At 51.2% G+C, this 191,929-nt stretch carries 185 protein-coding genes and 3 pseudogenes; 68 read left to right on the top strand and 120 right to left on the bottom strand.

The features are described 5' to 3' along the window. Positions 1–1,048 (bottom strand): ATPase, T2SS/T4P/T4SS family (locus M0R33_RS04855; RefSeq protein WP_292565887.1); only part of this gene is annotated, 1,048 nt, incomplete at its 3' end. 341 nt (positions 1,049–1,389) lie between these two features. Here M0R33_RS04855 and M0R33_RS04850 point away from each other — a divergent pair. From M0R33_RS04850 to M0R33_RS04800, 11 genes are all read left to right on the top strand, one after another. After that, on the top strand, positions 1,390–1,977 hold the full coding sequence (locus M0R33_RS04850; RefSeq protein ID WP_292565885.1) for a TetR/AcrR family transcriptional regulator: 588 nt from the start codon (positions 1,390–1,392) through the stop codon (positions 1,975–1,977). A 111-nt stretch (positions 1,978–2,088) separates the two neighbouring features. Beyond that, a complete protein-coding gene (locus M0R33_RS04845; RefSeq protein WP_292565883.1) occupies positions 2,089–2,484 on the top strand; it encodes a rhodanese-like domain-containing protein in 396 nt (131 codons plus the stop codon). Positions 2,485–2,608: 124 nt separating this feature from the next. Further along, positions 2,609–2,893: a DUF4242 domain-containing protein gene (locus tag M0R33_RS04840; protein WP_292565882.1), complete on the top strand. Its 285-nt coding sequence runs from the start codon at positions 2,609–2,611 to the stop codon at positions 2,891–2,893. 5 nt (positions 2,894–2,898) lie between these two features. Next, positions 2,899–3,078, top strand: a complete 180-nt coding sequence (locus M0R33_RS04835) for a (4Fe-4S)-binding protein (RefSeq protein ID WP_292565879.1) — start codon at positions 2,899–2,901, stop codon at positions 3,076–3,078. 95 nt (positions 3,079–3,173) lie between these two features. Then, a complete protein-coding gene (locus M0R33_RS04830; RefSeq protein ID WP_292565877.1) occupies positions 3,174–4,373 on the top strand; it encodes an FAD/NAD(P)-binding oxidoreductase in 1,200 nt (399 codons plus the stop codon). Further along, a complete protein-coding gene (locus tag M0R33_RS04825) occupies positions 4,370–4,804 on the top strand; it encodes a DUF1641 domain-containing protein (RefSeq protein WP_292565874.1) in 435 nt (144 codons plus the stop codon). The genes M0R33_RS04830 and M0R33_RS04825 overlap by 4 nt, the downstream gene beginning before the upstream one ends. Positions 4,805–5,471: 667 nt before the next feature. Next, complete coding sequence (locus M0R33_RS04820) at positions 5,472–6,146, top strand: PspA/IM30 family protein (protein ID WP_292565871.1); 675 nt, start codon at positions 5,472–5,474, stop codon at positions 6,144–6,146. After that, the gene (locus tag M0R33_RS04815; protein ID WP_292565868.1) at positions 6,147–6,773 is read left to right on the top strand and encodes a YqiJ family protein; all 627 of its coding nucleotides are present in this window, start codon (positions 6,147–6,149) and stop codon (positions 6,771–6,773) included. It begins immediately after the preceding gene. A 20-nt stretch (positions 6,774–6,793) separates the two neighbouring features. Beyond that, positions 6,794–8,494 carry a flotillin family protein gene (locus M0R33_RS04810; protein WP_292565866.1) on the top strand — a complete coding sequence of 567 codons (1,701 nt, stop codon included), beginning with the start codon at positions 6,794–6,796 and terminating at the stop codon, positions 8,492–8,494. Positions 8,495–8,715: 221 nt separating this feature from the next. After that, entirely contained in the window at positions 8,716–9,396 is a 681-nt protein-coding gene (locus tag M0R33_RS04805; protein WP_292565864.1) for a TIGR00266 family protein, read from the top strand. 17 nt (positions 9,397–9,413) lie between these two features. Further along, a complete protein-coding gene (locus M0R33_RS04800) occupies positions 9,414–10,517 on the top strand; it encodes a M48 family metallopeptidase (RefSeq protein WP_292565862.1) in 1,104 nt (367 codons plus the stop codon). Positions 10,518–10,530: 13 nt separating this feature from the next. Here the strand turns inward: M0R33_RS04800 and M0R33_RS04795 are convergent, their stop codons facing one another. The 31 genes from M0R33_RS04795 to M0R33_RS04645 all read right to left on the bottom strand — a co-directional run bounded on the left by M0R33_RS04795 (position 10,531) and on the right by M0R33_RS04645 (position 47,551). Further along, entirely contained in the window at positions 10,531–11,544 is a 1,014-nt protein-coding gene (locus tag M0R33_RS04795; protein WP_292565859.1) for a serine hydrolase, read from the bottom strand. A gap of 26 nt (positions 11,545–11,570) precedes the next feature. Further along, positions 11,571–11,942 (bottom strand): papain fold toxin domain-containing protein, encoded by a 372-nt coding sequence (locus tag M0R33_RS04790; RefSeq protein ID WP_292565857.1) that lies wholly within the window; start codon positions 11,940–11,942, stop codon positions 11,571–11,573. Positions 11,943–12,109: 167 nt separating this feature from the next. Continuing rightward, positions 12,110–12,634, bottom strand: a complete 525-nt coding sequence (locus M0R33_RS04785; RefSeq protein WP_292565854.1) for a transposase — start codon at positions 12,632–12,634, stop codon at positions 12,110–12,112. A gap of 210 nt (positions 12,635–12,844) precedes the next feature. Beyond that, positions 12,845–13,066 (bottom strand): hypothetical protein, encoded by a 222-nt coding sequence (locus M0R33_RS04780; protein WP_292565852.1) that lies wholly within the window; start codon positions 13,064–13,066, stop codon positions 12,845–12,847. Between the two features lie 33 nt (positions 13,067–13,099). After that, positions 13,100–13,561 carry a hypothetical protein gene (locus M0R33_RS04775; RefSeq protein WP_292565849.1) on the bottom strand — a complete coding sequence of 154 codons (462 nt, stop codon included), beginning with the start codon at positions 13,559–13,561 and terminating at the stop codon, positions 13,100–13,102. Positions 13,562–13,893: 332 nt separating this feature from the next. Beyond that, positions 13,894–14,868: a tetratricopeptide repeat protein gene (locus tag M0R33_RS04770; RefSeq protein WP_292565847.1), complete on the bottom strand. Its 975-nt coding sequence runs from the start codon at positions 14,866–14,868 to the stop codon at positions 13,894–13,896. Then, a complete protein-coding gene (locus tag M0R33_RS04765; protein WP_292565844.1) occupies positions 14,868–18,377 on the bottom strand; it encodes a DUF4157 domain-containing protein in 3,510 nt (1,169 codons plus the stop codon). Before M0R33_RS04765 ends, M0R33_RS04770 begins: the two co-directional genes overlap by 1 nt. Continuing rightward, on the bottom strand, positions 18,377–20,329 hold the full coding sequence (locus M0R33_RS04760; RefSeq protein WP_292565841.1) for an ATP-binding protein: 1,953 nt from the start codon (positions 20,327–20,329) through the stop codon (positions 18,377–18,379). Before M0R33_RS04760 ends, M0R33_RS04765 begins: the two co-directional genes overlap by 1 nt. 10 nt (positions 20,330–20,339) lie before the next feature. After that, positions 20,340–21,905 carry a hypothetical protein gene (locus M0R33_RS04755; RefSeq protein WP_292565839.1) on the bottom strand — a complete coding sequence of 522 codons (1,566 nt, stop codon included), beginning with the start codon at positions 21,903–21,905 and terminating at the stop codon, positions 20,340–20,342. Then, positions 21,902–23,764 carry a hypothetical protein gene (locus M0R33_RS04750; protein ID WP_292565837.1) on the bottom strand — a complete coding sequence of 621 codons (1,863 nt, stop codon included), beginning with the start codon at positions 23,762–23,764 and terminating at the stop codon, positions 21,902–21,904. Before M0R33_RS04750 ends, M0R33_RS04755 begins: the two co-directional genes overlap by 4 nt. 21 nt (positions 23,765–23,785) lie before the next feature. Next, positions 23,786–25,492, bottom strand: a complete 1,707-nt coding sequence (locus M0R33_RS04745) for a hypothetical protein (protein WP_292565834.1) — start codon at positions 25,490–25,492, stop codon at positions 23,786–23,788. Between the two features lie 2 nt (positions 25,493–25,494). After that, positions 25,495–27,336, bottom strand: a complete 1,842-nt coding sequence (locus M0R33_RS04740; protein ID WP_292565833.1) for a hypothetical protein — start codon at positions 27,334–27,336, stop codon at positions 25,495–25,497. Between the two features lie 15 nt (positions 27,337–27,351). Next, the gene (locus M0R33_RS04735) at positions 27,352–28,293 is read right to left on the bottom strand and encodes a hypothetical protein (protein ID WP_292565830.1); all 942 of its coding nucleotides are present in this window, start codon (positions 28,291–28,293) and stop codon (positions 27,352–27,354) included. A gap of 1 nt (position 28,294) precedes the next feature. Beyond that, positions 28,295–30,694 (bottom strand): phage tail protein, encoded by a 2,400-nt coding sequence (locus M0R33_RS04730; RefSeq protein ID WP_292565828.1) that lies wholly within the window; start codon positions 30,692–30,694, stop codon positions 28,295–28,297. 4 nt (positions 30,695–30,698) lie between these two features. After that, the gene (locus M0R33_RS04725) at positions 30,699–32,873 is read right to left on the bottom strand and encodes a putative baseplate assembly protein (protein ID WP_292565826.1); all 2,175 of its coding nucleotides are present in this window, start codon (positions 32,871–32,873) and stop codon (positions 30,699–30,701) included. Positions 32,874–32,911: 38 nt separating this feature from the next. Continuing rightward, positions 32,912–33,307 carry a GPW/gp25 family protein gene (locus M0R33_RS04720; RefSeq protein ID WP_292565824.1) on the bottom strand — a complete coding sequence of 132 codons (396 nt, stop codon included), beginning with the start codon at positions 33,305–33,307 and terminating at the stop codon, positions 32,912–32,914. Beyond that, on the bottom strand, positions 33,304–35,163 hold the full coding sequence (locus tag M0R33_RS04715) for a hypothetical protein (protein ID WP_292565821.1): 1,860 nt from the start codon (positions 35,161–35,163) through the stop codon (positions 33,304–33,306). The genes M0R33_RS04720 and M0R33_RS04715 overlap by 4 nt, the downstream gene beginning before the upstream one ends. Then, a complete protein-coding gene (locus M0R33_RS04710; RefSeq protein ID WP_292565818.1) occupies positions 35,157–35,804 on the bottom strand; it encodes a phage baseplate assembly protein V in 648 nt (215 codons plus the stop codon). The genes M0R33_RS04715 and M0R33_RS04710 overlap by 7 nt, the downstream gene beginning before the upstream one ends. A 1-nt stretch (position 35,805) precedes the next feature. After that, a complete protein-coding gene (locus M0R33_RS04705) occupies positions 35,806–36,849 on the bottom strand; it encodes a phage late control D family protein (protein WP_292565815.1) in 1,044 nt (347 codons plus the stop codon). A 1-nt stretch (position 36,850) separates the two neighbouring features. Beyond that, complete coding sequence (locus M0R33_RS04700; protein ID WP_292565812.1) at positions 36,851–37,012, bottom strand: hypothetical protein; 162 nt, start codon at positions 37,010–37,012, stop codon at positions 36,851–36,853. A 23-nt stretch (positions 37,013–37,035) separates the two neighbouring features. Then, positions 37,036–37,821, bottom strand: a complete 786-nt coding sequence (locus M0R33_RS04695; RefSeq protein ID WP_292565809.1) for a hypothetical protein — start codon at positions 37,819–37,821, stop codon at positions 37,036–37,038. Beyond that, complete coding sequence (locus M0R33_RS04690; RefSeq protein ID WP_292565806.1) at positions 37,814–38,299, bottom strand: phage tail protein; 486 nt, start codon at positions 38,297–38,299, stop codon at positions 37,814–37,816. The genes M0R33_RS04695 and M0R33_RS04690 overlap by 8 nt, the downstream gene beginning before the upstream one ends. Continuing rightward, entirely contained in the window at positions 38,292–39,845 is a 1,554-nt protein-coding gene (locus M0R33_RS04685) for a hypothetical protein (RefSeq protein ID WP_292565804.1), read from the bottom strand. Before M0R33_RS04685 ends, M0R33_RS04690 begins: the two co-directional genes overlap by 8 nt. 3 nt (positions 39,846–39,848) lie before the next feature. Next, positions 39,849–40,304, bottom strand: a complete 456-nt coding sequence (locus M0R33_RS04680) for a phage tail protein (RefSeq protein WP_292565801.1) — start codon at positions 40,302–40,304, stop codon at positions 39,849–39,851. Positions 40,305–40,316: 12 nt separating this feature from the next. Then, entirely contained in the window at positions 40,317–42,494 is a 2,178-nt protein-coding gene (locus tag M0R33_RS04675; protein WP_292565798.1) for a phage tail sheath subtilisin-like domain-containing protein, read from the bottom strand. A gap of 40 nt (positions 42,495–42,534) precedes the next feature. Continuing rightward, the gene (locus M0R33_RS04670; RefSeq protein ID WP_292565795.1) at positions 42,535–43,356 is read right to left on the bottom strand and encodes a hypothetical protein; all 822 of its coding nucleotides are present in this window, start codon (positions 43,354–43,356) and stop codon (positions 42,535–42,537) included. Then, positions 43,353–43,946: a DUF4255 domain-containing protein gene (locus M0R33_RS04665; protein ID WP_292565792.1), complete on the bottom strand. Its 594-nt coding sequence runs from the start codon at positions 43,944–43,946 to the stop codon at positions 43,353–43,355. Before M0R33_RS04665 ends, M0R33_RS04670 begins: the two co-directional genes overlap by 4 nt. A gap of 404 nt (positions 43,947–44,350) precedes the next feature. Continuing rightward, entirely contained in the window at positions 44,351–44,800 is a 450-nt protein-coding gene (locus M0R33_RS04660) for a hypothetical protein (protein ID WP_292565789.1), read from the bottom strand. A gap of 189 nt (positions 44,801–44,989) precedes the next feature. Continuing rightward, positions 44,990–45,238, bottom strand: a complete 249-nt coding sequence (locus tag M0R33_RS04655; RefSeq protein ID WP_292565786.1) for a DUF6868 family protein — start codon at positions 45,236–45,238, stop codon at positions 44,990–44,992. A 568-nt stretch (positions 45,239–45,806) separates the two neighbouring features. Beyond that, a complete protein-coding gene (locus tag M0R33_RS04650) occupies positions 45,807–46,859 on the bottom strand; it encodes a cytochrome c peroxidase (protein ID WP_292565783.1) in 1,053 nt (350 codons plus the stop codon). Between the two features lie 86 nt (positions 46,860–46,945). Beyond that, positions 46,946–47,551 (bottom strand): DUF1264 domain-containing protein, encoded by a 606-nt coding sequence (locus M0R33_RS04645; protein ID WP_292565780.1) that lies wholly within the window; start codon positions 47,549–47,551, stop codon positions 46,946–46,948. A gap of 281 nt (positions 47,552–47,832) precedes the next feature. Here M0R33_RS04645 and M0R33_RS04640 point away from each other — a divergent pair, with 281 nt between their 5' ends. After that, a complete protein-coding gene (locus M0R33_RS04640) occupies positions 47,833–49,188 on the top strand; it encodes a sigma 54-interacting transcriptional regulator (protein WP_292565777.1) in 1,356 nt (451 codons plus the stop codon). On the opposite strand, the gene M0R33_RS04635 is transcribed toward M0R33_RS04640, so the two are convergent. Both M0R33_RS04635 and M0R33_RS04630 read right to left on the bottom strand, forming a co-directional pair. Next, positions 49,185–50,048 (bottom strand): PHP domain-containing protein, encoded by an 864-nt coding sequence (locus M0R33_RS04635; protein ID WP_292565774.1) that lies wholly within the window; start codon positions 50,046–50,048, stop codon positions 49,185–49,187. The genes M0R33_RS04640 and M0R33_RS04635 overlap by 4 nt on opposite strands. Beyond that, positions 50,048–51,844 carry an ABC transporter ATP-binding protein gene (locus M0R33_RS04630; RefSeq protein ID WP_292565771.1) on the bottom strand — a complete coding sequence of 599 codons (1,797 nt, stop codon included), beginning with the start codon at positions 51,842–51,844 and terminating at the stop codon, positions 50,048–50,050. Before M0R33_RS04630 ends, M0R33_RS04635 begins: the two co-directional genes overlap by 1 nt. A gap of 92 nt (positions 51,845–51,936) precedes the next feature. Here M0R33_RS04630 and M0R33_RS04625 point away from each other — a divergent pair, with 92 nt between their 5' ends. The 7 genes from M0R33_RS04625 (at position 51,937) to M0R33_RS04595 (ending at position 59,712) form a co-directional block, all read left to right on the top strand. Next, positions 51,937–53,853 (top strand): transglycosylase SLT domain-containing protein, encoded by a 1,917-nt coding sequence (locus tag M0R33_RS04625; protein ID WP_292565769.1) that lies wholly within the window; start codon positions 51,937–51,939, stop codon positions 53,851–53,853. Between the two features lie 76 nt (positions 53,854–53,929). Then, entirely contained in the window at positions 53,930–54,445 is a 516-nt protein-coding gene (fabA, locus tag M0R33_RS04620; RefSeq protein ID WP_292565767.1) for a 3-hydroxyacyl-[acyl-carrier-protein] dehydratase FabA, read from the top strand. A 9-nt stretch (positions 54,446–54,454) separates the two neighbouring features. Further along, positions 54,455–55,675: a beta-ketoacyl-ACP synthase I gene (gene fabB, locus M0R33_RS04615; RefSeq protein ID WP_292565764.1), complete on the top strand. Its 1,221-nt coding sequence runs from the start codon at positions 54,455–54,457 to the stop codon at positions 55,673–55,675. 49 nt (positions 55,676–55,724) lie between these two features. Further along, positions 55,725–56,627, top strand: coding sequence for a tRNA 2-thiocytidine(32) synthetase TtcA (gene ttcA / locus M0R33_RS04610; protein WP_292565761.1), 903 nt, complete (start codon positions 55,725–55,727; stop codon positions 56,625–56,627). Between the two features lie 16 nt (positions 56,628–56,643). Beyond that, on the top strand, positions 56,644–57,690 hold the full coding sequence (gene galE / locus M0R33_RS04605; protein ID WP_292565759.1) for a UDP-glucose 4-epimerase GalE: 1,047 nt from the start codon (positions 56,644–56,646) through the stop codon (positions 57,688–57,690). A gap of 204 nt (positions 57,691–57,894) precedes the next feature. Continuing rightward, complete coding sequence (locus M0R33_RS04600; protein ID WP_292565757.1) at positions 57,895–58,608, top strand: Crp/Fnr family transcriptional regulator; 714 nt, start codon at positions 57,895–57,897, stop codon at positions 58,606–58,608. Positions 58,609–58,863: 255 nt separating this feature from the next. Further along, entirely contained in the window at positions 58,864–59,712 is an 849-nt protein-coding gene (locus M0R33_RS04595) for a hypothetical protein (RefSeq protein ID WP_292565755.1), read from the top strand. Between the two features lie 250 nt (positions 59,713–59,962). Here M0R33_RS04595 and M0R33_RS04590 read toward each other — a convergent pair whose 3' ends face one another. Together M0R33_RS04590 and M0R33_RS04585 are read right to left on the bottom strand one after the other, a co-directional pair. Beyond that, positions 59,963–60,163, bottom strand: a complete 201-nt coding sequence (locus M0R33_RS04590; RefSeq protein WP_292565752.1) for a hypothetical protein — start codon at positions 60,161–60,163, stop codon at positions 59,963–59,965. 109 nt (positions 60,164–60,272) lie between these two features. Beyond that, positions 60,273–62,807, bottom strand: coding sequence for a CHAT domain-containing protein (locus M0R33_RS04585; RefSeq protein ID WP_292565749.1), 2,535 nt, complete (start codon positions 62,805–62,807; stop codon positions 60,273–60,275). A 221-nt stretch (positions 62,808–63,028) separates the two neighbouring features. Here M0R33_RS04585 and M0R33_RS04580 point away from each other — a divergent pair, with 221 nt between their 5' ends. From M0R33_RS04580 to M0R33_RS04570, 3 genes and pseudogenes are all read left to right on the top strand, one after another. After that, positions 63,029–63,292, top strand: coding sequence for an RNA-binding protein (locus tag M0R33_RS04580; protein WP_292565746.1), 264 nt, complete (start codon positions 63,029–63,031; stop codon positions 63,290–63,292). Continuing rightward, positions 63,285–63,518, top strand: coding sequence for a VF530 family protein (locus M0R33_RS04575; RefSeq protein ID WP_292565744.1), 234 nt, complete (start codon positions 63,285–63,287; stop codon positions 63,516–63,518). Before M0R33_RS04580 ends, M0R33_RS04575 begins: the two co-directional genes overlap by 8 nt. 447 nt (positions 63,519–63,965) lie before the next feature. Next, positions 63,966–64,187, top strand: a pseudogene (locus M0R33_RS04570) (IS5/IS1182 family transposase); the annotation flags it as partial. A 785-nt stretch (positions 64,188–64,972) separates the two neighbouring features. On the opposite strand, the gene M0R33_RS04565 reads toward M0R33_RS04570, so the two are convergent. Next, positions 64,973–65,374 carry a hypothetical protein gene (locus M0R33_RS04565; RefSeq protein ID WP_292565741.1) on the bottom strand — a complete coding sequence of 134 codons (402 nt, stop codon included), beginning with the start codon at positions 65,372–65,374 and terminating at the stop codon, positions 64,973–64,975. Between the two features lie 187 nt (positions 65,375–65,561). On the opposite strand from M0R33_RS04565, the pseudogene M0R33_RS04560 reads away from it, so the two are divergent. Further along, a pseudogene (locus tag M0R33_RS04560) lies at positions 65,562–66,469 on the top strand (site-specific integrase). Next, positions 66,466–67,578, top strand: a complete 1,113-nt coding sequence (locus tag M0R33_RS04550) for a transposase (RefSeq protein ID WP_292565729.1) — start codon at positions 66,466–66,468, stop codon at positions 67,576–67,578. The pseudogene M0R33_RS04560 and the gene M0R33_RS04550 overlap by 4 nt, the downstream one beginning before the upstream one ends. A gap of 315 nt (positions 67,579–67,893) precedes the next feature. Here the strand turns inward: M0R33_RS04550 and M0R33_RS04545 are convergent, their stop codons facing one another. Then, a complete protein-coding gene (locus M0R33_RS04545; protein ID WP_292565726.1) occupies positions 67,894–68,367 on the bottom strand; it encodes a hypothetical protein in 474 nt (157 codons plus the stop codon). A gap of 338 nt (positions 68,368–68,705) precedes the next feature. Between M0R33_RS04545 and M0R33_RS04540 the strand changes: the two genes are divergently transcribed. Genes M0R33_RS04540 through M0R33_RS04530 form a run of 3 tightly spaced genes read left to right on the top strand, consistent with a single transcriptional unit; the run spans position 68,706 to position 69,534 of the window. After that, positions 68,706–69,056: a phage integrase N-terminal SAM-like domain-containing protein gene (locus M0R33_RS04540; RefSeq protein WP_292565723.1), complete on the top strand. Its 351-nt coding sequence runs from the start codon at positions 68,706–68,708 to the stop codon at positions 69,054–69,056. Continuing rightward, complete coding sequence (locus M0R33_RS04535) at positions 69,019–69,297, top strand: hypothetical protein (RefSeq protein WP_292565891.1); 279 nt, start codon at positions 69,019–69,021, stop codon at positions 69,295–69,297. The genes M0R33_RS04540 and M0R33_RS04535 overlap by 38 nt, the downstream gene beginning before the upstream one ends. A gap of 3 nt (positions 69,298–69,300) precedes the next feature. Then, positions 69,301–69,534: a tyrosine-type recombinase/integrase gene (locus M0R33_RS04530; RefSeq protein ID WP_366043074.1), complete on the top strand. Its 234-nt coding sequence runs from the start codon at positions 69,301–69,303 to the stop codon at positions 69,532–69,534. A gap of 183 nt (positions 69,535–69,717) precedes the next feature. Here M0R33_RS04530 and M0R33_RS04525 read toward each other — a convergent pair whose 3' ends face one another. Together M0R33_RS04525 and M0R33_RS04520 are read right to left on the bottom strand one after the other, a co-directional pair. Further along, positions 69,718–70,251 carry a DUF1097 domain-containing protein gene (locus M0R33_RS04525; RefSeq protein ID WP_292565720.1) on the bottom strand — a complete coding sequence of 178 codons (534 nt, stop codon included), beginning with the start codon at positions 70,249–70,251 and terminating at the stop codon, positions 69,718–69,720. 202 nt (positions 70,252–70,453) lie between these two features. Further along, positions 70,454–70,981, bottom strand: coding sequence for an SRPBCC family protein (locus tag M0R33_RS04520; RefSeq protein ID WP_292565718.1), 528 nt, complete (start codon positions 70,979–70,981; stop codon positions 70,454–70,456). A 208-nt stretch (positions 70,982–71,189) separates the two neighbouring features. On the opposite strand from M0R33_RS04520, the gene M0R33_RS04515 reads away from it, so the two are divergent. Next, positions 71,190–72,476, top strand: a complete 1,287-nt coding sequence (locus M0R33_RS04515; RefSeq protein WP_292565715.1) for an esterase — start codon at positions 71,190–71,192, stop codon at positions 72,474–72,476. A gap of 70 nt (positions 72,477–72,546) precedes the next feature. On the opposite strand, the gene M0R33_RS04510 is transcribed toward M0R33_RS04515, so the two are convergent. The 4 genes from M0R33_RS04510 to M0R33_RS04495 all read right to left on the bottom strand — a co-directional run bounded on the left by M0R33_RS04510 (position 72,547) and on the right by M0R33_RS04495 (position 76,671). Further along, a complete protein-coding gene (locus M0R33_RS04510; RefSeq protein WP_292565712.1) occupies positions 72,547–73,089 on the bottom strand; it encodes a hypothetical protein in 543 nt (180 codons plus the stop codon). A gap of 582 nt (positions 73,090–73,671) precedes the next feature. Next, complete coding sequence (locus M0R33_RS04505) at positions 73,672–73,983, bottom strand: hypothetical protein (protein ID WP_292565709.1); 312 nt, start codon at positions 73,981–73,983, stop codon at positions 73,672–73,674. A gap of 271 nt (positions 73,984–74,254) precedes the next feature. After that, positions 74,255–75,130: a ribose-phosphate diphosphokinase gene (locus tag M0R33_RS04500; RefSeq protein ID WP_292565706.1), complete on the bottom strand. Its 876-nt coding sequence runs from the start codon at positions 75,128–75,130 to the stop codon at positions 74,255–74,257. Between the two features lie 2 nt (positions 75,131–75,132). Next, positions 75,133–76,671, bottom strand: a complete 1,539-nt coding sequence (locus tag M0R33_RS04495) for a thymidine phosphorylase family protein (protein ID WP_292565704.1) — start codon at positions 76,669–76,671, stop codon at positions 75,133–75,135. 204 nt (positions 76,672–76,875) lie between these two features. Between M0R33_RS04495 and M0R33_RS04490 the strand changes: the two genes are divergently transcribed. After that, on the top strand, positions 76,876–77,043 hold the full coding sequence (locus M0R33_RS04490; RefSeq protein ID WP_292565701.1) for a hypothetical protein: 168 nt from the start codon (positions 76,876–76,878) through the stop codon (positions 77,041–77,043). On the opposite strand, the gene M0R33_RS04485 is transcribed toward M0R33_RS04490, so the two are convergent. After that, positions 77,018–78,523 (bottom strand): esterase-like activity of phytase family protein, encoded by a 1,506-nt coding sequence (locus M0R33_RS04485; RefSeq protein ID WP_292565698.1) that lies wholly within the window; start codon positions 78,521–78,523, stop codon positions 77,018–77,020. The genes M0R33_RS04490 and M0R33_RS04485 overlap by 26 nt on opposite strands. 242 nt (positions 78,524–78,765) lie before the next feature. On the opposite strand from M0R33_RS04485, the gene M0R33_RS04480 reads away from it, so the two are divergent. After that, a complete protein-coding gene (locus M0R33_RS04480; protein ID WP_292565696.1) occupies positions 78,766–79,626 on the top strand; it encodes a sugar phosphate isomerase/epimerase in 861 nt (286 codons plus the stop codon). A gap of 13 nt (positions 79,627–79,639) precedes the next feature. Here M0R33_RS04480 and M0R33_RS04475 read toward each other — a convergent pair whose 3' ends face one another. Further along, on the bottom strand, positions 79,640–82,798 hold the full coding sequence (locus M0R33_RS04475) for an HD domain-containing phosphohydrolase (RefSeq protein ID WP_292565693.1): 3,159 nt from the start codon (positions 82,796–82,798) through the stop codon (positions 79,640–79,642). A gap of 400 nt (positions 82,799–83,198) precedes the next feature. On the opposite strand from M0R33_RS04475, the gene M0R33_RS04470 reads away from it, so the two are divergent. Next, complete coding sequence (locus M0R33_RS04470; RefSeq protein ID WP_292565690.1) at positions 83,199–84,272, top strand: class I SAM-dependent methyltransferase; 1,074 nt, start codon at positions 83,199–83,201, stop codon at positions 84,270–84,272. 315 nt (positions 84,273–84,587) lie between these two features. Here M0R33_RS04470 and M0R33_RS04465 read toward each other — a convergent pair whose 3' ends face one another. Next, the gene (locus tag M0R33_RS04465) at positions 84,588–85,181 is read right to left on the bottom strand and encodes an alpha-ketoglutarate-dependent dioxygenase AlkB (RefSeq protein WP_292565688.1); all 594 of its coding nucleotides are present in this window, start codon (positions 85,179–85,181) and stop codon (positions 84,588–84,590) included. A gap of 10 nt (positions 85,182–85,191) precedes the next feature. Further along, positions 85,192–86,943, bottom strand: a complete 1,752-nt coding sequence (locus M0R33_RS04460) for a putative transporter (RefSeq protein ID WP_292565685.1) — start codon at positions 86,941–86,943, stop codon at positions 85,192–85,194. Between the two features lie 47 nt (positions 86,944–86,990). Between M0R33_RS04460 and M0R33_RS04455 the strand changes: the two genes are divergently transcribed. Beyond that, positions 86,991–87,551, top strand: coding sequence for a c-type cytochrome (locus M0R33_RS04455; RefSeq protein WP_292565682.1), 561 nt, complete (start codon positions 86,991–86,993; stop codon positions 87,549–87,551). A gap of 177 nt (positions 87,552–87,728) precedes the next feature. Here the strand turns inward: M0R33_RS04455 and M0R33_RS04450 are convergent, their stop codons facing one another. From M0R33_RS04450 to M0R33_RS04415, 8 genes are all read right to left on the bottom strand, one after another. After that, positions 87,729–88,541, bottom strand: a complete 813-nt coding sequence (locus M0R33_RS04450) for a PhnD/SsuA/transferrin family substrate-binding protein (protein ID WP_292565679.1) — start codon at positions 88,539–88,541, stop codon at positions 87,729–87,731. Positions 88,542–88,751: 210 nt separating this feature from the next. Continuing rightward, a complete protein-coding gene (locus M0R33_RS04445; RefSeq protein WP_292565676.1) occupies positions 88,752–90,170 on the bottom strand; it encodes a TolC family protein in 1,419 nt (472 codons plus the stop codon). A gap of 4 nt (positions 90,171–90,174) precedes the next feature. Next, positions 90,175–91,968, bottom strand: coding sequence for an HD domain-containing phosphohydrolase (locus tag M0R33_RS04440; protein ID WP_292565673.1), 1,794 nt, complete (start codon positions 91,966–91,968; stop codon positions 90,175–90,177). Between the two features lie 26 nt (positions 91,969–91,994). Then, a complete protein-coding gene (locus tag M0R33_RS04435; protein ID WP_292565670.1) occupies positions 91,995–92,882 on the bottom strand; it encodes a sensor domain-containing diguanylate cyclase in 888 nt (295 codons plus the stop codon). Between the two features lie 410 nt (positions 92,883–93,292). Then, positions 93,293–94,306 carry a dihydroorotate dehydrogenase-like protein gene (locus M0R33_RS04430; protein WP_292565667.1) on the bottom strand — a complete coding sequence of 338 codons (1,014 nt, stop codon included), beginning with the start codon at positions 94,304–94,306 and terminating at the stop codon, positions 93,293–93,295. After that, entirely contained in the window at positions 94,299–97,937 is a 3,639-nt protein-coding gene (gene nifJ, locus M0R33_RS04425; RefSeq protein ID WP_292565664.1) for a pyruvate:ferredoxin (flavodoxin) oxidoreductase, read from the bottom strand. Before nifJ ends, M0R33_RS04430 begins: the two co-directional genes overlap by 8 nt. Positions 97,938–99,060: 1,123 nt before the next feature. After that, positions 99,061–99,282: a hypothetical protein gene (locus M0R33_RS04420; RefSeq protein ID WP_292565661.1), complete on the bottom strand. Its 222-nt coding sequence runs from the start codon at positions 99,280–99,282 to the stop codon at positions 99,061–99,063. Between the two features lie 287 nt (positions 99,283–99,569). Beyond that, positions 99,570–100,100, bottom strand: a complete 531-nt coding sequence (locus M0R33_RS04415) for a hypothetical protein (RefSeq protein WP_292565658.1) — start codon at positions 100,098–100,100, stop codon at positions 99,570–99,572. A gap of 311 nt (positions 100,101–100,411) precedes the next feature. On the opposite strand from M0R33_RS04415, the gene M0R33_RS04410 reads away from it, so the two are divergent. Further along, positions 100,412–100,684 carry a hypothetical protein gene (locus M0R33_RS04410; RefSeq protein WP_292565655.1) on the top strand — a complete coding sequence of 91 codons (273 nt, stop codon included), beginning with the start codon at positions 100,412–100,414 and terminating at the stop codon, positions 100,682–100,684. Positions 100,685–100,707: 23 nt separating this feature from the next. Here the strand turns inward: M0R33_RS04410 and M0R33_RS04405 are convergent, their stop codons facing one another. Then, positions 100,708–100,872 (bottom strand): hypothetical protein, encoded by a 165-nt coding sequence (locus M0R33_RS04405; protein ID WP_292565652.1) that lies wholly within the window; start codon positions 100,870–100,872, stop codon positions 100,708–100,710. Between the two features lie 172 nt (positions 100,873–101,044). Here M0R33_RS04405 and M0R33_RS04400 point away from each other — a divergent pair, with 172 nt between their 5' ends. Further along, a complete protein-coding gene (locus M0R33_RS04400; protein ID WP_292565649.1) occupies positions 101,045–101,224 on the top strand; it encodes a hypothetical protein in 180 nt (59 codons plus the stop codon). On the opposite strand, the gene M0R33_RS04395 is transcribed toward M0R33_RS04400, so the two are convergent. Beyond that, positions 101,221–101,895, bottom strand: coding sequence for a Crp/Fnr family transcriptional regulator (locus M0R33_RS04395; protein WP_292565646.1), 675 nt, complete (start codon positions 101,893–101,895; stop codon positions 101,221–101,223). The two genes, M0R33_RS04400 and M0R33_RS04395, sit on opposite strands and share 4 nt — an antisense overlap. A gap of 28 nt (positions 101,896–101,923) precedes the next feature. Continuing rightward, on the bottom strand, positions 101,924–102,319 hold the full coding sequence (locus M0R33_RS04390; RefSeq protein ID WP_292565644.1) for a CBS domain-containing protein: 396 nt from the start codon (positions 102,317–102,319) through the stop codon (positions 101,924–101,926). A 276-nt stretch (positions 102,320–102,595) separates the two neighbouring features. Here M0R33_RS04390 and M0R33_RS04385 point away from each other — a divergent pair, with 276 nt between their 5' ends. Next, a complete protein-coding gene (locus M0R33_RS04385) occupies positions 102,596–103,429 on the top strand; it encodes an HDOD domain-containing protein (RefSeq protein ID WP_292565641.1) in 834 nt (277 codons plus the stop codon). A 29-nt stretch (positions 103,430–103,458) separates the two neighbouring features. Here the strand turns inward: M0R33_RS04385 and M0R33_RS04380 are convergent, their stop codons facing one another. The 8 genes from M0R33_RS04380 to rpoE are packed head-to-tail and all read right to left on the bottom strand — an operon-like array spanning position 103,459 to position 110,927. Continuing rightward, positions 103,459–104,169 carry a hypothetical protein gene (locus M0R33_RS04380; RefSeq protein ID WP_292565638.1) on the bottom strand — a complete coding sequence of 237 codons (711 nt, stop codon included), beginning with the start codon at positions 104,167–104,169 and terminating at the stop codon, positions 103,459–103,461. After that, a complete protein-coding gene (locus M0R33_RS04375; RefSeq protein ID WP_292565636.1) occupies positions 104,162–105,229 on the bottom strand; it encodes a hypothetical protein in 1,068 nt (355 codons plus the stop codon). Before M0R33_RS04375 ends, M0R33_RS04380 begins: the two co-directional genes overlap by 8 nt. Next, on the bottom strand, positions 105,226–106,479 hold the full coding sequence (locus tag M0R33_RS04370; RefSeq protein WP_292565635.1) for a hypothetical protein: 1,254 nt from the start codon (positions 106,477–106,479) through the stop codon (positions 105,226–105,228). Before M0R33_RS04370 ends, M0R33_RS04375 begins: the two co-directional genes overlap by 4 nt. 31 nt (positions 106,480–106,510) lie before the next feature. Beyond that, complete coding sequence (gene cysK, locus M0R33_RS04365) at positions 106,511–107,416, bottom strand: cysteine synthase A (RefSeq protein WP_292565634.1); 906 nt, start codon at positions 107,414–107,416, stop codon at positions 106,511–106,513. 14 nt (positions 107,417–107,430) lie between these two features. Then, on the bottom strand, positions 107,431–108,828 hold the full coding sequence (locus M0R33_RS04360) for a DegQ family serine endoprotease (RefSeq protein WP_292565631.1): 1,398 nt from the start codon (positions 108,826–108,828) through the stop codon (positions 107,431–107,433). 44 nt (positions 108,829–108,872) lie between these two features. Beyond that, entirely contained in the window at positions 108,873–109,814 is a 942-nt protein-coding gene (locus tag M0R33_RS04355; protein WP_292565628.1) for a MucB/RseB C-terminal domain-containing protein, read from the bottom strand. Between the two features lie 8 nt (positions 109,815–109,822). Next, positions 109,823–110,326, bottom strand: a complete 504-nt coding sequence (locus M0R33_RS04350; RefSeq protein WP_292565626.1) for a sigma-E factor negative regulatory protein — start codon at positions 110,324–110,326, stop codon at positions 109,823–109,825. Between the two features lie 10 nt (positions 110,327–110,336). Next, a complete protein-coding gene (gene rpoE, locus M0R33_RS04345; RefSeq protein WP_013819409.1) occupies positions 110,337–110,927 on the bottom strand; it encodes an RNA polymerase sigma factor RpoE in 591 nt (196 codons plus the stop codon). Positions 110,928–111,064: 137 nt separating this feature from the next. Between rpoE and nadB the strand changes: the two genes are divergently transcribed. After that, the gene (gene nadB, locus M0R33_RS04340) at positions 111,065–112,699 is read left to right on the top strand and encodes an L-aspartate oxidase (protein WP_292565622.1); all 1,635 of its coding nucleotides are present in this window, start codon (positions 111,065–111,067) and stop codon (positions 112,697–112,699) included. Between the two features lie 349 nt (positions 112,700–113,048). Here the strand turns inward: nadB and gspD are convergent, their stop codons facing one another. The 13 genes from gspD to M0R33_RS04275 form a co-directional block, all read right to left on the bottom strand. Then, entirely contained in the window at positions 113,049–115,319 is a 2,271-nt protein-coding gene (gene gspD / locus M0R33_RS04335) for a type II secretion system secretin GspD (protein ID WP_292565619.1), read from the bottom strand. Beyond that, the gene (locus M0R33_RS04330; RefSeq protein WP_292565616.1) at positions 115,309–115,911 is read right to left on the bottom strand and encodes a hypothetical protein; all 603 of its coding nucleotides are present in this window, start codon (positions 115,909–115,911) and stop codon (positions 115,309–115,311) included. The genes gspD and M0R33_RS04330 overlap by 11 nt, the downstream gene beginning before the upstream one ends. Next, positions 115,908–116,486, bottom strand: a complete 579-nt coding sequence (gene gspM, locus M0R33_RS04325) for a type II secretion system protein GspM (RefSeq protein WP_292565613.1) — start codon at positions 116,484–116,486, stop codon at positions 115,908–115,910. The genes M0R33_RS04330 and gspM overlap by 4 nt, the downstream gene beginning before the upstream one ends. Next, the gene (locus M0R33_RS04320) at positions 116,479–117,687 is read right to left on the bottom strand and encodes a PilN domain-containing protein (protein ID WP_292565608.1); all 1,209 of its coding nucleotides are present in this window, start codon (positions 117,685–117,687) and stop codon (positions 116,479–116,481) included. The genes gspM and M0R33_RS04320 overlap by 8 nt, the downstream gene beginning before the upstream one ends. Further along, positions 117,659–118,651, bottom strand: a complete 993-nt coding sequence (locus M0R33_RS04315) for a type II secretion system protein GspK (protein ID WP_292565605.1) — start codon at positions 118,649–118,651, stop codon at positions 117,659–117,661. The genes M0R33_RS04320 and M0R33_RS04315 overlap by 29 nt, the downstream gene beginning before the upstream one ends. After that, positions 118,629–119,306: a prepilin-type N-terminal cleavage/methylation domain-containing protein gene (locus M0R33_RS04310; RefSeq protein WP_292565602.1), complete on the bottom strand. Its 678-nt coding sequence runs from the start codon at positions 119,304–119,306 to the stop codon at positions 118,629–118,631. The genes M0R33_RS04315 and M0R33_RS04310 overlap by 23 nt, the downstream gene beginning before the upstream one ends. Next, positions 119,303–119,731 carry a type II secretion system protein gene (locus M0R33_RS04305; protein WP_292565599.1) on the bottom strand — a complete coding sequence of 143 codons (429 nt, stop codon included), beginning with the start codon at positions 119,729–119,731 and terminating at the stop codon, positions 119,303–119,305. Before M0R33_RS04305 ends, M0R33_RS04310 begins: the two co-directional genes overlap by 4 nt. After that, on the bottom strand, positions 119,715–120,176 hold the full coding sequence (locus M0R33_RS04300) for a GspH/FimT family protein (RefSeq protein ID WP_292565596.1): 462 nt from the start codon (positions 120,174–120,176) through the stop codon (positions 119,715–119,717). Before M0R33_RS04300 ends, M0R33_RS04305 begins: the two co-directional genes overlap by 17 nt. Positions 120,177–120,182: 6 nt before the next feature. Further along, positions 120,183–120,608, bottom strand: a complete 426-nt coding sequence (gene gspG, locus M0R33_RS04295; RefSeq protein WP_292565593.1) for a type II secretion system major pseudopilin GspG — start codon at positions 120,606–120,608, stop codon at positions 120,183–120,185. Between the two features lie 13 nt (positions 120,609–120,621). Further along, positions 120,622–121,839, bottom strand: a complete 1,218-nt coding sequence (locus M0R33_RS04290) for a type II secretion system F family protein (protein ID WP_292565590.1) — start codon at positions 121,837–121,839, stop codon at positions 120,622–120,624. 97 nt (positions 121,840–121,936) lie between these two features. After that, on the bottom strand, positions 121,937–122,899 hold the full coding sequence (gene hflC, locus M0R33_RS04285) for a protease modulator HflC (protein ID WP_292565588.1): 963 nt from the start codon (positions 122,897–122,899) through the stop codon (positions 121,937–121,939). Continuing rightward, positions 122,896–123,873, bottom strand: a complete 978-nt coding sequence (hflK, locus tag M0R33_RS04280; protein ID WP_292565585.1) for an FtsH protease activity modulator HflK — start codon at positions 123,871–123,873, stop codon at positions 122,896–122,898. Before hflK (M0R33_RS04280) ends, hflC (M0R33_RS04285) begins: the two co-directional genes overlap by 4 nt. 162 nt (positions 123,874–124,035) lie before the next feature. Then, on the bottom strand, positions 124,036–124,512 hold the full coding sequence (locus M0R33_RS04275; RefSeq protein WP_292565581.1) for a peptidylprolyl isomerase: 477 nt from the start codon (positions 124,510–124,512) through the stop codon (positions 124,036–124,038). A gap of 53 nt (positions 124,513–124,565) precedes the next feature. Between M0R33_RS04275 and greB the strand changes: the two genes are divergently transcribed. The 9 genes from greB (at position 124,566) to M0R33_RS04230 (ending at position 133,389) form a co-directional block, all read left to right on the top strand. Further along, positions 124,566–125,057, top strand: coding sequence for a transcription elongation factor GreB (gene greB, locus M0R33_RS04270; RefSeq protein ID WP_292565579.1), 492 nt, complete (start codon positions 124,566–124,568; stop codon positions 125,055–125,057). 159 nt (positions 125,058–125,216) lie between these two features. Then, the gene (locus M0R33_RS04265; RefSeq protein WP_292565576.1) at positions 125,217–125,639 is read left to right on the top strand and encodes a gamma-glutamylcyclotransferase family protein; all 423 of its coding nucleotides are present in this window, start codon (positions 125,217–125,219) and stop codon (positions 125,637–125,639) included. Positions 125,640–125,696: 57 nt separating this feature from the next. After that, positions 125,697–128,291 carry an EAL domain-containing protein gene (locus M0R33_RS04260; RefSeq protein WP_292565574.1) on the top strand — a complete coding sequence of 865 codons (2,595 nt, stop codon included), beginning with the start codon at positions 125,697–125,699 and terminating at the stop codon, positions 128,289–128,291. An 11-nt stretch (positions 128,292–128,302) separates the two neighbouring features. Next, on the top strand, positions 128,303–128,743 hold the full coding sequence (locus tag M0R33_RS04255) for a hemerythrin family protein (protein ID WP_292565572.1): 441 nt from the start codon (positions 128,303–128,305) through the stop codon (positions 128,741–128,743). Next, the gene (gene dtd, locus M0R33_RS04250) at positions 128,740–129,177 is read left to right on the top strand and encodes a D-aminoacyl-tRNA deacylase (protein WP_292565570.1); all 438 of its coding nucleotides are present in this window, start codon (positions 128,740–128,742) and stop codon (positions 129,175–129,177) included. The genes M0R33_RS04255 and dtd overlap by 4 nt, the downstream gene beginning before the upstream one ends. Positions 129,178–129,494: 317 nt before the next feature. Then, positions 129,495–130,376 carry a ubiquinol oxidase subunit II gene (gene cyoA / locus M0R33_RS04245; protein ID WP_292565567.1) on the top strand — a complete coding sequence of 294 codons (882 nt, stop codon included), beginning with the start codon at positions 129,495–129,497 and terminating at the stop codon, positions 130,374–130,376. Between the two features lie 38 nt (positions 130,377–130,414). Next, positions 130,415–132,397, top strand: coding sequence for a cytochrome o ubiquinol oxidase subunit I (gene cyoB, locus M0R33_RS04240; RefSeq protein ID WP_292565564.1), 1,983 nt, complete (start codon positions 130,415–130,417; stop codon positions 132,395–132,397). Further along, positions 132,394–132,990 (top strand): cytochrome o ubiquinol oxidase subunit III, encoded by a 597-nt coding sequence (gene cyoC, locus M0R33_RS04235; RefSeq protein ID WP_292565560.1) that lies wholly within the window; start codon positions 132,394–132,396, stop codon positions 132,988–132,990. Before cyoB ends, cyoC begins: the two co-directional genes overlap by 4 nt. Continuing rightward, on the top strand, positions 132,991–133,389 hold the full coding sequence (locus M0R33_RS04230; protein ID WP_292565558.1) for a cytochrome C oxidase subunit IV family protein: 399 nt from the start codon (positions 132,991–132,993) through the stop codon (positions 133,387–133,389). A gap of 86 nt (positions 133,390–133,475) precedes the next feature. Here the strand turns inward: M0R33_RS04230 and M0R33_RS04225 are convergent, their stop codons facing one another. The 18 genes from M0R33_RS04225 to ettA all read right to left on the bottom strand — a co-directional run bounded on the left by M0R33_RS04225 (position 133,476) and on the right by ettA (position 156,252). Then, positions 133,476–133,694 carry a hypothetical protein gene (locus M0R33_RS04225; protein WP_292565555.1) on the bottom strand — a complete coding sequence of 73 codons (219 nt, stop codon included), beginning with the start codon at positions 133,692–133,694 and terminating at the stop codon, positions 133,476–133,478. A gap of 212 nt (positions 133,695–133,906) precedes the next feature. Further along, positions 133,907–137,929: a phosphoribosylformylglycinamidine synthase gene (purL, locus tag M0R33_RS04220; RefSeq protein WP_292565552.1), complete on the bottom strand. Its 4,023-nt coding sequence runs from the start codon at positions 137,927–137,929 to the stop codon at positions 133,907–133,909. Between the two features lie 85 nt (positions 137,930–138,014). Further along, complete coding sequence (gene bamC, locus M0R33_RS04215; protein WP_292565549.1) at positions 138,015–138,788, bottom strand: outer membrane protein assembly factor BamC; 774 nt, start codon at positions 138,786–138,788, stop codon at positions 138,015–138,017. A 1-nt stretch (position 138,789) separates the two neighbouring features. Further along, positions 138,790–139,665 carry a 4-hydroxy-tetrahydrodipicolinate synthase gene (dapA, locus tag M0R33_RS04210; RefSeq protein ID WP_292565546.1) on the bottom strand — a complete coding sequence of 292 codons (876 nt, stop codon included), beginning with the start codon at positions 139,663–139,665 and terminating at the stop codon, positions 138,790–138,792. Between the two features lie 71 nt (positions 139,666–139,736). Then, positions 139,737–140,192, bottom strand: coding sequence for a YaiI/YqxD family protein (locus tag M0R33_RS04205; protein WP_292565544.1), 456 nt, complete (start codon positions 140,190–140,192; stop codon positions 139,737–139,739). Then, positions 140,192–140,890: a phosphatase PAP2 family protein gene (locus M0R33_RS04200; RefSeq protein WP_292565541.1), complete on the bottom strand. Its 699-nt coding sequence runs from the start codon at positions 140,888–140,890 to the stop codon at positions 140,192–140,194. The genes M0R33_RS04205 and M0R33_RS04200 overlap by 1 nt, the downstream gene beginning before the upstream one ends. 8 nt (positions 140,891–140,898) lie before the next feature. Beyond that, positions 140,899–142,413, bottom strand: a complete 1,515-nt coding sequence (locus M0R33_RS04195) for a glycosyltransferase family 39 protein (RefSeq protein ID WP_292565539.1) — start codon at positions 142,411–142,413, stop codon at positions 140,899–140,901. Between the two features lie 8 nt (positions 142,414–142,421). Then, positions 142,422–144,167, bottom strand: coding sequence for a single-stranded-DNA-specific exonuclease RecJ (gene recJ / locus M0R33_RS04190; RefSeq protein ID WP_292565537.1), 1,746 nt, complete (start codon positions 144,165–144,167; stop codon positions 142,422–142,424). A gap of 53 nt (positions 144,168–144,220) precedes the next feature. Next, a complete protein-coding gene (thrC, locus tag M0R33_RS04185; protein WP_292565535.1) occupies positions 144,221–145,315 on the bottom strand; it encodes a threonine synthase in 1,095 nt (364 codons plus the stop codon). Positions 145,316–145,318: 3 nt separating this feature from the next. Further along, on the bottom strand, positions 145,319–146,629 hold the full coding sequence (locus M0R33_RS04180) for a homoserine dehydrogenase (RefSeq protein ID WP_292565532.1): 1,311 nt from the start codon (positions 146,627–146,629) through the stop codon (positions 145,319–145,321). Between the two features lie 36 nt (positions 146,630–146,665). Beyond that, a complete protein-coding gene (gene alaC / locus M0R33_RS04175; protein WP_292565528.1) occupies positions 146,666–147,850 on the bottom strand; it encodes an alanine transaminase in 1,185 nt (394 codons plus the stop codon). A gap of 144 nt (positions 147,851–147,994) precedes the next feature. Beyond that, positions 147,995–149,287 carry an adenylosuccinate synthase gene (locus tag M0R33_RS04170; RefSeq protein ID WP_292565525.1) on the bottom strand — a complete coding sequence of 431 codons (1,293 nt, stop codon included), beginning with the start codon at positions 149,285–149,287 and terminating at the stop codon, positions 147,995–147,997. 26 nt (positions 149,288–149,313) lie between these two features. Continuing rightward, positions 149,314–150,510 (bottom strand): ATP phosphoribosyltransferase regulatory subunit, encoded by a 1,197-nt coding sequence (locus M0R33_RS04165; RefSeq protein WP_292565522.1) that lies wholly within the window; start codon positions 150,508–150,510, stop codon positions 149,314–149,316. A 71-nt stretch (positions 150,511–150,581) separates the two neighbouring features. Continuing rightward, positions 150,582–151,436 (bottom strand): protease modulator HflC, encoded by an 855-nt coding sequence (gene hflC / locus M0R33_RS04160; protein ID WP_292565520.1) that lies wholly within the window; start codon positions 151,434–151,436, stop codon positions 150,582–150,584. A 1-nt stretch (position 151,437) separates the two neighbouring features. Next, complete coding sequence (gene hflK, locus M0R33_RS04155; protein ID WP_292565517.1) at positions 151,438–152,625, bottom strand: FtsH protease activity modulator HflK; 1,188 nt, start codon at positions 152,623–152,625, stop codon at positions 151,438–151,440. Between the two features lie 150 nt (positions 152,626–152,775). Next, positions 152,776–154,041 carry a ribosome rescue GTPase HflX gene (gene hflX / locus M0R33_RS04150; protein WP_292565513.1) on the bottom strand — a complete coding sequence of 422 codons (1,266 nt, stop codon included), beginning with the start codon at positions 154,039–154,041 and terminating at the stop codon, positions 152,776–152,778. 11 nt (positions 154,042–154,052) lie between these two features. After that, on the bottom strand, positions 154,053–154,295 hold the full coding sequence (hfq, locus tag M0R33_RS04145; RefSeq protein ID WP_013819459.1) for an RNA chaperone Hfq: 243 nt from the start codon (positions 154,293–154,295) through the stop codon (positions 154,053–154,055). Positions 154,296–154,587: 292 nt separating this feature from the next. After that, the gene (ettA, locus tag M0R33_RS04140; RefSeq protein ID WP_292565504.1) at positions 154,588–156,252 is read right to left on the bottom strand and encodes an energy-dependent translational throttle protein EttA; all 1,665 of its coding nucleotides are present in this window, start codon (positions 156,250–156,252) and stop codon (positions 154,588–154,590) included. 161 nt (positions 156,253–156,413) lie between these two features. Between ettA and M0R33_RS04135 the strand changes: the two are divergent. The 11 genes and pseudogenes from M0R33_RS04135 to M0R33_RS04085 all read left to right on the top strand — a co-directional run. Then, positions 156,414–156,542: pseudogene (locus M0R33_RS04135) on the top strand (IS3 family transposase); the annotation flags it as partial. A gap of 185 nt (positions 156,543–156,727) precedes the next feature. Continuing rightward, on the top strand, positions 156,728–157,186 hold the full coding sequence (locus tag M0R33_RS04130) for a DUF5658 family protein (RefSeq protein WP_292565501.1): 459 nt from the start codon (positions 156,728–156,730) through the stop codon (positions 157,184–157,186). Positions 157,187–157,258: 72 nt separating this feature from the next. Then, positions 157,259–157,987 carry a TatD family hydrolase gene (locus M0R33_RS04125; protein WP_292565498.1) on the top strand — a complete coding sequence of 243 codons (729 nt, stop codon included), beginning with the start codon at positions 157,259–157,261 and terminating at the stop codon, positions 157,985–157,987. Next, complete coding sequence (locus M0R33_RS04120; RefSeq protein WP_292565495.1) at positions 157,980–158,738, top strand: tRNA threonylcarbamoyladenosine dehydratase; 759 nt, start codon at positions 157,980–157,982, stop codon at positions 158,736–158,738. The genes M0R33_RS04125 and M0R33_RS04120 overlap by 8 nt, the downstream gene beginning before the upstream one ends. Continuing rightward, positions 158,731–159,141, top strand: a complete 411-nt coding sequence (locus M0R33_RS04115) for a hypothetical protein (RefSeq protein ID WP_292565492.1) — start codon at positions 158,731–158,733, stop codon at positions 159,139–159,141. The genes M0R33_RS04120 and M0R33_RS04115 overlap by 8 nt, the downstream gene beginning before the upstream one ends. 51 nt (positions 159,142–159,192) lie before the next feature. Beyond that, positions 159,193–160,116 carry a methyltransferase domain-containing protein gene (locus M0R33_RS04110; protein ID WP_292565489.1) on the top strand — a complete coding sequence of 308 codons (924 nt, stop codon included), beginning with the start codon at positions 159,193–159,195 and terminating at the stop codon, positions 160,114–160,116. 12 nt (positions 160,117–160,128) lie between these two features. After that, complete coding sequence (locus M0R33_RS04105; protein WP_292565486.1) at positions 160,129–160,941, top strand: TOBE domain-containing protein; 813 nt, start codon at positions 160,129–160,131, stop codon at positions 160,939–160,941. Between the two features lie 30 nt (positions 160,942–160,971). Next, complete coding sequence (locus M0R33_RS04100; RefSeq protein ID WP_292565483.1) at positions 160,972–161,484, top strand: YgjV family protein; 513 nt, start codon at positions 160,972–160,974, stop codon at positions 161,482–161,484. Positions 161,485–161,734: 250 nt separating this feature from the next. After that, positions 161,735–161,953 (top strand): cold shock domain-containing protein, encoded by a 219-nt coding sequence (locus M0R33_RS04095; protein ID WP_292565480.1) that lies wholly within the window; start codon positions 161,735–161,737, stop codon positions 161,951–161,953. 295 nt (positions 161,954–162,248) lie between these two features. Continuing rightward, positions 162,249–162,611 carry a SirB2 family protein gene (locus M0R33_RS04090; RefSeq protein WP_292565477.1) on the top strand — a complete coding sequence of 121 codons (363 nt, stop codon included), beginning with the start codon at positions 162,249–162,251 and terminating at the stop codon, positions 162,609–162,611. A gap of 384 nt (positions 162,612–162,995) precedes the next feature. Continuing rightward, positions 162,996–163,268, top strand: a complete 273-nt coding sequence (locus M0R33_RS04085; protein WP_292565474.1) for a DnaJ domain-containing protein — start codon at positions 162,996–162,998, stop codon at positions 163,266–163,268. A gap of 149 nt (positions 163,269–163,417) precedes the next feature. On the opposite strand, the gene M0R33_RS04080 is transcribed toward M0R33_RS04085, so the two are convergent. The 3 genes from M0R33_RS04080 to M0R33_RS04070 form a co-directional block, all read right to left on the bottom strand. Continuing rightward, positions 163,418–163,636, bottom strand: coding sequence for a Nif11-like leader peptide family natural product precursor (locus M0R33_RS04080; protein ID WP_292565471.1), 219 nt, complete (start codon positions 163,634–163,636; stop codon positions 163,418–163,420). 328 nt (positions 163,637–163,964) lie between these two features. Beyond that, positions 163,965–165,665 (bottom strand): ATP-binding protein, encoded by a 1,701-nt coding sequence (locus tag M0R33_RS04075; RefSeq protein ID WP_292565468.1) that lies wholly within the window; start codon positions 165,663–165,665, stop codon positions 163,965–163,967. A gap of 4 nt (positions 165,666–165,669) precedes the next feature. Then, positions 165,670–167,031 (bottom strand): (Fe-S)-binding protein, encoded by a 1,362-nt coding sequence (locus tag M0R33_RS04070; RefSeq protein ID WP_292565464.1) that lies wholly within the window; start codon positions 167,029–167,031, stop codon positions 165,670–165,672. Between the two features lie 235 nt (positions 167,032–167,266). On the opposite strand from M0R33_RS04070, the gene M0R33_RS04065 reads away from it, so the two are divergent. Then, positions 167,267–167,563, top strand: coding sequence for a DUF6156 family protein (locus M0R33_RS04065; RefSeq protein WP_292565461.1), 297 nt, complete (start codon positions 167,267–167,269; stop codon positions 167,561–167,563). A gap of 7 nt (positions 167,564–167,570) precedes the next feature. Beyond that, positions 167,571–168,050: a GNAT family N-acetyltransferase gene (locus M0R33_RS04060; protein WP_292565458.1), complete on the top strand. Its 480-nt coding sequence runs from the start codon at positions 167,571–167,573 to the stop codon at positions 168,048–168,050. Positions 168,051–168,117: 67 nt separating this feature from the next. On the opposite strand, the gene M0R33_RS04055 is transcribed toward M0R33_RS04060, so the two are convergent. From M0R33_RS04055 to M0R33_RS04010, 10 genes are all read right to left on the bottom strand, one after another. After that, positions 168,118–168,699, bottom strand: a complete 582-nt coding sequence (locus tag M0R33_RS04055) for a nitrogen fixation protein NifQ (protein WP_292565455.1) — start codon at positions 168,697–168,699, stop codon at positions 168,118–168,120. Between the two features lie 80 nt (positions 168,700–168,779). Further along, entirely contained in the window at positions 168,780–169,130 is a 351-nt protein-coding gene (locus M0R33_RS04050; protein WP_292565452.1) for a 2Fe-2S iron-sulfur cluster binding domain-containing protein, read from the bottom strand. Positions 169,131–169,148: 18 nt separating this feature from the next. After that, positions 169,149–169,436, bottom strand: coding sequence for a 2Fe-2S iron-sulfur cluster binding domain-containing protein (locus M0R33_RS04045; protein ID WP_013818297.1), 288 nt, complete (start codon positions 169,434–169,436; stop codon positions 169,149–169,151). Between the two features lie 286 nt (positions 169,437–169,722). Continuing rightward, entirely contained in the window at positions 169,723–171,003 is a 1,281-nt protein-coding gene (locus M0R33_RS04040) for an FprA family A-type flavoprotein (protein WP_292565448.1), read from the bottom strand. Beyond that, positions 171,000–171,431 (bottom strand): ArsC/Spx/MgsR family protein, encoded by a 432-nt coding sequence (locus M0R33_RS04035; RefSeq protein ID WP_292565445.1) that lies wholly within the window; start codon positions 171,429–171,431, stop codon positions 171,000–171,002. The genes M0R33_RS04040 and M0R33_RS04035 overlap by 4 nt, the downstream gene beginning before the upstream one ends. 5 nt (positions 171,432–171,436) lie before the next feature. Continuing rightward, positions 171,437–171,715, bottom strand: a complete 279-nt coding sequence (locus tag M0R33_RS04030) for a ferredoxin (protein WP_013818294.1) — start codon at positions 171,713–171,715, stop codon at positions 171,437–171,439. Between the two features lie 119 nt (positions 171,716–171,834). Beyond that, positions 171,835–173,328, bottom strand: coding sequence for a nitrogenase cofactor biosynthesis protein NifB (nifB, locus tag M0R33_RS04025; protein ID WP_292565434.1), 1,494 nt, complete (start codon positions 173,326–173,328; stop codon positions 171,835–171,837). A gap of 562 nt (positions 173,329–173,890) precedes the next feature. Next, entirely contained in the window at positions 173,891–174,469 is a 579-nt protein-coding gene (locus M0R33_RS04020; protein WP_292565430.1) for an antibiotic biosynthesis monooxygenase, read from the bottom strand. Positions 174,470–174,475: 6 nt separating this feature from the next. Next, positions 174,476–175,195, bottom strand: a complete 720-nt coding sequence (locus M0R33_RS04015; RefSeq protein WP_292565427.1) for a pirin family protein — start codon at positions 175,193–175,195, stop codon at positions 174,476–174,478. A 114-nt stretch (positions 175,196–175,309) separates the two neighbouring features. Continuing rightward, positions 175,310–176,416 (bottom strand): NADH:flavin oxidoreductase/NADH oxidase, encoded by a 1,107-nt coding sequence (locus tag M0R33_RS04010; protein WP_292565424.1) that lies wholly within the window; start codon positions 176,414–176,416, stop codon positions 175,310–175,312. 134 nt (positions 176,417–176,550) lie between these two features. Between M0R33_RS04010 and M0R33_RS04005 the strand changes: the two genes are divergently transcribed. Further along, positions 176,551–177,492, top strand: a complete 942-nt coding sequence (locus M0R33_RS04005; RefSeq protein ID WP_292565421.1) for a LysR family transcriptional regulator — start codon at positions 176,551–176,553, stop codon at positions 177,490–177,492. Between the two features lie 131 nt (positions 177,493–177,623). Here M0R33_RS04005 and M0R33_RS04000 read toward each other — a convergent pair whose 3' ends face one another. The 5 genes from M0R33_RS04000 to M0R33_RS03980 form a co-directional block, all read right to left on the bottom strand. Continuing rightward, on the bottom strand, positions 177,624–178,799 hold the full coding sequence (locus tag M0R33_RS04000; RefSeq protein WP_292565418.1) for a flagella assembly protein FlgT middle domain-containing protein: 1,176 nt from the start codon (positions 178,797–178,799) through the stop codon (positions 177,624–177,626). Next, on the bottom strand, positions 178,789–179,472 hold the full coding sequence (locus M0R33_RS03995) for a hypothetical protein (RefSeq protein ID WP_292565415.1): 684 nt from the start codon (positions 179,470–179,472) through the stop codon (positions 178,789–178,791). The genes M0R33_RS04000 and M0R33_RS03995 overlap by 11 nt, the downstream gene beginning before the upstream one ends. Positions 179,473–179,554: 82 nt before the next feature. After that, positions 179,555–179,896 carry a ribosome silencing factor gene (rsfS, locus tag M0R33_RS03990; RefSeq protein ID WP_292565413.1) on the bottom strand — a complete coding sequence of 114 codons (342 nt, stop codon included), beginning with the start codon at positions 179,894–179,896 and terminating at the stop codon, positions 179,555–179,557. Beyond that, positions 179,875–180,531, bottom strand: coding sequence for a nicotinate-nucleotide adenylyltransferase (nadD, locus tag M0R33_RS03985; protein ID WP_292565410.1), 657 nt, complete (start codon positions 180,529–180,531; stop codon positions 179,875–179,877). Before nadD ends, rsfS begins: the two co-directional genes overlap by 22 nt. Further along, entirely contained in the window at positions 180,531–181,787 is a 1,257-nt protein-coding gene (locus M0R33_RS03980; RefSeq protein ID WP_366043072.1) for a glutamate-5-semialdehyde dehydrogenase, read from the bottom strand. Before M0R33_RS03980 ends, nadD begins: the two co-directional genes overlap by 1 nt. A 359-nt stretch (positions 181,788–182,146) precedes the next feature. On the opposite strand from M0R33_RS03980, the gene M0R33_RS03975 reads away from it, so the two are divergent. After that, entirely contained in the window at positions 182,147–182,638 is a 492-nt protein-coding gene (locus M0R33_RS03975) for a hypothetical protein (protein WP_292565406.1), read from the top strand. Positions 182,639–182,987: 349 nt separating this feature from the next. Further along, positions 182,988–183,659, top strand: coding sequence for a methyltransferase domain-containing protein (locus M0R33_RS03970; protein ID WP_292565403.1), 672 nt, complete (start codon positions 182,988–182,990; stop codon positions 183,657–183,659). A 121-nt stretch (positions 183,660–183,780) separates the two neighbouring features. Here the strand turns inward: M0R33_RS03970 and M0R33_RS03965 are convergent, their stop codons facing one another. Then, positions 183,781–183,936, bottom strand: coding sequence for a hypothetical protein (locus M0R33_RS03965; RefSeq protein WP_292565401.1), 156 nt, complete (start codon positions 183,934–183,936; stop codon positions 183,781–183,783). A 37-nt stretch (positions 183,937–183,973) separates the two neighbouring features. On the opposite strand from M0R33_RS03965, the gene M0R33_RS03960 reads away from it, so the two are divergent. The 6 genes from M0R33_RS03960 to M0R33_RS03935 all read left to right on the top strand — a co-directional run bounded on the left by M0R33_RS03960 (position 183,974) and on the right by M0R33_RS03935 (position 189,461). Further along, positions 183,974–184,126: a hypothetical protein gene (locus M0R33_RS03960; protein ID WP_292565398.1), complete on the top strand. Its 153-nt coding sequence runs from the start codon at positions 183,974–183,976 to the stop codon at positions 184,124–184,126. A gap of 9 nt (positions 184,127–184,135) precedes the next feature. Further along, on the top strand, positions 184,136–184,660 hold the full coding sequence (locus tag M0R33_RS03955) for a cytochrome C oxidase subunit II (protein WP_292565395.1): 525 nt from the start codon (positions 184,136–184,138) through the stop codon (positions 184,658–184,660). After that, positions 184,653–186,272 (top strand): b(o/a)3-type cytochrome-c oxidase subunit 1, encoded by a 1,620-nt coding sequence (locus M0R33_RS03950; protein WP_292565393.1) that lies wholly within the window; start codon positions 184,653–184,655, stop codon positions 186,270–186,272. The genes M0R33_RS03955 and M0R33_RS03950 overlap by 8 nt, the downstream gene beginning before the upstream one ends. A 2-nt stretch (positions 186,273–186,274) precedes the next feature. Next, entirely contained in the window at positions 186,275–186,922 is a 648-nt protein-coding gene (locus M0R33_RS03945) for a c-type cytochrome (RefSeq protein ID WP_292565390.1), read from the top strand. Positions 186,923–187,004: 82 nt separating this feature from the next. Further along, the gene (locus tag M0R33_RS03940; protein ID WP_292565388.1) at positions 187,005–187,796 is read left to right on the top strand and encodes an elongation factor-1 alpha; all 792 of its coding nucleotides are present in this window, start codon (positions 187,005–187,007) and stop codon (positions 187,794–187,796) included. A 57-nt stretch (positions 187,797–187,853) separates the two neighbouring features. Then, positions 187,854–189,461 carry a methyl-accepting chemotaxis protein gene (locus M0R33_RS03935; protein ID WP_292565386.1) on the top strand — a complete coding sequence of 536 codons (1,608 nt, stop codon included), beginning with the start codon at positions 187,854–187,856 and terminating at the stop codon, positions 189,459–189,461. A 79-nt stretch (positions 189,462–189,540) separates the two neighbouring features. On the opposite strand, the gene M0R33_RS03930 is transcribed toward M0R33_RS03935, so the two are convergent. The 3 genes from M0R33_RS03930 to M0R33_RS03925 all read right to left on the bottom strand — a co-directional run bounded on the left by M0R33_RS03930 (position 189,541) and on the right by M0R33_RS03925 (position 190,754). After that, on the bottom strand, positions 189,541–189,942 hold the full coding sequence (locus M0R33_RS03930; protein ID WP_366043070.1) for an integrase core domain-containing protein: 402 nt from the start codon (positions 189,940–189,942) through the stop codon (positions 189,541–189,543). A 40-nt stretch (positions 189,943–189,982) separates the two neighbouring features. Then, complete coding sequence (locus M0R33_RS24375; protein WP_366043068.1) at positions 189,983–190,243, bottom strand: DDE-type integrase/transposase/recombinase; 261 nt, start codon at positions 190,241–190,243, stop codon at positions 189,983–189,985. Between the two features lie 160 nt (positions 190,244–190,403). Continuing rightward, positions 190,404–190,754 (bottom strand): hypothetical protein, encoded by a 351-nt coding sequence (locus M0R33_RS03925; protein ID WP_292565379.1) that lies wholly within the window; start codon positions 190,752–190,754, stop codon positions 190,404–190,406. 497 nt (positions 190,755–191,251) lie between these two features. On the opposite strand from M0R33_RS03925, the gene M0R33_RS03920 reads away from it, so the two are divergent. Next, the gene (locus M0R33_RS03920; protein ID WP_292565377.1) at positions 191,252–191,515 is read left to right on the top strand and encodes a DUF2024 family protein; all 264 of its coding nucleotides are present in this window, start codon (positions 191,252–191,254) and stop codon (positions 191,513–191,515) included. Positions 191,516–191,929: the final 414 nt, after the last annotated feature.

Genomic DNA, 191,929 nt, shown 5'->3' with positions numbered 1-191,929 from the left:
TAATTTTGCGTTCGGAGGTAATGAGCTGCTTTAACGCCGCATACAAACTGGTGGATTTACCGCTGCCGGTGGGACCGGTGATCAAAATAATACCGTGCGGCTGCGCCAAGATTTCCATGAAGTTTTCCGCCTGCTTGCCGACGAAACCCAGCGCGGCAAAATCCAGCACCGCATTTTCCTTGTCAAGCAACCGTATCACCACGCTTTCGCCGTACAGTGTCGGTATGGTGGATACCCGCAAATCCAGCTCTTTGCCTATCATTTGCAATTTGATGCGACCATCCTGCGGCAAACGCCGTTCGGCAATATTCAGTTTGGCCATGATTTTGATGCGCGATAACACCGCAGCGGTCGACGCCACCGGCGGCGAATCAATGTCCTGCAACACCCCATCGATACGCAGGCGTACTTTCAAGCTTTGCTCGAAAGGTTCGATATGTACGTCGGAAGCACGGCTTTCCACCGCTTTTTGCAGTATGAAATTCACCATCCGGATAATCGGCGCTTCGCTGGCCAAATCTTTTAAATGCTCCAGGTCTTCGCTGCCCTCTTCTTCCACACTCAAGCCGTCCATCAGCTTATCCATTTGCGACTTGCCGTCGCCATACTGAATTTCCAACGCCGCATCGATATCGGACAGTTGCCCGACATGCAGCCTGATTTGCTTGCCGGTCGCCAATCGCAAGGCATGCGGCAAGTAATCATCTTCCGGGTCCATCACCGCCACGTCGATTCCATCATCGTCAGCTTGCAAACCCACCACATGATGGTATTTCAAAAACCGTAACGACACATGATCTTGCAAAGGCGATTGCGGCGGATAGTTTTCCGGGCGCAGGCGCTCCAGACCATGGGTTTTAGCAAAGGTTTCGGCCACATCCGCATCGGAGCATAAACCCAATTTGACCAACATTTGCGGTAATGAATCGTCTTGGGCCGACTTTTGCATGCGGCGGGCTTTGGTCAAATCGTTATCCGAAAGTTTGCCGTTACGTTTTAAATGACTTAAAAATTCGGCGTATCTTTCGGGCATGTTTACGGTTTCCATACGGGTATCTCGCTAATAAATCCAAAACGTGCTTACTGGCTGCCAATGAATCCCACACCTATACGGCAAGGAAGTTAATTACTATAGGCGCCTGATTATAACGGCACTATGCGTGCAATAGCGTGAAATATGATTGCGCAAATTACGCCCGGTTTACCCTACCAGTAAAATTCAAGCTAATACCGTTAGCTCATCAAATTCGGACACCTCAAGCCCCTCTCATGCTGGAGTAATTTATATTCAATGGCATATGAATGAAGCCACGTATTCAAAAGCTCGAGCCTTAAAATGAAAAAATTTATTGACAAAATATACGACCGGTCGTATATTTTGTACCCACTATGAACAGCAAGCCTTCCAAACGTACAAAATTACTAGACCAAGGTGTTTATCTGTTGATGAACCAGGGCTATCATGCAACCGGAATCAACGAAATTGTAAATGCCGTACAGGTACCCAAGGGTTCATTTTATAGCTACTTCGATAGCAAAGAAGAGTTTGCCGCTGAAAGCATTAATCACTATATCGAACCCTTTATACTGCTATTAACGCGGCACCTACAACACTCACAAGTCGACCCGCTCACTGCTTTAAAAAACTACTATGCAGAGCTAATTGTTGCAGTGGAAAAGAATGGATACAAAGGGGGATGTTTACTGGGTAATTTGATGGGTGAAATCGGCGATACCAGTGAGCGGTGCAATCAGGCGCTAAAGTCTGCTGTTGAACGCTACAAAGCGCTGCAATATAAGGCTTTGCTGCAAGCACAAAAGGAAGGCAGGGTGCGTACCGATAGGAGCGCAGACATGATGGCTAACTTATTGGTCAATAACTGGCAAGGCGCGTTGTTACGGATGAAAATCGAACAATCCGTACAACCTTTGCAAGAGTTTTACGATACCTTATTGAATGATTATTTTGTTGCCTAGTTGCTTGTAGATTAGGAATAAAACAGGATGACTCAAGCGACGGTTGTCTGGGTCTTTTTTTTAGGCCCAAAAACAAGACGACCGGTCAACTATTAACCATGGGATTTTAATATGAGCGAAGAAAAAACCTTAATGGATTTTGTTAAACAGGCAAAATCGCAAATACACGAAATTGATGTATTAAACGTTAAACCTCTCTTGGATGAAGGCTATCAGGTACTGGATGTACGAGAACCTGCAGAATTTATGTCGGGTACTATTGAGGGTGCGCTAAATATTCCGCGAGGAATACTGGAAGCGGCGGCCGACCGTCAATATGCGGGTCGGCGTGAAGAATTGATGGATCGCGATAAAAAATGGCTACTACTCTGCGCCAGTTCCGGGCGCTCTGCCATGGCGGCGGCTGTGATGCAACAAATGGGCTTTAAAAATATCAGGAATATTAATGGCGGCATCACCGCCTGGAAAGCGGCCGAATTAGCCGTAAATATTCCGCCACAAACTTAAGCCTTAACCAATAAACAAGACCGTTTAACTAACAAACTTTTATGCGATAGGGTCATGACGACCTATATCGTTTTTTTAACAACCAACCAAAGACGACTGGTCGTATTACAGCAAAGGAGACAACATGCCTAAATATATTATTGAACGAGAAATCCCTAATGCAGGCCAATTAACCTCGACAGAGCTGCAACAAATATCACAAAAGTCCTGCTGTATTCTTAACGATATGGGGCCGCAAATTCAGTGGCTGGAAAGTTATGTGACGGACGACAAAATCTATTGCATTTATATCGCCCCCGATAAACAAAGCATTAAAACGCATGCGGAACGCGGTGAGTTTCCGGCAAATTCGATTGCCGAAGTAAAAACAGTGATTAATCCAACAACAGCTGAAAATAGCAGAGGTTAAGCACCATGAAAATACAATGGGATAAACAAACATGTACGCACTCCGGCAACTGTGTCAAATCACTACCCGAGGTATTTAAAGTGGTGGACGGACAATTTGTGATCGAACCAGACAATGCGACTGACGATGAAATCGTCAAGGTAGTCAATCAATGTCCTTCCGGGGCGCTCAAACGCGTCGACTGACTAAAAAACGGGTCTTCTTGCCCGGCGTTAGATATTCGTTATCGATACGTCTGACAAGTTGACCCTTCACTGAATAATCAATTGAAGGAGTCATTATGACTAGCTCGACAAAACGCATTATCGTGGTTGGCGGCGGGATAGGCGGCACCATGACCGCTAATAATTTAGTCGCTAAATTTTATCCGGAGATTCTAAAAGGCGAAATTGAGATCATGATGCTCTCAAATTCCCCTAACCATATTTACAAGCCGGCCAATATGTATGTGGCTTTTAACGCTTTTCATCCGCATGAACTGGTGCGTAAACAACGCTCGTTATTACGCCCGGAAATTATTTTTCATGTCGATGGTGTGGAAAGTTTCGAATTCGAGCAAAATCGCGTCCTTTGCCAAAGCGGCAAGCGCTACCATTATGAGTATCTGGTGATTTCCACCGGCTGTATTCCGGCACCGGAACGCATCGAAGGCTTGAAAGAGGCCGGCGATCATTTTTATCAGACTAAAGCAGCCCAACAACTCGCGCATAAATTACGCACCATCGAAGAGGGCCGTATATTTATCACGGTCAATTTCCCCAAGACCCCGAACGTACCGCATCAATGCGGCATTGCCCCCATCGAAACCACCTTAATGCTGGATGAATATTTACGTAAACGCGGCGTGCGGGATCGGGTAGAGATTATTTACAGCTATCCGACCGTTTCTCAATTATTGCGTAATTGTTTGTTTCTACAGAAACCCACCTGCGATGTGTTGCCGACTATTTTCGATAGTAAAAACATTAAATATCAACGCGGTTTTACGTTAGATAAGGTCGATCCCGAAACCAAAATAGCCTATTCGGAAGAAGGTAAGTCTCAAGAATTCGATATTTTAATGGCCACGCCGCCTATCCGCGCGGTAGATGCCGTGATTAATTCAGGCAAGTCGCAAGCCCAAAACAATGAAGGCTGGTTACCTACCGACTTTGAAACCTTGAAAATGTACGGTACCGATAATGTCTATGTGATGGGCGATACCGTTGATTTGCCGGTGAGTAAAGCCGGTGGCACCTGTCATAACCAATCGCCTGTCGTGGTGGAAAATATCGCCTCGGAAATTCGTCGTGGTTACACCTCGGCTATCTATGACGGCAAAGTACAGGCCATCGCTCAAATGGGATTAGAAGCCGGCATGCCACTCTGGTACGACTATAAGCATGATGTACAGGTCGCCCCACCTACCAAGCTCGGTGGCTTAATGCGTAAAACGTTTAATCGCGGCATTTATTGGGCTGTTGCACGTGGAATCGTTTGATTACAGAGGAATTACTTATGTCTGAAGAAAAGCAGTTAAATACAAATGTAGCAAAACTTGTGTCGGATACGGCGCTTAATGACCCGGCAACCCTTGACGGTATTAAGAATCTAATCGATAAAGCCACCCCCTTAGTACAAGCTGGACGCTTCAATAACATCATCGATTTATTATCGATCATATCGGACAATATCGAATTTCTTGATGAAGCGGCACTGGAAAAAACCACTAAAGTAGGCGAAGAAATTTTAGCCTTGGGCTGGACAGCCGGTAATGCCGTGCGTATGGCAAACGCGCAAACGGAAGCATTAGAAAAGCCACCCGGTTTATTTCAATTAATCAGCTCGCTAAACGACCCGGATGTGCGCCGTTCATTGCATTTTTTTATCGGCACCATGCGCATTATTGGCCGGCAGATGAAAAATGATTAATCAATAAATTTTGATGACTAATTTAATTAGTAACCGCTACTAACGCCGTTATTCAGACTAAAGACTCTCGCTTCGCATACTACTCTGGCGACCCAGTCTTTAGCCTGTTGACATTATTTTCCCGCTATTTTTTGTTAGTTTACGTCTATATGCTGATCTATCCCTGTTTCCAGCGAGTAACCCGCTCCGATTAGCCATCGCGTAATCGGAGCAGTATTGGCTTAGAAATACGCGATTACCCAAGCGAATCACACCTACATTTTGAAGGACAGCTTAATTGCCTGTACTTATCTGTTCGAATTAATCTAGTTTGGCTACAAGGGCCCGACAAATCTCGTTTAAAATCAAAATTATTCTAACCGCTAATTCGCGGGAAGCGCCTATCTGTCTACTTCTGTGATTTTAGGGTTCCGATTCCACTCTGCTATCCAAATTGCCGACCTGATATTTTCGGCTAAACTTGTTCCGGATTTTTACAAAACTGAAATAAATTTTGTGTATAAGCGAAATGAGTAGTCGGTTGGTTTTTCATGTTGCCTGCCCCGATGCACCGCCAACCGCTTCGAATCAGGCCGCCCCGGATAAATGCGAGCCGGACGGCTGCCTTAATGATATCGATTGACAATGCACCCCTCATCTCGACCAACCAAACACCCGGAGGCTTATCATGACGGAAACTCTTGCCGCGCGCGTCGCCCGAATCATCGTCGGCGGTGCGCATGCACTGATCGATAAAGCCGAAAATCTGAGCCCGGATGCGGTGATGGCGCAATCCGTCAGGGAAATTGAACAAGTAGTCGCCGAAGTCCGGCTGGATTTCGGCAAGGCCGAAGCGGCCAAGCATTTGACCGTGTCGCAAATGTCCAAGTTAAATGTCGAGCACGAACAGCTTACCGGACAAATCGAAGCAGCGGTGACGCAAGGCCGGGACGATTTGGCCACGGCAGCCATCGGCCGACAAACCGATATCGAGGATTATTTGCCTGTCCTGCAAAAATCGCTGGATGAGCAATCTGAACATGCATGTGAATTAGAAAACTACATTCTGGCCTTACAGGCAAAAAAGCGCGAGCTGACTCAGCTACTCGACGACTATTCGGCTGCGCCGGAAACCGCCAGACCTGCCGAAAATCCAGACCGGCTAAACCGGGTGGATGACGCGGAATCCGCTTTCGATCGGGTAATGGCACGGCAAACGGGTATAGGCGGACCTGGCCAGGGTATTAACCAGGATGCCGCCAAGTTAAAAGAGCTGGCGGAACTTCAACGCAAGCAACGCATCGCCGACCGATTGGCCGCCATCAAGGCCAACGCAACCGCCACCAAACAATCAGGACTTTAGATGGAACTGTTGCTGGCACCGCAATCGCTACCTTTCACGGCCGCATTGGTTTTGCTGTTGCTGATCGGCATCGTGGAAACCGTAGCGGTATTAAGTGGACTGACTCTTTCGAGCTGGCTGGATGTGCTATTTGCGGACAGTCTGCAGGGCGCCGCGGATTCCTGGCTGGGCTGGTTGCATGTCGGTCGGGTACCTGTTTTGGTGTTGCTGGTCAGCTGGCTGACGGCGTTCTCGATTATCGGCATGTCCTTCAATACCTTGGCATACAGTTTGTTTGGACTCTACCTCTATCCTTTGTTCTCGGTACCGACCGCACTGGTCTGCTCGATACCGCTGGTACGACTGATCGGGGCCGGCTTGATCAAAGTCCTACCTAAGGACGAAACCTCGGCCGTGCTATTGGAAACCCTGGTCGGCCGCACGGCAGTAGTGATCAACGGCACGGCCAGAGCCCATTATCCGGCGGAAGCCAAAACCAAAAACGAACAGGGCCAAACCTTTTATGTTCGGGTCGAACCCGAACAGGACTCCCAGACCTTTACCGCCGGGCAATCGGTATTGCTGATCAAACAAATATCCGGCACGCGGTTTTTGGCCATCGCCAATCCGCGCCCCGATTTACTCTAATCTCAACCAGGAGACTTTGAATGGACCAATTAATGGGGCTGGGCTATATCGTCGGTAGTGCATTGGTGGGATTAATCACCATCGGCCTGATTTTTGCCCGTTTGTATCGGCGCTCGTCAAAGGAGTTGGCCTTCGTCCGTACCGGTCTGGGCGGACAAAAAGTGGTGATGGACGGCGGCGCCGTGGTGCTGCCGATTTTCCACGAATGCGTCAACATCAACATGAACACCCTCAAGCTGGAGGTATCGCGTTCCGGCGCCGACAGTTTAATTACGCTGGATAGGCTGCGGGTGGATGCGGTGGCGGCGTTTTTCGTGCGAGTAATACCCAGTGTAGAAGGCGTGGCCAGCGCCGCGCAAACTCTGGGACAGCGCACCATGCACCCCGATTCGCTGAAGGAACTGGTGGAAGACAAATTTGTCGATGCCCTGCGGGCGGCCGCGGTGTCGATGGGCATGCATCAATTATTGGACAAGCGCGGCGACTTTATCCAGGCGGTACAAAATGCCGTGTCCGAAGATCTGTTAAAAAACGGCCTGGAACTGGAATCGGTGAGCTTGACCCGGCTGGACCAAACCCCGATCAAGTTCTTCGATTCGCAAAATGCCTTCGACGCCGAAGGCCTGACCAAGCTGACTCAGCAAACCCAGCAACGCGCCCGGGAGCGTAACGAAATCGAGCAAGATACCGCCGTGGCGATCGCGAAAAAAAACTACGAGGCCACCCAGCTCAAACTAAATATCGAAAAAGACCAGACCTTTGCCACCTTGCACCAACAACAGGAAGTGGCGACCCGCGACGTGCAACAAAAAGCCGAAATCGCCAGTATTACCGCCCAGCGGGAACGCGAAGCGCAGCAAGCCAAGATCGATGCCGAACGCTTGGTGCAGGAAGCCGAGGTGGAAAAAAGTCGCGCCATCCGCCAACGCCAGATCGAAGCCGACCGCGAAGTGCAAGTCGCTAAAATCGAACAGGAAAAACAAACCACACTGGTCGAGCAGGATAAACAAATTTCGATTGCGGAAAAATCCAAGGCCCAATCCGAAGCCGAAACCCTGGCTCACCAAGCCCGCGCGCTGGCGGCCGGTGCCGAAGAACAAATCAAAACCGCCCGCGACGTGGCGATTGCCGAGCGTGATAAGCAAATCGCCCTGGTGGCCGCAGACCAGGATGCCCAGGAACGGGCCATCGGGGTGCGGGTAGCCGCCGAAGCCGAAAAAGACGCCGCCGAAAACCAGGCCGAAGCAATCAAAATCAAGGCCGAAGCCCAACAACTGCAATATCAAGTAGAAGCCAACGGCATCGAAATGCGCAATGCCGCATTGAATACTCTGGCCGCCGAACAGATAGCCATGCAGATCAAGATGAAGCTGCTGGAGGTGTTGCCGAGTATCATCGAAGCCTCCGTCAAACCGATCGAGAAAATCGACAGCATCAAGATCGTGCAAGTGGACGGCCTGAATCGAGGTCCAGCCAGTAATGCCGGCGAGACCGGATCATCCGGCGGTGGTAGCCTGGCCGATCAAGCGGTTGCCGCCGCGTTGACTTACCGTGCTCAACAGCCGATTTTGGATGCGGTACTGAACGAAGTCGGCCTCAAAGGTGGCGATTTGAACCACCTGGTTCAAGCGGCTACCCAGGATTTTTCACCGGCTGAAAAACCAACCAAAGCAGACCCGGCAAACACTCAACAGGCCAATCCAGGCAAAAAATCAAGTTAGAATTGGATTTGACTAGACTTTCCGAATTGAAATCCCCATTTAACGCATCGTCGTCCCGACGGCGATTAGCGGAAACCAGAAGTCATGGATGCCAACAATCCATGCCGACATGATCTGCTTGGATAGCGGGAGGTTATTTATGACCAAATCCTTAGAGTACTTGCCAAGCACTCAATCGCAAAATTGGCTATGCTAATTACCATCGTTAACAGGAGTTATTTATGAAATTCGAGATCACGAACCCGGGTGCTTTTTCGACGTTGCTGGTACAGCTGGCAGCCAACGAAGCCGTCAAGGCCGAGTCAGGCGCCATGATCACCATGAGCGAAACCCTGGATGTCGATTCCAAAATGGAAAGAGGTCTGCTGGGCGGCTTATCCCGTAAACTGCTGACCGGCGAATCGTTATTTTTCCAAACCATCACAGCCGCCCGCGGCCCAGGCGAAGTTCTAATGGCTTCTGCTTACCCCGGAGAAATCGCCGTGCTGGACCTGGACGGCTCCGAGGAATATATCCTGCAAAAAGACGGCTTTCTGGCAGCCGAACAGTCCGTACAGGTCTCCACCAAGGCGCAAAACCTGACCAAGGGCTTGTTTTCCGGCGAAGGCTTTTTCGTGATGCGGATCAGCGGCAAAGGCAAATTGGCCATCAGCACCTACGGCGGCATCCAAAAACTGTCGCTGGCCCCTGGCGAAACCCGCATCATCGATAACAGCCACATGGTAGCCTGGAGCGCTAACGCCAACTATAAAATCGAAAAAGCCTCGAAAGGCTGGATTTCCAGCTTCACCAGCGGCGAAGGTCTGGTCTGTCGATTTACCGGGCCGGGCGATGTTTACATTCAAACCCGCAATTCGCCGGGCTTTGGTTCCTGGGTGCGCCAGTTCATCCCAACGCGCTAAAACACGCTTTACAAATAATGAGTTTAGTATCCGACTTCAACGGGCTGCATTATGCCGGGCGCGAAAAATTCAGCGTGCGATTTTCCATATCCGGGCATGGACTGATTGAATTCGAAACCGCCGAACAGGGTCGGTTGGCGGTTGCCCTGCAAAGCAGCAGATTGGAACTGATCGGCGACCCGAACACCACCCTGCAAATCAGTTGGTCGACCCCTATCGGCCGGTACGCGCTGTTATGTAAGGAGCCTGAAATTTTCGATAAACTGTTATCGCTGAATTTACCCCAACCGGCTCGGGAGCACGTAACCGCGTTACAAACCAAACAACGCCGAAACCTAACAGGCGAAAAGCACCGTGTTCCGGTTTATTTAGGGCTGATAGCGGCGTTTTTTGTCGGCGGTTACTTTACCCTGCATTATTCCGCCCCATTGATTGCCGATTTGATTCCCTACGAATGGGAGCAAAAAATCGGCGCTTTCGCCTTTGAAAACTATCAAATGGGCAAAAAAACCGTCACCGACAAAACCGCCACCGATGCGGTCAACGCCATCGTCAAACGTATAGACCAGTTCGACGGCGCGGATATCGAATACCGGGTGGCGGTGGTCGATGCGGATATGATCAACGCCTTTGCTTTTCCCGGCGGCTATGTGGTGGTCACCACCGGTTTGATCGAAAACGCCGACAATCCGGAACAAGTCGCCGGCGTATTGGCCCATGAATTGACGCATGTATTGCAGCGGCATAGCATGCGCAAACTGGTCCGCCAGGCCGGCATGGGCGTGTTGATCGGTATTGTGTTCGGCGACCTCTCCGCCCTGTCGCAGCTGATAGAACTCAGCTCGCAACTCGACAGTCTGTCATTCGACCGCAGTCAGGAACGTAGCGCCGACGACGGCGCGATCGAAATCATGACCGCGGCCGGATTGTCGCCGCAAAATCTGGCGGCGTTTTTTGAAAAAATCCAGAAAGCGGATGCGCTTACCGGCAATATTCCGGAACTGTTTCAAACCCATCCGCTGACCGACGAGCGCATCAAACGGGTGTCTTCCGCCGCCGAACCGGCACAGCCTTTCACATTCGATATGGATTGGCAACAAGTGAAGCATGGCGTACAGTAACGCCTCCCAGCAATTAATTTGACGCCAATACATAGTCGTCAAGCTTGACGGCAAGCTCGCGGATGATTTGCGGGCTGGAAGCACCAAGCACCACCACCGCGTAACGAATAAGACGCCCATCGACACTACCACGCTCTATAACGGCGCAGTCGTGATATTTTCCGCCGTAGATACCGACTTTTGCATAAGCAGAGTTGACGTTCCGGGGTGGTCTGGCACGCATCAGCCCTTCTACAAACCAAGTGCCAGCCAGCCCCATGATTCTTCGCATTTCCTTGCTTGCCGCTGGGCTTACAAGGCGGTTGTCTTCTAAAAGTGCTAAAAACTTGGCAACAGTTTTTGCCGTTGCCCCTTGGTGCGTCAGTTTTGTTCTCGGTTCCGGAATCCAATTCCGTCCGGCATAGTTGCCGCCCAACCATAAACCGCCAGCATTGAAGCTGTATAAGGCTTCCGCCTCAAGTGCGCCATTGATATATTGAAAGCCAATCAGGTCGATGCATATCGAAGCCGAATGATTGTTAGAGTGACCAATCATCAACTCCATGTGGTGCATAAATTCTTTCGTAAAAACGAGTGTCCAACCGCCCTTTGCTCCTGTGATATCGAATATTTTCGAGAGTTGTGGAAAGTCACGGCGACCCGAAGGGACCGCTGTTTCCACCGCGTCTTTCCAGTCCAACGCGACGGCGTTAAGCGCGTCCTTACCGATAGTAGCGCTTGTTTCATTGACTGCAACACCAAGATTTTCTTTTAATCTGAATGCGGCGAACATGGCTGCGATCTTGACCAGACTTGCGGCATTTCGAAACACTCTTTCATTCCAGCCCGCCGAAGTCGTGAAGCCCGCACCATCCGCTCGGCGACCTCGGTGCGTAAGATCGATTACCACAACCCCTAAATCCTTGTAGCGCTTATCCTTCCCCAGCTTGGTCATCATGTCGATTGTGAATGGATCTATTAACCAAAATACCTCGGGTGCATTGAGAGCAAATGGCGGATTGAAGCGGGTTGAAAAGATATCGAACATGGTAGCCTCGGATTTATACTAAAAAATCAGAACGGATCTTGTTCCGTGAGTTCAAACGAATGCACATCGCAATCAAAGGTATCTAACCACCCTCCTCGCGCTATCCCCTCTCGATGTACATTGTCAAACACAAATCCGTCAACATAGACGCCGAAATGCTGGCCGGTGTTCGCTATTGCTTCGTCACCTTGAGTCGGGAACGGCAGCTTGAATCGCGAATCTTTCATGACAATGTACCCACGGCCACCTTTCGTTTTGAGCCTGAGGATGCATCCCTTTTTTCCCGCTGCACTTAGTACTTGCCTTAGTTCAATTGCACACTCATAACATTTGTTAAGGCCAAACTTCCGGGTGACGCTGAATGCGAGCGCGCGAACGTTTGATATTGAATTTGCCATATTAATTCCGTCTTTGATTGCACAAAGAAAACACCCAGGCTACTTGCTACGAGCTTTCTTGACCCACTTGCGTAGCCTGGATGAAGCGAAGCGCAATCCGGGATTGATAGCCTTCAGGCCCCGGATTCCATTTTATTTCATCCGGGCTACGCTGGCTTCGGCCGATTTCATTCCGCCCCCTCGATATTCGAATCTCCAACACCTCCCCAGTCAAGCGGATACGCGCCGCGCCGAACAAATAGGTGAAAGTTTGAATAAGGCCAGTCGGCCACGTATTTGACCAAGCCATGTTTGACCGGATTCCAATGCAGATAATCGGCGTGGTGTTGATAGTCCCGATCGTCACGAATGGTGTGTTCCCAAAACCGCCGTTGCCATAAGCGGTATTCACCCCTTGAATCCCGTGTCAACGGCACACCCGAACGGCGTAATTCACGGGTGAAACAGGCTTTGAGCGCTCGCCAGCGCCCGGAATAATCGGTGTCACCGTCAGGCAAAGTCCAGATGGCATGCAAGTGGTCCGGCAAAATGACAATGGCATCCAGCTTGAAAGGCCGCTCCTTCAGCACGATTCGAAACGCGCACCGCAACAAATCCACATGTCGCACCAACGCATCCGAAGACCGGTCACGTAAAGTCACGGTAAAGAAATAGGTGCCGCCCGCAAGCCGATTCCGCCGATACAAAACCATATCATGCTCACCAAAAGTATTAAAAATTGCGCATCGTAGCCCGTATGCAGCGCAGCGGAATACGGGAATTCAGGTCGACCCTACCCTGGATTCCATTTCATCCGGGCTACGCTGGCTTTTACCTTTCAATTCATCCGCTTATCGCTTAAGTAAATGCCCCCGTTTGTGCTTTAGGGCCGGGATAGTGCAGAAATGTTCGGTTACCGACCATTACCGGCGTCTTACCAGTTGCGAATAGGGCGGCAAATTCGAACAAATCCGCGCTGCCTCGGTATAGGCCTCTTCGAGATCCTCCGCAGCAGTCTCGAAATCGACGAGGAGTATCTCGTCTCCGGGAACAAGCACCTCATCGGGAAGCGCTCGCAGCCTCTGAATTTCGGCATCAACCGCTTGAATCGCCATCACTAGCGTCTTTCCACTCACTTCCGGCATAGCATCGCTCCTAGTTTACTTTTTAATAATCTGTCACTTAACTCGGGAAAGTTCTACCTGTTTTACCACGGCATTCCGTGCAAAATTGTCGAGCGCCCCCTTAAAAGTCCCTACGGTCATCGGATTCTTTGGCTCGATTTGATAGTGTCGCCCTTTAAGATTACCGGCTCTGTTTGTCCTTACGCTTTTGCCTTTTTTAATGAATAGACTTTCCGGGTATTCTGTGCCGTTCGGAACCAAGAAATAGCGCCAATTGCTGTAGCCAAACCAACCTTCAACGTCGAACATCGACGTTCCGCCACCCTTTTGCACCTTATCCGATATTATTTCAACATCAGCAGGACTTGTTCTTTCGATGCCTGAGCTATCAGTATAAGTGGAGGTTTCGAATCGAGGGTAGAGTAATCCAGCTACCGGCAGATCATCGACGACAAATGGACCATCCATGCAGCCGTTGATTATTGCGCGGTAAAGGTTTTCAGTAGTCTTTGCCATTCAATTCACCCTAATGTCTAATGTTGGCGTGTTTCCCGCTGGGTGGCAATCAGACGGAACGCACCAGTTGAAAATCTTATACTCTAGACTCAGATGACAGTATCGAATCCACCTTGTCGCTGAGGAGTTTTAGACTCATGATCATAACTAACGGCCTAATTCGCGAGTTGACCGGCAGGTTATCCTGCATAATGAGTAAATCGGGCATATAGGTAAATTGCAACTCACTATAGCCGGTGGTAATCAATCGATATCAAAACAACCCGACGTAACCAACATCAGGCGTCTGTATTGTGTTGTTATAAAGTGTCAAACCCTATAAGCAAATCAACTCAATCCCGCACAAACTCCGAAATCTTCTGCCGGTAAGGCGAGTCGGATTGTTCCAGGGCGTTCCACACATCAAAAGCCTGCGGTTTTTCGCCGTTTTGATACAGGCTCAGGCCGTAATAAAACACCACCCTATCGTTGTGGCTGTCGTTGCGATACAAAAACTGCATGTGCTCCAGCGCAGCCTGGTTTTGATTTTGCGACAGCAGCAACACGGCTAAATCCAAACGCACGGTGGTTGCGTCGGGATAATAGTTCAGCAGGGTTTTAAAACAGTCCAAGGCCTGCGGGGTGTCGCCCAGACTCATGTAGACGTAACCCAAATGGCGCAAGGCGCTGTAATTGGCCGCATCCAGCGACAGGGCCTTTTGCAGGGTTTCCCGGGCGGAGCCGTAATCCTGACGCAGAAACAGGCTGACCCCCATCTGAGCCCAGGCATCGGCGTAACCGGGGTTGATCTCCAGCGCCTGCTGATACCAGTCTATGGCCTCCGAATGGCGGTTTTGCATTGCAATCGAACCGGCCAGCGAGGTGATGATACGGGCGTCGTATTGGGCATTGCGATAAGCTTGCCGCCAGGCGTTTTCCGCGCCGGCGATATCGCCCATGTTCAGCCGCAAGCGGCCCAGATTATCCCAGACCTGTGCATTGGCCGGGTCCAGATTGGCGGCCTTGAGCAATAAATCCAAGCCATCCTGTACCGAGCCGGTCATCGCCAGCACCTGGCCTAAATTGCCCAGGAAATTGGCATTTTTCGGCGCCAGCTCCACGGCATGTTGCAGGTGCTGCACGGACTCCTTCCAATGCCGTTGCTGCGCCAGCAAAAAGCCCAGGTTGTTATGACTGGTGGCGTTACCGGCGTCGATTTCCAGCGCCTGCCGATAGCAATCTGCGGCTTTGCTGAATTTACCCTGTAAATGTAATTGGGTGCCCAAGGCATTCAACTCGGTGATCTGTTGCTGGGTGGTGTCATCCATCAGGCTATCCTGTCTATCAAACCGCTCAAAATCGCATCGGTATCAATGTTGGGGGTTTCGAATTGTACATCGCTTAAGGATATATCAAATGGCTGACCTTCTCGATAGTGAATTGGAAAACGCACCCCGAAAGTAAGATCGGAGCCGTATTCGAACGAGGCGAAATTCCAGGTTTCTTCATATACCGTTTTCCACAGCACCTCTACTTCGACGAAACCAGCAATATCGAATGTAAATTTGGGTTGGGCGTGGATATACCCCTCGGCATTGATCGCCAAGCCGGTGGCTGGCGTCCAGTCGAAATCCACCGCCGCCTCGGCCGCGCCGGCGATGCCCAGCTTTCCACCTATTTCCAGCCCGCCGCTGGCACTGGCGCCGGGAATACCCAAACCGATACCCGCCCGCACGAACAGGCGAATGCCGGCGTCGGCCGGTATATTCAAGTGGGCGTTGCCAGTAATGTGAGTGCTTTGCTCGTCGCTGGGTTTGTAACTAATCCCCAGATTCAGCTGATCGAGTTGGCCTGGTCCGAAACCGGCCTCCACATCCACCCCGCCTTTGATGCGGGCGGTGATCCCCGGCACGATGGGAATTGAAGTGCCGATAGAAAACAGGTTTTTATCCACCGCTTTGCGCGGCAGCAGGTCTACCGCGTTGGGCAAGCCGATTTCGCCGACCACGGTGACTTCGCCGGTCGGATCAAAGGCGACACCGACCGTGCCTTTCAGCCAGGGCGCGATCTGCACCGTTACCGAGCCGCCGCCGAATACCACCAAATCGGGCGTCGGTTCGCCGGTCGGTAGACCGGCGGTATCCAAAGCACGGTTAGTGGCGCCCAATTTGACGCGTCCATCCAGCATGCCGCGTTTATAGACGGCTTCGCCCTCTATCATAATGGCGCCGTTGTCGTATTCAATTCGCAACTGGCTATCGAAACCGGGAATAGCCGGCACAGCGGTGCCGCTGGCCTTGAGCGAATATTCGTCGGCGCCAGCAGCTTGTTGCAGCTCGGCGCTGATATGGCCGCTTTTAATGCCGGGCACGTCGGCGGATAAGTCGAAGCTGCCGGCAATTTTGAAGCCTTCTTGCTCCGATTTCGATACCGACAGACTGCCTTTGTCGACCCCGGGAATATCCAATTCGGCTTCACCGCTGGCCGCCATTTCGTTCTTGCCGAATTTGGCGGCAATGGTGGCTTTTTTGATGCCGGGAATTTTATGCTCAGGAATCCCCAACACCCCCTCGCCGCTCAGGTCGCCATCAATATAGGCCAGTTTAACCTTGGCCGGATCGAACATTTTTGAGTCGAAATCGAACTGCCCCTCCAACGCGAATTGGGCCTCGGCGCCGGCCTTACCCGCCGAGGCGGAAGCCCGCACCATACCCTCGCCTATCCGGTCTATGCCGAAGTCAATCTGGCCGGCAATCATCAAATTACCTTTCGAGCCCACCGCCAGGGTCATGGTCGAGGCGCGTACCGCAAACGGTTTAGGGAAATCCAGCGTGTCGGCTGAAATCGATGCGCTCAACACCACTTGATCGCCAATCAAGTCCAATTGCAACGGTACTTTTTTCAGCAACGGTAAATCCGAATGCACCTGGCCCTTGGCGACCAAGCCAAGCTCAGGATCCAACTGCGCATTAAAAATTTCGATGGGGCTCAGGCCATAAAGCTCCAGGGTACTCAATACGCTGCTGGCTGCGCGGTTAACGCTGACTTGAGAGACATAGCCACCGAAATCGACCCAATCGGTCTCGGTGATTTCAAAGTTTTCCAGCGAGGCATGCTCGACCCCCTTCAACGCCGGCAGCGAACCTTTCTTATCCCGAAACGCCTGACCGGAAAAATAACCGCCCTTGCCTTTTTCATATTTGACATGGGTGACGGTAAAATTTTTACCGAACGGAATTTTGACGTCGACTTCGGTACCCTTGCTCATGTCGACATCGCGCTTGCCGCCGCCTTTTTCCGAGGTGTATATGGCGATCTTGTCGGGACTGCCGCGCAGGTTGAGCCTTTTGATGTCCCTGGCTTTTAATACCTTAAGTTTTTTCAGCGGTTCCAGTTTATTGACGTCATCCGCCTCCCAAAACACACTGCTGTCGCCCTTAACTTTCAGTTTGCCGTCGGTTTTCTCGAAAGTGATGCTGTAATGCGGACGCAGCTGGGTTTTGACGTCTTTTTTCTTGCCGGACCACAAACTGGGCGCGGCGGCATCGGCCAGTTTATCGATACGCCCGGTAATTTCGTTATTAATCATCGACCCGGAACTACGATTGATACTGTCCTGCAACAACCACAAATTGCCGATCACGTCGGCCTTTTCCTCGCCCACCAACTGCACTTCGGCCTTGTGATCGATGTCGTAAAACTGCCGATTGCCACTTTTATCCCAATAAGGTTTATTCAGGGATTTAACGATATTTTGCAAATCGCCGGTGACGAAATTATCCTTATCCTGCAATTGCAGATAATACAAATTAGCCCCGGTATCGTCATCTTTAATGCCGGGTGCCTTCTTGCTGGTCAGCCAGGCGCCGACGTCGGCCTCGGCGATGACGATATTGTCTTTCCAGATTTTTTGCTGTTTGGTGTCGCGCTCATAATCCACTTCCTTCTTAGGCAGTTTGATAGGTGGCGGCGTGTACTTTTCCTTGAACTTGGGCAGCGAAATGGTAGGAATCGAAATGGTTTTGGCGTCGTCGTCGAGCTTGCCCAGTTTTTTGTCTTCAAACACCTTACCGCCGCCCGAGGTTGCGGGTGCGGCCGGCGATTGGGCTTCGGCGCGCGCCACACCGTCGCATTGCTGCAGCACATGCGTTAATTCGTGCGCCAATAATTTACGCCCCTCGACGCTATCGGGCGCGTATTCGCCGGTGCCGAAGAAAATATCGTTACCCACCGTGAACGCTCGGGCGTTGATACCGGCCGCCAATCCCGCCGCTTCACCGCCGCTATGGATACGTACGGCGGAAAAGTCGGCCTGCAGCTGTTGCTGCATGTCGTTCTTCACCGACTCCGGCAGCGGCTCGCCCTTGCCGCGCAGACTGTTGATGCGCTCCTCGGTGGCCTGATCGATTTGCAGCGCATCGCCCTTGGCTTGCACATTCGGCTTATCCGGCTTTTTATTCAGTTTGTGGTCGGTTTCTTTTGCGAGGTTTTGCTCGGGTTTGCGGCTCAACGTCGATTGCGGTTTTTTATCCTCGGTTGCCGGTTTACGGGATAAGCTTTGCTGCGGGTCGCCCACATCCTGGCCGGGTTGCAAGGTCGCTCTATGCACACTGTTTTTTTCCGCGCCGCCTCCCGGTTTCGGGGCGCGACTAACCCGATCGGCAACTTGATCGGCCTGTTGCTCGTGGGCATCGCCAGGCTGACTGACCTTCATTTTGGCTTGCAGATAACCCGGCGTCTTCATATCCGCCGTTCGCGCCACCGGCTTTTCCGTAGCGGGTTTGGCGGCTTTATTCAGTGTTTTCGGTTTGCGTTTCAAACCTTGCGCGTTATCCATTATGCCCTCCTGAACCGATCCAACTGCGGCGGTAACTGCCGGCCCAGTTTTTGATATTCCCAGGCCAGAGCCTGCAAAACGGCGGCCCTGCCGAGTTTATCGTCACTAAATACCGCCGCATTCAGAACCGCGTTGCGGATATAACCACCCGGCAATTCGCAATGCTGCGCCAACAGTTGCACAAAATCGTCTCCCGGACCACGCGCGCCGAAATGACTGAGCCAAAGCCTTCGGCGCTGCTCGACATCCGGCAACGGAAACTCCAACACCGCGTCCAGCCGCCGCATAAAGGCTTTATCGATACGCGCCTGGCTATTGCTGGTCAAAATAATAATGCCGGGATGATGTTCGATGCGGGTTAACAGAAAATTAGTCAGCATATTGGCGAAACGCTCGCTCGCCTCGCCGCCGTCGCTACGTTTGCCGAACAAGGCATCGGCCTCGTCCAGCAACAGCACCACATCGTGATCGGCGGCCTGATCCAGCATCAGGCTGAGGTTTTTCTCGGTTTCGCCGATGTACTTGTTCATGACTGCGGCTAAGTCCACCCGATACAAGGGCGCCGAAAAGCTGGAGGCTAAATAACTTGCCGCCAGGGTTTTGCCGGTACCGCTTTCGCCGATAAACAAGGCCCGTACGCCCAGGTTTTCCGCTGGGTCGAACGTGGCGCCCAGGCCGCGGCTCATGGACTCCCGCCGTCGGCAGCGCAAACTGAGATGCTGCAATTGTTGATTCAACGCCTCCGGCAGGATCAGCATCTCGGCATCCACCCGCCGTTCCACCGGTTGGGCCAGTAACCGTAGCTGATCGGCGCTTTGCGAAAAACGCGCCTGCAGCAAATGTTTGTCTTGCAGTGTTTCCTGATTTTGTATGGCCCGCAGTTGCGCCTGCTCGGCAATGGCAACCACGGCCGGCGCGGATAATTGCGCGGATTCGGCAAGGCCGGCGCTGTCGAAGCCGGGTAATAAGGTCTGCCATAAGGCTTGCCGTTGCCGATGTTCTAATGCACCGACCGACAACTCCATGACATCGGCGGCATCCACGCCGCCGTCGCGGCCCAGGATTACGGCAACAGGCCCTTCCCGCAACACCTCGGGCAGCGCCAAATGTTCGCCCGGCCCCAGTTGCGGCTTGAGTATCGGCAGCCAGTGGCCGTATCGTGCCAATAAGCCCAGTTGCCGGTCGTGAAAAACAGCAGTATCAATGACAACGGCCCGCAATCCCAAACTTTGCGCCAATCTGCCGGCCAGCAGCAAACAGTTTTGCTGTTCGCCGCGCAACGCCACGGCGGCAATACGTTTTTGCCCCAATAACTGCGCCAATTGCTCGCTGCGATGCAGTATGTCGGACGGTAACAATGACGTTTTCGGAACGGCTAAAGGCCGGCAGCCGGTCCATTGCATGGCTTTACCATTCAGTAACTGCCAAAGTTGCGGCGCCATTTTCATGCGCCTGAGCGGCAGCGGCTCATCCCCTTCCAATTGCAAAAAGCCGTTTTTCAGCAAGGCATGCTGGTATAAATCCACCGCCGAGTAATTCTGCTGAAACAAGCTACGGCACATGGCGCTGATCAGGTGCAATTCCGGGCGCAATTGTTGCGGTTGCTGCAATAAACCGATCAACAAAGCAGCCTGATGATGGCTTTCCACCACCCCGCATAAACTCAGCACGAAAAAATCGGCCGCGTTTAAACCGAAATCGCGCACCACCTGACCTAAATTACCCGATAAGCGGGGAAGACAGGCATCCAAACTCTGGACCAATTCCAGCCAACTGCGATCGGGTTGTTGCAAGATGCGTTGCAATTGCCGGGTGGCGTTCAGTTCCTGAACCAGCTCAGGGCTCTGCGGCATCCGCATGTCGGCGAATATGGCCAAAGCCGTTAGCACCAGGTTTTCCGCCAATTCCTGTCCGGCATCTATCATCACCCTGGGCGGCATGGCCTGCGTCATGATGCAGCCCTCAGATAAGCGGCAATTCGCCGTAATGAAATTTAACCACTTTGCCCAGCCAGGGCAACCAGCCTGGGTCGATATCCAGGCCCGCTCGACGCACATCCGGATTCACGCTGTCCAGCGCATAAAATACATCGACATGACAGGCATCGATCTCTATCAGCCCCGGTATGGCGAAAATATCCCGATTGAACAAGGATACACCGTAACGCTGCCGGCCCCAGTGCAATAACGCGTGCATCCGCGGCATGGCCGGCAATTGCCGCAACTGCTCCGGCGTGGCGTAACCGCAAAAAAACGCGAATAAACGCTCCAATCCGGGCTCGGCTGCCCATTCCATGGCAACGGCCAATTGCCACAGCCAACCCCAGGCAGAGGGATAGTCGCGCGTTTGCGGCTCGGAGCATAAACACGCTTGCACCCCCGGCAAATTCAGGAAATTCAATAAATAAAATATTCCGCCCTGCTGGGTCAACAGGCGGCTGGGGTAACTACAGCCGCTGTCCGGAACCGGATCTAACTGGCATGCCGGCGGCGGAAATGGAGCCGTTCGCTCAGCGATCAGGTCGGACACGGGTTGCACTGGCGGCCCTAAAACCGGTTCGGCCATGCTGCCTGATTTTTTTTGCTCGGTTTGTTCCGTTGGCATGCCGGTTTCAGCACTGCGACTGCGGCTTGGCATATCTGCTGGCATAGCCGGCTTTAGGCTATCGCTATCGACGCCCGCATCAATAACCTTGGCTGGTTTGTTAGCGGCAGCCGAACGCATAATAGTGGTGTTTTGTTCGGCCCGAACCAGGTATTCATTGCGCCCGACGGTTTCGGGCTGACTGCTCCCTATCACCATCAATTGCTGTAATACCGCTCGATATACCGGCAGCATCTCGGCCGCTTGCCGTTTTAAGGGTTGCCATTCGCGTAGCGCGATCAGCGCGGCCAGTTGCATTACCTGTAGCGGCAAATCCGCCCCGGCCAGCACCGCGTGCCACGGCGCCAACCAGTGCGGTGGCACGCTTAATCCAGCCTGAAAAGCGCCGGACAAACTTTCGCATTGTTTCAGTTCATCCCATTGCGGGCACACCACTCGGCATAACTGCTCTATCAGCGTGTCCGTCAATTGCAGGCAAAACCAGCGCAACTGATCGTGCCTGGCCAACTGGGCAATCAGGGCCGGAATTAAATGTTGCTGTTGTTGCCAGCAACCGGACAAAGCGGTTTCCACCGGCAGTTGAAACAGAACGTCCCACTGCCGCCAATACCAGCAGCGCTTGTTCCGCAGCAAATCGCGGCTTAAACAAGCCAATAACTCGGCATAATCGGCAAAATACACGGCTTGCTGCCGGTCCGCGTTTTCCTGCCAACCCGACACGGCGGCATCGCGACAGGCTTGCGCCTGTTCGGCCAAACTATCCGCCAGTTGCCCGGCGGGTTTATGAGTATGCAACTGTCGGATAAACAGATATTCCCTATCCCGCAAGCACGGCCAAGCCGCCCGTTCCAGATCGGCGACCACTACTTGGCGCTGGCTGTCCCGGCCCTTGAAATGCAAGCGGTCGATATGAATCGCATTCACTTCACGACAGCCCTGCCCATGGCGACCTTGCCGCTGACGCTCAAGCCTTCCCGGATCGTGATCGGTTGATAAACCTGCATCAGCGTGGCCACCGTGCCGTTTTGGTCGTGATCGTCCACCCGCAGCATACCGACTACCTGCCGTTGCGCATCCAGTAGTTGCAAGGCCTGCCCCGGCATGGCGGCCCGGTTCAGATTCAAGCGCAGCAACTCGCCGGGCCGAAAGATGCCCGGCAGGGTTTTTAAATTGCCGTGCAAAATCCGCTCGGGATCGTCGGACGCCGCTATCAGCAGACAGGCACTCAGTAAATGGCTGATGGCGGTGTGGCTGTTATCGCCGGCATTATCGGCCAGTTGCCGATAAAACCAGTTCACCAGATCCACCAGGGTACGTACCCGGTTGAAATCGGCTTTTTCGATATCGGCCAGATTAGGCCAACGTTCGGGTTGCTCGATCGGCAGCCGTTGATCTTCAACCAATTGCGCCCAACGAAACCGTATCGACGGCTGCACGCCGGCCAATTCGCGCAAAAAACAGCTGCCGGCCTGGGTGAGCTGCTGTTGCAAGGTTTGAGCTTTGCCGGTCAATAAACCGCGCGCGCCGTTCAGGACATCTTCCAGCGATAACACCGCATGTGCGCTGCTGAACTGCTGCTGCAGCGATTCGGATTGCAATACGGTTTTACCGGCGAATACCGACAACACCTGGGTATTGACTTGCAGCAACGGCATCAGCCGTACACTGGTCTGGCTGGTGGCGGGCAGGCTGCGACTGACTTTACTGCTCAAGCGCTGCTGGCGAAGATCCAGCAATTGGGTTTGCCGCAAGCGGCTGGGCAGCAAATGGGCATCGTTTTGCAAATTGCGCCAGTCGGCCAGCGGAATATCCAACACCGTATCCATGAACGGCGCCAAATCGTCCGGCAACTCGGCATCGCTATCCGCGCAACCCGGCACCACGTCAGCGGCGGAATGGCCGCGTAAAGCCAAGGCCTCCGGCAACAAGCGGCCGGCGGCGGTTTCCCGGACTCTGACGTAATATAAGCCGGTATAGTTTTCCAGGATATTACGGCGGGTCTGAAAATGGGTTTCCACTTGCTGCCAGTCGTCCGTCACCAGCCGTTGCGCCAGCGCATAATCGCCTACATCTTCCAGTCGGCCGCGATTCAAGGCATCCAGTTGCTGACGAGCCTCGGTGATTTGCACCGCCAGTTGTTGTTTTTCATCGCGCAAATTCAACAATCGCTTCAAAACCGTGCGTTGCAGCAGCAGCAATTGGTTATGCAGATTGCCGACAGTTTGAGTTTCTTTCAACAACAACCGGCCGCTATGAAACAGCAGCGACGAGTCGTCCTTTAGGGCGCTGATATCGGCTTTGCGGGCGGTAAAAATATCCTGGAAACTTTTCAGCTGACCGTCCCGCATTTCCTGTTTGAACAGCTGCGCCACATCGGCATCGTCCTTATAGCGGTTCAAAAATGCCTTGGTTTTGGCCTGTAGACTGGCGTTGCTATCGGTTTCCTCCTGGCCCAGATCGTCCTGCAGGGTTTTCAGACTGAGATTGAACAAACCCAGCACCGTGTTCAGGCTGTCGATATGCGAAATCGACGCCTGCTGATCGGCCTCGGGAGCAGTAAAGGTTTCCTTGGTGGGCGGTTTATAGGTCAGATCGTATTTCAGCAAGTTACTGCTGAGCATCACCTCGGTATTCAAGGCCTGTTGGGTCTGAAATACGTTGCTCTGCACCTGCAGCGCATGATCGGCAGCCAGCGGCTGGTTTTGGATAGCGACCCTAGGCTGCACATCGACGCTGGCAACGTCTTTCACCAATTCCTGGTTGAACACGATTTTGTTGGCCATGGCGGTTTCCTCTATGCCTGATTATGCGGGTGGGGTTTTGCTGGAAAATTTGATGTCCGGTAACCAGCGTGCTACCGCCAAACCGCTGCCGTCGCCCGGCACGCCGCCTGCCAGACGGGCAAAGGACAGGCTGACATGGTCGATTTGTTGGCGTTGGCTGCGCTGCATGTCGGCATACAAAGTCAGCAAGTCGGCCAAGTCGTCTATCAGTTGTTCGGTATGTTCAATCCGCAGGCTGACATCCAGATACTGCTTCAGCAAGCCGTTCGCCTCGCTGGGAGGCGGGGCGCTCCAGTCGAAGGTTTCGCCCACGGGCGGCGGCGGAATGCTCTCGGTATAAGGTGCGGGCAAATCGGGATTGATGCCGTTGGCGGCGGTTTGCCAATCCCGACTGACGGCGATCAGCCGGCTGAAAAACAGCTCCGGGGTAATCGGCTGGCCTTCGGCTTCGGTGTCGATTTTATCCGGCACGCTGAAGAACAGGCGTTTGCCTTCGCTGGTTTGAAAATCCGCCGGCTGCAGATTATTAAACAAGGCGTCGTACTGCACCACCCAGTCTTTCCAGCTATCGTGGGCGCGCTGGGCGTAGCGATACAATTCCTGTTGCATTTGCCAATCCGGCAGCGGCAAATCCAATAAATCGGCCCGGTAATCGCTATCAGCCACGGCCAACAGCAATCTTATCCGGTCGCCGCCGACCTGTTCCAAATCGATGGAGGTACGCGGCAATTCGCGGGCGATCAATCCCGGTACCTGGCTCTCGGCGATCGGCGCCATTTCCACCTGCAAATGCGGCGGAAACCAGTGCGGCTTGGGCAAGGTAGCCACATCGTCCAGAAACAAGGTCGGCAATACCCCGGCGGCCGGCAGATGCGCCAAGTTAAAACTGTCGATCAGCGTCTGGCGGGCGGCGGCATCCGCCAAATGCCAGCCGTTGAAGTGCTGTTGAATGGCTTGACTGGTATGCGACAGAAAAGTCCAATAATTGGCGTCGGCCTTGGCCGGGAAACGCCCCGCCACCGCATCGAACCACAGCACCGCATCGTTTTCCACCGCCAACATGCCTATCGGCACCGCGCCGTTCGCCGCAAACCAGTCGGTGGCCAGGTGCTCGGCCAACAGGCGATTAATAGTCAAATCCCGGTCGGCCTTGGCCGCAACCACCGCCTCATCGGCCTCCCAAACCGGTTGCAGGGTCAGTCGGGTGACGGTTTCGATACGGGCGTCACGCAACAAATCCAACTCGTCGCGCACGCAGGCGGCGAACTGGCCGCTTTTATCCACCGGCTCCAGTTCGCGTATCACGCATAAAAAATAGATGCCGTTTACGGCGCCGAGCGGATTCAGCTCCCGGCTGCGCCTAGCCAGATATTCGGATTTTTGTTCCTGCCAATATTGATCCAGCGGAAAAATCATGTTGACGATTTTGCCGTCGCCGCCCACCGCCAGCCCCGGACGCACTCGAAACAGCCAGTCGCTGGTTTCGCTGTCTGCCAGCGGCACTTCGCCGGCGGCCACTTCGAGACCGTGGATAATGCCCGGTGCATGTCCGCACAGTAACGGCGCCAGACGCTGCTCGGCATAGCTTTGCATGATGTCGAATTCGCGCTCGCCCAGGCTGCGGCCGGCAAATAGATTCAAGCGCAGGCGACCCTGCTGTTGCAACGGATCGGCCGCCAACCCGTTGCCGGGCGCGGCTTCGTGTAAACGTATGCTCTGATGACTCATGCCTATCCCCCCAAAAAGTCCTGTACGCGTTTCCACAATTGCAGTTGGTCGTCTTTCAGACCGAAATCCGGACCGGTATTGATCATGAATTCGTGGGCCGGTTTGCCGGCTTGCAGGGTTTCCAGCAGATTCAGCAACAATTTTTCCAACAAACCGGCTTCCAGACTTTGCAGCAGGCTTGGCCAGAAGGCCCGGTCGTAAACGCTATCCAGTAACGCCAGTACCCGGCCGGTCAACTCCTGCAATTTGGGTTGATTGGCGATGTTATCCAGATATTTGCGGGCAAGCTCCACTATGGTTTTATCGCGCACGCCGCGCGCTTCGATCTGTGTCGCCAGACCGCCGCCGGTTTGACCGCCGCTGTTCAGCAACGCATCGTAGTCCGCTTTCAGTTTGGCGTATTCCTGCTGAACCGATTTCAATTGTTGCCGGCTGGTCTGCAGTTGGGCTTGAAAAGCGTCTCTGGCCTGTTCGGCTTGCAGCAGCCGCTGGTTAAGTTGTTCCAGTTCGCTGTTATCGGGCGGCAAGGCATCCGGTAACTGGAAACCGCGCGCCAATACCACGGTGCTGACATGATTCTCCGCGATGCGGGCCGGACGGCGCAGATAACGCAATTGGCCGTCCGCCACCCGGTCCCAGACATTGCGCCAGTAATTGGGCTGGCTGGTATCGACAAGCGGGCGCCGCAATGGCCGCACGCTCAAGCTCAACGGCAACAAGCTGGGCAACAAGCGGCTGGACAAGGCGAACGGTTGCTCGGCGGGCGTTGCGGTCGGCGCTTCCAGCCGGCGGGCGTAAAAATTGAAATCGGCATCCGCCAATGGCGCCAGTATCATGATGTCCACGTCCGTGTCCTGACTGAGATTAATCGCTTGTTCCAGCATGGCTTCCTGCTCCAGCACCGGCAAATCCTCCTTGCGAACCGGCACGATGCTGACCTTGAAACTTTCCGGAAAAAATCGTTGCAGCGCCGCTTCCGGGTCCACGGCCTGCTTGGGCAGAGAACCGAACGGCGGCAACCATTGAAAAAATTGCCCGGCGCTAAATGCGGCCTGCAAGGACGACCAATTGCGGGTATTCAACACCTCGGCCAGCAATTCCTCGTAATGCGCGGCCAGCAACTGTTGCAAGGCATTGCCCTGCAGGTGTATGCCGGCCGGCCTGTACAACAAGAACCGATCCAGCCACTGACCGACATTATTGTCGATGGCCAGTAAACCCAGCGCCACCGCATCGTCGGGAATTTCCGGCAAAGGCTGCACCTGCGGCAAGAATTTTCCGGCCAGCGCCGCCCGGGTGCTTAATTCGCTGCCGGACGGATAGCTTTCCCGCAACGGTACCAAGGCCAGTTGCACACCTTCTTCATAACTGTTGATGCGCGGTTCGATTTTTTGGCCGATGTCTTCGGGATAGGTTTCGGCGATACCGACGCCTTTTTCGGTGTATTGCAAAATCAAGGCATACAAGCCGCGATTGAAATAGCGTAACGGCGGCTGGTTGATCACGGCGATGGCCGCCCGCTCGGTCAAGTCGATGTTCAGGCTGTTGACCGATTCCAGTACCCTTCCCGAAGCGGTGATGGCCAATCCGGGACTAACCGTGATTTTTTGCGAGCCGCTCAATTCGGCCCGTAAACCTTTCACCACCCCGCTACCCAGCACCCGGCCGGTTTGCAACAAGCGTTCATCCAGATATTGCTGGTCGCGGGTCAGATCGGCGGCTTTTAACAGGCGGCCGTCGAAATAATTGCTGCGGGACAGAAAAGGATCGAGACTGCTTTTTCGCAAACCGTCCTGACTGAACTCGGGGGCCACGAAGGGCTGAAATCCTATGCTATGGCTCATGTCACTCTCCTTTACTTATGGGGCTACAGACCGGTGCAGGCTGATTAATTGTTGCGGGGTGGCGACGAAGGGTCTGAGCAGATTATTGATTTGCACGCGCTGCGGATTGCTGACCACCTTACGGTCCGGATTCAGTTGAATGCGGATGCGGGCCAACAAGGTTTGGGCGGCTTCGGTTTCCTTGACCAGCATATCCAGGGCACTTTTACCGGTACCCAGGGCATGCAGCATGGCCGCGTTCAGATTCAGCAGACCGTCGGCATCGGCATGAGCGGACAAATAGGTTTTTTCGTCCGGGTTCAGCGCATCGGCCGGATCGGCGGGTGCGTGGCCGTGTGCGTGGCCGGCCCGCAACGGCTCCAAATAAGCCGGCGGCCCCCACGGCGCGAAGGCCAGGTCGTCGAACAAGGGTTTTTCCGGGGTCAGCTCCAACAGAATACAATCCTTCAGGCGGCTGGGCTGCACCGGATCGGTACCGGCATTGATTTTGGTGGCCATTACCGGTTGCAGGCCAGTGGGCTGTTCCTGGTAGCGGAACACCACTTTCAGCCACAAACTGTTATCGCTGCCGTCAAAACCACCGTTACCGACCTGCCAGATCCGTTCTTTATCGCTATGCGCTTCCAGCCAGTCTTTCAGATTGATGCAATAGGGTTCGTACGAGCTGACCTCCCGGCCCAGACCGTCGATACCGACACCCGGCGAAACGATTAATTTAGTCAAGATATGCTGATCGGCATTCTCGGGTTGGTCGGCTTCTAGACTCACCACCAGTCCGGAAACCGTGCCGTAGCCGTGCAACCAATATTGATGCCGCACCAAGCGGCGGCGGTGATAATCCTGTTCGCTGCTGGTGGCTTCCACCCCCAACAACATGCCCGGTTCGAACACCACGCGCTTCAAGGGTGTTTCGAATTGGCCGTCGCCGATCAGACTTTGGTCTTGCATTGCGGTCATGTCAGTCTCCTGCGGGTTCGGGTGAGGTCGCCAGTTCCGGCGCCAGAGCAATGGCGTTTTGCAACACGCTGTCGCGGCCCAGATTGATACGATCCAAAATCAGCTTTTTCCAGGCCGGGCTAAGTTGCAAATAACTATCGATTTGTAACAGCGGCGACAAACCCGGCACGAAGGAATAATCGCTGGTCTTGACGGCCCACTGCAAATGCGCGGGTAATTGCTGCTGCAAAATCTGTCCGACAGTGGTCTGCTGATTACCGGCCGGGCCATGTAATATCACAGTCAGTCTGTGACTGTAACGATCAAAAAATTCGGCGACGAGACGTTGATCGTCGACGTTGTCCTGGACCAATTCCGGCGCCAACAGGGCCAAAAATTCGCGAGCGTTATCGGCGCTTAAAATCAGGCTGTCGCCGACGATGCTGTTGCCGCTTTGACCGGTGCCCAGGGTCAAGGGGTGTTGTTCATCGCTCAAATCCAGCCCCAGGATGGTGGCCAGGGTGCGGCGCAAGCGGAAATGCTCGACCGGGATCACCTGACCACGGCTGACGCCACCATCGGTGGCAATGTCCAACGCCAGACACAGGCCGGCCATGGTGCCGCGCCGGCGCTGCAGCTGGCCGCTAAAACTCAACCAGTCGCGTTGGCGCTGTTGCGGCCAATGTTCGGGTAATACCACCCCCACCATGCCGGCCAAAGTCTGCAATTGCTGGGTCGGCGCCGACCGCGGATCGACCAGTATTTCGCTGGCCGCCACCCGGTCTTCGATAGGCGTCAATTGGCCTTCGAAGCCTGCCAGCAGCCGTTCGCGAAAATCGGCGCTATTGGCCGGACGCATGTCCCCTTCCACCGCGCGTTCCAGCTGATGAAAGTGGCGTGGCAAATAGTGTTGCTGCCAGGAAAATCGCGGAGTATAGGCGCGGATGCAATGAATGGCCGGCGTATGGCGGCCGTCGCCGTTCATTTGCAGTTTCAGTTGCAAATACCGCCCGCGCAGTTCCCGGCAGGCGCCGGATTGGCGTTGCAGCAAAATCTGATACAAACCTTGATAAGGTTGTTGCGGGGTCTTCCAGCCGGCATAAAACGGCAATTCCGACGCCATCGGCAACCATAAAGGCTCCGGTTGCAGCTGCCAGTCGGCGTCGGCCTTGCCGTCGGTTTCGTCGTAGGCGCGGGCGTAAACCTGCAAGGCGCAACCCGCCGGAATGCTGGCTTCCAGATACAGTCGGTGCCAGAGCAAATCCGGGCTGCCGGCATCTAGGGCTTTATCCAGGATGCAAACGCCGTTTCGCGGAAAGCGCGCCTGCGGCAACGGCAATAACGGCATGGGGCCTTGTTCGGATTGATAACGGGTTTTGCCGTCCAGCCCGACCATGAATCTGGGCGAATGCAGCGACAACATCCGGTAACGTTCGCCACTGAGCCGCGCCGTGCCTTGCTGTTTATCCAAAGTCACCACCGGGCAATCCCAATCCCGGCGTTCCGAATCAGCCGCCGGCTTGGGCACCAGCAAGGCCAGCCGGTCCGGGGCAACTACCGAGCAGTCGATGGCAAACGGCAAGGTTTCCGGTAACAACACGTCCAGAACCGGCTGGGCGGCATCGTCGCTCAAGGCCCGTATCAACACATGCTGGCGATAACCCGCCTCGGTTTGCCGATACACCAGCAGATATAAAAATTCCCGATCGACGCACATCGCCAGCAGACCGTCGTAAAACCCGACATCCTGCCGCCATTGTTGTTGCAGGGCATGCGGATTGGCGGTTTGCGGATAAAACGCCAAAGCCGGCGGATGATAGGCCTGCGGCAAGGGTTCGCCTTGCGCCATCGCGATAGCCGCGCGCGGGTTATCGTCGGCATCGATATATTGGCCCGCCAGCCAGACTCGCCGCCGGCTATCCACGCAACAGCGTTGCGGCGCGATATCCAGTCCGCAACGCTGTTGCCAACGGCGCTGCAAATCCATCACGATCAACGCATTTTCGGCGCCGGATGCCACCAGGGCCGCCAGACTGCCGCCACCGATATGCAAATCCACAAACAGGCTGAAATCCGGTGCCACCAACGGCGCCAGCGTTAATTGGTCCATGTTTTGGGCATCGGGATCATGACTACTGGCCCGCACATCCAGCCAATGGTTGCTTTGCCAGTCCGCCTTAACCTGAAAGCGCTTGCCGTCCGCGCTGATTCCGCCGATCTGACCGTAGTTGTCTATCACCCTTGCCGGGGCATTTTGCCAAGCCGACAAAGCCAGTTCGGGGCTAATTTCCGGAAAAAAATGCGCCTGCTGCTGTTCCAGCCTGAAGGCTTGTTGCTGTCCATCCCAGACAAACTTCAGCGAGCGGCTGGCAAAGTCGCCGCCTGCCTTTAGCAATAAAAACGAAGTGCGGTTGCTGTCCATGGGCTTAGCAAATGTCCGGAATCACGGGAGTGGGAATCCAGTCTTTTATGGCGTCCCGTTCGCCGGCGCCGCTGACGATATTCGGCGCTTGCGGCGCTTCGCCGGGGCTGTCGGCCTGTACGCTAATGCCGACCAGTTCCGGTAATTGCCAGGGCTGTAAACTCAGACTTTGACTCTCAGTTAATGTCTGCCATTGCCCGGCGACATTTTGCACGTAAAGCAGCAAGCCGCCTATGGCTTGCACGCCGGTCACCCGGCCGGCCACGGTGCGCAGTTCGTTGACGTCCACAGCCTGCCCCAACGGCCAGCCCTGGCCGATACGGCCGCCCGGTGCCAGCGGCCACAAAAAATTCAGCAGGCTTTGCTGCACTGCCTTGTACACCTGCTGACGGGTTTGTGGGTCCAGTTCTCGCACCGACACCGCAATCGCCACCGGCACGTATTCCGGACTCAACACATATAATTCCGTACCCAGCAGGCTACGCTCGCTCAAATAACCGTATACATCCTTCAACAGGCCGACGCTGGTGCGCGGGAAAGCGCCGATAGCCTGCTCGGCCGGCGGCAATACCAACACGCTGATCACGCCGGGCACCTCGAAACGGGCGGTGGCCAAGCTGGAACCCGGCAGGAAGCCGCTGAGCAATTCGGCTTTCGCCACCGGGTTGATCGGATTATCCAAGGCCAACCGGGTGAAATCGTCCCGGGTCACGGCACGGTTGCGGTGGCTTAAAAACGCCGCGATGCGCTGCTCCATTTGGGTAACCGTTTCGGCGTCCATGCCGCCGGCGGTCGGAAAATCCTGCCTGACCTGCAAGCCGGTAGCGGCATTTTCCAGTACCTTGAGGCTGTTGGCGGGCAAATTACCGGCCACGCCGCCGCCATGCCGGTAATAGGCGGCGCGGATACGTTTGCCTCGACCCGGCAGTTTGCCGCGAAAACCATCGCCAAATCGCAGCCAACCTTCCGCCGCGTCCAGCATGTAAACCTTATCCTCGGCCCCGGCCGCGCCGAAATGATCGACTCGCCGCCAAGGCAGGAATTGACCGTTTTCTTCCACCTCTATTTGTGCGGATTCGGCATCAATATTCTGTTGCGGAAACGTCATTAGCTGATCCGGTTGACCACTAGCCAGACCCAGCATCACATCGCGCTCGATAGCTTGGCCAATCACATCCACCGCGTTCACGGCCAGATAACTCAAGCTTAAATCCGGTTGTTCCGGACAGCGCAGCCGCAGCCAGAACAGCATTTGTTCAGGCTTGGTCGAACCGGGCTGTTCCGGCGGGCTGTTACGTAAGCCGGCATTAGCCGGATCGTCGGGCAGGAAAGGTTGCAACAGAGAGCTATCCTTGGGCAAACGCAGCCGCACCACACCAGGCCGCCGCGCGCCGTTGGAACTGTCGGCCAATTGTTCCAGCGGCAGGTAATCGAAATCGCTGACGCCTTGTTGCTGCCAGGCCAGCTCCCACAACAAGTTACGCGGTAAGGGCTGGCTTTCCTGTTCAGCCGGCAGTTGGTCGGCCGGGGCGATGCCGATATTCAAGGTAATGCCGGCCAGATTTTTGACCAGTTCGGCTTTTTGCGTTACCAGCGCCAACGGCAGGCTAATCCCCAGATACAAGGCATTATCGACTGTGGCGGCCAGTTCCAGACTATCTCGCCCCGGTAATAAATGCCGGGGTCTGAAAGGGATGGCGGCGTTGCCGGCCGGCGAGGTTAATTGCAATTGCTCGGGCGTGATGCCGAACTCCGCCAACTGGGCAGTGCTGATGGTTTCCTTGCACACCACATCCAATAGTAACGGCGTCGGCTGTAGATCGCCCACCGTGCTGAACCATTGCTTGCCGGCCGGCAAGTGGCTTTCGGCCGGAATAATGGCGGCCAGATTGGCGGTGCGCTTGCGGGTGGCATCTATGCAAACCAAGCCCTTGGCTGGAATCGCCGGCCGCCGGGGTATTTGCAGCAAATTTAAAAATGCCTGCCGTTGCCGTTCCGGAATCAGATTGGCGCGGTACAGGATGGTTTCGGTCAGCCAGGCGAATACGTCCACCAAGGCATGCACCGGGTCGCCGGGCACGATTTGGGTCAGCTCCGGCAGGCTGTTCAATAAGCGGGCCTTGGCCTCTTCAACCAATTCTTCGAAGCGACGGTCGTCAAGATTGATCATGGGTTTCATAGTCACCTTCGTATCTACGCTGCCGGTTTATCATGGTGTTATCCGCCGCTAGCCAGTTGCAGGCTCACATCCATCTGCGCGGCCGCGCCGTTTTGGCGGATACGGTAATGGATGCTGACATTGACGTGGCTGATTTGCTCCGGATCGGGCAACACCCGCACACTGGTCAACTCCACCCGCGGCTCCCAGCGGGTCACGCCGCGAAACACTGCATCCTTGATCAGATTACGGGTGGTTTCGTTATTGGGTTGATGGATATAGTTATACAAACCGGCGCCGAAATCGGGCCGCATCAAGCGCTCGCCGGGACGGGTGGCCAGAATGTTCCAGATCACCTGCCGGATGCTGGGGTTATCCTCGGCAAAGCGCAATTGGCCATTTTCCAGTTCGATTTCCAGCGGCCAGCTTAATAAGGGCGAGAGTCGGCTGTTCATTTGGGCTTGGGTATCAGGGTGATGGCATACGGCAGCCATTGGAAAAACAAATTCAGCAGATTCAGTACTATCATCAGCAACAGCATGGCGCAGATGGTAATCACCGGTAGGCTGAAGCTGATGATCCATTCCAGGCCGAAGCTATTGCCGGATTTTTCGCTGGGCGGCATTTCCATGCCGATCTTTTTCAGTTGTGCCGCCAAATCCTTGGGCGCTACAAAGGTGGCACCCTTGGCCAGGCCGCGTTTCAAATCGGACAATTTCGGCATTTGTATGGCTTGCGGCCGGCTAGCTTCCGGATCGAACGGCGCCGCCACCCGGAATGGTTCGCTGTTGCCGCCCCAGACGATTTGTTCGCAACCCCGCTGGTCCAGGTAACGCACAAAGGGCTTGATATAATAAATATCGGCGGAATTTTGCTGATAACGCGGAATTTGCAGGCTGTCCACATAGTTCTTGGTTAACGCAGTAGAGCGCTCGAACAATAGTTCGCGCAGCGCCATGGCTTGCGCTTCGCTGAAAAACAACTGACTATCGGCGGTCACATTGATGAACAGATCGGCCACATCCTCGTCACTGCTGGCCTTGGCCAATAACTGAGCTTTGTTGGCATTAAAATAACTTTGCAGGCTTTGCAGTTTAAAATTACCGATATCGGACAGATAACGTTGCAAGGCATGCAGGCTGGCATCCGCGCTGTTAATACCGGAAAGCAAAGCCGACAGCGCCGCGTGCGCGGCTGGGCTGCTGTTGACGGATTTAGCCAATGCCGACACGCCGGCCAGCCATTGCAGAGCTTGGCTGGTGTCCGCCGTCAAACGGGCCGCCGCGAAATCGTCGGCTTCGGCAAAATCGGGATAAGCCAAACCGGGCACACTGGTTTGTTTGGCCTTTAAGGCGGTAATTGTTTGGTTGACATTACCGACGGGGAATAAGGCCAGTGCGTCGGCCAATCCGCCGCAGCGTTGCGCTACCTGGGCCAGCTGTTGTCGGGTTTGCAGATAACGACTGCTGTCCGGCAAACGGTAAAAATATACGCCGGATAAAAAATCGTACAAAGCTTTATTGGCGGCAACCGAGTTATCCAAAAGCTGATAACGACTCAGCAATTGATTGATCAGCTTGACTAAGGCCGGTTCGGCGACGCCGTTGTGCATTAAATACCCATCGCCACGCCGCCAAACCAGCACTTCACTGCTTTGCTGATCCTGCCGGCCGAACGGCCACGGCAACGTATCGACGAAATAGTCGGCTCTGGCGCGATTTTCCAATAGTTCATTCTGTACCGAGCCGGATAAAGGCAAAAAGCCGTATAGCAGAGTGTGCTTGCGCTGCCTGCCTTCGGCTGCGTTGGCGCTTACCAATTGAGCGTGCAAGGGATAGGTTTCCTCGCCGCTGGCCGGCGAGGCCGACAGGCGCGGGCGTATCAATTTTTGCCGGCGCAGTTGCCTGACGTAATCCGGGTCGTCCTGGTTTTGCCCGCCGGCCTGCCAGCCCTGGGCCACGCCGTTCAGTTGCAGCCAACGGTTGCCGTCACGGCGGCGCACCACGAAACCGGCGGAGGTAATGTTTTGCGGATTGAAGGGCGGGGTGCCAAAGGTATCGCAGACAACTTCGCAACTGACCATATAAAAGGTGCGATGCACCGGCAGCCGCAGCCAAGGCAAAGTTTTATCGTCGGCGAAACGGTCTTCGAACCGCCATTTTTGAGCCCGGTTGCCTTGCAGGCTACCTTGTTGCATGGCCTGCAAGTGGCGGCTGACGAAATCCTCGTCCAGATAGCGATGGATCATAGTGCCATCTTCCTGGTCGGCGTAATACGGCGCCCGCAACACGGGTTTATGTTGGGCTACCATATATTCCCCGCTCCCGGCGTATAACTGCTGGACACCACCGCATTGCTGATCAGGGTGTCGCACTTGACCACCCCGGAAAATTTGCTCATGCCGGCTTCCACTTCCACCATGCCTGCCGACACTTTCACCTGCGCGGCTTCGATGCTGACCTTGGACGAGGCGTTGATTTTGATTTCCGAGCTACTGAATTCGATAGTTTCGCTGCCCTTTTCGATTAGTACCTTACCGCCTTCGGCTTCGGTAATCTGCAGGTGATAGCCGCTGCTGGTCTTGATGTCGATCTGCGACTCTTCAGTATCGTCGAATTTGAGTTGCGAACCGGACGGGGTGCGAATGCAATATACGTCCTCCACCTCGCGGGCTTCGGACGGATGGCTGTCGCCACCGGACCATAGGGCGCCCATTACCACCGCCACTTCCGGACTGATAAAGGCCAGCACCACTTTTTCATCGACCTTGGGCAACAGACTGACCCCGTAATCCTGGCCGGCGCTATTGGTCAATACCGCCGCCCATAACTCCATGTCGCCGACCGCCAGCCGTACTTTAATCCGGCCGCGATTATCGGGGTCCTGGTTATCCAGCACGGTGGCCAGATGCAAGGCCTGCAAGGCGCCGAAACTGTGACCTAGCGTATTCATGTCAGGCGCTCCAGTCGGCACGGTTGAGTTTTAAAAAACTTCTGAAGCCCTGACTGCTATCGAAGCGATGGCTGCAATGCACGATCTGATAGCGGCCGCGCAACCGTTCCGAGACGTCGGTCAATTCGACTTCCCGGCCGGCGGCAAATGCCACATTGCCGGTACAAACGGCGTCGCCGGCCAGAAAGGATTTGGCCCTGCTACGAAATGCGCCGGTGGCCCACTTATCGGCCTCGGCCTGGGTTTTAGCAAAGGGATGCGGAAAATAAGCTTCGCCGGGCCAGCCCAGTTCATTCAGCACCTCAAGCGCCGAAGTGCCTGACGGCGCGGGCTGCAAGGCATCGCTTTGGGCGTCTGTTGCCTCATCGGCGGCTAAATCAAACCCCGTCACATGACTATTAGTAGGTTGACCGTTCAGATCGGCGATGATGCGCAGATATTCCATGCCGTCCTGCGGACTCAAGCGCGGCGGATTGCTGTCGGCCTGCTCCGGTTTGATACGCAGTCGACCGTGTTGCCAGCGCACGGCAATATCGTAAGGCGCCAGCAAGCGCTGCATGAAGGCCAGATTGCTTTCGTTGAACTGGTGCCAGTCGCCGGTTTGCGAGGATACCTGAATATCGGCCGACAAGCCGGCATCGTCGGCCAAAGCCTGCAACACGTCGTCCAGGCTTTGCTGTTCGAAGCGGCGGGTATGCCGTTGTCTGGCCAGTAAATGCATTTTATCTTCCACTAATAACAATAATTGCGGGGCGCCGTCGCCGTAGCGCTCTTCAATCGCGGTCACATCACCGCTGAACAGGGCTTGCTGCTCCTGTTCGCCCATCATGATCTCGATCACCGCGCCGTGCCTGATCTGCTGAAATACGAAGCCCGGCTGCTCCGAGCCGCTCACCCGCCCCCAGTTAATCAAACGCAGCTCGGCGTGCGCCCGCCCGGACAGCGGCTGTTGTATCGCCACATCCTTGACCGCTTCGGCCATGGCGGCATCGTCAGTGCCGTCGATACGGAAGCGCGGCCGCGCATTGATAAAGGCTTCGGCCATTTCAATCCACCAACAAGCGGGCCTGCCGCTCGCGCTGGATTTGCAGTTGCCGAAGCAATTGTTCTTCCTGCTCGTTGGCGGCGGCAAACACCCGACTGTCCATTTGTTCGGAACTGTCGGGTTGGTTGACTTCCGCTATCACTTCATTGATAAAAACCGGCACACTCCGCTCCTGTGGCTTACTGTTTAAAACGCACCGGGTATTTGCGTACCCAGGGTATCCGATTGACCGTAACTGTATCCGCCGCCGCTACCCGAACCGCTATTGGCGCCGCTGGGCGGCATAACCACACCTTGATTGTCGCTAAACCGGGGATTTTCCATACCGTTGTACATCGCCGTATCCCGCCATTGCTTGGGGTCGCGGTTGGCGGCCAGATTGGCGTCAGCGGCACTGACGCCCTCGCCGTCCACCGCCAGCCTGCCTTGTTGACGCAGAGCGTCTTTTAAATCGATGATGTCGAACTGGTAATTGTCCTGCTTGAAACTCAGCGCCAGGGTGGCTCTGAGCGGCACACCTTCCGGCGAGAAAAAGTCCAGGGTTTCGTTATAACTGCCGAGCATGCCGATAAAGGAAAAACTACCCCACTGGAAACGGCAACGCTTGGGGGCCTTGGGTTGATTGCTTTCGGCGTCCTGCGGTTTCATGAACTCGGTAGCGATACGCTGAGTTTGCTTGCGCACGTCTTCATGTAACAAGGTTTGCGTACCGTCGGTCCGGGTTAAATTCTCGCCGTCCAATACGCTGGTATCGAACACCAATTCGATCGCCAAGGTCGATTCGCTTTTATCGACAAACTGTGCCGCCTTGCTTTGTCCGCTACCGCTATTACTGTCTTTTAGGGTGTTGGATAATGTGACTTTCAACGAAGCAGGATTGAATTGCACGGTGATCCAATTTTCTTCCGGCGCATCCTGATTCTGTGCATCCAACGGGATCAACACCGCTTTACTGAGTTTGCTGCTAGCCATTTTGCACCGCCTGCATGGGTTGGTTCCAGTCGACGACGAATCCTTCGTGATTCAAATGCAACTCTTCGATAGCCACCTGATTGGCGGTGGCATTCAGATCAGGCCCCTTGAATTTGATCGGCAACACCTTATCCAGGGTCCAGACCATCACGGTTTGCTCGGGATCGGCCGGATTAATCAGCTGGATGCTGCAATTCAAACGTATTGAATAATAACTTTGCCGGAAACTACGATCGAACAAGCGCCATAGACCCTCGGCATCGGTGATGCCGCGTTTCAGCACCACGGTGGAAAACGTGGTGGGGCCGGCCAGTTGCACGTCGCCCCAATTGCGACCACCCTCTTTAAGGGTTTTGGGCGCCATGCTGGCCTCCAAGCCGCTGACTTCGCTGAAAGCGCCGTTACAAACCAAGCCGCCACCGGCCGACTCCGGCAGGCTTAATTGCACATGAAAGCGAAACGGGATGAATTCAGCCATTTTTAATATCCAATTGCCACTGACTGCTGTTGCTGCCCAGGTCGTGGCTAAAATTCAACACGATACGGTCTATCGCAAATACCGGCGCCAACTCTATTTGATAAATCACCGTGCTTTCATTGTCGTGGCTGGCGGCGATGGAAAAAGCCTGTTCCGGCAAAGCGCCCCGCAAGGCGCCTGCCCTGTGTAGGCCGGTAAAAAACTGCGTCAGCTGGACTTTGCCCAGCGGATCACGCACATCGGTGTTGAACAGCCAGCTCTCGCCCAGCCGCAGCAATTGCCGATGCAGCCAACCTAAAAAGCGCGCCACTTCGCCGGAACGGTATCCTTCGGCCTGCCCGCTCTGCCGCGAAAAACCATTGGTGCCGACTACGGCCGCGGCACGGCGTTCGTCATCCAATTGCAGCCGGTTTTTATGCGCGACCAACACACCTACCCCCGGCCGGTCGCGCAGTTCGACCACTTGCTGGCTATGCAAAGGCGGATAAAGCTGCCACATACCCGGCAGGTTCCTACCGGCCATCGAGCGCCAGGGTCCGAGACGCTGGCTGGTTTCCAGCATGGCACCGGCGATCAAACCGGCCGGACTGCATAATGGCCGCTCGCGATTACTCAAATAGGGAAATAAAAACTGCACGGCATGCAGACCGGAGTTTTCGCTGTCGCCGGCCAATTGAATCGCCTGCCCGGCTTCCCGGGCCATTGTCGGCAAACTGCCTTCGCCGGCTTGTTCCAAAGGTAACGTCAACAGGCATTGCAGATCCGGGCGGCGTTTTTTCAGGGTTTGCAAAATGGGCGTCAGCACGGTTTGCAAAGGCCAGACGGCCGATGGTCGCGGAATTTCCTCGCTACGGCGACGTTCGCGGTGATCGTCCGCCGTGGATGCGGCACAGGGCAAAAACACCGGATCGGGATTGACCAGACGCATGCGCCGGACATCGATTAAATTGGCCGGAATTTGCAAGCGTTCCAGATCGGGCAAGGCCAGCGCGCCCAGATTGGCTATCAGCATGGCACGATCGAAAGCCGGCAAGCGCTGCGGGTCGCCGTAATCGGCATACGGATCGGGTAAGAAGCCTTGCTGTCCCCACTGTTCCGGAATTCTCAATACCCAAAGCTTTTTAGTGCCGTCGGCCAATGCGCCGGGCTGGACCGATTGGAAAAAATCGGCCACGGCCGCCGGCAGCCAGGCGCTATTGCCGGCCAGTTGGCTGCGGTAAGCCGTGGTTTGCTGGTCGGCCTGAGGGAACAACACTTGAAAATGCGCGAGACTTAAAAGCGGAATCGGCAACTGATACAAATCCAGCAGGGTCTGTTCGGTCGGGGTAGGTAGTTCCGGTGCGCCGTTTTCCCGCCATTGTTGTAATTGCCGCATTTCCCGACCGAAACCCAGCGCAGCTATTTCCCTCACCGTTTGCGGACTTTCCAGCAGCAAATCCCAACGGGCGCTGCCGGGGCAATGCCCTAGCATGGCCACGTCCATCACCGGATCAGCCACCGCCGCGGGTCTGACCCGCATCTCCAGCCGGGAATCCGCCAAAACCATGCTTTACTCCTGATCCACCGTCTCGACCGACAGCACCAGCTCTTCGATGGCCACATCGCCACCGCCCTTGCCGGTCAAGGTGGGTCCTGTCCATTTGATCGGCATGGCATTTTTCAGCCGCCAAGTCACCACGGTGTCGGAACGATCTTCGTTGAGCAGTTTGATACTGATGTTGCGTTTGCCGGACAGTTTGCCCTGACGGACTTCATCCAGCCAGGTCCATAGATTCTGGGCGCCGATGATGCCGCGCTTCAGAGTCACATCGCCGGCCTTGTGAATGCCGGGAATCTTGCTGACATGGTTGACCTTGCTGTTACCGTTGCGGTATTCGGCGATAGTCACTTCGGCATTTAAACCGGACACGTCGGAAAAACCGGCATCAACCTGATCGCCCTGCCCCGGCTCCAGTTCGACCACATAGTTAAAAGCGGAATAAGGGGTTTCTCTAAATACGGCCATAGTCGTTCACCTCTAGGCGTCTGCGGTCTTTTGACCGATGCGGAAAATCACGAACTCGGCGGGTTTCAGGGCCGCCACGCCCACTTCGCAAACCAGCCGGCCGTTGTCCAGATCGTTCTGGGTCATGGTGCTGCGGTCGCAACGCACGAAATAAGCGTGTTTCGGGGTCGGCCCCAACAGATGGCCGTTGACCCACTCGTTGTATAGAAAATCCTCTATGGAGATGCGGATGCTGGCCCATAAGGCTTCGCCATTGGGCTCGAACACCGCCCATTGGGTGGATTTGTCTATCGAGCGCTCCAGAAACAGGAAATAACGGCGGACATTGACGTACTTCCATTCCGGATCGCTGGAGGTGGTACGCGCGCCCCACACCCTGTGGCCGCGTCCCGGCAAGGAGCGCAGGCAATTGATGCCGTTGGGGTTCAGCAGTTCCTGTTGGAAGCGGTTGATGTCCTGTTCGAAATGCAAGGCACCCAACACCACTTCGTTGGCCGGGGCTTTGTGCACGCCTCGGCTGACGTCGGTGTTGGCATAAACCCCGGCGATAAAACCGCCGGGCGGCAGACTCAGAGTGCTGCGTTTGCCGGTCGGATCGCTGCTGACCACCCACGGGTAATACAACGCCAAGCGGGTGTCGTCCAGATTGGATTTAAAGTCGCGGATTTCGCTGATGCTCATGTTGGCTTCGCTATCGACGATGCCGACCCGATACTGCATGCGCTTGCAGTGTTTCTGCATTTCGATCACCACCGCCAGATGTTTGGTTGTGGTGTCCAGCACGGCCGCAGCCGGGGTCATGACGATGGAAATATCCTCGACCTGTTCGAAGGCGGCCAAACCGGTATTGCCGTCCTTGTCGTTGATTTCGCCGGCATAATCGCCGCTTTCCGGAATGTCGCCGTCGCTGCCGTTTTGCAGTTCTATCAGATAGCGCGGGCCGTTGACCGGGTGCGGCGTGTTCAGCGCCGCGTTATCGAACAAGGCATGCAGCAGATTAAATACATCGGCATCGGCGGCCACTGTACAGGCGATCGGCTGGGTAAGCTGGGCGTCCCGGGTAGCCGGATCGGCCAATAATTTTTTGCCCAATGAATCGTCGGCGGTGGCGGAAGTCGACAAGCCACCCACCCGGTAAACCACTTCACCGCTGGCGCCTTTACGGAGCTTTTCGATATCGTCGATACGCAACACATCCAGATCGAAATTACGCCGCACCAACAAGGCGCTGACATTGCCGGGCAAAGCGGCAAGCGCCGAAATGGGGAAATCGATATCGGCCGCCAGACCGGCATTTTGCGCCATGGGCAAGCTGATCAGCGTCAGATTGGCGCCGGCGTCGGCTTTGAGGGCTCCTTTCAAAACAGTCAACGTGCCCCAATGCGCAACCCCGCTGAGACTGGAGAGGTCGGTGACTTGCGATAAGCGTAATTCGACCGCCACGCCCGCCTGCAACTTGCCGCTAGCGGGCGTGCGTAGCGTGACACGACTGATTTTGCTGGTAGCCGCCGGCAATTGAGCGATTACCAGTCGAGTCAGCGCCGCAGCCGCGTCGTCCTTGTCCTTGATTTCACCGGACAGGATGTCGAAGTTGGTGCCGTTGCGGCGTACCCTGGCCCTGATGGAAATCGGAAATCTATTGGCTGGCAGATCACCTGCCGCCACCCGCACGTCTTGCGGCAGGTTGCTGGCTTCCAGAAACAGTTCTTCGCCTTCAGCCGGAGTGGTAGTGGTTGCTATGGAAAACAGATTTTCGCTGTCCTGCCAATGCAGCTCCAGCACGTAATTGCCGACCTTACCCGGAAAACGGCTTTTAAAGCTCAACTTGCCGTCGGCGCTAACGCGAGCGGCTCTGACCGCGCTACTGCCGTCAGTTGAGGGATTACTGGCATTGACATCCTTAACCACCCGGCTGACAAACAGTTGTTTGCCGCCGTTGTCGAAAAAGGCCCGCGCCGCCAACGCGGTATAATTAAGTTGGGTGTTATTGCCGGCAAACTGCAAATCCTCAAGATCGCCGTAGATGCGTTCGAAATCGGCGAAGCTGGTCACCGGCTCGGGCTTGCCGCGGAACGGCCCGGTGCGGGTCGGCCCGACGATGGCCGCCACGCTGGTGCCTACGCCTTCTATGGAACGGGCTCGAAAGCTCTTTTCTTCTATGTATACGCCTGGGGCGAGATACTCGGGCATGGTGTGCCTCCTTCAACGATCTTGGGTTGGTTTAACCTGATTAGGGACTTTTTAACTCCAGGGTGCTAACGCGGGTTTCATCGGCAACAAAACCCAATTTAAGGCGATGATTCTTATCTTCTGCCAGCACGCTTTGCGTGTCTGTAAAAACGCCGTTATCGGCCAAGGCGATCTGCATGGCCGTCATTTGATCGGGATCCGGAAACCTGCCGCCGGTTTGGGCTTTATCGGCCTTGACACTCAATTCCGCGGAGAAACCCGCCGACAACATGGCTATTGATAATCGCGTCACAGGGATCTGAAAATAACCCTCGATATCCGCTTGTGCATTAAACGTAAAACGATCGCCGGTACTGCTAAGATTGACCAGTAGTGTCACCAGCGCCCAGGAAGCCGGCATGGCGACGGATTCGCCGGGCTGTTTCTGGTACTGCAGCATGCCTTGCAAGGATTTGTTCTGGCTAAATCGGGTACCCACCACGGATCGGTACAGCGCTATTTGCGGATAGCTGTTATTACCGCAATTTTTGATGAAGGCGCGTGGATTAAAAATACCGGACGGATCGCGTACGGTGCCCTTTAGTTGATACGGGGTTTCTATCGGGCGGCTTTTTTGAATCTCCGTGGCCCGGCCGGGTTCCGTTGTGCGCTGCAGTTGTTCCGCGTCCGGCAGTTGGGAGCGCCAGATAATGCTGACCCCCGGCTTATGCAACAAACTCAGACCTTTCACGGCTAAATTGTCGTCCAATTCGATTTGCAAAGCGCTTAATACCGGACTTTGCTGACCGTCACGACCGGTACCATCCAGCCAGCGGATCACGTCGCTGGTTTGCCGGATCAGAGTTTCCTTGAAGCGGATCATTGCAGCTCCCCGACCGGTAATACGATGCTTTGCACCGGCTCGCCGCCCTCTTCCCGCACCGGCTCAAGACGCAGGGTTTTGATGATGTAGGGCGCCGACAGGATGTAGTCGTGCGGCAGGCTGTCCCACATGCGCATGAAATCTTCGCTGGACATGTCTTCCGGCAGGATTTGCACCCGGTCCTGGTCCAGCCAATTACGTTTGTTATCGGTGATATGATCTTCCACGTCCGCCACATCCAGTTCGGTACCGGAACCCAACACCTGCATGGCCCAGGCCAGCACCACCTGCTCGAACGTGGTTTTACTCCAGCCTATCAGCAGGATATGCAGATTGAGCGGTACTTCTTTTCTGGGCTGATTGCCTATGCCGGGCTTTGGAGGAAGGTGGCGGTTTCTGCCGAAAGGGTCTATGGAAATGCGGTGTAAATAGATGCCGACCTTGTGCGTGGCGTCGACAGGACCGGCTTTTAGGGTTTCACTACTAAGGATTTCGACACTGACGGACACGGTATCAAGCATATCCTTGAATTGCTCAAGATAGGCTTTTAATGCCTCAAGCACTCCAGATACAGCCGTGTAATTTGCCATCATCCCCCCTGCCGGCGTTTTACATTTCAGGAAAATCCCGCAAAATTAGTGAACGCTCTTTTTTATTTATTCAAATCTAGCTCATGGTTTTAAATTTGCAAGGTTGACAAAACATTAAGATTTCATGAAAAAAGTAAAAGTGCTTTGTCACTGAATATAGGGCCCGCTAAGCCTACGTATTAGTAGCTTCTATAGATTTCTGGCATATTTTTTGACGGCTAATGGTTTATTTCACACTGTTCGGCGATTTTTAAAAGCCCGACCAAATCCGATTTTTCCTGTTCAAGACCGTACGCTGTAATCCGCTGGGCATCTATTAAGCGAAACGGTATTGCGCCCTGCGCGAGCCGACTCTTGCTATTTGCTCGTGTCTGACCAGTGTGCTCGGCGTTTTCAACAGCACCTCAACCGCGTAAACTTACGGATACCAATACCGGAGTACGCAGCACGAAATAGTCCGATGTCACCCGTATCAATGCATTGACTTTTGGCTCAGCGAGAATCTTTTGCTTGCCACCACCGAATGTTTTAACCACCGCCTTACTAATGGATGCGTCAGACAAATCCAAATAGTCAGCACTCTTATTGAACTGAAACTCCATGATATTCGAGCCGTACGACTGTGCCTCGCTAAGCTTGTTCGTCAAATAGATGCCGGGACCGTAGACAGCCGTTCCTCCCAATGCTTGCTGGCAATATAAAGCGCGGAATGCCTGTTCACTATGCCACCCGTACTTCTGAATGATCTGCACGGCAAAGTCCTCATTATTCGTTCCGGAATACAGGGTTTGAAACTGCACCGGGACAATGGTCATAAACAGGTTGCGCAGATTATTGATTTCTTCGTCGGTCATGAGTTACTCCGGTAGACGGATGGCAAGTTGAAAAGCATTCCAAACATATTCAGTGGCTACTGAGTTTGGTACACGCACCTAATAAGTGCAAGAGGGCAATAGCTGCGTATAAACAAGAGGGGGGCAGATAGGCTCTACCTCAAAACCGGGCCGGGTGAAAATTGTCCCTACGACAGCTTTGTTAACCATTTACTGACCCATAATTTTTAAAGCAATGTATGGTGCGACCGTAAAAACCAATGTCATAACTTTATAATTACTCAAAAAATCAAAATATTTAGAACTTAATTCCTTTTCGTCCATATCAAATATTTTGCCGTGAATAGATGCTACTGCACCTCTCATAAACAGAAGAATTAAGGTCGCCAAAAAAAGATAACCAATATTGATTACCGACGCCCATCCTAGCAACTCAGTTAATTGTGAAATAGTGATCATGACTTTTCCCTCCTATTATTGAATTAATTATGGCATGTGTTTAACGCAAAACCAAAGGGCGCGTAATAGCGAGGACCTTCCCTCTGAGACCCGTTAGGCTTGGAGTTCAAGGGATTTCTTCAACTGCTAAATCAATATCGTTAGCGATTTACCTGAGGGGAATTTTGGGGCCGGGCTTTCCTTTCTGTTCAGACCGGAAACGAAATGCGTTCTTCAATACCTTTCCAATCTCGCAAGTCGGGCATCCGGCAATCAGATCATATGTCTCCTCAAGATAAGTCTCTTCGGGTTGCGGATATCCGAACTGCCCTGTGCATATCAGATACCCATTCATCTAGGCATCCAACTATTGCTTATTAGGCAAATCTGCCTGCGTATGGGTAAATTGCAATTCACTATAGCCGGTAAATTAGTCGCATCAATCCCAGAACCGCCTCCCCTGCTGAGCGCCGCGCGATGCGGCCAAATCACTATTCGCTGGATAACGAACGCAGTTATGGGGGGTTAATTAAACAGTTCGTTATATAGCATCGTTTGACCCTGCGATCGGCTCCAACATACAAATCGTTCAATCCAGACTGGTCAGCGATTTTAAAAACTCGACTAAATCCGACTTTTCCTGTTCGGTCAAATGCAGCGGAAATATCTTTGCATCTACAAATTCATTGCCCTCCCCGCCCTTGTCATAATGATCGATTACCTGTTCGAGGGTTTGCAGGCTGCCGTCGTGCATGTAGGGCGCGGTGAGAGCTACATTGCGCAGTATTGGGGTTTTGAATTTACCGATGTCTTCGAGCCGACCGGTGACTGAATATCGGCCCAGTTCCGCGCGCTGCGCATCCGACCAACTTGATGTATCGGGCGGTTGATGCTGCCTAACGGCCTGCTTCCAAGCCTCAATGACCGGCTTTATGTTCCGCATGCCGACACCGATGTTATAAAATCTGTTATCGGTAAATAGCGCCGTTTTCATCGATATCTCGTGACAGGTAAGGCAATTACCTTTGCGTCTAAAGATACGCGAACCGCGCACGGCGCCGGCAGAAATGGCGGTCTGTTCCATGGCGAAGTGATAGCGGTCGAATGCCGAATTGCCGCTTATTAACGTGCGCTCGAAACTGGCGATAGCTTTTTGGACATGCATAACGGTTAATTCGCCTGACTGGATAGCAAACACCCTGGAAAAAGCCGCGCTATAGTCCGGTTCATTTTGCAGGATGTCGATAATCGCTTGCGGGTCTTTAAGCCCATGCTCAATGGGATTAAGCAGCGGCCCCAAAGCCTGCTGTTCCAGACTTGCGGCCCGTCCATCCAAAAATTGGCTTTGATAATATGCTGCATTCTGCACGGCGGGGGTGTTGCGGGTGCCAAGTTGGCCGTTAATACCTTTTGCCAGCGGCAGACCATCGCTGAATGCCTTATCGGCCTGATGGCAACTAGCGCAACTGATGGCGCCATCGGCACTCAAGCGTTTATCGTTAAACAATTGCCGGCCCAAGGCTATTTTGGCTTCAGTTTGTGGATTATCATCAGGAATGCTGAGCACGGGCAAACCCAATAACGAATCAGCCATTGCTGTAGCGGAAATCACCAAAACCAACAGAAACAGCACAAAACGCATAATCACTCCAAAAAGCGCCGGAAGCACTTAGGCACTTCCGGCTAACGATGCACGCATGACTGATACGCACATCAGGGGGACGAAATTTAATCTTGTTCCGGCATATCCTGCACGATGACTACATACGGTTCGCCTAACGGGAATTTATCTTCAGGCTGTTGAAAGTAAATTACTTTCCCATAAGTTTCATTCACTGCGGGTAAAATTTTAGCGGCTTCTGCCCGGGTCAAATCGGGGAATGTTGCGTGCGCCCTCGGCACCTCGGTTTTATGATAATGCCAGTATTTTTTCTCCGCCTCCGGCAAGCTATTGAACTGCGCTGTCGTAATGATGTATTCGAAACCGATCGGCTTGTCCTGATCTTTCATGCCGGAATGAAACATCAGGCACACCATAGTCTCGTCCTCGTACGCTTTACAATGATGATGAACGACAGTTTGCAACTTGGGGTCGCGCACGCTGTGAGTATCCGGCACTAAATGTCTGATGGCTTGAATGTGCAAGTCATTAAAACCCAAATGATTGGGATGTTCGATTTGCCGGGGGTTTAGCGTTTCGTTATAAAGTTTTACTTGCCCCGCCGCCGCGGTTGCCGCATGGCCGTGTTCTATTTCAGCGGTTGCCGGGGCTGCGGTGCTCGCGCCGGCTGCTAACGCCATTAAAGTGCCTGCGATTAAAAATGTTATTTTCATTATTATCCTCTTGAAATGGACCCAAAAAATCGGGTTTAAAAACCAGTGCACTGAATAAATCACTACAATTCAACTAAAGCCATAAGCGTGCCAACTATAATAAATAACTCCAAACCACTGTTTTTAAAAGAATATATAGCCTGAGTGCTATTTTTGCCGAATGATAAATGTTTCAATACATTTACAGGCAGTATCAAATGAAACATTCAGTGATACATATCGCGAAGCAACCTAGCAAATATGCTAAAGTTGCAACATCATGAAACAATCCGACTACCGCCATGAGCCAATCCTCGCCATTTTTTAACCGATGGCTAAGCCAGATCGGTCCCGACCAGGTGATTACCATCCTCACCGACTTAGTAGATGCCGGTGCGGTGTTTGCCGTGGATGCCGACGGTAAAATTCTGTTCTGGAGTAAGGGGGCGGAAAAGTTGTTCGGCTTAGCGGCCGAGGCGGTAATCGGCAAAGTCTGCACCAAAGCCCTGAATTGCGACGAAGCTCGCGACCCTTGCGGCCTGGCCGAACATGGAGTCATTAAAGACCAATTGGTGAAGCTACGCCGCCCAGACGGCAACACCCTTAGCTGTTATCGCACTGCGCGGGCTTTTTTCGCCGCCGACGGTCGGTTCGCCGGCGCATTGGAGTTTTTGCAGCCGCAGGCGGCAACGGCGCCCAGCGCCAAATCGTTAACCGATAGCGACAGTTTTCACGGCATTTTGTCCCGCGACCCCGCCATGCAGGAAGCTGTAAAAATCATCCGCAATGTGGCCGAAACCGAAGCGACCGTCTTGATTCGCGGTGAATCCGGTACCGGGAAGGAATTAGTGGCACAAGCCTTACATCAGGAAAGCAGCCGCAGCAATAAACCGTTTCTGGCCATCAACTGCGCGGCGCTGACACCCAGCCTGCTGGAAAGCGAGCTTTTCGGCCATGTAAAAGGCGCTTTTACCGGTGCGATGCGTAATCATGCTGGCCTGTTTCAGCGCGCGCATGGTGGTACCTTATTTTTAGATGAAGTAGCGGAACTGCCGCTGGAACTGCAAGCCAAGTTGCTGCGGGTTTTGCAGGAGCAAAGCTTTATTCCGGTGGGCGCCGACGCTGCTATTAGTGTCGATGTGCGCATCATTGCCGCCACACACCGCTCGTTGCGCGAAGAAGTGAAAGCCGGACGGTTTCGAGAAGACTTGATGTACCGGCTGCGGGTGGTACCGGTGTTTTTACCGCCGTTGCGCGAAAGGCGGCAGGATGTGAACTTACTATTATGGCAATGCATACAACAGCACAATCTGCACGGTCCGCGCCATGTCGACAGCATTGCCCCGGAAGCCATGCGCCGCCTGCTGGATTACCGCTGGCCGGGTAACGTCAGAGAATTAAAAAACGTAGTCGAATACGCGTTCGCCGTGGGCAGGGACAATGAAATCACTTTGGACGACTTGCCGCCGGAATTTCGGGAAGCCACCGCCGCGCAGAGTACAAACCCCTCGTTAATCAACAGCAACCGGCGCGCCAATGAAGCCGATCTGATCCGAGAAGCCATGCAAACCGCCGACGGACACCTGGAAACTGCCGCCGAACTGCTCGGCATGAGCCGGGCCACTTTTTGGCGTAAACGCAAAAAATACGGTCTTTAATGAATTTCAGCAGCCGGCGGTTGCCGGGGTGAAAATAATGACCAGACCGGTTCCGCCTCGGCTGGCAAGGGCGCCAGCCGGCCCAATTCCACCCACTGATTCTCCGGCGTATGGAAATCAGAACCGACCGAGGCCAGCAACTGGTGGTTACGGAGTAACTGCACACTCAACCTGATGTCGTCCAACGACGCCCGCCCCGTGACCACTTCCACCCCCTGCCCACCGGCCAGCTTAAAGGCGGCAAGCGCCTTATTCATCCATTTAAAACTCAATTTATAGCGCAAGGGATGCGCCAACACCGCAATACCGCCCGCCGAACGAATCCAGCCGACTACATCTTCAAGACTGGCCCATTGCGTGGCGACGAAAGCCGGCTTGCCTTTGCTAAGGTAGCGGTCAAATGCGTCCTGCTGGTTGTCGACGTGCCCATGCGCGACCAGAAAATCGGCAAAATGTGAGCGGGTAATTTCGCCATTGCCCGCCGCCTGAACGACTGCTTCATAGGCCCCGGCAATGCCTTTTTTTTGCAGTTTTTCGGCCATCTTCAACGCCCGCTGCTGACGCAAGGCTTGTTGCTTGATTAATCCTTCGGTGAGTATCGGCTGTTCGGCATCGATATTCAGACCGATAATGTGCAGGCATTGGTTGGCATAAATGGCGGACAATTCGATGCCCGGTATCAAGCGTATGCCGCAATCTTCGGCCGCTTGCGCGGCTTCCTGTAAGCCGGCCGTGGTGTCGTGGTCGGTTAAGGCTAGTGCCGTCACCCCCTGTTGATGCGCGCGCCGCACCACTTCGGCTGGTGCTAAAGCGCCGTCCGACGCCGTGGAGTGACAATGTAAATCGTACTTGTCCTGCATTATTGATATTCACCGTAAAGTTTTGCATACAAGCCGTTTTGCTGAATCAGGGCCTCGTGCCGCCCTTGCTCGCAGATTTGTCCTTCTTCGAACACGTAGACATGCTCGGCTTGTTTGACCGCGCTAAGGCGGTGGGCAATGATAATCGTGGTTCTGCCGTTTAAAAAATCGCTCAAAGCCTGATGTAATTTGTACTCGGTTTCGCTATCCAAGGCTGAGGTTGCTTCATCCAGTATCACGACAGAAGGCTTGCTGACTATCATACGCGCAATCGCCATACGCTGCCTTTGGCCGCCGGATAAACGCATCCCCTGCCGCCCGACCAATGTATCCAAGCCTTTTTCCAGCTCGGCCACGGTTGTTTTCAATTGCGCCAACTCCAGTGCATACCAGAGTTCGCTGTCGTCAATTTCGCGTCCCAAGGTCAGATTGGCGCGTATGCTGTCATTCAACAAGGCCGGATGCTGAAGCACCGTGGCGACATGTTCGCGCACTACATCCAAACCGATCCGGGTTATCGGCACGTCATCGAAATAAATCATGCCTTTATTGGGCGGATACAATCCGATCAAGGTTTGCGCAAGAGTGGATTTCCCGCCGCCGCTGGCGCCAACCAAGGCGATTTTTTCGCCGGCTTTTATATTCAGGTTGATGCCGTTCAGTACCGGTTCGTCCTTATAACTAAAATGCAAATTTCTCACGGCAACCGAGACGGTTTTTTTAGTTACAAACGGATTTTCCTCATGCGGATAGTCCGGTTCCCGTTGCAGCAATGTCAGTTGGTTGATTCTGGCAAGCGCCGCCTTGGCGGCATAAAACGCCTGTTGTATCCCCAGAATTTCCTGTACCGGTGCCATCATGAACCATAAATATCCGAACACCGCCAACATTTGCCCGATACTGAGATTCGAATACAACACCATCAACATGGCGGTGGCGCGAAAAATATCGAAACCGAACAAAAAAGTCAGAAAGCTCAAACGGATTGCTGCATCGCTTTTCCAGGCAAACACGGTCGAATGGTTTTTTACCGCCAAGGCGCTGTTGATCAGTTGCCGACAGTAATGTTCCTCGCGGTTACTGGCGCGAATTTGATTGATGGCTTCCAAGGTTTCACTCAAGGCTTGCTGAAACACGCTATACGCTTTGTTTTCATTGGCTTTTAAATCCTTGATTTTCGAGCCTATCGACTTGGCGAAATAAATCACCACCGGATTTAAAAAAATGATGAACAAGCCCAGTTGCCAATGCATCCATAGCAAAATCACCGCCGTACCCAGCACCGTTAAACTGGCCACCAGTAATTTGCTGATGGTGGTGCCGATAAAGTTATCCAATGTATCCAGATCAGTGACCATATGCGCCGTCACGGTACCGCTACCCAAACTCTCATATTCCGACATCGAGATATGCTGCAATTGGCGCACCAAACTCTTGCGTATCCGGAAGATCACATCCTTGGCGATATTGGAAAACTGGCGGGTTTGGATGATGTTCAAGATCAAGGCAAACAGGCGCAGTAACAAGCTGACCAACAATACTCCGGCGATGTAGACGACGGGTTGCTGCCATTCGGGGGGTAAAACAGGATTGACGGTATGCAATACCAGACCCGGATGATGCAGCAAAACCTCATCCACCAACAAAGGCATTAACAGGGGCACCGGCACGCTAGCCAAGGTCGCCAGTACGGCAATAAAATGCCCCACCACCAAATGCTTTTTATGCTGCAAGGCTATGCGAAAAATATAATGCCAGGAATATTGGGGGTTACTGGACGAGGATTGTTTTTTCAATGTTTAAGCGTTATGGGTTGGGCTAAGGGGATTATAATGGTTTATGTTTTTTTGCAAAAACCATTCCGGATTTGCGCTTATCGAGGGATTTTATGAAGTTCGCCACCTGCCTGCTACTGTTGGTCAACCTGCAGGTATTCAGTTTATCGGCCGGAGCAGACACTGAGCGCGGCCTGCGGGCAATGCGCACCACCTTCTTACAAGCCGAACAATACATCAAACAAGACCGTGAGAACGACTATTTTGCATTAGCGGATAGCTTAAAAACCTATCCACTCTATCCCTATCTGCAATACCAATGGCTGCTTAAACACCTGGATGACGAAAAATCCGTGCAGGCCTTTTTACTGGCAAACGCCAATAGTCGCTATGCGCCGCTACTTCACCACAAATGGATGGTGCATCTCGGTCAGCAGCAACAATGGCGCTCTTTTATCAATTTTTACAACAACAGCAACGATACCGAATTACAGTGCTACTTTGCCCAGGCCCAATACCTAAACGGAGAACAACAAGCCGCGCTGGAAAGCGCCAAACAGTTCTGGCTGAGCGGCAAAACCCTGCCCGCCGCCTGCGATACCTTATTCGATAAGCTAAAGCTGTCATTTTCATTGTCCGCCGAACTGACATGGCAACGCTTTCAGGCAGCGCTAAAACTGAATAATACGGCCTTGGCTAAACAGTTACTGCCGCTGTTTGGCCACCAGGATCGCGCACTGGCCGAGCAATGGCTGAAACTGCATAATCAGCCGGAACAAGTCAAACAAACGGCCAATTGGCGGCGTCGCTATCCGCAAGCCGGACTGTTATTTGCACACGCCATAACCCGCTGGCTGGAAAGCGACCCACAGTCCGCGCTCGCGGTATGGGATGCACAAAAACACCATTTTAAAATTCCCACGGAAATCTCGAACGATACCGAAAAACGCTTGGGTATGGCCCTGGCCTTCCGCCGCGACAAACGCGCCTATGCCAAACTGGCCAAATTTGCCGGCAACGATAATTCCGCGCAGGAATGGCGGGTTCGCGCCGCGCTGAATCAACAACAATGGCCACAAGTGCTGACGGCGATTGCGGCCTTAAACGAAACAGCCAGACAGGAAGACAAGTGGCAATACTGGCAAGCCAGAGCATTAGCCGCAACCGGCCGGCAACAGCAAGCAACCTCCCTATTCCAAACCATCGCCTCGCATCGTAGCTTTCACGCTTTTCTGGCTGCCGCTTATTTGCAACAGGATATTCAATTAAACCATCAGCCGGTATCCGTTACCGAACAGGAAGTGGAAACATTAAAAAAATCCGACGAATTTCAGGTGATTGACGAACTATTGGCCATTGATCGCAAACCCGAAGCCGTCAGACAATGGTGGCATGCCATCGCCGACCTGGATAATCACCGGATGGAAGTTGCCGCCAAATTGGCTCAAAGCTGGCAATGGCCATCGATGAGCATTTTCACGCTGGCCAAAGCCCGGCATTGGGACGACATGGAATTACGCTTCCCTTTATGGTTTAACAGCCAAATTCAAACTAACGCCGACCGGAATCAGCTTGATCCCGCTCTGGTTTTTGCGTTGATCAGACAAGAAAGCGCATTCGACGAATTTGCCGGCTCGCCCGCCGGCGCGATTGGCTTGATGCAAGTCATGCCCAAAACAGCCAAACAGATCGCCGGGGAACTAAATCAAAATTGGCATAACGATTTCAATTTACTCAATCCGGATATTAATATCCGCTACGGCAGCTACTATTTCAAAAAAGTGCTGGATCAATTCGATGGTCATTTTGTATTAGCCGCGGCCGCCTATAACGCGGGCGCTAATCGCATCAAGCAGTGGCTACCCAAAAACCAATCCCTACCGGCCGACATTTGGATAGAAACCATACCCTACAAAGAGACCCGCGGCTATGTTTCATCGGTGCTGATGTATGCTCTGATCTATCAACAAAGACTGAACCGGAACAGCCTTAAAACAACGGAATTACTGCAAAAAATAAATCCCGGCTAAAAATTGAGCTGATTTTTTGACTCGACTATTGGATAATGGGCGGAGTTTTCAGCTTATTTACCAGGTAAAGATTTAAATGGAGAAACAGCACAGTTTCACGCGCGAAGAATTATTAATGTCCGGGCGCGGCGAATTATACGGCCCGAAAAACGCGCAACTCCCCCTCCCCCCCATGCTGATGATGGACCGCATCACGCACATGTCGGACGATGGCGGTAAATACGGCAAGGGGGAAATAATTGCTGAACTTGATATCACGCCCGAGCTGTGGTTCTTCGACTGCCATTTTCAGGGCGACCCGGTCATGCCCGGCTGCTTGGGTCTGGACGCCATGTGGCAGCTGGTGGGCTTCTATCTGTGCTGGATGGGCGGCCCCGGCAAAGGCCGCGCCCTAGGCTGCGGCGAAGTCAAATTTACCGGACAAGTCCTACCCACCGCTAAAAAAGTCGTTTACAAAATCGACTTGAAACGGGTGATTTTGCGAAAACTGGTGATGGGTATTGCCGACGCCACCATGGAAGTGGACGGCAAACAAATTTATGAAGCCACCGACTTACGGGTTGGCTTGTTTACTTCTACTCAAGATTTTTAAGGATCTATCATGAGACGCGCGGTTGTAACAGGTTTAGGCATAGTCTCCAGCATCGGTAATAATCGAGATGAAGTCATCGCATCACTGAAGGCCGGACGCTCGGGCATCGTGCATGCCGACGTTTATCAGGAACTAGGCTTCAGAAGCCATATACATGCCCCGGTCAACCTGGATCTGGACGAAGTTATCGACCGAAAAATCAAACGGTTCATGGGCGATGGTGCCGCCTATAACTATGTCGCCATGGGACAGGCTATCGCCGACTCCGGTCTGGCGGAGGATCAAGTCTCAAATGTCCGTACCGGCTTAGTCATGGGTTCCGGCGGCCCTTCCACATCCAACGTTGTCGATGCCGCCGACATCCTGCGCTCTAAAGGCGTTAAAAAAGTCGGCCCGTACATGGTACCTCGCGCCATGTCCAGTACCAACACAGCCTGTCTGGCTACGCCTTATAAAATCAAAGGCGTCAATTACAGTATCAGCTCCGCCTGCGCGACCAGCGCGCACTGTATCGGCCACGCCATGGAACTGATCCAGCTAAACAAGCAAGACGTGGTATTTGCCGGCGGCGGCGAAGAATTGCATTGGACCATGTCGGTGCTGTTCGATGCCATGGGCGCCCTGTCGTCAAAATATAACGATACGCCTGCAACGGCTTCCCGCCCCTATGATGCCACTCGAGATGGTTTCGTGATTTCCGGCGGCGGCGGTGTGCTGGTCATTGAAGAGCTGGAGCATGCCAAGGCGCGCGGCGCCAAAATATACGCCGAACTAGTGGGCTATGGCGCCACTTCGGACGGCTACGATATGGTGCAACCGTCCGGCGAAGGCGCCGTGCGTTGCATGCAACAAGCCATGGCGACCGTGGAGGCTAAAATCGATTACATCAACGCCCACGGCACCAGCACCCCGGTTGGCGACACCCGCGAACTGGAGGCCTTGCGCAATGTATTCGGCGCCGAGCAGGTACCGGCGGTGAGTTCCACTAAATCATTGACCGGCCATGCCCTGGGCGCCGCCGGCGTCAACGAAGCCATTTATTCCTTGCTGATGATGCAGGAAAACTTTCTCAGCGCATCCGCCAACATTACCGACCTGGATCCGCAAGCAGTCGGCATACCCATTGTCCGAGAGTTACAGGAAAACGTGACATTAAACACCATTATGTCTAACAGTTTCGGTTTCGGCGGCACCAACGCCACGCTGATTTTCCAGCGTTATAACGGCTAATCCATAGTAGCCCGGAGCTTTACGCTCCGGCTGCCTGCATCATTAAGCAATGTCCGACTTAGAACAAAAATCCCGCACCCAATTCAATAAATTGCAGAAACGCCTGCGCCGCTGCGTCGGTGAAGCCATTGCCGACTTCAACATGATAGAAGACGGCGACAAAATCATGGTCTGCCTGTCCGGAGGTAAAGACTCTTATACCATGCTGGATATTTTGTTGAATTTGCAAAAAACCGCGCCGGTCGGCTTTGAAATCATCGCCGTCAACCTGGATCAAAAACAACCGGATTTTCCCGAGCATGTGTTACCGGAGTATCTGCGAGCCGTCGGCGTACCTTTCCATATCATTGAGCACGACACCTACAGCATCGTCAAACGCATCATCCCGGAAGGCAAAACCACTTGCAGCCTTTGTTCCCGCTTGCGGCGCGGCACGCTATACGGCTTCGCCAAAGAGCACAACGTTAGTAAAATTGCCCTGGGCCACCACCGCGAAGACATCATGGAAACATTTTTTTTAAACATGTTTTATGGCGGCAAACTCAAAGCCATGCCGCCCAAACTACTCAGCGACGACAAACAAAATATCATCATTCGGCCCTTGGCCTATTGCCGGGAAAAGGATATCAACCGGTTTGCTGCATTTAAAAAATTCCCCATCATTCCTTGCAATCTGTGCGGCTCGCAGGAAAATCTGCAGCGCAAGGCCATGAAACACATGTTGGCGGGTTGGGACAAACAATTTCCGGGCCGCTTGGAAACCATTTTCGCCAGCTTGCAAAATATCGCCCCCTCGCAAATGGCCGATACCGGCTTGTTTGACTTTGCCGGCCTGCAGCGCAACCCGGACGCCTCATTGGCAGGCGCCACATCGGACCCCCGCATGAGTGCGGGCAAAACAACGCTGGCGGCATTTACCGGCGAACCGGGATTGGACATTCTCGAACGCTAAACAATGGAATTAAATCATGACAAACACTATTCTGGTCACCGGCGGCGCTGGTTACATTGGTAGCCACACCTGCGTCGAGCTTATTAACCATGGCTTCGCTGTGGTCATCGTGGATAACTTGAGTAACAGCAAAGTTGAATCCATCCGCAGAATAGAAAAAATAACCGGTCAAGTTATCCCGTTTTATCAGGCCGATATCCGCGACGCCACCGCACTCGACCGCATCTTTCAAAGCCACGCTGTCGACGCCGTCATCCACTTCGCCGGACTGAAAGCCGTTGGCGAATCCTGCCAGCAACCGCTTAGTTATTACCAGAACAATATCACCGGCACCCTGGTTCTATTGGAAACCATGGCCGAAAATGGCGTTAAAAGCTTGGTATTCAGCTCATCCGCCACCGTCTACGGAGACCCGCACACGGTACCGATTACGGAACAATTTCCCTTACAGGCCACTAATCCGTACGGCCGCACTAAATTATTCATTGAAGAAATCCTCCGCGATACCAGTGCTGCGGATACGCTTAACTTACAGCAGCAACATTGGAAAATCGCCATCTTGCGCTATTTCAATCCGATCGGCGCTCATCAAAGCGGTCTGATAGGCGAAGACCCCAACGGCATACCGAATAATCTGATGCCTTATTTGTCGCAGGTCGCGATCGGCAAACTACCGGTTTTATCGGTGTTCGGCAACGATTACGCCACCCATGACGGTACCGGAGTACGCGATTACATCCATGTGGTCGATTTGGCCCAAGGCCATATCAAGGCGTTGCAGTATTTAATGAAGCAAGGCGATGACGCTTCAATTTGCGAGGCTTTCAATCTCGGCACCGGCAACGGCTACAGCGTTTTGGACATGATCAATACCTTCAGTCAGGTAACGGGTCGGTCCGTGCCCTATCAAATCACCCCCAGACGTCCGGGCGATGTCGCGGCCTGTTTCGCCGACCCTGGTTTAGCGTTAGAAAAATTCGCCTGGAAAGCAGACAGAGACCTGCAACAAATGATGACCGATGTCTGGCGCTGGCAGAACAATAATCCTGACGGTTATTGCTGAATCACATAAAATCAATGTCTATAAACAACCGATTCCCGCTGCGTTGTTAGGCATTTACCCTCGGCTTGTTTTACGCTTAGTCTTCAGCTGTTCATATTAACGCCGTATTCTTAATCCAAAACCAGACCACATTCCAACGAATAAGCAACGGCGCCTCTCCCTTGACGCCTACACTATGCATGCAATGTTTCAGGAGGCTGCGCAATGCTGCAATTCGGCTACCATCAATTGCTACAGGGTTGTCGCGAATGCGGAAAAATCAAGCGATGCTTTGCCAACGATTTAGTCGGCAATCCGCTCGATCCGGTGACACCTAATTTGCTTCACGATTTGATTCAACCCAAAGGCCGCTATATTTATTATCAGGGTGAAGATATAAAAAATTTGTTCTTCCTGAAAGCGGGGTCGGTAAAAAATATTTACGCCAATAACCAGGGAGACCAGCAAATAATTAATTTCTATTTTCCGGGTGAAGTCATTGGCTTGGCGCACTTATACCATAGCTATTATTTATCCTCGGCAATAACCTTGGAAAAATCAATTGTGTGTGCCTTTTCCCTGCCTTTTATCCAAGCTAATTGTGAAAAATTTCCGAATTTACTCAAGAATATTCTGGAACACTTCAATGCCGAAATTCTACACTGCCACGAGTCGTTATTAGCTATCAACCATGGTATCGCCAGCAAACGGTTAGGCGTTTTTTTACTCGATCTGATACATAGGCAAAACCTGGCACACAATCGGCCTATATTAATACGCCTGACAATGTCCAGGGCCGACATCGCAAACTACCTGGGCCTGGCTCCCGAAACCGTCAGCCGGGTTTTAGGTAAGTACGAAAAATCAGGGCTCATTCTAGCCAACAAAAAGAAGATTCAAATCAACAACCTCAATAAACTCACTGCGCTCGTCGGCTGACAGTTTTACTAAACCGTCGGCATATCATAACTCAACCAAATCGACTTTCAGCAAGCGTATCACCACGAGCTGGGTTCATGCGCCCGGCTTATATTCCGGCAAAGCGAACTCTTTAGCCACAGAGTTTTCGCGTTTTGAAATGACATCGGTCACGGCCATAAAAAATTGCTTTGCTAATTTAGCAGCCGGGAGCAAATAGCTTCCATTCCAGTTTAATTGAAACGCGTATTGCCCAATATATAAGGAGATTCAGAGATGCTTTCTATCAACAAAACCCCGCTGCTGTTAAGCTCGTTCATGCTTATTGCCGCCACGAATACCAACGCAACGGTACAGACCATTAATTTTGATAACGATCCATTGGGAACCGTCATTAACGCCCCCACACTTTTTTCGGCAGCCACGCCTTTAACCGACTTATACGCAGACCAAGGCGTCACTTTTTCTGCACTGATCCGCACCACGCAAGTAACGACCTTGCCCAGAGACGGCATTGAAACCACTCAATCCGTAAACGTCATAGATCCGGCGAATACCGGTATGGGAGCAATATTAAACGAAGGGGCAAATTACGGAAATAATGCCAGAAGCGGGGATAATTTTTTGGCTTTCAATAACCAATCGACCTCTTCGGCAAATTTTTGGCGCATCAGTTTTGACAATCCCATCGGATATTTCGGCATCGCCTACAGCAATGGTAGTTCGTCCACTTATCAATACCTTAATTTTCAGGCTTATGACGCCAACGGCGATTTAATTGGTACCAGTAATAATAACTACCTGGGCGATTACAGTTACTATCGAACCAACTTCTTTTCCAAAGCCTTTAAAAGCGATACCGATATCAGTTATATCGACATCGGCCAGGGATTAAATTGCTGCGGCAATAATTTAACAAGCAGCGAACGCTCGGGAACCTGGTCGCTGACATTTGACGATTTGATCTATGGCGACTATGCCGATGCGCCAGCCAATGTGTATAACTTGGCAGGCGGCGGAGTATTCGTGCCTTTGCCGGGTGCGGCTTGGCTAATGTTTTCCGGCTTAATTGCTATTTTTTCAACAACATACCGTCGGGTCGGCCAACCCCGTGTAGCAGCCTGAATTTGTCTTAAACTTATTCACACGGACCGGGAGCGCACACCCCGGCCCGTTGGCGACATAACTAGAACCGGAACAAGGTCTTTCCGATTGACGGTATCTTTACTCAAGGCCGCGGCCGCCATTAATTTTGCAGAATTTTACTCCCATTCAAAACCAAATCCTTACCGGATTTAACATCAATATCGACGCTGGCCTTTATGGTGATATCACGTCCGCTAATAATGATGGAGCAATCCTTCTTCATCACCAGCTAATTACCCACCACTAGTTCTATCGAGTCACCCGCCTGGATTTTAAGGTTCTTACCCACTGTTAAGCAGCAATCTTTACCAAAAGACATGGTTTGGTTGGAATTGACCTTTAGCGTGGCATTGCAGCCAACCGTGAGTTTACGCGCCGCGCCAACAGTAAGGCTGCAATTACCGCCCACGGTTTCCGAGCGATTATTCAATCACATTAGCCATACCGGTCTCCACTTCAAAAATTCATGATTAAAAACGCTAACTATACGCTCCCGGTTAAGTACCGAAGCACTATCAATCGGCGGCACTGCTCCCTAATCAGTATCCATGCCGCCGTAAATGCAATACTTGCCCCGGATAAATCAAGCCGGGATCGGCGATACTGTCGGCATTATCCTGATATATGACATGCCACAGCGCTTCTTGCCCATACATGCGTAACGCTATTCCGGACAAGGTTTCGCCCCGCGAAACATAATAATCAAACACGTTTTCTTCAGTTCCGACAGCGCTTGGCTTTATAAAGATTTTCTGACCTGGATAGATACGCTGAGGGTCGGCTATCAGATTCCCGCCCATACCCACTTTGACGAGCTGGTTATGGTAGGTCTGTAGTGTCGGCCATTGCCGGCCTTCACCGGTCAATCGGCGCGCGATGCTCCAAAGCGTATCGCCCGAACGCACCGTATAACGCCAGCGACCAGCATCCGCATCGCCCGAACTAGCAGCGCCGGGCGACACCTCAATCGCCTCCGCCCACCCCACCCCCCGACCCAGCCACGCGCCGACCTGAGCGTTAATCCGTTGTTCAAGCGCCTCATCAAACGGCCCCATGGCCAACAGTATGTCCATAAGCCGATAGCCGAGCTGGCTGTCGCCTTGAAGAAAGGCCTTATCCGCGGCATTGCCTAAAGCCAGCGCCAGCGGGTCGTGTCGGGCGCCAAGCTGTTCAGCAGACAATGCGGAATCATCTTGTTTCAGCATATTATCCAAAAGTTCTGCCGCGGCTTGGCTATCGCCGGCGCGCAAATGACCTAATGCCCGCTGAATCCCATCGGTAATATTGCTGGCAGGCGTCTTATCGATACTAGGTGCAACGTTAACATCCGGCACCGATTCACTGGAAAACCGCCACCATATTCCTGCCGCGCCGATGAATAACAGGCCTATTACTATCGGCACGATCAAGCTACGTTGAAAGTTACGATGCGGCGATGCCGTCACGACAGCATCGGAAACCTCTATAACAGGAGCTGATTGAGGAATCAATGCGGCAACCGGACCCGATAATTCGGCAATATCGAACAGACGTCCGTCCGGAGACCGCATATGCAGCGCCGGTGCGCCCCATTCCACGGCATAACCGCGCGCATAAAGAAAAGCCCGGGCGGAGGTTAATGCGGCATCAACCGGCTGACCGGCGGCCAGATAGCGATAAAAATGCCTGGACAAGGCAACCGCGGCCCTATCGGGAATCGGAAACTGCATGGCTATCACGGCGGGAATGCCTCGGCGGATCAGGCTTTGCGCGACGCCGCCGAATGGATCGACCCTTGAAGCGGCAGCCCCCATACAGCTATTCAAAAAAACCAAGCGCAAATAGGCAAGATGGTTGCGTAACAACACCGCCAGTTGCCGCCCGGCTATGGTATCGCTGACACCCTGCGTGCTGTCGGACTCAAATACCAACAAACCTTCATCCGCCACAAAATCGCCATGACCGATAAAATGCAATATATGCGGACGGGTTTGCAGCAGCGCATTATCCAGGCTTTCCAAGCTGGCATGGTCGAGCCTGACTGTTTTCACCTGTCCGCTCGCGGTTAATTCGGCCAGCGCGCTATCCAGATGGGCAAGCTCTTCACCAACCCGTAATCCCGGCCTGTCAGTGGGAGCGGCAATTACCAGCAATATACGTAGCGGCGGCTCCACCGCCAGGGTCGGGGTTAATTCATCGACATCCAACCAGCGCACAATAGGCTTCATCCGATCGGAAAATAGAAAATCATCCTTGGCCGGGCTATATAAGAATTCCCAAGGTAAGCGGGCCAGGTCGGGAACCTCGGTCGTGTCAATCACAAAGCGCAAGCCTTGGCCACGCTGCGGATCTATCGCACGCAGATATTGTGCAAGGTTGTCGCGCAACGACGAATTGAACACTGCATTGTAAAGCGCCCGCCCGACTTCGCGGGCATTGGCGGCGGATGGTAACAACGTATCCAAACTACTATCGTTAGCGGAACGCCGCGCCGAACCGTCAATAGCCTCGGCGCCCGACCACAACAATTGTTCAAGTTCGGCAGTATCAAGTCGCAAACCACCCGCTACCGATTCTGCTAAGGCTAGCGAATAGCCGCCCGCCGTATCGCGCCCGAAACGTAACGGCAACGAACGGTAACTTAAGCGCTCCAGCGGCGACGTTGGCGCACTGGTTTTGGGCTGCGCTTCCTGACTGTGCAATTGCAGCAGGTTTTGCACTTCCAACACCACCTCGGCGGCCAGATTGCCTTCCGCCTGCATGATGGTGAGTGCCCGTAAGTAAGCGGGCACATCCTTGAGCGGCGTTTCAGCCACTTGCACCGGCAACACATGCCAGCCGGGCGTCGGCCATTTGCGGCTGGCTATCTTGAGTTCGGTCCGGGTGTAATGACCATCCGCGACAGCTTCCGGCGCAATCAGGAAAATAAACAACTCGGAACTTTGAATGGCGCTGTGGATACGGTCGTCGAAACTGGTACCCGGCGGTAGGTCTTCGCGGTCGAAGAACACCTCGTGCCCGGCAGCCTGCAGGCGACAGCACAGATCATCGGCAATAGCGCGATACGGCGAGGCATAGGACAAAAAAATCTTCACACTGGAGCAACCTCACAGGTGGAAAAATAGAAATCGTTCGAAAGCATAACACGCAGAGAATGGCAATCGCCAAGACTTTAGCTGCCTCGAGTTTAATAACCCCGATTTATAGCCTTCCAATCCAAGCTCGACGATTTAAACCGGGCTGCATAAAAACAATCGTAAAAAACCCGACTTATCCTGTAGCATAAGGACCATTTAAGTCAGCAAAAATCTTCAGAATGAAATTATTGATACGCAATTTACCTCGCACCGCCACGGAAGCAGAACTCCGCGCCCTGTTTGCGGAACACGGCGCGGTGCAATCCTGTTCACTGGTAATCGACAAAGAAACCGGCGCTTCCAAAGGCTTCGGCTTTGTCGAAATGCCCAAACCCGGCGAAGCCAAGGCGGCTATTAAACTGCTCAACGGACTGGATATGGCCGGCAGCAAAATACGCGTCAAAAAAGCCGAAGCAAAACCCGGCGGCGGCTCGGATGCCTAAATCCAGCCGGCAAGATCCCTTGCATGGCCTCACGCTACAAATGCTACTCGCCCGACTGGTGGAACGATACGGCTGGGAAGACATGGCCGACAAAATCAATATCAATTGTTTTTCCAGCGACCCCAGTATCGCGTCCAGCCTGAAATTCCTGCGTAAAACGCCGTGGGCACGGCAAAAAGTCGAAGCACTTTATTTACAAACCCAGTGGCCGGACGAAGACGACTAGCGGCTAAGCGTTATTATCCAACTAATCACCTATTCTTAAGCAAAGAGCGTATAACTTTAAATTCGGATTGCGTTAATTCGATGGTGTTCACTGGCACACAGGCATCATTTGTTTACAAAACCCTCAATCATTTAGAGTGTACGCCATGAGCAAAGAACAAAAAAGTAATAAAGAGCAGAAGAAACAGCCTAAACTAAACGCCAAAGAAAAAAAAGCCGCCAAAAAAGCCAAGAAAGAGACTAACGGCTTGTTATAAAAATACGCTTGGTATACGCAAACGAGTGCCCGATTTTAAAAGCGCCTGATACCGGAAAACATTGAGTAAGATTCGCAAAATGAGGAAAATATTGCGGTCAGGCCTTGCATTCCGCAACCATCAAATCAACAGCCGCGATAGGTTCTTGAATGTTTTGCTTGATTGAAAGACCTGACCCCAATGCTCCGAACGTGACCATTTACAAAGCCCGGCAAAAGAGAGGAATAAACACCCGGCGACTCAAACGTGCCCTCAAACGCCGCAATGCCATCGAACCCGTCATCAGGCACCTCAAAAACGACGGATTGCTGGGCCGGAATTATCTGAAAGGCGAACTAGGCGATGCCATGCATGCCATCTTATGCGGCGCTGGCCACAATATCCGTATGATCCTCAGGCAGTTGAGGATTTTTTTGCCTCATTTTTGGAGACCGCTATGTCGGATTTTGACGCGGCCATTGAGCGCGCCGTTTTTATTGTCAGCCTGAATGCTGGTGTTCGGAAAATATCGGCTTTTTCAGGGACGACTATGTAAACGATTAACACAACCGGCCATACGATCAGCGGCCTTTTTAAGGCCGACAGCTTCGTTCGGCCAAAATCAGGCTAAAACATCCCAAAAATCGGCCTTCCGATGCCATCGAAGCGATTGGTTGCCACTCCTATGTTGAGTTCTGGGTCTTGAAGCGTAATCAGGCCTTCGCGACCCAAGAACTCCGAAAAGCTATTTTCTTATAGAAAGCATGCCGCCAGCACTGTGCTCACCGGGCTTGTCCAACAACCGGTTCAGATTGTGGTTCGCGTTGCTCACACAATCTAACCTTATTCGTTATGTGTTTGTACTTTATACCGACTTATGTTTATTTGGTAGTTTTCCGTATATTGTGACGTAACCAGATACATAAACCCAAATTAAAAACATAACCAAACTTAATAAACCGGATAATAGAAAACCTAGCTCAAAACCTGAATTAGCAATGAAAGTATATTGAACAGATATAACTAAATATAAACCATACAAGCCAAACACAAATAATCCACCAGTTAGGATTCGGAAAAGTGGCCTTATATAATTTTGATTATTATTTTCTAACATTTGACCCCATACTCAAGAAACACATAACGCAAAGCACACGGGCGACGAGCCGCGCAGCGGGTTGACGTCCCAGCGGCCACAGGCCGCGAGTGATGCGCCTTGTTATGCGGCATGCTCGAACTCCACTGTGTAAAAATCACGTTCTTCGTTAACTTGGCAAAGATTGAAACCTCGGAAATATATCAAGTACTTACCGGGCTGGACACAATACTCTTCAAGCGTCTCTCTTGGCCAACCAAAAACACCTAGCCGCCCACTCAAAATAGTTATTTGAGTTCTCACCTCAAAGTCAGGTTCCTGTTCACTCTGGTATTTTTCTCCTGGAGCAAAAGGCTTCACTCTTGCCGATATATCTCCTTCAGTACACAGAGCAACAATATTGGTTAGGGCGTTGTATCGCTGAAGCACGTGTTGATCACTCCAATCTTCAGGAGCATCAGGATCTAATCCAGCATCAGCGATATAAAACTGTCTATAAGTTGAGTCGATAGTATGAGTTTTCATGCTTTAACCGCATAACGTAAAGCTAAGCCGACCACTGGAGCGTAGCGGAAGTGGGTCGGCTTGAGCGATATGTTGGACGAAGCCGCTAACGCGGAGAATATCCTGAGCGTCTGGTAATTCATAAAATGTAACCTCACGCCCTCATTACGAGGGACCATTCCACGACGAATCATGAGGTTATACGTCAATGACAACATCATCCGAATCCCCTTTCAAGCAAAACTATCAAACCCATCTTAAACATCTAAAGCTCAAAGGGCTCCAGCCCAAGACGATAGAGGCTTACGCCCGTGCCATTCGCCGCGTCGGCGAGTATTTCGACGAACAGATTGAGGACCTGTCCGAAGCGCAGTTGACCGATTACTTCACCGATTTGCTGGCGTCTCACTCCTGGAGTTCGGTCAAACTCGATCTGTACGGCCTCAAGTTCTATTATACCCATGTGCTGCGTAAACCCTGGGTCGCTCCGGGTCTGATCAAACCGCCCAGAGCCCAACGTTTGCCGGACATCATCACGGTGGAAGAGGCGCGGCAGCTTTTCCTGGCGACCCGCACGCTCAGTTACCGGGTGTTCTTTTTCACGCTCTACAGTCTTGGCCTTCGGCTGGGTGAAGGCTTGCGACTGCAAGTGGCGGATATAGACGCCGAACGCCAGCGAGTGCATATCCGCGATGCCAAAGGCAATAAAGATAGACTGGTACCCTTGCCAACGGCAACACTGGATTTACTGCGTCGCTTCTGGCAAGTCCATCGTAATCCGGTCCTTTTGTTTCCCAATCGCCACGGCGGCTTGAATGGGGCCTGCCGGGCGACCACGCCACTGGATCGCGGCGGCGTGCAAGCCACATTGCGCCAAGTCGCGCAAGATTGCAGCTTAAAAAAAAGATTAGCCCGCACTGTCTGCGTCACAGCTATGCCACGCATCTGATCGAAGCTGGCGTTGATCTGCTGGAAGTGCAGAAAATCCTCGGCCACCATAGTATCCTCACCACCGCCCGCTATACCCATCTGACCGACGGCACGAATCAGAACGTTAATCAACTGATCAATACCTTGATGAATGGCTTTGCCCTGGACTGGGGGAAGGTCAAATGATTTTACTATCCGCCATCATCGAAACCTTCGAAGCTGACTTGCTTGCGCGTTATCAAGATTCGCTGTTGCCCAGTCACCACCAAGCGCTAGCCGCCATGAAGCACTGCCGCACCTCGCAAAGTCCTGTCATGTTGGCGCAATGCGATGACTGCTCCCAACACGTCTACGTCCCGCATTCCTGCGGCCATCGCAGTTGCCCGCATTGCCAGCAACACGAGAGTCAGCAATGGTTGGAGCGCCAACTCAAAAAACAGGTGCCGGCCGAGTATTTTTTGGTGACCTTCACCTTGCCCAAGGAACTCAGGTCGCTGGCTTGGCAGCAGCAACGCACGCTTTACAGCTTGATGGCCCGCTGTAGTTGGGAGACCCTGAAAACCTTCACGCAAAACGACCCGCAGCTCAAAGGGAATGCCGGTGCCATTACGGTCTTGCACACCCATTCCCGCCGCCTCGACTATCATCCGCATGTGCATTGCGTGATACCGGCGGCAGCCATCGATACGGAAAAGCGCCTGTGGCGAACCAAACGCAACAAAAAAGGCCACGACAAAAATCAAACCGGCTACTTGTTCAATCACAAGGCATTGGCCAAGGTCTTTCGCGCTAAACTGCTCGACGCAATCACTCAAGCGGGACTTGATCTGCCGCACCGGTATCCCGAAAAATGGGTCGTCGACGTCAAGTCCGTCGGCAGTGGCGATAAGGCGCTGGTTTATCTCGGACGCTATCTTTATAAAGGCGTCATCCAGGAAAAAGACATTGTCGCCTGCCGGGATGGCCAAGTGACGTTTCGCTACCAAGACAGTAAAACCCGGCAAATGCGGACCCGAACACTGCCCGGCGCCCAGTTCCTGTGGCTGATCCTACGGCATGTCTTACCCAAGGGCTTCAGGCGCGCCCGCAACTTCGGCTTTTTGCATCCCAACAGCAAACGGCTGATTGGATTGCTGCAATACCTGCTCGGCTTGAATCCAAGCCGGGCGCTGGCGTGGTTGAGAAAACGGCCATCACTCACCTGCGCCTGCTGCGGTGGAGAAATGCGGATTGTGAAAACACGCATCCTGCCGTTGTTACACGGCCAGACAATGCCCACCGGCCAACCGGGTTGAAGGTAACACAGGTTATGTAAACCGTACCCGCGCCCAGCCCTGTGATCATCGGCCTCTTTAAGGCCAATGGCTTTGTTCGGCCAAAATCAGGGCTAAAATATCCCCAAAAGCGGCCTTCCGATGCCATCGAAGCGGTGGCGCGATGCTCCCAGGTGAGTTCCGGGTCTTGAAGCGGTAATCACGCCTTCGTGACCCAAGAGCTCCGAAAAGCTATTTTCTTATATAAAGCATACTGTCAACACTGTGATCACCGGGCTTGTCCAACAACCGGTTCAGATTGTGGTTCGCGTTGCTCACACAATCTAACCTTATTCGTTATGCCGCACCCGCTGAGCCGATGACTGACGCGTACTCGGTGTGACTGAAGCAAAAGGGACCTACTGACGGTAGAGGACGACCGGGTTCGTAGCCATTTTCGTAGGCAAAGTCATACCACTCCACGTCATTCTCGGTGAGTCGGACTTTTGCGCCGTACGCGCCACAGCCTATGTCTCCGCACTCGGGGCAGACGTAGAGTAGATATCGGCCTTCTTCGGTATCGGGCTCACGGGCAGCGACGAGTTGTGCGCTCTTCCTGAGGTTGTCGGATTCGAATCCCTTTACGAAGCAGCCCATGAATCCGTCGGCCATTTCTTCCAGAGTCTCGCATTGCCCACCATCGGCCTCGACCAACTGGGCGAGCAGGGACTCCCCGTCTACGACGTAGTCGATCGAGATGCGGGCAGCTTTTGTTGCGCCGGGGCCGGAGGAACCTGCGCGGATCAGTTGCTGGAGAGTGAGGGACGACATCGTTTGTGCGGCCTAACTATTGATTATCAAGCAAATCTGCCTGATAAGTTGATATTACCGGCCTTTTCAGGCACATTTGCCCTGATAACACCCAAACCGGGCAAATGTGCCTTGATAACCTGATATTAGCCATAAATTCGGGCAAATTTGCTTATATAATAATATTTCGCCTCACTATAGCCACTAATTATTTGATGTCAAGCGCCAGACCCCCGACCTTGTTGGAAGATGTTCGTCGCGTCATGCGGCTCAAGCATTATTCGTTGCATACCGAACGTACGTACTGCGAGTAGGTCAAGCAATTTGTGAAGTTTCATCAGCTAAACGAAAGAGCAGCATTGTTTGATGACAGTGAAGCCAAAGTTGAGGCCTTTTTAAGCTATCTGACAACAGAACGTAAAGTGGCGTCTGCCACCCAAAATCAGGCGATGAATGCGTTGGTGTTTTTATACAAGCAGGTGCTGGATAAGCCGCTGATCAAACGTATTGAGGCTATCCGCTCCAAAACCAGTCGCCATGTGCCGGTAGTGTTGTCGCTGGACGAGATCAGGCAAGTATTACCACGAGTGGAAGGCGTGGCGCAGTTGGTGGTGAAATTGTTATACGGCGGTGGTTTGCGAATTACTGAGGCTGTTCGGTTGCGGGTGCAGGATGTCGATTTCGACCGTACGTTCCGGCAAAGGCGATAAGGACAGGATAACCACGTTTTCTACAGCTATGATGCCGTTATTGCAAAATCATTTGCAAAAGGTCAAGGCGATTCCCCAGCAGGATTTGGCCGATGGCTTCGGCGCTGTGTATTTGCCGTATGCGCTGGCAAAAAAGTATCCCAATGCCGAACGGGAGTGGGGCTGGCAATATGTATTTCCGGCGCGTTCATTATCGGTGGACCCTTTGTCGGGTGTGACTCGACGCCATCATATCGATTAATCGCTGATCAATAAGGCGATTAAGGCTGCGGTTCGACAAGCGGGTATTGTCAAGCGGGTTTCTGCGCATACCTTTCGCCACAGTTTTGCCACCCATCTGCTGCAACGCGGTACCGATATTCGTACCATTCAGGCACTATTGGGGCATAGCGATCTGGAAACGACGATGATTTATACTCATGTTTTGAATCAGGGTGGGCAGGGCGTCATCAGTCCGCTAGATGATTTGGGTGTTTAATGGCTAAATCACGGAAGATTGGCGGCAAGTCTTTCATCTTGCAATCATTAAGTCAAAAACCGCAACAGGTTATCGACCGATCTCAAGACTTTCTGGATATCGGAAAAATCGGGCAAGGCCGGCAATGCGGACCTTGCCCAACTCGATACTATGGGCGTGCTCGAACGACAGCCTTAAAAACTGCTATTTTTTAAAATTAATGGTTTCCAGCTTAGCGGCAAATTGGCCGGACCAAACGCCAAAGTAAGCGCCTAAAGCGATGGAAATTGAGACTAAAACTAAGGGATTACTCAATGAAACGCCTAACAAGGCATCATGCGCCAATGTATCGGGTGTTTGTAACAAATAGCCAAACATGCAGGAATAGCCCAAGACACTGGCGGGAATGGCCGCAAACTTTGGAAAATGCGCCGCCATGCACATGACCCAAACTGTTTCTATCACGGCCAAGGCCGCCATCATAGGCACACCCAAAGCGGTGTCTGGCGCAATATTGGCAATAATTAAAGCGCCAATCCAACCCATAGCCGCGCCGAACGTACCGCAGACCAACATATTCGTCAGGGCGGCTTTATCTGCGCCTAATAGAAAAAACGCCGCCCAGGCAATAGTTGAAACCCAGATCAAGAACAGACCGCTCGCTGGGCCCACCGCAAAAAACGCCATTACGCCGGCAAGCAAGGCGATACTGGTAGAAAGTGCTGTCAATTTATCCATAAAACTCGATCCAAAAAACACCTCTAAAAAATGGGTCCGCTAGATTTTATGCTGAGGTGACTTTATAAAATCCAACCCGTTACGTTAATCGGGCTAAGCACGTCAACCCGATTAGGCAAGGATGTTACCAGATAAAGCCCGGGCTAAACCATATTCGGCGCAACAATTCGCTAACGATTGCGCGCCAGCCCAACCAACGGCATTAAGCCGCTTCCACAATCGCTTTGATGGCGGCTAAACCTTGTTCAAACTGCCCGCCCACCATAGCATCGCAATTCATGAACAGACCCATGACCTTGCCGATAAAATTATTGGTGCCGGACATACGCCAGGTAACCAAGGTTTGTTCACCCTCGGTTTGGAAGGTGAACTCGGCGCTGTTGGTGGCTTTGAACGGTTTCAAAAACGCCAGCTTAAAACGAATCAGTTCACTGGGCTGACTGGCAACAATCGTCATGCTGCCCTCGCCTACTTTAGAATTGCCAGCCCAACGCATCACGGCGCCAACACCAGCTTCCGGGCCTTGGAATACATTATTTGCGTTGGGGTCAAGTTTGGCCCAAGGCGACCAGGCATCCCATTTTTTTAAATTATTCACTTGTTCAAATACACTCGAGGCGGGTGCGGCCATCAGCAAGGAACGGGTCACCTGAAAATCTCCCGGCCGCCTGACCACAATCAGCACAAAAACCACCGCCACCACCGCCAAAATCAATACCAATGCCAACATAGCATGCTCCTCGTTCTTATTAGAATTACAACGTGTTAGACAATAATCTACTGATATTCCAGCTGGGGAACCGCCCAGTACCCAACTCACCTTAATGAATAGATTATCTATACTATAACTTTCATAAAGATTCGCTACTTTTAGATTGCCGAATAATAATAGACATTAAGCGGGCACGAGCCAAGCTTTCCCTGTCAAGGAGATCATCATGAAACACATCAAAGCACGTGCATTGCAGCTATTCATCGTCACCGCCTGTTTATTGTCCGGATGCGCATCCAACGAAATTTACCGCAGCGATTACCGGCCTTGCGACGTAACACCCGGCAACGCCTGCGAGCAAAATTCGCAACATACCTACAACAAGGGTACCGACGACGAATACACCCTTGGTTTTGTCGAAATCGACGACCAGGGCCAAATGCGCGACCGCAAACAAATGCAAGCCTTGCTCGATACGCTGTACCAAAAAGCCGCCCAAGAAAGTATTTTATTGACCGTGTTCGTGCACGGCTGGCATCACAATGCCCGACCCGGCGACTCGAATATCGAAAGTTTCAAGGAGAATCTTGCCAGAATCAGCAAAATTGAAAGTCAGCGTGCCACAGATCTCGGCCGGCCGCCGCGCAAAATTGCCGGGGTGTACATAGGCTGGCGCGGTGAATCTATCGACGTACCGCCGTTTAATTACCTGACCTTCTGGGACCGGAAAAGCACCGCCCAAGACGTGGGCTATCTCGGCATTACCGAACTACTGATCAAACTGGAAGAAATCGCCAATGTACGCAATTCCATGACGCCGCCCATTAAAAGCCGGCTGGTGGTCATCGGCCACAGTTTCGGCGGCGCGGTAGTTTTCAGCGCCACCTCGCAAATCCTGGCCAGCCGCTTCATCGACAGCCGGGAAAACAAAGGCTTTACCGATACCGCCAAGGGTTTCGGCGACCTGGTGGTATTGCTGAATCCGGCTTTCGAAGCGTTGCGATATTCGCCGTTTTACGATTTGGCCCAGGCGCGTTGCAGTTATTTTCCGGAACAGGTGCCGCGCCTAGCGATTTTGACCTCGGAAGCGGACGACGCCACCGGCATTTTGTTTCCCATGGGCAGGGTGTTCTCAACGGTGTTTGAAACCCATCACGACATCGAACGCAACGAATGCAAACATCTCTTGTCGCTGGATGAAGGCGAAGCCGACCGCTATACGGTAGGCCACTATTTACCGTTGATCAGTCACACCTTGACGCCTGTAACGGACGAAAAAAATCTGCAACTGGCCAACTATAAAAACATGAAGCATATCTGGAGCACGCAAACGCCAGGCAACACCACTCAATACGGTTCAACCGTATTGACACATCTGAACAAAACCAACCCGCGAAACCCCTACCTGAACATCCGGGTCGACGAAAGTATCATCGCCGATCATAACGACGTGTTTAATGAGAAAGTCATGGAATTCATTCGGCTGTTGATTGGACTTTCCACGGACGACTGAAACTAATCAATCAAACGGCAACAGTTCCCGGCGGGGGTTCATCCGCTGTTATAAGAAACCCTGATCCGCTTTATGATTTTGCCGCGCTTTTACTGCCCAATAATATGGTTTGCCGCTGATATCCGTCAGTGGCTGCTTCCGCATCGGCCGCGGTTTTTTTCAATTGCTCGGCCTTATCCTGTTCTATGGCCTCTCGCAGCACATCGCGATAGGAGCGGTTGACGCTTTTAGCATACTCGGTATCTTTCTTGTCTTTGGTTTCGGCAATGGTTTTGGTCGGTTCCGGGTCGTAACGTTCTTCAATTTCCTCGGCCAGTTTTTTTAATTGCTGGCTGAGCAGCAAGGCCGCTTTTGAGGAGTGGTATTTATTGTTGTCCAGGTTGAAGATCCGGACCAGTTCATCCCGCAAGTTAAATCCATACACCACATGCTCGCCGTGTTTTTGCTGGAAATCGTAGCCTATATAAAAATCCAGTGGATTAGTGGCGTTTTTATCGAAAAAGATCGTAGCGCTTTCCATCGTGTAATTAAGCGCCTCGACAAACTGCATCCTGGCCTGCTCCATTTCCTCAAAAATAAAGTCGTTGGACAGTTGTTTTACGATATATTTCATAATCGGCCCCGGTTTAGATTGGCGTTGTCAGTCGAAACAAAATTCGCAGCATCGTACTCTTTTCCGACCTGAAATGGTGAAGAATAACCGACAGAACGATCGATCAACCCTGCTCTTGCAGGCATTTTATTCGTTTGAAATGCACGGTCGACTGGGACGAACGACTGAACAAGCCGCTGACTTTTGGAGCAATAAAGTCGAATTATACTTACTGCACGTCAAATTTTGGTTTTAAAATCTCCTCGCCCAAACCCTCTTCGGCAGGAGACGGAATTGAAGTGCTAAAACTTAATTTGCAAAAGGTATAAATGCAGGTAAGTAAACACCACCTCCAATTAGTCCTGTAAGCCCGTAATAACGCCTCATTGACGCAACTAGGCTTTATGCTGCGGCGACCAACTAAGGATTTGGGTGGCATGACTTCCCGAAGGGAATCCCGTTCACAACGTCGTCGTTCCGGCGGGGACTGTCGGCATGACCGGCTTGGCTGGAAGTTGTTTATGGCCAAACCCTTAATGAGATTCACGCCAGATACAAACCCAACAAAATCACTAGGTCAGCGAAAACCAGAACGCCCGCAATTTACTCTGCGGTTTCAAATTCAAAATCCTCATCGGCAGCGGGTTTATCGTCGGCGCCTTCATCGCTATGCTGCTGGCACTTGCCGTCAAGAAGATCGATAGCGCCTGGCCAACAGGCCGCTTTTACAAAATATTTCCCATAATTTAGAAAAGCCACGCCGGAACAATCTTCATAGCTAATTACTGGAGGAGCACCCAAATCCTTATCATCAAAACTTCTTATCACTTTACAAAAATCCACTTGTCTAGACCAAGCAGGACTTGCTATTAAACATAGCAACGTCAAAACAGCAATTTTATTAAAAGAAGTCATTTTCAAGTTTCTCGCAAATTTTAAAATAAAAGAAATTAATAATCGCTGTTGCCTGTTAAATATCGATCTTTAAGATTTTTAGACAACGGGAAATAAACCGTTAATTGCTGTCGCAGCATTTCCAATTTAATCTCTAATTCGGAAATTTTTAACGAATCTTACACCAGTTTACCCACCGGATCGATACGCTGCAAACTATTAAGCATCGCGCATCGCGCCAGGCGAGATTCAGCATTGTGATGGAAATCGACGGCAAAACCGGGAAGATTAACTATAAAATTGCTTTCACGGCTGAACTCAGCATCGAATCGAGCCTAATACATGATGTAGCGTGCTCGATGCTGTCGGTACTCCAAATCTCCTTTACGCCAGCGTATCGAATAAGCTCTTCGGCGTCGCCACAAAACAATGGGTGGGTGACCACTGCATAGACGTCACCGACGCCCGCTTCTTTTAATAAACCGATCGTTCGAGCCATCGTTCTACCGGTACTGGCCATGTCATCAATGATAACAACCGTTTTTTTAAAAAAATCAAACTTGGGAAGTGTAATCTCGATCTCCCGGTCACCGCGCCTGACTTTATCGGCGACAGCATAATCGAAACCGATGGTCGAGGCGATTCCTTCAACCCATTGTGCCGATTCGCTATCAGGCCCCAGTAAGATGGCCTGGTCCAACTGCTTCCGCAAAAACTCGCCAATTACGTGGCCCGCTGAAAGGCTCAACGCATTGGCTAGCGGTATGGCCTGCTGCAAATGCGAAATGCGGTGCAAATGCGGGTCGACGGTGATGACATCGTCGAACAATTCTGCCAACAAGCGGCCGACAATCCGCTGACTGATCGCCTCGCCGGCGCGGTTGGCGACATCCTGCCGCATGTAACATAGATAGGGCGCAACCAGTGTGATACGTTTGGCGCCAAGTTCCCTGGCTGTGCGGGCGAACAACAGCAATTCGACCAGTTTATCGTTTGGTTGATTTAGGCTGCGACAAAGGATCACGTGGCCGGGCAAGACGGGCGGTAGCCGGATCAGGCTTTCGCCATCCGGAAAGCGATGCTGCTCGACCAGATCGAACTCTGCCCCCAGCTTACCGGCCAGCCTTTGACTTTGAGAGTGATAATCCGGGAAGGCGAGTACCAGCATGGTTAGTAAAAAGGTACCAAGGGTTTTAAAACGTGCTCTTCGTTACCGATTGTGTAACCGTTATTAACCGCCGCAAGCTTATGCGCGAACTTAAAATCCGCCGGAAATTCGGCATGAATACGATAAATCGGTTCGCCTTTTTGCACTTTGTCGCCGAGTTTTTTCAACAAATCCACCCCCGCCTTCTTGTCCATCGGCGCGCCGGCGATGCGGGCAATTTTGGCCATTTGGAAATTGTCTATATGCGTTACGACGCCTTCCTGCTCGGCCAATACTTCATAGCATAAGCTACCGGGCGTCAAATCGATGGTTTTCGCACCTTGCGCTTCTATCATATCGTTCATTTTCGCGATCGCACGCCCCGAATCGAGAATATCGCGCGCAATCGCATAACCCTGCCCTCCCCTGACATCGGGGTCGAACTCAATAATACGCCCGGCCAATTGCAGCGACTTTTGCCGCAGATCGAATGGCGCATCCGGATGATTTTCCAACACCTGCATGATGTCGCGGGCCTCCAGAACCGGTCCGATACCCCGTCCTATCGGCTGCCGACCATCCGTAATCATGACTTCCAGATGAATATTCAGTCGGTCTCCGACGAAATCAAATAACTTTCGCAACGCCAGAGCTTGCCGCATATACCTGACCTTTGCGGTTGGGCCAACCGGAATATCGATGATCAAATGCGTCGACCCGGCCGCCAATTTCTTGGAAAGAATCGAGGCAACCATTTGCCCTTGCGAATCAATACCCAGTGGCCGCTCGACGGAAATCAGCAAATCATCGACCGGCGCAAGTTTGGCAGTACCGCCCCAAGCCAAACAACCTCGGCACTGCCCAACGATCTTGTGCAGTTGTTCCGGCGGCAGATTGACTTCCGCCAAGACTTCCATGGTATCGGCGGTTCCGGCCGGGGAGGTAATCGCGCGGCTCGAGGTTTTTGGAATCAACATACCATGGGCGGCAACGATAGGCACCACCAGCATCGAGGTCCTGTTACCCGGTATCCCGCCGATACAATGTTTGTCCGCGACCAACGGTTCGTGCCAATTCATGCGTTCGCCCGACTCGAGCATCGCCCGTGTCAGATAAAGTAATTCGTCCCGATCGAGATTATTTTGCCCGGTAGCGACTAAAAACGCCGCCATTTCCATTTTCGAATAACGGGTATCGACAATGTCTTTGGTAATGCTATAGAAATCTTCCTGAGTCAAACGCTCGCCGTTGATTTTGCGGCGCACGGCATCCATGGACTCGGGATTTTCGGCATGCTCAACGGTAACCAACGAATTTTCCGCAATGTTAAATTGCTTAAACGCCTGTTCGGAAAGCCCCAACTCCCCAGCCTGAACAATCGAACTGTCATCAACGACATTGAGCACCGCCAACAGTTTGGTGCCGTTCGCGCATACCTTGATTTTCGACAGCGCCTGAAAGCCTTCCGCTCGATAAATCTCGCAATCCCGATTCAAATAAGCCACGTTTTCATGGTAGGTATCAATACCGATACGTCGAATTTGCAGCGTGTCGTTACTCATGAATAATGACAGACCAGTAAAAGTGGTTTGATCATGTTCGTTGCAATCTGGTTTGTCAACTTCCACGGTCCCACAGTATTCGCATCGTTGCTCCCTTGGAAAGGATTCTTTGCCGATTTGTCTTCCAATATGCCCGCGAGGATGGCTGTAAACATCAACGCCATTACGCCAAAATCATCTTTTCGCAAAGACTGGCTTTGAATTATGAAAACATCTTTAACTCAAGATAGCCAATTAGATTTTGTAAACGCTGAAGGTTTTCCCGGCCATTTTGTTTTGGATAAAAAAAGCCAACCCTCTGTGCGAGATGCTGGCTTTTTGGTAATGCAACTTGTGATGCGTGCGTCTATGGCTTTACGCCTAACGCTTTAACCAACCCTTGGTGATGCTCGTGGTGATCGCCCTCATGCTCTTCCGCTAATTCTTGATCCATTTTGCGAATTTGTTGTGCTTGGTAGCCCGGCAAATCGTTGTCATCAAAAGCAAATACATAGAATTGATTTGGGTTGGCAACAGTGCCGCGCTCGCAATTGTTCAATTCCGCGCACGCATCTGTTAAGGGATCGGCGACATCGGCCAGGAAGTCATTATCGTTGGCGATAACTAGCGTATGTTTTTTAACACCTTTGATCGTAACATCCTGTCCGAAAGCCAGGCCTTCCAACTTGGACGGAATCATACGGCTGTCTATACCGGCTGCATTCAGCGCACTGACGATATCAAGAAAAGGGGCCGGGTCTTTAGTAACGGCATAACGGGTCAGATCGGCATTAGGCCCTTCCACGCTGCTTATATCCTGGGCACCGTCAAGGTCTATCAAATACAGCTTCTTAACCAGTGCGGCCGAAGCCGTGTCGGTCAGTAACGGTGTATCCGCAAAGCCATTGCCGTCGCGTTCGTCAACCAAAAACTGATGATCGTTGATCGCCACAATCTCACTCACGCCAGAGCCATCCGTAAGTTTATAGGCATATTCGTGCGTCTGTTCGGTATCGATATCGATGGTGACAATACGCAGGCTTTTCTTTTTATCCTGCTCCAGATTCGCTTGCATGATACCGACCAACTTACCGCAGTCCGGGGTAATGGCCAAGCCCTCCATGCCTTTGTTGGTAACCCGCCCCACCGTGTTGTTGGCAATTTCTTCGGATTTTTGGGCGGAAAGATGTTCGATTGCCAGGTTGACAGGCAAATTGAAGGTTTTAATGCGCTTGCCGCTTTGACGATCGAATTGGTATACGTAGGGACCATATTCATCGGAAATAAAGACACTTTTGCCGTCGCAAGACATGCGAATAGCCTCGGGATCAAGACGCGCACTGCTGGCATCGGTAGATACTTGGGCTGGATCGAAATTATCTGAACGGCCGGTGAAATAATGGGTGCGGTTCTTGGCGTTCAGCGCTGGCTCGCCGGCCCCCAAATTCAGACCGATGCCGTCACCGTATACCAGCGGCATTGAACTCGACAACAGGGTAGTCCGCTTTATTACCGGCATCAGTTTGAAGGGTAAGTCCGCGCCCGGGCGGTTATGCGCCAGATTCAAGTTCACAGTTTGAAAGCGATTAATGTAGGAGACTGTGTCATCTACTAATGGGTTATAGGCCGTCGCATTCGGGCCCCGATCCGGCAAAGCCAGAAAACTGTTGCCGCCGGCATACGCCAAACCGGAGCCGATGCCGCCAAGCAGATTTCCTTGCACAGCGTTTTCCAGCGGCGCAGCGGTTTGTCGATTACGATCGGAAAGACTGCCATCGATTTTGCCGATGGCAATCAATTCGATCTCCGCCATCGCGACCGACGATGCCAATAGCGACACAATTAACACAGGCAGAATACGTTGATGAGTCATGGAAATTCCTAAAAAAGGTTAATGAGGACGCGAGCATTATTGTTTCAGTCCATGACAAACGTATTACATGCACTAAAAAGCCGCCTAAACGCGTATTCGGAATGTCATAAAGTTTAATTTCATCGAGCAGACGAATCCAAACCCCTCGCGCCCCGCCACGGAATCGGCATTGCCAGCGCCAATTTGCATGGCTTAGAATCGACAGCACTGAAAAACTATAAAAACAACCGGAGAAATGCGTTATGGCAAACGGCAAACCATTGGAATACGGCGGTCATGCACTTGTTTGGTCGGGGGATTGGACGCCGCAAGGCGCGCGTAAGGCCATCGGTGGCGCGGCGCGAGCCGGTTACGATTACATCGAAATCGCCTTGCTGGACCCGTGGAAGGTGGATACCGCGCTGACTAAGGATCTATTAGAGGAATTCAAGCTGCGCGCCCACGCTTCATTGGGTCTGTCTCCCGCTACCGACGTCACCAGCACCGATCCGGCTATCATCGCCAAAGGCGATGAACTGCTGCGTAAGGCTACCGACGTGCTGCATGCGATAGGCGGCAAAGAGTTATGCGGGGTGATTTATTGCGCGCTGGGTAAATACCCCGGCCCTGCATCCAAGCAGAATCGGGCTAATTCCGTGGCGGCGATGCAGCGACTGGCCGACTATGCCGCGGATAGATCCATCAATATCAATCTGGAAGTAGTGAACCGCTACGAAACCAATATCATCAACACCGGCCTGGAAGGCTTGGCTTTCCTGGACGAGATCGACCGGCCCAATGCCTATCTGCATTTGGACACTTACCATATGAATATCGAAGAAGACGGCATGGAACAATCCGTGCTGGCAGCCAAGGACCGGCTCGGCTACGTGCATATCGGCGAAAGCCATCGCGGTTATCTGGGCACCGGCAATGTCGATTTCGATGGTTTTTTTGCCGCCCTGAAAAAAATCGACTTCCGGGGCCCGATCACGTTCGAATCCTTTTCATCGAAAGTCGTCGACCCCAACCTCTCCAACACCTTATGCGTATGGCGCAACCTGTGGCACGACTCGGACGATTTGGCCGGCAAGGCACTGACATTTATCAAAGAACGTTATTAATCCTGCCTGCCCTTTAGCTGTTTGCGCTTTCAAGGGATTCTGCAGACGGCCGCCGTAAAAACCGGGAAATATCGGGACAATCGAGCTGCGCCGGCTGCAAAAACCGCTTGCCGTAATCCAGGTATACCCCGCTGGTGAGAAACAACTCGAATACCTCGGCATCGATATGCTGCTCTTCGACCATGCTCTGCATGATCTGCAGCGCTTCGCTGAGCGGCTTGGGCTCTTTATACGGGCGGTCGGCGGCGGTCAAGGCTTCGAAGATATCGGCGATGGCCAGAATCCGTTCCGGAATCGATAAATCGTCGTCGCCCAAACGCCTGGGATAGCCGGTGCCGATCAGGGTTTCATGATGGGTGGAGGCGTAGCGCGGCACCCTAGCCAAGTCTTTCGGAAACGGCAAACTTTCCAGCATTTTGATGGTGCTGATCATATGGGCGTTGATTTTGAAGCGGTCTTCCTCTGTCAAGGTGCCGCGCGATATCGACAAATTGTAAAGCTCCCCGTGGTTGTAAATGAACTCGGGTATCTCCATGCGGATACCCAACTTCGGATCCAATTCCCGCCCCCCGAGCCGCGGCAACAGATGCTCCGGTTTATCTCCCAGCAAGGGTTCGAGGGCGGGTAACGGGGATTGCTCGGTCGGGTAGCGTTCCAATTCATTTGCCGACAAACCCAGCCGATCGTCGAAATGGCGCAGCCAGGTCTGCCGGGATAAGGTTTGCAGCCGCTCAATATCGCGGTCGGCCAGATATTCGCCGCCCATGTTGGTTTGGGCAATAAAGGCGAAATCTTCCTGTAGCTGGGCTTGTTTTATATCCCTGATCCGGGCGGTTTCAGCGCTGGGCGCAGCCAAGTATTCGATATCGGCGTCGCGCCACAATACTTCGAAGCGCATACGGATTTCGTGGATACGGTTATAAATAATCTCCAGCTTGGTGGCTTTGTCGACGATGTGTTCCGGCGTGGTGATCTTGCCGCAATCGTGTAACCAGGCGGCGATCCGGTATTCTCTCAGCTCGTCTTCGGAGTTGAAGCGAAAATCCTTGAAAGGGCCGCTTGCGGTATGTTCCGCCGCTTCCGCCAACATTAAAGCCAGCACGGGCACCCGGGCGCAATGCCCCGCTGTGTAGGGCGATTTTTCGTCAATCGCTTGGGCGATCAAGCGAATGATGGCCTCCATCAAGGCTTTCTGTTCCCGCTCGTATTGCTGAATAGCGGCGGCCATATCGATAATCGAATGCGATAATTCGTCGATTTCGATAATGATACTGTCAGAGACAGCCACTTCGTCGTAACGCCTGTGTTTAATTTTATCGTTTTCCCGGGCCAGACTCTTGATCGGCCGAACAATTGGGGAGGCGAACAGCCAGGACACCGGCAACAACAGCAATAGGCAAGCAACGGAAACCAACAGGGAAATTGTCACTTTTCGCAAGCTTTCGACCAGCATCTTGGCGGCCGGAAGCACTGCGGCAAAGTATTCGGGCCGGCTGCCATTTCTGTTTAAGCGGGTGATATATACAAAATGGTCTTTACCGCCAATTTCGGCGTTAAAGAAACGGTCGCCGCTATTTTCCGTTTCCGCCCGCGGCAGCAATTGCGGATACGGTACGACCGCCAAATTATTATCGGTCCTGTTGGCATCATGTTGCCCGAACCATTTCGCTTCCAGCGCACGTATTTGCGCAGGCGGAACGGCGGCCAACGCCTGGTCGAGGATAGACGCCAACTCACCGTGGCGTTTGTCGATCAGCAAATTTAAATCTTCCGGCAACACCAATTCATTTTTATCGAAATGTTCATGAAAACGTAAATGCTCCATGAAATATTGATCGGCGGTGTAATGCAAAATGGCCGCGGAATCCAGGGTGGCAAAAGCCTGCCCGGAAATCACCGCCGCCAGCGATTCGCGGCTGGAACCGGTCTCCAACAAGGTTATGCGCGGATAGGCCGAGCGCAATGCCTGGATAGTCGACCAACCCGCCGGTATGGCCAGCACTTTGCCATTCAATTGCTCGAGTTGGGTAATGGTTGCCGCATCGTCGCGGGTTACCAGCGCGTCGGGCAGATGCAAAATCGGCCGACTCAACAATCCCAACGCCTGATTGGCCTCGGTCGGCACGACCGGTTGCAGGATATCCAGCTCTCCATTCTTGAACATGTTCAGCAATTCGGCCCAGGTATAGCCATTGATAAACTCGATTTTTATGCCGGTCATTTCCGCCAACAGCCGGAGCAGGTCGATGGCATAACCTTTCGGTTCCCCGGATACCGCATAATCGATCGGCGGCCAATCCAATTCATTGGACACCCTGATAGTGCCCAAATCCGCCAAATATTGCTTTTGCCACTCGCTCAACGGAATCACTTCGGCGACGGGCAGCGCATCGCTATCGGCCACTCGATTGGTAGCGACTATTTCCCCTTCGTGTTGGTAGATATACATTTCACCGTCGGTACTCAACGGCAGTTCAGCTAGATAATTGGACAATGACGACAAGGCAATATCGATCGCCAACACGGCTTGGGTGGCGGGAATCACGGTCGAATAAGTTTGTCCCGGCGCTTGCAGATGCTGGAATAAATAAGGCGTGGTTTTTTCGACCGAACCCGTCACGGCCTGCCGATACCAAGGCCGCTCGCGGGGATCGTAATCACTGCGTTCGCGACGGCTGGCCCGGTGTTTGAATTTATCGTCGTAATAAGCCACGCTGCGAAAGCGGCCGTCTGTCTCCGTTTCGACAGAGATAACCACCCAGCGGTCGTCCGGCAGCGCCGTAAATTGGCCACGCGCCAGTGGACTAGCATCTAAATTAACCAGCTCATAGAAATTGCCGTCGTTAAAGCCGACATAAATCGCATATAAATACGGATTGGAACGCATGACTTCGGCAAACAACTCCCGAGCCGCCGGGTTGACCCGCTTGCCTTTAATCAACTCCGGAAACCGTGACAGGATGGCGGCATTTTGACTGGCTTTACTGTCGATTGCCGCCAAATAGTCTCTTGTGCCGGCTGCAGTCAGGCGATATTGGGCTAAAGCACTATCAACCGCAGCCTGCCGGCTAAAATGGTATTGCAATCCGGTCGCCACCGCAGCCGTCAGTATTGTCGCCAAAACGAATATGCTGACCACGGTCAGGCGAATGGAAAATCTTAATTTTTGCACAGTCGGCACCGGTATAACCTGTGGTACAGGCTATTTGGATAATGGGTTCGCTGGAAACTATAGATCATTTAACTTGCATTTAACATCGTTCATTGTCTCGGCATTAAAACAATCCCATGGCGTGAGAAGATTAGCGTAAATACAGAAGTACCGATTGGGTTTAATCCGAAGGGTGCAAATACTCGATTGGTTTACAGTCAACCGTTTATACGCATTTAATTATCCCAGTGCCCAAAGTACAATGCTTTCCGTAGCGCTAGCGTAATCTGCGGCGAAATGCCGATTCGTATCATCATGGCGGCCATGATTGCCTGCCTTTGGCAAGACCTGGACAACAGAAGTTCGTTTCATTACGCTTAACAAAAAATTGGGTAAAGACAACAAATGGATGGAATGATTTATGACAATACGATTTAAAGATGTCAATCCCGGCCAATTAGAACAATTGCAAGGGAAAGTAATGGGTGACGTCGCCGGCTCACTAGGCTTGTTAATGGCTTATATTGGCGACAAACTCGATCTGTATAGCGCGCTGTTGGAGATTAGCCCCGCCACCAGTCAAGAGTTAGCCGAAACCACCGGCATGGACGAACGCTATCTTCGGGAGTGGCTATCCGCCAATGCAGCCGCCGGCTATGTGAACTTCGATGGCGCTATGGGTAAGTTTTCGATCTCGCCCGAACAAGCGGTTATCTTTGCAGCGGAAGGGCACCCGGCATGCATGCAAGGTTTCTTCCAAGCCGTCATGTCCGTATATATCGACGAACCTAAACTGACCGAGGTGTTCCGTTCCGGAAAAGGCTTGCCCTGGAGTGATCATAGCCCATGCTTGTTCTGCGGTACCGAACGTTTTTTTCGGCCTATGTATGCGATGAATCTACTCGATGCATGGATACCGTCACTCACTGGCGTAAAGGAAAAACTAGAAGCCGGCGCGAGAGTCGCCGATATCGGTTGCGGGCACGGTTCTTCGACAATCATCATGGCCCAGGCATTCCCGAACTCGACGTTTCACGGCTTCGATTTTCACGAGCCGTCCGTCGAACACGCCAGAGAAAGAGCCCGAGCGGCCGGCGTTGCCAGCAACACGATTTTTGAGGTCGTAAAGGCAAAAGCATATCCGGGCAAGAATTACGACCTGGTTACCGTGTTTGATGCCTTACATGATATGGGTGACCCAGTCGGCGCGGCTCAGCATATAGCCAGCACCCTGGCGAAGGACGGAAGTTTGATGTTGGTTGAGCCCTTCGCCGGCGATAGTCTTGAAGAAAATCTGCACCCTTTGGGTCAGATATATTATTCGTTCTCAACCATGGTCTGTGTCCCCGCATCGAAATCACAAGAAGTCGGGCTAGGTTTAGGCGCTCAGGCCGGGCAAAAAAAGTTAACCGAAGTTCTTAATGCGGGAGGATTTTCTCAGGTAAGGCGCGCAGCGGAGACCGCGACTAACTTGGTCCTTGAGGCAAAAGTGTAGTCCTATGGGCTGATTCGGACAGGGCCGTAAAGCTGGGGTGAGCAACGCGAACCCCGGCAAATGCTTTGAAATATCCGAGTTCCTTTACATTCAAACAGCTCTTTGGATTAGAAAATTTATCAGCTTCTACGCTGGGGTGCATGCCGATTTTAAGTCCAGCTCGCCCCATTATCAATATCAATTGCTTCAGGTACAACCTGCCTCGTTCATTACCGGATAAGTTCAGACTTTTATACATCGTCACTCGTCAATTACAACCATAGAGAGTAGCGCGCCTAATCTGGTTGTCGGAAATTGCAGGCCAACCCAGATCGGCTAAACATATATCCGCCTAAACGTCAGATTGATCCGCGGCTGCTTGGATTTGCGGGTTTTGGGCAGTTCATGCCGCCAATGATGTTGCAACTCGCCGGCCATGACCAACAAATCTGCATGACCTAAGTCAATATCCAGCTTTTGCCCGGTTTTGCGATGTATAAAGCGCAGCAAGCGGCTGTCACCGAAACTGAGCGAAGCGATCAGCGGCTTTTGTCCCAATTCCTGCTCATCGTCGGCATGACAGCCCATGGAATCTTGGCCATCGCGATACAGATTAGCCAGCACGCTATTAAACCCATGCTTGCAAACCGCTTCGACATTGCCGCGTAGGGTTTGTAAATCCACCGACCACGCCAATGGTTGGTGATCGACTCCCGAGTAACGGTAGTGCGCACAGGGATCGCCATACCAGGCCATCAATCGGGGTACGTTTAGCCAGCGCCCGTAGATGAATAATTGTTCCTGCCGCCAAGCCAGACTCTGATAAAGCCTTTGATAATAATCATCGGCTTGTTCCGGCCCATAAAACCCCGGCCAGTAATATATCTCGCCATCCTGCGGCGCTAAATTCGAGAGCGCGGATAACGGCAATTCGCACCTATCAATTGACCAAGACGATAATCAATTGCGCGGCCAAGATCCGCAAAATCATTACCAGGGGATACACGGTGGCATAGGCGATAGAGACCGCGGCCGAACTATGTAAATTATTGGCAAAGGCCAATGCCGGCGGATCGGTCATGCTGCCCGCCAACAGACCGCACAAGGACAGGTAATTCAGCTTGAATACGATACGCCCGAACAGGGCCACAATCAGTAAAGGCAGCAAAGTAATTAAACTGGCACAGGCCATCCAGTAAAATCCGCTGCCATTGAACAGCGTTTCTAAAAACTCATCGCCGGAATGCAGGCCCACGCAAGCCAAGAACAGCACGATGCCGATGTCTTTTAAGATGATGTTGGAGCTTTTCGGTAAATGCCAGGTCATGGTGCCCCAATTACCCACCCGACTTAACATGATGGCCACCAAAAGCGGTCCGCCGGCCATGCCCAACTTTAATTCAGTAGGCACGCCCGGCAGGTAAAACGGCCAACTGCCCAGCAAAACCCCTAAGCTAATACCGATAAAAATCGGCATGACCTGTGGATGGCTGAGTTCTTCCAGGGAATTCCCCAAGGCCTTCTCGATAGTGTCCAAAGCATCCTGGCTGCCCACCACATTCAACTCGTCGCCGAAATGCACATGCATGGCGCTGGTTGGGGTAAATTCCACATCCGGCCGATGTACACGAGAAATAGTCACCCCAAAACGCACGCATAAATTACCGATAGTTTGATTAATCGCTGCTTTATGGGTCACCACCAGCCGTTTACTACGCAGATTTTGGGCGATTTCCTGTAAGTTGATTTCGGCATCATGGCCGATCAGGATTTTTAATCGCTGTAGCTGTTGGCGCTCTCCCACGAGGCGGACAGTATCGCCCATCATTAACGGCGTATCGCGGCTGGCAATTTCAACATCGGTTTTGCCCTTATGCAGGATGCGGGTTATCACCACCCCCATGCCTTCAAAAAAAGGAATTTGCGCGATGGTCAAGCCGTTTAAGTTGGGGTTTTCCACCACCAAGTCTTCCCAAACCGGGATTTTCGCCTGTTGCTGCTGATGGTGGGCGAAATCCTCGGCCTCTTTGTCGACCTGAATCTTAAACAACCGTTTCACCGACGTCATGGACAAAATGATGCCTATAATGCCGAACGGATATGCAACGGCATACCCCAGACCGGGCATTTTCATGATCTCGCCATCCACATTGGGTAGACTGCTCAACACTTGTTGTGCAGCAGCCAACGAGGGGGTATTGGTAGTTGCGCCGGAAAACAAACCCACCGCCACCGGCATCGGTATCTCGCCAACCACGCTAATGGCAACTGCAATTAAGGCCCCCAACACCACGATAGCCGCTGCCAATCCATTGAGCTTGAGACCGTATTTAAAAAACGAGCTGACGAAACTGGGCCCTACTTGCAAACCAATGGCATAGACAAACAATACCAAACCGAATTCGCGCAAAAAATGCATGACTTCGGCATTGATTGTTAAATCGTAATGGCCGAATATCAAGCCGGAAAACAGCACACCGGCAATACCTAAACGTATACCGGCTACCTTTAAGCCGCCCAGCACCAACCCGCTAGCCACCACTAAACTGATAATCAGCATGGCGTGGGGCACGGAATCATGCTGAAATAAATCGACAATCCAGAACATTAATAACCTTTTAGCGAATTGAGGGAAGGCGGAATTATTGATTGCTATATAGGATGCCTGCTGCTTATGATGTGATTCAGCCAAGGCGCTATCGTTAACAGATTGTACAACAAGCCCAAGAGGTCATCACAATGAACACAACTTATAACATCGGTTTTAGCTTTGTCATGGCGCTATTGCTATTTCCCGCACAGGCCGCGGACATCAACGCCGGTAAAAACCGGTCTGCTATGTGCATGGGCTGCCATGGCAATGCCGGCGTCAGCAACAGCGGCATGTTCCCCAGCCTAGCCGGGCAAAGCAGTGCTTATCTGGAATCGCAATTGAAGCATTTCCGCTCCGGTGAGCGTAGCAACGCAACCATGAACGCCATGAGCAAGGATTTAAAGGATGCCGACATACAAAATCTGGCGGCTTACTATGCTAGTTTGCCGGGTAAATCAGCCGGCGGAGACGCCAGTCTGGCCCAGCTAGGTAAGGAAAAGGCCGCTATGTGCATGGGGTGTCATGGCAATGCATTACAGGGTAATGGTCAATTTCCCAAGCTGGCCGGCCAACATCCAGAATATATAAGCATGCAATTAGCAAACTTTAAAAGCGGCGCCCGTAAAGCCGGCCAGATGAACGCCATCGCCAAAACCCTGAGCGATGACGATATCAAGGCATTGGCGGAATACGCTGGCTCGCTTTGAACGCTCTAACGCGTGATTAGGAAACGAAATAAATTGAAAGGCTTTTAATTACTCAAACCTGGTACCCCCGCGAAGGTTGGAATCCAAGCAATTAAGCTTATCGTATTCCAACCTTCGCGGGGGTAAGCAATTATTAGAAATACCCACAGCTATTGATAGCTATTCTCAATATATTGGTTATTTTATTCCTTTCGCTAAATGCGCATGCTCTCTATCTAATTTATCGACCGTGTCCAATTCCTCAACTTTAAGAAAATCCAACGCTGCTGTTTTATAAATATCCAGTATTTGCTTGCCGCGCGCGCTTTTATAAAAGGATAAGGCAATTTGTCTTATTTCATTCGCTAACGGGTAATTTTTGCGCATGTAACTGTAATTTTTACTCCTGACCTCAAATGTATCCAAAACCTTAACTTTATTTCTGATATCAGGATTTAACTCGGACATGACCTGAAACGAATTAACATAAGCCAACCCCGCATCTGCTTTATTAAAATATAAATCCAAGACGATGCGATTGGCTTTAGCCTGTTGCTGTATCGATGCGGCCAGCGTTTTATACCCTTTTTTAAACGCTCTCAGAAAAAGCGTATCCATATACATTTCCGCTAATTCGTCACCCTCTAGCATAGCGATACGCTTGCCGCGTAAATCCTGAATATTTTGAATGTTACTATCCGCGCGTACAATCAGTAAAAGGTTGTCCGGTTTGTTATCTTCCAACATACCGGAAAAACCATCGGTTATTTCGTCGCGCTTAAAATACCTGGAAATGAGGAGCGGCGGCGCCACGATAATATCCAGTTTTCCGTGATCAAAATCGACGCGCATGTCTTGCATGGTTTCATATAAAAAGGCACCGGTGGTTTGAATATCAATCCCGGCTTTTTGAGCCTCAAAGGCCAGCGCATCCTTAACCCAAAAGTTCATGGAAATTTCTATATCACTGATACTGGCTTGTTCAGTAATCGATTTAGTGTATAAGCCCATATTTACCCGGCCATGTTTTGCTAGCTGTTGATCAGCATGCGCTAGACCGATTATCGTGTTACTTAACAAAGCGCAGAGTATACAACTCATGCGTATTAATTGATGCCCCATGGCAATAACCCTTTTTCTAAGGTCTGATGCTCCTATATGAGCTCATCGAATGGTTTCAATAGCTTTTATGTATTAAACCCGGCAATTAAATCTATCTAATTAAAACACTTGCACATTTTGCCCGATCAAATATTCAAGCGATAACAAGCCCATTTCCAAGGCATAACGGGCCCGATAATGCGTGCTCTGAGCGAATGTTTCTACGATCTGCGCTTCAATCACGTCTTTGGTTTCCACCAACTCTTCCTGATAGGCGCGCACATGCAGCTTTCGATTCTCACTGGCATAATCCACTGCTTCTTGGCTATCTTTGGTTTGATTGTTGGCGTTACGGATGCTTAAAAACTGTTGTTTAACCTGCAATGCGATAGCTTGATCCAACAGGATCTGTTGGCTTGCCAATTTACGTTGTCGGGCTTTGGCTTGATTCACTTTACCGGTGGTTTGGAAGCCGTCGAACAGATTCCATTGCATGCCGACGCCGATGGTCCAACCGTCCCGATTGGCGGTGTTGGTTAAGCCGCCGTGGTACGGTGTTTGAATATCATGCACTTCGGCTTGAATGCCTATCATCGGAAAATAACCGCTACGCGCTTCCGTAATTTGATCATCGCTGATTTGTACCGCCAGCTTGAGCTGCTGAATATCCGGATTAAAATTCTGTGCCAATTCGACTAATTCCCGCAAGCCTTCGCTAATCGGCGTTGCCTGATCGGCTTCCGCCAAGACAACGTTATCACTCCATTCCCTGCCCATGGCGTTTCCCAGCGCTTCGTGCGCCATTTCGCGAGCGTAACGCGCTTCGCTCAACATGGTTCGGGTGACCGCGGTGGTGGTTTTGGTGCGCAGATAGTCGGTTTTTTTGACTTTCATGGAACCATGCTGATAAAGGCGCTCGGTTAAATCTTCCAGAGCCTTAAAGCGTTCCAAGGTATCGTCGGCCAGTTTTTCCATTTGTATGGCAAATTGAGCTGCGTAATAGTATTTTTTGACATCGCGAACCACTTCCAGAGTGGTTTTACGCTGACCCTGTTCGGCGATTTTTATACCTTTCTCTGCTTGCGCTACCAGCGCTTCACGTTTCAATCCGGTGAAGAGCGGATATGTCAGATTTAACGACGATTGAACCAAGTCCTTATCAACCAGCTTGATATCCATATTAATGGGGATGGGCTGAGCTAAAGCACCAACCACTTGGGGCCCTAAAGCTCCAAATGCGCTCGTCATATTAGACGGCAGGGTAAACGCTCCCTCCATTGTAAACGTCCTGTCCTGGTCCGCGCGGGCTGCATTAACCTGGGCGGCAATGTGCGGCCAATAGGCCGACATGGCCTGCTGGTACATGGCTTCAGCCATGGCTATATTGGCGGCGGACACATTCAATGACTGGTGTTGTTGCAAAGCGATACGAATGCAATCTTCCAGCGTTAATTTTTGGAGCTGAACAGTTTCCGCACTTAACTCAAATACGCAGCAAAAAATCAAGGCCATGGCCAGGAAATTGGTTTTAACGGTCATGTTTTTATTGTTCTTTTAGCAAATCACGGATACGTAAAATTTCGTCGAGGTTTTCCAAAAATAAATCCACTAATTCCGGGTCAAACTGGATACCTTTATTTTTATTTAAATACGCAACGATTTCCTGATCCGTCCAAGGCTCTTTATAAATGCGTCGGGTACTCAAGGCGTCAAATACGTCAACCAAGCTGACGATGCGGGCCTCAATGGCTATATGCTCACCGACCAGACCCGACGGATAACCGCTGCCGTTATATTTTTCGTGATGTTCATGAGCAATGGTTGCAGCCATTTTAATTAATGGCTTATCCAATTTATTAAGTAATTGAAAGCCCAATTCCGCGTGACTTTTCATGATTTTATATTCCGCTTCCGATAACTTCGCGGGCTTATGTAGAATATTATCCGGTATTCCGATTTTTCCGATATCGTGTAACGGTGAGGCAACCTTTATCATGGCCGCATAGTCTTCGCTTAATCCGTATTTCAACGCCAGCAACTCTGAAATTAAGGCGACACGTTTAATATGCAGACCTGTTTCCTGACTACGATTTTCAACCACCTCGCCGAGCACATAAATTAAATCCTTTTGATTTTCTATAATGCTTTCATTTAATTGGACAGTCTCGCTGATATCGTGACTTAAACTCATTAAAGAATGAATTTCGCCATGTTGGTTATGAATACCCACAATAACCGTACTGAGTGTGCGTAGCAGACCGCCCTTCCCCTGTACTTTTATAACTCGCGAACTAAAACCTTGCTCGCCGACTTTTTTTAATACCCGATTTTTAAAATCTTTGCAGTCTTGCACCAAATCGCATAAAGACTGCCCAACTAGTTCCTCGGTGCTGTAGTCCAGGGTGGCACCGAAATTTCGATTGGCGCTAATGATTTTGCCGTCCGTATCGATCACGCATAGCGAGGTACCCACTTCCAATGCACGCTCATACTCATGCAAATAATGTTTTTGTTCGCTTAAATCTTGTTTTAAATTGAGGGCCAACCGTTCGAATTTTTCATATACTTCAGTCATATCGACCATCAACGCCACAAACTCTTCGATCTCGTTATTCGCATCAACTACGGCAATGACACTGGCATCCACCGCATAAACAGCCCCTGATTTCGTCCTTTTTTTAAGCAACCCTTTCCATTTCTTTATTTCTATTACCGACTTCTTTAAATCGTCCAAAATCTCTTGTTGATCGGTACCATCAAAACTAAATAAATAATGCTGACCTAATAATTCGGCTTCGGAATAGCCGGACAAATCACAAAAATGCTGATTGACGTAAGTAATATTGCCATTTAAATCTATTTTAACGACGATAGCTTTTTCATCCACCAACAATTTGTATTGTTCTAATAGCTTATGGCTGTTGGCGACATCCCTAGCCAAATTCATTTGCTCGGTAATTTCAGACAGTTTATTTAGCAGTCTTTCCACGCTGACAGGCTTGGTAATGTAATGTTGTATTTCTAATTCCAAGGCCCTAAATAAGTATTCCACATCGTTATATGCACTCAACACTACAATCTGTTGTTCCGGATTGATATTTTTAATATCCGCCGCCATGGACAATCCGTTCATTTCCGGCATTTGAATATCAGTAACAATAATATCGGGCTTATATTGTTTATAAAGAGCCAACCCCTGTTTGCCATTTTTTGCCGCATACAATTCAGCCACATACAGCTCCAGAATAGATTGCAGCTCTTCGCGTGTTTCCAGATCGTCTTCTACATAAAGCAGGCGGATGCCGGACAAATTTGTCAGTGTTCTGGTTCTTGTCATTTTTTATGCGACCGGTTTTAATTTAATTATTTTGACTCTAAATGCCAGCAGAATTGCCGCTTACCTTTAGCTTTTGCTTTATACATGGCTTCATCGGCATACTTCAACAAGACCAATGGATTTTTGCTATCTCGTGGGTAGAGAGAAATCCCGATGCTAGCTGAAACTTGTATCTCATTGACTTGATCTTTGATGGTTAAAGTCAAAAAATCGATGATTCTTTTCGCGGTACCCGCAATCATATCGGTGGAAGTGCCGTTTAATATGACCACAAATTCATCGCCGCCCAAACGTGCAACAGTATCGACCTGTCTGACACAGCGCTTTAAACGTTGCGCTGCCTCCAACAAAATTTTGTCGCCTTCGCCGTGACCGAAAAAATCATTGACCTGCTTAAAGCCATCCAAATCCAAAAACATCAGCGCTACCGTGTAATTAAAGCGCTTAGCCGAAGCAATGGCATTATCAAGACTTTGAAATAAAAATTTCCTGTTGCCCAGGTTGGTCAGGGGGTCTATTTCCGAATAATAACGTAACTCGGATTCCCGCTGTTTTTGCTCGGAAATATCTAAAATCAGCACCAGATAATACTGCGTACAGCCGTTTGGCTTTTGCAAGCCGTCGATAATAATTTGCGCGGAAAACAGGCTGCCGTTTTTTCTAAGCATCGCCAATTCGGAACTAAAACAGTTGGTTTCGGCCAATCGATTCTGAATGTCCTGGATTGATCTCGTATGGACCAATTCATCACATATCGACAATAAGGGTGCTCCCCGCACTTCGACCGGCTCAAAGCCGGTTGATCGAATGAAAGCGGGGTTAACCGATTCGATTTTGAAATCCACGTCCATAATCAGCATTGCAACACTACTTTGCTGATAAACCTGACTGGTTAATGAAGTTAAATCTGTCAAATCAGTGAGAGCCTTGATTTCCTCGGCAACAATAAATGCTTTATTCCGCTTATTGCCAATAAACCGTGTTTTTGTTGTTATTATTTTCTCAGATTACTTTAATCGCTGCCTGAAGGCGCCTAAACTATTAGGTGAAATTCATTTTTAAGGTCTAAAAACAGCAATCCACGCACAATTATTACCGTGCGGATTAAAATACAAAATGCGGTTTTTGTTGGCACATTAAATGGGAGCGTCTAATAGTTCACATAACTGACAGCCAAAATTGACTGCGTGCGGGGCAGGCCTGGCATCAGTGACGAGAATCGGCCACGCGTTATGGAAGGCATAACGCATCAATCTTGACCAGCATTGAAAAAAAATTTCCAATTGGAGGTAAATTCCGGGCGCGACCGACAAGCGAAAAGGCTTTATCTCAAGACACCGCTGGCCGGCGTATAACTATCTAATACCTGCACGTAATTGGCCCGCTCGTATAAGCTGGGATCGATCGAATGTTGCTGGCTTACGCTGCCTTTTAACTGGCGGATCGACTGGTACTCATGGGCTTCCAGCCAATCAGACAATTCGGAGTATATTTCAGATAACCGGCCAATACCTTTTTCTAGCAGCACGCTACAAAGATGCACCACATCCGCCCCGGCCAGCAAGGCTTTAATGACATCCGATGTTTCATGAAAGCCGCCGGTTACCGCCAGCGACATATTGACCCTGCCATAAAGCAAGGCTGTCCAACGAATACGCAACAAAGCTTCCTGAGCGGTCGATAATTCCAGTGTCGGTACTACCTGCAATGTTTCCAGATCGATGTCGGGCTGATAAAAACGGTTGAATATAGCGATGCCATTGGCACCGGCGGTCTGTAAGCGTTGAGCGAAATGTAGCGGCGAACTGAATTGTGGCGACAGTTTTAAGGTAAGCGGAATACTGATCTGGCTTTTTAATTCGCGCAGAATGTCCAGATAACGGTTTTCCACCGTTTCGCTGTCTTCATTAACGTTAGCCGCCAAATGATAGATATTCAACTCCAGCGCATCGGCGCCGGCTTGTTGCAAGGCCACGCCATATTCGATCCAACCGCCCAGCGAAGTCCCATTCAAACTGGCGATCACAGGTATGTTCAGCGCCGCTTTAATTTGCCGCAGGTGCTCCAGGTATTGCGCCTGGTAGGTCAGAATCTGGTCGGGCACGGGATGAAACGAATCCGCTTCGCCGTATCCAATAGCCTGCCCGTAAAAAAACCGCGCCATTTGTTCCTGTTCGGCTTCGATTTTTTCTTCAAACAAGGACGGCAATACCAGAGCCGATGCCCCCGCATCTTCCAGCTTGCGGGCGCTATCCAGATTTTTACTGAGCGGGGACGCTGACGGCACCAAAGGATGGGCCAGTTTTAGGCCTAAATAATCCGTTGTTAAATCAACCATGTTGAGTCTCCTTGGCAGTCTCGGTAGTCAGTTGGGCTTTTAAAGCGGAAACACTGGTGGCATCGTTCCATTCCAGCTCGGACAGTTGCTTGTAATAACGGTAACGGTTTTTGACATCCTGCTGGGCACGCTTTAGAAATTTTTCCGCGTCATCCGGATGCGATTGCCAAAGCATGCTGAAACGGGTCTCGCTCATGACAAATTCGCGATACGGAATGGATGGCTCTGCCGAATCCAGTTGCATTGGATTTCTACCTTGCTTGATTCGGTTGGGGTTAAATCGGAACAGCGGCCAATGCCCGCTTTTGACGGCCAAATTTTGTTGGCGGTGGTTGTTGGACATATCCACCCCATGAGCGATACAAGGCGCATAGGCAATAATGATGGAAGGCCCGTCGTGCGCTTCAGCTTCAATAAAGGCATTTAAGGTCTGAATATCCTTGCCGGCATAAGCCACATGCGCGACATAAACATTCCCGTAATCCATCGCCAGCAAGCCTAAATCTTTTTTGGCCACGGCTTTACCGCCGGAGGCAAATTTGGCTACGGCACCTAGCGGGGTGGCTTTTGACATTTGCCCACCGGTGTTGGAATAGACTTCGGTGTCCAGCACCAGAATGTTCACGTTATGCCCACTAGCCAACACGTGATCCAAACCGCCGTAACCGATATCATAGGCCCAACCGTCGCCCCCCATGATCCAAACACTTTTTTTGCATAAATAATCGGCCAGTTCCAACAATGATTTGGCGGCCGGTTCGGAAAGCGCTTGCAGACGCTGCTTCAAATCGGCCACGCGTTGACGCTGCTCGTATAGGCCCGCTTCGTCGGACTGATCGGCGTGCAATAGCGCATCCACGGTTTCATCGCCTAACGGTATGCGTAAACTCGACAATAACTCTTGGGCAAAAGTCATTTGTTTATCAATAGACACCCGCATGCCCAAACCAAATTCGGCATTATCCTCGAACAAGGAGTTATTCCAGGCCGGGCCGCGACCTTCCTTGTTTTTGGTCCAAGGCGTAGTGGGTAAATTACCACCGTAGATCGAAGAACAACCGGTGGCATTGGCCACGATCATGCGGTCGCCAAATAATTGCGAGGCAAGTTTTACGTATGGCGTTTCGCCGCAACCGACGCAGGCACCAGAAAACTCAAATAAAGGTTGTAACACCATCGCCCCCTTGATGGTGTTAAGTTTCAGATGACGTCTGTCATATTCCGGCAGGGACAGGAAAAAATCCCAGTTTTCCCGCTCCGGTTCGCGTAATGGCGCTTGTGGATTCATGTTCAATGCCTTGCGGCTGGCATTGGACTTATCCCGAATCGGACATATGTCCACGCATAAACTGCAACCGGTACAATCTTCCGCAGCCACTTGGTAAGTCATCGCCAAACCGGCCGGAAAATCCTTACCCAGCATCGGCGCATGTTTAAACGTCTCCGGCGCGTTTTCAAGTGCTTCGACCGGATAGATTTTGCTGCGGATCGCCGCATGTGGACAAACCATGGCGCACTTGCCGCATTCGGTACATAAATCGGTTTCCCATACCGGAATTTCTAGTGCCAGATTGCGTTTCTCGTAAGCGGTGGTGCCGGTTGGAAACGTGCCGTCCACCGGCATTGCACTGACCGGCAATAAATCGCCCCGACCGGCTATGATTTCCGCGGTAACCCGTTTAACAAACTCTGGCGCCGAATCGGCGATATGACCCATGATATCGAAGCTACTACTGGCCTGCTTGGGCAAGCTGACTTGATTCAGACCGGCCAGCGTGTCATCAATGGCCTTGAAATTCAGTTCGACAATGCGGCGGCCTTTTTTACCGTAGGTTTTTTCCACCGCATGTTTAATAGCTTCGATAGCTTGTTCCTGCGGCAGCACCCCGGAAATGGCAAAAAAACAGGTCTGCATGATGGTGTTGATACGCTTGCCCATGCCGCATTTTTCCGCCACAGCATAACCGTCTATCACGTAAAAACGGATGTTTTTAGCCAGCATTTGTTGCTGCATGGTTTTGGGCAGACTGTCCCAAACCTTGTCGGTCGGCTCCGGGGTATTCAACAAAAACACCGCGTTGTCGGCGGCATTGACCAGCATGTCATAGCGTTCAAGGAAAATGGTTTGATGGCAGCCAATGAAATTAGCATCGTTTTCGCCAATCAAATAAGTGGATTTGATTGGTTTGGCGCCAAAGCGCAAATGCGATACCGTAATCGCGCCAGATTTTTTGGAGTCGTAAACGAAATATCCCTGGGCAAAATCCGTGGTCTCTTCGCCGATAATCTTGATGGTGTTTTTGTTCGCGCCGACCGTGCCGTCACTACCCAGGCCATAAAACATGGCTTGGAAGATACCTTTATGCATGTCGGTTCTAAAGCCGGCATCCCAGAGTAAGCTAGTGTGCGACACATCGTCGTTTATGCCGATGGTGAACGAGTTTTTCGGTTGCTCATGCCGCAGTTCGTCGAAAATCGCCTTGATCATGCCCGGAGTAAATTCCTTGGATGACAAGCCATATCGCCCACCCACCACTTTAGGCATGCTGCTAAATTTGTTGTTAGCGCTGCAAACGTGCCGGGCAATGGCGCCCAATACATCTTTGTACAACGGCTCGCCATCCGAACCCGGTTCCTTGGTGCGATCCAGTACCGCAATTTTGCGGCAACTAGCCGGCAATGCGGCGATAAGATGTTCGGCGGAAAAGGGCCGATATAAACGCACTTTCAACAAGCCGACCGATTCGCCTTGCCGGTTGAGATAATCCAGGGTTTCTTCGGCGGCCTCGGCGCCGGAGCCCATTAAAATCATCACACGTTCGGCATCCGCCGCTCCCAGGTAGTCAAACAGGCGGTATTGACGACCGGTCAGTTGCGCGAAGCGATCCATGGCGTTTTGCACGATATCGGGCAGCGCCTGGTAAAACGGATTTACCGCTTCCCTGGCTTGAAAATACACATCCGGATTTTGCGCGGTGCCGCGCAATACCGGATTATCGGGCGTCAGGGCCCGGCTACGAAATGCATTGACCCATTCCTGCTTTATCATGCCGCGCAACACTTCATCATCAATGGTGATGAGTTTTGCCACTTCGTGCGAAGTACGGAAACCGTCGAAGAAATGCATGAAGGGAATCCGTCCTTCCAAACTGGCGGCATGGGCAATCAGGGCTAGATCCTGTACTTCCTGCGGAGAATTGGAGCACAGCATGGCAAAACCAGTCATGCGCGCCGACATCACGTCGGAATGATCACCAAATATTGATAAAGCCTGACAGGCAAGCGAACGGGCTGCAATGTGAAATACCGCCGGACTTAATTCGCCAGCAATTTTGTACATATTGGGCAACATAAGTAACAAGCCCTGCGACGCGGTAAACGTGGTTGCCAGAGTACCTGCCTGCAATGCGCCGTGAATGGCACCCGCCGCCCCTGCCTCGCTTTGCATCTCCACAACCTGAGGCACCGTACCCCATAGATTGACCTGCCCGCGAGACGACCATTCGTCGGCCCACTCGCCCATCGGCGAAGAAGGCGTTATAGGATAAATGGCAATCACTTCATTTAATTTGTGCGCGACACTAGCCGCCGCCTGATTACCGTCAATGGTAAGTGTTTGCTGATTTTGCATATAACAACCTTTTAACTGAGAAAAGACTAACCCGAGATCAGTACTTCGGCAACATCTAGTCCTTTTACTCCTAAATATAGGCTCGTGCAAAGGACAACCGAGACGGTTAACAACACGACTTACACTGTAAGCTTCAACCGGATCATTGTTAAATTATAAACCATATGCCTGTAAAGGCTATTAAGCCAAAATAATTCAACACTCAGTCTAGCCACTTGTTACTTTATGGCAAACATCTCGTGCAGATAACTAACAAAATTGTTGCCGAGAGATGCTTCAGTTTGCGGATGAGTTACCCACAAAAGCTGTGGATAACTCTGTGAGTTAAATGTCGAAATCGGACGACAGCCCCTGATTTTACTGACCCCGTGTTAAATTGAGTTAAACTTGATCAAGAATAAATAGCTATTAACTATCAATAACTTAGGTATTTTTCTCCAAAATTCAACAAGTTGCCTTGTCAAGCATTTTTTAAACAGCAGGCTAAATTAGTTTTTGTGCATAACCTAAAATATAAACAGCAATGTCAACAACAAATTCTGTTTAACCGACAAAACAATTTCCAAGGCAACTCGTTGACATCGTACTTCAGGAAATTCCCGGATTGCGGCAAGGGAAATAGCGCTATACAGCGGCGCATGCCTGCAACGCTTTCCGCCACATCGATTAAAGGATTAAAGCATTTTTTCCGCCCAAATCGGTTTTCATCCAACCTGGATGCAATACTAAGTCGCCAGATGTAAATCGATTGCCAAGCTTTTCATCGCCGCGTTTAGCCCGGCTTTATTGGACTGGTATTGCAAGCTACCGCCGCTGGTATTGTCCTTCATGCTACCCATAAGACTGCTGATAGTAACAAGCAGTTTTTTTGGCTAGGTTTAATTTGCGGCAAAAACGCCTCGACTAGTTATGCCGGCGCGATACTATTCACCCAGAACGCTGAAGGCCAGGCTTGTTATCCAATTGACCGCCCCCCTTTCCCGAGATATCGGTATAGATAGCGGCGTTATTTACTAACACATCGATACTTGAATCACCCAATATCCTGCTTAATGCGTCGATTTGAGAAAAATCGGCCACATCTAAACCGTGGAATCAACCGGAATTGAATGGTAGGCAGCGCCTAACGCGACTCCGGCCTTTTACTGGATTTGTACCACCAGGAGCCAGCCAAGGCCGTGATACCGGCCATGAATACCAACATCATGACTGGATGTTGATACAAAGCGTCGAAAAACGCGCCAATGAATTTCGGCATACTAGGATAACAAGTATCCATGTGCTGTTCCGGCGACTTCAGAAAAGCGCATAGCTTATTTCTGAACAATACGCTTGTCCAGTTCAATTCATATCTCCAGCGAATTGAAAATCCTACAAGACGGCTGGGCGCGGATGACGCAACGGCAAGTCGCGTCATTAAAACAGACCCATTACGCAAGCAACAGATTAGAAACGGACTAACAGATGATATCAGTCAGAATCAATAAGCACTAAACTCATTTTTTTTATCAATACCTTACAACAAGTTATTAATGTGAAATATCGATAAAGTTAAAGTAGTTTCTCTTCCAACCTTAGAAGTTTCCCGTGAAACAAAAATTGACTGACGACTAGCATCAAAACCTTAAATTACTAATCTCCCCCACAACCGCCACCGCACCCGGCATCGCCGCCGGAATCCGAGCCTGAATCGCTATCGAAAAAACCATCACTCGCTCCATCAAAGTCGGTGCTGGAAAAATCACCGCCGCAATATACTACTGTACCGCGCTCGTTACCAGATTTGCGAACATGACTACAATCGACCGTATAAACAAACCCATCAGGTACATTGAGTTTGCTGTCCAATGCAAATAACAGCGGTAACCGGCTGGGGTTCTTAGGATTAATACCCTCTTCCTGGCAGCAAAACCACCACATTCGCCGCAAGCCCACATTGTTTTGCCGACTTTTCCCTAGCACGACAGCCGGGGTATGATGAAAAAATCGACCGAATGCCTTATGGCAAAACAACTGGTAATGCCGTGTATACAAAATAAACTCATGCCAATAATCATCGGTCAGCCTGGACGGCATGGAAACAAACCGGCAACCACCTTGCAAATAAGCCAGAAAATATTGTCGTAAGGCGCGCATACCCAGTGCAAAATCCTGCTCCGACAAATCCGGATAATGCTGTTCTAATTTGTCGACTTAATCCCCGCGGAAAACGATAGCAGCGAATGTAATCGGCACGTTTTTCCATCCGCAACCGCTGCAAACGGCTTATGAAAACCAGCAAAACAATCAAACATACTACTACAATAAAAACCGCTATATACATGAAATTGATATACTTTTACAGGTAAAATAAATACGGATTACAATGCTTGCTTCAAGTAAATCCCTGCCACTAAACCTTACAGGACCTAACGATTTTTACCAGCCAAAGCGTACAATACGTTTAAAAGATCACTTGTGAATGAGGTTACAAAATGAATAAGCCGCATCGTTTTAAGTACATATGCTTGGTTTTGCTAGCCACTTTAGCATGCCTCTCCCCGACTACATTTGGAGCGGAAAAACCGGACATAGAGCATTCTAAGCCCGGTTATTCAGTGGATGGTCGTACATCGGCGTCTGTCCTGGCAGCCAAGCGAAGCCATGAAGTGGCTAAAGAAGATGAAATTGGATTATCGGTATTTTCCGGGCTATTTGTGATTGCCTTGATAGGCTTTTTCTCGCAAAAACTATTCAAAAACAAATAGATGTCGCCAACCTGAACTAACGGCTATTGAGCAAGTCCGATTTTATTTGATTCTGGCGAGGAGGCTGCTTCGTTTTGCTGCTGGTTAATGTAAGTCCCACCCACCACGAATGTCAGCACTAATAAATACAACATGGCAGCAATGTTTTTAACCCGCTTGCCACTGTGAAGGTTATTTCTGTTTGTCATGTCTATCTCCAACCAGCAAAAGTGTTGCCATTTTAACGATATATCACCTCATACAACAAGTTGTGTAACTTAGTCACTGATAATTTATCAGCCTATCTTTATATTCTAAATCGCCTTTAAACCGCATTTTGGTTTTACCGGCTAACTCAACAATTAGAAAAGGTAGGAAATCATGTTAGATTTAATCTTTAACTTCGCCTCGGGTATTTTACATATGAACCTGAGAGATCCGCACGATATCCCTTTTGCACTACCCTTGGTGTTCTCTGCCGTATTAGGATTCGTGATGGGCTTTATCATGCTGCATTATATCGGCAATGAAAACAAATCCCAGAAAGAACGAAACGACTAAGATTCATATGTATCGTTAATAACTTGCGCTAACGCCTCGGCATCGATAATTTCGATACTGCCGCGTTTCATGCTCAACCACCCACAACTTTCAAACCGCTTTAAATGACGGGAAACCACTTCACGAACTGAGCCCATTTCCAGAGCCAGTTCGTGATGGGTTTTTTGAATCGTCCGGGATCCATCGACCAACAGCGCTTTGGCGAGTTTTTGATCAACCGACCCAAAACTGAGCGCTTCCATGCGCTTAATCACATCGGCCAGTCGGGAGGAGAAGCTACGGAATACAAATTCACGAAAAAATGCCGAGCAAGCCAGGCAACGATTAAAAACCGGAGCCGCAATGGCAAACGCTTCGACATCAGTTTCGGTAAACCCTTCCGCCGGATAACGATTGTCCCCGAGCAGACAGGATGTGGTCAACACACAGGAATCTCCCGCCCTCACATGATAAAGCAAAACTTCCCTGCCATCCGCGGAGATAATTTGCGCCTTGACGCTGCCGGAAAGCATCAACAGATAATTTTCGCAGATTTTTCCAGGATAAAATACCTGCTGACCGGCGGGCAGATTTATCAGCATGGCCGAGTCCATCAACTGCTTAAGAACCTTGTCGTCCTGGTTAACAAATTCCGGAAAATGCTGTTTCCATAACGCACGCTGGGTAACCATAGTCAAATCTCGTTCAAGGCCTTACCGCTTAGTGAGCGGAAACCAATGCTCTTAAAACATCGACCCGACTGATCATTCCCACCATGGCGCCGTCTTTAAATACCGGAAAACTCCTGATCGGTGAGTTTTGAAACTTGGTGGCGACATCGACTAAACTTTCGTCTACATCAACGACCATTGGCGCTGCGGTCATAAATTCGCTGACTTTACCAGTCATACTTTGGTTATAGGCGGATTCGAGGAAAATCTTCATTCCGTCTTTTTCCGAAAAAATACCGACTAGTTTACCGTGGCCATCTACAACCGGCACGCTAGTGATTTTGTGGTCCAGCATCTTCTTAAACGCCGACGATACTTCAGTGTCCGGACTTACAGTTACTGGATGCTTGGACATATAATCCGCTACTGCAATTTTAGCTAGCATGGTGTCACCTCATTGTGGTTATTATTGTTATGTGGGAAAGCTACAGGCACCTAAATCGCCTGTCGTTTCGGCCACATTGATTATTATAAAAATCCTTACCAGTATCCAGCTTTATCGACATTGACTGCATAATAAAGCCAATTTAGGCTTAGGTTTTTTACGGTAGCGGTAGAATTAATGCCGCAGCCAAATTTTTTACATTTTTTTTATAGGTGGAAGTTTGATTTCGACTAAACTTTCAACGATTTTCCTCACTTTTCAAGGACCCCTCGCCCTATGCCAATTCAAATGAACCAGCTGTTCGATAACATTCCTAAACTCCCGCAAATTCCGGAAGTCGTTAGAACAATCATTACCCAACTTAACGACCCTCATGCGGAAATGCTGGACATAGCTAAAAATGTTGAAAAAGAGCAAGTCATCTCGCTGAAAATTTTGCGTCTGGTCAATTCGGCACATTTCGGCTTATCGCGAAAAATTTCTTCCATTGATGAAGCCACGGTCATGCTGGGCATGAATCAATTAAAAACCCTGGTAATTGCCTCTGGCATTGTTTCGTCAATGCCCAAAATAGAAAATTTCGATATTAAAAGATTTTGGACAAATTGCTTCAGAACCGCGGTGTACGCCAAATGGCTTGCGGAACACACGCATAATTCCAGCGAAATTGCGTATACAGCGGGATTAATCGGCAATCTAGGCAATATTTTGATTCATATCGGCTTACCCAGTGCAGCCAACGAAATCGATCAACACACCAAAGCCGGCCATTTATCGCGCGCCAATTTTGAAAGAACCTGTTTGGGTTTTACTAATCAGGATGTCTGTGCGGAATTATGCCGACGTTGGAAATTCGGTGACGTACTGGTGGAAGCTATTCAGCATTCCGGCGAACCCCTAACTTTTGAGGCCCCCTCTCCCATCGCTTGTTGCCTACATCTGGCTCAGTTTATCAGCGACGCGGTTGAAAACAACAAAACCGAACAAGACATTCTGGCCGCATTGCCTTTTCAGGTGGCGGAAAAAATCGGCTTGTCGGAGGCGTTTCTCAGCGCCAATCTCGCTGAAATATTGGCCATTAAATCCAATCTGGACGGTCTGGTGGATTGAAGCGGCTTTGGGGTCTGGTATGGGTTTCTTTATGGCAGCGGCATGGGAGAAGGCGCAGGTAGGCGATTCGGATTACCGGTAGAAATATCTTTCAAAAGCAGATTGGTTTCGTCCACCTTTACCGTCAGCATATGACCGGTATTGGTACCGAGATAGGGTTGCATGGCTGTCACCATGTAAGGAAAGATCAGCCTAAGATCATTACTTTGCCCCTGGCTTTGTACACTGACTTTCCATAGCTGAATCGGAGTCTTTTGCTGTAAATACGCTGCCATATCATAGGCTTCAAGCGTCAAATAACGCTTATAAACCGCATAGGTTTCAGTATGTTGTGTATAGCCGTAAGTCATGCTTGGATAGTACCGATAAGGGCGATAGTAGGGGTAATAGCCAAAATTATTCATCACCGGCACGTCGTAGCTATATTGTCTAAGCTGCGGCTCTCCTGTGCCGTAATTCAAAAATAACACCGCATCGCCATCCTGCATTTGCTCGACCTTAATAAAACCACGGTTAAGCAAGGATTTTTCGACATACCCCTTGAACTCCATAAATTGCAAATCCTGCGGGTTAATGTCTTTGTTACCAGGCAATATTACAAAGCGCCGCTTGCTTTGGGCTTCATTTGTCGCCAACGCATCCACCTCGGAACTGATTTGCAGTCTTTGCGGTGCCGATGAGCAAGCTGACAACATAATGAATAAAAGACCCAGGGCGATGCCACTGATTATTTTATTCATCGACACTCTCGTTGCCGTCTCGATCATTCTCGAATTTCTCCGCCTCGCGCCAACGTTGTCGAGCAGCCTCGCGCCGCTGGATTTCCGCCACCGTCTGTTTATCCGCCAACAAAGCCTGATGCGCTAAACGCTCCGTCATCTGCTGGGTTTCCGCCAATCTCTGCCTGGCTTCCAGCTCTTGCTGCACACCCAATTCAGTCTCAAAGCTGATTTCCTTGAGATGCTGCTCATGACGGGTCCGAGCGGCATGTATGCGACCCTCTACCTGAAGTTGCTGAGCGAGCAGCTGTTCCTTATCCTGTAACAACTGGATCTGCGCTTCGGCTTCGGCCAACTGAATCCGGCGCTGCATTTCGGCCAGCTGTTTAAGATGTTCCAGTTCCTGCTGTTTTGCCAATAAGGCTTGCTGTTCGTTATAACGCTGCTGGCGTTGATGTTCCTGATTTTTTTCTTCGTTTAATTCAAAAGTCCTTTTCAGCACGTGCAGATAAACACTATCCTTCCCTAGCTGAACTTCCGGAAAATCCACAAAAGTGACCGTCATGTGGCAGATGGCTTCGGCCTGAATATGCTGCTGTGTCAACACCTCGCAAACAGAGATGGCGATCCGCTTTTCGTGTTCGGCCAACCCCTTTTGCACCCAGCCGCCGTCAGCTAACTTATTCAACTCCAGATTAATTTTGTCTTCAATAACAGCCGCGTAAAGCCCTTGAATATGCTGATTAATGCTATCCAACACTTCCAGGTTTTTTTGCACATAATTCAAGGTGGCTTGAAAACGCACATCCAGCGCGATATCCACCGTGCAAAAATCTTCGAACAATTTTACTTGCCGTCGATAAGGCCAGGTTTCGATTTTTAAAGGATATAACTGATGATAAAAACGCTTGGTGAACTTTCCCGGTTTTAAAAAAACACGTTGGAAGGGACCAATCTTCGCTATTACTAATTGCCGGTCCGCATCGAACCCCGCCACCCACTGATCAGGGTCTGGCAGCATTTGCTCAAAAAGATCCTCACCCGCCAACCACGCTTCCAGCTGGTTATTAGAACTATTCATGGCCGCTCGTCGATCGCTTTGGGTAAAGACTTAGCTTTTAGAGCCGCTATCTTGTCAGACATTTTTTCGGCAATTAACGGGTAGAGACTGGGCGCGAACTCGACGGTTCTGACATCCACTTTTCTTAAAAAGCCTCTGCTCAATAATAAACCGACCACAAACATCCGTGACCAGTCGGAATAACGGCGGGCCTTTTCCAGCTCGGATTTTTCGATGATCATTTCCAGCTCATCGTTTTGGTTGATGCGAAACTCGGAAAATTGCCGCAAACATTCAAACACCAATTCCTCTTCCTGCACCGTTAATGGGCCGGGGGCGGTAAACTCCAAACGGTACGAGAGCAGCACGGTAAAAAAATCCACCATGGCCGCACAAGCAAAAGCAAACCAGGAAAAGCCCTGCCACATGGCAAATGAAGGTTTGACCTCTTCCACGAATTGCTTATAAGTCATCAACATCGGTGCATCCGGCAACCGCAAACCCGCGCTGCTGGAGAGTTGATTCACAATCAACTGCATATCCTGATAGTTTTTCAACATTTGGTAATAAGCCGCCTCCTGGTTTTGGGCAACATCCAGATCCCCCAGACTGGTTTGTAACTGGCGAATCTTGGCATCCAGATCCAGAAAGACTTGCTCTTGAACTTGAAACGCCTGCTTTTTTTCCTGATAAATCTGATTGTAATGCCGCCAAAAAGGCCCTTCCCCCACCTGATTTCTGTAGCCGGGCGCTATTTGTTCATGGGTACCGAAATAGGCTTGTGAGACGTCGACCGATGCTTTATCCAAAGCCTGTTGATGTTTTTGCAGCAATTGGCTTTTTTGTTCAAGAACGCTGCCAAGGTAGACATTGATATCTTGCCTGATCTGCTGTACCCGGTCGATATGCAGCGTTTCCTGTTCGGATATTTCGTAAAATTTAAAATATGAAAAAGTAATGGAAGCCGTTACGGCGATACACAGCGAAGTAACTACGGAAAAATAGCGGGTTCGGTTGGCTGCCCAATGGATACCGGCCATTTCCAAGGAACAAATCACGATAATGGACTGAATAGCGACGGTAATGATCAACGCAATCCAGGGCGTAATAAAATGCGACAGCCCGTAATAAGTGGTAAACCCCGACGCCACACTGAGCATCAATACGATTGGTATCGTCCAGATGCGCAGCATACTGACAAACAGGGTCTGGATGCGGTTGATCAGATAACCCAACCCGGCGGAACGCAGTTTCAAAGTCGAATCTTTCATTCAGCGAAAAATAAATGGATAAACTGCGATTTTAACTCATGCTCAAATAGCGCTCACCCGTATCATGAACAATAGTGACTACGGTTTTGCCGACCCCTAGCCTTGCGGCAACGCGCAGAGCCGCGCAAACACTGGCGCCGGAAGATATACCGACCATAATTCCCTCTTCCTGGATTATGCGTTTACGCATCGTAAAAGCCTCGTCCGTACTAACCAGTTCAATTCCATCCAATAAATCCACATCCAGATTTTTGGGTATGAACCCCGCGCCAATACCTTGAATTTTATGCGGGCTGTGCACGCCGCCGGAGATGACCGGGGACTCGGTAGGTTCCACGGCAATCGCTTTAAAATCAGGATTCCGGGTTTTAATCACATCGGCGACGCCGGTTATAGTGCCTCCGGTACCCACACCGCAGACAAAGGCATCGATTTGCCCCCCTGTACCCGACCAGATTTCCTGGGCGGTAGTCTGACGATGCACTTCGGGGTTGGCTGGATTTTCGAATTGCTGCGGCATGAAGGCACCCGTTTCCACCACAATGTCATGGGCTTTATTAATCGCCCCATTCATACCCTCGCTACCGGGCGTCAGGACGATTTCGGCCCCGTACAAAGCCAGCAATTGCCGCCTTTCAATCGACATGGTATCCGGCATAACCAGAGTACAGCGATAGCCGCGGGCGGCGGCTATCATTGCTAATGCAATACCGGTATTGCCGGAGGTGGGTTCAACAATGCGGCCTCCGGCTTTTAAATGTCCCGATTTCTCCGCGGCTTGAATCATAGCCTGACCAATCCGGTCCTTAACCGATCCGCCCGGATTTCTGGACTCCAATTTAACCAGCACAGTGGCCGAGTCATCAGGCACAATCCTGTGCAGTTTGACTAACGGCGTATTACCAATTAATTGCGTAATGATGATTGCGTTAGCCATATGCAAAATACCTCTTATTTATCTATCTTGAATGCTAAAAAGACCGGACTACCGTTACGCTGAATCAGCATGGCAATCGATTTATCTGCAGGCAGTTTAGCAACAATTCTATTAAAGTCAGCAACATCTTTCACCGGTGCGTTTTGCACCCGCAAAATAACGTCTCCGGGTTGAATGCCCGCATCCAGGGCAATACCTTTACTGACTTTTTGCACCAGAACGCCGTATTTTTCAACTTGCAGCTGTTCACGCTGTTCTTCGGTCAGGTCTACCACGCCCAACCCAAGCCTATTTACAGTAATCTCGGGCATTGAACTCGGTGTTAATTGCACCGCCTGCGCCGGCAGCAGACCGATTTTTACTATCAAATCTTCCTTATCGCCCTGGCGAATGATTTTCAGCGTGGCTTTTTCGTCTACCGGAGTCATACCGACAATAGGCGGCAGTTCGCCCGATGTTTCTATCACATGATCGTCAAATTCTACAATGATGTCACCAACCTGCAGCCCGGCTTTTTCAGCCGGACCACCGGGCACCACCTTGGCAACCAAAGCACCGTGCGGCCTGTCCATACCAAAGGATTCGGCCAATTGACGGGTAACATCTTGTATCTGCACGCCCAACCAGCCGCGAGATACCTTACCTTTGGTTTTGATTTGCTCGGCAACGTTCATGGCTACATCAATAGGAATCGCAAAAGATAAGCCCATATAACCGCCTGATCGGCTATAAATTTGCGAGTTGATACCCACTACCTGACCCCGCATGTTAAACAATGGCCCACCGGAATTACCGGGATTAATGGCCACATCGGTTTGGATAAACGGCACATAATTACCGTCCGGCAAACTGCGGCCCTTCGCGCTAACAATACCTGCGGTCACGGATTGTTCGAAACCAAACGGCGTGCCTATGGCCAACACCCATTCACCAACTTGCAGCTGTTCCGGCGAACCGATTTGAACTACGGGTAAATCACTGGCATCCACTTTCAGTAAAGCCACATCGGTACTCTCATCCGAACCCACCAATTTAGCCAACAACTCGCGCCTGTCCTTCAACTTAACCACAATTTCCGAGGCGTTATTAACCACATGATGATTAGTCAGAATGTAACCGTCGTTGGAAATCACAAAGCCCGAACCCAGAGAATTCGTTTCCCTCGGCACGTACCCGCGGCCTGGACCTTGAAAGAAATGCCGGAAAAAATCTTCCAACTCAGGCGGTATATCCTGAGGGATTTGTTGCTGATCAGAGTCCATCATCAACTCTGGCGCTTTTTGGGTAGTGCTGATATTGACCACTGCATCGCCGTTGTTTTTTACCATTTCGGTAAAATCGGGCAACTGGGCAAAGGCTACCGATGTCATCAGCATCAAAAACCATAGGCTATTTACAAATTTATTAAACATGAATTCTCCATTCATACATTTCATACTTAAACGTGGTTAATATTTCAACGCAACGATACGCCCTTAGCAACCAATTCCACGGTTTGCACAGGCACTTCCCCTAATGCGGTGACTTGCAGATCATCTATCACGCGACTGTAGGAGTTAACGGGACCCAAAGTACGTAAACCTTCGATACTTTTTTCACTTTTGGCCTCAAAATAAACCGAAACGGAAGAAAACCCGTCGCTAATCAACAAATGATCCACGGTTTTTCTGGACTTCTGCATGGTATTGCGGATGAAAAAAATTTTTTCAAACCCTGCCGGCCACTTTTTCAGTTCAAATGGCGATTTTTCAAATGCTTCAGCTTGCGAAACCATTTGATGATGTTTGCTCTTGTCGACTGCCGTTTGATCGGCATCGGTATGAGTATTTAACAAATCCACATTCAAATCGGTAAACAAGACTTGCTCGAGGGTTTTGCCGTCCAGCCCGTAGACTTCAACTTTCAGCGGCAGAAGGCTGGCGGTATCGATCCAAAGCTTACGCGCATAACGTAAGTCATCCTTGGGTAAAACCGCAATAATTTGTGCCGGGCGCATGGCGATCATTTCCTGACCGGCCACCGCAAACAGATACTCATCGTGCAAACGCTCCGGCTTTAACGGCAAATTGACGATGAAGGATCGGTCTATCGGATGTTGAGTTTCGATCTTTTGTTGACTTTCCTTGTACAAACAGCTGATCTCATTGGATTGCCGGGTGACTTCTCGCAATGGGGAATTCAACGAAGTCAACCGTTCGGTTTCGATGCCATTTTCAAAAGTGTGCTGATACCGCATGGTATCGACTTGACCGTGTCTCATGAATACCACGGTACCGTGGTAATTCAAGGATTTCATCGCATGATTAACTTTTTCCAGCCATTGCTGACCGCTTAAAGTCTGATCGTCATTCGCAAATGCACAGGATACAAAAAACAGAAAAACAAATAAAAATCGCATTAATAAGTTTAATTGTGTTGATAACTGGCCAAGCGCGCATACGATTTGACGCCAACATTGTTGTTAACGTACCAAACGTTGTCGTGGGCTTGCAAATAATCATTAAACTGCGCATTCATTTGTTCTACCGGCATCTGATGCTCAGCCGCCGCAGTGACTTCCGCGAAGGGTTGCACCTGATTTTGCATTTTTCCGGCGTAAAATCCGACTACCGCCAAAACCACCGAAGCTGCCACTGCTAGCGAGGTTTTTTTAATGTGGTCGTCGGATTTTTTCCGCGGCAAAAAGTAAACCGGTTCCGATTGCAACTGTTGTTTGATCTTGTCGGAAAAATCCAGACTTGCTACCGAGCCTTGTTCGCCTTTAAGCGCCTGACTAATCAGGGCATAGCGTTGCAGCTTGGCTTGCAGTTCCGGGTCGCGCTGAACCGACTTTAACATCGAGACAGCCTGTGCATTATCGAGTTGATCGTCAACCAATAATGAAAGTTTTTCAAGTTGTTGTTCTTGCATGGTAATACCTTTAACCGAGCAATGGGTTTAATTTTTCGTCGATGGCCTCACGGGCCCTGAATATCCGAGAGCGCACGGTGCCAATCGGGCAGTCCATGGCTTCGGCAATCTCTTCGTAGCTCATGCCTTCAAACTCCCGGAGGGTAATGGCAATCCGCATTTCTTCGGGCAATTTCTCAATGGCTGATTTGATTACCGCAATAATCTGATCATTCATCAATTGATGCTCCGGCGTTTCTATATCCTTTAACTGCGGGGCGTTCTCGGTTTGTTCGGCATCCTGCATATCCACTTCGTAGTCAGAATGCCGCCTGGAGCGCGACAACAGATAATTTTTAGCGGTATTAATCGCTATTCGATATAACCAAGTATAAAAAGCGCTATCACCTCTAAAATCACCCAAGGCCTTGTAGGCTTTGATAAAAGAATCCTGCGCCACGTCCTGCGCTTCACTGGGGTCTTTTACATACCGGTTGACCAGATGCACAATCCTGTGTTGATACTTGATAACGAGAAGATCGAAGGCGGATTTGTCGCCTTGCTGGACTCTTCGCACCAAGTCCTGATCTAAATCTTCGGAGAGCCTTGTTGATTCGTTCACTGAGCTATTAAGATGTAAGAATGGACAGAATTAAACATCATTAGTTCTGGCAATACAAAAAAAATTACCGCTGCGCTAAAACAAGATATGATTTTGCCTCATCGTAATAAAATCTTCATATTCTTAAACACACTACATTGACAGCGCATTCCAACCCACATTATGACGTATTGATCGCCGGTAGCGGCGGTGCAGGCCTCAGTTTGGCACTGCATTTGGCCGACACCTATCGAGTCGCGGTCTTGGCCAAATTCGCACTGACCGAGTGCAGCACCTACTATGCTCAAGGCGGTATTTCAGCCGTATTCGACGATGAATACGATTCTATCGAATCGCACATCGAAGACACATTAATTGCCGGAGCCGGCCTTTGCGACCCGGATATCGTGCAACTCACGGTATCCAAGGGACGCGAAAGCATCGAATGGCTGCGTGCCCAAGGCGTCAATTTTACCGAAGAAAAGGTAGCCGACGGCAGCAAACAGTTGCATTTAAACCGGGAAGGCGGCCATTCGCATCGCCGTATCGTGCATACTGATGACGCCACCGGCAAAGCGGTTTCGTTATCGTTAATCGAACGCGCCCGACAACATCCCAATATCGATTTATTGGAGCATCATAATGTAGTTGAACTAATCACGGCGGAAAAACTGGGCTTATCTCCACAGCGCATCTGCGGTGCTTATGTGTTGGACAGCAAAGCCGACACCATTAAGACCATTGCCACAAAAGTCGTGGTGCTGGCCACCGGCGGCGCCAACAAGGTGTATTTGTATTCCACCAACCCGCATATTTCCAGCGGAGACGGTATTGCCTTGGCTTGGCGGGCCGGCTGTCGGGTCGGCAATATGGAATTCATGCAATTCCACCCCACCTGCCTTTACCACCCTTCCGCACGCTCGTTTTTAATCAGCGAAGCCGTACGCGGCGAAGGCGGCCATTTGATATTGCCGAACGGCGAACGCTTCATGCGCCGCTACGACGAGCGCATGGAACTGGCGCCCCGCGACATCGTCGCCCGTGCCATAGACAGCGAAATCAAAAAACACGGTATCGATTGCGTGTATCTGGACATTAGCCATAAGCCCAAGGAATTCATTCAACAACACTTCCCCACCATTTATAGTCAATGTCTGAAAGTTGACATCGATATCAGCCGCCAACCAATTCCGGTGGTACCGGCCGCCCATTACACCTGTGGCGGCGTGTTGACGGATCGGGACGCCAGAACCGACATACCCGGCCTTTACGCCATAGGTGAAGTAGCCTGCACCGGTTTGCACGGCGCCAACCGCATGGCCAGCAACTCGCTGCTGGAGTGCCTGGTGTTTGCCGAGCAGGCCAATCAGGACATAAGGCGTCGATACGCCGACCTGCCGGAACCGCCGTTGTTGCCGGCCTGGGACGAGTCGCAGGTCAGCGATTCGGATGAAGAGGTGGTGATAGCCCACAACTGGGATGAATTACGCCGTTTCATGTGGGACTATGTCGGCATCGTCCGCACCAGCAAACGGCTGGACCGGGCCATGAACAGACTGGTGCTGCTGAAAGACGAAATCGGTGAATATTACGGCAAATTCCGCATCAGCAGCGATTTGCTGGAACTGCGTAATCTGGTCATCGTTGCCGAACTGATCATCCGTAGCGCCCAGCAACGCAAGGAGAGCCGCGGGCTGCACTTCACCAAGGATTATCCGGATTTGGATGATAGTCGCCCACCGCGAAATACCGTGTTGGTGCCGGATAGAAAGGCCAAAATCACGCCAGGATAAGCTTGGCCCGCACCGGCAAGGGCGCGAATTTCCGGCAGTCAGACCCGCCGAAACCACCAAAGTTTTTCGCCCAGGCACTGATATAAATGCCAGATCATATCGCCGGACACCCCTTAATAACCTTGAAGGCCAGTGAATGTAGGGTGGGCACATGCATTTCGTGCCCACCGCCTGGAGGTAATAGCTTTAATCCGCGTGGGCACAAAAAACCTGCCCGCCCTACCCGACTGAAACCTCCAAAAAATATTAAATAAGAGCGCTATAAAATCGTAGATCAGGGTGCGCGACTGCATAGCAGCTCTACCTCCTGCATCCATGCAGTCGTATCGCGGCAACCCGACCTACCAGACTATTGAATCGGCGTATCAACCTCCACCGGCGGCGGAATTTCATAAATTGAAGATAGCTTGCGGCGGAATTCGTCTGTAATCAGCGACGCATCTTGACGGCTATTCACGACACGAGGCGTGATCAATACCACCAACTCGCTTTTATCTTTATTACGTGTAGTACCGCCGAAAAGCGAACCAATGATTGGAATTTCATGCAGCAAGGGTACTCCATCGCGTAAATAATCATTGTTTTCTTTAATCAAACCGCCCAACACAATGGTCTCGCCGCTTTGTACGGCAACACTGCTTTCGATTTCTCGTTTCTGAATAGTTGGTGAATCGATAGTTTGACTCGTTGTGGTGGATATCGCTTGATTGACGCTTTGCAAAATATCCATAATCACCAACCCTCCAGCGTTAACTCTAGGCCTGACCGACAAATTAACCCCTGTGTCGATCATTTGAATGGAACTGGTCTGCACGATACCTGTTGTGGTGGTATTGCTGGTGTTGCTAGTTACCGAAGATCGGATCGGCACGGAATCGCCCACTTTTATAGTCGCTTCCTGATTATTGAGTACCATTAACGAAGGCGATGAAATCACGTTGATATTATTATGTGTGGCACTGGCGTTTAAAACGGCCTGTATATCCCTGGAGCCACTGGAAAACGCATAGGAAAAACCACCACTAGCAAAAGTTTTTGCTGTCTCATTGGTCAAACTAATTAAGTCGATACCCTGGGCCGAACCGCCATTTATTTGATTAATGCCACCATTATTATGGCTAAAGTACCATTGAATACCGTATTTCAAATCATTGTTTAGAGTGACCTCAACGATGGTTGCATCGATCAATACTTGCAACGGCAACACATCCAATTCCCTTAGAATCCGCTGAATTTTGGCGTATTCCTCCGAATTGGCCACGATAATCAAAGCATTGTTACCTTCATCGGGAATGATTCTGACTTTGGCCATTTCGGAATTATTGTTAATGCCGCCGGAACCAAAGGCATTACTAGCCATGCTGTTAGAGCCAGCGCTTCCACTCTGATTTCTATCGCTTAGCGATTTGTCCATTATGCCACTACCCGATCCTCCAGCCGCGCTCGTCCCGGACGATGATGAGGAGGAACTACTGTTGCTTGTGCCTCCACTCGATTTGTTACTGGCCGACATGGACCTACGTCCCGAAGCGATCGATGCCGAACGACTACTGCGCCCCGTGCCGGTGCCAAAAATATTGCTCAAAGTGTTGGCTAGGTCCACGGCACTGACATGCTGGGCCCGATACACATTCACGCCGCCGCTGGCCTCCGGATTGGTCCTGTCCAGCCGAAACACCCAGCTTTCGATATCCTGCAAATATTTGGCATTGTGGGTGATGGCCAATACCGCATTCATGCGTTCGATTTCGATAAAACGGAAAAAGCTGTCGTCGCCAGTTTTTCCTTCGCTAGACTTTCGGCTAAAAATCTCCTGCAGTTCTTCGATGATTTTGCCGGCATCGACGTGAGCTGGGGTAAACAAGGCAAACGAACGTCCCCGCAGCACATCGATGTCAAAAGTGCGTACCACATCCAAAATTCGAATCAATTCGCCTGCCGAACCGGACACCAAGATAATATTGCGATTCGGATCGGCGTATAGCTGGGATTTTTCCGGCAAAAGGGGTTTGAGTATGTCGGCAATTTCCGTCGCGGCCACGTTGTGCACAGGGATTACCCGGGTTTGGTAACCGGACGGCAAATTGGAAGTACCCAGGGTTTTAAACGAGCTGCTATACATCGCTTCATTGGACGGCTTGATCAAATACATGCCGGACTCGACCACCAAGGCGGCGTTATTGACGCTTAACAGCATCTCCAGGGTGGGAATCAAATCGTCCCTGGTCAAGGGTTGGGTGGTTTGCAAGGTGACTTTACCGGTGACTTGCGGACTTAACGTGTAATTTTTACCCAGAATATCGCTCAAAATCACTTTGGCCACTTCGCCCAAATCGGCGTCGTCAAAATTCAAGCTGTATTCGCCCTTACCCGAGCCCTTCGGGGCCGAAGAGCCGCTCCTGCCGGCATTGATAGTGGACTCGCTGTTAGGGAAAATTTCGACCTTGGCGGTTTTGGAACTGCCATCATCACTTTCCGGCGCGGTGAATTGTTCGTCCCGAATCGGTGCAGCTTGCGGAAGCGGCATTTTTTCATGCAGCTGCGGGCCGATAAATTCACAGCCCGTCATCGACAAGGCCAGCACCAGAATTCGCGGCGCTTTGCGGGTTTTAACTGTCATTGTTGGTATTCTCAGAAGAATTATTATGGATCGGCGCTACCAAGGCTCGTGGTTTAGCTGGAATGACGGGTCTGTTAGACCGAATGGGCACGGGAGCTTGCACGCGCGGTTTTCTAAGCATAATGGATTTTTGTTGCCCGCCTTGCTGCAAAACCACTCGGTCACTCTGAATTTGTTTAAGTTGCCAGCCGGTTATCATTTGGGTTTCATTGAGTTTTAAAAAGGTTTTAGCTTCGTTTTGTTTACGGAACAAGGCTATCTTTCGGTTATTTTTATCGTAAATCCCAATTAACTGCCAATCGTCCAGCTGACCATTGTCCGTGGTTTCCGGCCCCTCTACCACCTGCTCGGGCAAAGGCTTGCGGCCTTCGATAAACAAGGGCCGCTCGACTATCTCATTCATACTGTCATTAAATGGCCTAGGCTGCGTTAAGACCGGCATGGATTCGGACTGATATTCGCTTTGGATGGTTTTATCCAGAATGGTTTGTAATTGATTACCTTGGGTTTCGCCCATGATCCACTCAGCCAGCAAGATTACCGTCAAGCAGGCAGAGGCGATTAATTGCCATTTAAAAAATCGGCTGTTCATGGATTCGGGCTCCGCAGAAAACTCACCACCTGAAAACTGACGTTCAGTTGATCGCTGGGCTCGACTTTATTGGTTTTGCGGTTGCGCACGCCTCGCACCGGGTTGATATCCAGTTGATCGACGACCAAAACCGGCACCGCGGTCTCGATACTGTGCAACACGCCGACCAAGGCTTCCATGCTGCCTGTCATCCGCACTTTCACGGCAACCCGAAAAAATCCGTCCGCATCCTTTCCTGGTAAACCTTGGGTACTGGTTAATTGTCCGCCCGCATCGGCCACGGCGGTTTTAACGATGTTTTGTAGTTCGGCGGAGGCAAGTGCTTCGGTGGTACTGGTACTAAAATAGCCTTGCTCGGAAAATTGCTGCTTGATCTCTTCCAATGCCGCCGCCACCTGGGATTCGCGACCGGCTATGGTTTGCTGGCGTTGCAACCGGAACAATAAATCGTTTTTTTCTTCGTGGTAAGCCAAACCGGTGCTGATTAACGGCAACAAAACGGCGAACACCGCGGCCGAAACCACCAGCAGTAATAGGCCGACAGCCAGCCAACGCTGCCAATGCAAATCATTCATCGCCCAGCTCCTCGGCAGTTTCCCGCGGCTCGGGTTCCGGGGTATGTTCAGGCTCGCTATCGAGATATTCAACATCCGGCACATCCGTGGAAACCGCCGTATCGGTTTGCAACGTACTGACCGGAGTGTTGACCGTCATACTAATCTGAAATCGCTCGCGTCCGCTGGTTTTATCCTGCGTCAACGGCGAAACGAAACTGACATCGCTGAAAAATTCGGAACCTTCCAGGGTGCTGATCAACGCCGAGGCAGCCGGCGATTGGCCCTGGATCTGCATGTGATTATCGGAAAAATGTAAATGCGTCAACCAGGTTTCGTCATTCAACAACCGGCTCAGTTCATTTAACACCACCAATAAGGCTGGCGACTGCTGCTTGATATCGATCAATTTTTGGGTTTCCGCGTGCAACGCGTCGATTTCGCTTTGCTGCTGGTCGACTACCCGATTTTGTTTTTCCAGTTGTTTGATGCGGGTTTGCAGGCTTTCAACCGCTTGACCCTCCCGCCAGACCGGCCAGACCATCACAGCCAGCAGCAACAGCAATAAAACCGCGCTGACCAACCATTGCAGGGATTGGCCCAATTTGCTGCCCTGCCGCCTAAAACGGTCCGGCAACAAATTATAGGCGTTGCGGGTTTGCGGAAAATCGGCCACTGCCGGCGCAAAATCCACTTTATGCGGCTGCACGCCCAACAATGCCAGGTTGGCTAATTGTTCATCCAGACGCGGCTTCGGTACCGCAATCAATAGTATCCGCAGTTGCGCATGCTCTGTACTGCCCAAGGATACTAAAGTGAAATAGACTTGTTCGGCATTAAAAGGCGTGTACCGGTCCAATTCGAATCCCACCACTTGCCGCAAATTTTCTTGTACGGCTGCGGGCAAATAAAGCTGTTTATGCAAGGCCTGCTCGGCGGACAGCCGCAGCACTATGTCGGCTTTCTCCATAGCCGGATATTGGTTTTTAAGTAGCTGAAAATTGCCAGGCTGGTTTAAATCGACGCTACGCCTCGCGACGACGTTTTCCTCATCATCCAGCAGCGCCACTTCAAAACCCTGTGTCAAAGGGGTAAAAATAACGCTGCCATGCCGCTCCCGCATGTGTTGCCGCAAACCTTTCGGCACCAAAAACGCCAGTTCGCCGCCCCACCACTGAAAAAATTTCTTTAAATCAAAATCGATCGTCGTATCTAAATTCATCTTGAATCGTAATTACCGAATATTCCATTGAGTTGTTAAATAACGACGAAGTTTGTAAATTTTGTTTCCAATCCAGCGTATCGAAAGGGATTGCGCTATCGCTGCCCTGGAATTGCACTACAACCTCCAGACTCGCCGAGGCCGCTTGCTGCATTTCCACTTCGACAATAATAGTATAGGTTTGATTTTCGCCGGTAAATGGCTGCTCGAAATCAGCCGTGGCCTTATCGGTACTCGCTGTATCATTTAAGTTTTTTTGCAGCGCCGCATCCTGAATATTACGGTCCTTCAGGTCCGCGGCCAGAATATTCAGCAATTCGGGCGAGGCCTCGCGTTGATTAAGTTCGGCGGCTGACGAATAGATGGTTATGTAGGGCTGAATGGCGTTAAATATTGTTTCATTCATACCTAAAACCGACTGCAATTCCTCCAGGCTTTGAAAAGCAGCATTACTCGGCCCATAGGACAAGCCGGCTAATTTATATTGGCGTTTCTCGGCACCTTGGGTGCGGGTATCGTCATCGGCATCCCGCCAATCCAAAATTGCATTCAACACATGCTGGCGTTCCCAGTCATCGGGCAACACTGACTTTAAAACCGCCGCCAGTTGCTCTTCGCCGGACATGTTGATATCGACTTTGCCGGCTTCGGAAAAAATACGTATCCGCATCCGGCTTTCCTGCCCAATTATTTCATAAATCGTTCCATTCGCTAACCAACGCTGTTCGGGATCGGCCTGACTCAAATTAAACTCCGCCAAGTGGATGCCGCTTTCCGCCAAAGCCAGGGCCTTGGCATTGGCGGTAATGGCGTAACTGACGCTGCTTTCGCGGCGCATGCTCATGGCAAAGCTCCCGGCCATCAAAGTCAGCAGGGTCAGTATCCAGATTACAATGACCAACGCCAGCCCCTGCTGCCGGACATTGAACGACGGCGGTAATTTAGCGTTGATCCGTGTCTTCATTAATCTGGCCATCGTCAGCTACGCTTTGGGTATTGGCCGCACGGGTAATTTTCAAGGGAAAAATCATATCCGGCCAATAGCTGCCATCCTTTAAGGCAATAGACACTTTGATCAAACTAGGCAAACTCTCGATAGCCGCCCATTCTTCTAGCCATTGAGGCTCGGCAAACTCCTCTATCCTGCCGAAATAAGCAAACTTTAAACCGGCGATGCTCTCCAGCAACACCTCGGGTTTAACCGGCTCTTGATCGGCCTCGGTCACGCGATAAGGCGTTAACGCCACCAACAAAGTCGCACTGTTTTCAGGGTCCAGGGCAATGCTAAACAGCTGCAATCCTTTGCGTGCGGAACTGGCCGGCAAGGCTGCGACAAACCTTAAACTTTGTGGAAAACCTTGAAAGGCCGGTACCGCATCCAAGCTGTAGGAGGGCTCGGTATTCAACATCGGTAAAGGCCGGATCGCCGTTAAATGCCGTTTGAAAAACTGGTACACCACGGCCTTTTGGTTAACCGCAGCCATCTTGCTTTCGCCGGCGTTCCAACTTTCCGCGGCAATCCGCAAACTGCTGAACAACAAAACCACCATCACGCCTAACAGCGTCATGGCGATCAAGACCTCAATCAAGGTAAAGCCGTTGCGGCGAAACGGTTTCACAGGACGGGTTCCCGCCAGATTCTCAGGCTGTCCAACTGCACACTGCGTTGCCTATCGACATCTTCGCCCCAGCTTACCCGTACACTCACCTTCATCAATTTTTGGCTGGGCTGCGCGGGCTGATCCTGCTGGGATGGAAAACGGCGCCCGGACACGGGCGGCTCGGCCACCGGCGCTATTTTGACCAGCCAATCATACTTATCCGCCTCGCTACCAAAGGTTTCGCCAACCTGCAAAGGCGTTTCCACCCCGGTGCGGGCGGCTAAAGATTCGGCGAGCTGAACGGCCAGATTGTATTCTTCGGATATTACCGCCGCATTAACTCCGGAACCGAAGATGCGCAACACGATGGTCAAGGCCACGGCCATGATGGCGAACGCCACCAGTATCTCCAGCAGAGAGAAGCCCTTATGCCGCCGAATCATGTATTGCTACCGCTCCGGTAATCCAATTCACATCGATACGCCGCAATTGCTTGCCCCATTCCAAGGTAATCCGCCCACCGGTTGAAGAGCCGTCACCGAAAAAACGAATGCTGGCCTCCCGCCCCTCGCTAAACTCTTCTTCGGCTACGGTAACTGAAATATCGATTTGGCTATCCAAACGATAAATTTTGCCGCGATTGCTGATCGAATAACTATTGTCGTCCAGATTGACGGTAACGCTAACCGGCTGTCGGGACATCAAGGCCTGACCATGCGCGTAACGCATGGCGGAAGCAATGTCTCGCGCCGCGGCCTGAATGCGGGTACTTTGATTACCGGAAGAAATATTGCTGCCGACTACCGCAAAACCCAACACACTGATCAGCAAAACGATAATCAGCTCCAGCAGGGTAAAACCCCGCGCGGATTTTACGGCAATCGGCACAGCGACTTATTCCCAGCTATTGATGTCCTGGTCTTCGCCCTCGCCGCCTTCTTTTTCATCGGCGCCGTAGCTGAACACATCGAAACTGCCGTGTTGACCGGGGAATACGTAGTGATATTCATTCATCCAGGGGTCTTGCGGGACTTTTTCCTTCCGTAAATAAGGGCCATTCCAGCGTCTGGCGTCGTTGGGTTTTTCGATCAATGCCGTCAGACCTTGTTGTTGGGTGGGGTAACGCCCCTCATCCAGTTTGTACATATCCAGCGCCGCCGCCAGATCTTCTATCTGCACTTTGGCCGCCTTGGTTTTGGACGCCCCCATATGCTTCATGACTTGCGGACCGACGATACCGGCCAGCAAAGCGATAATCCCTAATACCACCAGCAGTTCCAGCAAAGTAAAACCGCTTTGGCGGCGATATGTGTGTTGCATGATTGCTCCTCCTTTAAACAGCAAGATCGTTGACACTTAAAATAGCTAACAAAATAGACACGATGATACCGGCGATCATTAGCCCCAAGGAAATTATCAAAGCCGGCTCCAGCAAGGCCAGCATACGCTGGATGGTGGTTTTCAGCTGCTTGTCGTAAATCACCGCGATACGCATCAGCATCTCTTCCAATTTACCGGTTTCCTCGCCCATTTTAATCATTTGCACGGCCAGCTTGGGAAACAGGTTTTGTTTGGACAGGGCTTCCGACATGGTACGGCCTTGTTTTAATTGTTCTTCCGCATCCGCCAGCAAATCCTCCAGCACGCCGTTGGTGACGGTTTCCCGCACGATACCCAGCGACTTCAGGATGGACACTCCGTTGCCCAATAAAGTGCCGAAGGTGCGACTGAAATTGGCGGTTTCCAAATTGATGATAATCTCGCCGAACAAAGGAGCGTTCAAAAACCGCCGATCCCAGTCTTTTTTGCTAACCGGATTACTTAATTGCGATTTCATGAACTGGACCGCACCCAGCACCAACAGCAGCAGCAGCCACCAATAACTTTGTAAAAACTCCGCCAGGCCCACCACGATCTGGGTCGGAACCGGCAGCGATTGACCTGCGCTATCGAACATTTCCTTGAACTGCGGCACCACAAAGGTCAACATCACAAACAACGACGCCAATGACATGACCAGCAAAATGGCCGGATAGATCAACGCGGTGCTGACGGTGTCTTTCAACTCCTGGCTGCGCTCCATGTATTCGCCCAAGCGCTGCAAGACCCCGCCCAGATTGCCGCCCATTTCGCCGGCGCGGATCATGTTGAGATAAAACTTGGAAAATACCCCGCTCTGGCTTTCCAACGCATCGGCCAGAGCCTTACCGGCCTTGACCTTTTCCAACACGTTGGTCACCAGTTTATTCAGTTTGGGATTGTCTTCGGTCAACTGCAACAAAATCGTCAACGAGCGGTCCAGCGGCAAACCGGATTCCAGCAAGGTCGCCAACTCACCGGTTAGCATACCGATTTCTTTATTGGACAAGCGTACCGCGGCCGATTTAAGCCGAAAGCCCAGAAAGGTCTTATCCTTGGCCGGTTCGATACGGATGGGAATCAACCCCTGGTTTTGCAACTCCAGCAACAAGGTTTGCTCGTCCTTGGCATCGCGCACACCTTCTTCGGTCAGGCCTTGGTTGTTAACTACCTTGTAGGAAAATAGCGGCATGTAATTAAAAAGTATTTTTTCAGAAAAACAAAGTCAGCCAGTTTTAGCCTCGTGTAACTCGGTGAAATCGAGGCAAATTGTTATTATTTAGCATCTTTCAATCACCTTTCTCCACCCGCTTCAACAACCCAAACAATTCGCTGTTGGTCGACAACACAATACTGGCATCGCCGTTGATGACTTTGCGGTAGGTTTCCATGGTTTTTAAGAACTTGTAAAACTTGGCCGCTTCCGGTTTTTGCGCATAGGCTTTGGCGTAAATTTCGGTGGCTTTGGCATCGGCTTCGCCCTGGATTTCCTGCACCCGCTTGTAAGCGGTGGACTGGATTTCGTTGAGATCGCGTTCTTTGTTGCCTTTGATGCGGGCCGCCTCGCCCTCGCCCTCGGATCTAAATCGTTGCGCAATTTGCAGGCGTTCGCTGATCATGCGTTGATAAATCCGCTCCAGTACCTGCTGGTTGTAATTGATGCGCTTGAAGCGCACATCCAGCAATTGGATGCCGAACTCTTCCAACTTGGGCGCAGCCGCATCGAACACGGCTTTTTCGATCGCCACCCGGCCGAACCGGATTGGCCGTAACACCCCCAAGGTGCCTTCGCCGGCTAAATCGCCCAGGGTTTCATCGATGGACGGCTTGCGGTTTTTATCGGTCCGCACCACTTCGATCAGTTCGTGGCGGGCAATCGCGGTGCGGGTTTCGCTACCCAGTATGTCTTCCAAACGGGACTGGGCACTGCGTTCGTCCCGCAAACGCAAGTAATAACGCATCGGGTCGGTGATACGCCAGCGGGCGAACGTATCGACTTGCACATAGGTTTTGTCTTTGGTGGACATTTCCACCATGGGCCCATCCCAGGCCAGATAACGCTTGTCGAAACTATTGACTTGCTGCACGAACGGCAATTTAAAGTGTAGCCCCGGCTCGGTAACCGGATCGCCGATGGGCCGGCCGAATTGAGTGATAATGACCTGCTCGGCCTGATTCACCGTAAAGGCGGATAGATACAAGGCGATTGCCAGCACGGCAAGCATAAGACCTGTTTTTCCGAAAAAACTCATGGTGCAGCCTCCAACATTTTGTTTGTTAACGGCAACATGGGCATGATTTGCTGCACCGTATCGTCGACGATAATCTGCTGTCTGGCTTGCGGCAAAACCTCGCCCAGCGTTTCCAGATAAATGCGGGCCCGGGTCACATCCGGGGCTTTGACATACTGCTCCAGCACTTGAGTAAAGGCATAGGCATCGCCTTCCGCTTCGTTGATACGCTTAAACCGATAACCCTCGGCGGCACGGATTTTCTGGTCGGCTTCGCCGCGGGCGCGCGGCACGGCCTTGTTGTATTCGCCATTGGCGATGTTGATAACATTTTCCCTGTCCTGTTGGGCGCGATTCACTTCGTTGAACGACGGCTGTACCGGCACCGGTGGATTGACGTTTTTCAGTTGTACTTGGTTGATGGTGACGCCCAATAGATAGCGCCCAGCCAATTCCCGGGTGCGGATCAGTACCGAATCCTCAATTTCCTGGCGTCCTATGGTGATGATTTCATCCACCGTACGATCCCCCACCACTTCCCGCATCACCGCTTCCGACAGATCCCGCAAGGTAATACCGGGGTCGCGCACGTCGAACAAATATTTCTCCGGATCGGTAATCCGGTATTGCACGATCCACTCCACCAATGCGGCATTCAGATCGCCGGTCACCATGGATTTTTCCAAAGCCGGATCGGTACCGCTCTGATCAGGATTGGTGAAACCGGATGTGGCGAAACCAAATTCCAGTTTTTGCTGGCGTTGGGTAGGCACTTCGATGATCTCATCAATCCCAAACGGCAATTTGGCATGCAACCCGGACGGCACTTTATCGATGTATTTGCCGAAACGCAGCACAACCCCTTCCGATTCCGCGGGAATGGTATAAAACGACATATTGATGCCGGTCAAAAGCAAGACTGCCGGTATCAGAATTTTCGGCGATAACGGCAACGCGGCCGTTAAGCGTTCAAACAACGTATTCGGATCGTTCACGCAAATCTCCAGAACAGAAAAAATGGCTGGCAAAACGCTTTTAGATCGACCAGTTTGTATATTTATGGAAGCAGCTCATCGGCCTTGCGATTGATTTTCCAACCGCAAGGCCGCGAAAAATTGCCGAGGGCAAACAAAAGCCTACCCTATACCTATTTTTAATTAATGATTGCAACCCGTGCCGTGTACGTGACCATGCGCCATTTCATCGTCGGTAGCCGCTCTGACATCGACCACTTCCACCTGGAAAATCAAGGTTTCACCGGCCAAGGGGTGATTGCCGTCTATGGTCACATCGTCGCCATCAATTTCGGTGATGGTGATAATCCCGGAACCGTGGCTGACATCGGCGTGAAATTGCATACCGACTTCCACATCCATACCTTCGAACATTTTTTTGGAAACCACTTGCACCATCTCCGCCGCTAATTCGCCGTAGCCGTCCTCGGGAGGAATGGTCACACTAAAAGTGTCGCCCGCTGATTTACCGGCTAATGCGGCTTCCAAACCTGCAATAATGTTGCCCGCGCCATGCAGATATAACAACGGTTCTTCACCACGCGAACTGTCCAGTTGCTCGCCGCTGGGATTGGTTAGGGTATAATGAAATGAAACGGCTGTTTTATCAGTAATTTGCATGACTGCCTTGTAGTTTGAATTAAATTGCCATTATAACCTTATCCCGGAACAGCATGTCACGTTGGAGACCACCCCGGCCAAAATCTTCTCCTTATATTACCCAAGCCGGCTACAAAACCCTGGAACAGGAAATGGCGCAGCTTTGGGACAGACGCAAACACGTTACTGCCGCAGTATCGGCCGCCGCCGCGGAAGGCGACCGCTCCGAAAATGCCGAGTACATTTACCGCAAAAAAGAACTGCGCGAAATCGATCGCCGCATTCATTATCTACAAAAACGCCTGCCGTCCTTGACCGTGGTTTCAGAGAAACCTGCCAATCAAAACCAAGTATTTTTCGGTGCCTGGGTCACCCTGGAAACCATGCAAGGCGATGAAATCACCTATCGCATAGTCGGTGCGGACGAAATCGATACCAGCGGCGGCCTGATCAGCCTGGATTCGCCGCTGGCAAGAGCGTTGTTAAAGAAAAACCTGGATGATGAAGTGGTGCTTAATCAAGGCGACCAACAGCGTCGATATTACATTGCCGCAATTAGATATTAATGCCCGGATCATCACTGTTCTGACGTTTAAAATGATTGCTGATTATCGACATCGGCCCGTTTCCGTTGACCGCACTACTTTGCATCTCTATCGTACTCTTCAGGCCGCGCTGGTTTAAGCAATTCCTACAACGCCTCTACTCACCGGAATAAAGCCACCTTGCTCGATTTTCTTTTTGTTTACGGCACCTTACGCAAAGCTTTGGACGGCAGCTTGCATCCGTACTTAATTAATCAGGCCGAATTTATCGGTAATGCCACCTTGCCAGGCAAGCTTTACCACGTAGGCACTTATCCCGGGGCAGTGCCGATACCGGTAGGTAGCCGCCAGTGCGTTCAGGGTGAACTTTACCGACTGTTCCGGCCACATTTATTGTTGCAGCAACTGGATGAATACGAAGAGTGCGGCAGTCACTTCCCCGCACCGCATGAATACCTGCGCAAACAGGAAAACGTCAGCCTGTCGGATAACACGCACCTGCAAGCTTGGACCTACATATATCAACACTCTACTCAGGGCTTGCGGCTAGTCCACAAAGGCGACTGGAGGCCATTCCTGCCTAAGAGCCATTCTAATCCGTAATTGATTACTTACAATACATGCTATCCTGAGTCTACGTTGTCCAAGACATTCCGGCCCATGAACAAAAAGCAGCCATTCGGCTTTTTCAGCATAAGTTTCAACCAATGTTTGCGACTGCGTTTGGTAGTCATGCTGAGCATGACCGGCTTATTTTTTTATTATGTCTGGGCGGAAAAACAAATCGATGCCGCTAATGATCAACGTTATACCACCCGACTGGCTTCCGATATTTTAAGACAAAGCACGGACGACCTGACCCGCATGGTGCGCAGCTATGTGGTAAGCGGAGACTCTTCTTATCTGCAACAATATCAAGACATTATCGCCATCCGCGACGGCAAGAGGCCCAGACCTGTTCGATACGATTCTAGTTACCGGGATTATGTAACGGCGGGGATTATCCCAAAACTCAGTACATCGACTGAGGCGCTACCGCTGATGGAAGTGCTGAAACAAGCGGGTTTTCGTCAATCCGAACTGGACAAACTGACTGACGCTAAAATCAAGTCCGACAAACTCTCCGCACTGGAATATCGCGCCATCAAACTGATGCAATCGGCGGCAAATGACGAAACTGTACGTCACCAGGCACAGACGCTGGTGTTTGATCGCGATTATCATCAACAGAAAGCCAATATCGTGGCGCTGATCGACGAAGTACGTTTACTGTCGGAACAACGTACTCAGACAGCCGTGCAAGAGGCCAAGCAATGGGCCTGGCTGGTGCGGATGGTGTTGATTGGCTTAAGTTGCTTCTTACTATTTTTAATCTGGCTGTGCGAAAAATTATCTCGCAATACCTTGGGCGCCGCACCGGAAACCGTTTATCGATTGATTCGGCGACTGGGCAACGGTCAATTTGATGCGCCCCCCGAACGCCAGCAGTTTCCGGAAAACAGCATAATGAGCCATCTGCTGCATACGCAGAGGCAATTAAAACAACTGGAAGATGAGCGAAAAAAAAACCAAGACGCCCTATCCTTGATGTCCAAAGTATTTTCCGAAGCACAGGAAGGTATTTTTCTCATGACTTTCGAAGGTACGATACTCGATATCAATTCGGCTTTTCAAGGTATCACGGGCTATAGCCGCCAAGACATAGTCGGGCATCATTCTAAGATCTTAAAGTCTGACCAGCACGACGCCTGTTTTTTTAAAAATTTCTGGCAACAAGTCAAGCAAGAAGGCCATTGGCGAGGTGAATACTGGTGCCGCACCAAAAAAGGCGATTTATTTGCAAGCATATTGAGCCTTAGCGTCATCAAGGATAACGACGGCAATATGCAGTGTTATTTGGGGATGTTAACCGACATTACTCAACTGAAAACACATCAGCAGAAAATCGAAGAAATGGCTTTCCACGATCCTTTGACCCAATTGCCAAACCGGCCATTACTCGCCGACCGCATGCAGCAAGCCTTAGCGCGGGTGAATAGAGACAAAGAGATGCTGGCGGTTGCCTGTCTGGACCTGGATGGCTTTAAAGCGGTCAACGACCAATTCGGTCATGGCACCGGCGACGCGTTGCTGATTGAAGTGGCTCATCGCTTATTAACATGCGTACGCAACTGCGATACCGTGGCGCGTTTAGGTGGTGATGAATTTGCCATACTGCTATGCGAAATCAGCTCTAGGGATCATTGCGAAATCACTTTGCAACGCGTGCTTAAAGCGCTGATAGCCCCCTACACTTTAGGTAAGGAACAAATCACTCAAATTTCCGGCAGTATCGGTTACACGCTATTTCCCATTGACAATGTCGACTTAGACACCCTACTCCGCCACGCCGACCAAGCCATGTATATCGCCAAACAGGCCGGCAAAAATCGATTCCAATATTTCGATGTCCGCGAGGACAAACGCATCCAAGCCAATTGGTTGGCTTTGGCCCGCATAGACAAGGCTCTGCGGCGGAAAGAATTTTGCCTTTACGTACAGCCCAAAATCAATCTCAAAACCGGGCGAGTGGTAGGTGCGGAAGCCTTGATTCGCTGGCAACATCCGTTACGCGGCTTGACTTCACCCGCCGAATTTTTACCCATAATCGAAAACAACGATATATCCATCGGCGTCGGCGAATGGGTCATACAAGAGGCGTTAAGCATCACGGAACAATGGCGCGCGCAAGGCTTGGTGTTGCCATTGAGTATCAACCTCGGCACCCGGCAATTGAGACAAGATAATTTTTCCCGCCGTCTGGCTTCGCTGCTCGGTCAACATTCCCCTCTACCGGCGGGCCAACTGGAAATTGAAATCGTGGAATCCGCCGCACTGGACGACTTGCAAAAAGTCAGTAGTTTAATTGCCGAATGCAAAACCTTTGGCGTTAACTTTGCACTAGATGATTTTGGTATCGGCTATTCGGCACTGACATATTTAAAAAGACTGTCTGTTTCAACCTTGAAAATCGACCAGTCTTTCGTGCGGGATTTACTGATTGATGAAAGCGATCTGGCTATTGTGCGCGGCATCATTGGATTAGCAAAGGCCTTTAAAACCGATGTCGTCGCGAAAGGCGTGGAAAACTGGCAGCAAGCCGCCTGCTTACTGGAGATGGGCTGCGAGATCGCCCAAGGCTATGCCATCGCCCGCCCCATGCCGGCTAATGACATCGTCAACTGGACCCGACAATTTCATCTACCCGAATTATAATGAATACAATCATGAGCGAGTCATACCCATACATTATCCAGCCGGAAGACATACATACCGGCATAACCGGCATTGATCAGGAACATCAGATTCTGGTGAATATGCTCAACATAGCTAGCGAGCAATTAACGGACGACTGCGGCCGTTTATCAAATGAAGAAATTATTCGTGACTTGTTAAGTTATGCCCTGTATCACTTTGATAACGAAGAAGCGTTAATGCTGGAATATCAATATCCAACCGCGGAACGGGAAAAACATGTTCGGGAACACCGCGATTTCTCCACTTCCGTCGCCCAATTGCGGCTAGCTGCCAACAAAGGTAAACGGGTTACCCGCGAGGAATTACTAAACTTTTTAAAAGCCTGGTTCGTTAAGCACATTTCGGGCACCGATAAACAACTCGCTATCTTTCTCGGCAAGCTAGACCCGTCATTATCCAGCAAAGCATGATCAGCATTATTCAGCGCGTCAGTGAAGCGAAAGTCACCGTCAAAGGCATCGATATCGGCCTTATAAACCAAGGTATCATGGCGCTGGTGGCCGTGGAAAAAACCGACGGCAAAGCCCAAGCAGACCGCTTGTTGGAACGTATTTTGAATTACCGCATTTTTGCCGATACCGACGACAAAATGAATTTAAGTCTGCGCGATATTCAAGGCGGATTATTGATCGTGCCGCAATTCACCCTGGCCGCCGACACCCGAAAAGGCAACCGACCCAGCTTCACCTCCGCGGCTCCGCCGCAGATGGGACGTGAATTATTCGGCTATTTTGCGCAACAAGCACGCTTACTCTATCCCGACAGTCAATTCGGCGAATTCGGCACCGACATGAAAGTAGCCCTGGTCAACGACGGCCCGGTAACATTCACCTTGCGTTGTTAAATTTCGCTAACAACCGGTATCGCGTTGTCGCTTCCAGCATTGAGCTGTCGGGCTCACTAGGGGGTTTTTACTAGAACCGAAATGTGTTCCGGGCTATAGTTAGGCCAACCGCTGGGGCCGATCTATTTATCGGCTAACCTGATTATTAAGCATGAGGCATGCTTTTGAACCGAATGTCTTCTGCTGTCTAATGGCTTTTTCCCGACACATTAACGATTAAGATGTAGACCCTATCGGCATTGGTCGCAGCCAGTTTAAGGGAGAGGCAATCATGCATCGATGTGTTTCCAGTCAACCATTCAGGGCTCGGGTGTCGAATGAAGTTTCATAGCTGGCTTGAGTCCTGCGTTAGATATTGCTTTTGCCCGTGCGCTGTTTTTCTGGCGCTGAGCCTTTGCGGTTGCAGCCTTCATGATGTCGATGACCTGCAACCTTCGGGACCGATTTCACGCTCCATAGACCATCTTTTCTGGATCACGATTGCACTGATGTCGCTGGTGATGATTCCGGTCTTCGGCATGACAGCCTGGTTCACCTGGAAATATCGAGCCTCCAACACTAAGGCCGCTTACTCGCCCGATTGGGACGGGTCTACCGTACTTGAATGGCTGGTCTGGCTGTTTCCCGGCTTGATCATTGCCATCCTGGCCGGCATGACCTGGGTTTACAGCCATAAACTGGACAGTTCCAGGCCCCTGGATCCGGCTATACCAGCCTTGGAAATTCAAGTCATTGCCCTGGATTGGAAATGGCTGTTCGTTTACCCACAGCAAAATATTGCCGTCGTCAATCAATTGACCATTCCGGTCGGCCAACCGGTAGCATTTAAAATCACCTCCAATACCGTGATGAATGCTTTTTTTATCCCTCGTCTGGGCGGTCAAATCAACGCGATGGCCGGCATGGAGACTCATCTGCACCTGATTGCCGACGAACCCGGTCGCTACTTCGGCGAAAATATTCAATACAGTGGCCGAGGTTTCCCGTTCCAGCATTTTGTAGTCCATGCCGCCTCATTGCAGGATTTTGATGCCTGGATCGCAAAGGCCAAACAGGCGTCGCTGCCCCTGGATTGGCACCAATTCAATGAATTGGCAAAACCCACTGTCAAGGAGCCTATCGCTTATTTTGCACCGGTGGCGCCGCTGCTGTTTAAGCAGGTTTTGGATCAATTCAAACACCCGGCCACTAATCATTGAAATCCCATTGCATTAACCATCCAATAAGAGAGCGTTAAATGTTAGGTAAACTGAGTTTGGCGGATATTGCCTACGACAACCCCATCGTCATAGGCGGTGTCGTATTAATGACAGGGGCCGCGCTGGCGACCCTGCTGCTGATCAGCTATTTTCGCAAATGGCCCTATCTTTGGCGTAACTGGCTGACCAGTCTGGACCATAAAAAAATTGGCATCATGTACACCGTATTAGCATTGGTCATGCTGCTGCGCGGTTTTGCCGATGCCATCATGATGCGTGCGCATCAAGTGCTGGCAGAAGGAGCAAACCGGGGTTTTCTGACCCCCCATCACTACGATCAAATATTCAGCGCCCATGGCACGATTATGATCATTTTCATGGCGATGCCTTTTTTGAGCGGGCTGACCAACATCATCGTGCCATTGCAACTCGGCAAGCGCGATGTGGCATTTCCATTTTTGAACGCCTTAAGTCTTTGGCTGACGGTCGCCGGCGCCATGTTAATGATGCTGTCGTTAGCCATTGGCGAATTTTCAACCGCCGGCTGGACAGGTTATCCGCCATTCTCGGAAATACAGTACAGTCCCGGCGTGGGGATCGATTACTGGATCTGGGCCTTAATGCTCAGCGGCGCCGGCTCGACCATGACCGGCATCAATTTTCTGAGCACCATTTTGTTGGACCGAGCGCCCGGCATGACGCTGATGCGCATGCCCTTGTTCAGCTGGACCGCATTATGCACCAGTATACTGATGACACTGGCCTTTCCGGCCCTGACCGTCGCCACGGGTTTACTCGCGCTAGACCGTTATCTGGGCATGCATTTTTTTACCAACGCCGGCGGCGGCAATATGATGAACTTTGTCAATTTGTTCTGGATCTGGGGCCATCCTGAGGTGTATATCGTAATTTTGCCGGCCTTCGGGATTTTTTCGGAAGTGATTTCCACCTTCTCCGCCAAGCGATTGTTCGGATACCGGTCTCTGGTCTACGCCACGATCGCGATTGCCTTGCTGTCATTTACGGTCTGGCTGCACCATTTTTTCACCATGGGCGCCAGCGCCAATGTCAATGCCGCCTTTGGCATCGCCACCATGATCATCGCCGTACCAACCGGGGTAAAGATTTTCGATTGGCTGCTGACCATGTATCGCGGCCGTATCCGCTTCAGCGTACCGATGTTATGGGCTCTGGCCTTCCTGCCTTCGTTTGCGGTTGGCGGAGCGACCGGGGTGCTGTTGGCGGTGCCGCCGGTTGATTTCATGATGCACAACAGCGAATTCCTGGTAGCGCATTTCCACAACATGCTGATTCCGGGGGCCATGTTCGGTTACTTGGCCGGCTACAGCTATTGGTTTCCCAAAGTGTTCGGTTTTAGTCTGAATGAAAAATGGGGCAAATTAGCCTTCTGGAACTGGCTGGTGGGTTTTTACCTGGCCTTCATGCCGCTGTATGCCTTGGGGCTGATGGGCATGCCGCGCCGAATGCAGCATTATGACAACCCGGAATGGCAGCCGTTTTTATTGGTTGCGGCAATCGGTGCCTTGTTGATACTCATCGGCATCGGCTGCCTAGGCATACAGTTGCTGGTCAGCATCAAAAATCGCCAAACAAACCGCGACCGGACTGGCGATCCCTGGAATGGCCGCAGTCTGGAATGGTCAACAGCTTCTCCGCCGCCGGTTTACAATTTTGCCGTGCGCCCCGAAGTCAAGGGCATCGATGCCTTTTGGTACATGAAACAGCACCCGTTGCCCGCCACCCGACCGCCTCGGTATCAAGAAATTGTGTTGCCGCGAAACTCCGGGGCCGGGGTTCTGTTCGGCGCGGCATCATTGCTGTTCGGGTTTGCGATGATCTGGCATATCTGGTGGCTGGCGATGGCGGCCGGATTAACGATGCTGACCATCATCATTCTGCGTTCGTTCGATGACGATACCGAATACCGTCTGACGGCGGCGGAGATCGAGCAAATGGAGCGCAGCCGCTACCCTACAGACAGGCCCGGAGCCGAAACATGACCCCGATCTCGCAGCTGCGCCCTACTCATGCCGAAGCCGCTTCGGCCGCCAAGATTTTCGGTTTTTGGGCCTACTTAATGAGCGATGCGGTGATTTTTGCCCTGCTGTTCGCCACCTATGTCACGATGAGCCAGAACCTTGCCGGTGGGCCGACCGGCAAACAGTTGTTCGATCTTTCCCCTGTGTTTTACGAAACCTTATTGCTGTTGTTTAGCACCTTGAGCTGCGGTTTTGCGATGCTGTCCTTATCGAATAAGCAAAAACCACGGTTATTGATTTGGTTGGGAGTGACTTTTGCATTAGGCTTGGGATTCCTATTGCAGGAGTACAGCGAATTCGATCAATTGATCGGAAACGGGGCCGGCCCCGATCGCAGCGGCTTTTTGTCGGCCTTTTTTACCTTGGTCGGGACTCATGGCCTACATGTCGGCCTGGGCTTAATCTGGCTATTGGTGATGATGGCGCAAATCATCCTAAAAGGCATCACATTGCCGGTAGCCTCGCGTTTGTATCGCTTCAGCTTGTTCTGGCACTTCCTGGACCTGATCTGGGTAAGCATCTTTTCCGTGATTTACTTGCCGGGGGTTTTGTAAATGAACGCATCGACTAGCGCACGCCAAGCCAACCTCGCCGGTTATCTGAAAGGTTTTCTACTGGCACTACTGTTAACCTTGCTGGCTTTCACGCTGGCCAGTTATGCTTCTGGCATGGATTTCCAGCTAAGTCGCTTGCTACGTGGCATGCTGCCCGATGCAACCGAAACCATCCGGGCATTACCACAGTGGATAATCATCAGCATTATTTTTGGATTGGCTTTCTTACAAATGCTGGTGCATATCCGCTATTTTTTGCACTTGAATTTTAGCTTACAGCAGCGCTTGAATGTGGGCTTCATTCTATTCTCACTGTTCATAATCTTTATAGCGGTTTGCGGAACCCTCTGGATAATGCGAGACTTGAATCAGCAAATGTTACCGGTTTCAAGCGAATAGTCGGCATTCAAAAACCGACCCTTCGAACCTTCGAACCTGCGGCTCAGCCAAGAATGGCATGCCGACATTCCGATCGCTCAAAACCATCAGGTTTTAGTTGACCGCTTGGTTTTCAAGTCGTAAGACATTGCCGATTTAATCATCACGACCCCACTATATGTCACGCCGATAAACAAAAAGACGGAAACTACGAATTCGGCCGGCAGTACGCTTAACAGACCGGCCATAAATAAAAAACCCCCAATCAGCTTATTGTAAAGTTTATTCGATACATTCATGTCGCCGCCTAGACTAATCTCAGTCATTTAGTGAGTGTGACCTCACTATAAACCGTTATATTTAATTCACAATACAGCAATGAATTAATTGATTAGTCATAATTAAGAAACAATAAAACCGCCCGATTAGCCTACAACTTGCATGCTTAGGCTTCTAAACAGGCAAAGCCTCGGTCCAAACCGCTGTGTCGACCCCGCATCATGCTCTGTCCGCAAGCCCAAGGCCGGCGAATATCGATTTAGCCCACCCAAACCCGGGCATTTCTAAACATCCGCAGCCAGGCGCCGTCTTCGCGCCAATCCGCCGGATGCCAGGCGTTTTGTACGGTACGGAAGCAACGCTCGGGATGCGGCATCATGATAGTGAAGCGGCCGTCCGTGGTTGTCAGACCGGTAATCCCCAGCGGTGAACCGTTCGGATTGGCCGGGAAGTCAGTGGTTTCCTGGCCGTAATTATCAACGTAGCTGACTGCAATCTTGGCGGCGTGGATTCCCGACCCGCTGCCGAACTCGGCGCGACCTTCGCCGTGCGCCACCACCACCGGCAATAGCGAACCCGCCATGCCGGTAAAGAAAATCGACGGCGAATCCTGCACTCTAACCATTGCCACCCGCGCCTCGAACTGCTCCGACAGGTTGCGCTTGAATTGCGGCCAATGCTCGGCACCGGGAATGATGTCTTTTAAGCCGGACATCATTTGGCAACCGTTGCAAACTCCTAAACCAAAGGTATCGGGGCGGGCGAAAAATGCCGCAAACTCATCGCGCGCTTGCGGATTGAACAGTATCGACTTGGCCCAACCACCGCCCGCGCCCAGCACGTCGCCGTAAGAAAAGCCGCCGCAGGCGACTAAACCTCTGAAATCGGCCAAACTGACCCGACCGGCAATAATATCGGTCATATGCACATCAATCGCTGCAAACCCGGCTCTATCGAAGGCCGCCGCCATTTCCACATGGCCGTTGACGCCTTGCTCGCGCAAAATCGCCACCTTCGGCCTGACAGCATGGTCGAAGTGGGCCGCGATATTGTGGTTGATATCGAAACTCGGCGAGGCCGACAATCCGGGATCGTTGTCGTCGGCAATGCGTTCAAACTGCTGCAGGGCGCAATCGGGGTTGTCGCGTAGGGCTTGCATCCTGAAACTGACTTCCGACCAGGTCTGCTGTAATTCGGCGCGACTGGCCGCGTAAAGCAGCCGATCGCTGTGTTTGATTTGCAGCTGCTGACCGGCCACGACACGGCCGATCCGGAAACTGCAATCGTCCAAGCCCGCTTGATCCAGTGTTCGGGCCACCAGGTTCAAGTCGGCGGTCTTGATTTGGATAACCGCGCCCAATTCCTCGTTGAATAAGGCCGCCAACACATCATCACCCAGCACGGACAGATCGATTGCGATACCCTTGCGGCTGGCGAACAGCATTTCGGCAAGCGTGGCCAGCAAGCCGCCGTCGGAGCGGTCGTGATAGGCCAGCAACAGGCCTTGCTCATTCAAAAACTGGATGGTGTCGAAAAAAGCCTTGAACAATGAGACATCATCCAAATCCGGCGCTTGATTGCCGAGCTGGTTGTATACCTGGGCCAACACCGAACCGCCCAGCCGGTTCTTGCCCTGACCCAAATCGATCAACAGCAACAGGCTGTCGTCCGTCCCACCGGACTGCGAGAAGTGCCGCGTATGATCGGGAACCCTGGCGGCATCTTGCAGTTGCGGTGTCAGGGTGCGGCGCACGTCCTGTACCGGCGCGAACGCGGTAATGATCAGCGACACCGGCGCAGTCATCACTTTGTCGCAGCCGTCTTCCCGCCAGACGCTTTTCATCGACAAGGAATCCTTACCCACCGGAATGGCGATGCCCAAGGCCGGGCACAATTCCATACCGACGGCCTTAACGGTATCGAACAGCACCGCATCTTCGCCGGGACTGCCGGCCGCCGCCATCCAGTTGGCGGATAATTTGACATCGTTGAGCTTGCCAATGCGGGCGGCCGCCAAATTGGTCAAGGCCTCGCCGATCGCCATGCGCCCGGAAGCTGGGCCGTCGATTAATGCCAACGGGGTGCGTTCGCCCAGCGCCATGGCTTCGCCGCTATGCGCATAAAAACCGGAAGCGGTTACCGCCACGTCCGCCACCGGTACTTGCCAGGGGCCGACCATCTGGTCGCGCGCCACTAAACCGGTCACCGAACGGTCGCCGATGTGGATCAAAAAACTTTTATCCGCCACGACCGGAAATCCCAGCACGCGTTTTACGGCATCGGCCAGTTGCACGGACTGCAATTGCAAATCCGGCAGGGTTTTAGGCAGACGCCGCACGTCTTTATGCATTTTTGGCGGCTTGCCGAACAACACCGACATTGGCAGGTCTACCGGATTACCGACGCACACAGATGTATTAGTGTCGCAGGAAGCAGGATGCTGAGAGCGATCGCCCAGCCATTCGTCGCTCAAGGTCAAATGTTCAGCTTCCGTGGCTTCACCAATCACCGCATACAAACAATGTTCGCGTTGGCAGAACGATTCGAATAACGGCAGCGACTCCGGCTTGATAGCGACCACGTAGCGTTCCTGCGCTTCGTTGCACCAGATTTGCATCGGCGACATGCCTTTGTCGGCATTTTTGACCTTACGTAATTCGAAACGGCCGCCGCGATTACAATCGTGAATAATTTCCGGCACCGCGTTCGACAAACCGCCCGCGCCTATATCGTGAATAGAGATGATGGGGGTGTTTTCACCCAGGGAATTACAGTGATTTATCACTTCCTGGCAGCGGCGCTCCATTTCCGGGTTTTCCCGTTGCACCGAAGCGAAATCCAGTTCGGCGGCGCTTTCGCCGGAAGTTTGCGAGGAAGCCGCGCCGCCGCCCAAGCCGATCAGCATCGCCGGACCGCCTAAAATGATGATCAAGGAGCCGGCCGGAATCGGATGTTTATCCACCAGCATGGGGCGGATATTCCCCATGCCGCCGGCTATCATGATGGGTTTGTGGTAACCGCGAAAGGTATTGGGCTCACCGGTTTCTGCATTTTGTTCGAAACTGCGGAAATAACCGGCGATATTGGGCCGACCGAATTCGTTGTTAAACGCCGCGCCGCCGATCGGCCCTTCCAGCATGATGTCCAGCGCAGAAGCGATACGCTCAGGCTTGCCGTTATCGGCTTCCCACGGCTGTTCGAAACCCGGAATTTTCAGGTGCGAAACACTGAAACCGGTCAAGCCGGCCTTGGTGGCCGAACCGCGACCGGTGGCGCCTTCGTCGCGTATTTCGCCGCCGGAGCCGGTAGCGGCGCCCGGATGCGGCGAAATCGCGGTCGGATGATTATGGGTTTCCACCTTCATCAGAATGTGCGCCTGTTCCTCCACATAACCGTAGGCGCGGCTGCCGGCATCGCGGATAAATACCTGCGCCTCCGCGCCGGCCATCACCGATGCGTTGTCACTGTAGGCGGACAGAATACCGTCTGGATGCTGGATATGCGTGTTGCGGATCATCGCAAATAGAGACCTGGCCTGTTCTTCGCCATCTATGCTCCAGCTGGCATTGAAAATTTTGTGCCGGCAGTGTTCGGAATTAGCCTGGGCGAACATCATCAGTTCCACGTCGGTCGGATTGCGACCCAGTTGGCTAAAGCTGTCGCTCAGATAGTCGATCTCATCCGCCGATAAAGCCAGCCCCAGTGCGGTATTGGCCTCGACCAGCGCCGCGCGGCCTTGCGCCATGATATCGACGCTTTGCAAAGGCTTGGGATCGTGCTCGGCAAATAAATCCAACTGAGCGGGGTCGATAACGACTTGCTGGGTCATACGGTCATGCAGCACGGCAGCCAATGTGCGCAAGGCTGCCGTGTTGAGTTGAGCAGAACCGGTAAACGTATATTCAATGCCGCGCTCGAGCCGTCTCACCTCGGCAAGACCGCAGCGTTCGGCAATTTCCGAGGCTTTGCTGGACCAGGGCGAAATGGTGCCCAGTCTGGGCACAATCCATAGGGAAGCGGTGAAAACGGTCGAAAGCGGGACCGCTTGGCCGCCCGTTGTGTCGGCAGGAACGACCACAGACGCGTGCGTGCTGGTATCTCCGTAATCCAACAGTCGGCCCAACATGGCTTTTTGAGCTTCCGCCAAGGGCGCTTCCAGCTGCGCAAAATGCACGAAACGGGCCGAGACGGTTTGGATGCTACTATCCAGACTCTGCAACTGGCTGAGTAATTTTTCGAGGCGAAACGAAGAAAGAGCGGCGGTTCCGGGGATAGTCAACATGGCGATTTCGAGTAAATGGTAAAGCAGGTTACAGAACTGCGGGGGATTTAACCGGGCAACAAATATAAACCAACACAGCCCTTAGCTAGTCATGTATGACCGGGTTTTCGGTGATGGGCCGCCTGACAGGCTCGGCGGCGGGCACTTCGGGCTCATCGGCTACATTTTCCTGATCGACCGCTTGGTTGATGCCCTCGGTAATCAATTTTAACAAGGCATTGGCGGCCGGTGTCGACAATGATTTGCCTTGCTCGTCCTGCACGGTGACTTCACTCATTTGCGGACCTAATCCCCTCACGCTGATGCGGTATTCCTTTTCCTGGCTAGGATCGTCGCCGAATAGAAAATTGAATTCGTCCCAGATACTATCGTCTTTGGCTTCAACCGCATTCGGATCGTATTTAACGTAGAAATAGCCTTTGTCGACATTGCGCTCGACAATTTCGACTTTTTGCCGGGTTAAGGCGCGGCCCACCATGCGGGTCGCCGGCATCTTGGCTTGATCGATTTGTAAGCTGCTAACACCGCCGGTTGCATGAGTCTCGGAGGCTGCATCCTGTTGCAGCTCGGCGTCTTCCGCGACGGTTTGCGGCTCGGCTTTTGCCTCATTGGTCTGCGGGGCATTTTCCAGGTCGGGCGCCTTAGCACTGGCCACGGCTTCCGTTGCTACCGGCGCCGCCGTCGGCGCGGCCAAACCCTTGTTTTTCAAGTCTTCCGGCACAATCAGTTCAGGAATTTCGGTGGTGAATTGATAATCCCTCTCCTTGTCGGGAAACCAGCTCTTGATCGTGCTGCAGGCCGGGAGCCCGCACAAGATTAAGCTTCCGGCCATCCAGCGTAACGGTATTTTTTTATTCATTTTATAACACGCCGGCCTGCTGCATGGCGGCGCGGACCGGAGCGATGCAGTCATCAGTCAGCCAGGTCAATGGCAGGCGAATGCCTTTACCCATCAAGCCCATTTCCGCTACCGCCCATTTCACCGGAATCGGATTGGACTGGATAAACAATCTGCTGTGCAAGCCGCTCAATTTAGCATCTAGCGCTTCGGCCGTTGCCCGGTCGCCTCGCAGAGCCGCGGCCAACATCTCGCGCAATAACCTGGGCGCCACATTGCCGGTCACGGTAATGCTACCGTTACCACCCAGCAAACAAAACTCCAGGCTGGTGGCATCGTCGCCGGTATACAGGGCAAATCCCTCGCCGGTCAGGTCGCGAATTTGTTTGACCCGCTCCAGCTTGCCGGTGGCTTCCTTGACACCGACAATATTATCGATGTGAGACAAGCGAGCCACGGTTTCCGGCAATAGGTCGCAGCCGGTTCGGCCCGGCACGTTGTATAAAATCTGCGGAATATCGACGGCTTCGGCAATGGCCTTGTAATGCAAATACAAGCCTTCCTGAGTCGGTTTGTTGTAATACGGTGTCACCAATAAGCAGGCATCCGCACCGGCTTGTTTGGCGCGCTGTGTCAAACGTATCGCTTCACGGGTGCAATTGGCGCCGGTTCCGGCGATGACGGGCATACGACCCGCCACATAATCCACCACCGCTTTGATGGCTTGGCAGTGTTCGTCTTCATCCAAGGTAGCCGATTCGCCCGTGGTCCCCACGGCAACCAGCGCATCCGTACCTTGCTCGACATGAAACTCCACCAACTTTTTCAGACTCACGTTGTCCACCGCGCCGTCTTCAGTCATCGGGGTTACCAAAGCAACGATACTACCTTGAATCATGCAAATCTCTCGTCAGAATTTTTCCAAAAACAGCTGGCATTATAACAAGCAAAACAGTAAAACCCAGCCTGTTATATTTGCTTGCCCACCAGAAAACGGTCCAGGGCGTTGGCAAAATTTTGCACATCCCTGCTCCCCATGGCGGCCGCCCCACCCGTTAGCATGCCACTGTCGCGCATTTGTTCCATGAAATCGCGCATAGCCAGCTTTTCGCCAATATTATTTTTGCTATACAATTCGCCGCGCGGATTGAGAGCAAAACCCTGCCGTTGAATGACTTGCGCCGCCAGCGGAATATCGCCGGTAATCACCAGATCCCCGCCTTGCATGTGTTGGACAATATAATCATCCGCTACATCGAAACCACCGCCGACGCGTACGGCACGAATATATTTCGAGGCCGGTGCGCCGACGGATTGATTGGCCACCAACACCGTATTGAGCTGTCTTTTTTGCGCGGCCCGAAACAGCACGGTTTTAATCAGATTTGGGCATGCATCGGCATCCACCCATAAGGTAAAAGCCACTAATGCCTCCCTTCCGGCCGGCCGGCTTTCACCCTGACAAACCAACCGTAATAAAGCGCATAGGCCACCAAAAACACCAGATAGCCGGACCATAAAATATCCGATACGAAATGCCCTCCGGCCGTCATGCGGGTAAAGCCCATAAGCCAGGCCAACACCAGCGTCAGCGTAAAATACAAGGCTTTATGGTTCTGCGATAAAAAATACAGCGCAAAAAAGGCATAGCCTACCGAGCAATGCCCGCAAACAAACGATTTATCCGGGGTATGACCCAGTTTCAAGGGCGGCACATATGTATATTCCCCGCCGAATGGTTGAATGTGCACGGGTCGCGGCCGTCCCCAATGGTCTTTAAAGATCAAATTCACCACCAGACCGGGCCCGATGGCGATAACCAGCAATATGTACAGCGCCCGCCGGCTGAATCGCCTGCTAAACCGATGAAAATGACTGCTGATGTAAACCGTCAACGCCGATGAGCCGGCTATTAGTGTAAACGGGAAGGCGTAGTTATACAGAAATTTAAGCAGCGGCCATTGCTGGTATGGCCAATCGGCGATCGAATGTCCAGGATGATAAAACAGGGCCGCCAATTGAGTATCCAGATTGGTAAACCAAAACAGCAGGGTGGTGGTAACCACCAAAAACAACCACACCAGCAACTCGCGTTTGGCGCGCTTAATTTTTCGATGCGGCATATGACTCCTTAATGGGACGCCTGTTTGACCGGATCCGGCCAAGCCAGCAAATGCTCACCCAAATACATAAAATAGGGCGAATTCGGGTTATTCGGATTTACTATTTCCGCTACCAAACTGAACCGGCTGAAAGCATCTTTCAAGGCTTGCGGCACACCCTCTTCCGGCCTTTCACCCATGATAAATGCATTTTTGCCGAGGTATTTTTCCGGACCCGGCCACACTTCGTATTGGCTGGCGATCCGGCCGGATTCTTCATAACGATAGACTTGCGGGTGATCCGGCAAATAAAAACCCAATTCGCTGGCCAGATAGCGATGACCTAGCGCCACGATAAAAGTGTCATCCAGGTTGGGTTGGGCGATCAAGCGCTCAAAATGCACATTGGTCGCCAACTGTTGCCAACTTTTAAAGCGCTTGGTCGGATCGAAAGCCGTGTCTTTCAAAGCGAAAACATGTAACAACACAGGCAATATATAAGTCATGATCACCATCAAATAACCAAAACCGAGCGCAAATTTGATGGTTTTTTTCCAGGCACCGGCTGCCCAGTAACCTGCCAGTAATATCAACCCGCTAATATAAAAAGGCATGGGCCAGTTACCTTGGACTTTTTGCAGAAAACTCAGCAGCAAAATAGCCAACACCAATACCGGCCCCGTCAACCACAGGAATTGTTGTTCGGCATCAAGGCGTTTAAATTCCCCCCCCCGTCGCAAACCAATCCATAGCACTAACACGCAGATAACAGGCGACAGCAGCAATATCTGGTACAGCATAAAGTCGCGGGCATGCTGGAAATGCTGAGTTAAGCTGGTGGCTTCGTGAGTACCGAAATGGCCCTTGCTATGACCGAACATCACCCAGTCATGCTGCTGGTTCCAAACCAAAATTGGCAGTGCCGCCAACAGCATCGGCAACAGATATAGCCAATATTCGCGTTTTAAATAGTGACGGCGCCGCGGGTCGTAAACCAAAAAAATCAGCAGCATCACCGGCAAGGCGATGGCGGCCTGCTTGCTCAACAGCGCAGCCGCGCTGGCAAAACCCGCCCACAACCAGGCTTTTGCATCCTGATCGAACAAGGCGCGGCGCAGGTAATACAACGCCATCATCCAGAAGCAATACAACGGCGGGTCGATAGTCATCAAAAAATTCGCCAGCACATTGATCGGCGTGGCCAGCATCAGCAACAAGGCCATAGCTGCGGCGCGGGCGCCATAAAATGCCTTGGCGGTGGCGTGGAAATAAGCCAGAAACACCGTACCCAACAGCAGCGTGGGCAAGCGCACTACCGGCGTATAGTCGCCAAACAGCCAGGTAGCGGCACCTATCAACCAGGCCACCATGGGCGGCTTGCTGTAATAACACCAATCGGGCCGCCGCGACCAATCCCAGTAATAACTTTCGTCGCCGATTAAATTGAAACCGTTGCCGAACAAAAATCCGCCGCGCAGTACCAGCAGCGCGATTAATACACTCATCAGGTGAGCATCGATCCAACGTAAAACTCTTTCCAACATAGCGTGCACTACTCCAGTTTTTCCAGATACTGCAATTGCAATTGTAGGCTGCGCTGGCCGCGATATTCATTGATATCCAGTTTATAAACGGCTTTCACTTTGCGGCAACCCAGCCAAATTTCCGGCTTATCGGCAAAAAAAGCGATGGCATCGATCAATAAATGACTGAAAGGCAGCTTTAAAACGAATTTCAAATGCTGTTTACCGACTATGCGGCATTGATAGACATCGAAGACCCCATCGAAAGCCGGTTCCGGAAAGGCCTGCCCCCAAATTGCCGCTTGCTGCAATCGTTCGGCAAAGTCCAACGTCAGGTGCTGCGAATCAAGCTGGCCATCGGACCAGGCTTTTTGTTCCAGATCGACCTGATTCAATTTAGCGGCCACCGCGTCCGCGAACAAAAGCGCGAAATGCGGATAGTCGTGCAGCTTAATGCTTAAACCGGCCGCCATGGCATGGCCGCCGAATTTACTTAACAAATGCGGATGCGCGGCGGCAATATCACTCAACACATCCCGGATATGCACGCCATTGATGGAACGTGCCGAACCTTTCAATTCGCCGTTTTCCGCGGCAGCAAAAGCGATCACAGGCCTATGCAGCCTATCCTTGATCCGCGAAGCCAGAATACCGATCACCCCTTGGTGCCAGTTGGCGTCGTATAAACAAACACCTGACGGAACATGCTGATCGTCCAGGGCTTGCATATCGGCCAACAAAGCCATGGCCTCATTTTTCATGTGACCTTCGATTTCCTTTCTGTCCTGATTCAGGGCGTCGAGCTGCGCGGCAATATCCTTTGCCAAACCGATATCCTCGGTCAACAGGCACTGAATACCCAGCGACATATCGTCCATGCGGCCGGCGGCATTCAAGCGCGGCGCAATGGCAAACCCTAGATCGGCGGCATGAATATTGGCCAACTGACGGCCCGAAATGTCAACTAGAGCTTTGATACCGCATTGGCATTGTCCTGAGCGTATACGTAATAAGCCCTGATGCACTAAAACCCGATTGACATGATCGAGCGCCACTACGTCGGCCACCGTGCCCAAGGCCACATAATCCAGTAATTGCGCCAGATTGGGTTCCGCCAGCCCGTTGTTTTCGAACCAATGCAATTCCCGCAGCCGGATTCTTAACGCCATCAACACGTAAAAGATTACCCCCACCCCGGCAATATTGCCGCTGGGGAATTTGTCTTCGGGCAAATTGGGGTTAACGATGGCGTCGGCCGCCGGTCGTTCTTGCCCGGGTAAATGGTGATCGGTGACCAGCACTTGCATGCCGGCGGCCTTGGCGGTTTGCACACCCTCGATGCTGGAGATGCCGTTATCGACGGTCAGGATGATATCCGGCTGCTGTTGTTTGACCAGCTCGACAATTTCCGGTGTCAGACCATAGCCGTACTCAAAACGGTTGGGCACCACGAAATTGAGGTTTTTCATCCCCAACAAAGCCAGACCCTTGATAGCGAGCGCGCAACTGGTGGCGCCATCGGCATCGAAATCGGCCACCACCGTCAGGGCTTTTTGTTGCTGAATCGCGGCGACCAAATGCGCCACCATGCTTTGCATGCCACTGAACAGCCAGGGCGAAGGCAATTTGGACAAAGACCGCTCTAACTCGTCCGCTTGTTGAATACCGCGACTGGCGAAAATTCGCTGTAATACCGGATCGATATCACCGAGCTCGAGTTTTCCCGTCGCCTGCGGCCGCTGCACTATGACTTTTTTAACGCCTTGCAGATACATATCAGGCTATAAAAAAGCCGGCGGCCGCCGGCTTCAAAATCGTCATTCGACCATTACATCGAATCCAGGATGGCTTTTTTGACCGCATCCAGATTCGCTTCTATGGTGACCGGGTGGGCGTCTTTACATTGGCTGATGGCGATATCCGGATCCTTGATGCCGTTCCCGGTCAAGGTACAGACTATCCGACTGCCCTCGGGAATTTTGCCCGAACCGATATCCTGCAATGCACCGGCAAGCGAGGCGGCGGAAGCCGGTTCGCAGAACACACCTTCGAATTGCGACAGCATTTTTTGCGCCGCCAGAATTTGCTGGTCGGTTTGCGAATCGAACCAGCCGCCGGATTCTTTTTGGGCATTCCAGGCCAGATCCCAGGATTGCGGGTGGCCAATACGAATGGCCGTAGCCACGGTTTCCGGATAATCGATCATTTTACCGGCCACAAACGGCGCGGCACCCGCCGCCTGATAGCCGCACATGATCGGGCGTTTATCGGCAACGGCCGGCAGATCCGGCAAATCTTGCGCGTATTCGGTATAGCCCATCCAGTAGGCGGAAATATTGCCTGCATTACCGACCGGCAAGCAGTGATAGTCCGGGGCTCCGCCCAATTCGTCGATAATTTCGAAGGCGGCGGTTTTCTGCCCTTGCAAGCGAAACGGATTGATGGAATTAACGATGGCAACCGGCGCGTGATGGGCAATTTGCTTGACGATGTTCATGCCGGCATCGAAGTTACCGTTGATCTGAATAATTTGCGCACCGTACATTAAGGTTTGCGCCAATTTACCCAAGGCAATTTTACCTTCCGGGATCAGCACGAAGGCTTTAATCCCGGCTCTGACCGCATAAGCGGCGGCTGAAGCCGAAGTATTACCGGTCGAGGCGCAAATGATGGCCTGACTGCCCTCTTCAACTGCCTTGGTGACAGCCATGGTCATCCCGCGATCCTTAAAGGAACCGGTAGGATTCAAACCTTCGAATTTCACATAAATATCCACATCCTTACCGATTAAGCGCGGGATATTCTCTAACCGAATCAGCGGCGTGTTGCCTTCGCACAAACTGATTAAGCGCGTGTCGGCGGCTACCGGCAAACGATTGCGGTAGCGCTCTATGATCCCGGTGTAACGTTGTTGTGTTGCCATGTTTTATCCTAAAGTTTCCAAACGAATACGGCTGATTTTACGAGTCACGGTTGCCAATGCTTCAATTTCGGCAATCGCCGCGTTCATTTCTTTTTCCAAAGTCTGCTGCGTCAGCATGATAATCGGCACCGAGGCTTCACCGGTCAAAGGCTCCTTTTGAATCAGCGCTTCGATACTGATTTGGTGCGCAGCCAGAATACGGGCCACATCGGCCAGCACACCCGGTTTGTCTTCGGCTGTCAGACGCAAGTAATAAGCGGTTTTGATATCGTCGGCGGACAATACCGGCGTGTCGACGATGGCATTGGCTTGAAAAGCCAGATGCGGCACCCGGTTTTCCGGATCGCTGGTCATGGCCCGCACCACATCCACCAGATCGGCCACCACTGCCGAGGCGGTCGGCTCGGCGCCGGCGCCGGCGCCGTAATACAAGGTCGGCCCGACCGCATCGCCGCAAACCAGAACAGCATTCATGACCCCGTCCACATTAGCGATCAAACGCCGCTTGGGAATCAAGGTGGGATGTACCCGTAATTCGATACCTTGTTCGGTTTTGCGCGCCACGCCCAAGTGCTTGATCCGGTAGCCGAGCTCTTCGGCGTATTCGACATCGGCGCGGGTAATTTGAGTAATGCCCTCGGTAAAGACTTTATCGAATTGCAGCGGAATGCCGAAGGCGATCGAGGCCAGAATGGTCAGCTTATGACCGGCATCTATACCTTCCACATCGAAGGTGGGATCGGCTTCGGCGTAACCCAAGGCCTGCGCTTCGGCCAATACATCGGCAAAATCGCGGCCTTTATCGCGCATTTCGGTAAGGATGAAATTTCCGGTACCGTTGATAATGCCGGCCAGCCATTTGATGCGATTGCCGCTTAAACCTTCGCGAATGGCTTTGATGATAGGAATGCCGCCGGCCACCGCCGCTTCGAACATCACCATCACGCCTTTTTTACCGGCTTCGGCAAAAATTTCATTGCCATGCAAGGCGATCAGGGCTTTATTGGCGGTTACCACGTGTTTACCGTTGGCAATTGCGGTTAAAACCAGCTGCTTTGCCAGATCGTAACCGCCGATCAATTCCACGACCACATCGATATCCGGATCGTTGACAATTTCAAACGGATCGCCGGTCAACGCGATACCTTGCGTATCGCAAATGCGCTGTTGAGTCAGGTGACGCGCCGAGGCCCGGCTCACCAGGATGTCTCGTCCGGCCCGGCGTGCGATTTCCTCGGCATTCCTTTTTAGTACGTTGACAGTGCCGCCGCCAACAGTCCCCAATCCCAAAACACCTACTTTTACCGGCTTCAAACCTGACTCCTAGCGCTAAACCAAAAATGCGTGCAATTATACAACGTTGTCTTTCTTGAGCATATTGCGGATGCTGCGCAAGGCCTGCCGGGTTCTATGCTCATTTTCGATCAGACTAAAGCGAATATGATCGTCGCCGTGTTGGCCGAAACCGATACCGGGCGATACCGCCACTTTGGCATCTATGATCAATTTTTTGCAAAACTCGATCGACCCCATGGCTTTGTAGGCCTCCGGAATCGGCGCCCAGACGAACATGGTAGCCTTGGGCTTTTCGACCTTCCACCCCATCGCATTCAGTCCGTCGCATAACACATCGCGGCGCACCCGGTACATTTCGCAAATTTCCTTCACACAATCCTGCGGCCCTTCCAGAGCGGTAATCGCCGCCACCTGAATCGGGGTAAAGGTACCGTAATCCATATAGGATTTAATCCGCGTCAATGCCGCAACCAAGGTGGGATTCCCGCACATAAAGCCTACTCGCCAGCCTGGCATGTTGTAGCTTTTCGACAATGAGAAAAATTCAACGGCAATGTCTTTCGCACCGGGTACTTGCAAAATAGACGGCGCCACATAGCCATCAAATACGATGTCGGCATAGGCAATATCATGGACGATCCAGATATTATGTTCTTTACAAATCGAAACGATTTTTTCGAAGAAATCCAGTTCCACGCATTGACTGGTGGGGTTGCCCGGAAAATTCAGGATCAACATTTTCGGCTTGGGCCAGGACTCGGCGATGCCTTTTTTTAATTCCTCAAAAAAATCCACGCCCGGCGTCAACGGCACATGCCGAATATCGGCGCCGGCGATGACCACTCCGTAAGGGTGAATCGGATAAGCGGGATTAGGCACCAACACCACATCACCCGGCCCCAAGGTAGCCAGAGCCAGATGCGACAAACCCTCTTTAGAACCGATAGTGACAATCGCCTCGCTGTTGTAATCCAGATCAACGTCGAAGCGTTTTTTATACCAACCACATATCGCTTTGCGTAGGCGCGGAATACCCTTGGAGACGGAATAACGATGCGTGTCCTCCCGGCTCACCACTTCTATCATTTTTTCCACGATATGCGGCGGGGTAGGCTGGTCGGGAGTCCCCATGCCGAAATCGATGATATCCTCACCCTCGGCTCGCGCCTTGGCTTTTAGCTCATTGACAATGTTAAATACATAGGGCGGGAGACGGCTGATACGGTGAAATTCTTCCATTAATGACTCTTGAGATTCAGGATTGAAGACAACTTGCAAGAAAACCGGCTAAGGTACTGTTGTTACTAACAGTTGTCAATTCCAGGAAATAGCTGTGAACGACGCAGAGAGGTAAGATTTCGCGCCTCTAACGACCCTATATTTTTAAGCAAACGGACTCTCAAGCATAATGGTTTCGTTGCGATCCGGTCCTGTGGACAAAATAGTGACCTTGACGCCGACTAATTCCTCGATGCGGGCGATATAGGCCCTGGCATTTTCCGGTAACTGATCGAATTCGGTCACGCCCGCCGTAGTGCCCGACCAACCCGGCATTTCCTCTATGACCGCTTCGCAAGCCGCGTATTGATCCGCTCCCAGCGGAGCGGTTTCCGTGATTTGACCCTTGATTTTATAGGCGGTGCAAATACCGATTTTATCCAGTCCATCCAACACATCCAGCTTGGTCAGGCAAATTCCGCTCAAACTATTCAATAAAGCCGACTTACGCATAGAGACTGCATCGAACCAGCCGCAACGACGTTTTCGGCCGGTGGTGGCGCCGAACTCATGGCCTTGGACGCCCAAATGTTCACCGTAACCGTCAAACAATTCGGTAGGAAAAGGTCCATTGCCAACCCGGGTAGAATAGGCTTTGGTGATACCCAATACATAATCGATGGCCAAAGGCCCGACACCACTACCGGTCGCCGCGCCGCCCGCCGTGGTATTCGACGAAGTCACGTAAGGATAGGTCCCGTGATCGATATCCAGCAAAGCACCTTGCGCACCTTCAAACATGATGTTGCTGCCTTGCATTTGAAACGCCAACAACTCTTCACCCACATCGGTCAACATGGGTTTGATTAATTCGCCCAACTCTAGCGTGTTTTTCAGAATAGCATCGTAATCGACCGGCTCGGCATGGTAATAATTCACCAGCATAAAGTTGTGGTATTCGACCAGTTCCTTTAAGCGTTTGGCGAATTCCTCTGAATTCAACAAATCGCCGGCCCGCAAACCGCGTCTGGCCACTTTATCTTCATAGGCCGGACCGATACCGCGGCCGGTAGTGCCGATAGCTTTATCGCCGCGAGCTCTTTCCCGTGCCTGATCAATGGCAACGTGCACCGGCAAAATCAGCGCACAGGCTTCACTGATTTTCAAACGGTTTCTGACCGGAACGCCGGAGCTTTCCAGAATATTGATTTCTTTCAGCAACGCTTCCGGGCATAACACTACCCCGTTGCCGATCATGCATTGCACGCCTTCCCGCAATACACCCGACGGAATCAGGTGCAATACGGTTTTTACACCATTAATGACCAAGGTGTGGCCGGCATTATGACCGCCTTGGAAACGGACTACAGCCGCGGCCTGTTCGGTCAATAAATCAACCAATTTGCCTTTACCCTCGTCACCCCACTGCGTGCCAATTACAACAACATTTTTACCCATAGCTTTTCCAATCTTAAATGAATGCTTTAACGACTACCCAATGGTTTAACCAGCCATTGTTGATCATGATTTTCCAATATTGCCGAACAACCTAATTGTTCCGCCGAACCTTGCTGACCCGGCAACTGCTGTATCACTCGGGTGCCGGCCGCGCGTAAATCTCTGATAAATCGCGACAAATCACTATCGTCGCCCGCTGGCGGCGCAAACACACTTTGCTGAACCGAAACTGCATCGCTATCGAACAGTGACACCAACACTTTCAGATCCGCGCTGAACCCGGTAGCCGGTCTAGCCCGACCAAACACGGCGCCGATATTGTCATAACGACCGCCACGCGCAATTTCCCTGCCCACGGTGGGAACGAAAGCAGCAAAGACCATACCGGTGTGATAATGATAACCACGCAATTCAGCCAAATCGAAACTGACGGTTAAGGACGGATAATCCCGCTGCAATTTCTGCGCAATACTTTGTAAATCCTGTAATGCGGTACGGATACCATCATTGTCGATATCCAGCAATTCTGAGGCTTTAGCCAATACTTCAACGCCGCCATTCAATTTGGGCAATGCATTAAAAATCGCTTTGAAATGCGCCGGAATGGAAAATTGATCTACCAGCTCGGCAAGCTCGGTCCTAGCTTTGCGTTGCAACACATCGAACAACTCGGCTTCTTGCTGCCGACTCAGTCCGGCTTGTTCGACCAATGCGCGATAAATACCGACGTGCCCCATATCCAAATGCACATTTTGTACACCACTGATAGCCAGCATTTCCAACATCAGCTGGATCACTTCATAATCGCTTTCAAGACCGGCATGACCATAGAGCTCCGCACCGATCTGCATCGGGCTACGGGTTTTTTCCAAAGGATCACCCAGGGTATGCAAGGTGGTACCGGCATAACAAAGCCGAGTCGGCCATTCGTGCTTAAGATTGTGCGCGTCGATACGCGCCACTTGCGGAGTCATGTCGGCACGCACGCCCAACATCTCGCCGCTTAATTGATCGGTCAGTTTAAAGGTTTGCAAATCGAGATCGTGTCCCGAACCGGTCAATAGCGAATCCAAAAAATCCACAAACGGCGGTATTACCAGCTGGTACCCCCAACAATCAAAAGTATCGAGCAAGTCGCGGCGCAGGCGTTCCAGGTGCGCGGCTTGTTCCGGCAACACCTCGGTAATGCCTTCTGGTAATAACCAGGAGTCTTTTTTTTGCATTTTCTTTGTCCCAATCGCAGAAAACGCCCCACGGAGCGGAGCGCTTTCTGCTGCATTACGAATGATAAATCTTATTTTTGATGCTTAAAGAACTTGAAGAAATCCGAATCGGGTTCCAACACCATGATATTGCCGGATTTACCCAGGCTTTGTTTGTAAGCGATCATGCTACGGTAAAACGCGTAAAAATCACTGTCTTCACTATAAGCTTTGGCAAAAATATCGGCGGCCTGAGCATCGCCCTCACCGCGCAATACTTCAGAATCGCGATAGGCGTTCGCCAAAATGATTTCGCGTTGTTTATCGGCATCCGCCCGGATGCGTTCCGCAGCCTCGGAACCTTGCGAACGAAACTCTCGTGCCACTCTGGCCCGTTCGGCTTCCATACGCTGATAAACGGAACTGCTGACTTCATTAGGCAAGTCGATGCGCTTGACCTGTACGTCGACAATATTGATTCCGAGCTTTAATGCATAGGGCGAGACATTGGTAATCAATGCTTCGCGGATGGCGCTACGGTCGGTGGAAACGAGTTGTTTGATTTCGCGTTTGCTAAACTCGCTTCTAAATGAATCCTTAATGATCTGATCCAGGCGAATGTTGCCCTGGTTAATGTCGCCACCTACCGAGGTATAGAAGGTTTTGACATCGGCTATCCGCCATTTGACGAAAGAGTCGACGATGACGTTCTTCTTTTCCGCGGTCAGGAACCGCTCGGGGGTCGAATCCATGGTCAGGATGCGAGAATCGAACTTTTTGACATTATTAATAAACGGTATTTTGAAATGAATACCGGGTTTAAAGTCCACTGCAACGATTTCACCCAACCGAAACTTGATGGCTCGCTCGGTTTCAGTCACGGTAAACACCGACATGGACAGCAACACAACCAGTGCGCCAACGGCAACCACTATTTTATTACCCATCTTAGCGTCCTCTCACATCGCGTTCACGGCTTGAAGCACGGATATCACTTTTAAATTCTCTAGCGGGAGACGTTGAAACAGTTTCGTGACTCACCGGAGCTGCCTGCACCTCATCGTTGGTTTTATTCGTCAACTTATCCAGCGGCAAATACATGATATTGTTACCCCCTTTTACATCAACTAGTATGTTGTTTGAACGTTCCAATACTGATTCCATGGCTTCTATATACATACGTTGCTTGGTCACCGCCGGGGCTTTCTTATATTCGACCAACAGTTGCGAGAAACGGCTGACATCACCCGTTGCCTCTGCAATCACTTTTACTTTGTAACCTTCCGACTCCTGAATGACACGGGATGCACCACCGCGTGCCTTAGGCACCACATCGTTGGAATAGGCTTCCGCCTCGTTGATCAAACGTTGTTTATCCTCGCGGGCACGAATGGCATCTTCAAAAGCGCCTTGCACTTGCTCGGGTGGTTGAGCATCCTGAAGATTGACACTGGTAACCAATATGCCGGCTTTATAAGTGTCCATAACCGCCTGGATTTCCGCTTTAATCGCCATGACGATTTCGCTACGGCCTTCGGTCAAGACAAAATCCATATTGCTGGCGCCAATCACACCGCGCTCTACGCTCTCGGTCACTTGTTTCAGAGTCGAATTGGGATCCAACACGTTGAATGCGTAATCTTTTGCGTCTTTAACTTGATACTGCACCGCCAATCGCACATCGACGATATTTTCGTCTTTGGTCAACATCATGGCTTCCTTAGGTACCGATCCCATGGCTTGACCACTACCGGATCTGTAGCCGACCTCAATGAAGCGTTGCTGCTCAACATTGATAACTTGTACTTGTTCGATGGGCGCCGGCATATGCCAATTCAGACCGGGGTTAGTGGTTTCGACATAAGCACCGAAACGGGTAACCACGCCGCGAGTACCCTCGTCGACAGTATAAAGACCGCTTAGCACCCACAAAACCAAAGCGCCCGCAGCCAGATAACCAATGCCTTTCATGGCCGCGCCCTCAGGATCGCCACCGCCTCCGGAACGACCGCCGAAGATACCGCCTAGTTTGTCCTGCAATGAACGAATGACTTCATCCAGATCGGGCGGACTGTTTTCTTTATTGCGACCACTCCAGGGGTCTTTATTATCACCACCGGGTTCATTCCAAGACATACCAAACACTCCAATTGGATTGTAAACTTTGAATCTTTGTTCGTTAACTGAAAACTACCATGTTTTTCAGCAAAGCAAAGGTTGACATTCTATCGCAATTTCGAAAATACTGGGCAACTAACTGGACTACACACATGCTAATCCAAGCAGTTAAGCAACTTCCTCAACCCTGATATCTTTAAGTAAACCGAGGTTTTTTTTATCAATTTCAATAGTCAATTCGCAATCGCCTTGATCATTGACTGTTTCATTGATGAAGCGAACCAAACCAAACCATTTGGCTTTCATACCGGCCTGACTGGCCGGCAGAAAACATCTCTTGATGATTTTACTGTTGGCAAAAAACATCGACAAAGCCTGCTGCAATAAATCGCAACCCGCCCCAGTTTGCGCGCAAATCCAGACATTCACCGGCATGCCCTGCTCATCGCAGTCGATATGCGGCAACACACCATCGAGCAAATCGATTTTATTGAATACTCTTAATTGTGGAATTTTGCCGGCCTCGATATCGTCCAGCACTTGATTAACCTGAAAGATGGTGTCCTCCCTATCTTCCGCGTGAGCATCAATCACATGCAGCAGCAAATCGGCCTCGCTGGCTTCCTGCAAGGTTGACCGAAACGCAGCCACCAGTTCATGAGGCAAGTGACGGATAAATCCCACGGTATCGGCCAACACCACCTCGCCGCTATCGCCAACAGCCAAATGCCGCAAGGTAGGATCCAAAGTCGCAAACAATTGGTCTGCCGCATAAATATCGGCACCGGTCAGGGTATTGAATAATGTCGATTTACCGGCATTGGTATAACCCACCAATGATACGGTGGGAATTTCGGCTTTTTTGCGCTTACTGCGACCTTGATGCCGCTGTTTTTGCACTTTCTCCAGGCGCTGCTGAATTTGTTTAATCCGCACGGCCAGCAAACGCCGATCGGTCTCCAGCTGGGTTTCGCCGGGACCGCGCAGACCGATACCGCCTTTTTGCCGTTCCAAATGAGTCCAACCCCGAATCAAGCGAGTCGACAAATGCTTGAGTTGTGCCAATTCAACCTGCAATTTACCTTCGAAGGTTTGGGCGCGTTGGGCAAAAATATCCAAAATCAAGCCATTTCTGTCCACCACCCGCACTTCCAGGGCTCTTTCCAGATTGCGCTCCTGGCTGGGAGATAAAGGATGATTAACGATAACAATGTCCGCTTGCCGCGCGATAACAACCGCTTTGATTTCGTCCAACTTGCCTTTGCCGACAAAATATTTTGGGTCGGGCCGCTGCCGGCTACCGGTCACTACATCGACGGTCTGGGCACCGGCGGATTTGGTCAGTTCTTTGAGCTCGTCGAGATCTTCTTGCCCAACTTGCAAATTTAGGTGAACGAGAACTGCTCGCTCACCCGCATCAGGACGTTCAAACAAACAAAAACCTCTTAGCTTTCATCACTGGCATCGGCATCGCGATGCATATTAACGTTTTTGCTGGGCACAATAGTGGAAATCGCATGTTTGTATACCATTTGATTAACGGTGTTTTTTAACATCACCACATATTGATCGAAGGAATCAACTCGACCTTGCAACTTGATACCGTTGACCAAAAAAATTGACACAGGGGTATGCTCTTTTCTCAGAGCATTCAAAAAACTATCCTGCAAGTTTTGTGCTTTCGACATCCTCTTTCTCCTTATTATTGTTCAGGCTGCGGCTATACATTACCTACTATACCTGTTGATTTCAACACACTGCGACCGGGGCTATCCTCGCAGATAAAGAAACATAGTCGGGTCGGGTTAAAGTATTTCAAGTCTAGCCGGATATTAATTTTCATTTTGGTTAGTTTTGTTTCAGAGAATCCACTCCGATACGCAAAAATATTTATCTTTGATCAGCCTTTCTAACATCAATTATTGCACGCCTCAATAGTATTAAACCGAGACGTGGAAATCGCTAAATAAGCTACCAACCCTAAACAATTTTTTTGTATTTGATACGATGCGGATTATCGGCATCAGTTCCCAAGCGCCGATGCCTATCCTCTTCGTAATCAGCATAATTACCCTCAAACCAGACTACTTCACTGTCTCCTTCAAAGGCCAAGATGTGGGTAGCAATCCGATCTAAAAACCAACGGTCATGCGAAATAACCACCGCACAACCTGGGAACGCCAGTAAGGCTTCTTCCAGAGCCCGCAAAGTTTCGACATCCAGATCGTTGGTAGGTTCGTCAAGCAGCAACACATTGCCGCCGCTTTTCAACAGCTTGGCCAAATGCACCCGATTACGCTCACCTCCGGACAACTCGCCGATACGTTTTTGCTGATCACCACCCTTGAAATTGAATCGACCCAGATAGGCCCGCGATGGCGTTTCGTATTTACCGACCGTGATCACATCCAGACCGTCGGAGACTTCCTCCCAAACGGTTTTGTTGTTATCCATGTCGTCGCGCAATTGATCGACATAAGCCAGCTGCACGGTCTGACCGATGGTGATCTCGCCGGCATCCGGTTTTTCAAAACCTGCCATCATGCGGAACAAAGTGGTTTTACCCGCCCCATTCGGTCCAATGATCCCGACGATACCACCTGGCGGTAGTTTGAAGCTTAAATTATTAATCAATAAACGATCGCCGAAGCCTTTGCTGATGTTATCGGCTTCGATCGCCACATCGCCGAGACGCGGTCCGGGCGGAATATAAATCTCCTGGGTCTCGTTGCGCTTTTGCACTTCCACCGACGACAATTCTTCAAAGCGCGCCAAACGCGCCTTGCCCTTGGCGTGCCGGCCTTTTTGATTTGAGCGCACCCACTCCAATTCGGCCTTCATGGCTTTTTGGCGCGATGACTCCTGCTTCTCTTCCAGTTCCAGGCGTTTTTCCTTTTGCTCCAGCCACGACGAGTAATTACCTTCCCAAGGTATACCCATGCCGCGATCCAGCTCCAGAATCCAGCCGGCCACATTATCCAGGAAGTAACGATCATGAGTGACCGCAACTACTGTACCGGCGTAGTCGTGCAGGAAGCGTTCCAGCCAGGCAACCGATTCGGCATCCAAATGGTTAGTCGGCTCGTCCAGCAACAACATATCGGGTTTGGACAACAATAATCGGCATAAAGCCACCCGGCGTTTCTCGCCCCCGGATAGCTTAGTGACATCGGCATCCCAATCCGGCAAACGTAAAGCATCGGCGGCAATATCCAAGGTACGATCCAGATTATGCCCATCGCATGCATTGATAATATCTTCCAATTTGGCCTGTTCGGCGGCCAGTTTGTCGAAATCCGCATCCGGGTCGGCATAAGCGGCATACACCGCATCCAATTGCGCCAAAGCATCCTTAATGGGTTGCACTGCTTCTTCGATATTGCCGCGCACGGTTTTATTCGGATCGAGTTGCGGCTCCTGAGGCAGATATCCGATATTGATGCCTTTTAAAGGAATCGCTTCGCCTTCAATTTCCTTATCAACCCCGGCCATGATCCGCAGCAACGTGGATTTACCGGAGCCATTCAAACCCAACACACCGATTTTGGCGCCCGGGAAAAAGGACAAGGAAATATCCTTAAGAATGTACTTCTTGGGCGGCACAATCTTGCCAACCCGATTCATCGAAAATATGTATTGCGCCATTACATTAATTGTATTGATTTATAAGAGGGATTTTTATATAAATTTTCTTTGCTACGCCAAAATATTACGCTAAATAGACAATATGCATAGATGCAAATCTGAGCAATTTTTCTATTATACCGACTCAATGAAAAAGGGCTAGCCATCACGATGAGGCCAATTCACCCAAATGCCTGCATCGGCAATTTAACGTCGCGAAACCCAATCATGTTTCAGCGACGAACATCACCTATATCCGCGTACTCGGTTGGCTGTATCTGGCAGTGGTGATCAATCTATTTACCCGGCAACATCGTGGGCGTCAGAATAGTTGTCTATTGTTTTTGGTACTAAGGCCCTAGCAGACAATCCCGTTAAAAGTTTGACTCACATCAACATTTTGGTGAAAGATCGCGACAATTCTCTCTGTAAATTAGGAAAAAACGACGTTTTGGTATAAGTTGAAGCCGAAATCGTTTGATACAGGAGAGGGGCCATGAAAACGAATATACTCCGCCCATTGAAGAGCGCTGGCCGCGTTTTAGCCTATACCGTCAATGACTTAGCGTTATCTTTAAGATGTGCTTGCATTTACAACCGTTCACCTCATACCGCAATCCTCAGCATCGACCCCGCGCAATTTAAACTCTTCATCAATACCTCGCTGATTCTGCTGTTTGCCCTGCTACATACCGCCGACGGCATCGTCACCTATTTCGGGCTTAAGTTTAATTATGCGACCGAAGTTAACCCGATACTGATCTTTTTTGCCGGCACCATGGGTTTGGGGCTGGCTATTTTTGCACTCAAACTGCTTTGCGTGGAATTCATCGCCGTGTTGTATTTCGCCCGCCGCAATATCGGCAGTTGCTGGGCCACAGCCTCCTTATTCAGCGCCGATGCATTTTACAGCTGGGTAGTCAGTAACAATATCCTGTTGGTGGTCAGTGCTTGACGGCGTAACTCGTAGCCCATAGATAGCCGATTAGACCGGCAATACCTCAACAAAATTTGCTTATCGGCTTAAATGCCTGGAAAAACCTCGCCCGCTCAAGACCTGATTGATATTCATTGCCATCAATTTAGCCACGCGAGCCACAGCCAAATCCTTAGTCTCGACGCGCACGAACTTGCCGACGCCCAGGTTTATACCTTAGCCCAAACATCCAGTCGCCCGGAAGATTCAATTAGCGGCAGCTGTTATTTCAGCTTAGGCATACACCCCTGGTTTATCGAGCGTCAAAATATCGATTCCGCTTTGCAAGCCCTTATCGCCTTAAAAGACCACCCCAAGCTATTGGCTATCGGCGAATGCGGCCTGGACAAGTGTATCGACACGCCGATGAGCATGCAGATTGAGGTATTCAGCCGCCAAATCCAACTGTCCGAGGATTTTGGTAAACCGCTGATCATCCATTGCGTGCGAGCCTTTGCCGAATTGCTGCACTTGAAAAAAAGTCAGGCTCCCAGCCAAGCCTGGATCATGCACGGCTTTACCGGCAGACCGGGCTTGGCTGCGCAACTGATCCAGCACGGCTGTTATATATCGTTTGGCAAAGCGCTGTTACTGCCCGGCAGCCCGGCAAGTCAAACTTTACAGGCTATACCCATCAATAGGCTGTTTTTGGAAACCGACGCTGCCGACCTCTCAATTGATACAATCTATGCGGCAGCGGCTAAAATACGCGGAATTGACCCCGCACACTTGCGCCGACAAATCCATACTAATTTTTCAAACGTGTTTCTCAATGACTGACTTAAGCTGGCTTTCCCGCACCGAACTTCTTATAGGCGACGCTAAACTGGAACGCTTACAAAAATCCCATGTATTGGTGGTCGGCATGGGTGGAGTGGGATCGTTTTCCGCGGAATTCATATGTCGGGCCGGCGTGGGAGCAATGACTATCGTTGATGGCGACGTGGTGGAAACCAGTAACCGCAACCGCCAGTTACCGGCTTTGGCGACCACGATTGGACAGTCCAAGGCCGATGTGATGGGCGAACGTTTACTGGCTATCAATCCGGATTTGAAGCTGACGATTAAACACGAATTCATCACGCCGGACTCCGCCGCCGAACTGCTCGATACCCATTATGATTACGTCGTCGATGCCATCGACAGCCTGACCCCTAAAATCCACCTGATCCGCGCCGCCAAAGCCCGGAAAATGAAAATCATCAGCTCAATGGGCGCTGGCGGCAAGCTGGATCCGACTCATCTAAAAGTGGTGGATATTTCCAAAACCTATAACTGTCCGTTTGCCCAGTTCATCCGCACCCGGCTGCGCAAACACGGCATCAGTCGCGGCGTCAAAGTGGTGTTTTCACCGGAAGTGGTCAACAAGGATTCGCTGATGTTTACCGACGGCAGCAATTACAAAAAGTCCGCCTATGGCACCATCTCTTATTTACCGGCGGCTTTCGGCGGCGTATGCGCCTCCGTGGTAATACGCAATTTAATTCACGAAGCCGCCCACGCAGAACCCAAACCCGCTGAACATGACTGACTTTAAACCCGAACAAACCAGCACGACCCTATTGGCGAGCGGTAAAAGCAGCCGCTTGTTGGAGATGCGCAAGAAAAGCACGCAGGCGCAATCGGCCGACTCGACAACTGCAACCGGCTTTGATCTCACAGCGACACAGTCCGCCCGCAAAGGCATAAATCCGCAATTGTTGTTGGCACAGCAACTGATCGATCAGCGTTTAGCGGAAATTCTGGCCTATTTTCCAGCCGGAAGACAGCGCAGTCTGTTTAAAATCCGCTACGGCGTTGATCCCGACAATCTCAAGCAGCAACCCATTCAGCAAATCTTCAACGTGCTAAAAATCAGTCATCCACTGTTCAGCAACCCACGTGGCGATACGAAGAACATTCTGGAACTGAATTATAATGGTCAGCAAGCTTAAATCACCACTAACTCAACGCGGCAAACCTTAAAATCCCAATCTTACCCAACCATGATTTACACCATAGAGCCTAACCGGGATTACCGCGACCTTACCCAATCCGACCATAGCGACAACCCCTGCCAAGCCATTAAGGCCGACGCCACCCGTCATTACGACGAATGCTACCGCGATTATCTGTTTGCCTGGTGCAATAGCGATAATTTGGCGCTGCATTACGGATACTGGGATCAAACCAGCCCTTATCAACAACACCGGGCCTTATTGAATAAAAACCAGGTTTTATACCAAAAAGCCGCTATCAAACCTGACGAAAATGTCCTGGATGCCGGCTGCGGTATCGGCGGCAGCAGTATCTGGATGGCCAAACAACAGGGCAATCGGGTAACCGGAATCACCATCAGCGCCAAGCAAGCCGACTACGCGCGCCAACACGCCAATAGACACGGCGTGTCCGGATTAGCAACATTTGAAGTGGCGGATTTCTGTCAAACGCCGTTTGCCAACGCGTCATTCGACGTGGTGTGGGCCTTGGAAAGTTCTTGCCATGCATTGAATAAGGGCGATTTTTTGCGCGAAGCTTGGCGGGTATTAAAACCCGGTGGACGCATCGTAGTCTGCGACGGCTTTTTATTGCAACGCCGATTTAATGCTCGGCAATGGCAAGCCTTGCTGACCTGCTTAAACGGCTGGGCCGTGCCCAACCTGTGCACACGGGATGAATTTACCCAATTATTACAACAACAGGGGTTTGCGGAGGTTAATTGTCAGGACATTACCGCCCAAACTCTGCCCTCGGCCGATTACATGTACAAAGTGGCCAAACGCCTGCAACCGGTACAAAAAATCAGCCAATGGCTGGGTTTCCGCACCCCGGCGCAAACCGCCAATTTTTTGGTCGGTTTGGCCCAACACCGGTTATTCAGCGAAAAGCTCACCGAATATCTGATTTTTACCGCCCAAAAACCAGCGTAAATTGCAATCACCATGCCGCAAAAGCCTACCGTCAATCCGCCGTCCCAGTTCATTGAAGCCGACTTACGCTTAGCCGGTATGCTTGATAGCCGCATGATCGGTTTATTGAGAGCGATCGATCTAAGCGGTTCTATCAACCAAGCGGCAAAACAAATGGGCTTGAGCTATAAAGGTGCCTGGCAAATCATCGAGCGCGCCAATAACGGTTCTCCGAAAGTATTGATAAACACCATGACCGGCGGCAGCAAAGGCGGCGGCACCCGCTTGACCGAAACCGGCCGGGCGTTTTTAAACTTGTTTGACCGCCTGCAAATCCAGCATCAACAATTCCTTGCCCAACTCAATAAAGATCTGCTGGATGATCCCAATATTATTTTACTATTACAGCGTTTGGTGGTGAAAACCAGCGCTCGCAACCAATTGTTCGGCCACATAATCGACATTCAAATCGGCACTGTAAGCGCGGAAGTGTTGGTTAAATTAAAGGACGGGGAGCAGATTGTTGTCACCACAACCCTGGCCTCTATAGAAGAAATGGGCTTACGCGTCGGTGCGGACGCATTGTTATTGATCAATAGCTCCGATATTACCTTAGCCTCGGATGCCGATCACAACGCTTTTTTGGTCAATAACCGCCTTCCTTGCCGGGTGCTTCGAGTACAGCAGGATCAGGTTAACGCCGAAGTGATGGTATTACTGGCCGGAGGCGAAACCCTTGCTGTCCTGAATACCCCCAAAAGCGTTATCGACATGGGCATAGAACCAGGGCAACATTTATGGGTTATTTTTAACAGCAATGCGGCTATCTTAGGCGTCAAAAACTAATGGGACTTAATTATCTGCAACGCAACCCAATTGACTCTTGCCGCAAACCCGATCTTGCCGGCCTACCTAATCGGCGCTGTAGGCATTTTTGTCGAATGGCGCTCCTATTATTTACAAGGCGAAGATGAATTTCGCCGTTGGTCTGCATTAGGCGCTTTATTGTGGGCTCTGCAATATGTGCTGTTAGGGGCCTGGACTGCTGGCCTGAGCATGGCTGTTACGGCTTTAAGGACTCTATTATCCGGACTACATCCCAAAAAGCTATTCAAACACGCTTCAGTCGTTGGGTTTGTGGTGATTTTCGCCGGTTTAACCCACTTGTCTTGGCAGGGTTATATGTCATTACTGCCAGCCTTTGCGGTTAGCAACACCACTTTGGCCCTATATTATTTTAACAACCGTGCAATGCGCATTGCGCTATTGGCGTCCAGTGCGGCCTGGATAATAAATGATGTGTACTGGCAGGCCTGGCCCGCCTTGATTGCCGAAAGCGTGGCGATTGGAATCAATATTCGCACTATTCGCAAAATATTAATCGAGTAGTTTTTTTTAAAAAGAAATATAAATTTAAACAGTGCCAATAAGTATTTCCTCTCATCCGCATAATAAAATTGACATTACCTTTAATCAGCCTAGAATAGGCTCCAGCTAGAAATTAAGTGTTACCAGTGTTTACCGATTCGATGTCTCTTCTGTAGTTATTCGTCCTGTTTTTCATTTCGTAATTTCCACATTTACCAGCTATATCCGCCTTTACACAAGGCTCAATTACACTCTTTATAGGACTCTTTTCATGTCTACTACAATGACAACCGGTGTGGTTAAATGGTTTAACGCAGACAAAGGCTTTGGCTTTATCGAACAACAACAAGGCCCGGATGTATTCGTACATTTCAGAAATATCCTGTCTACCAGCAATAATTACAAAACGCTGGACGAAGGCCAACACGTACAATTTAAATTAGGCCGTGGCCCTAAAGGCCCGCAAGCCGAAGAAGTGACCATCATCTAATTTCGCGAAAAGTTAACCGCAATCCTAATAATCTTAGGGTTGCGGTGTTCCCCCGCCCTGCCAGTACCGCAATTCGACTCTTCGAATTTGTCTACCGTTCAGCCCCTAAGAACGCGCGCCAGACAATAGCAAATTCTGATCCAAACATCTAACGCCTCGCCATCCAGACGGGAAAGTGCGACGTTATGCACTCATGAATGCTTTAGCATCACATCATTTTAAGATCCGGTTTTGCATATCAAGCCATTCGGCGTAGAGTATTGCCAATATTAACCACACATAAATCCTTCTAACTATGCTTAAACATATACATCTTTTATTTGTTGCTCTGGTTACCTTTGGCTTCCTTGGCAGGGTTGCGCTGGCCCAATACCGTCCGGAGATGCTGCAACAGAAATGGATCAAATTGTCGCCCCACATTTTGGCGGGCTTATTACTGCTAACGGGTTTCGGCTTGGTTTTTCAAGGCAACTGGTTAGCCGGTAGTTATGGCTGGATTGTAGCCAAATTGATTTTGATGTTCGTTTTCATCGGTCTGGGGCTGATGACCATGCGCGAACAAGGCCAAAAACGCTGGATAGCCTTCGGTGCCGCATTATTCTGTCTGTTTTACATCATTAAAGTAGCCTTCGCTAAACAAGTGTTTTTCTTCCTTTAAAGGTGTTTTCCCGCTAAGGTTCAGCCATTACCGACCCGACTATTGGCAAAAAATGGCAATCGATATCTCTGGTTATCGTATGCCCATTAATTCTACGATAGCGCGGCACAATCATTAGTGGCAAGAAACAACAATTTAAAGTTTCCGCCGGTTCAAAATGACAGTTCATACACCAGCAACTGCCATTTATGACAATTCCTGACGAGTATGGCAGCTGATTTTTCCATATTTAGCGATTTTCTGCCTTTCTCGTCTTATATACCGCCATCTAGCAGTAACCAGCCGCGATTGGCACTCAGGTTGCTTAATAATTTCAATTTACGTCAAGAACAGTCTCTCCCAATTCTATTTTTGGCATAAAAGTAATTATTCTAAGGCGAACGAATGCAGGAACATCAAAATTACTACAATATTTTAAAAGTAACTCAAGATGCACCTACAGAGGTCATTCAAGCTGCTTTCAAAGCACTAATGCAGTTAAATCATCCTGATAATTTTAAAGATAGAGAGGATGAGTGCATAGCAATTGCCATGCAACTTCGAGAAGCGTGTGACGTGTTAATTAATCCCGATACAAGAGCCCAATATGACAAATGGCTGAATAAAGAAAACGATATTCAGTTATCCGAACAGTCGGCAGCCAAAAAAGCTGCATGAACGTAAATATTACTTTCCGTAGCCAGCTAATCTTTTCAAACTAGGGCCTAGATCAAATATCACATTGATCCAGCAAGGTGATTAGGTAGGATAACCGACTTAAAAAAACCGCCGTACTTGCACGTACCCTACAAACACGGCGGTAAGATTTATACTCGCAACAAAGCCTTGGCCAATCTTTCCGAAAGCTGATCTTCGGTAAATTGAGGTTCGTTGGGCGGATACAATTCCACTTCATCAATTTCAAAACCAAATTCCTTGCCTAGAGCCAGCATCTCTTTAATTTTCAGGCAAGCTTTCAGCTTTTCTTTAAGTTCCGAATCGACCTTGGCTTTTTCAGAAAACTCTTTTATTACTTTGATTGACATTGATAACTCCGTGATAAGTCAGGAAAAATTAATGGAAAAATCCACTATCTTCTATAGCAAAATTGTTACCAAGTTGATTTAAGGATTTTTTATATTATTTTTCAAAAACTTATATCACTAACAAACCGGCTTGGCATGGCTATTACCAGACAAAGACAATGGTTTTGTAGCAAACCGCACAATTACGCTTGTAAGCAATTACCCATACACCGTTACCTGTTTGTTCAATCCTTTAACAGCCTCATCCGGCCAACACAAACGTAATCGCCAGTAAGCCCGCACCTTAGCTTGACTTATTCATTCAGCGAAAACGGCAACCTCCAACGCTTTAAATTTCCGCCAACTCCAGCCCCCGAAACACTGAACAGCGTTTGAACACATCCAAATCCGGTTCCAACTGCTTTTGTTGGCAAAACTTAGCGACCAGCTTTGTAAGGCCTTTAATGTCCCGCCCGGAGGCTCCAGGGAACACACTAGCCAACTCGTCGATTAAGGCTTCCGCAACCGGTAGGGAAAATTGCTGGGTCATCACCCGCCAAATTTTGCAGCGGTCGGCATGGTCCGGCGAGTGGTAGCGAATCATGGCGATACAACGAGAAATAATCGCTTCGTCAATGTCGTCCACCCGGTTGGTGGTCATGAACAGCAAGCCGTTGAAATACTCCAACACCCGTAAAAACACCCCGACCACGGCATTGGAAGCCAAGTTATCCGCACGCTTTTTGATATACACATCGGCTTCGTCGATCAGCATCACAGCACCCCAACGTTGGGCGCGAATCAAGGTTTCCTTCAAGGTTTTTTCCATTTCGGCCACATTCAGGCCCAATTGACCGGAATGCACCCGGTATAGCGGCCGCTTGATGATTTCCGAATATACCTCGGCAGTTAAAGTCTTGCCTACTCCAGCCGGGCCGGCACACAGCACCGTGGTGCCGCCTGATTTACCTGCCACGATATCGTCAGTCAGCATGTCCATTTCCGCGGTGAGTATGTCGATCAAATCGGTCTGTTCCGGCGGCAAAATTAGTTTTTGTTTCAAGTCCGGTTGGTAGACATAGGGCTGCATATCGTCGACATGCACCCAAACGTGGTGATGCAATTCCAGATGAAAGGTCAGGATATAACCGTGCATCGGCAATTCGGTGAACAAACCGGCCGGTATCTCTTCTTTATAAGCCTCGACCGCCGCTTCGGTTTTGCTGTCGTAGCGCATGCTTTTACCTGCCTTGCGCAGATAGGTACCCAAAATATCGCCTGAGGCATCCAGGCTTAAGGCTCGCTCGCTGAGAATATTTTCATCGTTAACCAAGCGGCAGGCACCGCCGCCGGACGATAACACCACCGTATTTTTGCGAGTCCAATCACTGTTGCGATGGCTGGCGGTCGGATCGTCGGCATACACACCGGTTCCCCAGCCGGAGAACTGTTCGCCGTAACGGGCCCGCCAGTCGAAATAGCGGCCGGCGGCTTCGTCGTAGCCGGCGATCAAATCGGCGGTTTCCTTCAAATAACTTTTGCCGGCAAATATTTCCGGAATGGTTTTATCGGCCAAATCCTTGCTGCGTATGATCAGGGTTTCATTGGCAATTTTGCCTTTGCTGTTGGCTTTCAGCTCGATCAGAATACGCCCAGCTTCTTCCTCGCCCGGCGGCGTGTAATCCAGGCGGGTAATCAGATAAGCCAGCGTTCTGCCGGACGGTTCGACATGAAACAGCCAGCCGCGTATCGCCCCTTCCAATAGATAACGGGCGATGGCCGGCAACAGCATTTCCAGTTGCTCGGCATTATAGCGTTGACTGTGAGCCGCCATGGCTTGTTGCAAGGCATTTAATAACGCAGCCTGTTGTTGCAAAGCCTCACCGGCTTGCGCATAAATCCCGGCCAGACTGGCGAGTTCAAGCTCGCTGAGTTGGTCGTAACTGACCTGGGCTTTATTGCCGAGCCGCAATTGATCGCTCAAAGTGTGCAAGCGCGGGTGCTCGCTCAACAACGGTTCCAGATAACGTTTCTCGATCTGTAATTTCATCTCATCACTCCTGTGACGGCAAGGCCATGCATAATACTTGGGAAAGATGCAGCGGCTCGGCAAAGCCGCCATTCTGGATCTGCTGTTGGCAAGAAAAGCCATTGCTGACCAACAAGGCATCGGGCTCCGCGCGCAAGGCCGGAAATAACGCCTGTTCGGCCATGGCCTGGGCGTGCTCGACATGCTCGGCTTCGACGCCGAAATTACCGGCCATGCCGCAGCAGGATGATTCGATTAATTCAAAATCCAATCCAGGCACCTGCTTTAACAGCTTGCGAACCGATTTGATGGCGCCGACCGCTTTTTGATGGCAATGGCCGTGCAGCAATAGACGAGAGACTTCCGGCAAAGCCTGAAACTCCAGAGTCCAGCGCTTGGCGGTTTGCTCTCTGACGATAAACTCCTCCAGCAACACCACTTTCTCCGCCATTTTTTTCGCTGGCTCGCCCAGCCCCAGTTTCAGGTATTCATCTCGCAAACTGAGTATGCAGGACGGCTCCAAACCGACGATGCTGCGCCCTGCCTGAACGTGGCTCTCTAATGCTTTAAGTAGGCGTTGCGCCTCGTGTCTGGCCTTATCTAACCGGCCGTTGGAAAAATAGGTCCGACCGCAACACAGCGGCCGCTGCGGCTCATCTTCATCCAACGGTCTGGCAATATGTACTTGATAGCCGCCGGCCTTTAACAACCTTTGCGCTGCTTCGGCGGCGGCGGGATTAAAATGATGATTAAAGGTATCGACAAACAATACGACTTGTTTCTCTACCGATCCGATAGACACAGCATCCTTAGCCGACGAACCGTAACGGAAAGGCTGTCGGGCAGGCACAGGCAAGCGAATTTTGGCGCTGATACCCAAGCCCGCCTCTAACAGACGCGCCAGCCAGCCCAATTGATTACGCAATAGCAACAATGGACGCACTATCCGCCAACAGAGTATTTTGGGTAACTCGCCCCATAAACGCCGGCGTAACGACAAGCCGTGCTGCGCCACCTGTTGAGCCAGAAACTCGGCCTTAATCAAAGCCATGTCTACTTCGTTTTCGCATTCGCGCCTACAGCCTTTACAGGACACGCATAAGGCCATTGCGTCAGCAAGCGCCGGACTCGGGTTCAGAAATACCTGCTCATCCTCGGCATTTAAGGCGGCTTTTAAAAGTTTGACCCGACCGCCCGGCGATAAAACCGGATTGCCGCTAATCCGATAACTGGGACACATCACCCCTTTACCGGTCTGCTCGCATTGCTTGCTGCCGATACAGACCGCGACTGCTTTCGCATAATCCGCGCCGTGTTTGGGGATATCCGCATAGGCATCACCCATACCGGCGTTTTCATAAGACGTCCAATCCAGAAACAGTTTCATACGCATTTGGCTGATTGAAAATTGCATTCAAGCAAAATCGACGCCAAATACTAAGGCCGGCTGCGCTGATATTTGACGCCGCTTTGGGGGAGATGACGATGTAGTAAACGCTACAAGCTAAAGGGATTGTCTGACAGTCACCTCGGCAATATCGGCAGAGCTCAAGCAGTTCACGGCATGATTGGCCGGCATAAACCTTGCTTTTAATAAGTTTTTTAACTATCCCATCAGCGCCATGAATTTAGAAGACTTAGTCAGCCGCTATTTTATTAGCTACAGCGGCGTTAAACTCCCACTGAAATTGGTCAACGAAATAGAAGACGGCGGTCTAGCTAACCGCAACACCTTTTTCAAAGGCTATTTTGACGCGCGGAACCGCATGGTCCGCTGTGAAAAATGCGTGTACGGTGAAACCGAATTGCTGCATAGTTACACTTATGATGATAACGGGGTATTACGGCAAGCCGAAATTACCGATGCCGACGGCGAGTTGACCCTGCTGACATTCGATGAACAAGGCCAAATCTGCTAAGTAAACCATGCGTGATTCAATCGAAATTTCTCCGGCAAATGAGCACGATATCTCTGCACTCTGCGAGCTGCTGGGCATATTGTTCAGCCAGGAACATGAATTTCAGGCAAATCCGTCCATCCAACAGCGGGCACTTACCGAGATTATTGCCGACCAGACTATTGGCACTATATTTGTTGCCCGGTATCGTGAAAAAGCGGTCGGCATGCTCAGCCTGCTTTACAGCGTTTCAACCGCATTAGGTGGCCGGGTAGCCATCTTGGAGGATATGGTGGTACACCCCGATTTTCGTAACACCGGCCTTGGCGCCCGCTTACTCGGTCATGCCAAGGATGTTGCTTATACAACCGGTTGTAGACGCATCACGCTGTTAACGGATCAGACCAATCTGGCTGCGCAACGCTTTTACCTACGACAGGGTTTTAATTTATCGGGCATGCTACCCATGCGTTTGTTGCTAACGCAGGATACACAGACCACCGAATAGGCTATCGGTCGTTTCTTGAAAGCTTCCGGACTTACATAGAAAAATCAGCATCGAGGTGCAGCGAAATTTAATCTTCCGGCCCGAAACATTGCGGATAATCCTGGCACACTTCACAGGAAGGTGCCCGGCAAACGAAAAGCCCTTCCGCTTCGCAAAGTTGTTTGTACAGAAATTTCTTCCATTTCATGTCTTTGCTATTGCGTTCCGCCAGCTGGGGAAAATTGTGTATCAGCATGGCTGATAATTCTTTGCGGCTCCATAATCCCAAGTCCTGCCAGAGATGGTCGCTGCCTAAACAAGCAGCCACGATGATGGTGATCAGCCATTCGGTTTCCGCGTACTCTGCGGTTGCAGACTGCCTTAACAATTGCTCCAAATCCTGCTTTTCCAGCATGCGGCTAAAATCCGGATTGCTGCCGGAAGGCGCCTGTTCCATTACTGCATGACCGCTAAATTGTTGCCTCAGTAATTGGCGGAATTGACTGTCACTCAGCCCCAGTCTGTCAGGTAAGGCACCCTCTCCCACCAGCCAACTGGCAATAATCTGTGCCAGCCAGACGCTATTGGCCGAGCCGTCGCTACCAGCGACCAGATCGCTGTAATGTTGTTGACGAATCGCTACTGCGGGAATTTTGACTTGAGCTTGCATGGCCGCATCCTCAAATGTCAGTCATGTCACACCGGTTACGCATGGATATGCTGCAAGGCCAGTGAGACATGCTGAAAGAATTAATACTCGACGCGTATGTCTTCGTCGCGCACGATCATCTGACAGGCCAGACGCCACTCGGACGGCAGGTCATCAACAATCATTTTTTCCAATTCCGCCTGAGTCACTTTACCCAATTGTTTCAGAATGGTTTTTTCCTTCTCGGTTAACGGGCCGCCCATACGTTGCAGCTTGTTGTCGATGCTGGATACCTTGACCAGGCAAGTGCCGCATTCGCCGTCTTCGCATTCAAAGTTAATCGGAATTTTGTTTTCCAGAGCCAGTTTCAAAACCGATTGCGTATGGCTGCCAGCCACTGCGTAGACGGTTTTATCACGATATTCCGGACTGGTAAATGTTACTAAAGCCATAAAATAGTCCTCACTAAATTAAACGGGTTTGACGGAAATAGTACCGCCCAACACTTGGGCCTGGCACGCCAGCCGATTGTGTTTGCCGGCCATGTTTTCCCGCAAAATTTTGTCTTCCAGCACCGATGGTTCGCTCAGATGATTCCAGCCCTCGGTGACTTTCATCAGGCAAGTTCCGCAGTCGCCTTCGCGGCAACCATAAGTAATCGCCGAGCCGACTTTTTCGGACACTTCTATAATCCGAGTCCCCGCCGGCACGGTAACGGTGACATTGATATCTTCAAAAGTAATGGTCGATTTGGCCATTTTTGACACTCCATAATGGTAAAAAATAAATCTAGGAAACCGCCTAATCCGACGCATTTCCATGTTGGAATCGTACAATTCCCGATTTTTCATTGCCCTGCGGCAATGATTTGCCCGGTTCATCCGTGCACCGGGGTTGTTTGCTTATGCAGCAAACTCATTGGTTTTGATAATGGGCAACCTTTTCGTTGTAACTTCCTGATGGTTCGTTCCGGCGCTGCTTGTGGCGGATCAACCGGAACGCGCTTTACCGAGTTTTATGCACTTGGCCTGACTTGAAAAAGCCTCAAGCCAAATCGGCGAAATTAATCACCTTGGCTTCCCGTAAACCCATTAGCTCCTGGGCCAATTCCAGGCCAAAGGCCTTGCACTCGATGATTTCGTCATCCGTGGGGATCAATTTCACCCGCAACCCCGGTATCGGCACCCGCAGTTTCAACCCGCGCAGCCTATCCTCTACCAACCGTACCCCTTCGCCGGTCCAACCGTACGAGCCGAACACTCCGCCCAGCTTGCTTTTTAAATTAATGACTGTCAGTGAAGACAACAAATCCCATATCGGTTTGACCGCATCGCCATTGATGGTGGGGGTGCCGAACACTAAACCGTCGGCTTCCTCAATCAGATCCACGAAAGGTCCCACTTCGCTGCCTTCAAGGTCGTAGAGTGAAACTCGCACATCTTCTACTTGCATCGCCCCCTGATAAATGGCTTCTGCCATACGTTTGGTATTGCCATAAGAGCTGATGTAAAAAATCAATAAGGTTTTTTGCTGGGCGCTAATTTCGCTATGCAAGGCCGAGCTGGATAGTTGTCGATACCGTTGCACGTAACGTTGCGGGCGGTCGCGCAGAATCGGACCATGGGTAGGCGCAATCAGTGTCAGCGGCAGGGGCTCGATCAACTCCAACGCCCGCACCACGTACTCCTTGAAAGGCCGCATGATGTGGGCATAGTAGTATTCGAAAGAGAACCGGAAATCGCCGACCTGATCGTTATACAAGCGGTTATCGCAAAAATGACAGCCGAACACATCACCGGAAAACAACATACTTTCTTCCGGCACATAGGTGCATTGCGTATCAGGCCAGTGTAAATAAGGCGTGTGCAAAAATTGTAAGCTGCGGTCACCCAACGACACAGAATCGCCGGTAAGTACCGGGGTAAAGCTGAGTTGTTCCTGTTTTAACAGGCCTTTCAACATCGACTGGGCTTTTTGGGAAATGAATAATTGTGCTTGGGGCGCCCGTCGCATTAATTCAGGCAAAGCGCCGGTGTGATCAGGTTCCAGATGATTCAGCACAATTACCTTGATTTCAGCGTAATCCGCCACGCTTTCAAGGCGGGCGAAAAAGTCGTTTCCAAAGCCTTCCTTGACGGTATCAATAATCGCCACCCCATCACTGCCACGCACAATGTAAGCGTTATAGCTGGTGCCATTGGCGGTTTTGAGAATGATGTCGAACGTTCTCAGATTGGGGTCTAGCGCGCCGATCCAGTGCACCCTTTCCGATAAAGCCACGGCTTGAGGTTGGCCCTCGGGGTTATGCAGAATCACGCTGTTCATGGCTGGCAGGCCTGAGTCTGATGCAGTTTCGGGCAGGTTTCCAGATCGAGGTTGGCATGCGGTTTCGCCTCAGCCAAGCCCAGCCAGGCATCAATGTTATCGATATCGAAACCCACCCGCCGTCTGCCATCCACTTCCAGCAGCGGACGCCGGATCAAGATGGGATTAGCGACCATCCATTCAATGGCCTGGGTCTCGCTGACGGTGAGCGGATCGAGTTCACCCGATTTAATGGCCGGCGCGCTGCTATTGAACCACTGCGGCACCGGTAAATCGGCAAAAAAAGAACGTAACCGTTGGCGGTTGTCCTTCCAGGGAAACTGCAACAAATCGTGCACAACCAATAGATGACCGGCAGCCACCAGTATCTGCTTTTGCCGAGCGTTATTGAAACAGCCCGGTTTCTCGTAAAAGTGAACGATGGCCATGGCCGTCAATGTGCTTGAAGTTCTGCCATCGCTTCGGCCATTTTTTCCGGCGGAATACCGGTCAATGAGCCGGGCGGATTGATCGCGATGCCGGCGGAATCCAATATCGCACCCTCGATAGGACAAATACTGGCGCATTGCGGCACATCGAAGTCGCCCACGCATTCGGTGCATTTTTTTGGATTGATCAGAAAATACGCCTCGGCTTTATAGATTGCTTTGCTGGGACACAACGGTTCGCAGGCATAACAATTGACGCAGGTATCAATGATTTTTAAAGCCATAATGATTCATCCTATATGTCGTGGATTGATTAACCTATTCAGGTTGGGTTTGCCCTAAAGCTATAAAAGCCCAACGGTAGCGGCCCGGCAACCTGAGTTTGCCGGGCCGGGCTACCAGCCTACGCCGTGGCGCGTTCTGCCGATTTCGCCTCATCCAGTTTGCCGGCCGCGGCCATTTCTAAATACACCGCCATCACAGCCTCTTCGATAGGCTCCATCGCATGCTCGCCGTTAGGCATAATGCCGGCTTGTTCCAGCAAATCCCAAGGCTCGTAACCGATTTTGGAACACAACACCGTTTCGCAACCTTCCAGCGCCCGGATGGTGCGTTGCAAGACGCTTTCGCCGTCGCCGCAAGTATCATCGCCACTGCAATACAAGTCGGTTTTACGGTGGCTCATGAAACGGACGCCATCGGGCGACGCTTCGTAGATCAGGAATTCCTTGGCATGGCCGAAATGCTGGTTGATCACACCTTGGCCGCTGGTGGCAATTGCCATCAATACCGGGCGGGTATCCAGCTTTTTCGAGGCCGCATGTTTGGCCGCTGCATCCTCTTTGGCGCTACGTTTGCTGTGCATTTCCTCGGCAATCGCTTCGTGAATGACTTTGCGTTTTTCCATCGCCGCTTGATAATCGATTTCCATGTCTTCGATTTTATCCAGCGTAAACTCGTCGCCACGGTCTTCGCCCAATAGACCAACCGCGTCGGCGCGGCATTGCCGGCAATGGCGCATCATGTTCATATCCCCGGAGCAGGCATCCTGAAGGTCCATCAGTTCATCCTGGGTCGGCCCGCGCTGCCCCATCACACCGTAGAATGTGCCGTGTTCGGCTTCGGCAATCAGCGGCATCACGTTGTGCAGGAAAGCCCCTTTGGCCTTGACGACTTTACTGACTTCCGCCAGATGTTTGTCGTTAACGCCCGGAATCATCACCGAGTTGACTTTGACCAGAATACCCTTGGCCGCCAGCATTTCCAGACCTTTCTGCTGTTGTTCGATCAAAATCCGCGCACCCTCGACACCGTGTATGCGTTTGTTTTCCCAGAAAATCCAAGGATAAATCTGCGCGCCGATTTCCGGATCGAGTGTGTTGATCGTAATCGTCACGTGATCGATGTTATGTTTGGACAGCTCTTCGACGGATTCCGGCAAAGCTAAACCGTTAGTCGAAACGCATAATTTGATGTCGGGTGCATCTTCGCTCAGTCTGCGGAAGGTTTCGAACGTCCGCTCCGGATTGGCCAGCGGATCGCCTGGGCCGGCAATACCCAATACCGTCATTTGCGGAATATTGGCCGCGACCGCCATGGTTTTCTTGACGGCTTGGTCCGGCGTCAACAGCTCTGACACAACGCCTGGACGCGATTCGTTGGAACAATCGTATTTGCGGTTACAATAATGGCATTGGATATTACAGGCCGGCGCTACCGCAACGTGCATGCGGGCAAAATAATGATGAGCGTCTTCCGAATAGCACGGGTGGTTTTCCACCTTGGCGCGTATATCGTCTGACAAATGGCCTAGCTGATCATCGCTAGTGCCGCAAGAATGGGAAGAGCAGCCGCCTGCGCTTGCTGCGGGTTGTTCGTTTAATACTGGCAGTTCCATAAAAGTCACCTCGCTTGTTTGTACAATGTGAATAAGCACAGACTATACCAAGTGACCAGTAATTTATAAGCAACTGAAATATAAGTATTTTTATTTCATAAACCCTATTTTACATTGTCGCCTATACAACAAACCGCTCAACACCAAACAGCATCGATTGTAACGATTGACCCGAATGAAAACGGCGCTCGACGTTTCAAACAAGCGCGATTGAAGCCAATATAACAAGTCTTCTCTATTGCGAAATGGCCGGCGTACGGCGATAGAATGGACTTGAACTACTCTTGATGCGCGCATAACGGCATCGTTTCACAACTCACAGTTTTTCAGCTGGACGAAATAACAGTGCGTTACGTGAGTTACCGGGCTTTCGCGGAATTCATTCGCTACCGCTTTAGCTATCCTATAAATACTTGCGGCCTTAAAGGCCGGACGGATAAGCCCATCGGTAACGTTATGCTCAACCACCCCGCTCCGGACTTAAAACCAAAGCAACCGGGTTACAAAACCCGGTAGCGCCGAAGCGCCCGATAAACGGCAATGTGCAAAAATAGCATTACTTTTAATGCTTAAAAAACCATTGGGCAATCAGGCGGACATAAATCGGCATGATCAGATACACAACCAAACCGACTATCACCAATGCCGACACACCTTGCCGAATGCCGAATTCACCCAGTTCCGGATACCTAAAAAACACAGGCTCCATCGCGGGCGGGACATACATGGTCAAAGGCCAAATCACCGAAGTCGTCACCAGCCACTGTTTCCAACGGCGCGGATGTTTACCGACAGTCGGCGGGGTAAACCAGTAATCGATCCCGGTTTTGATATCAATCGCTTCTTCGCTATCCAAAACGGCGGCGATTTCCCTAATCAATTGTTTGCGTTCCCGTGATTGCTGCCAGAACTGCAAATCATGGATGCTGGCAAAACGCACCACGATCAGGTATTCATTGTGTCCATCAGGCGGTCGGACGATTTGCACACCTAAATGTCCCGGAAAACCGGCCGCTTTAGGCACAATTCTGCCTAACCAGTCTTCGTATTGCTGGTGTTTGTCCTTGCCTTTTTTAAGCCGATGCCGGATGACAAAAAACACTTGCTCGTTATGAGGCGGTGTTGAGGGCGCTGTGTTCATCACCGGCTAATCAGCAGGTAGTTCATGGGGGCGTAAATCAAACACCAACACCTCGGCATTCCGGCCTTGTTTTAGGTCGATTTGGCGTTCGTTGCGGATACGTGCGCCATCGCCTGCGTTTAGCGGCGTGCCATTAACCGTTAAACTGCCGCGTACCACCTGAACATAGGCATAGCGATTATCCGCAAGCGCCAACCGTGCCTGTTGGTCCGCGTCGAAACAGCCCGCATAAACCCGCGCATCTTGATGCAGCGACAAGGCCCCATCCGCGGCATCGGGCGAAATAATCAAGCGCAGCCGACCTTGCTTTTCCGCCTGATTAAAGTGGGTTTGTTGATACCTCGGCTGTACGGCTTTCTTATCCGGGACTAGCCAGATTTGCAAAAAGTGGACTAATTCAGTCTGCGAATGATTGAATTCGCTATGGGTAATGCCGGTTCCCGCGCTCATGAGCTGGACATCACCGGTTTCGATCACCGATCCGGTACCCATTGAATCCTTATGTTCCAGCGCACCGTCAATGACATAGGTGAATATTTCCATATCACGGTGCGGATGCGTAGCAAAGCCTTTACCCGCCTGGACTATGTCTTCGTTTATCACCAGTAAATCCGAAAAGCCGCTTTGCCGCGGATCGTAATAATGGCCAAAGGAAAATGTGTGTCGAGAAAACAGCCAGTCTAAATTAGCGATACCTCGACGATTAGCGGCACGAACTTCAAGCATGATCTGACTCCTTTAAGCTCTGTAGGATGGTTAGTAAAGCAGGTAAATACGCTTGCTTTTCAAAACGACTCCCGCAAAAAATGGAGACGCTACTGGTTCGGTGAAAGATTGACACTAACGCATAGTCATATCGCCGAACAGCGACTTTAAACCGCGCGGTTGGCAGCGCCAGTATTGCGGCGGCGCAACCACTTGGGCATTCAGTGTAGCCGCTGCATGCCAGGGCCAGCGCGGATCGTAGAGTATGCCGCGCGCCAGACCAACCATATCCGCTTGGTCTTTGGCAATAATGGCTTCGGCCTGATCGGGCTCGGTGATTAAACCGACCGCGATCGTCGGCAAACCGGTTTCGGTGCGTAGGGATTCCGCCAAGGGCACTTGGTAATTAGGCCCCACCGGGATCTGTTGCAACGGTGAAAGGCCACCGCTGGACACATGAATATAGGCGCAGCCGCGCTTGCGCAGAGCGTGTCCAAAGGCAACGCTCTGCTGCAAATTCCAGCCGCCTTCCACCCAGTCGGTCGCTGAAATACGCATGCCGACCGGCATACTATTCGGCATGGCGGCTGTTACCGCATCAAATACCGCCAATGGAAAACGCATCCTGTTTTCCATCGAACCGCCGTATTCATCCGTACGCATGTTGGATAGCGGCGACAAAAACTGGTGTAACAAATAGCCGTGCGCGGCATGTATCTCTATGGCCTGAATGCCCAATCGATGCGCGCGTTGTGCGGCGGAAACGAAGCCTTGTAATATACGCGCTAAATCAGCTTGATCAAGCGCTATCGGGTCGGCCTCGTCGGGTGAATAGGGCAGCGCGGAAGGTGCGACGGTTGCCCAGCCGCCCCGCTCAGCTCCGATTTGGCGACCGCCTTCCCAAGGCACCGCAGTCGATGCTTTGCGGCCCGCATGAGCAAGCTGAATGGCAATCGGCATGGCAGAATAGCGACGTACGGCTTGCACTACTTTTCCCAGAGCCGCTTCGGTGGCATCCGACCAAAGCCCTAAATCGCCAGGAGAAATACGTCCTACCGGCTCAACGGCGGTGGCCTCGATAATCAGCAAGCCAGCACCGGACATCGCCAAATTACCCAGATGCATCATATGCCAATCGCTGGCTTCGCCGTCCCGGGCGGAATATTGACACATTGGTGCGATCACAATGCGGTTGGTCAGGGTTAGGCCACCGATGCTATATGGGGTGAAAAGCGGGCTCATAAATCACTCCTCAAAAGAGTTACAGTCACTGGAACGTGAAGTGCAGTTTAATAACCACCCTATTTATTGGCAATAGCCTGATTAGTTGATTTAATATCAAAATTATTTTGAAATTATTTTGAAATGAATCTGCCATGCTGAATTTTGCCGACATTCATTTATTCATTCGCATCAGCAAAAGTGGCGGCATTACCCGTGCGGCAAAACTGCTGGGCATTACGCCAGCCGCCGCCAGCGCAGCACTTAAGCGCTTGGAGCGGCAGTTAAACACCCAGCTGTTCGAGCGCTCGACCCGCTGGTTACGCTTAACTCAGGCCGGTGAGGATTTTTTAACGTACTGCGAACAATCCTTGCAAATACTCGATGAAGGTATTGCGGTGTTGCAGCAACGTCGAATCGATCTTTCCGGTGAGATTCATTTGGGGGCGCCCTCTGATTTGGGGCGCGATCGTTTGGACGAAATATTGGAACCCTTTCGCCGCCAGCATCCCAGGATCAGCCTGATTATGCATTTGTCGGATGCGGTTCAGGATTTCTATCAGAATCCGCTGGATGTGGCGCTTCGCTATGGGGTGTTGAGAGACTCCAATCTGATTGCCAAAAAACTAAGCGATAACGACAGGGTGATTTGTGCCGCACCCGGCTATATTGAACGCCATGGACAACCGGACAGCATTGAGGCGCTTCGCCAGCATAACTGTATCTGTTATTACCGAAATGGCGAACTATTTAATCGCTGGCGGGTAGTATTTCAGGAAAAAACAACAGAAGTGACGGTCTATGGCGACCGCGCCGCCGATGATGGCGCATTAGTACGCAAGTGGGCCTTACAAGGTCACGGGATTGCCTATAAATTCCGCTTCGATATTGATAACGATCTCAACGAAGGCCGATTGATCGATTTATTTCCCGGAGCAAGCTGTGAGAAAATCCCGCTGTATGTCATTTATCCGAGCAAACAATATCAATCCGCCCGACTAACTGCCTTACTCGTGTTTCTTCAAAATACCTTTGCAGCGTTTAAGGAGCTGTCTGATAAAAATTCAGCCGGCTTGCCGCCGAATCAGAGCTTATGACGGATGTATATCCCAGATAGATTGTTCATTCTGCAGGCCGGCAATGACGGTAACCGCCCTCAAGCGGCACACTTGATTTTAATGTCTGAAAAATCTTGGCAACTACAGGTTCGCAGCAGCAGGAAACGAAGTCACGGCATCTCGACACTACGCACCCAGTCGCCTGGGCGCACTTGGTACTGGCCGCCACCTTCAAGATTGCCGGCCGCCATGGACGGGCCCACGTCGGTGAGGACCATGATGCCGACCGGGTCGGTAAAGCCCATGCCGACCGAAGACGCGTAAGTATCCACCGAGTAAACCTTAAATCGATCGCCGACTTTAATTTTATCCTGCGCCCCGGCAGCGATGTAGATCCGATTGTTTTCCACCCGGCTTACCCGAGCCGCAAACGGGTAACAGCCGAACAAGTCCTTGATATCGTCGCTGGCCATGGCAATGATTTGGGTGATTTTATGTCCGGCCGAGGTCGAATCGAAGCGTTCGCTACCAACGGTGTAGCCTGACGGTAACGAGACATCACCTAATATCGAGTCGGTATAGCGGTGCTGAAACAGCAGTGCGCCGGTAAAGCCGTCATAAACAAACACATCGATACCGATGCTACGTCTGGCTATGTAATCGCGCATCACCGATTTGAGTTCGGCGAGCACTCCGGAACCCCGCACGTATTGGGTGGATTCGACCTTAAAATCCCGAATTACGCCGGCTAGTACCAACTGGGCATTCTGCCGCCTGGCCACATCCAAAATCGCGGAATTGACAATAATGCCGTTGAGCATGATTTCCGGCGCCAAATCAGGCCGATTTTGATAAAGCGAGGTACTGGTCAAATTGCGAGCGATAAAATCGCCGCTTTCCATTAAGCGGTTACCGATTTCCCGGGGAATGCCGCTAAACAAATCCTGACTTTCGTTACCATTGACCTGATCGGCATTCATAACCGGAAAGGCCGTTGCGACAATGGTCTTACGATAGGGCGAATGGCAGGCATGTTGTTGTGCCAGCACCGCCAATACCTGTACATGATAAGTATTGCCCTCCTGCCATTCATCCACCACTTTAATATCGCTGGCCAGTAACGACTCCGAGCCGGAGCGCTTTAATTGTAAAGAGGCATTGGCTATGGCGTCGTTAATCGCCTCTTGTCTGGCTTGATCCACGCCCGCGCCTGTAATGACGGCACTACCTTGCACGGTAGCCTGCCGCTGGCTAATCGCCTCAGCCTGCGAGCGGGTGTTGTTTGTGCCGCCACAGGCGACCAACATCGTCAGCAAAAGCCCTGTCAGTCCTAGTTTATAGCGCATTAATAAACCCATTAATCAACAGTTGATTGAACAACGTGCGGGCACCGGTATTGGCTATCCATTCCATATCGTACAGCCCAACATTCAGTAACAGACTATCCACTGGATTGCGGTCCTTGGAAAAACCGCCTACCGCAAACTGGTCGCTACAATCGATAGTGCCACAAGCCAGATTGGCACTGGTCGTCAATGCGGTTTTGTAGCCCAGTCTGCTATACGCCAATTTGTTGTCTTCCTGAATACATTGTTTGGCCTGTACCGCATCGCCGCGCATGCATTGATAAAAACGCGGGGTTAAGGTGAGTTTCAGGGTGGTTTTCAAACTGTCTCGGACGGTTCGATAATCGGTAGCCTGCGCCGAACGCAGATAAATATCCAGATAAACCCGATAAACCTCGTGGCTGATCACCTGCGAACCTACGGTTTTATTCTCGGCCAACGGCTCGAAATACAGTTGATCGGCCAAGCCCCGGTAGGCATTTAATTTGGCGACCTGCTGCGCGGACAGCCAGCGGTTATTCACATTGAGTCGACCGCTGTCGTCAAACCGACTGTAACCGTCGGCTAGCAGTGTTTTGCTGGTTACCGCTTCATCTCGCCAGTTTAAAGCGGCACAACCCGTTAAAGTCACCGCTATCAGCAAAGCGAATATAAATGATGGATAGCGTGTCATAGAGCCCCCTTACTTGTATGCAGTAGTCATCGGCTGAAAACAATTTTTCTTGAGTAAGGCCAAGCATGAAACACTAGCGGCGTTATTGCTTGTCTTTATCGCCGGCGACCGACCACAGTTTTTCCAGCTGGTAAAACTCGCGGGCCTGTCCGGTCATCACGTGCAATACCACATCGCCCAAATCCACCAACACCCAATCGGAGCCCGACTCGCCCTCAACACCCAAAGGCTGTACGCCGTTTTCCTTGATCTTCTCCACCACATAATCGCACAAAGACTTGGCATGCCGGGTCGAGGTGGCGGTGGCGACCACCATGAAATCGGTAATGCTGGTTTTACCGCGCACATCCAGAGTGGCGACTTGATGGGCTTTACGCTCGTCGAGCTCGGTTTCGACCAGTTTTAAGAGTTGTTCTGCTTGCATTCACTGTCCTGTTCTGAGGATAAATAAAGTTGATGGCGCCGGATATAGCTAATTACAGCATCCGGCAGTAAAAATTTAGGATTGCGGCCCGCGGCAATCAGGGTTCGTATGGTGGTTGCTGAGATATCCAGTGCGGTAACAGTTTGAAAAAACAATAGCCCCGCCCTTTGTTGCCGCAACGAATCGCGATTCGCGCAAACCCGCTGCTGTAAAAATACCGGCAAATCGGATCTGGCACACTGCGGCCGGGTCATTACCACCAGATGGGCATAATCGAATAACCGTTGCCATTGATGCCAAGTACTTAAGCCGGCAAAGGCATCCAGACCGATAAACAGTATCAAGCCGGTTTGTGGATATTCCTCGCGTAATGTAGCCAAGGTATCGACCATATACGACGGACCCTCCCTGTCCAGTTCGCGGCGGTCTACGTAAAAACCCGACATATCCGCACTGGCCAACTTCAACATCGCCAAACGCATTTCGGCATCGACATCAGGCTGCTGCCGGTGCGCGGGCAATCGGCACGGTATCAAGCTGAGTAGTTGCAGATCAAACAACTCCTTAACTTCCAACGCCGTGCGTAAATGGCCGAAATGCACCGGGTTAAAAGTACCGCCGTATATCCCTATCATTATTGGCGAATGTGTCCGTCACCCAGCACGATATACTTTAACGAGGTCAAACCATTCAGGCCGACAGGGCCTCTGGCATGCAGTTTGTCGGTACTGATACCGATTTCCGCGCCCAAACCGTACTCGAAGCCGTCGGCAAAGCGGGTAGAGGCATTCACCATCACCGAACTGGAGTCAACCTCCCGCAAAAACCGCCGGGCCAACGTATAATCCTCGGTAACGATGCTTTCGGTATGCGCGGAACTGTAGTTATTGATATGGGTAATGGCTTCGTCAATGCCGGTCACGATTTTTATCGATAGAATCGGCGCCAGATATTCGGTATGCCAGTCGTCTTCCGTGGCCCGCACTGCATTTTTGACCAACGAACAGGTTTTTAAACAGCCGCGCAATTCCACGCCTTTCTCGGCATATTGTGCCGCCAATATCGGCAACACTTTCCCGGCGATGCTTTCCGCCACCAGCAAGGTTTCCATGGCGTTGCAAACCCCGTAGCGATGGGTCTTGGCATTCATGGCGATGGCCACCGCTTTATCCAGATCAGCTTTGCCGTCGATATAAACGTGGCAGATGCCGTCCAAATGTTTGATGACCGGAATCGTGGCTTCGTTGCTGATACGCTCGATCAAACTTTTGCCGCCGCGCGGCACGATCACATCGACATAGTCTTTCAGGGTAATCAATTCGCCAACCGCGCTCCGGTCGGTGGTTTCCACCACTTGCACGGCTTGCTGCGGCAACCCTGCATCTATCAGACCTTGAGCGATACAGGCGGCAATGGCGCGATTCGAATGAATGGACTCGGAACCGCCGCGTAAAATACAGGCATTACCCGATTTTAAACACAATGCGGCGGCATCCACGGTCACATTGGGCCGCGATTCGTAAATAATGCCGATGACGCCCAAAGGTACCCGCATCTGTCCAACTTGTATGCCGCTGGGCCGATAATTCAAACCGGTGATTTCCCCCACCGGGTCGGGCAGCGCAGCCACCTGTTTAAGCCCTTCCACCATGGCGGCGATGCGCGCGGGCGTCAGTTCCAACCTGTCCAACGACGCCGCATCCAAACCGTTTGCTTGACCGGCGTGCAAATCTTTACGGTTTTCGCTGCTCAATTCGGTGCCTCCGGCAGCGATGGCGTCGGCAATTTTCAATAAGGCCAGATTTTTACGCCCGCTGTCGGCCTTGCTGATTTCTCGTCCCGCCGCCCGGGCTTGTTGCCCCAATTGCTGCATATAGTGTTTAACGTCCATCATTTACGGTCCGATGAATTTCAAAAAGTTTTGTATTATAGCAAGCCGAATGTCATCGCAACGAGAAAGGGCTACCCCGAATACCGTTTTATCCGCCATCACTATCCAAAGTTTTAAACTGACAGAAATTCAAAATGGCTAAAAACAAAATTATCTGCTGCTAAATCTAAAATAAAACTCGACCTGTTTTTTAATCTGCAGTTAAGATAGGCTCTCTTATACTTACAACCAAGCTTAACGCTTCCCATAGAAGCTGCTTGGTATTAGAAAGAATATGCATGGTTTTTCAATCTAATGCTAAAAGTGGCTATTCTTTGGGCAAGATTTTTTAGTCCCATAACAATAACCGAGGTAGGCCCATGAAAATTAAATCGCTATTTACTGCCAGTGCATGCAGCTTTTTGCTTTTAGCCGGCTGTGAGCAAGACTCCAGCACAGCAACCACTTCCGCGGCGCCTGCAGCGGAAACCACGCCACAATCCGGCATTGCCAATCCTATCAGCGAGACGCTTGAATCTGTCCAAACCCAAACTCAAGAAGCCGTCAGCGGCGCGGCGGATAACCTAAACAGCGCAGTCGAAAGCGTCTCCGACACCGCCGGCGATGCCGCATCCGCTACCACCGAAGCCGCCGAAAGCGCGGCAACCGCAGCACAAGACACCGCCGGCCAAGCAGTGGATGCAACCGTCGACGCCGCCCAATCAGCGGCCACCGCTACCAGCGACGCAGCGACTGCGGCCGTTGAGGGTGCAAAATCCGCGGCAGAAAAAGCCGCCACTGCTACTGAAGCCGCAGCTGAAAGCGTAAAATCCAAAGCCGCCGAAGCCGCCGATGCGATGACCGAAAAGTAGGCAAAGCCGTGGACGCCATCTAAAGTCCATCCTTAGCCAACGGCATAAACGCTAGTCTAAAATAACAACCGATGGGGTCGGGTACCGCTAAGTAAGTATGACTTCGCATACCTGATCCCGTTGCATTGGAATCTTCCATCAGCCCTAATTCACCAGCCCAATTCAAACCGCGACATAGCGTCGCAAGCCATTAATCGGGCATAACGCCCTAGTGCGTGGTACCCTAGCTATCAAAGCAGTTCAGTTTGTTTCCTCACGCCTTTTCGGCCCGCATGACTCTCAATTTAAGTTTTGTGCCCGTTCGATCAGATCTTTCCTGATCCCCAGACTTCAAATACAAGAGTTGTTCATGCCCGGTTACCAAGTCAAACACGAGGCCGTCAATATCGGCGGCACCGACTACCTGATTCGTTCCTTACTCGATTTACAACAATATTCCGACCCTCACGGCGAAGCGGAACAAGCCGGTCTTTCCTCTACCAGTTGGTCGTTATTCGGACAAATTTGGCCATCGGCACGGGTATTGGCGCTGGCCATGGATAGCTTTAATTTGGCCGGCAAACGCATTCTGGAAATCGGTGCCGGACTCGGTTTGGCCAGCCTGGTGATCCATGGCCGGGGTGGGAATATTACCGTCAGCGATTGGCACCCGCTGAGCCAGGATTTTTTGAACAAAAACCTGCTACTGAATCGATTAGGCCCCATAAAGTTTGAAGCAAGCGATTGGTCCGAACTGAATTCAGAGCTGGGCGAGTTCGATCTGATCATCGGTAGCGACTTACTCTATGAACGCCAACAGCCAGGTCAACTGGCCGCTTATATCCATCGACATGCCGCACCCTCGGCGGAAATTATAATCGTAGACCCCGATCGGGGTAACAGGGTGGATTTCTGTAAACACATGCATACCCTGGGTTATGGCTTAAGCATGCGTAACGCCGATAAATTCCTGGAAAACGGCGATCGTTACAAAGGCCGGTTTTTAACCTTTAGCGAGGCGCTACGGATTAAAAAAGACTAGTAATGTTGATAACAATTCCACCGGCTTGCCCACAACGTTTATTACGTTAAATTTAAACTACAAATATCTCTAAACGCTCTCAAACCGCTCAGGTGACAAGCGCCTAATAAAACCTGACCCATTACTTTCCTGTAAAAACCCCACACAAGCTTATAAAAACCTTAATAGTTTCTTTTGGATTAGCAAGAGCTTGGCTGTATGATTGCCCCAGCAATGAAATGGTAAAGTCATCACCAAGAATGATTTGCTTTAAGCTGTTCCAGCCGTTTCTTGCCACTTGATTCCTAATTATCATGCATACAAGAGGAAAGGATATGAATTCGGTTAGCGAAGAAGAGCGCAAAAAAATCCTGGCAAGCTCGCCTGTCGGCACCTGGGCGTTAATGTTGATTGTCGGCGGCGGCATGGTCATCGCCTGGTTACTGATGTACTACGGGGTGTTTTTACCCCGCGGCCATATCGGCTAGGGGGCTATCATGCATATCGATCGACTAGAAAAAAAATGGGCCGGTATTTCACTAGGTATTGCCGGCCTATTTGTTGCGATAATACTGGGATCTGCATTGTTTCACGGTATTCACGCACCCAGCAATGTGGAAACCATCGACTCGGCTCGGCTACACCTTTCCGAAGAATTTGCCGAAGATAATCTCGGCCCACAGCGTAATCCCGACGGCAGCATTACCGTCCGTATGGTAGCCGGGCGTTACGGTTTTTATCCCAAAACCATGGTATTGCCGGCCGAAACCAGCCTGACTTTTCGCTGGGTCAGCCTCGACGTCATCCATGGCGTTCACATTCCGATGACCAACATGAGCACCATGATCGTGCCCGGTTATGTTGCGCAGGTAAATACCGTGCTCCACCACACCGGCGATTATCCACTGCTATGTAACGAATATTGCGGCATGGGCCATGCGCACATGTGGAGCAATCTGAAAGTCGTCAGTAAAGCGCAGTGGGCCGACATGAACAATCAAGGGGGAGCAACTCATGAATAATGCTATGGAGAAAAAATTAGCGCTGGTGCATTTATGGGTGGCGTTCGGCGCGTTTGCCTTAGCCGCCGTGATGGGCCTTTATCAAGTCGTCGAGCGTAGCGGCTTTTTCGGTTTTCTGGAATCGCGCGAAGTTTATTACGCATCGGTCAGCACCCACGGGGTATTAATGGGTTTTGTACTGACTACCTTTTTCATCATGGGCTTCGGATATTACGTCGCCACCAGCAGCCTAAAGCTACCGGTATGGAATAAAACTTTCGCCTGGACGGGTTTCTGGGTGGCATTGACCGGCGTCGTTATGGCGGCATTGCCGTTATTGGGCGGCGCGGCCTCGGTGCTGTACACCTTTTATCCGCCGATGAAAGCCCATCCGATGTTTTACATAGGCGCCACCTTGCTGGTTGTCGGCTCTTGGTTCTGGTGCGTGTCCATGATCGTGATGCACGTGCAGTGGAAGAATGCCAATCCCGGCCAACCGGTGCCGTTGGCAATGTTCGCGACCACGGCCAATGCCATTTTATGGCTGTGGACCAGTGCCGGAGTCGCGATGGAGGTACTGTTTCAGTTGATTCCATGGGCCTTGGGCTGGGTAGACACTATCGACGACGGTTTGGCGAGAACGCTATTCGCCTGGACCTTGCATCCTATCGTGTATTTCTGGCTGATACCCACCTATACGGCGTTTTACTGCCTGGTACCCAAGCAGGCCGGCGGCTTTTTGTTTAGCGATGAAATGGCCCGGGCAGCCTTCATTTTATTGGTGGTTTTCAGTCTGCCCATCGGTTTCCACCATCTGTACATGGACCCCGAACAAAGCCACGGCTGGAAGCTGTTACATGGTGTCGGCACCTTTATAGTAACCTTGCCGACGTTCATCACCGGCTTTACCGTGATTGCCTCGCTGGAGATAGCCGGCCGCTTGAATGGCGGCAAAGGCCTGTTTGGCTGGATCGCCGCCCTGCCCTGGACCAATCCCATGGTACTGGCCATGGTTCTAGGCTTGCTGATGTTGATACTAGGCGGCTTCGGCGGACTGATCAATGCCAGTTACGCGATGAACGCCATGGTGCACAACACCGCCTGGGTACCCGGCCACTTTCATCTGATCTTTGGCGGCACAACCGTCATCATGTACTTCGGGATAGCCTATTATTTTTGGCCCGTGTTGAGTGGTAAACCGTTATATTGCAAATCCCTGGCGCTTACTCAGCTGTGGACTTGGTTTATCGGCATGATGATCATGACCACGCCCTGGCATATTTTAGGCTTGTTGGGCCAACCCCGCCGGATCGATAGTGTGAATTACAACAACCTACTGACTCTGTCCTGGGAACCCTATGAAGCCATCATGATTTTCGGCGGTGCGGTACTGCTCTACTCATCAGGCTTGCTGATTTACAATCTATATAAAACTCAGATCGGCACCGAAACCTATCAAGGTGAAATCGAATACGCCGAGCCGATTCATGCCCCAACCGATCTACCCGAATACCTGAACAGTTTTAAGGTGTGGAACATCGTGATTGCGGTATTCATGCTGATTGCATTCGGCTATCCGATTTTGCAATTCTTCTTGATGGAAACCTTTGGTTCAGGCAGATGGGGGGTCTGATCATGAAAAAAATCATACTAACCGCGGCACTTTGTCTGCCGATTTACGCTTCCGCCCAGCCTTCTTCGCAAGTGGCATGGACAGCGGATCAACTCAATTTCGTCAAGGCAGGCGACCCGACCAAAGGCGAGCAACTGTCCAAAACCTGTAGCGGCTGCCATGGTGAAAAAGGTATCAGTATTTCACCTAACAATCCTTCATTGGCGGGACAACTAGCGACTTACCTCTATAAACAGCTACAAGATTATAGTAACGGTGATCGCCAAGATCCGATGATGAATGCGATTGCCCAAGGGCTAAGCCAACAGGACGCCGCCGACTTGGCGGCTTGGTTTGCTTCTCAACCGCCCGCCTTCCAGTCCCGCAGCCCCATGGTGTACGAAAAAGCCGAGAACTTGGTGAAAAAAGGCAGCCGTGACCGGGTATTGCCACCTTGCGAAGTCTGTCACGGCAGCGACGGCAAGGGACAAGTCATGGATATGCCCGGCTTGTCCGGTCAAAATGCGGCATACACCTCCGCCACATTAAATGCGTTCAAAAACGGCGAACGCCATAACGACATCTATCGCCGTATGCGTTTAATTGCAAAAACCTTAAGCGACCAGGAAATCGAAGAACTGGGTTTTTACTATCAAAACATCAGGAATTAATACCTGCTGCCGCTAAACTCCAAGCGGGCTCTGCTTGGCCCGCTTGGCCTATTCTGATTGCAACCTCATTCGCGGAATTTTTATGTCTTCTGAATGCAACGTCCCTGTTAAATATGCCTACAAAGGCGCCAATCTGATCAGTTTCGGCACCTCGATCAAATTATTATTCACCGGCTATCTGACTACCATCGCCGCCGGATACATCATGGCGCTAATTCAAATTCTGTTTACCCACGGCATGGCGGATGGAAAATTCGGTTTGTCATTAAACGATATTGTTTACAGTTATTACGGCGACCGTTCCGGCTCGGTTTTAGAATCCAAACTGAACGGTTCCATGAAATTCAATGCCCCGGACGATGACCGTTTCAAAATCATTCAATGGGTGCGAGATGGCGCATCGGAACAGGATTACGACACCAATATCAAACCCATAGTCGAAAAAAACTGCCTGATGTGCCATAACGCCGGCGCGGGTTCCATACCGGATTTTGCTCAATTCGCGAATCTGCAAAAAGTGGCCGAATCCAGCGAAGGCGCCACGTTTCAGTCGCTGACCCGGCTTTCGCATATTCATTTATTCGGGATCAGTTTTATCTTTATGTTTGTCGGCCTCATCTTCAGTTTTAGCACCGGAGTGCCCTGTTGCTACAAGTATCCGGCCATCGTTATGCCTTATCTGTTTTTATTGATCGACATAGCATCCTGGTGGCTAACCAAATTGAATCCGCATTTCGCCTGGCTGGTCATTGTTGCCGGCTTTGGCCTGGGTATTTCTTTTGCCTTTATGTGGTCGGTCTCCATGTATCAAATGTGGATACTGGGCGGCATATTGAAACAATCAGACCGCCGCAATGCCATCATGCGGGACTAATTGCACTATTCTTGATACTGAAAGATTATTTATATCCAAACTTGATAGCGAGCACTCATGGATAACCCCACCTCCATTCAAACCAAAATTCTGCTAAGCATTGCCAGTGTTTTCCTGTTGTTAATGTCCGTCAGCCTGCTGTTTATGGTCGACAGGCAAAAACAAATGGCGCAAGCCATGGCCACCGAGAAAGCCCGCGACATAGCCAACAGCTATTTTGACGGACTAAATGCCATGATGCTATCCGGCTCCATGACCCAAAGCCACGTTCTGCGCGAAAAAATTCGCTCGCACGACGACGTTATGGACGCCCGCTTGATTCGAGGCAAAGCCATTGTCGATAGCTTTGGACCCGGTTCGGACGAACAACTTCCTATTGACAATCTGGATCAAAGCGCATTATCCGGCAAGGCCGTCAGCAAACAAATCAGTAGCGAAAGTGGCGACAGCATCGTCGTTGTCGAGCCCATCGTCGCCAGCAGCAATTTTAAGGGCACCAACTGTCTAACATGCCATGCCGTCTCGGAAGGCACCATACTGGGTGCGGTACGCGTCAATTATTCATTGATCCGCCTGCACGATACGATCAATCAGAATTTCGCCATAGCCAGCGCCATTGCCGGCGGTCTGTTCATAGCCGGAATGCTGTTAATTACCTTACTGATGCGTAAGATTGTCGTCAATCCCTTAAATGAAATCCGCGACACCATGAATCTGATTAGCCAAAACGCCGATTTACGTAAACGGCTGACGATCAACTCGAACGATGAAATCGGCCAGCTCAGCACCTCCTTCAACGCCATGCTGAACAATTTCGCCACCAGTTTATGCCATGTTTCCGAAACCAGTCAGCAACTGAGCAAAGCCACATCAAAAATATCCGGCGTAGCCCGACAAACGACCGAAGCGGCCAAACAGCAACGCCATGAAACCGAATCGGTATTGCAAGCCATACAGCAACTGGAATCCTCGGTACGCGACGTACGTGCCGGTGCCGGCGGCGCTTCGCAAGCCTCCATTGAGGCCGATCACCAAGCAGCTAGCGGTGCCGCCACCACGAAAAATGCCATCGATGGTATTTACGAACTGGTCTCGGAGATTGAACGCGCTTCGGATGTCATCAAACGCTTGGACGAGAAAAGCAAAGGCGTAGGCGCCGTACTGGATGTAATTAAAGGCCTGGCGGAACAAACCAATTTATTGGCGTTAAATGCCGCTATCGAAGCCGCCCGAGCCGGCGAACAAGGCCGCGGATTTGCCGTGGTAGCCGATGAGGTTAGAACCCTGGCCACCCGTTCACATCAAGCCACCGAAGAAATCGAAAAAATCATCGCCCAGCTGCAACACGAAGCCAAGGATGCCGTGGCCGTGATGGAGAATGCCAAAGAAAGCGCCGAACAGCGCCGCTCTCAGGTACAGAGTGCCGACGAAGGTTTGAGCCTGATTGCCGAGCGCGTCACGCATATCCGCCGGTTGAATGCACAAATGGCGGAAGCCGCCGACAATCAAAATCAGGTGGCGCAACATGTCAGCCAAAGCGTGGCCAATATCAGTCACCTGACCGACCGCACTGCCAATGACGCGGAGCAAACCAACGCAGCCAGCAATGAATTGGTGCAATTAGCCGACCGTTTGAATCAACTGGTCGAGCAATTCAAACGTTAAAGTCCTGGCTATATCAAGCCGCTGTCTATCCAGTTGTAAGCGGAAAATTTCAAGCTGGTTGTCACCTCAATGTAAAATTTTATGCGGCTAATTTGTCTGGTACAGCGACTTCCTGGGTCGAGTTGTTTTGGGTTTCGGCATGATCTGGATTTAAATGCACGGTATGGATTCTGTTCCAGTTGCGGGTACTTTGACTCCAGCGCCGCGGATTTTGGCTGCGGGCATTTTCATAGAGCGCGCTGCGTTGATTCAACAGCGCCTCGTCCAATCCGGCATGGCGTTGGGCCGGGGTCACAAAAGCAATGGCGCTATGTCGATGTTCGTGGTTGTACCATTGCCCCAAGTCGGCCACCCACTGCCGGGCGGCGACTAGGTCTGCAAACGGTTTTAACGGGTATTGCGGGTGATATTTCAAGGTTTTGAACAGCGATTCCGAGTACGGATTATCATTGCTTACCGCCGGTCGACTGAGTGAGGGCAGATGCCCAGCAGTTGCAGGGTGGCCAGCATGGTGGCGCCTTTTACTTGTACCCTTTGGGTATAGGGCTACCGTTATCGGAATGCAGGATGACTTGCCCAGGTCGCAGACCTTCGTGCCAATAAATATCCCGTAACAGCTCGCTGGCGTATCGGCTGCTTTCTGCCTCAAATACCTGCCAGCCGACGATCTGGCGACTGAAAATATCGAGGAACAGGTAGAGATAGTAGAACTGGCCTTTGATAGCGGTCGCAAGATAGGTAATGTCCCAGCTGTAGAGTTGATTGGGCGCGGCAGCGTTCAGTGCTTTGGGCTTGGTACGCGGTTGACTGGGGCGTTCATTGCGGCGATTTTTCAGTTGCTAGGCGGCTTTCAGTATGCGATAGATCGTCGATTCCGACACCAAATATATGCCTTGATCGGCCAGGAGCGGGACGATCTGGCTGGGTGGCAAATCCGCAAATTCAGCGGCATTGGCCACGGACCAGGATTGCGGCTCGCACGGCCTCGGTCAGCGTATGCGGCGGGGTGTATTGCCGCTGCGGCCGCTGGTCTTCGCTCAGGGTTTCACCGGCTTGCCAACGTTGCAAGTTGCGCGGACTCAAATCCAACACGGCACTGGCCTGGTCTTGGCGGGCCGCGGCATCAGCCAAGGCTTTGTGCCTACGATTGAGTTCGCGTTCCTGGCGTTGATTCTCGGCTTTCAGACTGCGCAGGGTTGGGCTGTTATCGCCGCCTGAACGGGAGCGGGTGACAGCACAAAAGTCGCCTTTCCGCTGCGCTTGTTGATATGCAAATGTCCACGTTGCCGACACTAGGCATTCAGGGCCTCGTCGGTCAAACCATGCCTTTCATGGAGTGCCAGCAAGCGTTCTTCAGGACGCTAATCGTGGCGGCGCTTGCCACGACTATAACCATTCGCCGGGGCTTGCTCTCTGAACTCGTCAGAATACTGTTTTTTCGGAGTAATCATTTTTTTATCTCAAATTTAAAGGGTTCTAAAAATTTGAGGCGACCACTATTGTGACTTAGGGGGTAGTATGGCTGTGTCGCATTCGAACCATCGCCCTAGCCTTATCAAATCTTCGTTCATGCCGCTAGGTGATGTACCCGCGCAAACCGATGATTTAGCAACCACTTTGACCGTCTGCTTATTCATCATCTGTGTGTATTTTTTGTACTGGTTGAAGCAAAAAGTATCAGATGGTCATTATTGTTCAGTCGGGCGTAATCGTTCAAAATTAAAATACAACATTATGGGAATAATGATCTTCAATCCCAGATAAAATTCCAGCACCGAAAGGAGGAACGTATGGAAATTCATGTTTTCGATACTTATGTCACCGCTAGCGATGGCCATACCATGCACTTTGATGTGTTTACATCCGAAAATAACCAAGAAAAGGCCATTGGCTATGCCAAAAAATGGCTGGATTCCATTAATGAAACGGCTGCGCAGGTCTCCAGTAACGAATGTCGCTTTTGTCACAGCCAGAAAGCACCGACAAATGTCATTGACGATATCCGGCAGCATGGCTTTTACATCTACAAGATGGAAGGCTGCCCAGAGGCCTAGTTGGTTCATGGAACGGGTGGTTTATGATAATTTTCCAGCATGGATGCTAAAAAGTTGGTGGGTTATGCGCTTATTACTTGAATTCATGAGGCGCATATACCCTTTACTGATGTTTCCCAGAAATTGGTGAGACTGGTTGCCGCAACCATTGGGAAGTGGCGATTTTTAATAGGGTTTGCGTAAACTGTAGCAAACCCTATCAAATATATCCCTACGTGCCCTGATGCCCCCACTAAAACTGGGAAACTTCAGTTCACTTTAGCAATACCGGTAAATTTCAGCCTTGATAATAGCCGCAATTCATTCGCTGCGAAACCTTGGAAACGATGCGGTAGCGAGTGAAGGTTGAGTAGTCCCTGGAAGCCGTAGCGCCGGGCGGTTTTTCGACTAGAAAAACTGCAAGGCATCGCGAAA

The sequence above is a fragment of the Methylomonas sp. genome, from assembly GCF_023228165.1.
In the GTDB taxonomy this organism is placed as follows: Bacteria; Pseudomonadota; Gammaproteobacteria; order Methylococcales; family Methylomonadaceae; genus Methylomonas.
The sequence above is the reverse complement of the archived record's forward strand: the minus strand, read 5'-3'. Positions and strand labels throughout refer to the sequence as shown.

Bases quoted from the DNA above. Each gene is read 5' to 3' on its own strand.
- nifJ (WP_292565664.1), bottom strand. From the start codon at position 97,937: ATGCAAAATCAGCAAACACTTACCATTGACGGTAATCAGGCGGCGGCT.
- hfq (WP_013819459.1), bottom strand. From the start codon at position 154,295: ATGTCGAAAGCACAAAACTTGCAGGATAGTTTTTTGAATGCTCTGAGA.
- M0R33_RS04715 (WP_292565821.1), bottom strand. From the start codon at position 35,163: ATGGTAGCCCAACATAAACCCGTGTTGCGGGCGCCGTATTACGCCGAC.
- M0R33_RS04835 (WP_292565879.1), top strand. From the start codon at position 2,899: ATGAAAATACAATGGGATAAACAAACATGTACGCACTCCGGCAACTGT.
- M0R33_RS04000 (WP_292565418.1), bottom strand. From the start codon at position 178,799: ATGCGCTATAAACTAGGACTGACAGGGCTTTTGCTGACGATGTTGGTC.
- M0R33_RS04380 (WP_292565638.1), bottom strand. From the start codon at position 104,169: ATGAATAAAATAATCAGTGGCATCGCCCTGGGTCTTTTATTCATTATG.
- M0R33_RS04065 (WP_292565461.1), top strand. From the start codon at position 167,267: ATGAATTTAGAAGACTTAGTCAGCCGCTATTTTATTAGCTACAGCGGC.
- recJ (WP_292565537.1), bottom strand. From the start codon at position 144,167: ATGTATCTGCAAGGCGTTAAAAAAGTCATAGTGCAGCGGCCGCAGGCG.
- M0R33_RS04125 (WP_292565498.1), top strand. From the start codon at position 157,259: ATGCCTGGAAAAACCTCGCCCGCTCAAGACCTGATTGATATTCATTGC.
- M0R33_RS04500 (WP_292565706.1), bottom strand. From the start codon at position 75,130: ATGCTGGTACTCGCCTTCCCGGATTATCACTCTCAAAGTCAAAGGCTG.
- M0R33_RS04685 (WP_292565804.1), bottom strand. From the start codon at position 39,845: ATGGTTTTGGCGGATTCCCGGCTGGAGATGCGGGTCAGACCCGCGGCG.
- M0R33_RS03945 (WP_292565390.1), top strand. From the start codon at position 186,275: ATGAAAAAAATCATACTAACCGCGGCACTTTGTCTGCCGATTTACGCT.
- M0R33_RS04440 (WP_292565673.1), bottom strand. From the start codon at position 91,968: ATGACAAGAACCAGAACACTGACAAATTTGTCCGGCATCCGCCTGCTT.
- fabB (WP_292565764.1), top strand. From the start codon at position 54,455: ATGAGACGCGCGGTTGTAACAGGTTTAGGCATAGTCTCCAGCATCGGT.
- M0R33_RS04035 (WP_292565445.1), bottom strand. From the start codon at position 171,431: ATGGCCATCGTTCACTTTTACGAGAAACCGGGCTGTTTCAATAACGCT.
- M0R33_RS04505 (WP_292565709.1), bottom strand. From the start codon at position 73,983: ATGACTTCTTTTAATAAAATTGCTGTTTTGACGTTGCTATGTTTAATA.
- M0R33_RS04565 (WP_292565741.1), bottom strand. From the start codon at position 65,374: ATGAAAACTCATACTATCGACTCAACTTATAGACAGTTTTATATCGCT.
- M0R33_RS04495 (WP_292565704.1), bottom strand. From the start codon at position 76,671: ATGAGTAACGACACGCTGCAAATTCGACGTATCGGTATTGATACCTAC.
- M0R33_RS04840 (WP_292565882.1), top strand. From the start codon at position 2,609: ATGCCTAAATATATTATTGAACGAGAAATCCCTAATGCAGGCCAATTA.
- M0R33_RS04510 (WP_292565712.1), bottom strand. From the start codon at position 73,089: ATGAAATATATCGTAAAACAACTGTCCAACGACTTTATTTTTGAGGAA.
- M0R33_RS04020 (WP_292565430.1), bottom strand. From the start codon at position 174,469: ATGAACACAGCGCCCTCAACACCGCCTCATAACGAGCAAGTGTTTTTT.
- M0R33_RS04290 (WP_292565590.1), bottom strand. From the start codon at position 121,839: ATGCCGCTATTTTCCTACAAGGTAGTTAACAACCAAGGCCTGACCGAA.
- hflC (WP_292565520.1), bottom strand. From the start codon at position 151,436: ATGGGTAATAAAATAGTGGTTGCCGTTGGCGCACTGGTTGTGTTGCTG.
- M0R33_RS03955 (WP_292565395.1), top strand. From the start codon at position 184,136: ATGCATATCGATCGACTAGAAAAAAAATGGGCCGGTATTTCACTAGGT.
- M0R33_RS04525 (WP_292565720.1), bottom strand. From the start codon at position 70,251: ATGGATAAATTGACAGCACTTTCTACCAGTATCGCCTTGCTTGCCGGC.
- M0R33_RS04750 (WP_292565837.1), bottom strand. From the start codon at position 23,764: ATGGCCAACAAAATCGTGTTCAACCAGGAATTGGTGAAAGACGTTGCC.
- M0R33_RS04550 (WP_292565729.1), top strand. From the start codon at position 66,466: ATGATTTTACTATCCGCCATCATCGAAACCTTCGAAGCTGACTTGCTT.
- bamC (WP_292565549.1), bottom strand. From the start codon at position 138,788: ATGAATAAAAAAATACCGTTACGCTGGATGGCCGGAAGCTTAATCTTG.
- M0R33_RS04520 (WP_292565718.1), bottom strand. From the start codon at position 70,981: ATGTTGGCATTGGTATTGATTTTGGCGGTGGTGGCGGTGGTTTTTGTG.
- M0R33_RS04080 (WP_292565471.1), bottom strand. From the start codon at position 163,636: ATGTCAATCAAAGTAATAAAAGAGTTTTCTGAAAAAGCCAAGGTCGAT.
- ttcA (WP_292565761.1), top strand. From the start codon at position 55,725: ATGTCCGACTTAGAACAAAAATCCCGCACCCAATTCAATAAATTGCAG.
- M0R33_RS04410 (WP_292565655.1), top strand. From the start codon at position 100,412: ATGAATAAGCCGCATCGTTTTAAGTACATATGCTTGGTTTTGCTAGCC.
- M0R33_RS04370 (WP_292565635.1), bottom strand. From the start codon at position 106,479: ATGAAAGATTCGACTTTGAAACTGCGTTCCGCCGGGTTGGGTTATCTG.
- M0R33_RS03970 (WP_292565403.1), top strand. From the start codon at position 182,988: ATGCCCGGTTACCAAGTCAAACACGAGGCCGTCAATATCGGCGGCACC.
- rsfS (WP_292565413.1), bottom strand. From the start codon at position 179,896: ATGCAAGCAGAACAACTCTTAAAACTGGTCGAAACCGAGCTCGACGAG.
- M0R33_RS04315 (WP_292565605.1), bottom strand. From the start codon at position 118,651: ATGAAGACACGGATCAACGCTAAATTACCGCCGTCGTTCAATGTCCGG.
- dtd (WP_292565570.1), top strand. From the start codon at position 128,740: ATGATCAGCATTATTCAGCGCGTCAGTGAAGCGAAAGTCACCGTCAAA.
- M0R33_RS04430 (WP_292565667.1), bottom strand. From the start codon at position 94,306: ATGGTTGATTTAACAACGGATTATTTAGGCCTAAAACTGGCCCATCCT.
- M0R33_RS04395 (WP_292565646.1), bottom strand. From the start codon at position 101,895: ATGGTTACCCAGCGTGCGTTATGGAAACAGCATTTTCCGGAATTTGTT.
- M0R33_RS03980 (WP_366043072.1), bottom strand. From the start codon at position 181,787: ATGGACGTTAAACACTATATGCAGCAATTGGGGCAACAAGCCCGGGCG.
- M0R33_RS04405 (WP_292565652.1), bottom strand. From the start codon at position 100,872: ATGACAAACAGAAATAACCTTCACAGTGGCAAGCGGGTTAAAAACATT.
- M0R33_RS04375 (WP_292565636.1), bottom strand. From the start codon at position 105,229: ATGAATAGTTCTAATAACCAGCTGGAAGCGTGGTTGGCGGGTGAGGAT.
- M0R33_RS04705 (WP_292565815.1), bottom strand. From the start codon at position 36,849: ATGGCCGAAGCCTTTATCAATGCGCGGCCGCGCTTCCGTATCGACGGC.
- M0R33_RS04690 (WP_292565806.1), bottom strand. From the start codon at position 38,299: ATGGCTGAATTCATCCCGTTTCGCTTTCATGTGCAATTAAGCCTGCCG.
- M0R33_RS04450 (WP_292565679.1), bottom strand. From the start codon at position 88,541: ATGGGCTTATACACTAAATCGATTACTGAACAAGCCAGTATCAGTGAT.
- M0R33_RS04830 (WP_292565877.1), top strand. From the start codon at position 3,174: ATGACTAGCTCGACAAAACGCATTATCGTGGTTGGCGGCGGGATAGGC.
- M0R33_RS04850 (WP_292565885.1), top strand. From the start codon at position 1,390: ATGAACAGCAAGCCTTCCAAACGTACAAAATTACTAGACCAAGGTGTT.
- M0R33_RS04070 (WP_292565464.1), bottom strand. From the start codon at position 167,031: ATGAAACTGTTTCTGGATTGGACGTCTTATGAAAACGCCGGTATGGGT.
- M0R33_RS04815 (WP_292565868.1), top strand. From the start codon at position 6,147: ATGGAACTGTTGCTGGCACCGCAATCGCTACCTTTCACGGCCGCATTG.
- M0R33_RS04480 (WP_292565696.1), top strand. From the start codon at position 78,766: ATGGCAAACGGCAAACCATTGGAATACGGCGGTCATGCACTTGTTTGG.
- M0R33_RS04655 (WP_292565786.1), bottom strand. From the start codon at position 45,238: ATGATCACTATTTCACAATTAACTGAGTTGCTAGGATGGGCGTCGGTA.
- M0R33_RS04275 (WP_292565581.1), bottom strand. From the start codon at position 124,512: ATGCAAATTACTGATAAAACAGCCGTTTCATTTCATTATACCCTAACC.
- M0R33_RS03995 (WP_292565415.1), bottom strand. From the start codon at position 179,472: ATGACACGCTATCCATCATTTATATTCGCTTTGCTGATAGCGGTGACT.
- M0R33_RS04820 (WP_292565871.1), top strand. From the start codon at position 5,472: ATGACGGAAACTCTTGCCGCGCGCGTCGCCCGAATCATCGTCGGCGGT.
- M0R33_RS04780 (WP_292565852.1), bottom strand. From the start codon at position 13,066: ATGCCGGAAGTGAGTGGAAAGACGCTAGTGATGGCGATTCAAGCGGTT.
- M0R33_RS03950 (WP_292565393.1), top strand. From the start codon at position 184,653: ATGAATAATGCTATGGAGAAAAAATTAGCGCTGGTGCATTTATGGGTG.
- cyoC (WP_292565560.1), top strand. From the start codon at position 132,394: ATGACCCCGATCTCGCAGCTGCGCCCTACTCATGCCGAAGCCGCTTCG.
- M0R33_RS04385 (WP_292565641.1), top strand. From the start codon at position 102,596: ATGCCAATTCAAATGAACCAGCTGTTCGATAACATTCCTAAACTCCCG.
- M0R33_RS04045 (WP_013818297.1), bottom strand. From the start codon at position 169,436: ATGGCCAAATCGACCATTACTTTTGAAGATATCAATGTCACCGTTACC.
- M0R33_RS04005 (WP_292565421.1), top strand. From the start codon at position 176,551: ATGCTGAATTTTGCCGACATTCATTTATTCATTCGCATCAGCAAAAGT.
- M0R33_RS04170 (WP_292565525.1), bottom strand. From the start codon at position 149,287: ATGGGTAAAAATGTTGTTGTAATTGGCACGCAGTGGGGTGACGAGGGT.
- M0R33_RS04305 (WP_292565599.1), bottom strand. From the start codon at position 119,731: ATGATTCGGCGGCATAAGGGCTTCTCTCTGCTGGAGATACTGGTGGCG.
- M0R33_RS04580 (WP_292565746.1), top strand. From the start codon at position 63,029: ATGAAATTATTGATACGCAATTTACCTCGCACCGCCACGGAAGCAGAA.
- M0R33_RS04095 (WP_292565480.1), top strand. From the start codon at position 161,735: ATGTCTACTACAATGACAACCGGTGTGGTTAAATGGTTTAACGCAGAC.
- M0R33_RS04720 (WP_292565824.1), bottom strand. From the start codon at position 33,307: ATGAACAGCCGACTCTCGCCCTTATTAAGCTGGCCGCTGGAAATCGAA.
- M0R33_RS04330 (WP_292565616.1), bottom strand. From the start codon at position 115,911: ATGAACAGCCGATTTTTTAAATGGCAATTAATCGCCTCTGCCTGCTTG.
- M0R33_RS04355 (WP_292565628.1), bottom strand. From the start codon at position 109,814: ATGCGATTTTTATTTGTTTTTCTGTTTTTTGTATCCTGTGCATTTGCG.
- M0R33_RS04670 (WP_292565795.1), bottom strand. From the start codon at position 43,356: ATGATCCGCTTCAAGGAAACTCTGATCCGGCAAACCAGCGACGTGATC.
- M0R33_RS04360 (WP_292565631.1), bottom strand. From the start codon at position 108,828: ATGTTTAATAAATTTGTAAATAGCCTATGGTTTTTGATGCTGATGACA.
- M0R33_RS04225 (WP_292565555.1), bottom strand. From the start codon at position 133,694: ATGACTGAGATTAGTCTAGGCGGCGACATGAATGTATCGAATAAACTT.
- thrC (WP_292565535.1), bottom strand. From the start codon at position 145,315: ATGGCAACACAACAACGTTACACCGGGATCATAGAGCGCTACCGCAAT.
- ettA (WP_292565504.1), bottom strand. From the start codon at position 156,252: ATGGCGCAATACATATTTTCGATGAATCGGGTTGGCAAGATTGTGCCG.
- M0R33_RS04650 (WP_292565783.1), bottom strand. From the start codon at position 46,859: ATGCGTTTTGTGCTGTTTCTGTTGGTTTTGGTGATTTCCGCTACAGCA.
- M0R33_RS04115 (WP_292565492.1), top strand. From the start codon at position 158,731: ATGACTGACTTTAAACCCGAACAAACCAGCACGACCCTATTGGCGAGC.
- M0R33_RS04490 (WP_292565701.1), top strand. From the start codon at position 76,876: ATGAAAACATCTTTAACTCAAGATAGCCAATTAGATTTTGTAAACGCT.
- M0R33_RS04845 (WP_292565883.1), top strand. From the start codon at position 2,089: ATGAGCGAAGAAAAAACCTTAATGGATTTTGTTAAACAGGCAAAATCG.
- M0R33_RS04675 (WP_292565798.1), bottom strand. From the start codon at position 42,494: ATGCCCGAGTATCTCGCCCCAGGCGTATACATAGAAGAAAAGAGCTTT.
- M0R33_RS04050 (WP_292565452.1), bottom strand. From the start codon at position 169,130: ATGGCTTTAGTAACATTTACCAGTCCGGAATATCGTGATAAAACCGTC.
- purL (WP_292565552.1), bottom strand. From the start codon at position 137,929: ATGTTGACTATCCCCGGAACCGCCGCTCTTTCTTCGTTTCGCCTCGAA.
- M0R33_RS04535 (WP_292565891.1), top strand. From the start codon at position 69,019: ATGTCGATTTCGACCGTACGTTCCGGCAAAGGCGATAAGGACAGGATA.
- M0R33_RS04730 (WP_292565828.1), bottom strand. From the start codon at position 30,694: ATGGACAGCAACCGCACTTCGTTTTTATTGCTAAAGGCAGGCGGCGAC.
- M0R33_RS04200 (WP_292565541.1), bottom strand. From the start codon at position 140,890: ATGCCGCATCGAAAAATTAAGCGCGCCAAACGCGAGTTGCTGGTGTGG.
- M0R33_RS04010 (WP_292565424.1), bottom strand. From the start codon at position 176,416: ATGAGCCCGCTTTTCACCCCATATAGCATCGGTGGCCTAACCCTGACC.
- M0R33_RS03920 (WP_292565377.1), top strand. From the start codon at position 191,252: ATGGAAATTCATGTTTTCGATACTTATGTCACCGCTAGCGATGGCCAT.
- greB (WP_292565579.1), top strand. From the start codon at position 124,566: ATGTCACGTTGGAGACCACCCCGGCCAAAATCTTCTCCTTATATTACC.
- M0R33_RS04165 (WP_292565522.1), bottom strand. From the start codon at position 150,510: ATGCAAAAAAAAGACTCCTGGTTATTACCAGAAGGCATTACCGAGGTG.
- M0R33_RS04130 (WP_292565501.1), top strand. From the start codon at position 156,728: ATGAAAACGAATATACTCCGCCCATTGAAGAGCGCTGGCCGCGTTTTA.
- M0R33_RS04770 (WP_292565847.1), bottom strand. From the start codon at position 14,868: ATGGATGACACCACCCAGCAACAGATCACCGAGTTGAATGCCTTGGGC.
- M0R33_RS04030 (WP_013818294.1), bottom strand. From the start codon at position 171,715: ATGGCTTTAAAAATCATTGATACCTGCGTCAATTGTTATGCCTGCGAA.
- M0R33_RS04785 (WP_292565854.1), bottom strand. From the start codon at position 12,634: ATGGTTTTGTATCGGCGGAATCGGCTTGCGGGCGGCACCTATTTCTTT.
- M0R33_RS04230 (WP_292565558.1), top strand. From the start codon at position 132,991: ATGAACGCATCGACTAGCGCACGCCAAGCCAACCTCGCCGGTTATCTG.
- cysK (WP_292565634.1), bottom strand. From the start codon at position 107,416: ATGGCTAACGCAATCATCATTACGCAATTAATTGGTAATACGCCGTTA.
- M0R33_RS04800 (WP_292565862.1), top strand. From the start codon at position 9,414: ATGAGTTTAGTATCCGACTTCAACGGGCTGCATTATGCCGGGCGCGAA.
- M0R33_RS04120 (WP_292565495.1), top strand. From the start codon at position 157,980: ATGACTGACTTAAGCTGGCTTTCCCGCACCGAACTTCTTATAGGCGAC.
- nadD (WP_292565410.1), bottom strand. From the start codon at position 180,531: ATGATAGGGATATACGGCGGTACTTTTAACCCGGTGCATTTCGGCCAT.
- M0R33_RS04790 (WP_292565857.1), bottom strand. From the start codon at position 11,942: ATGGCAAATTCAATATCAAACGTTCGCGCGCTCGCATTCAGCGTCACC.
- M0R33_RS04710 (WP_292565818.1), bottom strand. From the start codon at position 35,804: ATGAATACGCTAGGTCACAGTTTCGGCGCCTTGCAGGCCTTGCATCTG.
- M0R33_RS04320 (WP_292565608.1), bottom strand. From the start codon at position 117,687: ATGAATTTAGATACGACGATCGATTTTGATTTAAAGAAATTTTTTCAG.
- M0R33_RS04040 (WP_292565448.1), bottom strand. From the start codon at position 171,003: ATGAACAGCGTGATTCTGCATAACCCCGAGGGCCAACCTCAAGCCGTG.
- M0R33_RS04260 (WP_292565574.1), top strand. From the start codon at position 125,697: ATGAACAAAAAGCAGCCATTCGGCTTTTTCAGCATAAGTTTCAACCAA.
- nifB (WP_292565434.1), bottom strand. From the start codon at position 173,328: ATGGAACTGCCAGTATTAAACGAACAACCCGCAGCAAGCGCAGGCGGC.
- gspG (WP_292565593.1), bottom strand. From the start codon at position 120,608: ATGCAACACACATATCGCCGCCAAAGCGGTTTTACTTTGCTGGAACTG.
- M0R33_RS03960 (WP_292565398.1), top strand. From the start codon at position 183,974: ATGAATTCGGTTAGCGAAGAAGAGCGCAAAAAAATCCTGGCAAGCTCG.
- galE (WP_292565759.1), top strand. From the start codon at position 56,644: ATGACAAACACTATTCTGGTCACCGGCGGCGCTGGTTACATTGGTAGC.
- M0R33_RS04445 (WP_292565676.1), bottom strand. From the start codon at position 90,170: ATGACCGTTAAAACCAATTTCCTGGCCATGGCCTTGATTTTTTGCTGC.
- M0R33_RS04105 (WP_292565486.1), top strand. From the start codon at position 160,129: ATGCCGCAAAAGCCTACCGTCAATCCGCCGTCCCAGTTCATTGAAGCC.
- M0R33_RS04515 (WP_292565715.1), top strand. From the start codon at position 71,190: ATGAAACACATCAAAGCACGTGCATTGCAGCTATTCATCGTCACCGCC.
- hflC (WP_292565588.1), bottom strand. From the start codon at position 122,899: ATGAGTTTTTTCGGAAAAACAGGTCTTATGCTTGCCGTGCTGGCAATC.
- M0R33_RS04645 (WP_292565780.1), bottom strand. From the start codon at position 47,551: ATGAAAATAACATTTTTAATCGCAGGCACTTTAATGGCGTTAGCAGCC.
- alaC (WP_292565528.1), bottom strand. From the start codon at position 147,850: ATGGAAGAATTTCACCGTATCAGCCGTCTCCCGCCCTATGTATTTAAC.
- M0R33_RS04485 (WP_292565698.1), bottom strand. From the start codon at position 78,523: ATGACTCATCAACGTATTCTGCCTGTGTTAATTGTGTCGCTATTGGCA.
- M0R33_RS04055 (WP_292565455.1), bottom strand. From the start codon at position 168,699: ATGCAAGCTCAAGTCAAAATTCCCGCAGTAGCGATTCGTCAACAACAT.
- M0R33_RS04635 (WP_292565774.1), bottom strand. From the start codon at position 50,048: ATGCAGGACAAGTACGATTTACATTGTCACTCCACGGCGTCGGACGGC.
- M0R33_RS04470 (WP_292565690.1), top strand. From the start codon at position 83,199: ATGACAATACGATTTAAAGATGTCAATCCCGGCCAATTAGAACAATTG.
- hflK (WP_292565517.1), bottom strand. From the start codon at position 152,625: ATGTCTTGGAATGAACCCGGTGGTGATAATAAAGACCCCTGGAGTGGT.
- M0R33_RS04600 (WP_292565757.1), top strand. From the start codon at position 57,895: ATGCTGCAATTCGGCTACCATCAATTGCTACAGGGTTGTCGCGAATGC.
- M0R33_RS04725 (WP_292565826.1), bottom strand. From the start codon at position 32,873: ATGAAACCCATGATCAATCTTGACGACCGTCGCTTCGAAGAATTGGTT.
- M0R33_RS04665 (WP_292565792.1), bottom strand. From the start codon at position 43,946: ATGGCAAATTACACGGCTGTATCTGGAGTGCTTGAGGCATTAAAAGCC.
- M0R33_RS04075 (WP_292565468.1), bottom strand. From the start codon at position 165,665: ATGAAATTACAGATCGAGAAACGTTATCTGGAACCGTTGTTGAGCGAG.
- cyoB (WP_292565564.1), top strand. From the start codon at position 130,415: ATGTTAGGTAAACTGAGTTTGGCGGATATTGCCTACGACAACCCCATC.
- M0R33_RS04735 (WP_292565830.1), bottom strand. From the start codon at position 28,293: ATGACCGCAATGCAAGACCAAAGTCTGATCGGCGACGGCCAATTCGAA.
- M0R33_RS03935 (WP_292565386.1), top strand. From the start codon at position 187,854: ATGGATAACCCCACCTCCATTCAAACCAAAATTCTGCTAAGCATTGCC.
- M0R33_RS04795 (WP_292565859.1), bottom strand. From the start codon at position 11,544: ATGTTCGATATCTTTTCAACCCGCTTCAATCCGCCATTTGCTCTCAAT.
- M0R33_RS04015 (WP_292565427.1), bottom strand. From the start codon at position 175,195: ATGCTTGAAGTTCGTGCCGCTAATCGTCGAGGTATCGCTAATTTAGAC.
- M0R33_RS04640 (WP_292565777.1), top strand. From the start codon at position 47,833: ATGAGCCAATCCTCGCCATTTTTTAACCGATGGCTAAGCCAGATCGGT.
- M0R33_RS04595 (WP_292565755.1), top strand. From the start codon at position 58,864: ATGCTTTCTATCAACAAAACCCCGCTGCTGTTAAGCTCGTTCATGCTT.
- M0R33_RS04060 (WP_292565458.1), top strand. From the start codon at position 167,571: ATGCGTGATTCAATCGAAATTTCTCCGGCAAATGAGCACGATATCTCT.
- M0R33_RS04810 (WP_292565866.1), top strand. From the start codon at position 6,794: ATGGACCAATTAATGGGGCTGGGCTATATCGTCGGTAGTGCATTGGTG.
- M0R33_RS04400 (WP_292565649.1), top strand. From the start codon at position 101,045: ATGTTAGATTTAATCTTTAACTTCGCCTCGGGTATTTTACATATGAAC.
- M0R33_RS04805 (WP_292565864.1), top strand. From the start codon at position 8,716: ATGAAATTCGAGATCACGAACCCGGGTGCTTTTTCGACGTTGCTGGTA.
- M0R33_RS04660 (WP_292565789.1), bottom strand. From the start codon at position 44,800: ATGACCGACGAAGAAATCAATAATCTGCGCAACCTGTTTATGACCATT.
- M0R33_RS04195 (WP_292565539.1), bottom strand. From the start codon at position 142,413: ATGTTGGAAAGAGTTTTACGTTGGATCGATGCTCACCTGATGAGTGTA.
- M0R33_RS04455 (WP_292565682.1), top strand. From the start codon at position 86,991: ATGAACACAACTTATAACATCGGTTTTAGCTTTGTCATGGCGCTATTG.
- dapA (WP_292565546.1), bottom strand. From the start codon at position 139,665: ATGATTCAAGGTAGTATCGTTGCTTTGGTAACCCCGATGACTGAAGAC.
- M0R33_RS04740 (WP_292565833.1), bottom strand. From the start codon at position 27,336: ATGAGCCATAGCATAGGATTTCAGCCCTTCGTGGCCCCCGAGTTCAGT.
- M0R33_RS04775 (WP_292565849.1), bottom strand. From the start codon at position 13,561: ATGGCAAAGACTACTGAAAACCTTTACCGCGCAATAATCAACGGCTGC.
- M0R33_RS04390 (WP_292565644.1), bottom strand. From the start codon at position 102,319: ATGCTAGCTAAAATTGCAGTAGCGGATTATATGTCCAAGCATCCAGTA.
- M0R33_RS04350 (WP_292565626.1), bottom strand. From the start codon at position 110,326: ATGCAAGAACAACAACTTGAAAAACTTTCATTATTGGTTGACGATCAA.
- fabA (WP_292565767.1), top strand. From the start codon at position 53,930: ATGGAGAAACAGCACAGTTTCACGCGCGAAGAATTATTAATGTCCGGG.
- M0R33_RS04085 (WP_292565474.1), top strand. From the start codon at position 162,996: ATGCAGGAACATCAAAATTACTACAATATTTTAAAAGTAACTCAAGAT.
- M0R33_RS04765 (WP_292565844.1), bottom strand. From the start codon at position 18,377: ATGGATAACGCGCAAGGTTTGAAACGCAAACCGAAAACACTGAATAAA.
- M0R33_RS04695 (WP_292565809.1), bottom strand. From the start codon at position 37,821: ATGGCTAGCAGCAAACTCAGTAAAGCGGTGTTGATCCCGTTGGATGCA.
- M0R33_RS03975 (WP_292565406.1), top strand. From the start codon at position 182,147: ATGAAAATTAAATCGCTATTTACTGCCAGTGCATGCAGCTTTTTGCTT.
- cyoA (WP_292565567.1), top strand. From the start codon at position 129,495: ATGAAGTTTCATAGCTGGCTTGAGTCCTGCGTTAGATATTGCTTTTGC.
- M0R33_RS04760 (WP_292565841.1), bottom strand. From the start codon at position 20,329: ATGACGCAGGCCATGCCGCCCAGGGTGATGATAGATGCCGGACAGGAA.
- M0R33_RS04745 (WP_292565834.1), bottom strand. From the start codon at position 25,492: ATGAGTCATCAGAGCATACGTTTACACGAAGCCGCGCCCGGCAACGGG.
- M0R33_RS04090 (WP_292565477.1), top strand. From the start codon at position 162,249: ATGCTTAAACATATACATCTTTTATTTGTTGCTCTGGTTACCTTTGGC.
- gspM (WP_292565613.1), bottom strand. From the start codon at position 116,486: ATGAATGATTTGCATTGGCAGCGTTGGCTGGCTGTCGGCCTATTACTG.
- M0R33_RS04575 (WP_292565744.1), top strand. From the start codon at position 63,285: ATGCCTAAATCCAGCCGGCAAGATCCCTTGCATGGCCTCACGCTACAA.
- M0R33_RS04625 (WP_292565769.1), top strand. From the start codon at position 51,937: ATGAAGTTCGCCACCTGCCTGCTACTGTTGGTCAACCTGCAGGTATTC.
- M0R33_RS04680 (WP_292565801.1), bottom strand. From the start codon at position 40,304: ATGGCCGTATTTAGAGAAACCCCTTATTCCGCTTTTAACTATGTGGTC.
- M0R33_RS04110 (WP_292565489.1), top strand. From the start codon at position 159,193: ATGATTTACACCATAGAGCCTAACCGGGATTACCGCGACCTTACCCAA.
- M0R33_RS04545 (WP_292565726.1), bottom strand. From the start codon at position 68,367: ATGTCGTCCCTCACTCTCCAGCAACTGATCCGCGCAGGTTCCTCCGGC.
- gspD (WP_292565619.1), bottom strand. From the start codon at position 115,319: ATGACAGTTAAAACCCGCAAAGCGCCGCGAATTCTGGTGCTGGCCTTG.
- M0R33_RS03940 (WP_292565388.1), top strand. From the start codon at position 187,005: ATGTCTTCTGAATGCAACGTCCCTGTTAAATATGCCTACAAAGGCGCC.
- M0R33_RS04255 (WP_292565572.1), top strand. From the start codon at position 128,303: ATGAGCGAGTCATACCCATACATTATCCAGCCGGAAGACATACATACC.